The following is a 230,686-nucleotide window of genomic DNA, read 5'->3' on the forward strand; positions in this document are numbered from 1 at the left end:
CAAAAGACTTTTAAACTTTAAGACTTGTGACTTTAGACTAAAAACCTTAAGGTGGTTATTGCGGCGGGGCTCACCTCTTCCCATCCCGAACAGAGTAGTTAAGCCCGCCTGCGCAGATGGTACTGCAGTTATGTGGGAGAGTATGTCGTCGCCTTTCTTTTTAAAACCCTATCCAAATTAAGATAGGGTTTTTTATTCTTACTTTTGCTTATTGAATAATGAGTAAAATAAGGTACCTTAGCTCAGATGGTAGAGCAATGGACTGAAAATCCATGTGTCCCTGGTTCGATCCCTGGAGGTACCACATAATGCTCGGATGGTGAAATTGGTAGACACGCTGGACTTAAAATCCAGTGAACAGCAATGTTCGTGCGGGTTCAAGTCCCGCTCTGAGTACTAAAAGCTTTAAGGAATTTATTTTCTTAAAGCTTTTTTTATATATAATATTTTTGAGTATTTATATTACTTGTTGTTTGAAATAGGTCTTTAGGACTTCCATTGAGATAATATTGAGTTTTAGGATTGAAAAACTCTGATTATGGTTGAGTTTTTATATAAATATTATAGAGAAAGATCTTGATAACCTAATTGCGTTAGGGATGGGAGCGGTATCCTTTTGTTTTTTCCTTTAAAAAACAAAAGATTAAGCGGACAGCCCGACCTGAAAGGAAACGCCCATAATAATCTCGTTAGTGACTATGGTTTTGTACGTCAGTTGATTATAAATTAGATTTTTTGACTATCAACGGCATTGATAAACTGGATTACGCCATTCATAAAGACTTTTTGATCATCCCACATGGCTAAATGACTGCCGTTTGGACAAAACAAATAACGTCCTTTTTTGACTAATTTGCTTTGTTCTTCCATTGCTTTTGGATCCATAGTATCGTATTTTGCACCAATCATTAATGTTGGAATTGTAATTTCATGTAGTCGGTTTTTGATATCCCATTTGGCTAATCTTCCACTGATACCAAATTCACTTGGACCTTGCATTAAGGTATAAATTTCTCCATTTACATGTTTGCTGGCACGATTTAATCCGTCTGGCCATTCTTTTAAGCGGCATAGATGTTCTTTGTAAAAGTTTGGAAGCAATAATTCCATATATCTTGGGTTTCCAAAATCTTTTTTGGCTTCTAAAGCTCTTATTTCAGCAAGAATTTCTGGCTTCATTTGTTTTGCCAAAACTTCATCAGCATATTTTCCGTATTCAGGAGCGCTGGCCATCATATTAGATACTAATAATCCTTTCATGTTTTGTTGATATTTCAGGGCATATTCCATTGCAAGAATGCCTCCCCAGGAATTTCCGAGAACATAAAAATTTTCTTTATCAGCATTAATTGCTTTTCGTACCTGCTCAACTTCATCAACAAATCTATCAATTGTCCATAAACTGCTGTCTTTCGGCTGGTCGCTGTAATAAGATCCTAGCTGGTCATATTCGTAAAACTCGAAACCTTCTCGTTGAAAAAATGTTTCAAAACATTCCATGTATTCGTGTGTCATTGCCGGGCCTCCGTGTAATAACAAGACTTTTACTTTTGCGTTATTGCCAAAACGTTTTGTCCAGACCTTAAATTCTCCTTTTGGTGTTTTTATAGGGATCATTTTTACCCCTGCTGATTCAGGATTTTCCTGATCGTAAGTAAAATAATTGGAAAGATTTGTATTATTTTCTTTTTTACAAGATGTCATAAGTAAAATAATTGTAAAAGTTAGGATATAACGCATGTGATTGGATTTTAATGGTTTAGACTAAGTTACAAATTAAAGGTTACGCATTTTAAAAACTTTAAAAGTTTCTTAAATAGATTTGATCGTGATTTTTCTTGAAGTAAATTAGTAGTACTATGCTTAAATAAATGAATTATGAAAAATAGAATATTTATAGCTGTAGTATTGTTGTTGTTAACAATTTCGGCAAGCGCACAGAAGAAAATCGAAGTTACTGAACTGCCAAAACCTGCACAGGAATTTTTGAAGAAACATTTTAACCACACTACAGTTGTAAGTGCTAAAAAAGATGCGGAACATGGTGAAAAAGGTTTTGAGGTTAAACTTAAGGACGGAACAGAAGTCGAATTTTGGAAAGAAGGATCTTATAGAGAAGTTGATGGGGGAAACAAACCAATTCCGACCGCTTTTATCCCGGATAATATTAAAGAATATGTGATTAAAAATCATCCAAACGAAAAAATAACACATATAGATTATGGACACAAAGATTTGGATGTTGATTTAACAAACAATATTGATTTAGAATTTACGAAAGACGGTAAAATTCTAAAGGATAAAAAAAAATAAAACATATTTTTTAACCAATTTTTGCAAAAGAACATCATGAGAGAAAATAGTTTATATTTACATTTCTATTTTTTATTTCATGGAAGAAAATAAACATGTAACGATTTACGATATTGCCGAGCGCTTAAACCTGGCAACGTCGACTATTTCACGCGCTTTAAAAGATCATCATACAATAAGTGATAAAACGATAAAGAAAGTGAAAAAAACTGCCGAAGAAATGGGTTTTGTACCCAACACTTTAGCAGCGGGTTTACGCGGAAATAAAACCAGAACTATTGGTGTTTTAATTCCAACCGTTACGCAACCATTTTTGTCCTCTTTAATCAGCGGAATCGAAATTACAGCTCAGAAATCTGACTATACAGTCATTATTATGCAGTCGCATGATTCTTATGAAGAAGAAGTAAATATGGCAAAGTCCTTATACAGCAATCGTGTAAGTGGTGTTATTTGTTCTCTGGCAATGGAAACAAGGGATACGGCGCATTTTCATCAGTTTTCGAATAATAATATTCCGTTGGTATTTGTGGATAGGGTTCCTAAAGATTATAACACTTTTAGAGTTGTAATCGACAATTATTCTGCAGGTTATAAAGCAACAAAACATCTTATTGAACAAGGTTGCATTCGTATTGCACATTTAACTGCCGGCTCTGAATTAGGAAATCTCTATAACGAAAGAAAAAGAGGCTATATAGAAGCCTTAAAGGATCATAATATTCCGGTAGAAGAAGAATTAATCATTAATTTGAATTCTGTTACCTACGAAGACGGAGTAAAAGCCAGCAATGCTTTATTTGATTTAAAACCTATGCCGGACGGATTATTCGCTCCCGGCGATATTCTGGCTGTAAGTGCTGTGCAAACGGCTAAAAAAAGAGGTATTAAAGTGCCGGAAGAATTTAAAGTAATTGGATTTAATAACGACCCGATTTCACAAATCATTGACCCTAATTTATCGACTATAACGCATCCTGCCGAAAAAATGGGAAAAGCAGCGGCCGAAATTATTATCAAAAATTTGAAATCGTCTAAAAATGATGATGCAAAAGAAATTACTTTTTTAAATACAGAAGTACTTGCCAGAGAGTCGTCTAGTAAAGAATAAATGAGAAAAAATGAATTGTCATTTATGGATACGATTACACTTCCCGATGAAATGAATTTGGAAAACACACAACTAGTGCATGTTGTGGATTATAGAAGTTCTAAAGATGTTTCTAAACAGCAAATAATTCTAAATCAGAACATAATCAGTTTTCTTATTGAAGGAACAAAAGAAGCTATTTTTGATAACGCAATATTGTCTATAGATTCTTCTAAGTTTTTAGTAATGAAATCAGGAAATTGTTTGATGACTGAAAAAAAGATTTCTGAAGATTCTAATTACAGAAGTGTGCTGCTATTTTTCTCTAATGAAATGGTTCATAATTTCATCAGAAAAATGGAATTTAAGGATTTTGAAGCACTAGATCCAAAATCTGTTTATGCTTTTGATTATGATGAATTTATAAAGCGATTTGTCTTTAGTTTAGTTGATATTTCTATACTTTCGGAAGATATTAAATTCAAGTTATTAGAAGTTAAGTTTGAAGAAATCATGCTTTATTTAGCCGAAAAATATGGAACCGAATTTTTATATTCCCTAACTATAAACAGTGATAATGCTACTCAAAAGTTTATTCAGGTAATTGAAAACAGCCACTTGAGTAAATTAACCTTAAAAGAACTGGCATTTTTATGCAATATGAGTGTTTCAACATTCAAAAGAGAATTTGAAAAACATTATGCTGAGTCTCCTATAAAATGGTTTCAAAATAAAAGACTGGAATTTGCACATTATTTACTACAGCAAGAACAAAAGAATCCATCAGAAATTTATTTTGAAGTAGGTTACGAAAACTTATCGAGTTTTACGCAGGCCTATAAATTAAAATATGGCGTCACACCAAAACAAAATCAGAAAAACTGGACTTTTAGCAATAGTTTTTGATCCTTTCTCTAAAGTTTCTTTGGCATCTCCGAGCCTAAATTTGCTTAAAATTTTAAAACAAAGTAAAATGAAAAAGCTAAATTTAATTTTGGTGTTGTCTTTAATTTTCACAACAACAATTTTTGCCCAAAAAACATTTACCCTAACCAGTAAAGATTTAGGAGGAGAAACTACCAAACTTCAGGAATTCAACGGATTTGGATGCTCAGGCGAAAATCAATCCCCAGAATTGTTATGGAAAAATGCTCCTGAAGGAACCAAAAGTTTTGCCATAACAATGTACGATCCTGATGCGCCAACAGGAAGCGGATTCTGGCATTGGGTAATCGTTGATATTCCTGCAAACGTAAATGAATTGGTGACTAATGCAGGAATTAAAAGCAATTTAATTCCAAAAGGAGCTATTCAAAGTGTTACAGATTATGGAATTAAAGGATTTGGAGGTCCTTGTCCACCGGAAGGCCACGGATTTCATCAATACATAATTACGGTTTATGCATTAAAAACGGATAAATTAGGAACGAATGAAAATACAAATCCAGCTGTAGTTGGTTTTAATCTTTGGAACCAAACCTTAGCCAAAGCAAGTATTGTAGCGTATTACAAACGATAAAAATCAGATTAAAAATATCGAAATTTCAGGATTTCAACTCTTGAATTCAACCCCGCTAAAGCAGGATAGTTTTTATAATTATCCTGCTTTTATTTGTTACAGAAATTTATTTTAAGAAAAAAAGAGAGCTAAAATTTTTTTCTTAAACAACAATCCTATATTTTTACACAACCGATTGCAATTGTTGTTTTGTTTAGAATAATACATTTTTTAAATTAAAATTTTATCAAATAGTATTGTTGAGATGTAAAACGTTGATGATGCAAAATGAAAGCTTTTTAAGAATAAACTAATAAGTAAATGATTTCAGTAAGATTTGTTTTCCTGTTTTTTTTAATTTCTTTTTTCGCTGTAGCGCAAAAGGATTATAAATTATGGCTTCAATATGGCAGTATAACAAATCCAGCAATTGCTTCAGAATATAAAAAAAATATTCAGGGAATTGTTTCTTTGGGAAATTCCAGAACTTCTGCAATTGCAGTAAAAGAATTAGAAAACGGAATTGCCGATATGCTGGAAAGCAAACCGGAAACTAAATCAACAATTAAAGGAGAAAACAATCTGATTATAGGTTCGCAAAATTCTTTAAATCCTGATTTAGAAAAAGCATTAAAAGCAGATTTTGATAAAATAAACAACGAAGGTTATATCATTAAATCTATCAGTTTTAAAAATAAAAAACAGCTTCTTATTACAGGAAAAAATGATGTTGCGGTTTTATATGGTGTTTTTAATTTTTTGAGGTTGATGCAGACCAATAAATCAATCAAAAACTTAAATATCGCCGATTCCCCAAAAATAAATATCCGAATCTTAAATCATTGGGATAATCTTGATAGAACTGTAGAACGGGGTTATGCAGGTTTCTCGTTATGGAACTGGCAGAAATTGCCTGATTTTATCGATCAAAGATATATAGATTATGCCAGAGCGAATGCGTCAATCGGAATCAACGGAACAGTTTTGACAAATGTAAATGCAAACGCTTTAATCCTGACGCCGCAATATTTAGAAAAAGTCGAAGCTTTAGCCAATGTTTTCAGGTCTTACGGAATAAAAGTCTACTTAACCGCAAGATTTTCAGCACCAATCGAAATAGGAAATTTAAAAACGGCCGATCCAAAAGATCCTGAAGTCATCAATTGGTGGAAAAATAAAGCAAAAGAAATCTATAAACGAATTCCAGATTTTGGCGGGTTTTTGGTAAAAGCCAATTCAGAAGGTCAGCCTGGTCCTCAAAATTATGGCAGGGATCATGTCGATGGTGCCAATATGCTGGCTGATGCAGTTGCTCCGTTTGGAGGCATAATTATGTGGAGAGCCTTTGTATATTCAGAACACGATGCAAATGATCGTGCAAAACAGGCTTATGCCGAATTTCAGTCCTATGATGGAAAATTTAAAGAAAACGTAATCGTTCAGGTTAAAAACGGAGCAATCGATTTTCAGCCGAGAGAACCTTTTCATCCTTTATTTGGAGCAATGCCGAAAACGCCTTTAATGATGGAATTTCAAATCACACAAGAATATTTAGGTTTCAGTACACATTTGGTTTTTCTACCTAAATTGTTTCAGGAAGTTTTAGAATCAGATACATATCAAAAAGGAAAAGGATCAACTGTTGCCAAAGTTGTTGATGGTACTTTATATGAAAATAAACTAACCGGAATTGCCGGCGTTGCCAATATTGGAAACGATTTAAACTGGACAGGTCATCCTTTTGCGCAAGCCAATTGGTATGGTTTCGGGAGACTGGCGTGGAATCCGTATTTAGATTCAGAAACTATTGCTGATGAATGGTTAAGATGTACATTTTCGAATGATGAAAATTTCATCGAACCTGTAAAAAATATCATGATAGAATCGCGTGAAGCCGTTGTCAATTATATGACACCACTTGGTTTGCATCATATTATGGATACTGGACATCATTACGGGCCGGGACCTTGGGTTTCTAATTTATCACGGCCAGAATGGAATCCGACGTATTATCATAAAGCAGATAAAAACGGAATTGGTTTCGATCGATCAAAATCGGGAACCAATGCGGTTTCACAATACGCACCAGAAGCAGCAAATCTTTTTGATAATGTAGAAACTTGTCCTGAAAAAGATTTATTGTGGTTCCATCATGTTTCATGGGATTATAAACTGAAAAATGGACAAACGCTTTGGAACGGACTTTCGCTTAAATATCAGGAAGGTGTCAATCAGGTTACATCAATGCAAAATGTTTGGGATCAGACAGAAAAATATGTTGACAGCGAACGTTTCAATGAAGTAAAAATGCTATTAGAAATTCAGTATAAAGAAGCAAAATGGTGGCGGGATGCCTGTTTGTTATATTTTCAACAGTTTTCAGGTAAAGAACTTCCTGACGGAGTTGAAAAACCAACACAGACATTAGAGTATTTCAAATCATTAAAATTCCCTTTTGCACCGGGAAATGGATAAATAAAAAATAAAATAAACACATAGAAACATAGATTTATATTTAACTCAAAAAAGATTAAAGAAAGAAACTAGTTTCTCACACATAGCTATGTGTATTAATGCAAGTGAAACGCCTTTGTAGACAAAGAAAGACTATGTTTCTATGTGTGTAAAAATAGTATAAAAAATATTTTAATAAATTATGAGCAAGAAAACGGCAATTGTAACCGGAGGAAATTCGGGTTTAGGTTTTGCAACAGCAAAAAAGCTTTGTGACAACGGAATCACAACCTACATCATCGGACGATCAAAAGAAAAAACAGAAGATGCCTGCAGAGAGATTGGAGAAAATGCTATTCCGGTAATTTTCGATTTAAATGATTTAAAAGGAATCCCTGTGATGATTGAAAATATTACAAAAAACAGTCGAATTGACATTTTGGTTAACAACGCCGGAATCAATATGAAGAAAGAATTTGCTGATGTAACCGATGAAGATTTCTTAACGATAATTCATACCAATCTTTTGAGTGTTTTTGCAGTAAGTCGAGAAGTGGTAAAAAATATGAAAGTAAACGGAGGCGGGAGCATTATCAATATTAGTTCGATGGCGTCGCAATACGGGATTCCAAAAGTAATTGCGTATTCGGCAAGTAAAGGTGCGATTGAATCGATGACACGTGCAATGGCAGTAGAATTGGCTTCTTCTGGCATTCGTGTAAACTGTATTGCTCCGGGATTTATCAAAACCAAAATGTCATCAACAGCCTTGGATAATGATCCGGAAAGAAAAAATAAAGTACTGGGAAGAACGCCAATGGGCTATTTAGGAGAACCGTCAGACATTGCAGATGCCGTTTATTATTTCGCTTTAAGCGAATCAAAATATACTACAGGTACAGTGTTGCCGGTTGATGGCGGGAATAGTATTGGGTTTTAATTGTAAAAAATGCCACAAAGGCGCTAAGGCGCAAAGCTTTATTTTGAAAAATTTTGAAGAGACAAACTTTGTGACTTAGCGCCTTCGTGGCATAAAAAAAAGAAGTATGATAAAAATGCAGCAAACCATGAGATGGTTCGGACCAAACGACAAGGTAAGTTTAATTGACATTAAACAGGCCGGAGCAACTGGAATTGTAACCGCTTTGCACCAAATTCCGGTTGGCGATGTCTGGACGATCGCTGCTATAAAAGAAAGACAGGAAATCATACGAAATTACGGATTGGAATGGACTGTGGTAGAAAGTCTTCCGGTTCATGAAGAAATCAAAAGAGCTTCGGGAAATTATCTGCAATACATTGAAAATTATAAAATTAGTTTACGTAATCTGGCAGAATGCGGAATTAAAATCATCACCTATAATTTCATGCCGATTCTGGACTGGGTGCGTACGAATCATAATTTTATTAACGAAGACGGGAGCAAAGCCTTGCTCTACAATCAGGATGCTTTTACTTATTTTGATGTTTTTCTTTTAAAAAGACCAAATTCAGAAAACGATTATTCAGATGCTGAAAAAGAAAAAGCTTTGCAGTTTGGAAATCAATTGTCTGAAGATGAAAAAGCATTGTTATTTAAAAATGTTTTGCTAGGATTGCCAGGAAGTACGATCAATTTTACGGCAGAACAGATTTTATCTTTATTAGACAATTATGCAAATATTGATAACGAAAAACTAAGAGAAAACCTGATTTATTTTTTATCAGAAGTTGCTCCGTTTGCAGAAGAAACAGGTTCGAAACTAGCCATTCATCCAGACGATCCGCCGTTTTCGGTTTTAGGACTCCCGAGAATTGTTTCCACAGAAGCGGATCTGAAAGCTATTTTCAGCGCTGTTCCGTCAACAGTCAACGGATTATGTTATTGCACTGGTTCGTTAAGTGCCGATGTAAAAAATAATCTGGAAAAAATTATAGACGATTTTGGAGATCGAATTCACTTTTTGCATCTTCGAAATACCATCCGCGAAAGCGAAACTATTTTCAGAGAATCAGAACATTTAAATGGTGATGCAAAAATGGAAATAATTGTAGAGAAATTATTGTTGTTAATGAATAAAACCAAAATAAGTCTTCCGATGCGCCCTGATCATGGTTTTCTTCATCGAGTTGATGAAGAAACAGAAACTTATCCGGGATATTCTCTGGTAGGAAGATTAAAAGGGCTTGCTGAGCTAAGGGGTTTAGAAATGGGAATTGCTTATAAGTTGAATTTGTAATATTCTTGAAGTAAGACGCCCTGTTTGTCATTTCGACGAAGGAGAAATCTCCACGAGAAACTCTACAAAGATTGGATTTTCGTTGCGGAGCTACTTACGAAGATTTCTCCTTCGTCGAAATGACAAGATTATGGATAATCATTGCGAATTTAGACCTGACAGGTTTTTAAAGCCTGTCAGGTCTCTGTTGAGGAAAAACTATGTTTATTTAAACAAGTGAAACGCCTTTTACAGACAAAGAAAAACTATGTCTCTATGTGTTTAAATTTTAAGCTGCTATGTAAGTTTTTACTGCTTTTTCTCATCGGATTAAGCACAAAGTCCTATGCCATAAATCCAGAGAAATATTTAGTCAATCAGGCTTCCTCCGAAAATTTCCCTTTGGTTTCAAAAGGAAAAACAGCTTCTGTTTTTGTCAGTAAGAATGATTTTCCAGGCGTTTTAAAAGTAGCAGGACATTTAGAAAATGACATTTTTCAGGTTTCGGATTTACATGCTAAACGAATCAATAAAATTGCAGAAGCTCAGGATTTTGTTGTTATTATAGGAACATTCGGAAAAAGTGAAATTATAGATCAATTAGTCAAAAAAGGAAAAATTGATGCAAACCAACTTCGTGGAAAATGGGAAAAATTTACCACACAAATTGTCGAAAATCCGTTTAAAGGAATCAAAAAAGCATTGGTAATTGCGGGTTCAGACAAAAGAGGAACGATTTACGGAATCTACGATTTGTCGAATCAAATTGGCGTTTCGCCTTGGTATTATTGGGCTGATGTTCCGGTAAAAAAACAATCAGAACTGCATGTTTTACCCGGAATTCATTCACAAGGAGAACCAAAGGTAAAATACAGAGGGATTTTTATAAACGACGAAGCTCCGGCTTTATCTGGCTGGGCATTTGAAAAATTTGGCGGATTTAATTCGAAATTCTACGATAAAGTTTTTGAATTGATATTGCGAATGAAAGGCAACTATTTATGGCCTGCAATGTGGGGCAGAATGTTTTATGTCGAAGATCCGCAGAACGCTGTTTTAGCAGATGAATACGGAATTGTGATGGGAACTTCGCATCACGAACCGTTAACAAGAGCACATGCTGAATGGGGAAAAGAAAAAGGGAAATGGGATTTTACTACCAATTCGGAAACCTTGATTAATTTCTGGAAAGACGGAATTAAAAGAATGGGGAATAAAGAAACCATTGTGACAATTGGAATGCGAGGCGACGGCGACGAACCAATGACGGAAGGAACTGCCATTGGACTTTTGGAAAATATCGTAAAAACACAAAGAAATATCATTCAGGAAGTTACTAAAAAACCAATTGAAGAAACGCCTCAAATGTGGGCGCTTTACAAAGAAGTTCAGGATTATTACGACAAAGGAATGATTGTTCCTGACGACGTAACGCTTTTATTATGTGATGACAATTGGGGAAATATCCGCAAATTGCCTGAACTCAATTCAAAACCAAGAAAAGGCGGTTATGGCATTTATTATCATTACGATTACGTAGGCGGACCAAGAAATTACAAATGGATCAATACCAATCAAATTGAGCGTACCTGGGAACAAATGGATTTAGCATATCAATACGGCGTTGATAAAATCTGGATTGTAAATGTGGGCGACATCAAACCAATGGAATTTCCGATTGAGTTTTTCTTAGATATGGCGTGGAATCCTGAAAAATTCAATGCCGGAAATGTACAAGATTATTATGTGAATTGGGCAAAAGAAAATTTTGGAAATCAATTTGCAGGCGAAATTGCGCAGATTTTAAAATTATACACTAAATACAATTCACGAAGAAAACCAGAATTGCTGGATGCTAAAACATACAGCGTAACAAATTATAACGAAGCAGATCTAGTTGTAGCAGATTATAAAAAATTGATTGAAAAAGCCAGTTCGATAAACGAAAAACTGCAGCCAGAATATAAAGATGCTTTTTATCAGCTGGTTTTGTTTCCTGTTTTGGCAAGCTCTAATTTAAATGAAATGTATGTTGCAACGGCTAAAAATCATTTGTATGCAGAGCAGGGAAATGCCATTGCAAATGTGTATGATGAAAAAGTAAAAACATTATTCGAAAAAGACAGTTTACTGACGAATTACTACCATACGAAATTGTTAAACGGAAAATGGAATCATATGATGTCGCAAACACATATTGGTTATGATAACTGGCAGCAACCGGAAAAAAATGTGATCCCAAAAACGAAAACAATCGAAATTTCAAACCAAACTAAAGCTGGAATTTCTACTGAGGATTTTTCAAAAGCTGAAACATTGATTAATAATAGAGATTTAGATCATGTTTGGGGTTTTGTTGAGAGCAATGGTTACATTTCAATAGAAAGTAAAAATTATTCAAAAGCACTAAATTCAGATGCAGTAAAATGGACTATAATTCCAAATCTTGGGAGGACAGAATCCGGAATAACTTTAAAACCTTCCAATATAAAATCTATTGAAATCTCAGAGCAATCTCCGAGGTTAGAATACGACGTTCATTTTTTTAGTAAAGGAAACGTAAAAGTATATGCTTATTTTTCGCCAACCTTAAATTTTACAATCCGTGACGGCTTGAAATACGGAATTGCTTTTGATAATGAAAAGCCTCAAATAATCAATTTTAATCAGGATGATTCAGAGAAAAACTGGGCTGAATCTGTTGCGGATAATATCAAAATAATAACATCATCGCATGCAATTGAAAAGACTGGGAATCATGTTTTAAAGTTTTACGGAATTGATTCGGCTTTAGTGCTTCAGAAGATTGTAATTGAAACGGAAGAGGGTAAAATTTTGAAGTCGTATTTAGGTCCGCCGGAGAGTTTTAGAAAAGAGTGATTAGTTCTGTTTGTCATTCTGAGGAACGAGGAATGACAAGATCATGGATAATCATTGCGGGTTTAGACCTGACAGGTCTTCGATGAGAAAAACTATGTTTGTTTAAACAAGCGAACGCCTTTATAAACAAAGAAAAACTATGTCTCTATGTGTTTAAAAAATAAAACTATTAACTATTAAACCAAAAATATATGAAATTTATTAAACCTTATTTAGTTGCCGTCACGACTTTGCTGGCTGTCAGCTGTACATCGCAGAAAGAAACAGCTTCATTAAAAGACGCTTATAAAAACGATTTTTACATTGGTACAGCTTTAAGTGCGGATCAAATTCAAGAAAAAGATAAAAAAGTCGACTCGTTGATTACAAAAGAATTTAATGCAATCACTCCGGAAAATATTATGAAATCGATGTACACACATCCGGAAAAAAATAAATATGATTTTGCTTTATCAGACAAGTTTGTGGCGTATGGTGAAAAGAATAAAATGTTCATTCATGGACATACTTTGATCTGGCACAGCCAATTAGCGCCCTGGATGGAAAAAATATCGGATAGTACTGAAATGAAAGCTTTTATGAAAGATCATATCACCACGATTGTTTCCAAATATAAAGGCAGAATCAATTCGTGGGATGTAGTAAACGAAGCTTTAAACGATGATGGAACATTGCGGGAATCTGTTTTCTTGAAAACGCTTGGCGAAAAATATCTTGTCGATGCTTTTAAACTGGCAGAAAAAGCCGACCCAAAAGCAGAGCTATATTATAACGATTATAATATAGAAGAACCAGCAAAAAGAGCTGGAGCGATTGCTTTAATCAAAAAAATAAAAGCAGCAGGAGGAAAGGTGGACGGAGTTGGTATCCAGGGACATTGGAGATTGCAAAGTCCATCGATAGAAGAAATTGAAAAAAGCATTTTAGAATATTCAGCATTAGGAATTAAAGTTGCTTTTACAGAGCTGGATATTACCGTGTTACCAAATCCGTGGGATTTAAAAGGCGCTGATGTAAATCAGAAATTTGAAGGAAATACTAAAATGAATCCATATCCTAAAACATTGCCAGATTCAGTTCAGATACAATTGGCAGAACGTTATGCATCGATTTTTAAACTATTTTTAAAACATAAAGACAAAATCAGCCGGGTAACATTTTGGGGAGTTTATGACGGGCAATCATGGTTAAATGACTGGCCTATAAAAGGAAGAACGAATTATCCGCTTCCATTTGATGCAGCTTTGAAACACAAACCAGCTTACGACAGTATTTTAAAGCTAAAGAAAAAGGAAGAATAACAGCTAAAAATCATTCTCAATCGAAATAATAGTAACAATCGGTTGTTTTTAAAAATATTATTGAAATAAAGTAAACTAAATTTGCATAATATGTTTTTTTGTATAATTTTACACAACCGATTGTTTTAAATAAAACTCAACACAATCCTGTCATTTCGAGTAACGAGAAATGAAAAAAAACTAACTAACCACAAACCACAAAATGAATAACATTTCACAAAAATTATCCATCAAAGAAAAAATTGGATACAGCTTAGGAGACTTGGCGGCCAATTTAGTTTTTCAAACTTTGATGACGTATCTGGCTTATTTCTATACTGATATTTACGGATTATCGCCAACAGATTCTTCTATTATCATGTTGGTTGTTGGCTTAGTTGCTGCCTTTATTTTTAATCCGATAATTGGTGTTTTAGCAGACAGAACCAGTACCAAATGGGGAAAATTCAGACCGTGGATTCTGGCAACCGCAATTCCGCTTGGAGTAGTGGCGTTATTGGCATTTTCAACTCCCGATTTCGCTTATAAAGGAAAAGTAATTTATGCTGTTGTAACCTATACTTTATTATTGCTTTTTTATGCAGGAAACAATCTGCCATATTCCGCTTTAAGCGGAGTTATAACAGGCGATATGTCCGAAAGAAACAGTATGTCATCCTATCGTTTTGTGGCGGTTATGTTTGCACAGTTTTTTGTTCAGGTATTTATGCTCGGCATTATAAAAAGTGCCGGAAACGGAGACAAAGCAATTGGAATAGAAAAAGTAATGACAGTTTTGGCTATTATTGGAACCATCATGCTTTTGATTACCTTTTTGACAACAAAAGAAAGAATCATTCCTAAGCCGGAACAAAAATCAAGTGTAAAAGAAGATTTAAGCGATTTAATCAAAAACAGACCCTGGATAATCATGCTATCGCTTACGACTTTGGTTTTTGTTACGCTGGCAATGAAAGGCGGTTCATATGTATATTATTTTGAAAATTATGTAGATAAAGAACAATTAGCCGTTTTTATCCAGCCTATTTTAGATACATTATCAAATATTGGGTTGAATCATTTTGGGAATGATCCTGTTTCAGCCGGATTTGGATTGTTTAATGCCGGAGGTATTATTTTTATGATTGTGGGGATTACATTATCTAAAAACCTGGCAGATAAATACGGAAAACGAAATGTATTCGGTTTGTTTTTATTCATTTCAACGCTGTTTATTATCGCTTTCTATTTCTATCCGCCTACGTCAATTGGTTTAATATTTTTCTCCCAAATTCTGCACGGATTTTTCTACGGAATCACAATTCCAATTCTTTGGGCAATGATTGCTGATGTTGCCGATTATTCAGAATGGCTTAACAATCGCCGCGCGACAGCTATTATTTTCTCTGCCATGATGGTAGGATTAAAAGCCGGATTAAGTATTGGAGGAGCTTTAACAACATTGTTTTTGGGGTATTTTCATTACGCGCCAAATTCTGCCGTACAAACTGAAACTGCAATTAACGGAATCAAATTACTGGTCAGTATTTTTCCTGCTATTCCATTTTTAATTGGAGCCGGATTGCTGTTTTTCTACAAAATCAATAAACAAATGGAAGTGCAGATCGAAACCGAGTTAAAAGAAAGAAGAACTTAATTATTTAAAACCAAGATAGTACTATGCCTGAAGATAGCATTGAACAAATTAATTTCGAGGAAATTAATGAACTGGCGATTTCAAAGCCTTTAGTTTCTCACATTTATACAGCCGATCCGTCGGCGCATGTATTCAATGGGAAGATTTACATTTATCCATCACACGACATAGATGCCGGAATTCCGTTTAACGATAACGGGGATCATTTTGGAATGGAAGATTATCACGTTTTTTCGATGGACAGCATTTCGTCAAAAGCAGTTGACAATGGAGTTGCATTGCATGTTGATGATGTTGCCTGGGCCGAAAAACAAATGTGGGCGCCAGATGCAGCGCATAAAAACGGAAAGTATTATTTGTACTTTCCGGCAAAACGTGCCAACGGAATTTTCCAGATTGGAGTAGCGATCAGCGATTCTCCCTCAGGACCTTTTACACCTCAAGCTGATGCCATAAAAGGAAGTTACAGTATTGATCCTGCTGTTTTTGAAGACGAAGACGGGAAACATTATATTTATTTTGGAGGTATTTGGGGTGGACAATTGCAGAAATACAGAAACAATATATATGATCCAAATACCGAAGAACCTTCTGGAAACGAACCCGCTTTAGGTCCAATTGTGGCTTTACTCCGTGACGATATGCTCGAATTTGCAGAAGATCCAAAAGAAATTAAAATCCTGGATGAAAACGGTCAAATGCTGTTGGCGGGAGATAACGACCGTCGATTTTTTGAAGCTTCCTGGGTTCATAAATACAACGGAAAATATTATTTCTCGTACTCAACAGGAGATACCCATTTTATTTGTTATGCAATTGGAGACAATCCTTATGGGCCATTTACGTATCAGGGAAGGATCTTAAATCCGGTTGTAGGCTGGACATCACATCATTCGATTTGTGAAGTCGAAGGCGAATGGTATTTGTTTTATCACGATTCGAGTTTATCAAAAGGTGTAACGCATTTAAGAAGTATGAAAGTAACCAAAATCGATTATCTCGAAGATGGTACAATCGTAACGATCGATCCTTACGGAATAAGAAGATTACTGGATTAAAAGTAGTTATCAATAAAAAAGAGATGTTTAAACCCAAAAGATTAGTTGTTAAATTAGTAAGCGCAGTCATTTTAATGAGTGCTTTTTCTTCGTGTAAAAAAATTTCACAAAAATCACAATCGGTTGTGTATTCTGATTACGCTGCTTTCGATTGGTTTGATTACCGAGGAAATGACGATGCTTACGTTAATTTATCTAAATCTGATGATGAATATCTAAATCCAATTTTGGCTGGATTTTATCCGGATCCTACAATCTGCAGGGCTGAGGATAAATTTTATCTCGTCAATTCTTCTTTTTGTTATTTTCCGGGATTGCCCATTTTTGAAAGTACTGATTTGGTCAATTGGAAACAAATAGGAAATATCATTAACCGTCGCGAACAGGCCGATTTTGGGAATTCCCGATTATCTGGCGGAATGTACGCACCAACGATTCGCTATCATAAAGGTATTTTTTATGTCATTTGTACCAATGTAAGCGGAGTCGGAAATTTTATTGTGACGGCTAAAAATCCGGCAGGACCCTGGTCAAATCCAATTAAACTTCCTGAAGTCAACGGAATCGATCCGGATATTTTCTTTGATGAAGACGGAAAAGTATATATTACGCATAACGGACCTCCGCCAAATAATGTTTCGCTTCACGATGGACATCGCGCCATTTATATGCTGGAATACGATTTCGAAAAACAAAAAACCACGACAACACCCAAATTGATTATTAATGGCGGAACCGATATGGCTACAAAACCGGTTTGGATTGAAGGCCCACATGTGTTTAAAAAAGCCGGATTTTATTATACGATTTGCGCTCAGGGCGGAACAGGATTTAATCATTCCGAAGTGGTTTTTAGAAGTAAAAATGTTTACGGTCCTTATGAAAGTTATGCCGAAAATCCCATTTTAACGCAGTCACATTTAGATCCTAATCGTAAAAATTTGGTTTCGACAACAGGTCATGCAGATTTTGTTGAATTGCCAAATGGCGATTGGTGGTCGGTATTTTTAGGTTGCCGACCTTATGAAGGCGATTTGTACAATACAGGAAGAGAAACGTTTATGATGCCTGTAGAATGGAAAAATGACTTGCCGGAAATTGTGGGAGGAAAAGAAGCAATTCCGATGAAAAATAAGCGTCCGAATCTCCCTCTTTCAAAAGAAAAAACAGAGCCCAATAACGGAAATTTTATCTGGCGTGATGATTTTAATTCGAATGAATTGGGCTTGAAATGGAATTTTATCAGAACACCTTCTGAAAAATGGTATGAACTGACGAACGGAAAATTGCTAATCAAACCGGGAAAAGAATCGATTCATACCGAGACCAATTTTTCTTTTATAGGAAGAAGACAACAGCATTTAAAATTTGAAACTTCAGTAAAATTTGAATTTAATCCGAAAGATAATTTGGAAGTTGCAGGTTTGACTGCTTTCCAGAATGAAAAACATTATTTACTGATTGGAAAGCGTTTGAATTCAAACGGAAAACAGGAAATTTTTGTTGAAAGAATGGCAGATAAAATCAATAATGGAAAATCTGAGATTATTTCTAAAAAAGAGCTTTCAGATTCTGATGTAGCAGTTTTTGTAAAGATTAAAGGAAATGGAAGATTGTACAGTTTTTATTTTAAAACAAAAGAAAAAGAAAAGTGGAATTTGTTAATTAAAGATGTTGATGGTTCTATTTTGAGTACAAAAGAAGCAGGAGGATTTGTAGGAACATATTTGGCGATGTATGCGTCGAGTGCTCATTTTGGGAAATAGTCCCAGAGGGACAGCATATTTATAGAAGATGTATTTCGCATATTTATAAAAGCCCCAGCGGGGCGATATATTATTTGTGACAAATGTGTCGCTCCGCTGGAGCTTTTAATCTGTGGGAATTGGAATTTTCTATAAATATTATGCTCTTCCAGAGCTAAATAGAAATGATAAAGATCACGGAAATGTTCTTTTGAAACCGTTTCGCGTGAGGGATAGCAGTGAAAAGCCCACAGCCGTGAGGAACGAGCAGGCGAGGACTTGTAACGGATAGCCCGACCCGCAGGGACACGCCCAATTAGAATAAACAACCAAAAAAATAACATAATTTATGTGAAAAATAATTTTTTATAACCGGGTTTTCGTTATTTTAGCATACCAGAACAGAACGGAACAGTATGCTAAACGAAGAACAGGAAAAATTTGTATTTACTATAAATCATGATAGTGATATTCCGAAATACCAGCAGTTGGTAAACGGAATTAATAATGCCATTGCAGAGAATATTTTACAAAAGGGGGATTTGCTTCCGTCAGTAAATAGTATTTGTAAAACGAATCAGTTATCGAGAGATACGGTTTTTAAAGCCTATACGATTTTAAAAGACCAAAAAACGATCGATTCTGTGCCTAATAAAGGATATTACGTTTCGGGTGAGACGAGAAAAGTGCTTTTGGTTTTAGACACTTTTAAGGCGTATAAAGAGGTTTTGTACCATTCGTTTGTCAATAATCTGCCGGATAATGTGATTACAGATGTGCAGTTTCATCATTATAATATTGATGTTTTTAAAACGATCATCAATAACGGAATCGGGAAGTATTACAAATATGTGGTTATGAATTTTGATCACAAGGAAATTGCTCCGGCATTGTCGGCGATTTCAAAAGATAAACTGCTTTTGATAGACTGGAATATTCAGGCAGATCAAAGTTATAATTATGTTTTTCAGGATTTTGGAAAAGCTTTTTATGAGTCTTTGACACAAGCGGTTGATTTGTTTAAAAAGTACAAAAAGATACAATTTGTGTATCCGGATTTTACAAATCACCCAAAAGAAACGGTTGATTTTTTTAAGAAATTCTGTGCTGATTTCGGTTTTGAATATGAGATTATTACAGACCCTAAAAAGTTCAATATCGAAAAAGGAATGGCTTATATCAGTGTAAGTGACAGGATTTTAGGGCACTTTTTGGAGCAGTGCAAAGAGAAAGATCTGGAACCTGGAAAAGACCTTGGGTTTTTATCGTATAACGAAACACCAATGAAGAAATTTATATATAAAGGGATTTCGGTTGTATCAACTGATTTTAAAGAACTAGGAACCAAAGCAGCGGCATTTATTACACACGACGAAGAAACGCAGTGTTATGTGCCAACAAATTTAATAATAAGAGAATCATTGTAAGTATGTATTATATTGGATATGATATTGGAAGTTCGTCTGTAAAGGCGGCTTTAGTAGAAGCAGAAACGGGCAAAAAAATAATTGTTTTGAATGAGCCTCAAAACGAAATGGAAATTTTATCGCTTCATCCGGATTGGGCAGAGCAGGATCCGGAGATTTGGTGGCAACACATTTGTACGGCAACTAAAAGAGCAATTCGCGAAGCTAATATTGATGCATCGAAAATTCAGGGAATTGGAATTTCATATCAAATGCACGGATTGGTGATTGTGGATGCAGCCGGAAATGCACTTCGAAATTCGATTATTTGGTGTGACAGCCGTGCGGTTGAAATTGGGAATACCGCTTTCGCCGAAATTGGAGAAGATAAATGTATGTCGCATTTATTGAATTCACCCGGAAATTTTACAGCTTCGAAACTAAAATGGGTAAAAGAAAACGAGCCTGAAGTCTACAATAAAATTGCTAAATACATGCTTCCGGGAGATTATATCGCTTTGAAATTAACAGGCGAAGTAACAACAACTAAAAATGGTTTGTCAGAAGGAATGCTTTGGGATTATAAAGAAAATAAAGTAGCCGACTGGCTTTTGGATTATTACGGAATTGACCAATCTTTGACGCCTAAAATCGTAGAAAATTTTACGAATCAGGGAGTTGTTACTGAAAAAGCTTCGGCAGAATGTGGTCTTCCAGCGGGAATCCCGATTGTGTACAGAGCAGGAGATCAGCCTAATAATGCCTTATCACTAAATGTTTTGAATCCGGGAGAAGTAGCAGCGACTGGCGGAACTTCTGGGGTGTTTTATGCCGTAAGCGAAATGTCGTCAGGAAAAAGCACTCGAGTAAACAATTTCGTTCACGTAAATTACGAATTAGAAACGCCGAGAATTGGGAAACTTTTAAATATAAACGGAGCAGGAATTCAGTACAGATGGCTTCGTAATAATATGGGCAACGAAAGTTATGAAGCCATGAATGAAAAAGCTTCAAATGTTGAGGTAGGATCAGAAGGTGTTGTCGTGATTCCGTTTGGAAATGGTGCTGAACGTATGTTCAATAATAAAAATATTGGGACACATTTTTTAAATCTCAACCTGAATATTCACAACAGTGCGCATTTGTTTAGAGCTTCTCTTGAAGGAATTGCGTTTTCGTTTGTGTACGGAATGGAATGTTTGAAAGAGGATAATGCGACGATTAATGTGATTAGAGCCGGAAATGATAATCTTTTCCGTTCGGAGATTTTCTCCAATACAGTGGCGACTTTAATTGGTCACGAAATTGAAATTTACAACACAACAGGAGCAGTTGGAGCGGCGAGAGCAGTTGGTTTAAAAGATGGTGATTACAGCAAGTTTGGAGCTAACGTAAGCGACAACGATCACGTAATGACGTTTTTACCGTTGCATAACGCAGCGCCTTACGAAACGGCTTATAAAAAATGGAAACAAGAATTAGAATTAATATTAACAACTAAATAAGATAAAATGATAGTTTTAGGAGATAAAGAATACTACAAAGGTATTGGTCAAATTAAATTTGAAGGAAAGGAATCTGATAATCCACTGGCATTTAAATATTACAATCCGGACCAGGTTGTGGCTGGAAAAACAATGCGTGAACACTTTAGATTTGCTATCGCGTATTGGCATACATTCTGCGGACAAGGTAGCGATCCATTCGGACCAGGAACACAACAATTTGCATGGGATCAGTCTTCAGATCCTTATCAGGCTGCAAAAGATAAGGCAGATGCTGCTTTTGAATTTATCAGCAAAATGGGATTCGATTATTTTTGTTTCCACGATTACGATTTAATTGCTGAAGGAGCAACTTTTGCAGAATCAGAAAAACGTCTGGCATTCATTACAGATTACTTAAAACAGAAAAAAACGGAGTCTGGAATTAAATTGCTTTGGGGAACTTCAAACTGTTTTTCAAACCCAAGATTCATGAACGGAGCCGCTACAAATCCTGATTTTAATGTAGTAGCAAGAGCTGGAGGACAAGTAAAATTAGCTCTTGACGCAACAATCGCTTTAGGTGGAGAAAACTACGTATTCTGGGGTGGCAGAGAAGGTTATATGTCTTTGCTAAACACAGATATGGGAAGAGAATTAGATCATATGGCGCAATTTCTTGCAATGTCAAGAGACTACGCAAGAGCACAAGGTTTTAAAGGAACTTTCTTTATCGAGCCAAAACCAATGGAACCATCAAAACACCAATACGATTTTGACTCGGCTACAGCAATTGGATTCTTGAAAAATTATGGTTTAGATAAAGATTTCAAAATTAATATTGAGGTAAACCACGCTACATTGGCACAGCACACTTTCCAACACGAATTGGAAGTGGCGGCAAAAGCAGGAATGTTAGGAAGTATCGATGCAAACAGAGGCGATTACCAAAATGGTTGGGATACAGACCAATTCCCAAATAACATTCAGGAAACTACCGAAGCCATGTTGGTTTTCTTAAAAGCCGGTGGATTGCAAGGCGGTGGAGTTAACTTTGATGCTAAAATCAGAAGAAATTCTACAGATCTGGAAGATGTTTTCTTAGCGCACATTGGCGGAGCAGATACCTTTGCCAGAGCATTATTGACTGCAGATAAAATCATTACTTCTTCTCCTTACGAGAAATTAAGAACAGAAAGATACAGCTCATTTGATTCCGGAAAAGGAAAAGAGTTTGCTGACGGAAAATTAAACCTGAAAGATCTTTATACTATCGCTCACGAAAATGGAGAATTAAACCTTCAAAGCGGTAAACAGGAATTGTTTGAAAACATCATCAACCAATATATTTAATTGGTTTAGATTTTAATATCAAACCTAACAGGTTTTCAAAACCTGTTAGGTTTCTACAAAAATATTTAGTGAGAGAAAAATCTAAAAAAAAAGTTTAAGTTTTAAACATGATAGCTATAAAACGTTATCAGTTTGATAAACTGTTTTTAGATAAAAACTTCGAAAATGTGTATTAAGATTATGGCTTTTTTGCATTAAAATTTCAGAAAAATAGATTGAAGGTTTAGTTACTATTTTTTGAAAATTGAAATGAATAAAAAGTCAGTTTGATGAAATAATAAGTGAGTATTTTTTATTGAAGGTTTTTTGAAGAGCAGAATCAATCGGAATGCACATTTTTTTTCTCGCTGGATGTTAAACGCACTGCTGTGCGTCTACTAAAAACAATTTTTGTCAAAGTTTAAAACTTTGACAAAGTTAATTACGCAAAGAAGTACACAATCTTGTCATTTCGAGGAACGAGAAATCCTCGCAAGAAACTCTATAAAGATTGGCGATCCTCAGTGTGGAGCTACTTACGAAGATTTCTCGTTCCTTGAAATGACAAAATGGAGAGGAATTCAAATCATTAAAAACTTTATGTTAGACGCACTACAGTGCATCTCTACAACCAACCTTAAACCAAAAAACTTATGAAATTTTTTATTGATACTGCTAATTTAGAAGACATTAGAGAGGCACAATCTCTTGGTGTTCTGGATGGCGTAACCACCAATCCGTCTTTAATGGCAAAAGAAGGTATTACAGGAAAAGAAAATATCCTGAAGCATTATCTTGACATTTGTAATATTGTTGACGGAGATGTTTCGGCTGAGGTAATTTCAACCGATTTTGACGGAATGATAAGAGAAGGAGAGGAGCTTGCTGCACTGCATCCGCAGATTGTGGTAAAATTACCCATGATTGGCGATGGTATAAAAGCCTGTAAATATTTTTCTTCTAAAGGAATCAAAACCAATGTTACTTTAGTGTTTTCTGCAGGACAAGCTTTGTTAGCAGCAAAAGCAGGCGCAACTTATGTTTCTCCGTTTTTAGGACGTTTAGATGATGTTTCGACAGACGGAATGCATCTTATTGCTGAAATAAGAGAAATCTATGATAATTACGATTATCAAACTCAGATATTATCAGCTTCGGTAAGGCATACGATGCATATTGTTAATTGTGCTAAAGTTGGATCAGACGTGATGACCGGACCACTTTCAGCAATTAAAGGATTATTAAAACATCCTTTAACAGATATTGGTTTGAAACAATTTGTTGAAGATGCAAAAAAGATGAACTTGTAATTTTTTAGGTCGGTTTAAGATTGATTTTTGTGTCGGTTTTAATGTAACAAATTACAATATTTTTTAATCCCCTTTCAATTCAATTTGGAGGGGATTTTTTTATTTTACAGGCAACCGATTGCTTGTTTTGATCTTTTTTTAAAGAGTTATAGCATTTACAGCTATATTGTTGTTGTTGAATGGTCTAAAAGGTTTTATTCTTACGTTTATTTGATAAATCATTCAATTTTTCGTATCATTTTTTGTAAATCAATTTTGATTAAAATGTGCTTTTGATCAAAAAAAATGAGTTTTGCCTTTTTTATGTTTTTTTTAAGGTTTTTGTATAAATTCTTTAATATCTCTAACGTTTTCGTAACTCTCATTGCTTATTTTGAATAATGTTTAATATTTTATAGGTATAAATATATATTACACTTTTTTTAAAGCAATTTTTTTAATAATTCGGAAAAAAAATTAACGCAACCGATTGTGTGTTGTTGTTTTTTATATATATTTGTTTTTATAAAGGCTTGTAAATCGTTCAGATTCAATGGTGAAAAAACAAGGGAAATAAGTCTCCAAAAACAAGAAACTAACTAAACCATACTATTAACTAATTAAACCAATTATTTATGACTAACTTTTTAATTACTAAAAGCAAATCGAAATACTTTAAAAATCTGGGTTATCTGATCTTGATGTTAGTATTCTCTGCTGCGGTAAATGCACAAATTACGGTATCAGGTATTGTAACTGATAGTAATGGACCAATACCAGGTGTGAATATTATCGTGAAAGGAACCAAGACAAGCACCGTTTCTAATTTTGACGGAACCTATACACTTCAATCTGTTCCTGCAAATAGTATTTTGGTCTTTAGCTTTATAGGATATAAACCACATGAGGTTTTAGTAAACAATAAAACAAAAATCGATGTTTTATTAGAAGAGAATTTAAACGACTTAAAAGAAGTTGTTGTTATTGGATATGGAACGTCAAAAAGAGCAGATTTAACAGGAGCTGTTTCAACTGTTACCAGTGCTGCCGTTACTCAATCTGTTGCTACTACTATAGATCAGGTTTTACAGGGGCGTGCAGCGGGCGTGCAAATACAGCAAAATAGTGGTATACCCGGAGGAAGTTCTTCTGTACGTATTAGGGGAATCAGTTCTATTACAGGTTCAAATGAACCGATTTATGTAATAGATGGTGTCATTATTGATGGAAATACAGGTTCATTAAATTCAAATCCGCTTGCAGGAATTAATCCAAATGATATTGCTTCGATTGATATTTTGAAAGATGCTTCTGCAACAGCAATCTATGGTTCAAGAGCTGCAAATGGTGTAATTATGGTGACTACCAAAACGGGTAAAAAAGGAGATCTGACCTTAAATTTTGACAGTTATGTAGGATGGCAGCAAATGCCAAAAGAATTACAGGTACTCAATCTTAGAGAATATGGTACGCTTAAAAATACGCGTGCAGATTTAGGAATTGTTCAGCGTGACAATACTTTTATCAGACCTGATTTGTTGGGTGAAGGAACAAACTGGCAGGACGAATTATTTCAAACAGCTTTAATTCAAAATTATAATTTATCAGCTTCTGGTGGTTCTGATAATACGACTTATGCATTAGGAATGTCTTATTTTGATCAGGAAGGTACTATAATTGGTTCTTCTTTTGATCGTATGACTCTTCGCGGAGTAATCGATTCACAGGTAAAGAAATGGATGAAAGTGGGAGTAAATATGAATGTGTATAAAACCAATCAGGTAACGACAGTAAATGATGACTCAGTAATTTTAACAGCGTTGAAACAAACTCCAAACGTGGCAGCGCGTAATGCCGACGGTACTTTTGATGGTCCGGATACAACAGAATTTGTTCAGACCAATCCATTAGGAATTGCTTTGCTGAAAGATAATCATTCTAAAAACTATGGAATTAGAGGAAGTGCTTATGCTGAAATTAGTTTTACAAAAGATTTAAAACTTAAAACTCAATATTCTCTGGATTATGGTTTTGGAAATAACTATACTTTTAATCCATCTTATACTTTTGGAGCACTGTCGAATGAAGTAAGAGAAGGGAGCAGAACAAAATCTACAAGCGAAAACTGGATTTGGAATAATTTACTGACTTATAATAAAGTATTTGGAAAACACAGTATTAATGCTATGTTGGGTCAGGAATTACAGGAACAAAACTGGGAAAACCTTTATGGTTACCGTTCAGGATATTTAACAAACGGAGCAACAGATTTAAATGCTGGAGATCCAACAACAGCAAGAAACTCAAACGCAAGTTCTACAAGAGCACTAAGTTCTTATTTTGCCAGAGCAGCATATTCATTTCATGATCGATATTTTGTAACAGGAACAATAAGAAGAGATGGATCTTCACAATTTGCTCAGGATAACAAATGGGATTGGTTTCCGGCAGCAGGTTTAGCATGGAAAATATCAAGTGAAGGATTTTTAAAAGACAATAAGACTATTAGTAATCTGAAATTACGCACAGGATGGGGAGTTACAGGTAACTCATCTGTACCCAATAATGCATATACATCTGTATATGGTACATCTGCAACAAACTGGGGAAGTGGACAGATTGCAACAAATACAGCTAATCCGGATCTGAAGTGGGAGAAAACGAATCAAACAAATATTGGTTTAGATCTTGGTCTTTTCAATAACAGAATTGAAGTTACAGCCGATATGTATTACAAAAAAACAGATGATTTATTATTAAGATTGTCACTTCCTGCTTATGTTGGCACAACAGGTCAGGGATCTACAGCTCCGCCTTATGCTAATATTGGATCTCTGGAAAACAAAGGTCTTGAGTTTACAATAAACACAATCAATATGCAGAGAGAAGATTTTCTTTGGAAATCTAATTTCAATATCTCTATGAATAGATTTAAAGTCCTGAAACTAAATTCAGAATCAGGAGTTTATGATCAGACTTTGCAGCAAGGCTCAGATGTAACAGTAGTTACCCGAAGTGCTGTTGGTCAGACATTAGGACAATTTTTTGGATATAAAGTTATTGGACGTTTTGAAAAAGCAACTGATTTTTATTATAAAGATGCAAATGGAACTATAAAACCAACAGCACTTCCTGAGGGAATGCAGATTGGAGAAAATGGGGTTTGGATTGGGGATTATATGTTTGAAGATGTAAATAAAGACGGCGTAATCAATGAAAAAGATGCGGGTTATATCGGAAACCCTAATCCGGATTTTACTTTTGGTTTTAACAATAGTTTTTCATTCAAAGGATTTGATGTGAGTATTTTATTTACAGGTTCTTATGGAAATGATGTTTTAAACTATCAAAGACGCTGGTTAGAAAATCCTCGCGAAAATACCAACTTACTAAAATCGGCTTTAGGATATGCACAATTAGAATTAATTGATCCTAATGGTCCAAACGATTACCGTAATGTTCAAATTGTAGGCGGAGATCCTTATATGCCAAGAATTGGAGCTTCATCAGCATCTTCTGCTTCTAACTATCGTTTGAGTAACAGATTTGTAGAAGACGGATCTTATGTGAGACTTAAAAATATTTCAATTGGTTATAATCTTCCTAAGAATTTATATTCTAAATACGGAATTTCAAACATCAAGGTATATTCAAATATGCAGAATGTCTTAACCTTTACAAAGTACAAAGGATATGATCCGGAAGTTGGTGCAATAAACCAAAATCAGCTTTTAAATGGCATTGATAACGGACGTTATCCTTCGCCAGTAACAACCACACTTGGAATAAATGTTAATTTCTAAAAACTGCACAATGAAAACAAAGAAAATATTTTATACAGCTTTAATTATGGCATTGCCATTTGTTTGGACAAGTTGCAGCGACATTTTAGACGTTCAGCCAAATGATGTAATTACCAAAGAAAATTTTTATAAGACAGAGTCTGATTTTCAGGCAGCCACAGGACCATTATACAATAAAGTATGGTTCGATTTTAATGATAAATTCTATTATGGATTAGGCGACGGACGTTCGGATAATTTATATGCACCCTATTCTGATTATGTTTACCCGTTTACAGACTTAACAGAAACTGGATTAACAGGACCATTAGTTTCGGCTTGGGCATCTTTATATAATGTGGTGCAGCAATCAAACAATGTTATTATCGGAATTTCCGGAAGCCCTTTAAGTGATGCTGTTAAAAATAAATATATTGCAGAAGCTCGTTTTATGCGAGGAACAGCATATTGGTATTTGACCTCATTATGGGGAGATGTAATCATTTCTACAGATCCCAGAGAATTGGTTAAAAATCCAATTGTAAACAAAAATCCAATGAAAGATGTTTACGAATTTGCGATGCGCGATTTAGAATATGCAGCAAAATACCTTCCGGAACAGGCAGGTCAGTCAGGACGTTTAACAAGATATGCTGCTTTTGGAATGTTATCCCGCGTTTACTTATCCTATTCAGGAGTTAGTGATAACCCAAACAGCGGAACCAGAAATCAGGAATACCTGGATTTAGCCAAAAAAGCCGCCGAAAAAGTAATCAATGCAGGACCTTACCGATTGATGGACAACTACGCTGATTTATTCAAAGTAGAAAATAATAACAATACCGAGTCGATGTTTGCATTACAATGGGTACCAAACGGAGATTACGGCGTAAACAATACACAACAGGCTTATTTTGCATTAGGATCTGATATTACAGGAGATGACGCTGCCTGGGGATACTGGACAAGAGCTTCGTACAATATTTTGCAGGAATATGAATCTAAAGATGCACGTCGTAAATCGACCTGGATGGGAGACGACGACTTTTATCCTGAAATAAACAAATCAAATGGAGGTTATACAGTTGACCACAGTAAAGATTTCTTAACCGTAAAAAAAGGAGTAGTAGGTTCTACAAAAGACAATCCTAAAACAACCCGTATGAACTCAGGTTTAAATACCTACATGTTACGTCTGGGTGAAATATATCTAAATTATGCCGAAGCAGCTTTAGGCAACAACGCAACTACTGCAGATGCATTAGCCATTTCCGGAGTAAATAAACTTCGCGTAAGAGCAGGACTTGATCCTAAAACAACCTTAACCTATGCCGATATTATTCACGAAAGAAGAGTAGAATTGTGTATGGAAGGTCAATATTGGTACGATTTAGTTCGCAGAGCCTATTACAAACAACAAGAAGTAATCAATTATGTAACAGCTCAAAACAGAGGAACCATCACACCAATTTTGTATGATACAGCAACAAATACAGTTTCTGTTGATGCCTCAAAAAGCAGTAGTCCACGTGCTATTGGTGTAATAGACGCAACTATTTTCGAATTGCCTTATCCGGAATCAGAACTGGTTCAAAACCCATTATTGAGAGAAAACCCGGTTCCGTATAAGTTTACAGAAGAAAGAATTAAAGACTTGTTCTAGAATTACAAAAACAATAAAACTAAAAGAAAGATTCATATGAAATATATTTTAAATAAAAAGTATTGGGCGCCCATCGCATGTTTAGTGATGATGGTTTTTAGTATGCTGTTTACTGCTTGTGATAATAACGATTCCAGTTCAAAAACAATAACCATAAGCAAAGTATTCTTAGAAGATGTAAACTCATCAGTTCCGGACAGAGAAGTAACTTTTGCCCGATTAGGACAAACGCTGCGAATAGAAGGTTCAGGATTTACAGGGTTAAGAAAAGTATATATAAACGGATATTCGACCTATTTTAATGTTGTTTTTGTAAGCGATAATTCAATGTTGATTAGTATTTCTGCAGACACACCAACAATCGATGCAGATCCTGCAGAGAGAAATACGATTCGATTTGTAAATGACAATACCGAAACGATATTTAAATTTGATATCCGTTCATCAAAACCGGTAATAGACAGAATTTCAAATACAATGCCTAATCCGGGAGAAACAATTACAGTTTCAGGTTCCGGTTTAACCGAAATAAGTAAAGTCGTTTTTCCGGGAAATGTTGAAGTAACAAGCGGCATCGTTTCTGATCCAGATGGTGATTTTTTTACTGTAAAAATGCCTAACGGAGTTTCGGATACCGGAGGTTCATTATTTGTTCAGGGTTCAAACGGAGGAGCTTATTCGCCAGCCTATTTCAACTTTAAAAAAGGAGTTTTACTCAATTTCGACGGACTAGGTCAACATGGATATTGGGGAACCGGAAACAGTATGATTCAGCCAGCAGATTTAGAATCAGCGGCTATAGGAACCGGAAATGTTTCTCAGGGAAAATATGTACCACATCGTCCGGCGAGAATTGCTTCTGTCGCACCAGCAACCAATAGAGTTACAGAAGTCTGGACAGCAGGGAACGGAGTAGATAACTGGAGAGCACAATTAACACCCTATATTCCGGCAAATACACCACTTGATAAAGTAGCATTTCAGTTTGATGTGCATGTTCCGGATGCCTGGAAAGATTCCGGATACTTAAAGATATGTATGGTTAATAACTTTAACGGAGGAGAATGGGCAGGAGCAGTTTACAATTACGTTCCATGGATTGTTGATGGAAAATCGGTGGCTTTTCAGACTACCGGATGGACAACAGTTACTATTCCGCTAAACAAATTCTACGTATGGTCAAAAGAAGCTTTTACTTTCGAAACCGTTCTGGCATTTCGTGAAGCAGCAACCTATCAAAACTTCGGGATTTATTTTGAAAATTCTGATGTGAAATTAAAAGATGTTCTGGGAACTGCAAGCGAAGTAGAATTTCCGTCAAAAGCAACATCAGTAAAAGTATACACAGACAACTGGAGAATTGTTTCACTAAATACACCGGTTTACAATGACTTTCCTTAATTAAAAAAGTAGCAAAATACGAGATTAAGAAAAGAGATGAATCGTGTAATTAAAAAAAATAACCAAAATGAAATATAAATATATATTCCCTATAATCGCTTCGTCATTAATGATGCTTTCATCATGCGACGACAACAAAATGGACTGGGAAAAAGATCCCGATCATGGTGCAGTAACAGGAGCAGAACTTCCTTTGGCATTAGTAGAAAAAATAAGCAGGTATCAACCCCTAAAAACTTACACTGATCTTGTTTTAGGAAACGGAATTGGAACAGATTTGTACATGAGTGATGCTGCCTACAGAAAAATAGTAAACGACAATTTTGATGAGGTAACGCCAGGTTATGCCATGAAACATGGTGCTATGGTCAATGCCAAAGGAGAAATCAACTTTACGACAATTGATGCCTTTATTGCCGAAACCAAAAAAGCAGGATTAAAAGTTTTTGGTCATACTTTAGTCTGGCATTCCAATCAAAATGCAAGTTACTTAAACGGTCTTATTGCCCCAACTGTAATTCCGGGTTCCAGCGGAACCAACACACTGGATGTAGCAGGTTTAAAAAGCGGAACCTTTGCCAACTGGTCCAGAAATAATCCCGGACAAGGAATTACTGTAATTGATAATGCAGGATTAACCGGTAGCTCAAAAGCAATTCAGTTAGTTTCTGGTGCAACATCTTCACAACCTTATAATTTGCAGTTAACATCACCAAATGTTTCAATCATAACAGGACATAAATATGAAGTTTCTTTTTACATTAAATCTGATGTAGCCGGTAAAGGACGTATTTCATTCAATGCTTCTTTAAACAATCAATATCCATACAAAGACTGGCTGAATACTGGAACCGGAACAGAAGCGTTTGCCACAACATCTTCTTGGCAGCAAGTTAAAATTACACTGGCTTCCGCCGATTTTAAAACAGGAAGCACCAATTTTCAGTTTAATTTAGATTTAGGGTATCTTCCAAACGTTACCTATCTTATTGATGTAAATACAATAGCTGTTGTCGATCTTGATGCCGCTTCAGGTGTCGTAAATTTAGTTTCGAATGGAACTTTTAATGCAGGTATTACAGGCTGGTCAAAAATGAATGGAGCTACAGATGCGTTAAGTCTTGCCACTCCTCCAAATGTTTATGAAGGAAATGGAGCCATGAAGGTCGTAAATGCAACCAGTGATGCTGCCAACCAGTGGAAAACACAAATTCAGACCGCCTTTACTTCGACCTTAACATCAGGAAAAGATTATACCATTTCGTATATGATCAAATCTGAAGCAACAGGTTCTGTAAGATGTTCAACAACAGGAACAACAGCACGTTATCAGGGAGATCAGGCAACATCTGCAACCTGGAAACTTATCGAATGGAAATTTACTGCAAATGGTACAGAAACCGGATTAAACTTTGATTTAGGAGGAACAGCAGGAACCTATTATATCGATAATGTAGTAGTAACAGACGGAGCAACATCTGGCGGAGCAACACCACCGGTTACCATAGAAAAAACCGATGCACAAAAAGCAAAACTAATTGGTGATGCCATGGAAGACTGGATTTCAAAAATGATGACACATTACAAAACAAGTGTTTTCTCCTGGGATGTTGTAAATGAGCCAATGAAAGAAGACGGAACATTAAGAAACGGAACCGAAGGAGATACAGCAACAGATTATTTTTCATGGATAAAATACCTCGGGAAAGACTATGCCGTAACAGCCTTTAAACTAGCCCGTAAGTACGGAAACACATCAGATAAATTATTTATCAATGATTATAATCTCGAATCAAGACTGGACAAATGCGATGGATTAATCAATTATGTAGCTTATATCGAAAGTCAGGGTGCAAAAGTAGACGGAATTGGAACCCAAATGCACATTGGTTTAACCACTGATAAAGATAAAATTGTTCAGATGTTTCAAAAATTGGCAGCATCAGGAAAACTGATTAAAATTTCTGAATTGGATATACGACTTGGAACTGCTACACCAACTGTGGCGCAACAGGCTTCTCAGGCAGAAATGTATCAATATGTAATCGATATGTACAAAAAATACATTCCGGCAGCACAACAATACGGAATCACGATTTGGGGAGTTTCAGACAGCGTAAAAGAACACGAATTCTGGCTTCCAAACGAATCACCAAACTTGTGGGATGCCAATTATGTTCGTAAACACGCCTACAAAGGAACTGCAGACGGACTTGCAGGAAAAGATGTGAGTAAAGACTTTTCAGGAGAACTGGTTAAGTAAGTTAGTGTAATTTTAATCCATAATATAAATCTGTAAAAGGGTTTGTATTATGGATTATTTGTTTTTTAATTTAAAAGAATTAAGAATGTTTCAGTTCCTTAAAAATATAACGGTAATACTATTTTTTATTTTGGTGCAGTCTGGATTTTCTCAGGAAAAAATACCGCACCTTCAAAAAAAAGGAAACAGGACACAACTAATCGTCAGCCAAAAACCTTTTATAATATTAGGAGGAGAATTAGGAAACTCTTCGGCAACAAGTATGGAAAGCATGGAGCCAATCTGGCAAAAGCTGACCGACATGAATCTCAACACCGTTTTAACGCCTGTTTATTGGGAATTAACAGAACCCGAAGAAGGTAAATTTGACTTTTCTTTAGTTGATGATTTAATGTTAAAAGCCAGAACAGAAAACCTGAAACTAATATTTCTTTGGTTTGGATCATGGAAAAATAGTATGTCAAGTCATGCACCGGCATGGGTAAAATTAAATCAGAAAAAATATCCAAGAGTTAAGGATGACAAGGGCAAAAGTCATGAAATACTAACACCTTTTAGCGAGAATAACCTACAGGCAGATCTAAATGCTTTTCAGAAATTAATGGCACATATAAAAGATTTCGATCAAAAAGAGCAGACCGTAATTATGGTTCAGGTCGAAAATGAAATCGGGATGTTGCCAACAGCCAGAGATTATCATCCGTTGGCAAACGAAGCTTTTCAAAAAGAAGTTCCAAAAGAATTCATACAGTATTTACAGAAAAACAAAGAAAAGCTCGTACCTGAATTTTTAGAAGTATGGAAAAAAAACGGGTTTAAAACCACCGGGAATTGGGAACAGATTTTTGGGAAAGGATTGCAGACCGATGAGATTTTTATGGCCTGGAATTTTGCGAAATTCACCAATAGAGTAGCCAAAGCAGGAAAAGAAAGTTACGACATTCCCATGTTTGTAAATGCAGCTCTGAATGCACCCGAAAAAAAGCCGGGAGAATATCCAAGTGCCGGACCATTGCCACATGTTATGGATGTCTGGAAAGCAGCCGGAACTGCGATCGATTTTCTTTCGCCGGATTTTTACAATCCGTCATTCAGGCACTGGAACGATTTATTTACCCGTCAGGGCGATCCGTTGTTTATACCTGAACATCGTTTTGATGCCGGCGCCCCATTTAAAGGTTTATACGCCATTGGACATTATGAAGCCATTGGTTTTTCGCCTTTTTCTATCGAATCTGTTGCTGATGGAAAAAAAGAGCCACTCGGAAAAATTTACGATTTAGTGCGACAATTAACGCCAACTATTGAAGCCAATAAAGGACAGGGCAAAATCGACGGTGTTTTATTAGACAAAGAAAATCAGACACAAATTATTCAGTTAGGCAATTATGAATTTACATTCAAACACGATTATACCTTAAATTGGTCAGACGGAGCAAAAGAAGAAATCTGGCCGATGTCAAGTGCCATAATTATCGAAACAGGAATTGATGAATTTTACATCGCCGGATCCGGAATTGTAGTAACTTTTAAGCCTTTAAAAAATAAAACATTAAATGCCGGAATTTTAAAAACTGATCAGGGAAAATTTGAAAATGGAAAATGGAGAACGATCAGACATTTTAACGGAGATCAAACCCATCAGGGCAGACATCTCAGAATTTCAGTTGGCGATTACGAAATTCAAAAAATAAAGTTATATAGTTATGAATAGGTTTTTTAGCCACGACTCGAGCGATAGCGAACAGGCGAAGCAATTCACGAATTTTTTTATTAAAATCTTTATCTACAGAGTAATCAAGTTACATAAATTAATTTGTGCAATTGAAGATAATTTAAACACAACGAAAGAATTAGAAAAATTCGTGAATTCGTAGCAAAAAAACATCTCAACAAGAAAGACCAAATAACATGAAAAACATAATAGTAGCATTTCTAATAACATTTAATATCAACGCTCAGATAAAACTTTCATGACTAATTTTTTAGCCACGAATTCACGAATTTTTTTATTAAAATTTTTGTCTACAGAGTAATCAAATTACATAAATTAATTTGTGCAATTGAAGATAATTTAAACACAACGAAAGAATTAGAAAAATTCGTGAATTCGTGGCAAAAAAACATCGCAACAAAAAATACCAAATAGCATGAAAAACATAATAGTAACATTTCTAATAACATTTAGTATCAACGCTCAGATAAAACTTTCATGACTAATTTTATAGCCACGAATTCACGAATTTTTTTATTAAAATTTTTGTCTACAGAGTAATCAAATTACATAAATTAATTTGTGCAATTGAAGATAATTAAAACACAACGAAAGAATTAGAAAAATTCGTGAATTCGTGGCAAAAAAACATCGCAACAAAAATACCCAATAGCATGAAAAACATAATAGTAGCATTTCTAATAACATTTAGTATCAACGCTCAGATAAAACTTCCACGATTAATAAGCGACGGAATGATTTTACAGCGTGACAGCAAAGTAAAAATTTGGGGTTGGGCTTCTGCCAAAGAAAAAATCGAATTAGATTTCAATCACAAAACATATAAAACCATTACAGCCGAAAACGGAAAATGGCAAATCGAACTTCCGTCCCAGAAAGCAGGAGGTCCTTATGAAATGACATTGAAAGCCAGCAATACAATTGTACTAAAAAATATTCTTTTTGGAGATGTCTGGGTATGTTCCGGACAATCGAATATGGAACTCCCGATGGATCGTTTAAAAGATAAATACAAAGAGGCAATTGCGAAAGCAGAAAACCCAAATATTAGACAGTTTTTAGTACCTGATGAATATTATTTTGGCCATGAAAAAGAAGATTTTACATCAGGAGAATGGATTTCGGCTAATCCAGTAAGCGTTTTACAATTTTCGGGAGTGGCATACTTTTTTGCTTTAGAAATCTACGAAAAATATAAAATCCCAATCGGATTAATCAATTCAGCATTAGGAGGTTCACCTGCCGAATCATGGATCAGTGCAGAAAACATTAAAAAATTCCCGGAATACGATCAGGAATATTTAAAATACAAAGACGGAACACTCGAAAAACAAATCGATGAAAACGACCGAAAAGTAAGTAATGCCTGGTATCAATTAGTCAACAAGACCGATGAAGGATTAAAAAACAACTGGTCAGATCCGGAATTAAACGATAGCAACTGGAAAACTATGCAGGTTCCCGGTTACTGGGCAGATAATGCATTAGGAAATGTAAATGGAGCAGTTTGGTTCAGAAAAGAATTTGTGTTGCCAAAAGCAAAAGAAACCAAAGCAAAACTAATTCTGGGCCGAATTGTAGATGCTGATTCTGTGTATGTAAACGGTCATTTTGTGGGTACAACTTCGTATATGTATCCGCCAAGAATTTACAGTTTTAATGCTGGTATTTTAAAAGAAGGCAGAAACGAAATTTCTGTTCGTGTGATCAACAATACCGGAAAAGGAGGTTTCGTTTTAGACAAACCTTACGAATTGGTTTTAGGCAAAGACACGCTCGATTTAAAAGGAATCTGGAAGTATGAGTTAGGAGCAAAAATGCAGCCTTTGCCAGGACAAATTTTTGTACGATGGAAACCCGTAGGATTGTACAATGCCATGATCGCGCCCTTAAAAAATTACAATATAAAAGGCGTATTGTGGTATCAGGGAGAATCGAGCACCAAAAAACCATCGGAATATCTTGCCTTGATGGAAACTTTAATTGCCAATTGGCGTGCACAATGGCAACAGGAAAAATTACCGTTTTTGTTTGTTCAGCTCACAAATTTCATGGATCCGAAAACCGAACCCGTCGAAAGCAACTGGGCGGCATTACGACAACAACAATTAAACACTTTAAAAGTTCCCAATACCGGAATGGCAGTAACGATAGATTTAGGAGAATGGAACGATATTCATCCTTTAAACAAATACGATGTAGGCAAAAGACTCGCTTTGCAAGCCAGAAAAATAGTGTATGGCGAGAAAAATTTAGTCGCTTCAGGTCCGCTTTTTAGCGTAATAGAGAAAAAAGAAAACAAACTGATCTTAAGTTTTACCTCTATTGGAACGGGTTTAAAATCAAAAAATAATACAACCTTAAAAGGTTTTGCCATTGCAGGAACCGATGGTAAATTTGTTTGGGCAAATGCCACAATCGAAGGTGATAAAGTAATCGTGTGGAGCGATACTATTTTAAACCCGACAAAAGTGAGATACGCATGGGCAGACAATCCCGTAGAAGCAAATTTGTACAATAAAGAAAATTTACCGGCTTCGCCTTTTGAAGCCAATCTGAATAAGAAAGAATAGTTGAGGTTTTCTTTTGGAATGATTTAATGAAAAAGCCAAAGTAAACATAAGGTTTTCTTTAGCTCTGAAAGAGCCTTAGCAATAGCATGGTGCATAGCACTATGAATAAAACCAATTGTTATTGTAACCCTGTAAGGGTAAAAGATTTTTGCCATTTCAATGATAGCCTGGTAAAAGATTTTGCCATTTCCCTAGCTCTGAAAGAGCCTTAGCAATAGCATGGTGCAAAGCACTATGAATAAAACCAATTGTTATTGTAACCCTGTAAGGGTGAAAGATTTAACCGTTTCAATGATAGCCCACGGTTTCAACCGTGGGATTTTTGTGGTGATAAGGTATTTTTAACCCTGTAAAGGTGAAAGATTTTGCCATTTCCCTAGCTCTGAAAGAGCCTCAGCAATAGCATGGTGCAAAGCACTATGAATAAAACCAATTGTTATTGTAACCCTTTAAGGGTAAAAGATTTAACCATTTCAATGATAGCCCACGGTTTCAACCGTGGGATCTTTATGGTGATAAGGTATTGCGATCCCAAGGTTGAAACCTTGGGCAATGTTTTTCTTATTGAAATCTAATCTTTTAATTTACTGACGTGTTGAGAATCCTCAAAAAGCATGCGGCTAACTTCGCTTAAAAACTCAAATTCATCCAGAGGAAACAACTGTAGAACAGTTTCTAAAATAAGCCCTACATTAATCGCTTGACTTTTGTTAGTATTTACAAGTTTGGGTGCATCTTCATCCAATGCCAGAATGCATAATTTGAGCATATCGGTAATAACACAACCCAACTCACAATAATTAACAAATTTAATTTGAGCCGTATTAGGTTCTGTTTTATCGTTATCAGACTTTAAGGTGTGGAAATATCGTGCAGTTAATTGTTTAAAATACTCTAAATTTTTAATTTCGGTTGTTTCCATAATAGTTCATTATTTTCTTGCATAGTTCGGTAAATTTGTACAAAAAAATAGGAACGTATATGACTGGACTTATATATCCCGATATTTTTGACTGTTGATAAAAATTAGTTAAGATGTTATAAAACAGCTTCTTTATGAGTAGTGCTAGATAAGCGTGATTTAATAAAAATTAAAAAAAAAGAAATTTAAGGAAGATTTGATTAATAAAATTTTAGGTAGACTAAAAATAAAATTATATTTAGACTAATATTTAAAAATAGGATAAGAATGAATCAGACTAAGCAAGATAAAAAGGGAAAAGCTAAAAAATTAAAAGCTAGTAGTAAGGAAATTAATAAGACGGTTAAATCTGAGTATTGTTTTTGTAATTGTACGGGATGTGGTTTTGATAGACATTGTGGCGGGGCATTCTGCTATTATAAAGTTCATTAGTGATTTAGTAGAAAACAAATTTTAGTCATTTTGAGATGACTAAAATTTGTTTTTTGGAAATGAAAATACAATATCCACTCTTGCTCTAAGAGTTATTAGATAATTTAAGATTGCTTAAAATATTTTAGAAAATGAATACGCAATCTCAGTATTCATTTATAGTTTTCAATTAGTTACAACTGTATTTGTAAGAATATTGTCGAATCATTTAAAATTCAGAGACATTAGGATAAAGTAATTTTTTAGACCTTATATCATCAAACCAAAATAGATACTTTTTGTGATCACTATCATACATACAAAAATAATTTGGCATTGGTATTTGATAATAATTACAGATCCAACTGGCTATTCCTAAAAATAAACCTTCTATTTGAAAGTTTAAAAAATCAAATTCAATATTATCTATTTCGATAATTTTAGTCTTTTTATCCGGAATACTATCAGATATCCACAAAAGACCGTTCTCTAAATAAATCGTATTCTCATGAATAAATTTGTTTTGCTCTGAAATGTTTAATTTCAAAAATAAAGAATCATTAATTTTAATAAGATTCGGTTCTGACTTCAAATCATCATCTTCTGTAGCATTGTTTATTTTTCCGGCAAATTCTATTAAAATTCCCCAACTACTTTTAAATAATCTAAAACAGGATTTGTGATTTTCCATAACCAAGTATTCTAAAATCAATCAAGATATAAGTTAATCAAAAAATGATTGTGACTTTTTTTGATATAAATCGCTTCGAGTTCATTTAGAAATTCTTCCAGATAATGAATAACTTCTTCATGTTTTATTTCAATTTCAACCGTATCCCTGCTATTAATACTATACATATCAAAAGAATCAAGCGGTAAATTATAATGTTCTAATAATAATTGGAAATCTTCCCAATTAAAATTATTCCGCATTTTTATATTATAAATTACTTCGTTCCAATTGAGGGCGGTCTCTTCCTTATTGGGAAAAATTACTTCGTTATCTCCATATTCCAAAAAAAACTCAACGATATTTGTAAATTCATATTCATTTGTTTTTTTGTTAATCTTCAAAGGTCCGTATGACGATACTAAATTGAGTCTTTCGTCTTTGTATGGATTAGAATATCCTTTGGGCTGATAAAAAACAAACGTAAAATCATCAAAATCTACAGTCCTGAATATTTCAGTATCATCTCCCAGAATCTCATTAATAAAATCTTCCATAACTAATTTTTATTTTTAATATATATTCAATATCAATAATACAGAAATTCTTTCTTAATACATGGCAATAGTATACCAACAAATATATTAGGTTTGATCATTACAAGCTCCATCGGAGCGTAATATTTATAGCAAAATTTCATATTCATGTTAAAGCTCCATCAAAACAGAATACAGATTATCAAAGCCTTTCAACGTTATAAAAATTAAATAAAACCAGCATATAAAATCTGTATAGAATGTTTTTTTGAGAGGTTGGATATTTAGGATATCATATTAAAACAAAGCTTCAGTTAGATATTCTGAATTATTTTATTATGTTTGTCGCAATATTCTTATTCAACATACAAAACAATTGTCAAGTTCAGATTCAAATACTGATATCACTTTAATAAATCGCCTTCGGTCTGGTGATGAAGCTGCCTTGACAGAATTATACCGTAAATTTTGGCAGCCTTTATTTATGGCTTCGTACAATGTTTTAAAAGATAAAGAATTATGCGAAGATGTTATTCAGGACATCTTTATGAATATTTGGCACAATCGCGAAAAACTGGAGATTCATACCTCTTTAAAAAGTTATTTGTATGCCTGTGTCCGTTATCAGGTTTTTAATCAGATCAAAAAGAACAAAGACAAAATTCGTGTTGAACTTTTTGAGGAATTAAATACACGTTTTCAAAATACCACACCCGAGACACAATTGATGCATGACGAATTGGTACAGCATATTAATATGGTTGTAAACAATCTTCCTGAAAAATGCCAGTTGGTCTATAAGCTAAGCCGGGAAGAACAGCTTAGTCATAAAGAAATAGCCGAACGCTTGAATATTTCTGCAAAAACAGTCGAAAATCACATTACCAAAGCACTTCAGACCATTCGTTTATCAATGGGAAGCAGTACCAGTATGGCAATGGTTTTATGGCTTTCAAAAAATCTTTTTAAGTAAGATTTACTTCTCTACACGCCTCGAATTAATAAAAAAACAGACCGTTATTCTTAGAATAACCTTGCTGTGTTTTTTCGTTTTTTACCCCTTCCAAAAATAAAAACAAAAAAAAGTGCCATCCCGACTAGGGGATAGTCGCCGTTTTTGACACTTACTTAAAACAAGCCCCAATTAATTTAAAAACAGAATGAAAAAAGACGAATTTTTGGCGTTGCTGCAGCGATATAATTCCGGCGATACCAATATTGAAGAGCATAAAAAATTACTGAATTATTACGAAAGTTTCCAGACAAACGCAGAATGGGATGAATCATTAGGTTCCAGAGAAGAAATAGAAAACCGAATGCTATTAAGAATTCGGGAGAGCCTGAAAGCCGAAGAAGTTAAAGAGATAACGCTTAAACCATTTTATTCCCGAACCATTTTTAAAATGGCAGCCGCAGCTTCTGTAGTGTTATTGATTTCTCTTGCAATGTTATTTAATACAAACAAAACAGTAAAAAGAAACATACCGGCACCTTTACCAGCAGTTGCCATTAAAACCATTCCGATAGGAAGCGACAAAGCAACCTTAACCCTGGAAGACGGGTCTGTGGTAGCGCTCGAAAAAGGAAAAGGCTATACCACCGGAAATGCTTCCAGCAATGGAGAAAAATTGGTTTATAACGTAAAAAGTAAGTCTAAGGCAATTGCAGATAATGTATTGACGATACCAAGAGGAGGACAGTTTTTTGTGCAGTTGGCAGACAGTACAAAAGTATGGTTAAACTCTGAATCGCAATTAAAATATCCGGTTGCTTTTACGGATGGACAGACAAGACAGGTAGAATTAATTTACGGAGAAGCCTATTTTGAAGTATCACCAAGTACCAGACATAAGGGCGCAAAATTTAAAGTCAAAACCCAAATGCAGAATGTTGAGGTTATAGGAACAGAGTTTAATATAAAAGCTTATCGAGACGAAAATGCAATTTATACCACCCTTGTAAAAGGAAAAGTAGCCATAGACAATACCAAAGCAAAAGAAAGCCTGAAACCAAGCGAACAATCTGTGATCAGGAAAAACAATACAGATATTCTCATTGCTAAAGTCGATGTATACAATGAGGTATCATGGCGAAAAGGACTTTTTGTATTTAAAGGAATGCCATTAAAAGAGATTGCAAAAGTATTGTCAAGATGGTATGATACAGATATTGTTTTTGCCAGTCCCGAATTAGGAAATGTAAAATTTAACGGAGTTTTAAGCAAAAACCAAAAACTCGAAGAAATATTAACCACGATCAGGAACAGTAATTTTATTAATGCCTATGAAATAAAAGACAAGACCATAACCATCAAATAAAAAAGGAAAAGGGAATAAAGTTTAGACCTCTCACCGTACTGCACTTTATCCCTTTCTGATGCCAGCCAATTAATTCTAAAAATTAACCAACCAACATGTAAATCTATGAAATTTAAACTAACCGACGTTCTTTTCTATTTTAGAAAAAGACTAATTATTACCATTATGAGAACTTTTATCTTCTTGTTTTGTACCACAATTTTTGGTTTTTCGCCCTCCAGCGTTTTTTCTCAAAACTCAAAAATTGTAATTCCGGCTGATAAAACAGTCACTGTAGATGAAGTTTTTGACATTATCAAACAGCAGACGAACTACACGTTTATTTATCAGGAAGACTTATTTAAAAAATTGCCCAAAGTACAACTGAAAAAGGGAACAATCCGAATAACCGAATTATTAAAATCAAGCTTTCCTGCAAAAGACTTCGATTTTCGTTTTACACCCAATAATACCATTGTGATTAATGAGGTCAAAGAAGTCGAAACACCAGAAAATCCACAACAGTCAACCTGGATAGAAGTTAAGGGTGTCGTAACCAATCAAAAAAAAGAGCCTTTGCCCGGAGTAAATATAAAAGCCAACGGTACAAATACATCTACCCAAACAGATTTTGATGGCAAATACACTATTACAGCACCAAGTGAGGGAACACTTTTTTTTAGCTACGTAGGACATAAAATAGAAATGATTCCGGTAAACAACAGGAAAGTAATTAATGTATCGTTGCAGGAAGAAACCAAAGAATTAGGTGGTGTTGTTATAAACACCGGAGTTACGGTACGTAAAAAAGAATTAATTACAGGAGCAGTAACCACTTTTAGAGGGGATGAGTTAAGACAGGTTTCGACTCAAAATATAGTACAGGCTTTAAAATCTTTAGATCCGTCTTTTATTGTAGTCAATAATAATTTGGTGGGTTCCAACCCAAATGTATTGCCAACAATAGAGGTTAGAGGCCAGACCAGTTTAGGTGCTAATCAGGTCGAAAGCCAGTTTAAAGACGACCCTAACCAGCCTTTGTTTATTCTGGACGGTTTTCCTACTACTTTACAACAAGTAGTGGATTTAGATATTAACAGAATTGCCAATATTACATTATTAAAAGATGCCGCTTCAACCGCATTGTACGGAGCACGCTCTGCCAATGGAGTAGTAGTTATTGAAACGAACAAACCAACTCAGGGAAAATTACAGGTTTCATATGTATACAATTCTGCTTTTGAAGTCGCAGATTTAAGTGTGTACAACTTAATGAATGCAGAACAAAAATTAGAGTTCGAAAGACTTTCCGGAGCTTATGATCAAGGTATAAATATAGGCCTTGGAACACAGTATAAATGGGATCAGCTTTACAATAAAAGACTGGCAGATGTAAAGAGAGGAGTAAACACCTATTGGTTAAAAGAGCCTATCCAAATGGGAATCACTTCCGGACATAGTTTAAATTTGGGTGGAGGAAGCGAAGAGTTTCGATTTAATATTGCCGGAAATTACAAATCCCTGACGGGTGCCATGAAAGGGTCAGAGCATAATACCTGGGGCTATAATGCCGGACTAGTGTACAAAAAAAATAAGTTAAGCTTCAGTAATACTTTTTTTGTTTCGGGTGGGACCAATCAGGAATCACCTTATGGTTCCTTTGAAACCTGGGCAAAAACAAGCCCGTATTATCCAAAATACAATGAAAATGGCGATATCACCCGTTATTTAGATGGAACTTCCTTGCCAAGGTTAGCAACATCTACTGATGTCGGTAATCAGGCGCCAAATCCGCTTTACAATGTTTTTTTGCCTAGTTATAATAAAGGGAACAATTTTAATTTTACCAATAACTTTGCTTTAAATTATGATGTAAGTCCTCATATCAAAACCACCGGAGCGATATCCATTTCTAAAATTGACAGAAATAATACTGTTTTTGTTTCTCCGGATGATACTCAATTTGTTAATAACATTTTTACAGAAAAAGGAACCTATACCAGACAAGAAGCCAGAACAGACAAATGGAATGCCAATATTGGCGGTACTTATTCGAATGTGTTTAATAAGGTTCATTCTTTCAATTATACCCTTAGAGCTTCTGCTCTTGAAACCCGAAACAATTCCTATACTTCTGCTTTACGAGGGTTCCCAACCGGCGTTCAGGGAAATCCGGCATTTGCGTTTGGTTATGAACCTTACGCAAAACCCACTATTTATACAGAGTTAACCAGAAATATAGATTTAACCAACCAAATCAATTATGCTTACGACAGACGATTTTTGTTCGATTTTACCCAAACAATAGCGGGTGCTACCAACTTTGGAACCAACAAAAAATATTCACCGTACTGGGGCGTAGGTTTTGGATGGAATTTGAACAACGAGTTCAAAATGAACGAAGATATTGTAAACATATTAAAAGTACGTGCTAATATTGGTCAAACCGGAAACCAGAATTTAGTAGGATATGCTTCTTATGATGTTTATAACTATAACACCTATACGAATGTTTTTGGGCCAGGATTAAATATTTTACAAGTTGCCAATCCTAATCTCGAAGCACAAAGAACCAGAGATCTATCGATCGGGTTAGATCTGGCGATGTTCAAAAATAAATTAACAGCGACTATTGGTGCTTACAGACGTAAAACTTCTCCACAAATTGTAGAGATAGATCTGGCATCTTCTACAGGTATTGCAGACTATCCTTTAAATGTAGGTTATCTGACTACTGAAGGTTTAGAGCTTAAAATGAATTACAATTTTGTTTTTGATGCAAAAAGAAATTTTATCTGGGGTCTTGGCGTAATGGCTTCCTCAAACAGTAATAAATTAGGAGGTTTTAATAATGCTTTATCCTCTTTAAACGATGCAGCACAAAAAGAAGGAAGTTTAACCCGATATTACGACGGAGCCAGTACGAACGACCTTTGGGCAGTACCATCATTAGGGATTGATCCGGCAACCGGACAGGAAATTTTCTTAAAGAAAAACGGGCAGACTACTTTTATCTATGATAAAAAAGATGAAGTGGTGATGGGGAATTCAAGAGAAAAATTAACGGGTGTTGTTTCTACCAATTTAACTTATAAAGGATTTAGTTTTGGTCTTTTTGTTCGTTATAGTTTTGGTGCTGACAGGTTTAATACGGCTTTATATGATAAAGTCGAAAATATTTCTGGTAAAAGCGGTAGTACTTCTGCAGGTTATATTTTTGATAATCAGGATGTAAGGGCGCTTATAGACCGCTGGACTACTCCGGGGCAAATGGCAGAATTTAAAGCTATTAGCTTAACTAGTTCCACGCCAATATCTTCCCGCTTTATTCAAAAAGACAATTATATATCAGGAGAATCGGTTCGTTTAGGATACCGGTTAACAGACAGGGAATGGCTAAAAAGAAATGGATTAACAGGGTTGGGAATCAATGTTTTGGCGAACGAATTCTTCCGTATTTCTTCCATAAAAGCAGAACGAGGTATCGATTATCCTTTTGCAAGAACCTATTCTCTTAGTTTAAACCTATCAATTTAATATCGCAATCATGAAACAACATTTTTATAAAATAACATTCGTTTTGCTGTTGTCCCTTATGGCAATAAGCTGCAGCGACTTTTTAGATGTGGTACCACAGGATAAAATCCTGGAAAGTCAAACCTATAGTAGTGAAGCCGGGATTCAAAATATACATAACGGACTATATCTTCAGCTGGCAGACAATAGGCTTTATGGACAGCAGCTTACTATGGATGCCCTAGATATTTTAGGGCAGCAATATGAGATGCCTTCACCGTACATTAAAAATAAAATGGCAACTTATACTTATAGTGATCCAGTAGTAAAACCAATTTTCTCTGATATTTGGGGAAAAGCATTTACTACTGTTTTATCCTGTAATAAGTTTTTAGAAAATATTGATAAATATTCTGGTGTTATTTCCAAAGAAAAAGCAGATGAGTTAAAAGGCGAGGCAATTGCCATTCGTGCCCTGCTGCATTTTGATATGCTGCGTTTATACGGACCCATTTATAAAGTAGCTCCTGCAAATCCTTCCATTCCGTATTATGATGCAGTCTCAACCGGAAATAATCCGCTTTTGCCGGCAAATGCGGTCATTCCAAAAATAGTAGCTGATCTCGATGCTTCACTTGCCCTTTTAAAAAACGATCCTGTTCTTACTTCAGGAAAATATGATGCTTCAACAGCATTTGATGCCAACCCGTATTATTCGGCAAACAGAGGGCAACGAATGAATTATCTGGCGGTAAAATGCTTAAAAGCACGTGTACTTTTATACGCCGGAGATAAAACGGGTGCTTCAACGGTGGCAAAAGAGGTTATCGATTTTACAAAAGCAACTACCTTTTTTCCATGGACTTCTCAGACAGCAGCCACAAATTCGACTAATCCGGATCGTACTTTTTCATCAGAGAATTTCTTCTCGATAAGCGATCTTTCTTTATATACCAAACAAAAACTGTTATTTGATGCGAGTTTGGATATGACTAAGATTTATGCTCCTCTATTAAACCGTATTACGGCTGTTTTTGAATCAAATGACAATGATTATAGAAATTTACCCACCTGGAAAGTTCCAATTACTGGAGGAATAACCAAGAAAACTTTTTTTAAATATGAAGATGTAACAGACAAAACTAAAAACTTTCGTTTCCAGATTCCAATGTTTAAACTTTCAGAAATGTATCTAATTGCAGCAGAAACTGCAGCAGTTCCGGCTGATGGCATTGCTTTTTTGAATACGTTACGTTTCAATAGGGGCTTAACGAATTTAGCAGCTACAGCAGTAGTGGCTACAGAAGTAACCAAAGAATATAAAAAAGAGTTTATAGGCGAAGGACAGTTGTTTTTTTATTACAAAAGAACCAATACAACAGCAATCCCTAACGGTTCTGCTACATCAGGAAACATTGCCATGGGACCGGTTCAATATGTGGTGCCACTGCCGGACTCTGAAATTAATTTTCAATAATTTAATACAGTAAAAAGATGAAAAAAATATTGATTTTAAGCATTGTTCTTTTATCCTTTTTAGGAGTTACATCGTGCAGTCAGGAAGAAATAAAAACATATAGTGGTACTGATAATGTTTATTTTTCGCCGGCAGTTTTTCCTTATGTGATGAATGGAAATTATAGCATTACGACTGATAGTACCGGAGTTAGTTTTGGTTTTGACAATGCTGCCATTGACAAAAAGACCTATCTGATCCCCATACGGGTTCAGGGGAAATTAAGTGATATAGACAGAAAAGTAAAAGTTACTGTAGATCCTTCGAGCACAGCTATTGAAGGGACTGATTTTTCTTTACCCAAAAATATCATGATACGTGCCGGGAAAGCAGTAGATACTATTGCAGTGACGCTTTACAGAACATCAGCTTTAAAGCTTAAAAGAGTAACTATGGTATTAAATCTGGAAGAAAATGAATTTTTTACTACAAAAATGCAGAGTACCGTTACCAATGTTTTAACGAATAAAACAATGAGTTATACTCGTTTTAAATTGTCTTTTGATGATCAATTAAATACTCCCAAAGGCTGGTATGTGTATTTTACCGGACCATTTACGGCTAAAAAGTTTTTATTGATGTGTGATTTACTGCACCTGGATCCAGTCATGTTCGATGCCCCTTTTGGCTCTCCGGGCATAGGATCAGCGGACTATCTATATTATAACACTTTTATGAAAAGATATTTAGCAGATCAAAAAGCATCGGGCAATACCATTTATGAAGATGATGGAACAGAAATGGTTTTCCCTTAAAACTAAAAATCATTTTATTTTAATTTAAAAACCAAAATTACTATGTTAAAAAATATAAAGACAAAAATAGTATTGCTTACGCTGCTTTTGTTAATTGTGAGCTGTGCAGATGATCTGGGTAATTATAATTATACAGCCATAAATGAACTTAAGGTAACGGGTATAGAAAAAAAATATACCGTTTACAACGGAGACCATTTTAAAATAACCCCGAATTTAAACCCAACGAAGGATGATGGAACTGATCCTAATCGTTACACCTATCAATGGATAGCATATGATCGCACTAAAGCTTCTACAGAAGCAAAAACAGTGCTTGCAAAAACAAAAGACCTTGATATTGATGTAAAACTGGCACCAACAGAATATGCAATCTATTATTTTATTAAGGACAACGTTACCGGAGTAACCTGGCAGCAGGAAATATTTACGTTAACTGTAGTATCCTCTATTTATGAAGGCTGGCTGGTATTGGGTGATGTGGATGGAAAAGCCAGACTGGATATGGTTTCGATACTCCCAAATGTTACGGAACCGCGTATCATAACAGATGTGTTAGCAAAAACAGGCTCAGATTTGAAATTAAGCGGTAAAGCAGTAAGCGTAAATTGTTCTAAAAACCCAATATCAAGCCCATTGCTGTATGGGATTTATGTGACAGCTTCAGAATCCGGAACATCCAGGATTGATCCGGATTCGTTTGCATGGACGCTCTCTCAAAATATTGCGTACGAAATACTGGATAACAGTTTTCCAAGCAATTTTGGGGTCGATTTTATGAAAACATATAACATTTTAGATGAAAACCTTATTTACAGTAAAGGAAATATCTATTATTACAATAGAATTCAGCTAATTCGATATTCTTTACCACAGAATAAAGTCGATACAGAAACCAAGACTTTTTATGCTGCCCCTTTTATTGCTGAAAATCAATTATCATTTGGATCTCCGGTATTTTACGATCAGAATGGCCGTCGTTTTTTACGTTATGGCTGTGTTAGCAGCACTTGTTCAAAAATGCCGGATGCTGTTGGTACAGGAGCTGTATTAGACTGGAACAATACCAACAGTGATTTGGTTTATATGACTACATCAAATTTCAATGGAATGGAAAATTTTGCAGTGCTGAAAGATATAACTACAGGTAAATATAATCTGCTTCGATTTAATAAAGGTTTTGTTCAAACCTATTACAAAGCAATTCTAAATGCTCCTGATTTTGATAAGGCAAAACTTTTTGCTGTAAGCCCTGATGCGGGATATTTATTCTACACAGTAGGTAATAAAGTGTATGAATATGACAGTGGAACACAATCAGCAAAACTGATGCTGGATAAAGGTACGGATGAAATTACCTATATCGGTTTTCATTCTACTGCAAAATCATTTGCTAATAAATTGGTTGTAGGGAGTTATGGCTCAGAGGATAAGTTAGAGTTATACACCGTTCCACCGGTAAATGGGGACCTGATTTTAACAAACTCATATTCCGGTTTATCTAAAATCGTTAGTGTAGCGTATAGAGCGCGATAATTAATAGCATAGAAAAGACGAATGAATTTTGATTATTCATTCGTCTTTAAAACAGAAAATAATTAGAAACAAACAAAACAATACAATGAAAAAACAAAGTGTATATGTCATTTTAGCAATTTTCCTGATGACCCAATTAGGATTTGCTGCAACTGCAGCAGATTATGCTTTAATTAGTGGAACTATTTCGATTCCTGAAGTCTCAATTAAAGAAATTACAATATATAAGGCTGAAGATGGAAAACCTGTAGTGGCAGCCACTACAAAAACAAGTGCTTCAGGCGAGTTTGGTTTTATGCTGCCCATTACAACGCCGGGGTTTTATTATATAGATTACGGACAGTATAAAAAAAGAGGGCAATTGCTTCGGTTTTATTTAGAGCCTAAACTGGATATCAGCCTTGCTATTACAGAAAAAAAATATGTTTTATCAGGTAAAAATATCGGGCAAAATGCCTTAGTTCAAAAAGCAAATGAAATTTATAATGATTTTGCCGCTTTTAATGCGTTGGGTAAAAATATAACTTATAAAGATTTTTACCCTTTTATTGATGGTGGTCTGGCAAAAGCTGAAACGTTTAAAAAAACGATTAACACAAAAGACCAGACTTTTAATAAATTATTAAAACTAGCCGTTACAACCGATGTTCAAGATCAGAGTTATGTGTTTTTTATGATGCCCAGATCAGTACATCCCGAAAAAGACAACCGCCCCGCAGTAATGCAACAATGGAAAACGGATATCAAATTTACAGATCCGGATCTTTTAAAATTGGCGAATGGCGTTGGATTTATGAGTGATTATTTTATGTATATGAGAATGTTTGGAGATAAAGAAACAGATCGTTTAGAGTATCTTCCGGAAGCCATTACAGGAATTTCTGATCCAGCCTTAAAAGATGCTTATCTTCGTGATGGTATTGAAAGATCTGGTTTTAGAACTGAAGAATACGAAAAAGTTGCCCCAAAAATAAGACCCTATTTAATCTCTGAGGCTAGCAAAGCTTTTTTGGTAGAATATGAAAAAAAGCTGCATAAAAATGTAGGTCAGAAAGGTTTTGAATTTACCTATAAAGACGTTAATGATAAAGCGGTTTCATTCTCAGATTTTAAAGGGAAATATATCTATGTCGATTTATGGGCAACCTGGTGTGGTCCATGCAAGCATGAAATTCCGCATATGAAAAAACTGGAAGAAGATTATCATACTAAAAATATTGTTTTTATAAGTTTGTCTTTAGATAAAATGAAAGACCTTCAGAAGTGGAAAGATTTTGTAAAAACAGAAGACCTAAAAGGCATTCAGTTAATGGCAGACAAAGATTTTGAGTCAGACATTGCTAAAAATTATGATGTAAGATCAATTCCTCGATTTTTATTGTTTGATAAAGAAGGAAAAATTATAAATACAGACGCCATGCGTCCTTCTGAGCCTGAATTAAGAGAAGAATTAGATAAATTATTAAAAGTATAATTATAGACTAATATGTTTTATAAACAAAAATCATTACTCGCTTTTTTACTTCTAATTGCAAATGTTTTTTTAATCCAGGCGCAAAGTTTCAGGGCAAATGATCCAATTGCTGTCAACCAAACCATAAAAAAGGGTGTTTTGCCCAATGGTATGACCTATTACATTTATCCAACAACCGTCAATAAAAACACGGCGAGTTATTATATTATTCAAAATGTAGGTTCCATTTTAGAAAACGACCAGCAAAAAGGACTGGCGCATTTTCTGGAACATATGGCGTTTAACGGAACCAAAAATTTTGAAGGAAAAGGGATCCTGAATACCATGCAGAAACAGGGAGCCGTTTTTGGAAAAAACATTAATGCCTATACCAGTTTTGATGAAACGGTATACAATATGGATAATATCCCGTCAAAAGACAGCGGTGTTATCGATACCTGTTTGTTGGTTTTACATGACTGGTCTAATTTTTTGTCTTTGACCAATGAAGAAATTGATGCAGAACGTGGTGTTATTACAGAAGAATGGAGAACCAGACAAGATGCAAGACAACGAATTTCAAATCAGCAGATGCCTTTTATTTTCAACAATACGCCATATGCCGAACGTGTACCTATTGGAGACATGGATATTGTGAAAAACTTTAAATACCAGGCGTTAAAAGATTTTTACAAAGATTGGTACCGTCCGGACTTACAGGCAATCGCCATAGTTGGAGATATCAATGCTGCCGAAATTGAAACAAAAATCAAAAAGCTTTTTGCAGATATTCCCGCACCTAAAAATCCGAAGAAACGTTTTGAAGTTGCCATTCCAGACAACAATACTGCTACTTTTAAGCTGGCTTTAGACAAAGAAATTTCGACTGCCAATATCAATTATATGATTCGTCATACAGCCGAAAAACCAACCGGAACTTTTGCAGATCTGGAAAAATCAACACAACGTGATGTTGCCTTTTCACTGATCAATAATCGTTTGTCTGAAATGGCACAAAAACAGGAATGTCCTTTTAAAGGCGCACAAACAGGGTATCAAAACCTTAGCCGTTTAAATGATGTTTTATTTATAGGTATTGCGCCAAAACCGGATAAACAACAAGAAGCTTTTAAAGCTGTAATGAACGAATGGGTTCGTGCCTGCAAATTTGGATTCTCAAAAGGAGAAATAGAAAGAGCAGTGGCTGAAAATATTTCAGGTTATGAAAATTATCTGGAAAAGATAAATGAGATACCACATAGAAGAATCATCTCAATGGTAAAAGACGATTACCTGAAACACGAAGTAATCAGTGATCCAAAAGCAGAGTTTGAAATGCTAAAAGCAATTTTGAACCATCTTGATACCAAAATACTTCAGGAGCAGTTAAATAAATTATACACACCTCAAAATCGTGTCGTAACCGTAACAGGAGTTGAGAATGAAAATAACCTGACCCAGGAACAGGCATTTGATATTATTAAAAAAGCAGAGAATGACAGCACTTTAGAGCCTTATGTAGATTCGTTTGCAGGGAAATCTCTTTTGGGCGATGTTGTGATAAAACCCGGCAAAATCGTATCAGAGAAAAAAGAAACAGAAATCGATGCCGTTACCTATGTATTAAGTAATGGTGTAAAAGTGCACTATAAATTTGCAGATAAAAACAAAAAAGAAGTTAAGCTAAGAGCCGAAAGCTATGGCGGAACATCATTGTATGAACCCAAAGATATTCCTTCTGTAAGCCGTACCACAACTCTGGCGATGATGTCAGGAATTGGTTCTTTGTCTGCTACAGACTTAGAAAAAGTAATGACAGGAAAAATCGCTGGTTGCGCTGTAGATATTGACAATTTTACCGAATCAGTTTCAGGATCTTCTAACATAAAAGATATTGAAAGCATGATACAGCTGGTTCACCTGCGTTTTGTACAACCACGATTTGATGCCGATATGTTTGCTTTGTTAAAACAACGATTAGAAAACGGGCTTAAAAACAAAGACAAAGACATTCGCTCTAAAATGGGGGACAGCTTAACCGTTGCAGTGTACGGAAAAGACAATCCTAAAATCAGAATGATGAATCAGCAATATATAGACGATTTGTCTTTTGATAAAATGAAATCAATTTATAAAGATCGTTTTTCAGACGTTTCAAATTTTGAATTCTATATTGTTGGAGATGTAACGCCGGATGTTTTAAAACCACTTTTAGAAAAATACATCGCCAGTATTGACGGTATCAAACGTCAGGAAAAATACAAAGACAATACGGTCGAATGGAAATCGAATAAAATCAGTAAAGATGTTTTCCTGAAAATGGAAACACCAAAAAGCTCCGTTCGAATCAGATTTCAGGATGGATATGCCTATTCGCAGAAAAACAGAATTCTGGCTTCCTTTTTTGGCGACATCCTGACTTTGAGATATACAGAAAGTTTACGTGAAAAAGAAGGCGGAACATACGGAGCCCAGGTAAACGCAAGTTTGGATAAACTGCCAAAACCTACAGTCTCACTTACTATAGCCTTTGACTGCGATGCCAATAGAGTAGAAGCGTTATTGCCTATTGTTTACGAGGAAATTGAAAATATCAAACAAGGAAAAATAGTAAAGGAAGATCTGGAGAAAACCAGAAAAAGCTATATAAAATCCAGAACCGACAGTAAAGATTTTAATAGTTATAGCATGAATATGATCTACAATTATTTTACAAATAATTTCAATATGGATGATCCTAAAAACTATACCGACATTGTCAATAAAATTACAGAAAAGGATATTCAGGATTTTGCCAATTCTTTCTTGTCAAAAGCCAAAACCTATAAAATAGTCTACAAACCTTTAAAGTAAATCTTTCTGATAAGTTTTATCTAAAGAGTTTGATTTATATCCCTATAGATTTATTATTTTGAGTTAGTATGCAAATGTAATCTCAATAGCGGATTATTTTGAGGGTTGTTTCTTGCTATTCAACCCTCTTTTTTTAAAAAAAATGACCATGAATAAAAACGTATTTTTAATAAGTCTCCTGTTGTTATTTTCAGCAATAGGACAAGCTCAGATATACAATCCGGTAAAGTGGAAAACCAGCGTGCAGAAAATTTCAGATACTGAATATGAACTGCAGGCAAAAGCCATTATAGAAAGCGGCTGGCATTTATACAGCCAGAATATTCCTGAGGGAGGACCAAATCCAACTAGTTTTACTTTCCCCAAAAGTACCGATTTTCAATTGGCAGGAAGTGTAAACGAAGAAAAAGGAAAAACAGTTAACGATGCTGTTTTTAAAATGCAGATCAGGTTTTTTGAAAAAGAAACGACTTTTAGACAACGCATTAAAACCACAGCAACAAAACCTTTTCAGATAAAAGCAGAAGTTGAATTTATGGTTTGCAACGATCAAAACTGTCTGCCTCCGGGCACTGATGAACTGGAGTTTAACGTAAATCCGACAGGAATAAAGGCAACAGATAAAGTAGCAGACAAAGGAACAGACAAAGTTTCAAAAGAAATACAGTCAAAAGATACCCTGCTTATAAACTCAAAAGAAGCACCTCTTGTTCAGAAACCTCCCAGAGATATTGAGCCGCCGGAAAAACAAGTGGTAAAAGAATCTAAAAAGACAGCGAAAAGCAATAAAAGCAGAAGTTTTTGGGCGATTTTTATCATTGCTTTTTTATCCGGATTTGCCGCTTTGCTAACACCTTGTGTTTTCCCGATGATCCCAATGACAGTAAGTTATTTTACCAAAAAAAGTAAAACCAAAGCAAAAGGAATCAGGAACGCCATGATATATGGTTTTTCGATCATCATCATTTATGTTTTACTGGGTTCGATTGTAACCGCTATTTTTGGTGCCGATTCCTTAAATGCACTTTCGACCAATGTTTGGTTCAACCTGATTTTCTTTGTCTTATTAGTTGTTTTTGCGTGCTCTTTCTTAGGTGCATTCGAAATTATGCTGCCCAACGCACTGGCAAACAAAGTAGATTCACAGGCAGACAGAGGCGGATTAATTGGGATTTTCTTTATGGCTTTGGCTTTAGCCATTGTCTCCTTTTCCTGTACAGGACCAATTGTTGGGACTTTATTAGTCGAAGCCGCTTCTAAAGGCGGAATTGCACCCATTATTGGAATGTTAGGATTTTCTACAGCTATTGCCTTACCGTTCTCTTTATTTGCCGCTTTTCCCGGTTGGTTGCATGCATTGCCCAAATCAGGCGGATGGCTCAATACCGTAAAAGTAGTTTTAGGCTTTTTAGAATTGGCTCTGGCGTTCAAATTTTTATCTAATGCCGATTTGGTGTTACAATTACACTGGCTGCAAAGAGAAGTTTTTCTTGTAATCTGGATTGCAGTTTTTGCAGTTTTGGCACTTTATCTATTCGGAAAAATTTCTTTGCCACATGATTCTCCTATAATTCATATTTCAGTAGGAAGATTAGCTTTTGGATTGCTGGTTCTAAGTTTTACAATCTATCTCATTCCCGGACTTTTTGGTGCACCGCTTAAACTCATCAGCGGATTCCCGCCGCCCATGCAGTACAGTGAATCACCCGACGGATTTGGCGCTTCAAAAAATTTAGCAGAAACAGTTACACCTTTACCGGAAGGAGCAGAATATGGCCCGCAAAATCTCATCAGTTTTCATGATTATGATAAAGGAATGGAATATGCGAAAAAAGCAGGAAAACCAGTTTTACTCGACTTTACAGGATATGCCTGTGTAAATTGCAGAAAAATGGAAGAGCTCGTTTGGTCAGATTCGAAAGTTTTAGGTGTTTTAAAAAACGAAGTAGTTTTGATCTCGCTTTATGTAGACGATAAAAAAGAATTGCCGGAAAACGAACAATACGTTTCAGAAACCACAGGAAAAAAAATTAAAACCATTGGAAATAAATGGAGCGATCTGCAAATTAAAACCTATAAGGCAAACGCACAGCCTTTTTATGTAATGGTAGATCATAAAAGCACCAATCTTATAGAACCATCTGCTTATAATCCTGATATTGAAAACTATTACAACTGGCTCAAAAACGGAATTTCTAATTTTAAATAATCTCCGGACATGAAAAACAGTTCTTTATATTTTATCTAAAAGCATCCGGTTAAATAAATAACGACATGTTTTTATCACAAAATTGTTATTTATTGATAAATCATGGTATTCTTCGTGTATTTTTGAAAGGTTGTTTTATTTTTACTAAAATTAAAGTTAATCTGTATAAAGAATTAAAATTATGAAATTATCAGTTATTACCGTTTTGTTGTTTGGATGTACCTGTTTAGCACAAAATAATACAGACACAAGTTTGTATATGAAGTCAGACAAAATTACGTACCTGACAGATATAGGTTCAGAATCAGGAGATTTATATAAAACAATCGGACATCATGGTCCTGCAATCGAAAACGAGTGGATGGCGTTAAGAATCTATTTTAGCGATAAAGTAGCCATCGATGTGTACTCGAAAGCAAAACCAGGTTTAGAATTAAAAAAAGCAAATTGGTACCCAACTCCGGAACAGCAAAAAGAAGGATGGGGAGCTGATTATTATAAAGTTGCCAATACGGTAGGTTTGGGAGGTGTAAAACTTTGGGACGGAGAAAAATTGGTTCCGTTAAACCCTGTCACAAATCGTTTGGCACGAGTAGGTAAAACAGATACCACTTCATGGATGGAAATGATTTCAAGAGGTGTTCCTTACAAAGGAAAAAAAGTAGATATCCTGGTTCGTGTAACAGTATTTTCAGGAAAAAGAGAGGCAAAAGTTGAGGCAGTTTCCTTAACTGGAGAAAAAGTACAGTTTGCAACAGGAATAAACTATTTCAAAGATTTTGAAACTAAAAAAGGAGCAAATTATATTGCTGTTTGGGGAAAACATCCTGAAGATGTAGCTGCCGAAATAGTTGCAATTGGTGCTGCCATTATATACAATCCTAAAGATTATGAAAAAAATACAGATGATGGAACACAGTATTTATTAATCTCAAAACCAACTAAAAATTTAGAGACTAAAATTATCTCATCAAGCGCAAGAGAAACAGAACTAAATACTTTAGAGAAACTGGAAGCGTTTATAAAATAATAGTATTAAAACCATAATACAGCTATTGCTACAAAAAAGGAGTTTGTTTTTTACATTCTCCTTTTTTTTATAAAAGTCTGTTGTAAACAAAAACAGCGTTTTAGTGTATCAGGAACAAGCATATCGCTGCTTGTAAATAAGTAAGAATTTGGGGATAGTAATACCGAATTTCGGGACGCACATTATTTTCAGGGTAGTCTTAACTTTGAGTAAATCAAAAATAGATTAGTTATGAGTTCTACTACTTCAAAATTCGATAAATTACTTAATGGTTCTCAGGAATATGGAAATGTGAACCACAAACCGGACTCTAGTAAAGAAGTTCAGATTAACACACCTGAAAAAACAATGCCTTTTTCAGACCAGATTGGAAACTACCAGCGAAACAAAGGTATTCCTTCAAAATCATACAAAGACAGTAAAATTTATATTGTAGGCAGCGGTATTGCAGGAATGGCAGCAGCTTATTATTTTATTCGTGATGGTCATGTTCCGGGCGAGAATATTATTTTTCTCGATCAATTGCACGTAGATGGCGGATCGCTTGATGGTGCCGGAAATACTACAGACGGTTATATTATTCGCGGCGGACGTGAAATGGATATGACCTACGAAAACCTTTGGGATATCTTTCAGGATATTCCGGCTTTAGAACTTCCTGAACCTTATAGTGTATTAGACGAATACCGTTTGGTAAATGATAATGACCCTAATTACTCCAAAGCGAGACTGATTCATAATAAAGGACAAATAAAAGATTTCAGTAAATTTGGACTGGAGAAAAAAGACCAGTTGGCGATTATAAAATTGTTACTGAAAAAGAAAGAAGATCTGGACGATTTAACCATCGAGGATTATTTCAGTAAATCCTTTTTAGAAAGTAATTTTTGGTTCTTTTGGCGTACCATGTTTGCTTTCGAAAACTGGCACAGTTTATTAGAATGTAAATTGTACATGCACCGTTTCCTTCACGCGATAGACGGAATGAAAGATCTTTCGTGTCTTGTTTTCCCAAAATACAACCAATACGATACCTTCATCACGCCACTTCGAAAATTCCTTCAGAGCAAAGGGGTACAAATCGACTTAAACACACTCGTTAAAGATTTGGATATTCACAGCAATACTGAAGGCAAAGTTGTAGAAGCCATAATTACCGAAAAAAATGGTAAAGAAGAAAGAATTCCGGTAGGCGAAAACAATTATGTAATTGCCACAACAGGTTCTATGACCGAAGATACCTTTTACGGAGACAATAAAAATGCTCCAATTATTGGTCTCGACAACAGCACCAGCGGACAAAGTGCCGGATGGAAACTATGGAAAAACCTGGCTGCCAAATCACCTGTTTTTGGTAAACCCGAAAAGTTCTGTGGCAACATTGCAAAATCTTCCTGGGAATCGGCTACACTTACCTGTAAACCTTCTGCCTTTGTAGAAAAAGTAAAAGAACTGTGTGTCAACGATCCTTATTCCGGAAAAACAGCAACAGGAGGAATAGTAACCATTAGCGATTCAAAATGGTTAATGAGTTTTACCTGTAACAGACAACCCCATTTTCCGGATCAGCCCGATGATATTTTAGTAATTTGGGTGTATGCCCTTTTTATGGACAAAGAAGGAGATTATATCAAAAAAACAATGCCACAATGTACCGGAAATGAGATTTTGGCTGAGTTAGCGTATCATTTAGGCATCATTGACCAATTAGACAATATCGTAGAAAATACCATTGTCAGAAGTTCGTTTATGCCATACATCACCTCTATGTTTATGCCAAGAGCAAAAGGCGATCGTCCGCAGGTAGTGCCGGAAGGCTGTACCAATTTAGGATTAGTAGGGCAATTTGTTGAAACCAATAATGATATCGTATTTACCATGGAAAGTTCTGTGCGAACAGCCAGAATAGCCGTTTACGACTTATTGAACCTGAACAAACAAGTACCCGATATTAATCCGTTGCAATATGATATTCGTCACTTGCTTAAAGCAGCACAATCCCTAAACGATTATGAGCCAATAGTAGGTGAGGGACTTTTAAGAAAATTTCTAAAAGGGACTTACTACGAACATCTGCTCGTTGAAAATGCAGATGACGAACACGAACATGAATCCTTTTTTAGTGAACAATTGAATAAATTAAAACACTGGATAGGAGGAATCAGGGATTAAAAATTAGAAAAGATTCATTTGCTCAGAGTATTATGATTCAAAAAAATGGCGTTAAGGCTTTTGCTTTAGCGCCATTTTTGCAGGAACTAAATCTAATTAATTCTTAAAAGGTCAGGTTTTATAAGGCATACTACAGGATAATTCCTTATTTTTATGCGTAAATTAGTTTTCCAAAACAATATTTAAGCAAGATTTATATAGGATGGATCAGCCTTACGATAAAATAAGAGATACATTGGCCTATTTTGAGGTTGATAGCAATTTACCCTATTACGTTTCTTCAGGCAAAAAGCAAATCGATTATCCACAAAAGCCTTTTCGGATGGATTATTATTCGCTGTGCATTTGTACCGAAGGAGATATTGTGATTGCTATTGACGGACAACAACATTATATCAAACAATTTACTTTATTCATTGCAAGGCCTGCAACTATTATCGCTTTTCAGAATATCAGTGAAGACTTTCGGGTGAAATTACTGTTTTTTGAAAAAGAGTTTCTGCTCAAATACCTGTCTGATCCTTTTATTATCGAAAGACTGGCTTTTTTTAAAGACAGATCATTTGAACTCATTCAGCTTAAAGAACAAGAAGCCAAAAAACTCATTAAATTAATGAAATACCTCGAAAGCAAAATTGAGGCAGATCTTAAATTTAAAGATGAAATTGTCCGGACCATAATATTCAACCTACTTTTAGAAACGGCTGAATTATTACCAAAAGAAACACCGGAAACAGTTTTAATAACCAATAATCCCAAAGACACCTATTTTCAGTTCCTTAATTTGGTTATGGAAAACATAACACAGCATAAAGGAGTAAATTATTATGCACAGAAATTACACATCTCCAACAAATACCTGATCGAGATTGTAAAAAAGGCAGCAGACAAAACACCACACGAAATTATCGATGCCCATTTGCTAAAAGAAGCAGTAGTGCTATTAGGAAATCCGGCAATCAATATAAGCGATATTGCCTATCGACTCCGCTTTAATTCCGTTTCTGCATTTGGACGTTTTTTTAAAAAACATTCCTCTGTTTCACCCACAGATTACCGCCGATTGCAACATCTCTGAAATCAGGGTTTTAAGCTCCTCTTTTGATTCAGTTTTACATTATTTTTTCGGGTCTAAAAAGCCGTTAAATTTCATCATTTTGCATTTTTTTTAGTTGAGGTAAATCTGTTTCAATTATTTTATTATTTTTACTAAATCGATTTAGAAAGTTTTACAACCTTAACTAACCACATGAAAAATATATTTTTTAGCTGTTTATTTATCTTTTCTATAATAGCTGTAAAAGCTCAGGAGCTGAAATCTCCGGATGGAAATTTAACAATGGCATTTCATTTAGATAATTCAGGAACTCCTATTTATACTTTAAATTTTAAACAAAAAGCCGTTATTCAGGAAAGTAAAATGGGCTTTATTATAAAGTCAGATATTGTACTGAATAAAGGTTTCAGGATTACCGATACTAAAACAGCTTCTGAAAATGCGACATGGAAACCGGTTTTAGGAGAACAAAAAGAAATCAGAAATCAATACAATGAATTAAAAGTCGCTTTAACGCAGGAAAAAAGTCAGCGAAAAGTAAATATCTGTTTCCGTTTGTTTAATGACGGATTGGGGTTTCGATATGAATTTCCTGTACAGGACAATTTACGCCATTTTATCATTCAGGAAGAAACCACTGAATTTAATCTGACCGGAGATCATAAAGTATTCTGGATTCCCGGAGATTATGATACCAACGAATACAGTTATACAACATCAAAAATATCAGAAATGCAGGCATTGGTTTATAATGCCACACATGTGCCGCTTGCCGCACAGTCAACCATTAAAAATCTGGCAACCCAAACGCCATTGATGATCAAAACAAACGATAATCTATACATCAACATTCACGAAGCAGCTTTAAAAAACTATCCGGCAATGTGTCTCAATGTAAATGATAAAACATTCTCGTTGAGCTCACATCTTGTTCCTGATGCCGTGGGCAACAAAGGATATATTCAAACCGGAAGTTTTACACCCTGGAGAACCATCGTAGTAAGCGACGATGCACGCAAAATATTAGCCTCAAAAATGATCTTAAACCTGAACGAGCCTTGCACTTTTGAAGACGTTTCCTGGATTAAACCCGTAAAATATATTGGGGTGTGGTGGGAATATTTTACAGGCGGAGGATCAACCTGGGCATACTCAGACAATCAGGATGTTGTAATTGGTAAAACCGATTTCTCTCAGTTAAAACCAAATAATACACACGGAGCCAATACTAAACATGTCAAAGAATATATCGATTTTGCCTCATCAAATGGTTTTGATGCTGTCCTGGTCGAAGGCTGGAACGAAGGCTGGGAAGACAATACCGCTTTTAAAAAAGAACACATTTATAGTTTTACCAAAGCATATCCTGATTTTAACGTAAAAGAATTAAGCGATTATGCCGCGAAGAAAAACGTAAAAATCATCATGCATCATGAAACCACATCATCAGTTTCTGAATATGAAAGACAGTTAAAAGATGCCTTAAACTTTATGACAGATAACAACTATAATGCTGTAAAAACAGGATATGTAGGTCCAATTATACCAAGAGGTGAACATCATGACGGACAACAAATGGTGAATCATTATACCTATGTTGCCACAGAAGCTGCCAAACATAAGATTATGGTAGATTCTCATGAAGCCGTCAGGCCAACAGGTTTACATCGAACATACCCAAACTGGTTTGCGCAGGAATCAGCTCGCGGAACGGAGTTTGAATCGATGGAAGGCATTCATCCTGATCACACCACCATATTACCGTTTACCCGCTTAATGGGTGGACCAATGGATTATACACCGGGAATTTTTCAGGGCGATTTATCGGTTTACGGATCTAAAAAGAATAAGTTAAGTACAACACTTGCAAAGCAACTGGCATTGTATGTTACGATGTACAGTCCGTTGCAAATGGCTGCCGATTTACCGGAAAATTATATAAAATTCAGCGATGCTTTTCAGTTTATAAAAGATGTTGCTTTAGATTGGGATGAAACCTATATTCTCGAAGCAGAACCGGGAGATTATATTACCATTGCCAGAAAAACCAAAGGCAAAGAAGAATGGTTTATAGGCGGAATCACAGACGAAAATCCGCGTATGGCGACAATTGATTTCAGTTTTCTGCCTGTTGGAAAAAACTATACAGCGACCATTTACGAAGACGGAAAAACAGCCGATTACAAAACCAATCCACAATCGTATAAGATTCGAAAAATAACCGTAACCAGCAAAACAAAACTAAAACAAAAACTGGCTTCGAGTGGCGGTGTGGCTATTTCAATACAATAAATATTGCCTGAAATGGCACACGAACGACACAGATTAAATACATAAATGCAGATTTCTTACTTGTAATAATCTGCGTGAAACAAAATCATTTTTAATTCTTTAAACTATTAATAATAACCAGAGGATGGAGATTTCTTTCGTACCTCAAAATGACATAAATAATGAGCACAAAAATTTACCCTTTACAATTTGAACCTATTTTAAAAGAAAGAATCTGGGGAGGCGAAAAACTGCAAACGGTTTTAAACAAACCAATCACCTCAAAAATTACAGGCGAAAGCTGGGAATTATCAACTGTAGAAGGAGATGTAAGTGTAGTAGCAAATGGCGAATTAAAAGGCAAATCATTAACCGAATTAATTAACGAATTACCCAACGAAATTTTAGGGACAGCAGTTTATAACCGTTTTGGAAAACAATTTCCTTTATTATTTAAATACTTAGATGCCCGCGAAGATCTTTCGATTCAGGTACATCCAAATGATAAACTGGCAAAAGAAAGACACAATTCTTTTGGTAAAACCGAAATGTGGTACGTAATGCAGGCAGATGAGGATGCCAGAATTATAGTAGGATTTAAAGAAGATTCCGGCAAAGAAGAGTATGTAGAAAACTTGAACAATAAAACGCTGACTTCTATTCTGGACGATATACAAGTAAAAGCCGGAGATGTTTTCTTTTTAGAAACAGGAACAGTTCATGCAATAGGAGCAGGACTTGTAGTAGCAGAAATTCAGCAAACATCTGATATTACCTATCGTTTATACGATTTTGACCGAAAAGATGCTCAGGGTAACACACGTGAACTGCATGTTGATTTAGCATTAGACGCTATCAATTACAATAAAGTCGATACTTACAAAAAATACGCGAAAGTTGAAAATGAATCCAATGTCATTGTCGATTGTCCTTATTTTACAACGAATTTTATTCCGTTAAACGGAGAAAAAAAAGCAACTAAAAATGGAGAATGTTTTACTGTTTTAATGTGTATTGACGGAGATTTTGCCATTGAAATTGAAAACGAGACCTATCAATACAAAAAAGGCGACACCATTTTGATTCCGGCAGCGATAAAAACATTCGCTTTAAGCGGAACAGCTTCAATTTTAGAAGTATTTATCCTGTAAAAATAAAAAGAGCCAAAAAAATCTAATTATAGCAAAACCTTTGTAAATACTGAGGATTGTTTGATTTATTAACTCAAAAAAAATGATTTGTTTAAAAATAAAGTTACAAAATCGTTTTAGTAACTATTTTTATATATATTTGTGAAATAATTAACATCAGCTTAATACAAAAATTAACTCTCTAAATGAAAAAGATAACCATCAAAGATATTGCTACAGAAGCTGAAGTATCGATATCAACAGTATCTTTTGTCATTAACGGAAAAGGAGAGAAAATGGGAATCAGTGCTGCTGTGATTAAAAAAGTGCAGGATGTAGCAGAGAAGCTCAATTACAGACCAAGCATGATCGCTACCAGTTTAAGAACCGGTAAAACAAGATCAATCGGGCTTATTGTAGAAGACATTTCCAATCAGTTCTTTTCTGATCTGGCAAGAGTTATCGAAGATGAAGCGAAGAATATAGATTACAGAGTTTTTTATTGCAGTACAGGAGATGATGATGAACGTTCTGAAGAGTTAATAAACAGTCTTTTACAGGCAAACGTAGATGGTTTTATTATTACACCGACTCAAAACCTGGAAGAGAAAATTGACCTTCTTTTAAAACTGAAAAAACCGGTCGTATTGGTCGATCGTTATTTTCCGGGACAAAGAGTAAGTCATGTTGTTATGGACAATTATGAGGCAGCTAATTCGGCTACTAAATTTCTGATCAGTAAAGGTTTCAAAAACATAGCAGTGGTCAACAACACCTCTGAAATGGTTCAGATGAAATTGCGTGAAGACGGTTACAGAGACGCCTTAAAAGAAGCAGGAATATACGATCAGTCACTTGTGCTTCATATGGAATATCATAGCAATGAAGAAGCAAGAATAGCTTCTATTGTAAATTTCGTAAAGAAAAATACGCAGATTGATGCTGTTTTATTTCTGACGAACTATATGGGACTTACAGGTCTTCAGGCATTTAAGGATATGGGAATTAAAATCCCGCAGGATATTGCAGTAATTAGTTTCGATGACCATGACAGTTTTAAATTGCATACACCAACAATAACAGTTATTGCACAGCCAATAGAAGATATTGCTATAAAATCGATACAATTGCTGATGAGTCAGATGACAGATATGGAAGCTTTTGATGTAGAAAAAAGCCTTAAAAAAGGCAGATTAATTGTTAGGGAATCTGTTTAGTGCTAAACACTATGCCGATTCAAAAAAAAGAAAAAACGATTCGTTTTTTTTTAACTGTTTTACTAAATCGTTTTAGTAAATTTTAGATCGAGCAGACTGATTTTCAGTTCTTTTTTTGATCGGGTTACTATATCGATTTCTTAAAATTTAAGAATGCTTACATGACTATTAAACCATAGTATTCAAAAGGTGGAGACCATAGAATACCATATTGAAACTGAGTTAGAATTTTTTATTAATTATTAAAACAAACAAGTTAAAAAAACAATCAAACAAAAATCAAAACTAATAACCAAAAAAAATGCTTATGAAAAGATTATTAGCAGTGTTAGGAATGGTGTTGTTTAGCAGCTTAAGTGCTGTGGCGCAAAACCGATTAATAACAGGCATAGTGAGCGATGCAGAAAACAAGGGAATTGTAGCTGCATCCATTGAGGTTCAGGGAAAACCATATAGCGCTATTACAGACGCCGAAGGACGATTTAAAATGAATGTTCCTGAAGGCAAAGTAACCCTGAATGTATCTTCTATAGGTTTTGCATCAAAATCAGTAGTAGTTCAGGAAAACGAAAGCAGAGTTTCTGTTGTATTGGCAGAAAATACACAAGAATTAAAAGATGTTGTGGTAACTTCATTTGGAGTTAAAAAACAAAAGAAAAGTTTAGGTTATGCCGTAGGAGAACTTAAAGGTGATGATATAACTAAAAACAAAGAAATTAACTTAGGAAATGCACTGCAGGGAAAAATTGCCGGAGTAAACGTTTCAGCACCGGTTACAGGACCATCAGGTTCAAGCCGTGTAGTTATTCGTGGAGCAACTTCAGCTTCCGGTTTAAATCAGCCATTATATGTAGTAGATGGAATCCCGATCGATAACAGTCAGCAAGGAAACGCAGGAATGTGGGGGGGAGCTGATAAAGGAGATGGTATGTCCTCTTTCAATCCGGATGATATCGCATCTATCTCAGTACTAAAAGGTAGTGCCGCTTCTGCTCTTTACGGGTACAGAGGATCAAACGGGGTTATCTTAATCACAACCAAAAAAGGAAAAAGCGGAACTGGAATTGGAGTAGACTTTAGTACAAATTCTACTTTCAACACACCGGCAAGCCTTTTACACTGGCAGGATCAATACGGAGCGGGAGCGCCTGTAAACGGAGTTGCTACAAGATTTAACAACTTGCAGGAACTTAGAGATTCTTACTATTTTGCATGGGGAGATAAATACGACGGAACCCCTTCTCTTTCTATCGACGGAAAAACAAGACCATACCAGGCTTACGGAAAAGACAACGTTGAAAACTTCTACAGAACCGGATATTCTTTTAGCAATACACTAGCGATTTCTGGCGGAAATGAATCAACAAACTTCAGATTATCTTTTGGAAATACTAAAGATGAGTCTATTTTACCGGGAACAAATTTTGGAAGAAACAATATTGCTTTGAGTTTAAACTCGGCAGTAAACAAAAAAATAAGCATAGAGAGCAACGCTCAGTACATTACAGAGAAAAGCCATAACAGACCTTATTTGAACGATTCACCTAGAAACCCTTCTTTTCCAACGACTTTTTTAACTCCTGGAACAGATATCAGATGGATTAGTAATGCATACGATGAAAATGGTGGTGAAGCAGATTATTTTGGAGCAAATGTTTACCATACAAATCCATATTTTGCAACGCAGCAACCTTTAAACGATGACCTTAGAAAACGTTTCATCGGATCTGCAAAAGTAAACTATAACATTACAGATAAAATTTATGCTAAAGGTGTTCTTGGTGTTGATGATATTAATTATGAATATACTGAAGTTGAACCAACCGGAATCAACTACAATCCTGGAGGATCTTATGAAAACAGAGTGGAAAACCGTTCAGAGTATAATGCTTCTGCTTATTTAGGATACAAAGGAGATTTGGCAAAAAATCTTTCTTTAGATGCTTTCATTGGAGGAAACCGTCAACACAACAGATACAGCGGAATCAAAATGAGAGGAAACAACTTTATTGTTCCATTCAAATATTTCTACGGAAATACACAACCGGACAAATCAGAGAAATTATTTTCAGAAAGCGAAGTAAACTCTCTTTTCTATTCTGCTGACTTAGGATACAAAGATTTCTTATATTTAAGTTTAACAGGTCGTGAAGATTGGTTCTCAACGCTTGATCCTTCAAACAACAGTACATTTTATCCATCTGTGAGTTCAAGTTTTATTTATTCTGAAGTTATCAAATTACCGGAATGGATTTCTTATGGTAAGTTCAGAGCAGGTTGGGGTAACGTAGGAGGTGCATTGCCGGATGCTTATGCTTTGGCATTGACTTATACTGCACCAGACGGACAAACAGATTCTCAGGGACAGCCAATTTTAGGAGTAAACGGAGAAACAGTTCCAAACAAAACTTTAAAACCGTATAATGTAAGTACTATCGAGTTTGGTTTCGAAAATACATTCTTCAACAACAGAGTAAGTACAGATTTGACTTTCTATTACAAGAAAACAACAAACGATATTACAGATGCTGATATTTCTCAGGCTTCAGGTTACAGAACTACAAAAATTAACGTAGGACAAATCCTGAACAAAGGGGTGGAGTTTGCTGTAAATGTAAAAGCAGTTAAAACACCAAGTTTCTCATGGAATGTTGGGTATAATTTTGCCTACAACAACAGTGAAGTATTAAACCTTTCTGATAAAATTACAACCAAAACATTAGAAGGAAACAGAGATTCAAGAGCTTCTGTAGTTTTAGAAAAAGGGCAGCCTTTTGGTGTAATCAAAGCTTATGATTATTTAAGAGATAAAGACGGAAACATTGTATTAGATACAAATGGTAAATTCATGAGAGGAGATTTAATCATTGCAGGACAAGGTGTTGCACCAACTTCAATGGGACTTTCAAATGACTTCTCTTATAAAAACTTTACACTTTCTGTTTTTGTAGATGCTAAATTTGGTGGAGAAATCTACTCAGCTACAAACCAGTTAGGAACTCGTTACGGATTATCAGAGCAAACACTTCCGGGTCGTGAAGGCGGAATTCAGGTATCAGGTAAAGATGTAAACGGAAACCCGGTAAACACAACAGTTTCTGCATACGATTACTGGAGAAGTTACAGTGATGTAACATCAAACTTTGTTTATGATGCTGATTTTGTGAAGTTAAGAGCGATTTCTTTTAGCTACAACTTCCCAAAAACATACCTTTCAAAAACACCATTCCAATCCATTAGTTTAGCATTTTCTGCTCATAATTTATGGACAATTTACGACAAAGTGCCAAATATTGATCCGGAGTCAAACTATTCTAATAGTAATGCTCAAGGTCTTGAAAGAGCTTCTATGCCTTTGACAAGAAACTACGGATTAACGCTTAATGTTAAATTCTAATAGTAAAAAAGATGAAAAATAAATATATAAAAATATTTTGTGTCGCAATTGTTGGTGCAATGACATTGGCTTCATGCGACAAAGGATTTGAGGAAATGAACACAAATCCAAATGCTTTGACAGATCCTGCTGTAAAATCAATGTTTACACTGGCTGAGATTTATGTTGACGGGCAGGATTTTTCTAACACCAGAGGAAATAACTTATACGCAGCACAAATTGTACAACAGTTTTCTTCATTAGGAGGACCAGGTTCAAAATATACTTATGCTTCTGAATATTCGGCAGCACTTTTTGGAGAAACTTACGGAAAAGGATTGAATCAGATTTTTCAGTTAATGTCTGTTTTAAAAGACACACCTGAAAATGCCAATACGATTCAGGCCCTAAGAATCATGAAAGTTTTTCTTTTTCAAAAACTAACAGATACCTATGGTGAAGTTCCTTATTTCGAAGCCGGAAAAGGATACAACGGAAATGTTTTTGCTCCAAAATATGATACTCAGGAAGCGATCTACAATGACCTTTTAAAAGAATTAGACGAAGCAGGTGATGCTTTAGATGCTAATAAAGCTTTTGTTGGAAATGCTGATTTATACTACCAGAGTAATGTAGCTAAATGGAAAAAACTGGCGAACTCATTAATGTTGAGAGTAGCCATGCGTTTATCTAAAGTAAACCCAGCAAAAGCAAAACAATATGTAGAGAAAGCTGCTGCAAAAGGTGTTTTTACATCAAACGATGACAGTCTTGTTTTAAAACATGATTCAGGACCGGCGGGAGTTAAAACCAACCCAATAACTTCATCATGGGTTAGAAATGACCTTAATGGAGGTGAATCAAATATTAAATTCAGTAAAACGTATATCGATCAATTAAAAAACAATAACGATCCGCGTTTGAGAATTTATGCAAAACTGGAAGCTACAGGAGACAATTCTCCGGCAAGTCAGCAAGGTCTTGCAAATGATGCAAAAGAGTTTCCGGGCGGAGACAAAAAATTGTTTTCAGATCCTAATACTTCAACAGTATTACGTTTAGATGCACCAACCTTAATTATGTCTTATGCCGAAGTACAATTTATATTGGCAGAAGCAGCAGTAAAAGGATGGAATGTGGGCGGAACGGCACAAAAGTATTACGAAGACGGAGTAAAAGCAGCAATGGATATCTTAACCATTTTTGGAGACAAAGTACCTGCGGTTACTACAGCTGAATACAATACTTACATGACAGCACATCCGTTTAAAGCTACAGGAACAGATGCACAAAAAATTGAGCAGATTATCACGCAAAAATGGATCGTATTATTGTTTAATGGGTTTGAAGCATTCTCAGAATACAGAAGAACAGGATATCCTGTTTTAGTTCCTGTAAATGATCCAACCGGAGAAACAAAAGGAACAATTCCAAGAAGATTAATCTACGATCAGTCAGAGTTAATCACAAACGCTGCAAATTTCAAAGAAGCAATATCGCGCCAGGGGTTGGATTTAATGACAACCAGAATCTGGTGGGACAAACAATAGTTTAAATTTGGTTAGAGTTAGTTGAATTAAGCCGGGTAGGAATACCTGTACCTCCCGGCTTATTTTTTGTTTTTGTTTTGATTTTCATTACATTAGAAAAGTTTTATCAGCAGTTTATTCCCCGGATTTTAAAACCTTTTTTTTCGCAAATGACACCATAGCTTTTGCTGAAAAAGAAGAGATAATCTTCAAAAGAATATAAAAAATGATTGATACAGATTTTTTTAAGATCCTGAAAATCTACGATCAGAAACCTACAATCTACAAAACATGACGTAAATTGGACTTGGCAGCCGTAAAAAAGGAAATGATTTCAGGGATATTTTGTTAGTTACTTTTATTCTGATATAAAACCTAAAGAGAAGGAGAGTTGATTACCACCAGTTCTTCTTCTCAAACTGCCAAAAATTAAACTGCATACATAATAATTTAGCATACAATAAAAATGGGGTGTAAAAAAAGCTTCTATTGGATTTTAGGTATTCTTGCAAATTTTTCATTTGCGGTAAATGCCCAAAATATAGATTTGAAAACCGGATGGCAATATCGGGAAACAAAAACAACAAAATGGAATCCCGCTACCGTTCCCGGAGAAATTCATACTGATTTACTGAACAATAAAATAATACCGGATCCATTTTACAGAGACAATGAAAAAAAACTGGAATGGATCGAAAAGAAAGACTGGGAATATAAAACTACTTTTCAGGTAAGTCCTGCACTCTTAAAAAAGAAAAATACCGAATTGGTTTTTGATGGTTTAGATACCTATGCAACTGTTTACCTCAACAATAAACAAATTCTAAAAGCCGATAATATGTTCCGTCAATGGCGGGTTGATGTTAAAAAACTAATTAAATCCGGAAATAATGATTTAGTGATTGTTTTTAAGTCGGCACAAAATGTTGTGGATTCATTGGCAAAAAAAGATTTTCCGTTTGTAATTCCGGATAATCCAAGAGCGTATGTACGTAAAGCACAATATCATTTTGGATGGGACTGGGGACCAAAATTCACTACTTGCGGGATCTGGAAAACACCACGTTTAGAAGCTTACGACGAAAAAGCTCCGGAGAAACCTTATGTACTGGACCGCAAAATCGAATTGGTACAAGAGCCGGATAATCTGGGTAAAACATTCTATTTTAAAATTGATGGAAAACCCGTTTATATGAAAGGCGCTAATTATATTCCGTCAGATGCATTTTTGTCAAGAGTAACCAAAAAAGAATACGAAAAAGTAATTGGTATGGCGAAAGATGCCAACATGAATATGCTTCGTGTTTGGGGCGGAGGTATTTATGAAGACGATTATTTCTACGATTTATGTGATAAAAACGGAATCTACATCTGGCAGGACTTTATGTTTGCCGGGACAATGGTTCCGGGAGACGATGCCTTTTTTGATAACGTAAAAAAAGAAGTTCAGTATCAGGTAAAACGTTTACGCCATCATAAAAGTATTGTTTTGTGGTGTGGTAATAATGAAATCGATGAAGCTTTTAAAGATTGGGGATGGCAAAAAAGCATGAAAATGTCTAAGCAGGATTCGACCCGTTTATGGAAAGATTATGTTCGTTTGTTTCAGGATAGTATTCCAAAATGGGTAAAAGAAGTCGATACCAAACGTCCTTATATCAGTTCTTCTCCAATGTTTCACTGGTCAAGAAGTGCCAGCCTTACCAAAGGAGACAGCCATTATTGGGGAACCTGGTGGGGATTGGAAGATGTTGAAGCCGTTCAGAAAAAAACAGGACGTTTTGTAAGCGAATACGGAATGCAGGCCATGCCAACTTATTCATCGATCGAAAAATTTACATTGCCGGAAGACCGATATTTATATTCGGATATTTTACAGGCACACCAAAAAGCCGGAAAAGGATTTATGAAATTAGATTCGTATTTGAACCGCTATTTCATCGACTCGACCAAAATAAAGAAAATGAATGTGGAGGATTACAGTTACCTCACACAATGTTTACAGTATTATTCGCTTAAAAATATTATTGGTATTCACCGTTCAAAAGCGCCTTATAATATGGGAACTTTAGTCTGGCAGCTTAACGATTGCTGGCCAGTAGCAAGCTGGAGCGTAACCGATTATTATGATCGTCAGCCTAAAGCAGCCTGGTACGCGATGAAAGAAGCTTATCGTGATGATAAAACACCAGAAATAGATCTTACACGCCCAATAAATTTAAAACTGGAAGACCCAAAAATAACATGGGAATTAAAAGGAAATAAAGTAATTTTAAAAGCTTCCAAATTCGCGAAATATGTAAACGTTTCCATAAAAGGATACACCGGAAAATGGAACGACAATTATTTCGACCTGAAACCAGGAGAAGAAAAAACAATCACTTTTGAAGGTAAAATCGTAAAACCAGAGATAAAGGTTTATTCTTTATATGAGGTTTTAAATAAATATTAATTAAAAGTTATTGAGCTGTCAGGTTTCTTAGTCTCTAAGAAAAATTAGAGAAAAAAACGCAGAGCCTTAGCATCTCAGTACCTTAGAATCTAAAAAATATGTTTAGAAAATACAATAAAATAGCTTTTAGCGGTATTTTAGCTTTCAGTCTGTTTGTTGCTAATCCTGTAATTTCACAGGAAAAAAAGGCAAAACAAACCAGTTCAGATTATACTCAATATGTAAATCCGTTTATAGGTTCAGCAGGACATGGCCACGTATTTGTGGGCGCAAATGTTCCTTTTGGAGCAGTACAGTTAGGACCTGTAAATATTTTTGAAGGCTGGGATTGGTGCAGCGGTTACAATTATGCCAGCAACACCATTTTAGGATTCACCCATACACATTTGAGCGGAACAGGAATTGGAGACTTAAATGATATTCTTTTACTTCCGGTTACCGGAAAAGTGCCTTTGTTTAAAGGAACAAAAGAAGATATGGTAAACGGTTATGGTTCTTATTTCTCACACAATAACGAAGTAAGCAAACCGGGGTATTACAGTGTTTTATTGGATAAATACAAAATCAAAGCCGAATTAACAGCCAGCGAAAGAGTTGGTTTTCATAAATATACTTTTAACAGTACAGATGATAATCATGTTCTGGTAGACCTTGCTGATGGTATTGGCTGGGATAAACCCGTAAAAACATATATCAAAAAAATAAACGAAACGACACTTGTTGGATATCGTTTTTCAGCAGGCTGGGCAGCAGATCAGCGTATTTATTTTGCAATCGAATTTTCGGAACCCATTTCTAATCTGGCATTATACGATGATAAAGCTACTGTAAAAGGAATTGAAGGCGAAGGATTAAAAATGAAAGCCATTCTGGATTTTGCTACTAAAAACAAGCAGATTTTGGCAAAAGTTGGAATCTCTCCTGTAAGCTATGAAAATGCTGTTTTAAACATAAAAGTAGAAATTCCGAATTGGGACTTTGATCAAACTGTAAAAACCGCCACTTCAAAATGGAATAAGGAACTAAATAAAATCCAGATTAAAGCCAATGATAAAACAATGAAAGTTTTTTATACCGCTTTGTATCATACCATGTTTGCACCTTCAATTTTTAATGATGCCAACGGAGATTACAGAGGAACCGACAAAAAAGTGTATGAAAAAGCAGGTTTTACGAACTACACTACTTTTTCACTTTGGGATACTTATCGTGGTTTACATCCATTATACACTATTACACAAGCGGATAAAATTAATGATATCGTAAAGTCATTTTTAGCAATTTACGAACAGCAAGGCAGATTACCGGTTTGGCATTTAATGGGTAATGAAACCAATACCATGAACGGAAACCACTCCATTGCCGTTATTGTAGATGCTTATCTAAAAGGTTACAGAGGTTACGATACTGCACTGGCATACGAAGCCATCAAAAAAACAGCCATGCAAACGCGTGACGGAATGGATTATGTTCAAAAACTCGAATATATTCCTGCAGATAAAATGTTAGAATCAGTTGGAAACGCTTTAGAATATGCCATTGATGATTATTGTGTAGCGCAAATGGCAAAATCTTTAGGAAAAACAGAAGACTATAATTATTTTACCAAAAGAGCCAATTTGTACAAATTGTACTTCGATAAAGAAACCACTTTTATGAGAGGGAAATTGACAGATGGAAATTGGAGAACACCATTTAATCCGCTTTCATCTGCACATCGTAAAGACGATTATGTAGAAGGAAATGCATGGCAATACACCTGGTTAGTTCCTCAGGATCCTTACGGTTTAATTGAATTGTTTGGAAGTGAAGATAAATTTTTGGCCAAACTGGATGCTCTTTTTCTGCTAACAGATAAAGTAGAAGGAGAAGAAATTTCACCGGACATTAGTGGTTTGATCGGACAATATGCACAGGGAAATGAGCCTAATCATCATATTCCATATCTTTATGCATACGCTGGTCAGCCTTGGAAAACCGCCAAACTAATCCGTGAAATCGATGATAAATTCTACTCAACAAAACCGGACGGATTATGCGGAAATGAAGATTTAGGACAAATGTCGGCCTGGTATGTTTTGTCTTCCATGGGATTCTATTCGGTTAATCCTGCAAACGGAATTTATGTTTTAGGAAGTCCGTTAGTTAATGATGCCGTCATTCATCACAAAGAAGGCGTTTCATTTAAAATAAAAGCCATTGATAACAGCAATACGAACATCTATATTCAAAAAGCAGAATACAACGGAAAACCCTATACAAAATCATACATTACACAAGATATGATTGTAAAAGGTGGCGAACTAAAATTATTTATGGGAAGTAAACCATCGGCAACTTTTGGAGTAAAAAAAGCAGACAGACCGCTTTAATTTTAGATTTAAGAATATAGATTTTAGTCACAGTTTTCAGTTTTCAGATTACAGATTACAGATCACAGTTTTCAGATTACAGATCACAGTTTACAGATTACAGTTTACAGATCACAGTTTACAGATCACATTTTACAACACACAATTCACATAAAATGAAAATAAAGAGTTTAATTTTTTTAGGGGTAATGCAATGCTTTTTTGCGGCAAATGCACAAGTTAAAACTTTAGACCCTGTAGAATATGTAAATCCTTTAATGGGAACACAATCTTTGCATAGTCTTTCGAACGGAAATACCTATCCTGCAATTTGCAGACCATGGGGAATGAATTTCTGGACACCACAAACCGGAAAAATGGGCGATGGATGGGCCTATATTTATACTGCCGAAAAAATCAGAGGATTCAAACAAACCCATCAGCCTTCGCCATGGATGAACGATTACGGACAGTTCTCCATTATGCCGGTAACCGGTAAATTAGCCTTTACAGAAGAAGAAAGAGCAAGCTGGTTCAGCCATAAAGCCGAAGTTTCAAAACCCTATTATTACAGCGTTTACCTTGCCGATTATGATGTAACGACTGAAATCACAGCTACAGAAAGAGCGGCACATTTTCAGATTACATTTCCGGAAAACGAACAATCTTCTATTGTAATTGATGCTTTTGATAAAGGTTCGTATATCAAAATAATTCCATCAGAAAATAAAATTATAGGCTATACAACCCGCAACAGTGGCGGCGTTCCGGAGAATTTTAAAAACTATTTTATATTACAATTTGATAAGCCTTTTGCTACCAATTATACATGGCATGATAAAGTTTTAGAAAAAGACAAACTGGAATTAAAAGACAATCATGTAGGCGCAGTTGTTGGTTTTAAGACCAAAAAAGGAGAAATCGTAAACGTAAAAGTTTCTTCGTCATTTATCAGTCAGGAACAAGCTGAGTTGAATTTGAAAAACGAATTAGGAACAGCTTCATTTAATGAAACCGTAGCAGAATCTAAGCAAGAATGGAATAAAGTTTTAGGAAAACTAACTGCCGAAGGCGGAAGCGAAGAGCAGCTAAAAACATTCTATTCCTGTTTATACCGTACCGCTTGCTTTCCGCAAAAACAATACGAAGTAAATGCAAAAGGAGAGATAGTGCATTACAGCCCTTACAATGGTCAGACTTTACCGGGTTATATGTTTGCCGGAACAGGTTTTTGGGATACTTTCCGCGCCTTATATCCTTTGTTAAACTTAGTATATCCTTCGATCAATAAAGAAATGCAGGAAGGATTAATCAACGATTATAAAGAAGGTGGTTTCCTGCCGGAATGGTCAAGTCCCGGATTTAGAAACGTAATGGTGGGGAATAATTCGGCTTCAGTAGTTGCCGATGCTTACATCAAAGGATTACGAGGATATGATATCAACAAATTGTATGAAGCTTTATTGCACGGAGCCAACAACGAAGGACCATTAGATGCTGTGGGAAGAAAGGGAGTTTCATATTATAACACCTTAGGTTATGTACCATATGATGTAAAAATCAATGAAAATGCAGCCAGAACATTAGAATATGCTTATGATGATTTCACAATCTGGAAATTGGCAAAAGCTTTAAACCGTCCGAAAAAAGAAATCAGTTTATTCGAAAAACGAATGATGAACTATAAAAATCTTTATAATCCAGCCATCGGATTAATGAGCGGAAGAAACAAAGACGGAAGTTTTCCTAAAGATTTCAATCCGTTTAAATGGGGAGATGCTTTTACCGAAGGAAATGCGTGGCATTATAGCTGGAGTGTTTTTCATGATGTACAGGGTTTAATCGACCTAATGGGCGGAGAGAAAAAATTTACTGCTAAGCTGGATGCCGTTTTTACAATGCCACCAGTTTTTGATGACAGTTATTACGGAGCAGTTATTCATGAAATCCGCGAAATGCAAATCATGAATATGGGACAATATGCGCACGGAAATCAGCCAATTCAGCACATGATTTATTTGTACAACTATGCAGGAGAACCATGGAAAACGCAATATTGGTCAAGAGAAGTTATGAACCGTTTGTACAAACCAACTCCGGACGGATATTGCGGAGATGAGGATAACGGACAAACCTCAGCATGGTACGTTTTCTCAGCGATGGGATTCTACCCGGTTTGCCCGGGAACAGAAGAATATGTTTTGGGAGCACCATTATTTAAGAAATTAACTCTGGAATTAGAAAACGGAAAACAACTGGTGATTAAGGCACCAAACAATTCTGAAACCAATAAATATGTTCAGGAATTAAAATGGGATAATACCAATTACAGTAAAAACTTCATCAATCATTTTGATGCTTTAAAAGGTGGTGAATTAAACTTTGACATGAGCAGCAAACCTAATTTACAAAGAGGAACTTCGGCAAGTGCCTATCCATATTCTTATTCAACTTCAAAATAATACTATGCAGTCACGTAGAAAATTTATAAAAAATACAGGGATTTTTTCAGCAGGATTACTAGCGCTTCAAACCGATGTTTTCTCAATGAATTCAGATACTTTCAATTTTGCGTTAAAAGATTTTATTACCAAAAGGCCTCCTTTAGCCGAAAGAAAATTTACCAGTAAAGCTGTTGAAGCGGCAATCGTGAGAATCAAAAAACAAATCGCCAATCCGGAATTGGCATGGTTGTTCGAAAACTGTTTTCCAAACACTTTAGATACAACCGTAGATTTTGAAATCATTGATGGTAAACCAGATACCTATGTCATTACAGGCGATATCGATGCGATGTGGTTACGTGACAGTACAGCCCAGATATGGCCGTATATTCCGTTTGTAAAAGAAGATAAAAAACTGGCAGAACTGGTAAAAGGAGTAATCAACCGCCAAACCAAATGTATTTTATTGGATCCTTATGCAAATGCATTTTATAAAGATTTCAATCAGGTCAGCGAGTGGAAAAATGACATGACCAAAATGCAGCCCGGTATTCACGAACGTAAATGGGAAATAGACAGTTTGTGTTACCCAATACGATTGGCACATGGCTATTGGAGAGAAACAGGAGATATCAGTTTGTTCGACAGTAAGTGGAAAGAAGCGATGCTTTTGGTTTTACAAACCTTTAGAGAACAACAACGCTGGACAGATAAAGGACCATACAATTTTCAACGTGTAACAGCCTGGGCTACAGATGGAGTGCCTTTAAGCGGTTACGGATATCCGGTAAAACCATGCGGATTAATTGTTTCGACTTTCAGACCAAGTGATGACAGTACCTTATTCGGGTATTTAATTCCGAGTAATCTGTTTGCGATTGAAGTACTTGGATATCTTCAGGAAATTTTCTCTTTACCGGCATTAAAAGATGATAATTTAGTGGCTAAAGCCAAAGAATTACAAGGACAAGTTCAGAAAGGATTAGAAGAAAACGGAATCATTGATCATCCGAAATTCGGCAAAATCATTGCTTTTGAAGTAAACGGTTACGGAAGTTTCCATATGATGGATGATGCCAATGTTCCATCTTTATTATCATTACCTTATTTAGGCGCAATCGAACCTGATAATCAGTTGTATCTGAATACCAGAAAAGTAGTGCTTTCAGAAAACAATCCGTTTTTCTATAAAGGAAAAGCAGGCGAGGGCGTTGGCGGACCACATACCGGAACAGATACCATCTGGCCCATGAGTATTGTGTTAAGAGCCATTACCAGTGTCGATGAAAATGAAATAAAACATTGTATCAGCAATCTGATCAAAACAAACGCCGATACAGGATTTATGCACGAGTCCTTTCATAAAGACGATGTAAATAAATTTACCCGAAAATGGTTTGCCTGGGCGAATACATTATTTGGAGAAATGATTGTTCATACGAGCATTCATTATCCTCAAATTTTAAAAGACAAAAACATATAAAAAAGAAATATTTACCATTAAGAGATTAATAAAATAAAACTTTTAAAAATAGAGATAGAAAAATACTTACCATTAAGAAATTAAGAAAGATGAAGCAGTTAGACTTAATTCCTTAATGGTAAAAAAGAATCAAAACTAAATTTTCTTAATCTGTTAATGGTTCAATTCAAAAAAATAAAGAATGAATAAAGAATATGCCGTAGGAATAGATATTGGAGGGACACATATTACCACAGCTATTATAGATGTTAAAAACATGCAATTGATTGATCTTTCCTTGCATAAAGAATCTTTTGATTCTAATTTGCCTGTTGATCAGGTAATGTCTATCTGGGAAAAAGCAATTCAGACTTCAATTAAAAATTCGAAAGTAGAAAGCGTAATTGGGTTATCCGTTTGTATGCCGGGTCCGTTTGATTACGAAAATGGGATTTGCTGGATCAAAGACCAGTCTAAATATGAACATTTTTATGGATTAAATGTTCGTTATTTGTTTCAGGGAACACTTAATCTTTCCAGCGATTTTCCGATTTTTTTTGAAAACGATGCGGTTTGTTTTGGAAAAGGAGAAGTCTATAAAGATGCCGGTAATCTGTCCAAGAAAGTAATGGCAATTACACTTGGCACGGGACTAGGTGCTTGTTTTATAGACAAAGGAGTTTCTGTTGCTACCGGAGAATCTGTACCGGCAGACGGAGAAATCTACAACCTGACTTTTAAAGAAAGCATGGCCGAAGATTATGTTTCGGCACGAGGCCTTATAAATCGTTATAAAACATTAACCGGTAAAACGCTTAACAACGGATTGGAGCTTTTTAATTTGGCTAAGGCAGGTGATACAAATGCAATAAAAGCATTTAATGAAATGGGAAGTGATTTAGCCGAAATTGTAATTCCGTGGTTAAAAAAATTCAATGCCGATGGTTTTATTATTGGAGGTAAAATTGCCAATGCCAGCGAATTTTTTCTGGCAGATTTCAACAAAAAAGTAAAAGAAGCAGGAATTGAAATCGAGGTTTCAATTTCTAAAGATAATGAAGCCGCTGCTTTAATTGGAGCAGTAAGTCTGTTGTATACAGCGTAATTTTTATAAATTTACAAAACTTGTTTTTTTACCCTGTAAGTGATATAAGTTCCTATTGAAAAGACTGAGATTGTATGACTTTAAAAAGTCACAGAGCAGCTTTAATGTTCTTATATCCCTTATAGAATTTAATTTTTTAGTGTTACATGGTATAAACTTTATTTTAATATGGCAAATTCAAATCGTAGAAATTTCATAAAGACAGCTGCAATTGCTTCTGTGGCTGTAGCATTACAATCTTTCGATACAAAATCTGAAGAAGAAAAAGTATTGGTATCCAAAAAAGGAAAGAAACCCATCGTACTTTCTACCTGGCGATTTGGAATCCCGGCAAATGAAGCAGCCTGGGAAGTCTTAAAAAATAAAGGGACAGCTCTTGATGCTGTCGAAGCAGGAGTTAAAATTCCGGAAGGCGATCCAAAAGAAAGAAGCGTAGGCTACGGCGGACGTCCGGATAGAGATGGCCGTGTAACGTTAGACGCCTGTATCATGGATGAAAATGCCAATATAGGTTCAGTTGCCTGTTTAGAATATATAAAACATCCCATATCAGTTGCCAGAGCCGTAATGGAAAAAACACCCCATGTGATGCTGGTTGGCGATGGTGCTTTGCAATTTGCCGTATCCCAGGGTTTTAAAAAAGAAAACCTCTTAACAGAAGAATCCGAAAAAGAATGGAAAGAATGGCTAAAAGACAGTAAATACAAACCAATCGCCAATATCGAAAACCACGATACGATTGGAATGATTGCGCTGGATGCCAACGGAAATCTTTCCGGTGCCTGTACCACAAGCGGAATGGCATTTAAGATGCACGGACGTGTTGGAGATTCCCCAATTATTGGAGCTGGTTTATATGTTGATAATGAAATTGGAGCCGCAACTGCCACAGGACATGGCGAAGAAGTAATCCGTATTACAGGTTGTCATTTGGTAGTGGAACTAATGCGTCAGGGAAAATCACCTCAAAAAGCCTGCGAAGAAGCTGTGGCAAGAATTATAAAACTAACGAAGAACAGGAATAAAGATCTAAAAGATATTCAGGTAGGTTTTATTGCCCTGAATAAAGCAGGAGAATATGGTTCTTACTGTATTCAGACTGGTTTTAATTATGCTGTTTATGATGAAACCGGAAATAAATTAATCGATGCCGATTCTTTTTTAAAGTAAAATTATTAGTTGGTCCTTTACAGGGCTAATTGTTTTTGCGATGCGTAAAGATCTTTTTTGATCTTTGCGCATTTTTTTGTGCTGGAAATGGAAAAGCTTGATATTTAGCATTTTGCAAATACAAAAAGTGCTTTACTGAATAAGTTATAAATTGTTTTAAAATGTTGAAAAACAATTTATTGGGTATTTTTTTTAATAAATATTTAACTTTTTTGATTTTTTTATTCAGAAATTGATTATTTTTTCATTAATTAGCGCTGACAATATTATCAATTATTAATCAGGGACTTAAAGGTTCAGGAAATTTTTTGATAAAAAATTACCCTTTAAACGAAATAGATTTCGTTAAAATGTCTACCATTTTGTCTTTAAAATATGTAAAGATAAAAGTACTCCAAAAACAAAAAATACCACTTCATTGTTTACACTCATCTTTACTTTAACCAAAGTGAAGCAATCGCTATTGTTTGTTATATCTCTTAAATTATTTCTACTGGAGATAACCTTGAATGATAGTCGTGAAGAGTTAAATAAATTTTAGCCGGAAATTTGCATGCTGCAAAATCAAAAGTCTTGAAAAGAACAGATCTTTTTTCAGAAAATAGTTACAATGTAACCAATCTCAGAGCCACAATTATAAATCAAATTTTATGAAAAAACTTTACCTGTTTCTTTTTATTCTAATGTCGTTTTTCTCTTATCCTCAGGATATTCTTTGGGAAAAATCATATGGAGGAATACATGCCGATTATCTTTTTGATGCGCAGTCTACTGCTGATTATGGTTTTATTCTGACAGGAAGTTCCCTGTCTAATAAAACCGGTTTAAAAACTGAATCTGTAAAAGTGATTTAAAGTGTAAAATAAAATGAACATACCAAAAATAACTATGAAAAAAATAATACAATTTGCAATAATTTTATTTTTCTGGGGCATCACATATGGTCAACAACCATTCGACCCTTTAAAAGTTATTCCGTCATCACCTACTGCAGCATCACTAGGTGTTTATGGTAATAATCCTGTCAATTATTATAATGGGACTATTGGTTTAACGGTTCCATTATATGAAATAAAGATGGCAAATCAAAATATACCCATAAAACTGGATTATTTTTCTACTGGTGTAAAAGTTGCTGATAATGCTGGATGGGTTGGTTTAGGCTGGTCCTTATCTGCAGGAGGTGTAATAACCAAAACAGTTAAAGGGAGTGATGATTTATTTGGTACAGCTTCAACTCAAACCGGGTATTATGATGCAGATCCATTACCAAATAAGTTTGATGTTTTAACAAGTGACTTTTACTCTTTGAGTACTTATAACCAGGACTATCTGTATAATTTTGATCAGGGATCGATAGATACATAACCTGATAGTTTTAGTTATAATTTTGGCAACTATTCAGGAAGATTTGTACTAGACAAGAAAGTCAATGGTTCCTCTGTTTATATGGATCAGGAAAATAACCTAAAAATGCAGTACCTTCAACAATCTGACAAGTGGGTAGTTGTAGACGGACTGGGATACAGTTATTATTTTAATACTAGGGAACGTACTCAGGATTATTATAGAACTTTAGACGGAGGAGATATACCCAATGATTCTCAGATTGGTACTTTTGATAATTACGAAATTACCGGTAACCCGCTTATTACAAGTTCCTGGTATCTGGATTCGATTGTTGCTCCAAACGGAGAAGCGGTCAATTTTATTTATCAAACACAACTAAGGCAAAGTGTAAGTCTAACTTCTAAATCTGAAACTGAATATGATATGGAGCAAATGGATCTTGCACATGCTAGCACAGCTGTGACTCCATCGTTTGCGGGTGTTTATCATCGTTATAATGCATCAAAACAGGTGATTTTGGATGTTTACCTCAAACAAATCAATTTTTCGGGAGGCATAATCTTATTTAATACTACTGACAGGGATGATATTGAATATCTCGGAACACAAAAACCACAAAAACTATCTCAAATTGTTATAAAGGATCTAAATAATAACACAATAAAAAAATACAATTTTAATTATAGCTATTTTTTGTCTAATACTTCTTCAGCATTAAGCAATGATTATACCAACAAAAGAAGACTTAAATTAGATTCTGTTATAGAAACAGGAACTGATAATCAACAAAAGCCACCATATGCTTTTGATTATTATAATGCTGATGATCTTCCCTATAAATATACAAAGGCAATAGATCACTGGGGGTATTATAATAAGCAAACGAATAATAATACAATATTACCAGGTAAAGTGTTGCCTTCAATAGGTAAATCCTGGAAAGGAGCTGATCGAAGTGCAAATCAGACAGACACAGATATGATTAAAGGAATGCTTTCCTCAATAAAGTATCCCACTGGTGGGGCATCAAAATTTAATTATGAGTTAAATGAATATGGTAACTTAAAAGGAGATGATCAGTATGTTTTACAGCCACAATCGGTAATTGCTAGTTCTATGCTAGGAAAATATTCTGAGGCTTTTGATATTGCTGTGATTGATACTACAGTAGTGACATTAAAAGGCACTTTTAAAAAATCGGGAGATTTGATGTATATTGGAGATTATGCCCATTTCTACAAAAATGGAAACCTTGTTTACCAGTTTCAGGAAACTGCTTCACAGCCTTCAGGGCAATATTCAAATCCACAGACTTTGGATCTCATACTTTATCCAGGTCATTACACTATGGATATTATAAATATAGAAGGCATAACTTGTTCTATAAGTGCTAATTGGAATAAAAAAATGATTGTTGCACAGAAGAAAGGAGGTGGATTAAGAATCAGTAAAATTACTAATTACAGTAATAATCAAATAGTAGGCGTTAAAAAGTTTCTGTATAAAAATACAAATGGGAGCACGACAGGTAAACTTATTGCACCACCATTATATGATTTTCAGATATATGCAACTGAATACAATAGACATACTAATGATACACATCCGGGAGGACAAGCTGGCTCTGACGGTTCTATGGGGTATGTTAATTATATTTATCGGGTTCGCATGTCAAACTCAATTACTGTTCCAAGTCTTTTACAAAATTCAGGAATAGTTGGTTATGATAAAGTAACTGAACTTGACGGTGAAAATGGTGAAAATGGAAAAACCGAATATTATTATCATAACATTGAAGATCGGAAACCTTTTGCTCAAAATGTACCATATCTTCCGCTTATTCACGACCCAATGAATGGGAAAATGGATAAAGTTGTTTACTATACCGCTTTAGGAGATTCTATTAAAAAGATTGAATATCAATACACATTAAAGGGGACTAAATATCTAAAAGGATTAACAAAATTAATGGTCTATCCAGAAGCTATCAGACCAAATGGTAGCCCACATACTGTAGATATGAGTGGCTTAAGATTTTACAATATTCCATCATACTGGATAGTTCCATCATCAGAGACTGAAACTTCTTTTTACAAGAATCAAAATCCGATTACTGTTTTAAAAAAATCAAATTATGATAATTATACACATTTAAATCTCACCAGCTCTGAATTAACTTTAAGTGATGGAAATAAAAAAATAACTAAATATAGTTATGCACAGGATTCTGAAATGAGTAGTTTACCTTTTATATCTGAAATGGTAGCTAATAATATGATTAGTATACCGTTAAAAACCCAAACTTTTAATGAAAATACTAAGTTATCAGAAGAACTAACGGTTTATGATAAAAGTGCCGCAACGAGTAATTTATTACTTCCACGATATGTGTATGCCAATAAGGGAACAAATGACATAGATACAAGCCTCGATAAAAAAATCACCTTTGATCACAATGATACCAGAGGAAATGTTCAACAATATACTCCGGAAAAAGGAAGCCCGGTTTCAATCATTTGGGGGTATAATAAAACCCAGCCTATAGCCAAAATAGAAAATGCGACAAACACCCAGGTAGCAGTCGCCTTAGGTCTGTCAGATGTAAACAGCCTGGACGAAAATAATCTGGCAACCATAAACAACCTGCGAGATACTCTTCCTGACGCCATGGTAACCACCTATACCTACATCCCACTAGTAGGTGTAAGTACCATAACCGACCCCAAAGGAGATACCATTACCTATACCTATGATTCCTTTGGAAGACTGCAATTTGTAAAAGATAAAAACGGAAATATCCTCTCAGAAAACGAATACCATTACCAAACCAACTAATACCAAAATGAGAAAGAAAATAATACTTTGTATAGTACTTTTTGGGTGTACTCTTTTGGGATATACACAAAATAATAAAAGCTCAAATCAAACGACTACAGTCACAACCGTGTATGAGCCAGATCCATTTCCACCAACTGAACCCGGAGGTCCCGGGCTTCCTGCAGATCCTCTTGACCCTTTTCCTTCCGATCCAACTGGTCCTCTTGACCCAATTGTTCCTGCAGATCCCGGAAGTGGAAGTGGTTCTGGCAGTCCGGATCCGGTTGCAGCTCCTTCAGTATCTCTTAACTATATACTTACCACAACATACAAGAAACCCGTAACTGCTGCTTTAGACTCTCCATCCCTGGATCAGGCATCCCAAAACATAACTTATTTTGACGGACTGGGAAGACCCATTCAGCAAATTGCCTACAGACAATCTGCATCATCAAAAGATATTATAACCCATATCGAATATGATGGTTTTGGAAGACAGACAGAAGAATATTTACCTTTTAAGTCCGAAACGGCCAACATGACTTTTGATCCTGCAGGAAAAACAAATGTATTGTCGTATTACAGTAGCCCTAACCCGGTACTTAACGGCAATCCGGCACTAGAAGCAACAACGAACCCTTTTAGCAAAAAAGAATTAGAAGCTTCTCCGCTCAATCGTGTTTTAAAACAGGCAGCTGCAGGCAATGACTGGAAATCAGGATCAGGTCATGAGATCAAACTGGATTATCAGGCCAATGGCACAGATGAGGTAAAACTTTATATAGCCAATACCTCCTGGAACCCCACTTCAGGATTATATGATATTAGTTTTTCAGATTCCGGAAGTTATCCTGCCAATGAGCTCTATAAAAATATTACCTATGATGAAAACACGGCGGCTTCTCCTCTGGAAGCCAATGGTTCAACAGTAGAATTTAAGAACAAAGAAGGGCAGGTTGTTTTAAAAAGAACCTATGATGCACAAGTAAAACATGATACTTACTATGTATATGATATTTATGGAAACCTGACCTATGTAATACCACCAAAAGCGGTAGATCTTATAGGTTCAACAACAACCCTGCAGGCAGATCTGACCTCTACAGCTGTAGTAGCCTCTGGTACTACCTTAAATCTCATGGCAACCAATTCTATTCGATTACTACCAGGTTTTAATGCTCAGACCGGAAGCACTTTTGTTGCCAGTATCGACAACGGAAACCAGAGTGTTTTAGACAACTTATGTTATCAGTACAAATACGATCATCGTAACAGACTGGTAGAGAAAAAACTGCCGGGAAAACAATGGGAGTTTATTGTTTATGACAAACTGGACAGGGTAGTGGCAACAGGACCGGCTAATGCTCCTTTTTTAGACCTGAGTTCAGTAGGATGGATTATTACCAAATATGATGCTTTTAACCGTCCGGTATATACAGCCTGGGCTACAGCTTCGCCAGCCACAACAGAAGGAAGAAAAACTTTGCAGGCAGCACAAAACAGTACTTCACTTACCATTTTAAGCGAAAGCAAACAAACCAGCGGAAGTCTGGACCAGATTCCGGCTTATTACAGTAATGTGGTAGAACCAAAAGTATTTAAGCTCCTTACAGTAAATTATTATGATAATTATACCTTACCAGGTACACCATCTATTACAGTTCCTGTAAGTGTAGAAGGAGCTGCCGTACGTACCACAGCACAGATAAAAGGACTCACAGCTGCTTCCTGGACAAGAGTGCTTACCACCAGCACAGAAACACTAGGCGAAACCACGGCCACTTTTTATGATGATAAAGCAAGACCGGTTCGAACTTATACAGCAAACCATTTAGGCGGATATACCTATACCGATAGTAAACTGGACTTTTTAGGCAAACCCCAATATAGCATTACCCACCACAAAAGAACAAACGAAACAGAACTGGTAACCAAAGATACCTTTACTTACTCATTACAAGACCGTTTATTGACACAAACACACCAGATCAATGGCGGTAATATCGAAACAATTGCAGAGAATACCTATGATGAACTGGGGCAGCTTATTTCTAAAAAAGTAGGGAACAATACCCAAAATATCAATTATACCTATAATATCCGTGGGTGGATGACGGCAATCAACAATGTAAATGCGCTTACTCAGGACAGTGATCCTAAAGATTTGTTTGCTTTCCAGATCAACTACAATAATCCCACAACAGGAGGTACTGCATTATATAACGGAAATATAAGCCAGACCAATTGGAAAACTTCCAATTCAGAAAACACAATCAGAAGCTATAATTATAGTTATGATAAGCTCAACAGGCTTATAAATGCTGATTTTAGAAACAATACAACCACTGCTGAGAATTCAAGCTATTTTGAAAAGTTACAATACGACAAAAACGGTAACATTACTTTTCTGCACCGCTCAGGAGATGTCGTTTCGCAGGCAAATTTAGAGTGGATGGACTATATGACTTATTATTACGATGGAAACCAGTTAAGTAGAATAAAAGAAGACGGAAATAATTATTTTGGTTTTACCACCCAAATTGCCCCAGCAAACACAACAAACCAATATAGTTATGATGCTAATGGTAATATGACCAGCGACACTAATAAAAATATCACTTCTATTACTTACAATCACCTGAATCTGCCTACTCAAATTACCTTTGCTGCTACCGGTAATATTGTGTATATTTACAATGCTGCAGGACAAAAAGTACAGAAAATTGTTAATGAAACAGGAAAGCCAACAATCACAACAGATTATCTGGGAGGCTACCAGTACAACAACGGTACACTTAAATTTTTCCCAACAGCAGAGGGTTATATAGAACCTTCAGCAGGTTCTTATAAATATGTATATCAATACAAAGATCATTTGGGTAATGTTCGTTTGAGTTATGATAAAAACCTGGTAATTCAGGAGGAAAACAATTATTATCCGTTTGGATTAAAACAGGAAGGATACAATACGGTTAAAAACTCAACCAGTGATGCTTTAAAATACAAGTACAACGGCAAGGAGTTGCAAGATGAGCTAGGGCTTGCGATGTACGACTATGGAGCTAGGAATTATGACCCTGCTTTAGGTCGTTGGATGAATATAGACCCGCTGGCGGAGAAATCAAGACGTTACTCTCCGTATGTTTATGCGCTTAATAATCCTGTTTATTTTATTGATCCTGATGGTATGATGGCAGATGACTGGAAAACTGATGCTAATGGGAATATGATATTTGACCCTAATCTTACTAAAGAAAATGCTTCAACTCAATTAAATGACGGCGATTCGTATGTTGGGGCAACTTATACAGAAGATGTTTCAAATGATGCTGGAAATTATACTCTTAATTATAATGCAGATGGAAGTATTTCATCATCGGATAATTATACGAATCCCTCTAGTGATGGATTGAGAATTTTTGGTTATGGAGGAGATGCTGTAGGAGGTAGTGGAAATTTAGGAAACGATAGAGGTTCTGGATCGATTAATGCAGATACAACAGGCGGTGGAGTTGTAAGTAATCTACTTAATTCAGTTAATGTGTTAGCTGATTTATTTAATAGTTATCTAATGTCAAATCCAACAACAATGGGATTAGGAATGAAATTGAAGTATGGTAATTCTAATAACCAATCTACTCCTGAAGCTACTGCTACCCCTACTGAACCAGAAATATTTACGGGTCAAAGATATCATTATACAGCTCCAGATCCTGTAGGTGTAAGTAACTCTGTTCCTTTTGCTGGAAAGCCTATTGATACCACAGTTCCAATAGGAAATAAATCTATAATTAATGTATTAAACACAAGAGATTCAGTCCGATCAGCCAAAGAATCAAGAGAAAAAAATATAGAGCATAAAAGAAAATTTGGATATTAATATTATGTCAAAGAATAGAAATTTAGTCTTAATAATTGGATTTGCATTACAATCCATAATGTCTTCTTGTAAAAAAAATGAAGAAGTTCTTAACAAAGAAATTAAAAAGAAAATAGAATATAAAATAGAATTTCCGGATACTGTTTATGTAAATGATTTGTATAGTGGAGTTATTAATTACAAAAGTATATTAGATACTATTACAACAAGTTTTGATGATAAGAAAAAGAATCGATATGTTCTTTTTTATTTAACAATAGTAGATAAACCAGACCCTGATTACATTCATTTAAAAAAAGTTGCAAAGAAATTTGGAGCAGATAATAATAAGGAAATTTCTATTTATGATGTAAAATTTACCAAACCTGGCATTAATTATATTGACGGTATCATAAATGACTGTGTTATCATTGATACAGGTAAAAAAGACAAGAATGGTTCTCAACTTGTGAGGCTTATAGAAAATGAAGAGCGGATAACACGCAAAGTTATTGTGATAAATAGACAGACTAAATAAGGAAAAGAAAGTATAAGTATCAAGGTCAAGAACGTCAAGATGAGCTATCACTAAATTGGGACAGCTTCAAGTGGAGAAATTATGATTATACAATTGGCAGGTTTATGTGTGTTGATCCATTAGCTGAAAAGTATCCATATAACTCAACTTATGCTTTTCAGGAAAATAAAATGGGAATGGGTAGGGAGTTAGAAGGTTTAGAATTAGCCCCAAGAAATCCTACTGCTAGTTTTGGAGGGTGGATTTCTAGTAAATATAATTCTGCAGTGAGTTCTTTTCAAACAGGTACTTCAAATGTTATGCAAGCGATTTCAAGTGTTATTTCAAATGCTGAGATAAAGCCTGTAGATGGTTATCAAATTGGAGGTGTAACAGTTGGGAAAAATGGTATTGGAGGGACTCCGGGGTTATTTAACCCATCACCTGGAGTAACGTCTAGTGGTACTATTGATGGCGATTTTCTTCAAGGATTAGCAGTTGCTTATGCTCCAAATTTAGGTGGGTCAAAAGTCATGAACGGAGCAAATATTTTTTCAAATTTAGCACAGGATCCAACATTAAATAATGTTTTTGAGACCCTTTCGAATAATTCATCTGTTTCAAATACAAATAATACATCAAATAATGCTGAAGGGGAAAAAATTACAATGAAATTAGAAAACTATAGTGCTACAGGCACCGCTGGTTGGAATAAATCTACACTTTTTAGAGACCCGTCTCCCAATGACACAACAGTTAATAAATCACAAAAAAGCGTGATTGATAAAATGAATAAATTGAATCATATGAAAGCTGAACAAAATGTAAAATCTGAAAATCAAGAACTTCAAAAAAAGATTGATTATTATAAATAATAAACTTATGAATAGAGTATTAATTTTTATACTAATAGGCACATTATTTTCGTGTAAAAAAGAAAAAATAAGTCTAGTAAAAGAAATAAAGAAAAACAAAGAAGAAATATTTCTCATTTTTCCCGATACTGTTTATGTGAATGAGGGGTATGAGGGCAAAATAAACTATAAAAATCGTTTGGATACTATCACTACTAGTTTTGATGATGTAAAAAAAGCGCGATTTCTTTTCTATTCTTTTCTTCTAACAAATGAAAAGAATTATAATCTGAATTATTTAAAAACTGTGGTTAAAGATACATTTGTAGCTGAAAATAATAGGGTTATTCCATTATACAATATTAAGTTTACTAAATTAGGATTAAATTATTTTGATGGGATTATTACGGATCAAGTAATGATAGAAAATGGAGGTAAGCTAAAAGATGGAAAATTAGGGACTCGTATTATTACTGATGAGATTAGGCTTACGCGAGGAGTTTATGTTATTGAGCGACCAAAGAATAAAAAAAGGTAATATATCCCGTAGCTGGCGCGAGCATCTTGCTAGTGAACGTAAATGGCATCAATATACAAGTATAAGTAGAACGGCAAGGAGCTTCAAGACGAGCTAGGGTTTACGATGTAAGACTATGGAGCAAGAAATTATGACCCGGCTATGAATACAAGAGACTCTATTAAAGCAGTAAAAGAAACTGAAGCTAAAAATAAAATATGGCAAAAGAACCGTTTGCAGCGAAACTTACCTCTATTTGGGTTGGAGGTTTCTTTTTTTGGATCATAAAAGGATTTAAAGGAAAATTGACAGATCAATTTGCAAAAGAATATGAAAATAGAAATGTTTGGGTAGGTTATTTTATAACCTTAATAATAGCATGTGCAGTTTTTTATTTTTTAATAAAAAATGAAATTAATATTTAGCTAGCCCCGCTCCCGCACGAATTCTTTCATGTGGCGCAAAGATCATCGACAAAGAATATAAAAAATGTTTTTGGATCTGGCTTTACAAGTTCAATTATGTAACTTTAATCAGTTCCAGAGCCATTTAAATTAATAGTCTCCAATGAAACAGGTAGTAATAGCAGGGAACTACCTAATCCTGCGCAGGTGATCTGATTCATTGATAATAAAGTTCAAAGAACCCTCGAATTAGAAAGCATGTATAATAACCATTCAGTTAATCAAACAAGAAAATAAAAACATGAAAGGAAAGACATTAAAATTTATCTTAAATTATCTTCAGTCATATCTTTCCTGTGGGCTTATCAGTATGTTATTCTTAATTTATTTAGTGATAACAGACCCGTATTTTCATAAATTAGATTTTAAGTTAGATGAGTTTAAAACAAAAATTGAGTTGTATTTATTTTTAACTTTTAATATCCCTATAATTTTATCAATTGTTTTTGTGAGCTTTCAACTATTCAAAAAGTCATCAAATAATAACAAGATTATCATTGGAATATCTTCATTTTTAGGAATATTGACTTTTATAATGATTGATAAAATAATTATAAAAATATTTATTTATCCTGAGTATATTTTACTTGGGTTATCAGTTGGTTTGATATTATATTGTATAGCATTTATAATCACATATAGATTCAATAATTTAAAAAACAGATACCAAGCATAATTTTGTATGCTAAATAGAAAGAGAATCCTCAACAGCAAAAGGTTATTTAAAATATCCAAATGGTAATTGTTTTTATGTGTTTCAATACAATCATTTAGGAGACATACATTTTAGTTATATTAAAAATCCAATAACCCAAGTTCTTGAAATTGGTCGTTGAAAGTATAAAATAAAAAATAATAAAGAGATACAATGCAGAATATAGAAATAGGCATTTCAATGATAATTTTCGGTACTGGGGTCGTTATTTTTATGACAAAAAGACCACCTTCGTATCCGTTAACAAGTGTAAATTTTCAGGGGTATGCCGGAGGTATTGCTTTTATATTGTTAGGAGTAATATGCATATTGAAAGAATTACATTTATTATAAGAAAAATGATTAATCCCTTCACTTATTGAAGTCTTCGAATGAAAAGCTCTGCAAATACCTCTGACTTTGTATCGACAGAGAATACAAATAAAAAAGTGTGGTAATGTATCAGATGTGTTGATTAAATTAGACATATGATAAAATATAGAAAAACAAAATCTGGCAAAAGATACATTTGTTATAAAATAATAACCATAAAAATCTCTTCACTATAAACAAGTTATCATATAATTTCCTCAATCGATTTACATAAAATAGAAATCGCATTTTCCATTTCTTCTGTTTCTAAATGACCGAATCCTAAACGGGTTGCCGTTAGGTTTTTAGTTTGATAGAGCAGTGTTTTAGGCAGAAACAATCCATTGGAGGCACATTCTTTTTGTAATGTTATTAAGTTAAAGGTGTCGAGCCATTCAATCCAGACAGCTAGTCCTCGTGCGGGAGTTTTAAATTTAATTTTGGGACCCAGCTTTTCCTTTAATAACAAAACAAAATAATCCCTGCGTTCCTTATAGATCTTTTTGTTTTTTTTGGATAAGCGATGTACTTCGCCTTCGTTAATCCATTCTGTTAGAACCTGTTCTTTGATCACATCGATTCCTGGTTCTAAAATGTTTTGATATTTTTCTAATTCCTGAATAAATTCAGATGGTGCGCTCACAAAACCATAGCTGAATCCGGAAGGAAGCGATCTTCCAAAAGAGCCTATATAAACCACTTTTTGATTGGAGTCAAAAGCGGCTAGAGGTAAAATAGGATTGTTATCATAATGAAAGTCAAAATCATAATCATCCTCCAAAATAATAAATCCATATTGATGGGCCAGTTCCAATACTTCCATTCTTCTTTTAGCGCTCAAAGAAATCGTCGTGGGATAATGATAATTAGACGTAAGATACAGGATTCTGATCTCAGATTCTTCACAAATTTCTTTAAGAAGGTTCGTATCAATTCCGTCCTGATCCACCGGTATCGTAATAATCTGCGCTCCGGTATTGGTTAGTGTCATATTAGAAATATAATAACCCGGAGAAGCGACTACCACTTTGTCGCCCGGAGAAATAAGCGCTTTTGTAACGAGATACAAACTAATTTCATGGCTGTTGGTGGTAAGCAGGTTGGAGGTTGAAATACGTAAACCACGGGTGAGGTTCAAATAATTGGAAAAATGAGTTTTAAAATTTAAATGAGATTGTATCTGAATCTGCTCATAGGTTTTAGAACTTTTCTGTCTCTTTAATTTTGAAACATACAACCTTGCTAAAACCTCATTTTGTACCAGCCGTAAATCAGGTAAACCATCATTAAACTGATACGGAAGAGTACTTGTTTCTGTTGGATTTTCAAGAATGGCAGAACGATTAAAGGTAAAACCGGTATTCGTGTCTGATGAGGTTTGATTTTTTACTGTAATATATTCGGTTTTATTTTTTTGTTTATGCTGCGAAAGAATAAAAGTGCCCTTGTTAGGTAGTGTTTCAATCCAGCCTTGAGATTCCAGATCCTGAAAAGCTTTGATGAGCGTGTTTCTGTTTACAGACAAAAGCTTGCATAATATACGTGTACCCGGGAGTTTTGTTCCTTCCGGAAGAAATCCGGTTTGTATCGCTTTAATAAATTCAAAAACGATCTGAAGATAAAGCGCTGTGCTTTCTTCAGGCTTTAGCTGAATAAAACTTTTAAACGGAATTTGAACCGGACCACTCATAATTATAAAACTGGTATACTTGATTAGTACGGCAAGGTACTACTTTTGCAAAAATTTTAAACCAAAATGAAAAAAATCTATTTTGCAGTCTTAACCTTAATGGCTGTTAATACGTATGCTCAAACCAAAAGAGATACGATTATAGAAATTAATGAAGTAATTATTCATGAAAACCGCTTAAGCACTCCAATTTCTAAACAAAACCGAAATGTATACGTTATCAATAGTGAAACAATAAAAAAACTGCCAGGACGAACGCTTCAGGAAGTGCTGCAGTATGCAAACGGAGTAGATATCAGACAAAGAGGTCCGTTTGGCGGACAAGCCGATATTAGTGTTGATGGCGGAAGTTTTGAACAAACCGTTGTACTGCTAAACGGAGCAAAAATTATTGACTCACAAACCGCTCACAATATGCTAAATTTACCGCTTCCGGTTGAAGCGATTGAGAGAATCGAAGTTTTGCGCGGACCGGCCGCCAGAATATTTGGTATTAACAGCTTAACCGGAGCAATTAATATTATCACCAAAAAACCAACCGATTCTGGGTTTTTGGTAAGTACTTATGCCGGTTCTAATTTCGAAAAAGATACTCAGGATTCAGGCGATACATTTTACAATACCGGTATTCAGCTGGGAGCAGTTTTAGGCAAAGAGAAACAACAGCATTCTATTTTTGCATCGCACGATAAAAGCAACGGATATCGCTATAATACCGGATTCGAAAACAATAAAATATTGTATCAGGGAAATGTTCAGATCAATGATTCTAATGAAATTTTAGGGTCGTTTGGTTATGTCAACAACGGATTTGGGGCAAACGGTTTTTATGCAGCGCCCGGAGACAAAAACTCGACCGAAGTAGTACAAACTACCTTTGCCACCATTCAGTCCAAACATGCAATTACTGACAAATGGAAAATAATGCCAAGAGTGAGCTACAGGTACAATTATGATGATTATCGTTATTATGGCAACAGTAATTTAAATGCCGGAAGAAGCCAGCATTACACCAACTCGATTGCCGCAGAACTTAACTCTTCTATTAAAACAGAAAATGGCGAAATAGGTTTTGGTGCCGAATTCAGAAATGAGGATATTCATTCTTCCAATATTGGAGATCATGATCGCGAAAATGTGGGATTTTATGCAGAATACAGAACGAGTTTCTTCGAAAAGCTAAATGTAAATTTAGGGACTTACCTGAACTACAATTCGGATTATAAATGGCAGATTTATCCGGGTATTGATGCCAGTTATGAGCTTACAAACGAATTTAAGATTATTGGAAATATTGGTACCAGCCAAAGAATTCCTTCTTTTACAGATTTGTATTTAAATCAGCGTCCGGGAAATATCGGAAATCCTGATCTGGTTTCTGAAAATGCTTTGCAAAGCGAAATTGGGTTTAAATTCAGCCGAAAATCTTTAAATCTTAATGTGAATTATTTTTACAGAGAAATCAGTAATTATATAGACTGGACACGTATGGTGACTACTGTGCCTTGGCAAAGTCAGAACTATGGCGATTTAATTACCAATGGAATCAACATGCGTGGTACATACAAAATCGATCTGTCTGCTCTGTCTAAACTGAATTTTAACCTGGGGTATTCTTATTTAGATTCCAGATTTAAAGATACACGTCCGGAGCCTTTTTCTAAATATTTGATTTCTTCTTTAAAGCATCAAATAACCAATACGATAGATTTTCAGCGTAAAGATTTTTCAATTTTACTGGCAACCCGTTTTAACGAAAGAGTTACCGGAGCTTCTTACTGGATTAATGATTTGAGAGTAAGCCAGTCTGTTAAGAAATTTACATTTTTTATAGATGCCCAAAATATTTTTAATACTACTTATTTTGAGGTTGGAGCATTTCCGTTACCGGCAAGATGGTTTAGTGCAGGAGTAAAATTTGTGAGTTTTTAAATTATAAATGGTTAGTTATAAAGAGGGAAGATGTTTTTAAATATCTTCCCTTTTTTGTTAATCTAAAATTTCGTTTATGATTTTCATTTTATAATATCCAAATCCCTAAAAGCAGTTTTTGTAATGTCTTTTCTGCAATTCCCAAAATCAGATTGGTTAATTTTTCGGTTTTGTAAAAGACGTGTTGCAAAAAAATAAACCCCTTTTTTATTTTTCAAATAGCCAACCCACCAGCCCGTGTTGATTTCATTTTCTCGTGTCCAGCCCGTTTTGGAGTGAATGGTATAATCTTGATTTTGTTCGCTTATCATTACTTCTTTTACGATTTCGATATTTCGTTTAGAAAAAGGAAGTTTTTCTTCGTACAAATTTTTAAGAAATTCAACCTGATTGACTGGAGAGATTCCAAAAGCACCAAAATTCCAAAAGTCAGGATCTGTTTGCGAAAGATCCAGATTTCCGTAATGGCAAAGCGATAAGTATTTTTTGTAATTCTCCTTACCAATTTTCTTCGCCAGTTCTATAAATGCCCAGCCAGCCGAAACTTCAAAAGCTTCTTTTACGCTTATGTCATGATAAATATCAGGGCGATAATCATATTTGATAGTATCTGTACTTCCGGGCCATTTTACAATTTCATTTTCATTAGAAATTGTTTTGGTTTCTAAAGCAATAAGCAGATTAATGATTTTAAAGGTTGACGCCGGTAATGTTTCTTTTTTGACGCTAACAGTATCAGATAAAATCCATTTTTGATTTTGATTGTCATAAATGGCAATTGAACCTTCTGCATTGCAGTTGTCAAAATACTTTTTAAAATCAGAACGTATTTCAACTTTATCGGGAGTAAGGGCAATTGAATCTTTGGCTATTTTATTTCCTGAAGAACAAGAGAAAAAAAGCCCGATAGCTATAAACCCAAATGATACTAATTTCAATTTCATCCTGTAACTGTTTTTAACCCTAAAATTAAAAGAGACGATTTAACTAATCGCCTCTTTTGTTTATAAATCTAATTTTGAATTGTTTTAAACCAAAAAGGAGAAAAAAATACAAAACTATTACACTTTAAAAATCAATTTTCTTTTATATAAAATCCAAAGAATAAACGACCAGAAAACAGCATAAGACAGGGCATACGCCAATGAGGCATTCAAAGGATTTTCAAAGCAAGGTGCGATTTTAAATTTGTAAATTAATGTCTGAAGACCTATTTCTTCTCCGCCAATTTCAGGGTTTTGAACTTTAATCGAACTCAAAACTCTCGGAATTATTCCAGAAAAGTAAAATACAATCATAGGATTTACGCCCCAGATTAAAAAGAGTTTAGTCCATTTTTTATAGTGGGCAACATCAATGATATAATACAACAAAGTCAGACATATTGTAGCGATTCCGGCTGTATATAAAACATAAGAACTGGTCCAGAGTGATTTGTTAATAGGGAAAAATGTATTCCAGATTAAACCCAAAATCAATAAAACAATTCCTGAAATGGCAAGTTTCTTTATAATTTCAGTTTTTGCGACTGGCAGGTTTAGCAATTGACCAATATACATTCCGATAATTCCGGTACCTATTGCCGGCAAAGTACTCAAAATTCCTTCCGGATCCCAGGTTTTAGAAAAACTCCATAAATGCCCGTTTAAAACTGTATTATCTAACCATGCAGCTAGATTTGTTCCTTTTTCAAAATTGGCCGGGCCAAATCCCGGAACCGGAATAAAAGCCATGATAAGCCAATAACCGATTAAAAGAGAAGCTACAACTAAAAGCTGTGTTTTTAAACTGGTCTTTAAATATAAAAGAGAAGTAAAGAAATATACAATACCAATTCGTTGTAAAACACCAGGGATTCTTACGTCTTCAAAAGCTTCCAGTTTACTGTAGGCAAGAAATAGCAACAGGGCAAAAATGCCAAAAACAAGATAGGTTTTTACTTTTAAAGTAAAGTTCCCCAAAAGGGCATAAGCAACGGCAAAAGTGATCACCAACCTCAACAATAACAGAGGGATTCCTTCTAAATCAAATAAATGAATTCTGCTAAAATAGTTTAGAGACAATCCTAAACAGAAAATTCGCAAGGAGCGAACCAGGATTTTATTAAAAACGCCGGAATCAAAATGTTTTACCGGCATTGCAAAAGGTATTGCTGTTCCCATTATAAAAACAAAAAAGGGAAAAACTAAATCAGTAGGCGTACAGCCGTTCCATTCGGCGTGTTCTAACGGAGGATATATAGAATCCCAACTTCCTGGATTGTTGACTATGGTCATTAATAAAATAGTAAATCCTCTAAATACATCGAGCGAGGTTAAACGTTCTTTTGTCATTGGTTCGTTTTTTTGGTTTCGTTAATTATTTAAAACAGAAAGTTCTCATGAGGATTAGCCGGGGAAAGAAATTTTTCCCATTGATACTGATGGAATTCTCTTGCGTGGTCCAAAATCTAAAGTGCCACCGGAAACCGTTTCATTGGCTAAAATGGCAAAAAGTATGGCTTCTTTTGCATCTCCTGAGATTCCTAAAGAATCAGTATTGGCAAAAGTACAAGGCAGTAACTCTTTGAGCCAGCCCACTAATAACGGATTATGAGCGCCTCCTCCGGACATATAAACGGTAAAGTTTTCGGCAAGATATGCTGTGTTATTTATGGTCGTATGAATGGCTTCGGCTATGGTTTCGGCACTAAATCGGGTTAAGGTTGCCAGTAGATCTTCTATAGCAATATTTGCAGTGTTGCTTTTGGTTTGTGCCTGTCTGACATATTCAGGACTAAAAAGTTCCGGACCAGTTGTTTTCGGAAAAGGTTTTTGAAAGAATTCGTCTGCTTTTAAAGCTTTTAAAAGAGCAATATTTACTGTGCCTCGTTTGGCAATTTCGGCATCTTTATCATAGGCTTTATCAGGAAACGAAAGTCGGGTAAAAGCATCAATGAGGGTATTTCCTGTTCCGGTATCGGTCACAAAAACTTCTTCGGGATTATGGCTTGAAGGCAAATAAGTAAAATTAGCAATGCCGCCCATATTAAGCATAATACGATTTTCGCCCTTTTTACTAAAGATGAAATAATCTCCGTAAACGGCCAGCGGTGCTCCTTCGCCACCAGCGGCAAGGTGTTTTTGCCTGAAATCAGAGATTGTTATAATGCCTGTTTTTACAGCAATATGATCACCGTCGCCAATTTGTAAAGTAGCATTTGGAAATTTTTCCTGTTGGTGTAAAATCTTTGGTGCATGAAAAACAGTTTGCCCGTGCGAAGCCACCAGATCAACTGTGTTTGCCGGAATTTTCCAACGGTTCAGACAATCCAGAATAATATTCGCATGAAGAACTCCAATCCATTCATTCAGTAAAACGAGTTTCTGAAAATCAATAGTCTGCTTTGCAAAGACAGATCTGATTTCTGATTTTATTTCTTCAGAATAGTCAACGGTATCAAATTGTACTAATTGTACTTCAGTATCTTCGCCTGAACCTGAGATTTTGCATAAAGCCACATCCAGCCCGTCTAAAGAAGTACCGGACATTAATCCAATAATAGTTCGGGATGGTTTTTGGGCAATTTTATACAGTGATTCCAGATTTGCATTCATGATTTTGTTTTTAGTAAATAAAAATAGTATTTAATTTATTGAGCGTAATTATAGTAAACACATAGAAACATCGCTTTTCGGAATTAGAAAAAGTCATTTCGCCCGGCATACATTCACATAGCTATGTGAGAATAATGTATTATCTTATTTATATTCTACACATAAAAAAATAAAATCTATGTTCTTATGTGTTCAATAAATGATGATTTTTTACCTTTCTGTATCCCTTATTTTATAATGGCTTCCTGAATGATTTTCTGAATATCTTCACGAATTTTTCCTTTTGATAGTTTGTTTTCGTCGTTTACCACTTCAGGATACGTTCTATTGGATAAAAATACATAAACAATTTCTGTTTCAGGATCAACCCAGGCTATGTTTCCTGTAAATCCGGTATGACCAAAACTGGATTCAGAAACACAGCCGCAGGTTGGGCCGTCTTTACCAACTCTTTTATCAAAGCCTAAACCTCTCTGTACACCTTTGTCTTTGTAATAACAGGTATTAAAAGCATCAAATGTTTGTTCAGAAAAATAATGTTTGTTGCCGTAATTTCCTTTTTGTAAAAACAACTGCATCATTTTGGCTACATCCATTGCATTCGAAAAAATTCCTGCGTGACCGGCAACTCCGCCTTCCATAGCAGCTGCCATATCATGTACATAACCCTGAATAACCTGATGTCTGAAATAATTATCAATTTCAGTAGGAGCAATATTGTTTTTATCAAATCGGTTTAAAGGATTGTACAGCGTATTGTTCATACCCAACGTACTGTAAAAGTTTTGCTGACTTAGTTCTTCTAACTTTTTATTGGTTTTTCGCTCTAAATATTCTTTCAGGATGATAAAGGTAAAATCGCTGTATTTGTATTCTATTTTAGGAGAAACAGGACTATCTGCAATGATTTTCATGATGGTGTCGTGATAGTCATTTCTGATATAAAGATTTTCAGCCACTTTTGTCGAAAATTTAGCATCGGCAACCCTGCGATAATATTTTTCAGAAGGCTGGTTGTTACTATCAAGTGTCGCTTTGTAAAACGGAATCCATGCCTGAAGTCCTGCATAATGAGTCAGTAAATCCTTGAAGCTGATATTTTCTTTATTGGTTTTGGCAAAAAGCGGTACCATGTCTTTTAATTTGGTATCCAGAGTTACTTTATTTTTATCATACAATTGCATCACATTTGGTAATGTTGAAATCATTTTTGAAACGGATGCAACATCATATAAATCTGAATTGGTCACTTTTCTAAGATTTTCATAGGTTTGATACCCATATGATTTCTGAAAAATCACATTTCCTTTTCGGGCAACTAAAACCTGCATTCCGGGAGTCATTTTTCCGTCAATTGCTTTTTGGGCGATGGCATCGATTTTGGATAAGACAGCAGAACTCATACCTACATTTTCCGGACTCGTAAATCCCAGACGGTTTATTTTTTCTGTTGGCAATCCATCATTTACTTTGAAAGATTCATTGATAGATACAGGCAGTTTTCCTTTTGCCGGAACTGTTCCAAAAATTACTTCTGCTGAAACTACCTGACTGATATTAGAGTTTTGATAAGAAACGACTAGACCTTCAATATCATCAAAATTGGTAACAGGCAATAACGAATAAGGTTTGGCAAAAACATCCAGGATGACTTTGTTTTTTTCTGCAATTTTCTGCAACCAGAATAATTCAGATTCTGTAAAGTTTTGTTTGTCCCATGGTTTATTTACCTTGTGAAAACCAATAATAACGGTATCATAGTTTTTTAATTCCTGATTTAAGCTGTCAACATTTTTATTTGACACTTCGGTAACTTCAGTATATTTTTTTAATGTGGTTACAAAAGTGCTGTTTACATCATCTCCCAATTTGACATAGGCAATTTTCTGATCTAAGTTTTGAATAGGAAGTATTTCCTTTTCGTTTTTTAATACTGTAATCGCATTTTCATATAATTTATAATGCAGGGCATCATTTTGAGGCGGATTAAGATCATTGTAAATATTGGCAATTTGGATAGGTTTATATTTATTTAATCCTGCTTTGAATTTATAATGCAATATTTTCTTTACGGAATGTGCGAGACGTTCTTCTGTAATTACACCATCAGCATAAGCAGTTTCTAATTTTTGAAAAGCCAGAGGTACATTTTCAGGACCCAGGAAAATATCATTTCCGGCTAGAAGAACCGCTATTTCTAAATCTCCGGGACCTTTAAAGTCTGTAGCACCTTTCATGGCTAAACCATCCGTAAAAATTAAACCATCAAAACCTAACTCTTTTTGAAGCAGATTGGTTACAATGTTATAAGAAGCCGAAGAAGGATAATTTGATTGTGGTTCTAAACTCGGAATGCTAAGATGAGCCACCATTACAGATACTAAACCTTCGTCAAAAATTTGTTTATACGGATATAATTCGACCAGTTCAAGTCGGTCTTTAGAAAAGTCAATCAAAGGCAATGCTTTATGCGAATCGACAGAAGTATCGCCATGTCCCGGAAAATGTTTGCCGGTACTAAAAACACCCTGGCTTTGAACACCTTTCATTAAAGCAATAGCTCTGGCGCTTACATTAACTTTGTCTTCACCAAAAGAACGGTTGCCAATAATTGGGTTTTTAGGATTGGTATTGATGTCAAGAACGGGAGCAAAATTAAAATGGATTCCGATTCGTTTGTTTTCGTTGGCCATATTTCGTCCAACATTTTCAATTAAACTTAAATCCTGAATAGCGCCCAGCGTCATATTCCATGGATAAATGTAAGTGGAATCTAAACGCATTCCTAATCCCCATTCGCCGTCGATTGCTATGAATAGCGGAACTTTTGCTTTTGACTGATACAGATTGGTTAATTTTGCCTGACGAACCGGTGCGCCCTGAAAGAAAATTAAACCACCAACTTTATAATCCTCAATTAAGGTATTAACTTCTTTTGTATGTAGAGAATCTCTGTTAGAATAAGCTGAAATCATAAACAATTGGCCTATTTTTTCTCTCACGGTCATTTTGTTGTAAATGCTGTCAACCCATGCCGTTTCTCTGTCAGAATCTTTGAAAAAGGTTTTTTTCTCTGATTTGTCTTTAGGAACATAAACAACTGTATCTTTTAAAAGCGGATCTTTTTTGGTAGCAGTAACGGTGTTTTTTTTGGAAACACAATTGGTAATTAAAAATAGGAGTGCGGCGTATAGGCTGATTTTTATGAAGTGATTTTTCATAGTATAATTTTTGGAGGAAATAGATTTTGCTAATTACAACTCTTTGAGCGTAAACGTTTTTAACACATAGAAACAGAGCTCACAAAACTTTTATAAAACATTTCAATAATTTTATTACCTATATGTTATGTTGAAAAATTATGATTTTCTCAGGCTCTCTTTTGCTTTTAATTTTAGTCTGTGTTTCTATGTATTGAAAATAATTGTACCCAAAATATTATTTGTAGCAACTTGTTTTTTTGCTTTTACTGGTTTAAAAAGATATTTGTTCGCTGCTGCGTGAACTTGTCAGGTATAATCCTAAGTAGGTTATTAATCCGTTAAGCACTATTAATTCATTATCAAAAACATAACCTGAAAATAATACTTTCGAGTTTTCATTGATTAAATAGGTTAGGAACGGAGATAATAAACAGATCACCGGAACAAATTTATCATGTACATGTCTTGATTTCTGGAACAGTCCAAAAGCATATAATCCTAACAATGGACCATAAGTGTAAGATGCTACTTTAAAGATCATTCCAACAACAGAACTGTCATTGATTGTATTGAAAATAATGATGACAAAGAAAATCAATATCGAAAAACTAATGTGCACTAAATGTCTTGTTCTCACGGTATTTTTTCTGCTGTTTTCGGCTTTATCCATACCTAAAAAGTCAACACAAAAAGAAGTCGTTAAGGCGGTCAAAGCAGAGTCTGTGGTGGCAAAAGTAGCGGCGATAATTCCCAGTAAAAATACAATGGCAGGAATTACGGCTAAATGATTTAAGGCAATTTCAGGAAAAAGTAAATCGGTTCTGGGTTTGCCGGTGATTAAATCAGTTGGAATCGCAATTCCGTTTTTGTTGGCATACAGATAAAGTAATGCTCCAACACTTAAAAAGAAAATATTGATAACAACAAAGATTCCTGTAAAAGTGAACATGTTTTTTTGCGCTTCGCCGATGTTTTTACAGCTCAGGTTTTTTTGCATTAAATCCTGATCTAATCCTGTCATGGCAATGGTAACAAACATTCCGCCTATTATTTGTTTTACAAAATGGAATTTGCTTCCGAGAAAATCATCAAAGAAAAATATCTTAGAATAGTTACTGTTTTTTACTTCTTCAAAAGCACTAACAGCACTTAAATCCATACGATCACAGATAAAATAAATGGTAAGAAAAACAGATGTTACAAGGAAAAACGTTTGTAAAGTATCCGTTATAATAATGGTTTTTAATCCGCCTCTGTAGGTATAAGAAAAAATGAGGATCAACGAAATCAATACGGTAAAAGCAAACGGAATATGATAAAAATCAAATACGAAACGCTGCAATACAATTACTACCAGATAAAGTCTGAAAGCCGAGCTAACGGTTCTGCTGATCAGGAAAATAGAAGCAGCAGTTTTGTAACTGTAAAAACCCATTCTTTGTTCGATATAGCCATAAATAGAGGTCAGGTTCATACGATAATACAGCGGCAATAATAATTTGGTAATAACCAGAAAACCTAAGGCATTACCCAATACAAACTGAAAGTATTTGAATTGTTCACCACTTGCGGCACCTACTTCTCCCGGAACGGATATAAAGGTTACTCCGGAAAGTGCCGTTCCTATCATTCCAAAAGCAACTAAATACCATTTTGAGTTTTTATTGGCTGTAAAAAAAGCATCATTTCCGTCGTCTTTCCGACTCACTCTGTGTGAGATATAAAACAAGGTTCCGAAATAAACGATAATAAGAAGAAGTATTGTACTTGGTGTCATTTTATAGCTTTATGGTTTGGTTGTTATAAATGTAACCTTTTAGGTTGTAATTAATTTAAACACATAGCAACATCGTTTTGTAAACTTAAAAAAAGTGTTTTACTTTTTTAAAACAGAAAGCTCACTATGTGAAAGAAATATATATCTTTTTGGTATTCTTTTTCCACATAGAAAGCAATGTTTCTATGTGTTAAATTAAAAAATGTAAATCTGATCAAATCAATATAAATCTATAAAAGATTTGAATAGTTTGGTGATTAGATTTCCAGATTTTTATTTTCTGCCAGTAAAACTGCTCTTACGCTTTTGTGTTTCTTTAGTAATTCAGAGGCTAGTTTCTCTTCAATCTGAAGTTCTTCTACAATCATTTCAACACCTCTTTGTACTAATTTTTTATTAGAAAGCTGCATGTCGATCATTTTGTTACCATAGATTCTTCCCAATTTAATCATCACTGATGTTGAGATCATGTTTAAAACTAATTTTTGAGAAGTTCCGGCTTTCATTCGGGTACTTCCGGTAAGAAATTCAGGGCCAACAATTAATTCAATTGGATAATCGGCTTGTTTTGAAATCAGACTGGCACTATTGCAGGAAATACTTCCGGTAGTAATGTTGTTTTCTCTTGCTTTGTTCAGTCCGCCAATAACATACGGAGTGTTTCCTGAAGCAGCAATTCCGATCACCACATCTAAACTCGAAATTTCGTAAGCAGATAAATCTCTCCACGCCTGATCGATATCATCCTCGGCATTTTCTACTGCTTTTCTAATGGCAGAATCTCCACCGGCTATGATACCAATAATCCAGTTGTCCGGAACTCCAAAAGTAGGAGGGCACTCTGAAGCATCAAGAATTCCGATTCTTCCGGATGTTCCTGCTCCAATGTAAAATAATCTTCCGCCAAGTTTCATTTTAGAAACAATAATGTCGACTAATTTTTCAATGTTTGGAATTTGTTCCTGAACGATATCGGCTATTTTTTTATCTTCATTATTGATATTGGTAAGCAGCTCATTCGTACTCATTTTATCTAAGTTTGAATAAAGGGATTCTCTTTCTGTATCTGGATTAATATGTGACATTCTTTTGATTTTTTTTATATTTAATTTCTTTTTGTAAGCTTTGATATTTTAGTACAATAAGTATTTCATTCTCATTTTTTTAAAGGTTTCTAAATCCTTTTGCCAGCTTTTTCTAATTGTATCTTCAGAAACACCGTTTTCAATTTGTTCCTGTAATTTTTTTGTTCCTGCCAGTTTGGTAAAAAACGCATTGAAGAATTTTGTTTTATCGCTGGTATTCTGATACGCTTTAATAAGCCATTTTAATTCTAATTGGTTTAGTTTTGGATAAGCAGTAAGATCTTCGCCAAAACATTTTTTTCCGTTATAAAGCGGATCTTTGGCTCCAAAATTAGGTTTAGGTGTAAAGCTGAAACTTGTTTTTGTCAGATAAGGCGAACCATAAATCTGGAATTGTTTTTCTGTTCCGCGTCCCATACTCACATTAGTTCCTTCAAAAAGGCACAAACTTGCATACAGGTTGATCGCTTGATCGTTGGGTAAATTTGGAGATGGTTTTACCAATAAGCTATAATCCATTTTTCGGTTATAATCTACACAAGGAATAACGGTTAGTTTGCACTGAACAGCATCTTTTAGCCATTTTTCGCCATTGATCATTTGTGCATATTCTCCAATTGTCATTCCGTGAAGCAACGGAATAGGGTGCATGCCTACAAAACTTGTAAACTCTTTTTCTAAAAGAGGTCCGTCTACAATGCGGCCATTAGGATTTGGACGATCGAAAATAATCAGCGGAACATTGTTTTCTGCACAGGCTTCCATCACATAATGTAAAGAAGAAATATACGTATAGAATCGGGCACCAACATCCTGCAAATCAAAAATCATCACATCGATTCCGGCTAGTTGAGTTACTTTAGGTTTTTTATTATCTCCATAAAGTGAGATGATAGGTAAACCGGTTTTAGGGTCTTTTCCGTCAACAATATGTTCTCCGGCATCAGCAGTTCCTCTAAATCCGTGTTCAGGAGCGAAAATGGTTTGTACCGCAATTTTTTTCTCCAGTAAAAAATCTACCACATGTGTTTTGTTAGATAAAATTCCGGTTTGATTGGTAACAATCCCTACTTTTTTATCTTTTAAAAGCGGTAAGTATTTTTCGTAATTATCAGCTCCGGTTTTAATAACAGAAGTATTAGTTGCTGTAGTGTTGCTTTTTATAGGTGTAGAATATAATGTCGTGTAAAATAAAGAGAGTATAATAAGAACACTTTTTGTTATAAGTTTTATCATTTTAATTTACAGTTAAGAGTTAGAAGGCCAAAATTGACTAAATAAAGTTAAGTTATTATTTGATTACCTGATGTTTTTGATTGTTGATGTAGTAGTATAGAAAAGTTATCCGAGTTTTTCAGATGAAGGTTTTATTTCGTCAGTTTTGAGGACTATCTTTTGAAGTAAGTAAAAAAGATTTTAAAATACTACCTCCGAATCTGATTTCCGGAGGCAGCTTTTATTGTATAGGGGCAATTGAATTTTAAGATTACCAGCCTGGGTTTTGTTTTAATTCTACACCCTGAGCTTTGTATAAATCAATATCGTTTGTTGGGATATTCATTAAGTAGTGTTTAGGCTCAAAGTTTCTGGTACTTGCCGGATAAATTTTCACATATCCGTTAGCATCTACCTGTGTTTGTGTTCCAACAGGAGTTCCAATTCTGGCACCAAGATTTACATCCGGATTTTTAGTCGTATCTAAGTAATCTCCTTTTTTCCAACGGTAAATATCAGCTTGTCTTAAAGTTGTCCAGCTCATAAATTCGATCTGACGCTCACGACGAACTTCCCAGATTAAAGGATTTACAACACCCGAAATTTGTTCTAAAGATGAGGTTCTTCTTGGGTCATTAATTAATACGCCGCCAGCAGAAGCAGTAGTTCCGTCAGTAGTTAAAGGAGCAATTCCGGCACGTGCACGTACTTTATTGATTGAAATATCAAGGTCGTTATTAGTCGCGGTTCCTAATTCAGCACAAGCTTCGGCATAGTTTAAATATACTTCACTTAAAGTGAATAAAGGAGCATCAGTATAATTACGTCCGCCTGTTGTTACATCAGGACCTGTTGTTGCAGGATTGTTGTACAATTCAAATACATATCCTGACATCGAAACCAATGCAGCAGTTCCAAATGGTTTTCCTTTGTAACCGTAATTGGTTGTATTTACAGTTTGACCAAAACGCGGATCTCTGTTAGCAAAGTTTTTGGTAATATTATCATCACCTGTATATTGGCTGTTTCCTGTTTGTTGTATTGGTAAACCATTTTTAGTTACATAACTGTCAGCAGCCCATTTTGTTAAGCCATATTGTATTGTTGAGGTATTGGTATAATTTTGAAGAGAATGCATTAATACGTTTGTTAAATAACGTTTTGCCAATATCACCTCTGAATTACCAAGCAATTCAACTGAATTGTAAAGAGATTTCCACTCTGTGTTTAATTTATACGCAGGGTTGTTCATTATCGCTAACGAAGCTGTTTTTGCTTTGTTTAAAAAAGCACTTCCGTCCTGACCTAAATGATATTTTCTGTAAGTTCCTTCGTAGATACAAGCATTACTTAATGCTGCATAAGCGGTATATTTGTTTACAGTAACATTTTTATCATCAGTTACAAGCATTAGGTTTGCAGCTTCTTCTAAATCTGCAATTACTTTATCCATAATTTGGGCTCTTGGCATTGCCGGAGCATAAACTGCCGGATCACTTTGAGCTAAATATTTGTCTGTATAAGGTACATCTCCAAATTTTTGAACTAAGCGAAAGTAAGTATAAGCCCTAAAAAATTTAGCAACACCAATATAATGGTTCTTTTTTTCCTGTGGCATGCTCACAGTTGGTACTTTTTCAAGCATCAGATTACAACGACGAATAAGCGTATAATACTCATTCCATGAATAAGTGTTTGTAGTTGCCGCAGTAATTGGCATTTGATAAAAAGTAAAAGCTGATAAGTTATCATCTACTCTGTAATCGCTGCCATGATAATAGAAAAAAGAAAGCCCGATAGTGGTACCATTTCCATATCCGTAAAAAGTATCATAGTTAATCCATGAAAATGTTTTTACGTTATCTTCTGTTTGCCAAAAGTTGTCGTTTGTGAATTTATCTGCTGGATCGTCTGTTAAGTAGTCTGAACAACTAACGGCACTCATTGCTACTATAGTAGCAGCAAACATCAGTAGAAATTTAGATTTTATATTTGAATTTTTCATTTTAAAAGTTTTGAATTGTTAGTATTAGAAAGACAGCTCAACACCAAAAGACCATGTTTTAGTATAAGGATAAGCTCTTCCCCAGAAAACTTCAGTTTCGTCGATTTCAGGATCTACAGGAAGACGTTTGTCTGCCCAGGTTAATAAGTTTTCACCAGAAGCATATAATCTTACTTTTTCTAATCCGGCTTTTTTAACAATATCTGTTGGTAAAGAATATCCAATTGTAGCATTCTTTAAACGTAAATAAGCCATGTTTAGCAAATATCTTGTTGACGTAACAAAGTTGTTTTGTCCTGAAGTACCTGAACCAAAAGTATTGGCTTCGTTACCATAATAAGGATTTGGCCAGTAAGCACCTGTGTTTTGCGGAGTCCAGTAATCTGCCTGGTTCTCATACATTTGCTGAGGAGCACGATAGAAAGGTAAAACAGCATCAGATGCAGCCCAGTAATCACGTTTTGCAACTCCCTGAAAGAAAGCCGAAACATCAAATCCATGGTATTTTCCTCCTAATGTTACCCCGTATTTGTAGCGAGGAGTTGAGTTACCAATTTTTTTCAAATCGCCATGATCGTCAGCAGTTCCTGCTCCGCGTGATATAACACCATCCCCGTCAATATCTACATAATGTACATCTCCCGCTCCGTATTTGAAGTTACCACCCATTGTTTTAGAATAGTCAACGCCATTTACTGTTTTACCATTGTTGGTAATTACATCATCAGCCTGAAGAAGTCTGTCACTGGTTAAACCCCAGATCTGACCAATTTCATAACCATCATAATATGGATATGTAGTAGGAGTAACTAAAGCCAGTAATTTAGAAGTATTGTTCCATTTTGTAATTACAGATTTATAATCTGATAAAGCCACATCAACAAATACAGATGCTTTTTCACTTAATTGTTTATTAAAATTCAAGGAAAGTTCCCATCCTCTTGTTCTCATATTTCCTGAGTTGGTTTGGGCAGCATTTTGTCCAAATGAACCCGGAAGTGTAATACCAGGAGCAAGCATTCCTTTTGTATCACGCTGGTACCAGTCGAACGAAGCACCAAGCATATCAAATATTTTAACATCAATACCAACATCTTTAGTATATACCTTTTCCCATGTTAATGAAGGATCTACATTTGTTGGCAGAGCAGTAGAAGGAGGCAGAGTTGAACCACTATTTACCCATGAAGGATTTGTTGAATTTAATACAGATAAGAAAGCATTGTTTCCTACGTTTTGATTTCCAATTGATCCCATAGAAGCACGTAATTTAAGGTCACTTAACCAGGTACGTGTACCTTCCATGAATTTTTCGTTTACAATTTTATATCCTACAGAAGCAGAAGGGAAGAATCCCCATTGTTCTGTTGTAGGAAATTTTGATGAACCATCATAACGGGCATTTAATTCTAACAAATAAATTCCGTTATAATCATAGTTAACACGTCCAAAGAAACCTGCAATAGAATAAGTTGTTTCTGTCGGGTTTAAAGAAGTATTGGCTGATCCGGAAACAAATTGTTCACCTACAGCCAGATTAAATTCTGGTTTTGATTTGTCTAAAAGTGTATTTCTTCTGGCATAATTACGGGAGAAATTTTGCCACTCAGAGTTAAAACCTCCTAAGAATTTGAAATTATGTTTGTTAAACTGCTTTTTGTAGTTACCATAAATATTCACAACATTCGTAGTCGATTCTGATTTAGATTGTGCTACATAATCATTTCCGGCTTCAAGCGTTGCAGGCGTAGCTGTTTGAATTGTAGTAGCATCGTATGGCATAGCAGACCAGCTGTCCCAAGCCAGGAATTTACCACCATTTTGTTTTCTGTTATAAGACTCAGTTACGTTACTAACTTCGGCTATAATGTTTAAATCTTTTGTAATATCGGCAGTGAATTTAGCACTTAGCCTGTTATTACGTTTAGTGTTTTCGTTTCTGGATGCATTTGATAAGTATCCTCCGGCAGTACGGAAATTATATCCTCTGTAAGTTCCGAAATTCGGGAAATATTGTCCCCAACGAAGTGCATAACCAAAATAACCTCCATAACTGGTATCATCAGTACCAGAACCTCCATAATAGTTAAAAGGCTGATCATAAGAACTGTTAATTGTCATTACTTTGAAATCACCTGTAAGCCAATCAGCTAATTTTGTCGTGAAACCTAAGTTAACATTGGATCTTTTTCTTTGTTCCTGATTTACTCTCAGCATACCATCCTGATTCGTAAGGGCGAACGAAGCAAAGAATGAACTTTTTTCTCCAAGATTACCCTGAGCCGAAAGATTGTGAGTAGTTTGCAGCGCATTGCTGGCATATAATTCTTTATTAGCATCCCAAACTCTGTAGAAATAAGGAGTACCATTTTTAATTTCCCAATCCTCACCATAAACCATTTCATGACTGGTGCGGTTATTGGCATATTTTTCTTTCCAGTTTTTAATTCCGGCTAACAAAGTATTGTAGTTAGCACCAAAGATCTCAGGTACAGCACCATCAGTACGCGTTCCTGCCGCAACTAATCCCGGAATTTCTACTGTTGGATCTAAGAATTTTAAAGTAGAAATAGGATTAGTAAAAGCTGTATTGGCACTATAAGAGAATCGTACTTTTCCTTCTCCTGTTTTTCCTCCTTTAGTAGTAATAAGAACCACACCAAAAGCGGCACGAGCTCCATAAATAGAAGCAGAAGCAGCATCTTTAAGCACAGACATTGTCGCGATATCGTTTGGATTAATAAGAGATAAATCTGTTGGAACTCCGTCAACCAATATTAAAGGAGCGTCTGAACCATTAATAGTTCCGGCCCCACGTATATTAATAGTAGCGGCACGGTTAATATTTCCTGAGTTAAAACTAACGTTAACACCCGGTGTTGTACCCTGTAACGCCTTACTAACATCAGTTAAAGGTCGGCTGCCAATTGTTTTGGCTACATCGATTGAGGCAACAGCGCCGGTTAAGTTTGTTTTTTTCTGAGAAGCGAACCCTACGATTACTACTTCGTCTAGTTTTGAAGTGCTTTCTGCAAGGTTAACAGTAAGTTTTTGTTGTCCCTCAATTTTGATTGTCTGAGTTTCAAAACCCATGTAACTAAAAGTAAGGCTTCGCCCCGGTGCGATGCTAATGCTGAAATTTCCGTCAAAATCAGTCGTTGTACCATTTGAAGTTCCCTGAATAAGGACACTAACTCCAGGTATAGGAAACCCGTCTGCTTTGTTTTTGACTGTTCCAGTAATTGTTTTTGTTTGCCCAAATGTTGCCTGAATGAACAAAACCAACAATGAAATAAGGAATAATTTTTTCATGATTATTTGGTTTTTTTAATGGTTGTTGAGCAAATATATTTATTTATTGCATATAAATGCGGTATTTTGTATTTTTTTTCAAAATTTAACTAAAATAACGCAAAATAACGCATATTTTGTATGTGAAATCTTTCTGCTTTAGAATATTGAATATAAATACGCAAACTATTGCAGTTTCCTACAAATCCTCTGCTATCAATTGAAATATTTGATATATTTGTCCTGAATTTTAACTTTTTAAAAAAATGCTGAAAGCCGAAAGACATAAATACATCATGACTAAGCTTATTGAAGAACAGAAAGTTGTCACAATAGATTTAGCTTTGGCTCTGGATTTATCAGAAGATACAATTAGGAGAGATTTGAACGAACTCGACAGTAAGAAGCTGCTGGAAAAGGTTTATGGCGGAGCCATACAGGTAAAAGAAAAATCGGTCGACGTTTTTAATATTAATATATCTGCTGAAGAAGAAAAGAAAAAAATTGTAACCAAAGCATTGTCTTTATTACATGACGGACAGGTTATTATAATGAGTGGCGGAAGCACAAATTTGGTTTTCGCAAAATTAATTCCATCCGATTTAAAAGCCACAATTTATACTTATAGTTTACCAATAGCAATGCAATTATCCCAGCATCCAAATATTGATTTAATATTTATTGGTGGAAAAATGCAGAAAAACGCAATGGTAACAATTGGTATGGATGTGATTCAGGTTGTATCTAAAATTAAAGCCGATATTTGTTTTATAGGAGCCAGTAGTATTAATATAAAACAAGGCCTTACTGAGATTGGATACGAAATTTCAATTGTTAAAAAAGCAATGATAGAAGCATCTGACAGGGTTGTGTCGATGTTTTCTGCTAATAAATTAAATACTAAAATGCCGCACGTAGTCTGCGATTTAAATCAGTTGGATACCATTGTTACCAATTTAGATCCTGAAGACGCAAGCTTGGAAGAATATAGAAAATCCGGCGTTTTTATTCTTTAGATTGAGAATTTAATCAATCATGTTTGCGTTATTTTGCGTTATTTTAATTTTATTTTGTTAAATAACGCAAAATAATGTATCTGTTTTGTTTTTTGTATATATATTTGTTAAAACTAATTTTTAACTATAAAGATATATTATGAAAACCACTACTTCTTTGGTTTATGACATACCCGGAAAATTTGAAGAAACCCGATTTGAAAAAAATCATAATGTGATTTTTGAGAATTCTGCTCAGGCTTCAAAAAATGTCGCTCAGGAAATAGCTGAATTAATACGTTCCAAACAAGCCAACAACGAATCATGTGTGCTGGGTCTTGCCACAGGGTCTTCTCCAATAAAAGTATACGAAGAATTGGTTCGAATGCATAAAGAAGAAGATTTAAGCTTTAGCAATGTGATCACTTTTAATCTGGATGAATATTATCCAATGACCAAAGAGAGCCGCCAGAGCTATCACTATTTCATGCATCAGCATCTTTTTAATCATATTGATATTAAACCTGAAAACGTAAACATTCCTGACGGAACAATTGCTTTAGAGCAGTTGAACCAATACTGTATTGATTACGAAATGAAAATTAAACAAGCAGGCGGACTTGATTTTCAATTATTAGGAATTGGACGTACAGGTCACGTAGGTTTCAACGAACCTGGATCGCACATTAATTCAGGAACCCGAATCATTACACTGGATCATATTACAAGAGTAGATGCTTCATCAGATTTTAACGGAATAGATAATGTTCCTAAAAGAGCCATCACGATGGGAGTTTCAACCATTATGCGATCAAAAAGAATCGTATTAATGGCCTGGGGACAAAACAAAGCCGATATCATCAAAAGAACCATTCAGGGCGATGTAAGTTCTGAAGTTCCGGCAACCTTTTTACAAAATCATCCAAACGCAACTTTTGTTTTAGACCAATCAGCAGCCTCAGAATTAACCCGTTTTAAAACGCCTTGGCTGGTTGGAGAATGCATCTGGACACCAGAATTAAAAAGTAAAGCAATTGTTTGGCTTTGCCAGAAAACAAACCAGTCTATCTTAAAGCTAACAGACCGTGATTACAATAATAACGGAATGTCTGATTTATTGGCATTAGAAGGTTCGGCTTACGATTTGAATATTAATATGTTCAATATTCTACAACACACCATTACAGGTTGGCCAGGCGGAAAACCCAACACCGATGATTCACATCGTCCGGAAAGAGCCAATCCTGCCAAAAAACGAGTGATTCTTTTTAGTCCGCATCCCGATGATGATGTGATTTCGATGGGAGGAACTTTTTCAAAATTGATAAAACAAGGCCATGATGTACATGTTGTATATCAAACCTCCGGAAATATTGCCGTTACAGATGATGAAGCTTTAAAGTTTGCAGAAGTATGCAACGATTTCACAGGTGGAAATCTTCCAAACGATATCAACTTTAAATCCGTAATCGAATTTTTAAACAACAAATCAGAAAATCAGATTGATTCTCTGGAAGTACGAAAATTAAAAGGATTGATCCGAAGAAGAGAGTCTTATGCAGCAACGAGATACATCGGACTCAAAGATGAAAATACACACTTTTTAGACCTTCCGTTTTACGAAACAGGACAGGTTAAAAAGAATCCGTTGGGAGCTGAAGATATTGCCATTGTAAAAAATATTATAGCCAAAATAAAACCACATCAGGTATTTGCAGCAGGAGATCTTGCCGATCCGCACGGCACGCATGAAGTATGTCTGAACGCGATTTTTGCAGCCATGAAAGAACTCAAACATCAAAAATACATGGATGATTGCTGGTTGTGGTTATACAGAGGAGCATGGCACGAATGGGATATTCACGAAATTGATATGGCAGTGCCGCTTTCTCCGTCAGAAGTTTTATTAAAACGTCATGCCATTTTATACCACCAGTCTCAAAAAGACCGGGTGATGTTTCAGGGTAATGACTCCAGAGAATTCTGGGTTAGAGCCGAAGACCGTAACAAAAATACAGCCGTTTTGTACGATAAATTAGGATTAGCAGAATACGAAGCGATTGAAGCTTTTAAACGTTTTGATTATTAATTAGTATGCTTGGTATTCCAGAAAACCTGAAGGGTTTTTAAAACTCTTCAGGTTTAAAAATATACTATAAAAACGGACATTTCAAATTAACTACCCAAAGCAATACCACCAAATAATGCCTGATTTACTTCAATTACAACAATTATCTGATTCCTTAGAAGGAACTCTTTTTTATGACGAGCTTCATAAAAAACTGTATGCTACAGATGCTTCTGCGTATAGAATTATGCCACAAGCCGTTGCGATTCCTAAAACCGAAGACGATATTGTAAAAATCATACGTTTTGCTTCAGAAAATAATGTTTCAATAACACCCAGAACAGCAGGAACTTCTTTGGCGGGCCAGACTGTGGGTAACGGAATTATTGTAGACGTTTCGAAACATTTTACCAGGATTGTTGCTTTTGATGCACAAAAGAAAACCATTACTGTACAGCCCGGAGTAATTCGTGATGAACTGAATTTGTTTCTAAAACCACACGGACTATTTTTTAGCCCGACCACTTCAACCACAAATCGTTGTATGATTGGCGGTATGGTAGGAAATAATTCATCAGGCACAACTTCAATCCGCTATGGTGTTACCCGGGATAAAATTGTGGAGATAAAAGCGGTTTTGAGTGACGGAAGTATCGCGGTATTTAAAGATTTAACTTCTGAAGAATTTATTCAGAAGACCAAAGGCGATTCTTTAGAAAGTAAAATTTATAAAACGATCTACGAGGAACTTTCGAACAAAGAAAATCAGGAAGAAATTAAAAGGGAATTTCCAAAACCTGAAATCCACAGGCGAAATACAGGTTATGCGATTGATGCCTTATTAAAGTCAGAACTTTTTTCGGGAACAGAAGATACAATCAATTTAGGGAAATTACTTTGCGGAAGCGAAGGAACTCTTGCCTTTACAACCGAAATTACTTTGAAAGCAGATGATTTACCGCCAACAAATAATATTATGGTGGTGGCGCATTTTCATACTATTCAGGAAAGTTTAGAAGCGGTAGTTACAGCAATGAAACATCATTTGTACACTTGCGAAATGATGGATGATACAATTTTAGATTGTACCAAAACCAATAGGGAACAATCTAAAAACCGATTTTTTATTGTAGGAGAACCAAAAGCAGTGATTATGCTTGAAGTAGGATCGCACATCAGTATGGAAGATGCCGAATTACAAGCTGATGCTTTGATTAAAGAGCTTCAGGATAATAATTTTGGCTATGCACTGCCTAAAATTTACGGGGCTGATATTGATAAAGTAAATGAGGTTAGAAAAGCTGGCCTGGGGCTTTTAGGAAGTATAGTAGGCGATGATAAAGCAGCTGATTCGATTGAAGATACAGCAGTTGAACTGAGCGATCTTCCAAATTATATTGCTGATTTTTCTGCCATGATGGAAAGGCATGGACAAAGTACCATTTATTATGCACATGCCGGTGCCGGAGAATTGCATTTACGTCCGAAGATAAATTTAAAAACAAAAGAAGGATTACACCAGTTTAGAAATATATCCACAGAAGTAGCTCATTTGGTGAAAAAATACAGAGGTTCATTAAGCGGTGAACATGGCGACGGAATTTTAAGAGGAGAATTTTTGCCTTTTATGATTGGGGATAAAAATTATGAACTGCTTAAACGAATAAAAAAAGCATTTGATCCCAATACTATCTTGAATGTCGGGAAAATTGTAAATGCTTCTAAAATGGATGAAAATCTTCGTTTCGAAGCAGGAAGAGTTGAGCCGGATATAAAAACCATTCAGGATTTCTCTGATAGTTTGGGAATTTTGCGTGCTGCCGAAAAGTGCAACGGTTCAGGTGATTGTCGAAAAATGCCATCAGCAGGAGGTACCTTATGTCCGAGTTATCGTGCTACCCGAAATGAAAAAGATACTACTCGTGCCAGAGCCAATGCACTGAGAGAGTATCTGACGAATTCTGAAAAAGAAAATAAATTCGACCACGAAGAATTATATAAAGTATTTGAGTTATGTGTAAGCTGTAAAGCCTGTGCCAGCGAATGTCCAAGTAATGTAGATGTAGCGACTTTAAAAGCAGAATTTTTATACCAATATCAAAAAGCAAACGGATTTTCTGTTCGAAATAAAATATTTGCCTTTAATTCAAAATTGAATAAGTTTGGAAGCATTGCGCCATCCATGACTAATTTTATTGCCAACTTATCTTTGGTTAAAAAAAGTATGGGAATTGCCTCTAAAAGGCAAGTACCACTTTTGGCACCTAAAACTTTTAAAAAATGGTACGAAAAAAATAAAAAATCAGCAGAAACCAATTCTTTCAAAAACGGAAAAGTATATCTTTTTTGTGATGAGTTTACCAATTATTATGATGTTTCAGTGGGCATTGATGCGTATGAACTGCTGACAGCATTAGGTTACGAAGTCATTATTACTGATCATGAAGAAAGCGGTAGAGCTTTTCTGTCGAAAGGTTTTCTCGAAGAAGCACAAATTATTGCCAATAAAAATGTCAATATTTTCAAAGATTTAATTTCAGAAGGCAGGCCTTTAATCGGAATAGAACCATCGGCAATATTGACCTTTAGAGATGAATATATCCGATTGGCAAAAGACAAAGAAAGTGCCGAAAAACTGTCGAAAAATACGTTTACTATCGAAGAGTTTTTTAAAGCAGAAATTACAAAAGGAAAAATTCATTCCGGACAATTTTCGGATGTAGAGAAAACGATAAAGATTCACGGACATTGCCATCAAAAATCATTAAGTACTATTGAAGCTTCTTTTGCAATGCTGAATGTACCAAAAAACAGCAGTGTTACCATTTATAATTCAGGCTGCTGCGGAATGGCGGGTTCATTTGGGTATGAAAAAGAACATTACGAAATTAGTATGCAAATGGGTGAAGATACTTTGTTTCCAAAAATTCGTGCAACAGAATCGACAACAGCAATTGCTGCTGCGGGAACAAGCTGCCGTCATCAGATTTTTGACGGAACAAACAGAAAAGCAATGCATCCCGTAACGATTTTAAGAGATTGTTTGAAATAATTTTTCGAATTTTAATGAAACTTAATTTTCCTTTTACCATTAAGAAATTAAGCAATTTAAGTTTGATGAACTTAATCTCTTAATGGTTAAAAATAAGAAACTTATTTTGACACAATTACTAAAACAAGATTTTATGAAAAAAGCAATCTTTACTTTACTTCTGATATCCGTATTCTTTTCTGCAAAAGCGGCTAAAATTGATACCATTCAGGTTTTTAGTGCTTCGATGAACAAGAATATAAAAACCTGTGTAATTGTTCCTGATACTTATAAAAAAAGCAAGAGCAGATTTCCGGTTGTGTATCTGCTTCATGGATACAGCGGGAATTATGCGACCTGGATAAAAAGTTTCAAAGAAGTTGGTAAACAGGTTGATCAATATGGTTTTATAGCCATTGGTGTTGACGGAAATTATTCAAGCTGGTATTTTGACAGTCCAATAGATCCTGCCTTTAAATATGAAACTTACGTAATCAGCGAATTAGTTCCTTTTATAGATAAAAATTACAAAACAATTTCAAATCGTGACAGCAGAGCCATAACAGGTTTAAGTATGGGCGGACACGGAGCTTTGTATTTATCATTTAAACATCAGGATATATTTGGCGCTGCGGGAAGTATGAGTGGCGGAGTTGATTTTCGTCCGTTTCCTGAAAAATGGGATATTAAAAAGCGATTAGGTTCTATAACAGAGTTTCCTGAAAATTGGGATAAAAATACCGTTACCAATATGCTGGATTTAGTAAAAGACAATCACTTAAAACTGATTATAGATTGTGGTGTAGATGATTTTTTTATTGAAGTAAATCGCGAATTGAATAAAAAGATGCTGGCATTAAAAATAAATCACGATTATATTGAACGCCCTGGACAACATAATATAGAATACTGGGAAAATTCCTTGAAATTTCAATTACTGTTTTTTAATAATTTTTTCAAAGAGAAGATAAAATAGTTTATTGTGTGCGGCATTTTGTAAAAGAAACAGACTGCACATGAATTTTGTTTGGTTATCCTAACAGGCTTTGAAAACCTGTTAGGTTTTTTTAACCACAGATGAAAAGACTGAAATGATTTTTCAACACAAATGGCACAAATTACCACGACAGTTAAAATTTTCAATTACAACTAACTAACCAAAAATAGTACTTATGAAAAGCCTAAAAGTTTTACTTCTGATATTGCTGTTTCAAACGAAACTTTTCAGTCAGGAATCACCAAAAAGAGAAATGCGTGCTGCCTGGATCTCTACAGTAGATAATATCGACTGGCCATCAAAACCAGGATTATCAGACAAGCAGATGAAAGCTGAAATGATCACCATTTTAGATAATTTACGATCTAATAATCTGAACACGGTAATTTTTCAAATCCGACCAACAGCCGATGCATATTATAAATCGACAAAAGAGCCGGCATCACACTGGATAACCGGAACTCAGGGCGTAGCTCCGGGATTTGATCCGCTTCAAATGATGATCGACGAAGCAGGAAAAAGAGGAATGAATGTTCATGTTTGGCTGAATCCATATCGTGTACAAAAAGATACGACCAAAGAGGTATTGGCCAAAACCCATTTGTATTTTAAGAAACCGGAATTATTCCTGACATACGGAAAATCAAGATATTTTAATCCGGGTTACAAAGAGACCAGAGATTTTGTTGCGTCTGTAGTAGGCGAAATTGTCCGTAAATATGATATTCAGGCCGTTCACATGGACGATTATTTTTATCCATATAAAATCACCGGACAAGAATTTCCGGATGAAAAAGCATTTGCCAAAGAACCGCGTCAGTTTAAAGACAAAGACGATTGGAGAAGAGATAATGTCGATTTAATCATCAAACAAATACGAGATACTATTATTGCCAATAAACCGGAAGTAGAATTCGGAATCTCTCCTTTTGGTGTTTGGAGAAACATTGCCAAAGATTCAGAAGGTTCCAATACTGTTGCCGGAGCAACCAATTATGACGATTTGTATGCCAATATCTTGAAATGGCAAAAAGAAAACTGGATCGATTATGTAACACCGCAATTGTACTGGCACATAGGTTTTGACAGAGCTAATTTTGAGGTTTTGGCAAAATGGTGGGCAGCTCACAAATACGGAGCCAATGTTTATATAGGTCATGGCGATTATAAGATTTCGAATACGGCAAAAGAACCCGAATGGAGAAGTCCCGATCAAATTGTGAAACAGATTGAAATGATTCGTACAATGTCTCAAATAGATGGTTCAATGCATTTTACAGCCTCAACTTTTCTTAAAAAAGGAGATACACTGCGAAATGCTCTTATTCAAAAACAATACAAGTATATTGCCTTAACACCCGAAGCAAACAGAATTACCAGAATAAAACCACAACCGCCAACAAATGCCTTGATTGCTAAAAAAGGAGCCAGCGCACTGTTGACATGGAAAGCAGGATTAAGCGATAAAAAATATGTAATTTATAAATTTCCAAAAGGAAAAATAACCGATTTCTCTAATGCGGTTAATATTTATTACGTAACAACTGAGACAAAATTAGAAATTCAAAATGCTAATCTGGAAAATTATATTTATGCTATTTCTGCTTTAAGCCAGACTCAGACAGAAAGTATTCCAATAGAATTTACAACAAAATAAAAAGATAAAAGCCATGAGAAAAAGTATTTTGCTAATCGCCATATTTCTAAGTTCTTTAAATGTTATACAAGCGCAGAAACTGGATATAATTCCAAAACCCGTAAAAGTCGAACAAAAAGAAGGAGCATTTATTATTCCGTTATCGGTACAAATTATTGTAGACAAAAAAGCAGAAAAAAGTGCTGATTACATAAAAGCTTCTTTTTTGAAATATACCGGAATTGATCCAGTTGTTTCTATCGGAAACAAACATAAAAAAAACACCATTGCATTTTTAGTCGATGAAAAAATGAATCTTCCCAATGATGGTTATGAGTTGAACATCACCAAAAAGGGAATTCTGGTAAAAGGGAAATCTTCGAATGGAGTTTTAAACGGTCTGCAGACTTTATTACAAATTTGTTCTGCAAAAGATGTTAAGAAAGGAACGATTCCGTTTGTTAAAATAGAAGATTATCCTCGTTTTGAATGGCGCGGTATGATGCTCGATTGTTCCAGACAGTTTTTTGACAAACAAACCGTTAAAAATTATATCGACTGGCTGGCAGCGCATAAAATGAATGTTTTTCACTGGCATTTAACCGATGATAACGGTTGGAGAGCCGAAATTAAGTCAATGCCGGATTTAACTTTAAAAGGTGCGTGGAGAGGACCAGGAGAAGTTTTACTGCCATCTTACGGATCCGGAGACAAACGTTACGGTGGTTTTTATACGCAGGAAGATATGAAAGAAGTAGTGGCGTATGCATCGGCTCGTGGAATTTCTGTAATGCCGGAAATTGAAATTCCGGGACATTCGCGTGCAGTAACAGCTTCTTATCCAGAGGTGGGCTGTGCGATAACACAGGAACTTAAAAGTGTTCAGGGAGAAGTAAAAAACGTTTGGTGTGTGGGACGTGAAGAAAACTACCAGATTTTAGATTCGATCATTAGAGAAGTTTCGGGAATTTTCCCTTTTGAATATATTCATATAGCAGGAGACGAAGTCAATCGTGCTAACTGGGAGCATTGCCCAAAATGTCAGGCTCTGATGGCGAAAGAAGGATTTACAGATAGTTTTCAGCTTCAAAACTATTTCTTTAGAAGAGTTCAGGCAATTGTAGATAAATACCATAAAAAAACAGATGGATGGAACGAAATCTTAAAAGGCGGAGAAATAAATCCGAATACACTGATTTCTGCATGGCAGGGAATTAGCTATGGAATTGAATCGGCAAAAAAAGGATATCAAACGATTATGATGCCGGGACAATACACTTATTTTGATATGGCGCAGACAGAAAATGAACGCGGTCATCGTTGGGCAGCTATTACAGATACCAAAAGAGCCTATTCGTTTGAGCCAATTCCGGATAATGAGTTAACGCCGGAACAGCAAAAAAATATAAAAGGAGTTCAGGGGGCTTTGTGGAGCGAATATTTAGATCGCCCGGCAAGAATTATGGAATATCAAAGTTATCCGAGAATCAGTGCTTTATCTGAAATTGGATGGTCTAAAAAAGAAGATAAAAACTGGGATGATTTTTACGGAAGATTAACGCACAGTCATTTACAGCGCTTGGCGAATATGGGAATTGCTTTTAGGGATTTCCCGCCAACTGCAATTTATCAAAACGGAACGATTACGGTAACTCCGCCTTATGAAGGTGCTGTTGTACGTTATGATGCACAGGGAAATGAGCCTACAAGACAATCAGCTTTATATACAAAACCAATTCAGACAAAGGATTATGAACAGTATATGTTCCGTACATTCTTTAATGAAGATATAGCAAGTCCGACGTTAAAAGTAGAAAAACTGCCTGTTGCAAACTGGAATACTTCAAAAGCGGAAGTTTTGAATATTTCAGAGAATATTTCGGAACACGTCGATAAAATCGGTATTTGGTATTTAACTTTTAATCCAACTACAGACGGAAGTGCAAATGGTGTTGTAAGAGCAGTTTCTCTTTTTGAAAATGATAAAGTATTACAAACTTTCCCGGAAGAAAAAACGTTGAAATCAAAACCTCGTTTGCGATTTGTAATTGAGAATTACAACGAAAAAAATACGTATCGCTTAGATTTTACGGTTGAAAATAAAGAAGCTACAGCATCTTCTGCAAAAGTAAATTTCAATTGTTCGCCTTACTTAGAGCCGCAAGTAAAAGTGACGTCTTCGATGGCTGAAAATCCTAAATTCCCAATTTCGAATTTAGAAGATTATAATATCGAAACCTATTTGCGTACAGATGTTGCCTGTGCAAATGGTGACTGGATTTTATATACCTTTATGAATCCGGTTGTTTCGTCTAAAATTGATGTGCTGACAGGAATTCCGCATCATCCAAGATTTATCATTAATAACGGGTATGTAGAATACTCTTATAACGGAATTGATTTTATAAAAGGAGATGCTTTTGATTATGGAAATGCATCAATTTATCCAAAACAACCAGTAAAAGCAGTAAAGATTGTCATTACAGGAACAAACAACGAATCTCTTATGGCAGGACAGGACTTAAGAATTAATCCATAGAAATATGAAAAAGACAAAAGTTAGAATTATACTTGTTTTCCTGATTGTTTTTGGAATAAATGGGTATTCCCAGAAAAAATTAAAACAGTCTTTTGATGTAAAACGCAATGAAGTTTATATCGATTCGATGATGACTCATGCGCTCGAAAAAGGATTTTTTCCTGGAGCTCAGATTATAGTAGGAAACAAAGAGACTGTTTTGATTTCGAAAAATTATGGTTTTCACGATTACTCGAAAAAACAACCCGTAAAAGCAGATGATGTTTACGATTTGGCTTCGATGTCTAAAGTTTTGGGAGCAACTCTGGTGACAATGCGTTTGGTTGGAGAAGACAAAATAAAACTTACAGACAAATTGGGAGATCTAGTCTCTCTGTACAAAAATACACCAATTGCCGATTTAACACTTTTTGAATTATTAACGCATACTTCAGGATTAAAAGCCAGTATTACTTTTTACCAGGATCTGCTTTCGACACCAGATGGTTCGCCTTTGTTGAGTAATCAAAAATCGGCAGAATATCCGGAATGGTTTGATAATATGTATGTAAACAAGAATATTGTTTACGATGCCAATTATCTTTCTTTTAAGCCAAAAGAAAATTGGGTTCAGATTTATAAAAATATGTGGCTAAATCCGGAATTTTATAAAACAGTTTATGCTCAAATTGCTGCAGCAAATGTCAATCAACGCGGGAAATATGTATATAGTGATCTGAACTTAATTTTGGTAAAACAAATGATTGAAGCCAAAACAGGATTGAAATTAGATCAATTGGCAAAGCAAATTTATACGGAATTAGGAATCTCAAAAATTGGGTATAATCCCTTAAAATGGACTTCTGAACAAAATGTAATGCCAACTGAAGTTGATAAGCTTTTTAGAAAAGATACCGTTAAAGGATATGTTCACGATGAAGCAGCGGCGATTTTTGGCGGTGTTTCCGGTAATGCAGGTTTATTTGCCAATGCACAATCGATCTCCGTTATCTGCCAGATGTTGTTGAATAACGGAAAGTATCAGGGAAAACAAATTCTGAAACCAGAGGTGGTAAAAGAATTTACAAATTCACCTCTTACTAAAGAAGGAATTTACCGCGGACTTGGTTTTGATAAAAGAAAACCGGATGAGTTTTTTAAAGCAAATGATTTTGGACATACAGGTTTTACAGGAACTTTTTTCTTTATGAATCCGGATACAAACAGATTTCTAATTATTCTAACCAATCGCGTAAACCCAACGAGAACAAACAGGTTAATGTATAAAGATGATTTTAGTGCCAAAATTTGGAGACAAATCAATAAGTAAAAGTTTTTCCGCCACGAATTCACGAATTATTTAAAAAATAGATTGGCTAAAATTCGTGTGATTAATGATTATTTCACTTAAAGATTGTCAAATTGATTCGTGAATTCGTGGCGAAAAAAAGTAAATATTTACAATATGAAAAAAATAGTATTATGCATACTAATCACAGCAGTATCTTTTGCGCAGAAAATAAAAACAGGAGCGGAGAATTACACAGCATATTTGCCTTTAATAGAAGGTAAAAGTGTTGGCGTAGTAACCAATCAAACCGGAATTATCGATTCGAAAACCCATTTGGTTGATTTTCTAGCATCAAAAAACATCAAAATCAAAACTGTTTTTGCGCCAGAACATGGTTTTAGAGGAACAGCCGATGCAGGCGAACACGTTTCTGATGAAGTCGATGCCAAAACAGGTTTGTCTATAACTTCCCTTTATGGGAAAAATAATAAACCAACTCCAGAACAACTGAAAGGCATCGATATCATGATTTTTGATTTGCAGGATGTTGGGACACGATTATATACTTATGTTTCAACGATGCATAGAATTATGGAGGCTTGCGCCGAGAATAATGTTCCTCTGATTGTATTAGACCGTCCAAACCCTAATATTGCAATTGTCGACGGTCCGGTTTTGGATATTGCCTTTCAAAGCGGTATCGGGATGCATCCAACACCATTGCTTCACGGGATGACTCTGGGTGAAGAAGCCAAAATGATCAATGGTCAAAAATGGCTGAAAAACGGAATACAATGTAAGCTGACGGTTATTCCGTGTTTGAATTATAACAGAAAAATGAGTTATAGTTTACCGGTTCGGCCTTCTCCAAATTTACCAAACGATCAATCGGTTAATTTGTATGTGAGTTTATGCCTTTTTGAAGGAACAAATGTCAGTATGGGACGAGGGACAGAAAAACAATTCCAGATTTATGGTTCTCCTTTTTTGCCAAAAAACAGTTTTACCTTTACTCCAAAACCCAATTTTGGAGATAAAGACCCTTTATATAATGGAGTTGAATGTAACGGAGAGGATTTATCAGCTATTCCGAGAATTAATAAACTGGAGATTAAATGGCTGATCAAAGCGTATCAAACCACTTCAGATAAATCAAAATTTTTCGACAAAAGGAAATTTTCCATAAGAGCCGGAAGTGAAAAATTGCAGCAACAGATCGAAGCCGGGATTTCTGAAGAAGAAATAAGAAAAAGCTGGGTAGAAGGAATAGAGAACTTTAAAAAAATGAGAGCACAGTATTTGATTTATAAATAATGATAAGGCAGTAATTAATTAATTTGTTTTTGACTAAACCCCAGAATCATTATAATATATCTATTCAGAATAAGAGATAAAAAGAAAAACCCTCAACAATTGTTGAGGGTTTTTGGTTAAGTAGCAAATTTGAAAATACAAATACCTCTCATTACTTATTTGTTTAATATTATCGAAATCATACTATGATGATATAATTATCAAATTATAAAAAATATTGAATGTAAGTTTCATAACAATTAAAAAAACATACTTATTAATGTAGGGATTACTAATCCAGTTTTTATTGTGATTTTCAGAAACTATGTACAAATAAATGTTATACCGAAAAGTAGTTTTTAATCATAAAAAGTTTTTATATTAATCCTAAAGTTTTAGCTTTTTCAATTAAATCTTTATCACTTCCTTTTCCTTTTAAAAGCTGATCTTTTATGTTTGCTTTTCTTTTTTCTATAGCACTCATCGAAAGCGGAATGTAATCAGGAAGATTTACAGTCTTTACGCCTTCAGAAATTAAAATTAAAATTTGATTATCATGATTATCCCAGTTTATATTTCTCTTAAATAATTCTCTTTGCGATTCTATTATGGTAGCACTTCTGAATACTTCTCCATCAATAATATTTTTACAAATAATGGGAAACAATTCAAAATTGATATCACTTTTTGATATAAAGCCTTCGGGTTGTATTCCTTTTATAATTTTGTCTACAGTCAAAGGTTCGCTTCGCATTGTAAGAAGTACAATTTTACAATTCGTAAATTTTTCTCTTATTAAAAATGCCAAATCAATACCATTATTAATGTTTAATTCTTTGTAGGGTGGCATATTAATATCAAGTAGAGCAAAATCAATATTGATATTTTGCTTGAAGTGAAAAAATATTTTATTATAAGCATCTTCACAATTATGACTTTTTATAAATGTTGGCAGATTTTCTTGGAATTCAGTATCTGACAAAAGGTTAACATAACTATCCACAGTCATAGGATGGTCATCGACTATCAAAATATTAAGGTTCATAATTTATTGAATTCTATTTGAAACAAATCTAATAAATATTACGGACTTTCCGTACAATTTATAAAAATCATGTTTTTTTGACTTTAAAAGTGCAAAATGGATCTTAATTTTCATGAAAAACTCTAAAATATTATGGACTTTCCGTAATGTAGTTTTTAGTTTTTTACAGGAGCCCTTATGTGTTGATTAATAGGTTTTTATTAATTTTTATTTTTTGTAATGTAAGTGCAATATTACGGTTTTACCGTAAGTTTTAATTCTGGATTAGCTGTTTTTTTGCTTTAATAATAATCAAATAAAATTTTTATGAAAAGCATATTACGTATTACAGGATTACTTTCTATTGTGTTATTATCTGTTTCATGCTCAAATGATGACTATGAAATGCCGGAAGTTAAAAACAATAATTTAAAAATTATACCAAAAGACTTATTGAAAAAAGAAGTAAACGGAAGCGTAATTGATTCAACTACAATAAATACATACGATGATGGCGAACCAAACAACCCAAAACCACCAAGATCTTAGTTCCAAAAAGGGTTATGTGATTTATTTTTAAATTACATACCCTTACATGTTTCAAAATAGTATATTTGAAACTGTTAAAAAGCAATTCGACCTTGAAAACTCTTCCCAGAATTATAATTTGTTTGTTTCTATTATTTTCTTTTTTTTCATGTAAAAAAAATGAGGCTATCTTATATGACCAAATTCATATTGATAATCTGTCCGAAAATAAAAAGAAATATTATCTGGATTCAATAGTAGAGCTATTGAAAAGTAAAAAAAATGATTCTGTTGTTAGGAATCTCTATTTAAATATTGCCTCTGAATATTATTATCTCAATGATTCCAAAAAATCTTTAGCTGCAAGTTTTAAGGCTTTACAATTGTCTAAGCAGGTTAATGATAGTGTTAGAATGGCAAAAGCATTTTATTATGTTGGAGATTGTTATGAAAATTCCAAAAAAGATAGTTCCTATTTTTATTATCTAAAGGCTGAGAAGTTATATTATGCAATAGATGATTACGATAATGTAGCCAGAATGTTGTTTAATAAAGCTCATGTTTTATTTTATGATGGCAATTATGTCGAATGTGAAATTGAAGTTTCTAAGGCATTACAGTATTTAAAAAAATCCGGAAATCATCAATTATTATATTCTTGTTATACCTTAATGGGGAATTGCTTAGAAAAATCAATAAATTATATTGAAGCATTAAGGTATCATAATCTGGCATTGAGCGAGATAAAAAGAATGAAAATTAATGATACAATTAATAATTACAATGTTATTTCAATTATTAACATTTGTAATTTATATGATCTTCAGGGGCAATACTCAAAATCTATAAAAGAACTAGAAGGTCTTGTTACCGATGATTTAAAGAAAAAATGGCCAAGATTGTATGCTAATGTTTTAAGTAATTTGGCATACTCCAAAATGAAGAGCGGTGATTATAAAAATGTTGAATCAATGTTTGCTGAATCTCTAAAAATCGTTGACAGTATTGGAATTGAATCAGATGTCCTATATAAAAAGATTTATATAGGAGAATATTTTTTAACTCAGAAAGATACGATCAAATCAATTCAAAACCTTAAGGAGGTAAATCAGCTTGCAATTAAAATTAAAAGCAGTAATGAAATTTTAACTTCGTTAAAATTATTATCTGAAATAGATAAGAAGAATAGTTTAGCCTATACTAATGAGTATATTAAATTAAGCGATAGTATTAATTCTGTTCAAAAAAATGCTAACGATAAGTACGCAAGAATTGAATATGAAACTTCAAGAATTGAAGATGAAAATAAAATTTTGACAAAGAAAAACTTCTATATTTTAATCATTTCATTTGCTTTAGTTTTGCTATTGCTGATAATTCTTATATTAAGGTATTCTAAATATAAAAATAAAGAATTACAGTTTCTAAAGAAACAGAAGTTGGCTAATGAAGAGATTTATTTATTGTTATTGGAGCAACAGGAAAAAATAAATAATGCCAAAGAGAAAGAAAAGTCCAAAATAGCAAAAGAACTTCATGACGGAATAATGAACAGAATTTATGGTGTTCGAATGAATCTTGGTTTTTTTAATTCTAAATGTGAAAAAGAAATTATTGAAAAAAGAAAAACTTATATTTTTGAATTGCAGAATATTGAAAATGAGATAAGAACTATATCTCACGATTTGAGTTATAATAATTTTTTGGACGGAAACGATTTTAATACCTTGTTGTTAAGCTTAGTTGAAAATCAAAAAGAGATTAGCAATACACAGTTTAAATATTTTAATAACGAAGATATTGATTGGAAATCAATACAAAATATCTATAAGATAAATTTATACCGTATTATTCAGGAAGCCATTTTGAATATTAATAAATATGCAAATGCTAAAAACTGTGAAATAAGATTTGAGAAAGAAGGAAATCGTTCTTTAAAAATGATTATTGTTGATGATGGACAGGGTTTTGATGTAAAGATTCAAAAAAATGGAATAGGACTAAATAATATGAAAGAGAGGGCAGACCTTTTAAAGGGAGATTTTAAAGTTGAATCGAAAATTGGAGAGGGTACGAAAATTGAAATCATTTTTAAGCTTTAGATAATCTAAACGAATACATACCACTATAAACGATATTGAGAATCATTTCAATGTCGTTTTTTTTTATATTAATTTTTGAACTTAGTCAAGTGATCATTTCAAAGTGTTAACAGACTCAGGATTCTAATTCAAATAAAACGAATCAACTTCAGTGTGAGAGCATTACAGTGACATGTTTTAAATTATTTTCTTAATTAATAGTCTACATCGATTGCATTTAAACTTCCGTAATTATTATCTGAAAAGTCCGTAATTTTTAGATGACTACTGTTCCTAATTTAGCCTAAAATCAATAAGGACTAGGACAATTTTAAAATTGACATTTTGATGATTGAATCGATAGATTTTAGTTTAAAAGAAATCGAATTCTAATATCGTGAAATAAAAAAATAGTAGTGTAGTACGGTTGATTTTTAAATATAGTAAGCAGAAAAATAAAACTTTTTTGCGATCAAAAATAAAAAATCAGGTTTTATGAACAAAAGTATACTGCCAAATAAAAATAAGCTTACAGCTAAGTACTGGAAGAAAAAAACATTAAATAAAACAGAATTTAATGAGTTTGGTCAATTTCAGATAAACGTTGAAAATACCTTTATTGATGTAACAGAAATTAATTATTTTAATAAAATTACCACTAACAATATAGTAGCTCAATATACAGTTGTTAGTGCAATCTGTTCCTTTTTACTTAAGCGATTATTGACTGATTTTGATGGAAATTTTACTTCAAATTTTATGATAAATAATCCTTTGTTTTTTTCATTTTCGACAGATTTAAAAGTTTCATTTAAAGAATACCTTCAAAAGATCAAAAATGAAATTCTGGAAACACTGGAACATTCAGATTATGACACTACAGTAATTCGTGATTTAAGTCAACTTTCAAATTATAGTATCAGTTTTAATTCTAATGCGACTATAAAATGTAATGGTGTTTTACTGGATATAAAAATAAATGAACTTGGCAGCATTCAAATTAATTCTTTTTATGTCGAAGGTTTTGTAAAAAGTAATGTTATTGTTGATTTGGTAAATTATTTAAAGTCTTTTTTAATAAATCTTCAGGATTGTATCAATGTTAATTTATCAGAGTATCAATTGTTATCTGAGGAAGAAAAACGCAAAGTATTAGTAGATTTTAATACTACAGATATTGTATTTCCAGAGTATAAAACCATTGTTGATTTATTTGAAGATCAGGTTGTAAAAACTCCAAAAAATACAGCTATTATCTTTAAAAATAAAGAACTAAACTATTTAGAGTTAAATGAAAAAGCAAATCAGCTTGCAAATTATATCTCGACACATTATAAAGTAAATAAAGGAGATGTTATTGGAGTATTTTTACCAAAGTCTGATTTTGGAATAATCTCTCTATTGGCAATCTTAAAACTAGGAGCCATTTACTTGCCTATTGATATTAATTATCCTCTTGAAAGGATCAACTTTTTAATACAAGATAGTGGCTTAAATTTGTTAATTAACACTGAAACAAATACAATAAATGTTAATAATTGCGATATAATATCTATATCTTCCGTAGAATTAAAGAGATATAATTCGGAAAATATTAATACCGTTATTTTTCCTAAGGATTTAGCGTATATAATTTACACCTCTGGCTCTACAGGGCAGCCAAAAGGTGTAATGGTAGAGCATCAGAGCACAATCAATATGTTTCTGGATCAAATTCGAACTTTTGAAATTACAGCAAAAGACAATATAATATGGTTTGCTTCAGTTTCTTTCGATGCTTCTATTTCAGAAATTTTAATGACGTTAAACAGTGGTGCTACATTATGTGTTCCGACTGAAGATGAAATTAAAGATAAAGATCAATTTGTAGTCTTTTTAAAAGAAACTCAATCATCGGTTGTGACCTTTCCTCCAAGTTATTTAGGATTACTGTCCGAAGATGATATTTCAGGATTTAGATGTATAATAACTGCGGGCGAACCTGCTAATAAAGATACAGCAATACACATTACAGGACTTGGAATTGATTATTATAACGCTTACGGACCTACAGAATGTACAGTTTGTGTTTCTATTCATAAAGTAACTAAAGATGATTTTAATAAATCGATTATTCCTATTGGAAAACCAATTTCAAATACTAAAGTTTATATTTTAGATGAACAATTGCAACCATTATCGATTGGAGTCTCCGGAAAAATATACGTTTCAGGAGCAGGTTTGGCCAGAGGTTATCTTAATAAGCCGGAACTTACAAATGAAAAATTTGTTGTAAACCCATTTACAGATGGACAACAAATGTATGACACCGGAGATATTGGTTGCTGGTTACCAGACGGCACAATTGAATTTCAGGGAAGAAAAGACGAACAAGTAAAATTACGTGGATTTAGGATAGAACTTGGTGAAATTGAAAATACAATTCTGCAATATTCAAAGGATCTAAAACAAGTAGTTGTAGAAGTAAAAGAAAATAATCAGGAAAAAGTTCTGATTGCGTATCTGGTTTCCAATACAATCGTAGATAAATCAGACTTACGCAGTTTTTTACAAAGCAGATTACCGGATTATATGGTTCCGGGCTTTTATGTGCCGTTAGAAAAATTACCATTAACACCAAACGGAAAAATTGATAAGAAATCTTTGCCTGAGCTATCTGGTAGGGACATCATCAGAAAACAATATGTTGCTCCGCGTAATAAAGTAGAGGAAACTCTTGCCGAAATCTGGCATGAAGTTTTAAACATTGAAGCAATAGGAATTCATGATGATTTTTTCGAATTGGGCGGACACAGTTTGATTGTAGGTCAGGTGATCAACAGGATAAATCAACAGTTAGGAAAGACCATATCTTTTAAAACATTCTTTTCAAATGCTACTATCGAGAAAGTTACTATGCATTTAAAAGAGGGCAGCTATTTACCCATTTTAAAAGCACCAGAAGCTGCATCTTATCCTTTAACCGCTTCGCAAAACAGATTATGGATACTGAGCCAGTTAGAAGGTGGTTCGCTAGCTTATAATATGCCAGGTGCAGTATATCTTAAAGGTGGTTTTGATACTGGTAAATTTGAAGAATCATTTAAAATACTAATCAGCCGTCATGAAATTTTAAGAACCAATTTTAAAATCAATGATGAAGGAGAAGTTCGTCAATATGTACTACCTGCAAATAAGGTAAATTTTAAAATTTTAAATGAAGATTATAGTCTGATTGAAAATCAGGATGATGCAATTAGAAATTATTTATTAAAAAAAAATAAAGAAATTTTTGATTTAGAAAAAGACTCGCTTTTACGTGCTTCTTTAATCCATGTAAATAAAGAAGAATACGTTTTTTTCCTGTCACTTCATCATATCATTGGAGACGGTTGGACAATTGAATTGATAATAGCTGAAATTGTAAAAATATACAATACATTAAAACAAGGTAAAGTAGTTAATTCAGCAGCATTAAAAATTCAATATAAAGATTATGCTGTTTGGTTACAAAACGAATCATATTTAGAAGGTATTAAAAAATCGGAAGAATATTGGCTGAATCAATTTGCGGGTGAAATACCAGTTTTAGATATACCAGGCTTTAAAACACGTCCGTTAGTTCAGACTTACAATGGAAATACGATCACACACACTTTTGGAAAAGAGTTTTTAGACCAGTTAAAAAGCTTTTCGCAACAATACGATGTAACCTTATTTATGACCTTAATGTCTGGGGTTAATGCGTTGTTGCATCGATATACAGGCCAGCATGATATTATTGTAGGTACTCCAATAGCAGGAAGGGAACACCCGGATTTAGAGAACCAAATAGGATTGTTTTTAAATACACTTGTTATACGTACGCAGGTAAAAGAACAAAGCACTTTTTTAGATTTGATAGTAAATCAAAAAGAGAAATTATTAGAAGCTTATGATCATCAGAATTATCCTTTTGATTTATTGGTAAGCAAATTAAATCTGAAACGTGATACAAGTCGTTCTACTTTGTTTGATGTTTTGGTAGTTCTGCAAAATCAAACACAGTTAAAAAATATAAATACTGAGGAACTGTCAGATATAGAAATAAGCAATTTTAATTTTAATGATCAAACGGCTCAGGTCGATATCAGTTTTAGGTTTGTTGAAACAGATCTGTTACACCTTGCAATAGAATACAATACAGATATCTACGAAGGATATTTAATCGAAAAAATGTTTTCTCATTTTGAATGCCTTCTTGTTAAATCATTAGAGAACCCTTTAAGAGCTATTGAGCAAATTGATTTCCTGACTGAGAAAGAAAAACAGCAATTGCTATTTGATTTTAATAATACTGAAGTGCTTTATCCAAAAGGCAAAACAATAGTTGATTTGTTTGAAGAGCAAGTATCAAATACTCCGGACCATATTGCGGTAATATTTAATGAAACTACACTTACCTATCGTGAACTTAATGAACAATCGAATCAGTTAGCTGCTTATCTAATCGAAAATTATACAATTGAATCTAATGATCTGGTTGGTATTAAATTAGATCGAAGCGAGCGTATGATAATTTCTATTTTCGGGATTTTAAAATCCGGAGGAGCTTATGTACCAATCGATGTTAACTATCCACAGGAAAGAGTTGATTACATTGCAAAAGATGCCAGTCTTAAACTTTGTATTGACGAAAACGAATGGGTAAAATTCAAATTAAATCAGAATTCATATCCAACAACATCGATCCAGTTGAGTCAATTAGATCATTTGGCTTATTGTATTTATACTTCAGGATCTACAGGAAACCCAAAAGGAGTTTTAAATCATCATGCAGGTTTGTACAACAGATTATTATGGATGAAAGCATATTTGCAGGTAAACGATAAACAGGTTTTCCTTCAAAAAACACCTTATACTTTTGATGTTTCTGTTTGGGAATTAATTTTGCCATTTATTACTGGAAGTTCACTTATTGTGGCAAAACCGGATGGACATAAAGAGGTTTTATATTTACAGGAAGTAATTGACAAAGAGCAGGTTACAATTATTCATTTTGTGCCATCAATGTTAGGATCTTTCCTGGAAAATGTTGAAAAAGGAAAAGGCAGTTCATTACGTCATATCATATGTAGTGGAGAAGAATTAACGGTTAGTACAGCACAACGCTCTAAAGAAAGATTCTCAGGCGTTGCATTACACAACTTTTATGGCCCAACTGAAGCCGCAATTGATGTAACCGCTATAGATTTAAGTGAAGTTGAGGTAATTAGAGAAGGGGTAAGCATTGGTAAACCCATTGCAAACACAAAAATATATATTGTTAATGATTCGCTTGAACTACAGCCTTTTGGAGTACCTGGAGAATTATTAATATCCGGAATACAAGTAGCAAGAGGTTATTTAAACCTTTCGGAACTTACAGAAAATCGTTTTATAGCAGATCCATTTAGAAAAGGTTATCACGTTTATCGTACCGGTGATATTGCAAAATGGCAATCAGATGGCTCGATTCAGTATTTAGGACGAATTGATAATCAGGTAAAAATAAGAGGTAACAGAATTGAACTGGGCGAGGTTGAAAATGCTATTACAATGTTTAAAGCTGTTCAGCAAGTAGTTGTAGTAGCCAAAGAACTCAATTCAGAAAAAGTTTTGGTTGCCTATATCGTTGCAGAGAATGTTTTGGATAAAACGGAACTTCGTAGTTTCCTTCAGGGCAGGCTGCCAGAGTTTATGGTTCCGGGTTTTTATATTCAATTGACGCAATTGCCTTTAAGCTCGAATGGAAAAATCGACCGAAAAAAACTTCCTGAAATCTCCTCTAAAGATATTGTTCGAAAAGTGTATGTTGCTCCGGTAAGCACTATCGAGAAAGAATTAGTTTCAATATGGCAAGATGTATTAGGACTGGAAAATATAGGTATTACCGATAATTTCTTTGAGCTTGGCGGACATAGTTTGATCATCGCACAAGTAATTAACAGAACCCAAAAGCAATTAGGCAGTACTGTAAATTACAAAGATTTCTTTAGTAATCCTACTATTTTAGGTTTAAGCAAAGCATTAGAAAGTAATCATTATGTTGCAATTCCGGCTATCCCAGAATCGACATCTTATCCTTTAACGCCTTCACAAAACAGGCTTTGGGTGCTGAGTCAGTTAGAAGGCGGTGAATTGGCTTACAATATGCCTGCTGCTGTTAAATTAAAAGGAGCTGTTGATGCCAATAAATTTCAGGAAGCATTTCTTAAATTAATTGCACGTCACGAAATATTGAGAACTTCTTTTAAAATTAATCATGAAGGAGAGATTTCTCAGTTTATTGTTCCGGCTGAACAGGTAAAATTTAAAATTGAAAATAAAGATTTTTTACTAAAAGTTGATAAAGAACAAATTCTTGAAGAGTATTTAAAAGAAGAGAATAATAAAATTTTTGATTTAGAACAAGCTCCATTAATCAGAGCTTCCATAATCAGGTTAGAAGACAATGAATTTTTATTTTTCTTATCGTTGCACCATATCATTGGTGACGGATGGTCCATAGAAGTTTTAATATCTGAGCTTATAAAAATTTATAATGCGCTAACACAAGCAAAAGAAATTAATCTGCCGGAACTAAAAATTCAGTATAAAGATTATGCAGTATGGTTACAGGAAAGTGCAGCGCAGGAAAATCATAAAATCGCAGAGCAATATTGGTTGAATCAGTTTCAGGGAGAATTACCAATACTGGATTTACCAAGTTTTAAACCACGTCCATTACTTCAAAACTATAATGGAAATAACATTACACATCAATATTCAAATGACTTTTTAGAAAAACTAAAAGCATTTTCGGTAGAACAGGATGTGACTTTATTTATGACTTTAATTACAGGTATAAATGCGTTGCTACATTTATATACAGGTCAGAATGATATTATAGTGGGAACTCCAATTGCAGGAAGAGAACACTCTGATTTAGAGAATCAAATAGGACTGTATTTAAATACCTTGGCAATTCGTACTATATTCAACGAAAATATTAGTTTTTCAGGGCTATTAAAAAAACAAAAAGAAACCCTGTTAGATGCTTATCAGCATCAAAGTTATCCGTTTGATGAATTGACAGAGAAATTAAATCTAAAAAGAGATAATAGTCGTTCTGCATTGTTTGATGTTTTGATTGTATTGCAAAATCAATCACAACTAAATAATGTAAGTAATGAAACATTATCAGATCTAGAAGTAAGCGATTACAAAATTTCTAGAAAATCATCTCAATTTGATATGAGTTTCACTTTTGTCGAAACAACAGGATTAGATTTAACGATTGAATATAATACAGATATCTACGATGCATATTTGATCGAAAGAATGTTTTCTCATTTTGAAAAATTACTAACTGAATCATTAGCCCAACCCGAATCAGTTATTCAAAAAACAACTTATCTAAAAGAAGAAGAAAAACAGCAATTGTTAGTTGACTTTAATAATACTACAGCCATTTATTCGCAAGAAAAAACAATTGTAGCTTTATTTGAAGAACAAATAGTTAAAAATCCGGATAATATTGCCGTTTTGTTTCAGGAGACAGAATTGACTTATACTGATTTAAATGAAAGAGCAAATCAGTTGGCGTATTATTTAAGAGAAAACTACGATATACAAGCGGATGACTTTGTTGGAATTAAATTAGAGAGAAGTGAGAAAATGATTATTAGCATTTTGGGAATATTAAAATCTGGTGCTGCCTACATTCCAATTGATATTAATTATCCACAAGAAAGAATAGATTATATTGAAGATGACAGCAATAGTAAATTAATTATTGATGTATCAGAATTCGAACGATTTAGTCAGGTTCAGGATAATTATTTGAAAAGTAATATTCAGAAAATCAATACTTCGAAGGATTTAGCCTATGTAATTTACACTTCAGGAACAACCGGAAATCCAAAAGGAGTAATGGTAGAAAATAGAAATGTAATTAATTTAATTACACATCAATCTGCCGCCTTTGGTATTACATCAACAGAAAACATATTACAATTCTCTAATATATCATTTGATGCTTCGGTAGAGCAAATATTTTTAGCCCTTTTAAACGGAGCTTTGTTAAGTATTCCGGATAACGACACGATTTTAAATGCTGAAAAGTTAGAAGCCTTTATTGATGTACAAAAGATTACTCATCTGCATACCGTTCCTTCCTTATTAGAAAATATTTCCCCTAAAAAATTCCCTTTTTTAAAGCGTGTAATTTCGGGAGGTGATATTTGCTCTTTGACGTTAGCCAATAGCTGGTGCGAGCATTGCAATTTTTATAATGAATACGGGCCAACTGAAACAACTGTAACCTCTATTGAATTATTGCACAATAAGGGTAAAGATTTTTCAATAGGCAGACCAATCTCGAATACGCAGGTTTATATCGTTAATGAATTATTACAACCAGTAGCAATAGGAGTTACCGGAAAAATATTTATAGGCGGAGACGGTATAACCAGAGGATACCTGAATAAACCGGAATTAACCAGAGACAAATTTATTTCAAATCCTTACAGAGAAGGTTCACTAATGTATGATACCGGAGATTTAGGTAAATGGCTGCCTGATGGCAATATTCAGTTTTCAGGCAGAAAAGATCAACAGGTAAAACTTCGCGGATATCGAATAGAATTAGGCGAAATAGAAACTGCTATAACACAATTTTCTAACGATTTGAAACAAGTGATTGTCGAACTAAAGGAAACAAAATCAGATAAATTTTTGATCTCTTATATAGTTTCAAATGAAGATATAGACATTCCTAAACTGAAACAATTTCTTCAGGAAAAACTTCCGAACTACATGATTCCTGGTTTTTATATCACGCTGGATCATTTTCCATTGACACCTAATGGAAAGATCGACAGAAAGGCTTTACCGGGAATATTGGACGAGAATGTAATTAAAAAGACATACATAGCGCCAAGAAATGAAACCGAGAAAAAGCTAGTCGAATTATGGCAACAGGTTTTAGAAGTGGAAAATATTGGAGTCTTAGATGATTTCTTCGAATTAGGCGGGCACAGCCTAAAAGCAATGAAATTAATTGGCCTTATTACCAATGAATTTGAAATAAAAATAGCGATAAACGATTTGTTCAAAAACATAATATTAGAAGAACAGGCAACTCTTATTGAAAATATTAATTCAATGTATGTTCATGATATTGAAAATGATGAAAGTGATGTTGAAACTGAAATTTTCTCTATTTGATTTAAAAAAAAGGAATAAGAAGAAGCAAAAGACTAAGGATAAATAAAATTCAATAAAGCAAATAGCACAATGCAAGCACTACTGAAAAAACTAAATAACTCTAATATAAAAATTGATTTAGTTGATGAAAAATTAGATATTCAGGCTCCCAAAGGAGTTATGACCGCAGACTTATTGAATGAGATTAAATTATACAAAAATGATTTAATCGAATTTATTTCTTCCTACAAGGCTAAAAAAGATAAACATCAATTTATACCACAAGTTCCTATACAGCATAGCTATGTTTTATCTTCTTCTCAACATAGATTATGGCTGTTAAGTCAACTTGAAAGTGCCAGTGTTGCTTATAATATGCCAAGTGTTTTTCAGTTAAAAGGAAATCTGGATATTTCTTCCTTAAAAAATGCATTTCAGTTGCTTATCGAACGTCATGAATCACTGCGTACGCTGTTTAAAGAAGAGTATGGAGAAGTGAGACAAATTATAGTACCTATTGAAGACATCAGGTTTCAATTAGAATATGAAGATATAAGCCATAATGCCAATTTGCCTGTAAAAGAAAAAGAAATCATTAAAAAAGAAATTGAATATTCATTTGATTTATCACAGGATTCTCTGCTTCATGCTAAATTAATTAAAACCACACAAGATACCTATACATTTGTATGTGTAATGCATCACATTATAAGCGATGGATGGTCAAATGAGGTTATGATCAGAGAGTTGTTTACATTGTATAATTCTGCTTTAAATGAAGATCCATTAAGTCCACTACACATTCAATATAAAGATTATGCTGCCTGGCAACAAAATCAATTGAATGAAGCTGATATGGAAAAACATAAAGCTTATTGGTTGAGTCAGTTTGAAAATGAACTTCCAAATTTAAATTTGCCAACATATCAAATTAGACCAGCAATAAAAACTTATAATGGAAAGTCAGAGAAAAAGTTATTCAGCGATATTCTTGTAAAAGATTTTAATGCATTGTGTCAATCTCAGGGGAGTACCCTTTTTATGGGATTACTGGCAATTGTAAAAGTACTGTTCTATAAGTATACTAACCAGAAAGACATAAGTATTGGCAGTCCCATAGCAGGTAGAGAGTATTTGGATTTACAAAATCAAATTGGATTTTATGCGAATACATTAGCTTTAAGAACCTGTTTTAAAGAAAAAGACAATTTTTCTGATTTGCTTGCTAACGTAAAAGAAGTTACGCTTAATGCTTACAAACATCAGGCGTATCCGTTTGATGAGCTGGTAGAGCAGTTACCACTGAAACGAGATATGAGCCGTAATCCATTATTTGATGTTATGATTACACTTCAAAATACGGATAATTTAAAAAGCGGTATATATCGTTTAGGTGAAATTGAGGTTCAAAACTATTACTTAGAAGAAGATACAATAAGTAAGTTTGATTTAAAATTTTCATTTATAGAATTAGATAAAGGATTAGATCTCATTATTACATATAATACAGATTTATATACTCAGGGTTTTATAGAAAGATTATTAGGTCATCTTGAAACATTATTGCAACAGGTGACAGAGCAACCCGAAAGAGCAATTAATTCACTAGATTATTTATCTACTGATGAAAAGCAGCAGTTACTATTTGATTTTAACAATACCACGGTTACCTACTCAGAAGATAAAACACTAATAGATCTATTTGAAGAGCAGGCAGAAAAAACGCCAGATAGTATTGCCGTAATTTTTGAAGATAAAGAGTTTACTTATAAAGAAATAAATGAACTATCGAATCAGCTTGCGGATTACTTAAAAGCGAATTATTCTATTTCTACTGATGATTTAATCGGGATTAAATTAGAGAGAAGCGAATTATTAATTGTTTCTATTCTGGGCGTATTAAAATCAGGTGCAGCCTATGTTCCTATTGATGCTGCTTATCCTCAGGAAAGAATAAATTATATTGAAAAAGACAGTAACTGTAAAATAGTAATTGACTCAGATGAATTTGAAAACTTTATTGGAATCCGTTCATTATATAAGAATATAAATCCTGTAAAGACTATAAAGTCAAGCGATTTAGTTTACGTGATTTATACTTCAGGTTCTACAGGTAATCCAAAAGGAGTAATGATTGAAAATACCAGTCTGGTAAATTATCTGTTACACCAAATAAATTTTTTAGAGATAAAGCCTAATGAACGAATTGCATTATTAGCATCTGTTTCATTTGATGCCTCTGTAGAACAAATATTTACAGCTTTACTAAGTTCGTCCGCTTTATGTATTATAAAAAAAGAAGATGTACTGGATGCTGAAAAATTAGAGAAAATAATAGAAAAATATGCTATTACTCATTTACATAGCGTTCCAAGCTTATTATTAAATTTAGATCTAAGTTCAGCTTCATCATTAAAAAGAATTATTTCGGCAGGTGAAAATTTCAAACCAGAATTAGCAGCTAAGTACATCGACAAATATAATTTGTATAATAAATATGGTCCTACAGAAACAACTATTTCATCTACAATTGGTCAGATCGTAAATAAAGATGAAATATCGATTGGAAAACCAATTTCAAATACACACATTTATATATTAAATGACGATTTAGTGCCTGTTTCGTTGGGTATAATTGGCGATATGTATATTTCCGGATCAGGATTATCAAGAGGATATTTTAATAATGCAGCACAAACCGAATCTAGTTTTGTTTCTAATCCTTTTCAGGAAGGATCAAAAATGTATAAAACCGGAGATTTAGGAAAATGGCTTCCGGATGGTTCTATTGTATTTGAAGGAAGAAAAGATTTTCAGGTAAAGATAAGAGGACACAGAATAGAATTAGGTGAAATCGAAAATGTTATTTTAGGATATACAACATCATTTAATCAGGTTGTTGTAGACGTAAGAGAAAAAAATTCTGAGAAAGTATTGGTTGCCTATTATAGTACTGATGGTATTATTGATAAATCAGAATTAAGAAGCTACCTGCAAAGTAAATTACCTGATTATATGGTGCCTGGTTACTATTTAGAATTAGATAGTATGCCATTGACTCCAAACGGAAAAATAGACCGCAAATCTTTACCGGGTATTTCTGGAGAAGATCTTATAAGACGTGAATATGTAGCTCCAAAGACAAATACAGAAGTTAAACTGGTTAAAATCTGGGAAGAAGTTTTAAATGTAGAAAAAGTTGGAATAACAGATAATTTTTTTGAATTAGGAGGGCATAGTTTAATTATTGTTCAAATTATCAATAAGACTTTTAAAGAGCTAGGAAAAAGTATTTCTTTTAAGGATTTCTTTGCTAATCCAACTATCAAAGGTTTAAGCAAAATAATGTATGAATCCAATTATGTAGCTATACCATTGGCACCACGATCAGATTCTTATATTGTGACTTCTTCTCAAAACAGATTATGGTTATTGAGTCAGTTGGAGGGAGGATCATTGGCATATAATATGCCAGTAGCCATAAAACTTAATGGAATTCTGAATGATGAAGTTTTTCAAAATGCTTTCAGATATTTAATAAATAAACACGAAATTCTTCGTACTTATTTTAAAATCAATGAAGGAGGATCATTGCGTCAATTCATTCTTTCGGAAAAAGAAGTTAATTTTAAAATCGATTTTTTCGATTATGAAGGCAAACAACCACAAGATATAGAGGATCTTATTATCTCATTAAACAATAAAGAGTTTAACCTTGAAGAAGCACCACTAGTTAGAGCAAGTTTATTAAAAATATCTGATACAGAACATATTTTCTTTTTCTCTCGTCATCATATCATAGGAGATGGCTGGTCATCTCAAATAATGACCTCAGAAATCATTAAAATCTACAATACATTAATCGAAGGAAAAGAAATACATTCATCTGCTCTAAAAATTCAGTACAAAGATTATGCAGTTTGGTTAAAAAACGAATACAATCTAGCATCCATTAAAAAATCAGAAGACTATTGGCTTGAGCAATTTTCAGGAGAAATTCCAGTGTTAGAATTGCCTGGATTCAAAACACGTCCATTGGTGAAAACTAATAACGGAACCCAGTTATCATATACTTATTCAGAAGATTTTTTAAACAAATTAAAGAATTTCTCCAAACAACAAAATGTCACTTTGTTTATGACTTTAATGGCCGGAATCAATACTTTATTGTATAGATATTCAGGACAGAAAGATATTATCATTGGTACACCATTAGCAGGTAGAGAACATCCGGATTTAGAGAACCAAATAGGGCTGTATCTCAATACCCTTGCAATCCGCACACAATTCAAAGAAGAAAATAGCTTTTTAGATTTGATTGCCGTACAAAAAGAAACACTATTAGAAGCATATCAATATCAAAATTATCCTTTCGACTCCTTAGTAGATAAACTAAGTTTAAAACGAGATACCAGTCGTTCTGTTTTGTTTGATGTAATGGTGGTACTTCAGAATCAGAATCAGCTAAAATCATTAAACAATAATGAATTCCTAAACGGATTAGAAATTGAGGAATATAGTTTTGAAAGAAGAACGGCCCAATTTGATATTAGTTTTCAATTTGTGGAGTCAGAGAGATTGTCGCTTTCAATCGAATATAACACAGATATTTACGATGCTTTTTTGATCAATCGAATATTTAAACACTTTGAACAATTATTAGAACAAGCTATTACTGCTCCTCTATTAGAACTAAGACATATTGATTATTTATCTTCTAATGAAAAATATCAAGTTGTATTTGACTTTAATGATACTGCAGCTTTTTATCCAAAAGATAAAACAATACTCGATTTATTTGAAGAGCAGGTAGTCATGACACCTAATAACATCGCAATTGTTTTTGATGGAAAAAAACTTATTTACGAAGACTTAAATGAAGAGACTAACCAGTTAGCAGAATATTTAAAAGAAAATTATGCAATTAGTCATAAGGATATAGTTGGAATCAGGCTCGATCGAAGTGCATCCCTTATTATTTCGATTTTGGGAGTATTAAAGGCAGGAGCTGCTTATGTACCTATTGATCCTACTTATCCACAGGATAGAATAGATTATATTGAAAAAGACAGTGCCAGTAAAGTCATCATTGATGAAGCATTATTCGAAGAATTTAAATTGGTTCAGTATAAATATTCGAAATCGAATGTAAAGAAAATCAATTCTCCCACTGATTTGGCGTATGTTATTTATACATCCGGAACGACAGGTCATCCTAAAGGAGTTCAGGTAGAACATCATAACTTAATTAATTTATGTTATTGGCATCGTACCGCATTTAAAGTTACTGGAGATAGCCGTGGAGCATTATTCTCCGGAGTTGGGTTTGATGCATCGGTTTGGGAAATTTTTCCATACCTGATTAGTGGAGCTTCTTTATACCCAATTGGTGAAGACGAGATACGACTGAATTTGCAAAAATTGGCTGATTTTTATAATACCAATGAAATTTCACATACCTATCTGCCTTCAGCCATTTGTAGTGATCTAACCAATTCCGGACTTGTAATAGAAAAAGTAAAATTTCTGGTTGGAGGAGAAGCTTTAAAAATAGACAAAGGTTCCGTATTAGAAATTTATAACAATTACGGACCTACAGAAAATACGGTTGTAAGTTCATTTTATAAAGTAAATCAGGATCATAAGGGAATCATCCCGATAGGAAAACCAATTTCGAATACCCAGATTTATATTTTGGACGATCAGCTACAAATTTTGCCTGTAGGTGTTACGGGTAAAATTTATGTATCAGGAGCAAGTGTTGCGCGTGGTTACCTAAATAACGAAGCGCTTACTGCCGAGAAGTTTATTACGAATCCTTTTGAAGAAGGAAAAAGAATGTATGATACAGGTGATTTAGGCCGCTGGCTTGTAGATGGAAATATTGAATTTTTAGGCAGAAAAGATCATCAGGTTAAAATAAGAGGCTACAGAATTGAACTTGGAGAGATCGAAAATACAATTTTAGAGTTCTCAAAAACATTAAAACAAGTTATTGTAGAAGCCAAAGAACTAAAATCAGAAAAAGTTTTGGTTGCTTATATCGTAACAGAAAAAGTTTTGGATAAAACAGCGCTTCGCAACTTTCTTCAGGGTAAGTTGCCGGATTATATGGTTCCCGGATTTTATATTCAATTGCCTGAATTTCCATTAACCTCTAACGGCAAGATCGACCGAAAGAAACTGCCTGAAATAGCATCAGAAGATAGTGTTCGCAAAGCGTATGTTGCTCCGGGAACCCTTATCGAGAAAGAATTAGTCTCTATTTGGCAGAATGTATTAGGGCTTGAAAACATTGGGATTACAGATAATTTCTTTGAACTGGGCGGACATAGTTTAATCATTTCTCAGGTAATCAACAGAGTGCAAAAGCAATTGGGCAGCTCTGTAAGTTATAAAGATTTCTTTGCGAATGCTACAATATCAGGACTAAGTAAAATATTAAACACCAGAACTTATGCATCAATTGCTAAAGCTCCGGAATCAGAATTTTATCCTTTAACAGGATCTCAAAACAGACTTTGGATTTTAAGCCAACTTGAAGGCGGATCTCTGGCGTATAATATGCCGGGTGCACTTCGCTTAAAAGGCGATGTTGATGTGGCTAAATTTCAAACTTCTTTTGAGTTGTTAATCGAACGTCATGAAATTTTAAGAACCAGTTTTAAAACGACTCCGTTAGGCGAAGTTAATCAATATATAATTCCGGCTTCGGTTGTAAATTTTAAGATCATTGAAAAAGATCTTAGTCTGATTACCAATCAGCAAGAATTTCTTGTTGATTATTTAGCGCAAAGCAACAATGAACCATTTGATCTGGAGCATGCACCTCTTTTAAGAGCCAGTATTATAAAATTAAAAGAAAAAGAATCTTTATTTTTCCTTACGCTGCACCACATCATTGGCGATGGATGGTCTATGGAAATTTTAATCTCAGAGGTTATAAAAATCTATAATGCCTTACTGGAAGAAAAAGCAGTTGAATTGCCACAATTAGAAATCCAGTATAAAGATTATGCAGTATGGAGAAATGAGGAGCAAAAAAAGGAAGAGGCTACAGAAAACTATTGGCTTAAACAATTTTCAGGAACTCTGCCAATTTTAGAATTGCCGGGTTCTAATGCGCGCCCTTTGGTTCAGACTTATAATGGAGCAAATATTACCCGCAGGTTTTCAAAAGAATTTTCAAGCAAACTTCAGTCTTTTTCAAAACAACAGGATGTTACTTTATTTATGACTTTAATGTCAGGAATAAATGCATTATTATACAGATATACAGGTCAGGATGATATTATAATTGGAACTCCAATAGCAGGAAGAGAACATCCGGATTTAGAGAACCAGATAGGCTTATATCTTAATACACTTGCGATTCGTACACGATTAAAAGAAGCAATTAGTTTTCATGATTTACTTGCCATTCAAAAAGAAACATTACTGAAAGCATACGAACATCAAAATTATTCTTTTGATTCTTTGGTTGGTAAGTTAAATTTAAAACGAGATATGAGCCGTTCGGCTTTGTTTGATGTCTTGATGGTTTTACAAAGTCAGGGGCAATTAAATAACCTGAATAATGGTACATTACTAAACCTTGAAGTAAGTCCGTACGTGATTGAAGGTTCAAATTCTAAATTTGATATTACCTATACTTTCACAGAAACAGATGTTTTATCGCTTTCAATCAATTACAATACAGATATCTATAATGGCGATGCAATCGAAAGAATGTTTGCTCATTTTGAGAATTTAGTGATAGAATCTATAAATCAACCTTTGCAGGCATTAGAAACTATAAATTATTTAACAGAGGCTGAAAAGCAACAATTATTAGTTGATTTTAACGATACAAAAGTTCTTCATTCACAAGATCAAACGCTGGTAGATTTATTTGAAGAACAAGCTGCTAAAACACCTGATAATACAGCAATTATTTTTGAAGATACAATACTTACCTATCAGCAGTTAAATGAAAAAGCAAATCAGTTGGCGGCTTATTTAAGAGCTAATTATAGTATTGAACCAGATGATTTAATTGCAATCAAATTAGAGCGAAATGAGTTTTTGCTGGTTAGTTTATTGGGAGTATTGAAATCCGGTGCGGCATATGTGCCAATCGATTCAAATTATCCTCAGCAACGAATTGATTATATCGAAAAAGACAGTAACAGCAAAGTTGTTATTGATCAAAATCTAGTAGAAAAATTCCTTGAAGTTCAGCACAATTACAGCACATCAAATTTAGATCAGATATCAAAACCAAACCATCTGGCTTATATTATTTATACGTCAGGAACCACAGGAAATCCAAAAGGAGTAATGGTGGAACATCACAATGCGGTTGAATTGATTCACTGGTCGATTAAGGAATTTAATGCTGATAAATTTGATATTGTTTATGCTGTTACCTCTCATTGTTTTGACTTGTCTGTGTATGAGTTTTTCTACACTCTTTCGACAGGTAAACAAATAAGAATGTTGAAGAACGCGCTGGAAATTAATCATTATCTGGAGCAGGATACTAATATATTATTAAATACGGTTCCGTCCGTTGTTCGAAAATTGATCGAAGACAAAGTTTCGCTGGATAATATCAAGGTACTAAACATGGCAGGAGAAATCCTTCCTACGGATATTATTGCCAAACTTCCTTTGGATAAAATCGAAGTTCGAAATCTGTACGGTCCATCTGAAGATACTACTTACAGCACGTCTTTTTTTATTACCAATAAAGAAGCCAGAACGATTTCTATTGGTCAGCCAATATCAAATACACAAGTATTAATTCTGGATCAAAATAATCAATTGGTTCCTGTTGGAGTTACAGGAAGAATATTTGTTTCCGGAGCAGGAGTAGCGAGGGGTTATTTGAATAAAGAAGAATTAACGCAGGAGAAGTTTGTGGTCAATCCTTTTCTCGAAGGAGAAAGAATGTACGACACAGGCGATTTAGGATATTGGTTATCAGATGGAAACATAGAATTTATAGGGAGAAAAGATCATCAGGTTAAAATAAGAGGTTACAGAATTGAACTGGGAGAGATTGAATCGGCTGTTTTAGGATTTTCAGATCAGGTGCAACAAGCAGTTTTAGAAGCTAAAGAATTTAATTCTCAAACAGTATTAGTTGCTTATTATGTAAGCGAAACCAAAATCGATAAGACAGATTTAAGAAGCTATTTGCAAAGTAAATTACCGGATTATATGTTGCCTGGTTATTTTTTAGAGTTGGATAAAATGCCATTGACTCCAAACGGCAAAATAGATCGTAAAGCATTACCGGGTATTTCAGGCGAAGATCTTATCAGACGTGAATATGTGGCTCCAGCAACGGCAATAGAAATTGGATTGGCTAAGATCTGGGAAGAAGTTTTAAATATTGAAAAAGTTGGAACAACAGATAATTTCTTCGAGTTAGGCGGACATAGTTTAGTGGTTGTTCAGGTTATCAACAAGACTTTTAAAGAACTGGGAAAAAGCATTTCGTTTAAGGACTTTTTTAATAATCCAACGATTCAAGGTTTAAGCAAAAAGGTAGTTGAATCAAATTATTTGGCAATTCCGCAAGCTCCGGAATCTTCAAGTTATCCGCTAACATCTTCACAAAACAGATTTTGGATATTAAACCAGTTCGAAGGAGCATCTTTAGCTTATAATATGCCTGTTGCGGTAAAATTTACCGGAGATCTGGATGTTTTAAAATTAGAGGAAGCTTTCAAGTTATTAATCTTCAGACATGAAATTTTAAGAACAGCTTTCGTTTCAACAGAAGGCGAAGAAGTTCGTCAGTTGATCACGCCAAAAGAGCATGTAAACTTCAAGATTAATTATAATGATTTTAGTTCGAAAAACGAAATCAAAGAAGCAGTTTCCAGCTATTTGGCAAACGAAAATGCTGTTGCGTTTGATTTAGAAAAAGGCGGATTAGTTAAAGGATCTTTACTGAAAATCCAGGAAAAAGAGCATGTTTTCTTTATGTCAATGCATCATATTGTTAGTGATGGATGGTCAATGGAATTGTTAATTAAGGAAATTGTAAGTGTCTATAATTCTTTAGTTAATGGTACAGAAATCAATTTACCGGAATTAAAAATTCAATACAAAGATTATGCAGTTTGGTTAAATAGTGATATTCAAAAACAAAAATATAACGCAGCAGAACAATATTGGATCAATCAATTTTCAGGAGAACTGCCAACATTAGAATTGCCAAGTTTTAATAAACGTCCATTAGTTAAAACGTTTAACGGAAATAGTATTACTCATCAATTTTCGAAAGAGTTTTTAGATCAGATAAAAACATTCTCAAAAGATAATGATGCTACTTTGTTTATGAGTTTATTGGCCGGAACAAAAAGTTTATTGTATAAATATACCAATCAGCGAGATATTATTATAGGAACGCCTATAGCCGGAAGAGAACATCCGGATCTTGAAAACCAGGTTGGATTATATCTTAATACACTGGCAATAAGAACTCAGATAGAAGAAAATGCTACTATTTTGCAAGTGTTAGAGAAAGAAAAACAAGCATTATTAGAAGCTTATCAATATCAGAACTATCCTTTTGATGATTTGGTTGGTAAATTAAATCTAAAAAGAAATAACAGTCGTTCAGCCTTATTTGATGTTATTGTCGTGTTGCAAAATCAGGGACAATTGCAAATAACAAATGAAGAAGAATTAACGGGTTTGCAGGTAGAAAATTATGTTTTTGAAAGCAAAACAGCGCAACTGGATATGAGTTTTATCTTCACAGAAAGTGAAGAGGGATTGTCTTTAACGATACAATACAACACGGACATTTATGATGCTTTTTTAATAGAAAGAATCTTCAGTCATTTTGAAAATCTCGTAAGCAATTCGATTGCCAATCCATCAGCGGTTTTAGACCAGACAGATTATTTGATTCCATCTGAGAAACAGCAATTATTATTTGATTTTAATGCTACTGAAGCTGCTTATCCAAAAGATAAAACAATTGTTGCATTATTTGAAGAACAGGTTGAAAAAACACCTGATAATACAGCGGTTGTTTTTGAAAACAAAGCATTTACGTATCAGGAATTAAATGAAATTTCGAACCAGCTTGCTCATTATTTAAGAGAAAACTATAGTATTCAGGCTGATGATTTGATAGGTATTAAATTAGAAAGAAGTGAAAACCTGATTGTTTCGATTTTAGGAATATTAAAATCCGGAGCAGCTTATGTGCCAATTGACCCAAGTTATCCACAAGATCGAATAGATTATATAGAGAAAGACAGCGCAAGTAAAGTTATTATTGATGAACAACTGTTAGAAAAATTCAGAAAAGTTCAGAACGATTATTCGAAACTTAATGTTGAGAAAATCAATTCTGCTACAGATTTGGCATATGTAATTTATACTTCAGGAACCACAGGTCATCCAAAAGGAGTAATGGTCGAACATCATAATTTAATTAATTTATGTTATTGGCATTGCACGGCGTTTAAAGTTGATAAAGATAGTCGTGGAGCGTTATTTTCAGGAGTTGGGTTTGATGCATCTGTTTGGGAGATTTTTCCTTATCTAATTAGTGGAGCATCTTTATATCCTATTGGAGAAGAGGAGATACGTTTAAATCTGCGAAAACTGGCTGATTTTTATAATGCTAAAGAGATATCACACAGTTATTTGCCATCAGCTATTTGCAGTGAATTAACCAGCTCCGGAATCGTTATAGATAATGTGAAGTTTTTGGTTGGAGGAGAAGCTTTAAAAATAGATAAAGGTTCACAATTAGATATTTATAATAATTACGGACCTACAGAAAATACCGTAGTGAGCACATTTTATAAAGTAAACCCGGATCATAACGGAATTATCCCAATAGGTAAACCGGTTTGTAATACTCAGGTTTATATTTTGGGAGATCAGTTGCAGGTTTTACCAATAGGAGTGAGTGGTAAGATTTACGTTTCTGGAGCCAGTGTAGCACGTGGTTATCTTAATAATGAAACACTTACGTCTGAGAAATTTATTGAAAATCCTTTTGTCAGCGGACAAAGAATGTATGATACAGGCGATTTAGGACGTTGGCTTACAGATGGAAATGTTGAATTTTTAGGAAGAAAAGACCATCAGGTTAAAATAAGAGGTTACAGAATTGAACTTGGAGAAATCGAAAACACGATTTTAAAATTTTCAACACCTTTAAAACAAGTTATAGTAGAGGCTAAAGAGCTAAACTCAGAAAAAGTTTTGGTGGCGTATATCGTCTCAGAAAATACATTGGATAAAAGTGCACTTCGCAATTTTCTTCAGGACACATTACCGGATTATATGGTCCCGGGATTTTTTGTCGAATTATCTCATTTTCCTTTAACCTCAAACGGTAAAATTGATCGAAAAGCTCTTCCTTCAATATCATCAGAAGATATCGTTCGTAAGGAATATGTTGTTCCTATAACAGTAATCGAGAAAGAAATAGTGGCGATATGGCAAAGTGTTTTAGGTTTAGAAAAAATTGGGGTTACTGATAATTTCTTTGAACTTGGAGGACATAGTTTAAAAGCCGGTTTATTGATAAATGAATACCGAAAAGCCTTTAATGTAAAAATTAAAGTTAATGATATATTCAAGTCAACAACCATTAAGTCCCATGTTAATTTACTGGAGTTAACTGATAAAATCGATCAGGATGAAATAGCTAAAATACCGGAAGGGGAAAGTTTTGCAGTTTCGGCAATACAAAAGAGAATTTGGATTGCGAGCCAATTCGAAAATGGATCAAAAGCATATCATATGCCTTCTTGTATTGAAGTAACGATTAATCCGGAAAATTTTAGAAAAGCTATACTTGCTACAATAGAACGTCATGAAATATTAAGAACCGTTTTTAAAGAAAGTATTGACGCCGAAATAAAACAATGGATTTTGCCTCTTGAAAAATTAAGGTTTGAGGTTGATTATAAAGATTATCGCAATATTGAAGACATTGAAAAAGGCATAAAAAACTTTATTGATACTGACAATGAAAAGCGTTTTGATCTTGAAAACGGGCCATTATTACGTGCCGCCCTGCTGCAAATAAGCGATACTAATTATGTATTTTATTATAACATACATCACATAATAGGCGATGGATGGTCAATGGAGGTTTTAAAAAATGATGTTTTAGCCTTTTATAAAGCGTATGAAAATGGAGGTAAAGCTGAACTTGAAGATTTAAAAATTCAACACAAAGATTATGTTGCCTGGATAGCGCAAAATAATGCTGGCAAAGAACAGGAATATTGGTTGAATAAATTTGAAAAAGAAGTGCCGCAACTTGATTTAATGGTATCAAAAGAACGTCCTAAAATTAAAACCTATAACGGAAACATTTTCTCTGGCGATATTACAGGAAATAATTTTGCGAAACTAGCAGAAACAGTCCAAAATACAGAGACTACATTCTATATGAATCTTTTAAGTCTTATTTATATTTTATTGTATAAATATTCCTATCAAAAAGATCTGGTAATTGGTAGTCCTATAGACGGCAGAGATCATCACAGTCTAAAAAATCAGATTGGATGTTTTGTAAATACGGTGCCATTTAGAGTTCTATTACAAAGTAAAGAGAACTATAATTCCCTTTTAGCAAGAGTTAAAAATACTGTTTTAGAAGGTTTAGAACATCAGTCTTTTCCTGTAGAATCTGTAATTGAAGCGCTTGAACTTCAAAGAGATTTGTCGAGAAGTCCATTGTTTGATGTGTCTGTGGTTATGATTCAAAATGCAGTAAGTCAAGATCATAATCCAACAAACGAACAAGGATATTCGAAACTACTGGAATCTTTTAAAAGTAAACTTGACCTGACTTTTTATTTTAAGGCTTATGAAAATAAAATTTCCTGCAATATTATTTACAACACAGATTTATTTGATGCTGATGTAATAGAAAAAATGTTCACCGAATTTTTAATACTGACAGATTTTGATTTGTCAAACGATTCGCTGACAATAGACGATTACATCGCGACAGCAAATACAAATGAAACACAAGAACAGGCTAGCTTTTTTGATGACATTAACGCAGCTATTGACGATAGTTTTTAAATAAAAATGATATCAAATAACGTATTTATGAGAAATAAATTAGGTATTATTTCTGGTATGGGTACCAGAGCCGGACTGCTTTTTTTAAACAAGCTTATGGATAAAACTGATGCAAAATGTGATCAGGATTTCCCGGAATTTATAGTTCATAACAATAGTCAGGTTCCGGACAGAACTCTTGCAATAGTATATAATGAAGAATCGCCCGAATATGAACTTAAGAGATCATTGGATATTCTTGAAAAATGTGAGGTTGATTACATTATTTCTACTTGTGTAACGTCTTATTATTTTTTAAATCAATTTGACGCTTCGGACAAGAGTAAACTATTAAACCCTATTGACTTAATTGCAAACCGATTATTAAAGGAATACAGCCACATTCAAAAAATAGGATTATTGGCAACAACAGGAACCATAAATTCTAAACTATTTCATGATAAGTTCCAGAGTCTGCCTTTTGAACTGATAACGCTAAATAAATACGATCAGGAAGAAAAGTTTATGAAATCAGTTTATATGGAAGGAGGATTTAAATCTTCTGATATTTCTGATTATGCCTATGATTTATTTAATGAAGCATTAGAAAGTCTTATTGATAACGATGTCCAGCTTATCATTGGCGGTTGTACCGAAGTTCAGATAGGGATTAAAAATGCCCATGTCAATATTCAGTTTCTGGATGTTATAGATGTTTTGGTAGATGAAGTTGTAGATATAATGAATCTTAAAAAAATAGAAATAGCACTATAATGAATAAAAAAGTTTTACATTATTTGTTTGAAAATATTGCAGAAAAAAAATCTGCTAATATTGCAGTTCGTACTGAAACGGAATCGGTATCTTATAGCGAATTAAATATTCAGGCTAATCGTTTAGCGCATCTTTTGAATCATTTTTCTATAAAGAAAAATGATATCACAACGGTTTTTCTAGATAACAGATTAGTTCAGTTAATTGCTGTACTTGGAATTTTTAAATCCGGATCAATTTATTTACCGCTGGATCAAAAATACAGTCAAAATTATTGGGAAGAACTTTATACGAAAATCAAGCCTAAAGCTTTACTGATTTCAAAAAGCAATTTTAATTCTTTTTTAGAATACGATGCTCTTTTCGAATATAACATTCCAACAATTATTGCTATCGATATCAATGATAAGCAATTGGTTTTTTCAGAATATAAAAAAATAGAAGATATTTATATTGAGAAAGAAATTGGTACAGAATTATCAATTTACAACAATGATATAGCCGTAGAAGGTGAAGATTCGAATTATATCTTTTTTACCTCAGGTTCAACCGGAAAACCCAAAGCAGTTTTGGGCAGTCATCAGAGTTTAAGCCATTTTATTCATTGGGAATCAAAAGAGCTTAATATTACTGAAAAAGTTATTGTAGGACAGTTAACATCTCTTTCTTTTGATGCTTCTTTAAGAGATATTTTTGTGGCTTTGATGAATGGAGGAACGATTTGTTTTCCATCAAAAGAAATAAAAGAAGATTCGGCTTTATTGTTACAATGGTTAAAAAACGAAAAAATAACATTGTTGCATACCATTCCTACAATGTTAAGATTGCTTTCGCCAATACATAATGCATTAGAAATTGCCGTTTCAAACGAGTTTCCGGAATTAGAGTATATATTGCTTGCAGGCGAAAAATTGTATGCAAAAGATATTGCAAACTGGAGAAAATTATACGGAAATAATACCACGATTATAAATCTTTATGGTGCTACTGAATCTACGCTGGTTAAATCATTTTACCGAATAGAAAATAATCCTGTTAGAAATTCTGAAGAGGTTTTGCCTGTTGGACAACCTATTTCTAACACTAGAATTTTGATCGTAAATGAAACAAATGAGTTGTGCCGAATTAACGAAAAAGGAGATATCTATATCAAAACGCCATTTTTGTCAAAAGGCTATTATAACGATGCAGCACTTACGGCAGAAAAATTTGTTCAAAACCCATTAAGCCAGGAAAAAGATATTGTCTATAAAACCGGAGATTATGGAAAATATGATCAGGATAGAAATGTAATCGTAATAGGCAGAGAAGACGGAATGGTTAAACTCAACGGTGTTCGAATTGATATGAATTCTATCGAAACCGTGATTTTAAAACTAAATGATATTCATACCGTAAAATGTATGATTTACAACAGTGATTCTATAAGCAGCAGTCTTGTATGTTTTTATGAATCAAATACCATATCTGAAAATGATTTAAGAGCGCATTGTTCTAAATATTTGTCTGTATATGAAATGCCTTCTATTATTTTTCGTCTTGCAGAATTTCCAATAAATGCCAACGGGAAAGTAGATACGGTAAGTCTTCAAAATAGTATAAAAAACAGACTTTCAGAAGGAAAATCAATTCAAAAAGAGCAGCCGGTTAATGCTGTCGAGGAAAAACTGATCAGCTTATGGCAGGAAATTCTGAACGTACAAAATATCGGAACCGAAGATCATTTTTTATCCCTAGGAGGTAATAGCATTAAGCAAATTTTATTGAGATCAAAAATCAGATTGGCTTTTAATGTTAATCTAGCAATCGAAGACCTGTTTTTATGTCCAACGGTTCGTTCTCAGGCGGCACATATTTTATCACTTCCGGTATTAGAATCGATTGTAGGGAAAAATGAAATAACGCCAATTTCTAAAAATGAAAATGGTTATGCTATTTCTAATGAGCAATTAAGAATCTGGCTTGCGTCTCAATTTGAAGATCATTCACGAGCAAACAATATGTCTTATACGTATCATGTTACTGGCGATTTTAAAGTTGAGCTTTACAAAAAAGCTTTACAGGAAATCATTAATAGATACGAAATTTTAAGAACAGGATTTGAAGTAAATGAAGCTGGAGAAGTGGTACAAAAAATTGTTGATGAGGTTAAAATTGATTTCATTTTTGACTATAAAATCGTTAACGAAAGCTTTAGCGAAAATGATGCAAAAGAGCATTTAAAAAGCTTTAGCGACACAGTATTCGATTTGAAAAAAGCACCTTTGCTACAGTTTCTTTTGATTAAAATTTCAGACAATAAATTTATTCTGTCCACATTAATGCATCATATAATTGGTGATTACACCTCTGATCAGGTTATTATAAGCGAGGTCATGAAATTATATAATGCTTATGAAAAGGGAAGTTCAATCGAGTTAAATCCAATAAAGGTTCAATACAAAGATTATGCTTATTGGATTAAAAACAGATTAGCAAATAATGAATTTTCATCGGAGAAAGACTTTTGGGAAAACTATTTAGAAAATGTCAAACAACAACCTAAATGGTACAAAAACTCAAATACGGAGAATTATGACGGGGCCCATTATTCAAAAGTGCTTTCTGCCAAATTTGCCGGAGAAATTAAAAAGTATTGCGCAGATAATAATTATAATCTAATGGGAATTATGACTGCTGCTTTAGGTGTTTTAATTCATAAGATAAGTGGTCAGAATGATGTAATAATTGGAGCCCCAATAAACCTTAGAAGTCATCCTAATTTAATAGGTCAGGTGGGATTATACCTGAATATGTCTCCATTTAGAGTAAAAATTAACGGACAGCATCAGGTAAAAGAAATCATTGACGAAACGATTAAAAATCAAATTAAAATTTTTGACAATTCATTTTACCCATTCGATTCTATTATCGAAGATTTTGATCTCAAAAACAATTTTAATCTGATGGAGAGAATTGATTTGTACGTCAATTTTATCAATCACGAAGACAAGGACGAAAGTAACGGTTTAGAAAACATAACATTTATTCCGCAAGACAAAACGGTAAAGAGAAGCAAATTTCCTATTTGTTTTTACATCAATAATGACAAGGACGGAATCTCTTATGTAATTGAATATCAAAAGAATGTATTCAGCGATTTAGAGATTTCAAAATTAGGAGAGCGTTTTTTACTGTGTCTGGAACAAGTCCTTGAAAATCAGGATAAAACAATAGACAAAATTAGTCTGGTCGATAAAAAATCAATCCCGTCATTCAGTCTGAAATAGTTTAAAACAAGAAGAGAAACCAAACAACTTAATAATAATTCAAATAAATCTTTTTTGATTTCATTTTAAAAATACAAATTAATGAGAGTACTTAATTCATATCATCAGCAAAGACTATGGTTTATAGATTATTTTGAAAAGAATGATTTATATGTTGGAGGACCTGTTTATCATAACATACCTTTCTTTTTAGAAATTGATAAAAATTTAGAGAGAGATCTTTTAAAAAATGCTTTTCTAAAATTAGTAGAAAACAACTCTATTTTAAGAACAAGACTATCTAAAGATGGTGGAGAAATTTTTCAGGAAATTTCAGAGACAAGCCTTTTAAACATAGATGCATTAGTAATAGAAAAAGAAAATCTAATAGAAAATGCAGAAGAATTGCGTCAGATTCCTTTTGATTTTGATACAGATTATTTGATTAAATGTTACTATGAAAACAAGCAGGATCATACTATTGTATATTTTGTAATTCATCATGCCATAATCGACAGAAAAAGTATCAAACTAATTGAGAATCAATTTTTGGCATTAATCAATAATGTAGATTCGGCTGATGAAAAAGGAATTCAGTTTTATAATTTCTCTAATTGGCAAAATGAATTAAGTGATGAAGATTTAGAGCCTTTATTATTTCATTGGAAATCAAAATTAAAAGATCTTCAGGTTTTATATTTCTCTACAGATAATGAGCGCGAGCAGGTTCATATTTATAAAGCCAATAAAATTAGTGCAGCAATCGATGCTGATAAAGTAAAATCATTTTGCTCAACAAGAAACATTAGTTCAAGAAGCTTATTTCTGGCGGCTTACAAAATGGCTTTTGCCCGCCTTACGGGATTGTCAGACATTGTTATAGGAACCTGGATGGATCTTCGTGGCGAGGAGTTAGAAAATGTGGTAGGTCCTGTAGAGAATCTTGTTGTTTTGCGTTCGTTTTTAGATCAGCAAAAAAACTTATTAGAATTATGCGCAACGGTTGATCAGGAATGGCAGGAAGCAGAAAATTTTAAAGCAATGCCTTTTGATAAACTGGTGTTAGAACTTAATCCTAAAAAGGATATGAGTAGAACCGCATTGTTTGATATTTTATATGTTTATGAATCTAAGGCAGAAGATACAAGTAAAGTAGAAGATTCTGCAATAAGCAATCAGGGATGGGGTAAATATGATTTTAATTTACTGGTAACAGAACAAGCAGATAAGTTTGATTTAGTTTTAACGTATAACGACTTATATTTTAATCAGGATACTGTTTATTCCCTTTTAGATTTAGTAAAAAGAATTGTAGAATCAGTAATAGAAAATGAAACTTCTTCTCTAAAAGATATTTCATTAGTCTCTGAAAAAGAATATAATAAACTGGTTAAAAGTCAGGATTTTACAAATGATTCTTCTGTTTCGATAGTACAATTATTTTCGGAACAAGTAAAAAAACATACCCAAAGAACTGGAGTTACATGGTCTTCAGGAAAAATGAATTATGAAGATTTGGATGTAAAATCAAATCAGTTTGCGAATTATCTAATTGATAGTTTCGGTATTAAAACAGAAGATAAAATAGCGATTATATTGCCTAAAAGCGATAGTTTAATTGTATCAATTCTAGGTGTACTTAAGGCAGGTGCGGCTTATGTGCCTATAGATCCAAGTTATCCTGAAGATCGTAAATCTTTTATGATTGAAGATGCAGATTGTAAGCTAATTGTTGATGCTGACTTTGTAAATTCTTTCTCAGCGTTGACAGAAAAATTAGAACAATCATTACCTGAAGTTACTATTACCGGAGATAATTTGGCGTATATCATTTATACTTCAGGTACTACAGGAAGACCAAAAGGAGTAATGATCGAACATGGCAATGTGATAAGTTTATTAAAATCATGCTTTTTAGAGTTTGAATTTTCTGAAGAAGATACATGGTCATTTTTCCATTCTTATTGCTTTGATTTTTCTATTTGGGAAATTTTCGGAGCGTTGTTAACTGGTGGTAATGTTTTGGTTTTAAGCAACGAAGAAGTTCGTAATCAGGAACTGGCTGCCAAATTAATGGCAGATCATAATGTAACGGTGTTTAGCCAGACACCATCAGCATTTTACAACTTTATTGCTTTAGATTATAAAGTTCCTTCTTTGCGTTATGTCGTTTTTGGAGGTGAAGCATTAAATCCTGCTAAACTAAAATTATGGAGAGAAAGTAACGCTGATGTCAGACTTATCAACATGTACGGAATCACTGAAACTACTGTACACGTTACTTATAAATTGCTAACAGACGAAAGTTTAGCATCTGCGTTAAGCAACATTGGTAAACCACTTGCTTTTGCCAATTGTTATGTACTAGATCAGCAACAAGCATTATTGCCTTATGGAAGACCGGGAGAATTATACGTGTCAGGACAAGGTGTTGCCAGAGGCTATTTGAACCGTCCGGAAATAAATGCTGAAAGATTTATTCCATGCCCATTTGATGAAAATGAAAAGATGTACAGAACAGGAGATTTAGCCCGATTTATGCCATCTGGAGAATTAGAATATCTGGGACGAATTGATGATCAGGTTAAAGTGCGTGGTTACAGAATAGAATTAGATGAAATTAAAAAGCAAATAGATTCATTTCAAAGCGTTGCGCAAAGTGCTATTACTTTGGTTTTAATGCCGGACGGAGATAAAAGTATTGCCTCTTATGTTGCTTTTAAAGACAATTCGACTATAAACGATTTAAAACTGCATTTGTCTGCGAAACTTCCGGAGTATATGATTCCGGCATTTATTATTCAAATGGATGAATTGCCTATTAATGCAAATGGTAAATTGGACAAAACTAAATTGCCGTCACCATTAGATAATCTAGCAAATAACGGACTGGAAGTGGTAGCTCCTTCGAATCAAATTGAAACTGATTTATTCGAAATTTGGAAAGCTTTGCTAAATACGAATGAATTTGGAATCAAACATAATTTTTTTGATTTAGGCGGACATAGTTTAAAAGCGACACGTCTTATAAGTGCCATTCATAAAAAATTTAATGTGCGTTTAGAGTTAAAGCAAATTTTTACTAATCCAACTCTGGAACAACAGGCTTTATTTATACAATCGTCACTAAAAAATAGTTTCGTTGAAATCACTAAAATCGATGAGAATGTTTCTTATGCCATTTCTGATGCACAAAGAAGGTTATGGATTTTAAGCCAATTTGGAGATGCTTCATTAGCTTATAATATGTCATCTGTAATGGAACTTGACGAAATTCAGGATCTGGAAAGTTTCAAAAAAGCGATTTACGCAACCGTAGAAAGACATGAGATTTTAAGAACCGTTTTTTGTCTGAATGAAAACGACTTGGTCAATCAGAAAATAGTTTCCTTAAATGAAATCAATTTTTCGATAAACGAAGAAGATTTTAGTTTCGATAATAATGCTAAGGATTTAGTTAGCGCTTACATCAAAAACGACAGACTTACACCATTTAATTTAGAAAATGGACCGTTACTAAGAACAAGTATTATTAAAACGGATTCAAATAAGTATATTTTTTATTATAACATGCACCATATCATAAGCGATGGATGGTCGATGAATATCATTAAAAGAGATATTTTAGATTACTATCAGTTTTATGCGCATGGTAAAGAAATTTCGTTACCTGAATTACGAATTCAATACAAAGATTATGCTGCATGGCAATTGCAACAATTTAGCGAAGAATCTTTTATAAAAGCAAAAGAATATTGGTTAAATAAACTGTCAGGAGATTTACCAACAATCGAATTGCCAACACAAAAAAGAAGACCAAATATTAAAACTTATAGCGGTAGAACGTTAAAAACTTTTTTAGCAAAAGATCAGGTTGGTAATTTGAAAAAATTTACCAGAGAACAAGATGGAACTCTATTTATAAGCTTGTTGGGAATCTGGAATGTTTTATTGTATAAATATACTCTTGAAAACGACATTATAATAGGAAGTCCGGTTGCGGGAAGAGATCACGTTGATTTAGAAAATCAGATTGGTTTTTTTGTAAATACTCTTGTTTTAAGAAATAAAATAGATTCAGGCGAAAGTTTCCAGACACTATACAACAAGATTAAGGAAAATACTTTGAAGGCGCTGGAAAATCAAATATATCCTTTTGACAGATTGGTTGAGGATTTGGATATTGCAAAAAATACCAGCAGAAATCCAGTATTTGATATTATGTTGATTTTACAGAATACAGGAGATAAATCTGAAGAATCTACACCAAAATATGAAAGTAAAACTATCGAAGAATTTGCTGAAGTAGTATCAAAATTTGATCTGGAAATAATATTTAAAGAAGTTGATGAAGATTTAATGCTTCAAATCAATTACAATACGGATATATATGATAATGATACCATAAAAGATCTGGTAATAAATTTTAAATTATTATTGACAGCGTTAATCAATAACTCAGAAATGAGTATTGGTAACATAGAATATCTTTCTGAAAATGAGCTTGAAAGATTATTAGCTTTTAATGACACCAAAATTGATTATCCAAAAGATAAAACAATCATCCAATTATTTGAAGAACAAGTTCAAAAGACACCGGATAATATTGCTTTGGTATTTGAAGATAAAAAATATAGCTATCAGGAACTAAATAAGTTTTCAAATCAGTTTGGGACTTATTTAAGAGAGGAATATGATATAAAAGCTGACGATCTAATTGGAATTAAATTAGAGAGAAGTGAAAAATTAATTGTGGCAATTCTGGGAATATTAAAATCAGGCGCCGCTTATGTACCTATTGATCCAAATTATCCACAGGACAGAATTGATTTTATTAAAAAAGATACTCAAAATAAAGTAGTTTTTGATGAGGAAGAATTTTCAAAATTTAATCTTCAAAGTGCAGAATATAGCGATGAGAATCTTAAAAACATCAATACTCCAACAGACCTTAGTTATGTAATCTATACTTCCGGAACAACCGGTAATCCTAAAGGGGTTATGGTAGAAAATAAAAGTGTAGTAAGATTGGTTAAGCCTTGTTCTTATTTTCCTTTAAGTATTGAAAACACACTTTTGAGTACCGGAGCAATATCTTTTGATGCTACTATTTTAGAATATTTTGGAACACTATTAAATGGGGCCAAATTAGTTCTTGCGTCTCAGGATAATTTATTACAAATCGATAAGCTGAAACAAATCATTAAGACAAACGAAGTCGATAATTTTTGGATGACAGCGTCATGGTTTAGTTTTGTAGTAGATAGTGATATAGAAGTATTCAGGAATGTAAAACAGATAATTGTAGGTGGAGATGTTGTCTCTCCGCATCATGTTAAAAAACTATATAATTCTTTTCCTGATACAAAAATTACAAATGGATACGGGCCAACAGAAAACACTACTTTTTCTCTGACTTATGCTATTACTAATTCAGATTATACAACAATTCCGTTAGGGAAACCAATTCCAAATAGTACCGTTTATATTTTAGATGAAGCATTGCATCTTGTACCTGCGGGAGTTACAGGAAAGATTTATGTATCTGGAGACGGACTTGCGCGTGGATATTTGAACCGCGATGATCTTACATCTGAAAAGTTTATGGATAATCCTTTTGAAAAAGGACTCCGTATGTATGATACAGGCGATTTAGGAAGATGGCTTCCGGATGGAAATATAGAATTTTTAGGAAGAAAAGATCATCAGGTAAAAATTCGTGGTTTCCGTATAGAGCTTGGCGAGATAGAAACAATTTTACTTCAAAATTCAAAAGCTTTAAAACAAGCAGTTGTAGTTACAAAAGGAACCGATGAAGATAAGGTTCTGGTTGCTTACTATGTGTCTGAGGATAAAATTGATAAAAAAGAACTTCAAGCTAATCTAAGCAAAGTATTGCCGGATTATATGCTGCCTGCTTATTACGTTCAGCTGGATGTTATTCCATTGACATCTAATGGAAAAACAGATTATAAATTATTACCTGTTGTAAGTGATATTGATCTGATTAAAGAAGAATATATTGCTCCAAGAACCAAAGAAGAAGCACTTTTGGTAACTATTTGGTCAGATGTTTTAAAGCGCGATCAGATTAGTGTAAAAGATAGTTTTTATAATCTGGGAGGAGATTCTATTAAATCTATTCAGGTAGTTTCGAGAATAAAACAACAGGGATATACCTTAAAAGTGGCACAGATTTTAAGAAATCCTATTGTTGAGGATTTGGCAAAATTAATAGAAGCAGATGTTGTTGTTATAAGTCAGGCTGAGGTAAAAGGAATGGTTGATTTAACGCCAATCCAACAGTTTTTCTTTGAAAGCGAACAAATCCCAAATAAAAATCATTACAATCAGTCTGTTATCTTAAGAAGCAAACAAGAGATTGATGCTTCTGTTTTAGAACAATCGATAGTTCAGCTGGTTTTGCACCATGATGCTTTACGAATGGTATATAAAAAGGATAATGATTCCTGGACTCAGTATAATGACGATGCATCAGGTAAACATTATAAGATTAATTTTTATGACTTACGATCTGATTCAAAGGAACTTGAGTTAGAAGCATTACGCAGCATTGGTGATAATTTGCAATCCGGATTTAATATTGGCTCAGGAATCTTGTTTCATATTGGCCACTTCAGAATGTCAGACGGAGATCGTCTTGCACTGATTGTTCATCACCTTGTAATTGATGGTGTTTCGTGGCGTATTTTGTTTGAAGATTTATCTAATTTATATGAATCTTTCCAAACGAATACAGCGGTTAAACTGCCTTTAAAAACAGATTCGTTTCAGCGTTGGGCTTCAGTTCAGAAAGAATATGCCAAAAGCCAAAAAATGCAATCAGAGAGATTGTATTGGGATGAGGTTTCAAAAGAAGCAATCGCTTTATTGCCTTCAGATTATCAAGACAGAGAAAAATTGTCGACTATAGATAAGTCTTCTTATTTTATTCTTAACGAATCATTGACAGAGAAATTTCAGACACAAGCACATCAGGTTTACAACACAGAGATCAATGATGTATTGCTTACCGGTTTGGGATTGGCAATTCGTGAAGTTTTTGGAGTAGAGAAAAGTGTTTTGAAAATGGAAGGCCACGGACGTGAGGAAATCATTGATGGTATCGATATTGGAAGAACCGTTGGATGGTTTACAAGTGTCTATCCTTTTGTGTTGGATTTGTCATCATCAAAAGGTCATGAACTAATTGGAGTAAAAGAATCTTTACGCAGAGTTCCAAACAAAGGAGTTGGATATGGAATTCTTAATTACTTAGACAAACGTTTTGAAAATGAATTGCTTCCAAGTATTCAGTTTAATTATTTAGGAGATTTTGGAACGAATGCCGGTACAAATAAAAAAGGAGAATCTTTATTTGAATTTTCATCAGAAAATATAGGTTTATCATCAGATGTATCAAATAGCACAAGCGAAGTATTATTAGATGTTTCCGGAATGATGGTTTCAGATCAGCTTAATATGTCTATTCGTTATTCAGCCAATGTTTTTAGTGAAGAAACAATTGCAAAACTGATAACTGCTTACGAAAATCAGTTAATAAATCTGATTGAATCATTATCAGAAATAAAGGAAAATCGCTTAACGCCATCTGATTTAACATACAATAAGTTAAGTTATTCTGATCTGACAGAACTTAATAGAGACAATAATATTGAGGATATTTATGAGCTTTCGCCATTACAGCAAGGGTTGTATTACTACTGGTTGGTAGACAATTCAAGTCATATGTATTTTGAGCAAATTTCATATAAGCTGCATTTTAGCAATTTAAATGTTGATGCTGTAAAACAAGCTTATGATGAGTTGGTGAACAGGTATGCAATTTTACGAACTAGTTTTACTAATGATTACAGTGGTGTACCTTTGCAGATTGTACACAAAACAGTTTCCAGCAATTTTAGTTATGAATCTGCTCTTGATGTCGAGAATATAGATAACTATTTGCAAGACATAAAAGAAAAAGATAAAGCAGTAGGATTTGATTTTGAAAAACCAACTCAGATGCGTTTGAAAGTATTAGAGTTAGGAAATGGAGATTATGAATTTATCTGGAGCAGCCACCATATTTTAATGGATGGATGGTGTCTGAGTATTTTGATCAACGATTTTTACAGAATGTTAATGGCCATAACCAACGGTCAGGTAATACAATTGCCGGAACCGGTTAAATATTCTACTTACATCGATTGGTTGTCAAAAATCAATAAAGACGCATCATTATCCTATTGGAAAAACTACCTAGACGGGTTAACATCAAATACTGAAATACCTTTTAAAAAGAAAAAAGGAGAAACTAAGAGTGAGACATCCAATAAAGAAATTATTCATATTGAAGGTTCTGTATTTGAAAATGTAAAAAACCTATGCGGTGAGTTGGGGATCACAGCAAATACATTTATTCAGGGAGTTTGGGGATACTTACTTTCGAGATATAATAATACACAGGATGTAGTTTTTGGTTCTGTAGTATCAGGAAGACCAGGAGAATTACCCGGAATAGAAAATATGGTTGGTTTGTTTATTAATACAATACCGGTAAGGGTAAAATACGAAACAACAGATACTGTAAAAACATTCCTGAAAAGATTGCATTTAGAAACATTAGATGCGACGGCTCATCATTACATCAATTTGTCAGAAGTACAGTCACAAAGTTCTTTAGGAATGGACCTGATTAATAGTTTAATGATTTTTGAGAACTTTCTGGTGCAAGATGCTATCGAAGATGAGATTGACATATTATACGGTCAAAAGGAAGAAAAAATTACTGTTGAAGGAATAAATGTTTTTGAGCAGACAAATTATGATTTTAATGTAACAGTAATGCCTTATGAATCAGAATTAAAAGTAGAATTTAAATACGATTCAAGCACTTTTGATTCGGAATTAATACTGAATCTGATATCACATTTTTCAAATATCACAGAGCAGTTTAGTTCAAGAGAAGAATTGTCATTAGATCAAATTGAATATTTACCGCTATCAGAGAAATCTAAATTATTAAATGATTTTAATACTACTACAGTAGAATTTGATCGTGAGAAAACACTAATTGAAATATTCGAAGAACAAGTAATAAAAACACCTGATAGTGTAGCTGTTATTTTCGAAGATAAACAATTTACTTATAATCAAATAAACGAAGAAGCCAACAGGTTGGGAATGTATCTGAGAGAAAAGTATACGATCCAGCCGGATGATTTAATCGCAATAAAATTAGATAAGAGCGAGAGAGTTACAATTGCTGTATTAGGAATTTTAAAATCAGGAGGAGCTTATGTGCCAATTGATGTTAATTATCCTGAGGAAAGAATCCAGTATATGGAAAATGACTCAAAAAGCAAAGTCGTTATTGATGAAGATGAATTTGCAGCTTTTTATAGCGTAAAAGAGCAGTATTCAGTTTCTAATCCTGAAAAGAACAGTGCGTCTGATAATCTGGCTTATATTATTTATACCTCCGGAACAACCGGTAATCCTAAAGGGGTTATGGTAGAAAATAGAAATCTGGTTTCGAGAATGAGTTATTACAAATTATTCTTTACGTTATCAGAATCAGATGCTACTTTATTCTTTAGATCTTACTGTTTTGACGGAGCAATTGAAGAATATTTGATTCCGCTTCTTACAGGAGGAAAAAGTGTAATAGCACATAAAGATTTTTATAATAATATAAATGAAAATTTAATAGAATTGGTGAATAAGCATAGTGTTACAAAAGTAAATATGCCGCCATCATTACTAAATGATCTATTATCTAATCCTGATTACAGCGAAAAATTCTGTAATCTTAAATCCTTAAAACATGTTGTTTCCGGAGGAGATGTATTAAACATTCGTCATTTGAAAAAGGCCAAAATGAATGCACGTTTTTATAATGCATATGGTCCAACAGAAAACACAATTGATTCAACAAACTGGATAATTGATGTTAATTACGAAAGTAAAGAAAGTATTATAGGTAAACCTATTCTTAATTCTAAAGTTTATATACTTGATGATAATGGTTCTCAATTATTGCCAATAGGAGTTTCCGGAAAGATTTATGTTTCAGGTGGGGGAGTTGCACGCGGATATCTGAACCGTGCTGATCTTACAGACGAAAAGTTTATGGAGAATCCTTTTGAAGAAGGACTTAGAATGTATGATACAGGCGATTTAGGAAGATGGCTTCCGGATGGAAACATAGAATTTTTAGGAAGAAAAGATCATCAGGTAAAAATTCGCGGTTTCCGAATAGAGCTTGGCGAGATAGAAACAATTTTATTGCAAACTTCAAAAGCTTTAAAACAGGCAGTCGTGGTTACAAAAGGAACTGACGATGATAGAGTTCTGGTTGCATACTATGTATCTGATGATAAAATTGATAAAAAAGAGCTGCAAAGCAATCTTAGCAAAGTATTGCCGGATTATATGTTGCCTTCTTATTATGTTCAGCTGGATGCTATTCCGTTGACATCAATAGGAAAAATAGATCGTAAAGCTTTACCGGAAGTTGCAGATAATGATTTAATCAAAGAAAGTTACATTGCACCAAGAACCAAAGAAGAAGCACTTTTGGTAACTATTTGGTCAGATGTTTTAAAGCGCGATCAGATTAGTGTAAAAGATAGTTTTTATAATCTGGGAGGAGATTCTATTAAATCTATTCAGGTAGTTTCGAGAATAAAACAACAGGGATATACTTTAAAAGTAGCACAGATTTTGCAAAATCCTATTGTCGAAGATTTGGCAAAATTATTAAAAACTGATGTTGCAATTATAAGTCAGGCTGAGGTAAAAGGAATGGTCGAATTAACGCCAATCCAGCAGTTTTTCTTCGAAAGCGAACAAATCCCTAATAAAAACCATTACAATCAATCTGTTATCTTAAGAAGCAGACAAGAGATTGATCCTTCTGTTTTAGAACAATCGATAGCTCAGTTGGTTTTACATCACGATGCTTTACGAATGGTATACAAACAAGATAATGATTCCTGGACTCAGTATAATAATGATGCATCAGAGAAACATTATAAAATTGATTTTTATGACTTACGATCTGATTCAAAAGAGCTTGAATTAGAAACATTGCGCAGCATTGGAGAGAATTTACAATCGGGATTCAATATTGAGTCAGGAGTTTTATTTCATATTGGTCACTTTAGAATGTCAGATGGAGATCGTCTTGCGCTAATTGTTCATCACCTTGTAATTGATGGTGTTTCATGGCGTATTTTGTTTGAAGATTTATCTAATCTGTATCAGTCTTATCAAACAAAAGCACCAGTTAAACTGCCATTAAAAACAGATTCGTTTCAGCGTTGGGCTTCAGCTCAGAAAGAATTTGCCAAAAGCGAAAAAATGCAATCAGAGCGATTGTATTGGGATGAGGTTTCAAAAGAAACAATCGCTTTATTACCGGCAGATTATGCGGGCAGAGAAAAATTGTCGACTATAGATAAGTCTTCTTATTTTATTCTTGATGAATCGTTGACAGAAAAACTTCAGACTCAAGTACATCATGTTTACAGCACAGAAATTAATGATGTATTGCTTACCGGTTTGGGATTGGCACTTCGTGAAGTTTTTGGAGTAGAGAAAAGTGTTTTGAAAATGGAAGGACACGGACGTGAGGAAATCATTGATGGTATCGATATTGGAAGAACTGTTGGATGGTTTACAAGTGTTTATCCTTTTGTATTGGATATATCATCGTCAAAAGGCGATGAGTTAATTGGAGTAAAAGAATCTTTACGCAGAGTTCCAAACAAAGGAGTTGGATATGGTATTCTGAAATATTTAGACAAACGTTTTGCAAATGAATTGCTTCCAAGTATTCAGTTTAATTATTTAGGAGATTTTGGCACTAATGCCGGTACAAATAAAAAAGGAGAATCTTTATTTGAATTTTCATCAGAAAATATAGGTTTATCATCAGATGTATCAAATAGCCAAAGCGAGGTATTGCTTGATGTTTCCGGAATGATGGTTTCAGATCAGCTTAATATGTCTATTCGTTATTCAGGAAATATTTTTAGTGAAGAAACAATCGCAAAACTGATAACTGCTTACGAAAATCAGTTAATAAATCTGATTGAATCATTATCAGAAATAAAGGAAAATCGCTTAACACCATCTGATTTAACGTATAATAAATTAAGTTATTCTGACCTGATCGAGCTTAATAAAGACAATAATATTGAGGATATTTACGAGCTTTCGCCATTACAGCAAGGTTTGTACTACTATTGGCTGGTAGACAATTCAAGTCATATGTATTTTAATCAGACAGCTTATAGATTAAACTCTAACGATTTAAACATTAATGCTGTAAAACAAGCTTATGATGAGTTGGTGAACAGGTATGCAATTTTACGAACGAGTTTTACCAATGATTACAGTGGTGTTCCTTTACAGATCGTACATAAAACGGTTTCCAGTAATTTTAGTTACGAATCTGCTCTTGATTTCCAGAATATAGATAACTATCTGCAAGACATAAAAGAAAAAGATAAAGCCAGAGGATTTAATTTTGAAAAACCAACTCAGATACGTTTGAAAGTATTGGAGTTAGGAAATGGAGATTATGAATTTATCTGGAGCAGCCACCATATCTTAATGGATGGATGGTGTCTGAGTATTTTGATCAACGATTTCTATAAAATATTAATGGCTTTAAATAATGGTAAAAAGATACAATTACCAGCGGCTGATAAATATTCAACTTACATCGATTGGTTATCAAAAATCAATAAAGACGCATCATTGTCCTATTGGAAAAACTATTTAGATGGGCTAACATCAATTACAGATGTTCCTTTTAAAAAGAAGAAAAAATTAACTAACAATGCAATTTTTAAAAGTGAGATCCTTCAGATAGAAGGTTCTGTATTCGACAATATCAAAAAGGTATGCAGTGACCTTGGCATAACACCTAATACATTTATACAAGGAGTTTGGGGGTATCTGCTTTCCAGATATAACAATACGCAAGATGTAGTTTTTGGTTCTGTAGTATCAGGAAGACCAGGAGAATTACAAGGAGTAGAGAATATGGTAGGTTTGTTTATTAATACAATACCGGTAAGGGTAAAATATGAAACAACAGATACTGTAAAAACATTCCTGAAAAGATTACATCTTGAAATGTTAGAAAGTGCACCTCATCATTACATCAATTTGTCAGAAGTTCAGTCTCAAAGCTCATTAGGAATGGGATTGATAAACAATCTTATGGCATTTATGAATTATTTAGTTCAAGATGCTGTTGAAGATGAAAATGAAAAAGATTTTAATGAGAAAGGACAAAAAATAACATTAGAAGCAATTAAAGGTACTGAGCAAAATAATTATGATTTTAATATTAATATCATACCTGTAAACTCAGGATATAAAGTTGAATTTAAATATGACTCTAATGCCCTTGAATCTGAATTGATATTGAATTTGATATCACATTTTTCAAATATCGTAGAACAATTTAGCTTAAGAGAAGGATTGTCATTAGATAAAATGGAATATTTGACACCATCTGAAAAGATAAAATTGTTGGAAGATTTTAAAGGAAGTGATTTAGCATTACCAATAGAAAATACTTTTATTAGTTTATTCGAAGATCAGGTTGCTAAAACTCCAGATGCTGTGGCAGTGACTTTTGATGGAAAGAAATTTACTTATACAGAACTTGATCATCTTTCTACTCAGTTAGCTTTTAGTTTAAGACAAGACTATGGCATCTTAAAGGGAGATATGATTGGAATTCAGTTAAATAGAAGTGAATGGTGTATTGTTTCTATTTTAGGGATTTTAAAATCAGGAGCAGTCTATATTCCTATAGATCCTGAATTACCAAGTAATCGTAAATCTTTTATAGTTGAAGATACAGACTTGAAATTATTAATAACAGAGACCTCTTTTATTTTTGATTTAGATTTTTATGGAGGTAATATTTTATCCATAGATGTTGAATTTGATCCGTCTGAAGAGTTTCCTGAAAGTGAGAAAGTAGATTTATCATTAAATGATTTAGCATATATTATTTACACATCCGGATCTACTGGTCAGCCTAAAGGAGTTATGATTGAACATAGTTCGTTGACAAATTATGTTACTTGGGCAAAAGAACAATATTTAAAAGAAGATTTGATCAATACAAGCTTTGGATTATTTACTTCGTTATCATTTGATTTAACGATTACCAGTTTGTTCCTTCCTTTAATAAGCGGTGGAACCTTAAAGATCTTAAATTCAGCAGATCAGGTTCCTAATTTATTAGAGCAATATCTATCAGATGAAATTTCTTGTATCAAGTTAACACCTGCACATATTGGAATATTAGGTGGTTTAAATCTGAAATCAGATAAAATTGAAGTAGCAATAGTTGGAGGAGAAGAACTACGTAAAGAGCATATAGAAATCTTGCAAAAAATAAACCCTGCTATTCGTATCTATAACGAATATGGCCCTACAGAGGCTACAGTTGGATGTATGATTTATGAAGTTACGTCTGGTGAAGAAGCAATTCTTATAGGCCGCCCAATTAGAAATACTTCGATTTATATAGTAAACGAATTTAATGATCTGCAACCAGAAGGAGTTACTGGAGAAATTTGCATTGGAGGCTCAGGTTTAGCTAGAGGTTATTTGAATCGCCCTGATCTGACAACAGATAAATTTGTCGAAAACCCATTTAAAAAAGGTGAAAAGATCTATAAAACTGGCGATTTGGCGCTATGGATGACTGACGGAACAATTGATTATAAAGGCAGAATAGATGATCAGGTAAAAGTGAGAGGGTATCGTATAGAACTAGGAGATATTGAGACAAACCTTAAACAATATTCAGAAGCTATAGAACAAGCTTTAGTAATCATTAAAGAAGTAAATAATGAGAAAACTGTAATTGCTTATTTCGTTTCATCTTCAGAAATTGATAAATCTGAATTGAGAAGCTATCTGTTAAAAAATCTTCCGGAATATATGGTTCCAACTTTTTATATCGAAGTAGAAACAATACCATTAACATCAAATGGTAAGGTCGACAAAAAAGCATTACCAAGTGTTACAGGGGAAGATCTGATTAAAAAAGAGTATGTTGCTCCAAGAAATGAAGTTGAAGAAAAACTTACAAAAGTAGTTGCTTCTATTTTAGATTGCAAAGAGAATGAAATTGGAATAAATGATAGTCTTTTTGATCTAGGAATGAACTCCTTAAAGCTAATTAATATGGTTAATTTGATTAAAGCAGAATTAAAAGTAGTTATTAATATTTCTATGCTTTTTGAGTTTCCAAATATTAGCGAATTATCTACAGAAATTTATGAATTAATAAACAATATCGATGAAGATGATAAATTGTCTAAAAAGGATGAAGAAGAAGATTTATTAGAACAATTCGACGACTTTTTGGAACAAATTATAGATTAATTAAAGTTAAAACTATTATGAACAGAGAATCAATAAAAAGAGATATTGCTATTATAGGTATTTCATGCAAGTTTTCAAATTCTGAAAATCCAAGTGAATTTTGGAAGAACTTAAAAGAAGGTAATGAAATGATACAATTTTACTCTGATGAGGAACTTTTAGGGTTTGGAGTAGATAAAAATACTATCAATAATCCTAATTATGTAAAGAGAAAAACATCAATAGAAAATTCAGATAGTTTTGACTATCCATTTTTCTCCTATACAAAAGATGAAGCTAATCTGATGGATCCCCAAATTAGATTACTCCATGAACAAGTTTGGTCAGCATTAGAAGATGCTGGCTATAATGTTACAACTTATACCGAAAAAGTAGGTATGTATATGACTGCCGAAGATAATTTTAACTGGATAGCACACAGTATAATAAGTAAGAATAAAAATGTTGATCCTTTTTATTTATCACTTATTAATAATAAAAATTTTATAAGTAGTTTAATATCTTATAATTTAAACTTAAAAGGGCCTAGTATGGTTGTAGATACAGCTTGTTCAAGCTCATTGACAACTGTACATCTTGCCAGTAGAAGTTTATTATTAAGAGAGTGCTCAATTGCCATTGCAGGAGGTGTTAACTTAAATACAAGAAGAACCAAAGGTCATTTTTATCAAGAAGGCATGATTGGTTCAAAAGATGGTTACTGCCGTGCTTTTGACAGCGAATCTACAGGAACTACAGGAGCTGAAGGTACAGGTGTTGTAGTATTAAAAAGATTAGAAGAAGCAATTAAAGACCGCGATAATATTTATGCAGTTATTAGATCGTCTGCTGTAAATAATGATGGTAAAAGAAAAGTAGGATTCACTGCTCCAAGTGTAAAAGGACAGGCTGAGTGTATCAGGATGGCACATAAAATGGCAAATGTTCCTTATAATACAATATCATACATAGAAGCACATGGAACGGGAACAAAGCTGGGAGATCCTATAGAGATTGAAGCCCTAAATCAGGCTTTTAATTATGATACCTCGCATAGTTGTGCAGTTGGATCGCTTAAGGCAAACATTGGACATTTAGGAAATGCTGCCGGAATTGGCGGATTAATAAAAACAACCTTATCGTTAAAAAACAGAATAATTCCGCCCCTTTTGCATTACAAAAAGCCAAATCCTGAAATAAATTTTGATGGTGGACCATTTTTTGCTAACCCTGAATTAAAGAAATGGGAGTCTGATAATTCTTTGCCGCTTAGAGCAGGTGTGAGTAGTTTTGGAATTGGAGGGACTAATGTTCATGCAATTTTAGAGGAATTTAAAAAAGCTGAACCTAACAATCACTCCAGGCCATATCAATTGATTTCTTATTCAGCAAAAAGTCAAAATGCTGTATCAAATTATACTACAAAATTGAAAAAATTTGTGACAAATGAAGTTTTTCAACTAGCAGATTTAGCTTATACATTAAAAGTTGGAAGAACTGATTTTTTATATAAAAATTTTACAGTTGCAAAAGACAAAGACGAATTATTGTCAAACCTAGAGAATAAAAAAGAGCAGTTTTTGATAGAAAAGGAAAAACGAGATCTCGTTTTTATGTTTTCAGGTCAGGGAACCCAATATTATAAAATGGCGGAAGATTTATATAAATATGAATCTGATTTTAAATTTTATATGGATCAGGGATTCAAAATATTATTTGATATTACAGGACAAGACTATTCAGAAATCATTGGCTATAAGCCAAATAATATTTTAGATCCTAATCTTATTAACGAAACTCAGTATACCCAGCCTATTCTTTTTTTAGTAGAATATGCCTTAGCTTCAGTTTTACTAAAATGGGGTATAAAGCCAAAGAATATGATTGGTCATAGTTTAGGAGAATATGCAGCAGCTTGTATTGCAGAAGTATTCTCGTTAGAAGATGCTTTAAAATTAATTGTAAAAAGATCACAATTAATGAGCGAAGTTGAAAAAGGAAGTATGGCAGCCATTGATGCACCTATTGACGAAATAATTGAATTCTTAAATAATAATCTTTCGATAGCCGCAATAAATTCTGAATCTTCATGTGTAGTTTCTGGAAATAAAAAAGATATTGAAGATTTTACTCAAACTTTATCTTTAAATGAAATTTCATTTTCAGTACTAAAAACATCACATGCATTTCATTCTAATATGATGGATTCTATTTTAGAGAAATATGAAAAGGAATTTAAGCATATTAAATTATCAAATCCTAAAATGCCTTTTATCTCTAATCTAACAGGTAAACAAATCTTAGATGAAGAAGCAACATCTTCAAAATATTGGATTAGGCATTTAAGAGAAACTGTTAATTTTAAGGATGGAATTGATTTCATTCTTCAAAAGTCAAATGCTATTTTTATCGAAATTGGTCCCGGAAAAACATTGCTAACATTGAGCAAACAGAATCAAAGGTACTCAAACAAAAACGTTGCAATAGAACTCGTAAGACGCTTTAATGAATCTATAGATGACAATCAAAAATTTACCAATGCAATAGGTCAAATTTGGAATCAGGGAATAAAAGTTGATTGGAATGAGTATTATTCATTAGAAGAAAGATATAGAATTTCAGCACCCACTTATTGTTTTGATAATTTTAAACTTGATTTTATAGTTGAACCTTTTTCGAAATTAGCCTCAAATGAAAATTCAAATGATATAAAACCATTTAATGAGTGGTTCTATATACCTAACTGGAAGAAATGTTTTTTGAGCAAAAATAAAGAGAACAAAGAACAACAACAGTATTTGATTTTTTCTGATGGGAAACCTTTGATAACAGCTTTAATAAAGCAATTAAGAACTGAAGGAAATAAAATTATAGAGGTTAAAAATGCAAGTACTTTTGAGATTATCAGCGACCAATTAATTACTGTTAATCCGTTTAATGACGATGATTATTTAGAATTATTTAAACAATTTACTGCCAATAACATTCAGATTGATCAAATAATATTCAATTGGAGTTTTGAAAATACAGATCAAAAAACGTTACAGTCTGTGTTTTCTATTTTTAATAATATATGTAGTTCGCTGATTGATTATTCTCCTGGACGTAGTAAAAAAATAACTTTATTAACTAATCTGAATCATGAGATTTTAGGAGATGAAGAAAGTAATGTGACGATGGCTGCTTCAATGAAACAATTGTATGTTTTCGCACAAGAAAACCCAAATATTTTTAGCTGTAGCATAGATGTTAGTCAGGATAAAGATGATGTAGGCTTAGTCTTTAAAGTTATTGATGATTTAAAATATAATTATTCAGATACCACAATCGCCTTTAGAAATCAAAATAGATGGGTAGAGTTTTATGAAAACTTTAATCTTATTGAAAAAGATAATAGTTCATATTTAAAAGAAAACAAAACCTATTTGATTACAGGAGGTTTAGGAAAAGTAGGAAAAGCATTAGCCCTGCATTTGTGTGATACATATCACTCAAAAGTAATATTAACCGGGAGAACAATAATTCCTTCTGAAGAATTTTGGGATACTGTTTTAGCAGATAAAGAGGCAAATCCTAAATTAATTAATGCTATCGAAGATTTAAAAGTGTTAAAGGAGAAAAACAGACCTGTTTTTTACTACAGTGGAGATGTCTCTGACTTTAATTCTTTTAGTCGTGTTATAGAAAACATAGAAGAAACACATGGAAATATCTCTGGAATTATTCATGCTGCGGGCAATATAGATAATGCAACTTTTAAACCTGTAGAGAATTTAAATAGTGATATTGTTTTACAACAGTTTTTGCCAAAAGTTCAGGGCACAATTAATCTTGACATTATTTTTAAAAATAAGCCTTTAGATTTTGTTTGGGTTACTTCTAGTTTAGCTTCTGTTTTAGGAGGATTAACATTTGGGGCGTATTCTGTTGCCAACGCATTTATTGATTCATTTATTAATAATAAAAGGAAAGAGCTCCAAAATTGGTTTTGCATTAATTTAGATGGACTTGTGGAAGACAGGATAAATCATCAAAAATTAATTGAAGTATTCGAAAATACTTTTTCTATAGGCAATAATCCACAAGTTATATTGTCTGTAAAAGATCCTAATTCATTTAAATTAAGAAATGATCTGGATATTAAACCAGAAGATTTATCTGACAATGATAGGGTAATAGATCGTAATTCGTTAAGTGTAGAATATTTTGAGCCGGAAACCCTAATTGAAGAAGAACTATGCACAATGGTTCAATCCTTTTTTGGATATAAAAAAATAGGGGTGTTAGATAATTTTTTCGAAATAGGTGGTGATTCGCTTAAAGCTATGACTATGATAAAACGAATAAATAAATTATTTGGCATTGAAATAAGCATTCAGGATTTTTATTCAAATCCTAGTATTCGTGAATTATCAAACGAAATTGAATTGGCGATCAAAATAGTCAATCTACAAGAAAAAATTGAAGGAGAAAATTCTATAATTATTTGATTTCATATTTATAGATTAATTTTTGCTTTTCCTATTAAAAGTGAAGTAAATAAAATTAGACCATTTCTGAGGTGTAGAAACCTCGAAGTGGTTTTTTTATTTTATAACGACGACTTTAGACAGGGGGTATATAAAATTTTTATATGATGCTAATAAAAAAAGCAGAATAAAAACTGTATTCAAATCTATTACTAAGGAAGGTTTTAAAGGCAATTTTAAAGACCGTAATTATTATTTGAAAAGCCCGTAATTTTTTTCTTTAAGTCAGTGCTAATTTCGCCATAGAGATATTGTCTTTCAATCTGAAAATGAACATGTAGCTATATGTGTTTTTATAAGATTAAAGCAAAAAAAAGTAATAGATACTGATTGTATTTATTAATAGTGAGCCTAAAGATAAGTTTCCATAGTAGTTGAATTTAATTGTAAAATTTAAATAAAATACAATCAGAATGTTTGATTTAGTTAAAGAATTAGAGGATAAGAGTATCAAGGTGTCATTGAAAAATAATAATCTTCAAATCAATTTTGATGGAGAGATAGATGATGAATTACTTAATAAGTTAAAAGCAAATAAAGAAAAGTTAATCAACTTTCTTACTAAGCATTCCAATGCAGATAAGGGGATTAAAAGTATGGGATTACAACAAAGTTACCCCATTTCTCATGCTCAGAAAAGACTATGGATTCAAAGTCAGATCGAAGAAAATTCTAAAGCATATCATATATGCAATCAGGTAGAATTAAGTGGAGATTATGATATTCATATTCTGGAAACTGCTGTACTTAATGTTGTCAAGCGTCACGAAATACTGAGAACCGTTTTTAAATTAAATGATGAGGGAGAAATAAGACAATGGATATTAAGTGATGAAGATTTAAAGCTTAAAATAGATCACATAGATTTTAGAGAAGAAAAAGACGGCTATAAAAAAGTATCAAAGTATATTCAGGACGATAATGATATAGTGTTTGATCTTGAGAACGGACCTTTGCTAAGAATAGCATTTTTAAGACTAACAAACGACCAATATGTTTTTTACTACAACATGCATCATATCATTACTGATGGTTGGTCATTAAACATATTAGAGAGAGATTTATTTGCATATTATGAGTCTGTCAAATCAGGAGTAAAATGTACTCTGGAAGATTTACCAATACAATATAAAGATTATGCATCGTGGCAGTTGTCAGCAATAGAAACAGGAACTTACAATCAGCATAAAGATTTTTGGACTACGCAACTTTCAGGCGATTTACCAAGACTGGATTTACCAAGCCTTAAAACCAGACCTAAAGTTATGACTTATAATGGTCATGTTTTAAAAACGTATTTATCTCCTGAGCAAACGACTAAACTTAAAGATTTTAGCAAGCAAAATGGTGGAAGTTTGTTCATGACACTCTTATCCGTTTTAAAAATTCTTTTAAACAAATATACTTCGCAACAAGATATAATACTGGGTACGGCTGTTGCCGGAAGAGAAGATTCAGATTTAGAGAATCAGATTGGTTTTTATGTTAATACATTGACATTGCGTACTATGGTAAATCCGGAAGATAGCTATGCCGCTTTTTTTGAAAATGTAAAAAAATCAACTTTAGATGCTTTTTCGCATCAAATATATCCTTTTGATATTTTAATTAGTGATTTGAATTTGGTCTGGGATGTAAGTAGAAATTCTCTTTTTGATATTATGGTTACCTTTCATAATATAATTGATGGAAAAAATGCTTTAGGAATAGACAAGAATAGCTTTAATACAGTTATAGATTCAGGTATAAGAAAATCTAACTTTGATTTGGATTTTGAATTCCAGGAAGTTGGAAATTCTTTAATGTTTATTACAACTTATAATGAAGATGTGTATGAATATGAAATGATCGAACAGTTGATTCATCATTTCAAGCGTATAATTAATGAAGTATTAGAATACCCTGATAAAGCAATAAAGGATATCGATTATTTATCTGTCGAAGAAAAAAAGCAATTGTTGTTTGATTTTAATGACACATCAATAGCTTATCCTAAACACAAAACCATAATAGATTTATTTGAAGAACAAGTTGCAAATACACCTAATGTTGTTGCAGTAGTTTTCGAAAATAAAGAACTTACTTATAAGCAACTTAACGAGCAGGCAAATCAGCTAGGACATTATTTAAGAAAAAACTATAATATTCAACCAGATGATCTAATAAGTATAAAACAGGAACGTAGCGATAAAATGCTTATTTCCATTTTAGGAATATTAAAATCAGGTGCAGCATATGTGCCAATAGATCCTGCTTATCCTAAAGAAAGAATAGAATATATAGAACAAAACAGCAACAGTAAGCTAGTTCTTGATGAAAAGGAATTTGAATCATTTTTTAGCCAGAAAAAAGAATATTCGTTGCTAAATCCTGAAAAAAAGAATACTTCGGATAATTTAGCCTATGTTATTTATACTTCAGGATCAACAGGAAATCCTAAAGGAGTAATGATTGAACATAAAAGTGTTGTCAACTTTTTATTCGGCATGACTAAATCAATAAATTTAGACGACGACGATAAATTATTAGCCATAACATCTATTTCTTTTGATATCTCTGTATTAGAGCTTTTTTGGACTTTGACAAATGGTACTACTATAAGAATAAATAAAAATCATGCTATTGGTGATTTTGACAGATTTGTAGAATCAAGTACAAAAAATCTTGATTTCAGTATATTTTATTTCTCTAATGATAATGACAATGTACAAAATAAGTATGGCTTAGTAAAAGAAACGGTTCAATATGCAGACGAAAACGGTTATACTGCTGTTTGGTTTCCAGAAAGACATTTTCATGAATTTGGAGGTATTTTTCCTAACCCTTCATTGCTTGGTGCTGCTTTTGCCAACTCTACAAAAAATATTGAAATTAGATCGGGAAGTGTTGTTTTACCATTGCATGACGTAGTAAGAGTAGCTGAAGAATGGTCTGTTGTTGATAATTTATCAAATGGGAGAGTGGCTTTATCTATAGCTTCAGGGTGGCATCCCGATGACTTTATCTTTAAACCTGAAAATTATCTTGAAAAACAGAAGATAATGTACAATCAGATCGATGAATTAAAGAAAATCTGGAAAGGAGGTAAATTTAAAAGAAAAAATGGTTTAAATGAAGAGGTTGAATTACAAATATATCCAAAACCAATAAATCCGGATCTTAAAATTTATATCACTTCAGGAGGAAACGCTGAAACTTTTAGAAGTGCAGGTAAAATTGGTGCAAATATATTGACACATCTTTTAGGGCAGGAAGTAAGCGAGCTAAAAAAGAATATTGCTATATACAAGCAAAGTTTACTAGAAAACGGATTTTCTGTAGATGAAGCAAAAATTTCATTAATGATTCACACATTTATTGGTAATGATATTAATGAAGTAGAAAAAATTGTAAAAACCCCTTTTAAACAATATCTAAAAACAAGTGCCGGGCTTATTAAAAATATAGCGAAGGATTTAGATAAAGAGATATTGGGTGAGCAGGATATAGAAACTATATTAGATATTGCTTTTGAAAGATATTGGAAAACTACAGCTCTTTTAGGAACAGAAGAGTCTTGTATGGGACTGCTTAATGAAATTTATAATATTGGTGTAACTGAAGTAGCTTGTTTAATTGATTTTGGAATCAATGAAAATATCATTATAGAAAACCTTAAAAACCTTACCAGACTAAAATCTTATTTTACAAAGAATAAGAATGAAAATGCAAAAAGCAGTTTTAGTTCTATCCAGATAACACCATCATATCTTGAAGCTTTGCTTGATGATACTAATTCTGCAGAATTTATAAAGTCACTTAAAAACATTATAGTTGGCGGAGAAAATTTTACTACTGATTTATTGAACAAAATCAGATTAAAATCTAATGCAGCTATATATAATATGTATGGACCTACCGAAACAACTATTTGGTCAACGTTTCAAAAGGTTAGCGAAAATATAAAACTGAACATTGGAAAACCAATTCAAAACACTCAGGTATATATATTAGATGATCATAAAAGATTATGTCCTTTAGGTGTAAAAGGAGAACTTTATATTGGTGGAGACGGATTGTCAAGAGGATATTACAAACAAGAAGAATTAACAAATGATAAGTTTATAACATTAGACTTTATTGACAAAAATAAAAAGTTTTACAGAACTGGCGATGTCGCAAAATGGCTGCCAAACGGAACTTTAGACTTTTTAGGAAGAAATGACAGCCAAATTAAATTAAACGGATTTAGAATTGAATTGGGAGAAATAGAACAAATTATCTCAAATCAGGATTTAATTAGTCAGTCAGTTGTAGTTGTCAAAGAAAAAGGAAATGATAAGTTTATGGTTGCCTATTTTGTTTCAAAAAACAATATAGATAAAAAAGTTTTGCAAGATAATTTAAGCAAAGTTTTACCAGATTACATGCTTCCCCGTTACTATGTGCAATTAGATTCGATTCCGTTAACTCCTAACGGAAAAGCAGATAGAAAAGCATTACCTGCAGTTGATGATAAAGACCTGATTAAAGATCTGTATGTTGCACCAAGAACAAAAGAAGAAGAGCTTATCGTAGCTGTTTGGTCTGAAGTGTTGAGGTATGATAAGATAAGTGTAAAGGATAGTTTTTATAATCTGGGAGGAGATTCTATTAAATCTATTCGTATAGTTTCTTTATTAAAACAAAGAGGATATACTGTAAAAGTAGAGCAGGTTTTACGAAATCCAATTGTAGAAGATCTGGCAAAATTGGTAGAAAATAATACTGTTATTATTGATCAGTCAGAAGTAATAGGCGCAGTAGAGTTAACACCAATTCAATATTACTTCTTTGAAAGTGAAGTGTTATCTAATAAAAATCATCACAATCAATCTTTACTTCTAAAAAGTAAATCATTAATAGATCCAACTATATTAAACAATTCGATAGCAGCATTAGTGGCACATCATGATGCATTGCGCATGGTTTACAAATTCGAAAATGGTATCTGGTCGCAATATAATGATGATACATCCGGAATGCATTATAAAATTAATTTTTATGATTTAAGAAATGAATCTGATGAGTTGGCTTCATTAGACAGAATTGGAGATGAATTACAATCCAGTTTTGATATTAGTTCAGGAGTTCTTTTTCATATAGGTCACTTTAGAATGTCAGATGGAGACCGTTTGGGATTAATTATTCATCATCTTGTTGTTGATGGAGTTTCATGGCGCATTTTACTGGAAGATTTTTCTAATATCTATCAATCTTTAGAAAAAGGCAGTGTTCATAAATTGCCATTAAAAACAAATTCATACAAGGATTGGGCAGCATCTTTAAAAGAGTACGCAAAGAGTAAAAAAATGCAATTGGAAAGATTGTATTGGGAGCAGGTTTCCAAAGAAGAAATAAAGCTATTGCCAATTGATAATACATCTGTTGATAATGTTTCTATAAAAGATAAAACCAGTCATTTAACTTTAGATCCATCTTTAACACAGAAATTATTAACCCAAATACATGATGTTTACAAAACAGAGATTAATGATTTACTATTAACCGGCTTGGCACTAGCTATCAAAGAGACTTTTGGAACAAACAAGAGTATCATTAAAATGGAAGGTCATGGGCGTGAAGAAATAATTGATGGTATTGATATTGGTAATACAATAGGTTGGTTTACTAGCGTTTATCCATTTGTTTTAGATATTTCAGATTCAAATGGACATGAACTTGTCGTGGTTAAAGAAGCTTTACGCAAAATACCAAACAAAGGAATTGGTTATGGAATATTAAATTATTTGGACAAAAGATTTTTAAACAAACTAAAACCAAGTATTGAATTTAATTATCTAGGAGATTTTGGAGATAGTGTTGGAGGAAATAAAGAAGAATCTTTGTTTGGATTTTCATCAGAAAGAATTGGATCACCAACGAACAAACAAACAGAAGAGTTGCTATATGTTTCAGGAATGATTGTTTCAGGTGAATTAAGAATGTCAATACAATATTCGACACTTTTATTTAATGAGATTACTATTGAAAAACTAATAACATCTTATAAACAAAAGCTAATAAGTTTAGTAGTTGAATTATCTGAAGTAAAACATAATCAGTTAACACCATCTGATTTAACGTATAAAAACATATCATATAAGGAATTATTAGAAATTGATGTTGATAAAAACGTTCAGGACATTTACGAATTATCTCCGTTGCAACAAGGTTTCTATTATTATTGGTTAGTTGACAAATCCAGCCATACCTATTTTAATCAGGCAACATACAGATTATATTCTGAGCATTTTGATATAAAAAAAATAGAAGAAGCCTATACTTATTTAATTGACAGACATGCAGTTCTTAGAACTAGTTTTGTAAACAATTACAGTACAGTTCCGCTGCAAATAGTTCATGAAAAAGGAACTATTAATTTTAGTTACGAAAAAATTGATGATAATTCATCCATTGATGATTGTTTACTATCTATAAAAGAAAAAGATAAATCAATAGGGTTCGATTTTGCGAAACCTACTCAAATGCGTTTAAAAATAGTAGACTTAAGCAAAGGATACTATGAATTTATCTGGAGTTATCATCATATATTAATGGACGGATGGTGCTTGAATATTCTAATAAATGATTTTAACAGTATTGTAACTTCTATTGTTAAAAATGAAACAATTGCATTGCCGGAACCGGCAAAATATTCAGAATATTTAAAATGGTTATCCAAACTGGATAAAACATTGTCTGCAGATTATTGGAAACAATATTTAAGCGATTTTGATACCGTTAGTGATATTCCGTTTAAGAATAAAAAGCAAAAAACTGCCCAATTTAAAATTGGATATGAATCATGTAAAATAGAAGGAGAATTATATGAAAATGTGATAAAAATATGTCAGCAAATACAAATAACACCTAATATATTTATGCAGGGTGTTTGGGGATATTTACTTTCAAGATATAATAACACCCAGGATATCGTTTTTGGATCTGTTGTTTCCGGTCGTCCTGCTGAGTTATCAGAGGCAGAAAGAATGATTGGTCTTTTTATCAATACAATACCGGTACGTGTAAAGTATACAAATGATGACACACCGCTATCAATGCTGAAAAAAATGCATTTAGAAGCGATTGAAAGCACTCCGCATCATTATTTGAACCTGTCAGATGTACAAGCACAAAGTATATTGGGAACTGAATTAATTAAGACTTTGTTTGTTTATGAAAATTATTTCGTTGAAGAAAATAAAGATGTAAATGCGGATATAAGCCCAGAGAGACAAAAAAATTCAATAGAATTATTTGAACAGACTAATTATGATTTTAACGTAATCATTGTTCCTTCATCTTCATCATTAAAAATTGATTTTCAGTATGATTTAGATTTATTCGATTTAGGTTTCATAAAAAATCTGGTGAGCCACTTTTTTAATATCGTAAACGAATTTGCTGTTAAGACTAATAACAATCTTAATAAAATGGAGTATTTAACTCCAGCAGAAAAACAAAAATTATTATTTGATTTTAATAACACAGATATAGTTTATCCAAAAGATAAAACAGTTGTTGATTTATTTAACGAGCAAGTTATTAAAACTCCGGATAATATTGCCGTTGTATTTAATGAAACGAAACTTACCTATTGTGAACTAAATGACCAATCGAACCAATTAGCAGCCTATTTAATCGAAAATCATGGCATTGAATCTAATGATCTGGTTGGTATTAAGTTAGAAAGAAGTGAGCGTATGATCGTTGCCATTTTCGGAATCCTGAAATCCGGTGGTGCTTATGTGCCAATAGATGCTAATTATCCGCAAGACAGGATCGATTATATCGCGAAAGATGCCAATCTTAAGCTTTGTATTGATGAGAATGAATTGGATAAATTCAAATTAAATCAAGATTCTTATGCAAAAACGACAATTCAATTAAGTAATTTAAATGATTTGGCTTATTGTATCTATACTTCAGGATCTACAGGAAAACCCAAAGGAGTTCTAAATCATCATGCTGGTTTATACAATAGATTAGTTTGGATGAAAGCATACTTAGATGTAGAGGATAAAGAAGTTTTTCTTCAAAAAACGCCTTATACATTTGATGTTTCAGTATGGGAATTGATTCTGCCTTTTATTACAGGAAGTTCTCTTGTTATAGCAAAACCGGAAGGACATAAAGATGTGATTTATCTACAGGAAGTAATCGATAAGGAACAAGTTACAATCATTCATTTTGTACCGTCAATGTTGGGTTCTTTTCTAGAAAATGTTGAAAAAGAAAAAGGCAATTCGTTGTTGCACATTGTTTGTAGTGGTGAAGAATTGACCGTTGTTACAGCACAGCAGTGTAAAGAAAGATTTTTAGCTGCACAATTGCACAATTTGTATGGCCCAACCGAAGCTGCAATTGATGTAACAGCTATAAATTTAACTCAGGTCGAAGTATCAAAAGAAGGCGTAAGTATTGGTAAACCAATAGCAAACACAAAAATATATGTTGTTGATAATGCATTAGAATTACAAGCCTTTGGTGTGCCGGGAGAATTAGTAATATCCGGTATACAAGTTGCCAGAGGTTATTTAAACCTTCCAGAACTTACAGAAGATCGTTTTATTGCAGATCCGTTTAGAGAAGGTTATCATGTTTATCGTACAGGTGATGTTGCTCAATGGCAGCCAGATGGTTCGATTGCGTACTTAGGGAGAATTGATAATCAGGTAAAAATAAGAGGTAACAGGATTGAATTGGGTGAGGTTGAAAATGCAATTACAGCCTTCAAAAATGTTCAGCAAGTAGTTGTCATGGCCAAAGAGTTAAACTCAGAAAAAGTTCTGGTTGCTTATGTAGTTTCAAATGATGTCCTTGATAAAACAGAGCTTCGTAAATTTCTTCAGGACAGATTACCAGATTATATGATACCTGGATTTTATATTCAGTTGACTGAGTTGCCATTAAGCTCTAATGGGAAAATTGATCGAAAGGCTCTCCCAGACGTATCAGGAAATGATATTACAAGAAAAGAATATGTGTCAGCCCGAAATGAGATCGAAGCAAAATTGGTTTTAATCTGGCAGGAAGTACTTGGATTAGAAAATATTAGTATTACAGATAACTTTTTTGACTTAGGTGGTAACAGCTTAAAATTCATTAGACTGAGTAATAGTATAGAACGCACTTTTAATAAACAATTACTTTTCTCAGAACTTTACAAAAAACCAATTTTAGCCGATCAGGCCAGAATGATTGAGAATAATCAATTTGATTCAGGAATTAATAAAATCAGCAAAGTCGAAGCGGCATCAGATTATTCTATTACAAAAGCTCAGGAACGAATATGGTTAGCCTCAATTGATAAAAATGGTTCTGTTGCACACAATATTGCTTTTACTTATAAAATAGAAGGAGAAGTAATTATAGATAAATTACAGGAAGCTTACAACTTAGTTCTTAATCGTCACGAAATACTTAGAACGGCTGTTTTTATGGATCAGAATAATCAATTGCGCCAATTACCATTAAGTCTGGATGAAATAAATTTTCAAATTGAGATAATAGATTTAAAATCAGAAAGTACAACTGAAACTGATCCAAAAGTTAAAACAATTGTAGAAAATGCAACTCAGAAATATTTAGAAATATCTAAAGGAAAAGTTTTAAATGCTACTCTGATTTTACTATCGGAAACTAAAGTTATTCTACATCAGGTTCTTCATCATATTGCGGGAGATGAATGGTCATTGGTAGTTTTGATAAATGATTTATTAGCGGCTTATTCAGATTTAACATCCGGATCAAAATCTGATGTTTTAGCACCATTAAAAATTCAGTATAAAGATTATGCTGCCTGGGAATCAAATTTATTAGAAACAGATGAAAATTTAAAAGCATTCTGGAAAAAACAATTTTTTAAACCTCTTCTAAACTTAGAATTACCAGTTGATTATCATAAAAGCAATTATGGCACAGAAGGAAACCATTATCTTTTAAATATTGACAAGGACCAAAGTGCATTTTTAAAGAGTATAAAAGAGAAAAAGCAAATTTCAAATTCAGTACTTTTTACAAGTTTGATCTATATTTTGTTTTATAAATACACTGGTAATAAAGACTTTTTAATAGGCTTTATTTTTACACAGAGAGAAGGTCATATGCTGGATGATCAGATAGGTCCGTATATCAATATACTGCCTGTAAGATTGGACTATGGTACAGAATTGTCTTTTACTAAATTACTGGAAGAATCAAAAAATCATATTCTGGATGTAATCAGTTACGGAAAACTCCCGACAGAATCTATCAGAGAAAACATTCATCCTAAATCTTCAGATAAAATCCAGATAGTTTTAAACATCATGAATAATGTTGATGTTCCTCTTCCGGGACATGAAGAAAATAAAGAGCTCACTTTTACATCTGTAACATCAGGATATAAGAGCAGTAAGTTTCCAATCTCGATATATGTTTACGAGTCAGAAACAACATTTAGTGTCAATTTCGAATACAAAACTGAAATGTTTAAATCTTCTAAGATTAAACAATTAGGAGATTTATTTAAAAAAATATTACAAGAAGCATTGCACAATTCTGAAAAAAGCATAGGTGAAATGGAATTGTCTAGTGATCTGAATTTACCAACTATAAATAAATTAAAAAGATAAGGGAATATGAATTCACAAATTTTTCCAGCCTCATATCATCAGGAAAGGCTTTGGTTTATAGATAATTTTGAAAATGGAGTACTGTATGAAGCCGCACCGGTGTACCATAATGTTCCTTTGATCTTAAAAATTGATAAAAAATTAGAGGAAGATTTAGTAAAGAAAAGTCTTTTTATATTGCATGAAAGACATGAATCTTTAAGGACTAAAATCTTAGTAGAAAATGATGAAATAGTTCAATCTGTTGAAAAAGAAGCTCATGTATATTTCAAAATACATGATAAACGTAGTATTACCAATGACGAAAAACAGATTTCAGATTTTTATCATGGTTTAATTAATGAACCCTTTTCAATCGATGGTCAAAATCTATTTAAAGTTGATTTAATTGAATTAGCAGATGATTTAAATACATTAATATTTGTTGCACATCATATTATTTGTGATAGAAAATCAATGTTCATTATTCTTGAAGAATTTATTTCTATTTACAATTCATTATTACTTGATACTTCAGTAAATCTACCGGAATTATCAGTTCAATACGCTGATTATGCAAATTGGCAAAAAGAATTTTCTGAAGATACTATTGAAAAATTAATGATTTTTTGGCGTGAAAAATTAAGTTTTATTGAACCTTTAATTTTTCATACTGATGAGGTTAGAGACCCTATTCATATTTATGAAGCTGGTGTAATTACCCAAAAACTTCCAGAAAATATATCTAACGATATTAAGCAATTTGATGAAAACGAATATTATGTTTTTCTAACTGCATTTGAAGTATTAATGCATAAATATTCAGGACAAAGTAAAGTTGTTATCGGAACTATTTTCGAGAATAGGGAAATAGAAGATTTAAAAAGTGTCGTAGGGCCCATTTCAAATCTGATAGTGCTAAATAATGAGGTTTCTAAAAATGAAACATTTCAAGATACTATTTCGTTAAATAAATCTGTTCATCAACATTCATTAAATTTTGCTGTTTTACCATTTGATAAATTAGTAACAGAACTCAAGCCTGAAAAGGATATGAGTAGAACGGCTTTATTTGATGTACTGTTTCATTATGAAGATCATTCAAATGATAATTATAAAATTGGACAAACAAAACCTGAAATAATTGAAACAAATTTAGGATTAGGTAAATATGACTTCAATTTATTAATAACCAAACAGCAATCAGGTTATTTTATGCATTTTACATACAATAAACTGTATTATAATGTAGAAACAGCACAAAGAATTATAAATCATTATAGTAACTTATTATCAAACAATAATGTTTCTGGTTTATTGGTTTCTGATCTGCAATATGTTACAAAATTAGAAAAAGAGGAATCTCAGGCATTACTGGATAAAACAAATGTAAACTGGCCAAAAGAGGATACAATAGTCAAATTATTTGAAGAGCAAGCGCATCTGCATGCTTCTAAAACAGCTGTTATAGTCGAAAACAAGGAATACTTATATCAGGAATTAAATGATTTGTCTAACCAGTTTTCTGATTTTCTTATAAAAAACTACGATGTAAAACCTCAGGATTATGTTGCTCTTTTATTGCCAAGAAACGAAAAACAAATCATTGCTATATTGGCAATTTTAAAGTCTGGAGCTGTATATGTGCCTATTGATAAGGAATATCCCGAAGAGAGAGTACAATATATCCTGGATGATTGTTTGGCAAAAGTATGTATAGATGATAAAATATTTTTAGAATTTTTAGAATCGAAACAAGTATATTCTGTCAGCAATTCAAATCTTATTATTTCTCCCCAGGATTTAGCTTATGTTATTTATACCTCAGGATCTACCGGTAAGCCTAAAGGGGTAATGATAGAGCATAGAAATGTTGTTCGATTGTTTATTAATGATTCACCTCTTTTTGATTTTTCTGAAAACGATGTCTGGACAATGTTTCATTCTTATTGTTTTGATTTTTCGGTATGGGAAATTTACGGAGCATTGCTATTTGGAGGGTCATTAGTAGTAATTCCAAAAAATATAGCTATTGATGCCAATGCATTTTTAGATGTTTTAGTAACAAAAGGAGTTACTGTTTTAAGTCAGACACCATCGGCTTTTTATAATTTACTAACGATAAAACCATGGGAATCTGTAGATAAGTTAGCTTTAAGATATGTAGTTTTTGGGGGTGAGGCACTTCGCCCTGTTAAGTTAGCAGATTGGTATAAATTTTATCCGGATGTGAAACTAATTAACATGTATGGAATTACCGAAACAACTGTGCATGTTACTTATAAAGAAATTACCCAACAAGAAGTTTTATCAGATGTCTGTAACATTGGTATTCCAATCCCAACACTTTCTTGTTATATTTTAGATGAAGAAAGACGTATACTTCCTAAATTAATTCCTGGCGAATTGTGGGTTGGTGGTGAAGGTCTGGCAAGAGGATATCTTGGCAAACAGGAATTGACAGAAGAGAGATTTATATTAAACCCGTTTGGAGAAGGAAAACTTTATTCCTCTGGAGATATTGTTAGATTATTGTCTAATAATGAGATGGAATATATTGGCAGAAAGGACAATCAGGTTAAGATAAGAGGATTTAGAATAGAATTAGGTGAAATAGAAAAAGCACTTCTTAAGAATGAAGAAATTGAAGAAGCTGTTGTTATTGTAAGGGGAAACCAATATGGTGAAAATGAATTAATAGCTTATTTTTCATCAGAAAATAAACAGAATATAACCGTATTATCTTCTTTCCTGAAGTCAGTATTGCCACATTTTATGCTGCCGTCTTATTATGTACAGGTTGATCATTTTAGATTAAATAACAATGGTAAAATTGATAAATCTGTTTTGCCAGTAGTTGAAAATAATCATTTAAATAGCGGTGTTGAATATGTAGCACCAGGAAATCCTATTGAAGCAAGTCTTGTAGAAATTTGGCAAGAAGTTTTGTTGGTAGATAAAGTAGGTATAAATGATAATTTTTTTGAACTAGGAGGGAACAGCTTATTGGCTTTCCAGGTATTTAACAGGATTAGTAAAAAATTAGGAAAAAGTGTTCCGCTAAAAGTATTTTTTGAGAACCCGGTAATTTCAGATTTAAGTGGTCATTTGAAAGAATTGTTATATGTAACAATTCCAAATGTAGAACTAGCAGAATCATATCCCGTAACAACCTCTCAACATAGATTTTGGGTTTTAAGCCAGCTTGATGGAGCTTCATTGGCTTATAATATGCCAGAAGCAATTACTTTAAACGGAAAGATTGACGCTGAAAAATTTCAGGAATCATTTCAGATTTTAATTGACAGGTATGAAATTTTAAGAACTTATTTTAAAGCTAATGAAGAAGGAGAAGTTCGACAATATATTGTTCCGGCTGATTTAATAGATTTTAAGATTGATGAAAAAGATTTTAGAGGAGTAGCAGATCAGGATAAAGCAATTTCTAACTTCATGCAGGCTAAAAGTAAAGAGGTGTTTGACTTAGACAAAGCTCCTTTACTCAAAGTTTCAATGATTTGTGTAGATGATGATCGTTATATTTTCTTTTTGTCTATTCATCATATTATTGGAGATGGATTGTCAATGAAAATATTGGTGTCAGAGATTATAGAAATTTACGATGCATTGATTCAGGGGAAAACTATAAACTTGCCAGAATTAAAAATTCAATACAAAGATTATGCTGTCTGGCTAAACGGAGAAGTAAAAACAAATCAAATGCAAATAGCTGCAAAATATTGGTTTGATCAGTTTTCCGGAGAGTTACCAGTATTAGAATTGCCAAGTTTTAAAACGCGACCTACAGTCCAGACTTATAATGGAAAAAATATTTCGTATAAATTTCCTAAACACTTTTTAGAAAATCTACAGGCATTTTCAAAAAAACACGATGCTACGTTATTTATGACATTAATGGCTGGAGTAAAAGTACTGTTGCATAAATATTCTAGTCAAACAGATTTAATAAGCGGCACATCAATTGCCGGAAGGGCACATCCGGATTTAGAAAATCAAATTGGATTATTTTTAAACCTCTTGGCTATAAGAACTCAAATAGTAAAAGAAGAAAGCTTTGTAACACTTCTGGAGAGAGAAAAACAAACATTGCTGCAAGCTTATGAACATCAGTCTTATTCATTTGATGAACTTGTAGATAAGTTAAACCTTAAAAGAAGCAGAAACAGATCAGCATTGTTTGATGTCATGATAGATTTGCAAAGTCAAAATCAGGCAAATGATTCTGAAGCCAAAGAATCATTAAAAGATTTTACAGCAAAAGGATATGGTTTAGAAGTAAAAACTTCAAAATTTGATATTGAATTTGCCTTTGTCGAAACTGGAGATGCTTTAGCGTTAAATATTCGTTTTAATACAGATATTTATGATGAAGCTCAAATGACAGCAATGTTTTTGCATTTAGAAAATGTTTTTGAGCAAATAGCAAACAGTCCGGATATTCTTATTCAAAACATTGATTATTTAAGTTCTCTTGAGAAATCACGTCTTCTGGATGAATTTAACGATACCAAAGTAGATCTTGGAGAAGAAAAAACAGTTTTGGAATTGTTTAAAGATCAGGTTTTAAAAACACCTGATGCTGCTGCCGTTGTTTTTGGCTCAAAACGATTTACTTATCAGGATCTTGATACGATATCAAGTCAACTATCAAAAAGTTTAAAGAACGAATACGGAATCGAAAAAGGTGATCGTGTCGGAATTCAGTTGCATCGAAGTGAGTGGCCTGTTATTGCAATTCTTGCAGTATTAAAAACAGGAGGAGTTTATGTTCCTATCGATTCTGAACTTCCTGCAAACCGCAAAGCTTACATAGCCGAAGATACTGACCTTAAATTATTGATAACGGAAACTTCTTTTATCCTTGAACTGGATTTTTATCAGGGCAATGTCCTTTCGATCGATGTAGAGTTTGAAGCTTCTGCAGATCTTGTAAGTATTGACAATCCTGATGTAACCTTTGATGATCTTGCCTATATCATTTATACCTCAGGATCAACCGGCCAGCCAAAAGGAGTTATGGTAGGTTATGGTTCCTTATCCAACTATTTGTTATGGGCAAAAAATTATTATCTGCATGAAAACCTTTTAAATACCAATTTTGGTCTCTTTACGTCATTATCATTTGATTTAACCATAACGAGTTTGTTTTTGCCTCTTATAAGCGGCGGGACTCTTGAAATAAACCAGGGAGAACAGGTTGTGGATTTGTTACAGAGTTATTTAGCAAGTGATATATCCTGCATCAAATTAACACCATCTCATATTAGTGTTTTGGGAAATCTTGATATTAGTTCCGCAAATCTGGAAGTCGCAGTAGTGGGAGGAGAAGAGCTTCGTAGGGAACACATTGAGATCCTGCATCGCATAAACCCGTCAATTCGAATCTATAATGAATATGGACCAACGGAAACCACTGTGGGCTGTACTGTTCATGAAGTATCGTTGAGTGATGATAAAATTCTTATTGGTAAACCAATCTGGAATACTTCGATCTACATTCTGGATGAATTTAAAAATTTACAGACAGAAGGAGTTGTAGGAGAAATCTATATTGGAGGATCCGGATTAGCACACGGTTATTTTAATCGTGCAGATTTAACGGCAGATAAGTTTATATTGAATCCATTTAAAGCAGGCGAAAAAATATATAAAACAGGAGATCTGGGCAAATGGCTGCCAGATGGTACAATTGAATATAAAGGCAGAATCGATGATCAGGTAAAAATTCGTGGATATCGCATAGAACTTGGTGAGATTGAACGAAATATTTCTTTAGTAAAAGGAATTAATCAATCTGTAGTAACAGTAACAGAAAATGAATCAGATAAAGCACTGGTTGCTTATTTTGTAGCAGAAAACAAAATAGACAAAAAAATCATACAGGATGAACTTAGCAAGATTTTACCTGATTATATGGTTCCCGGCTATTATGTGCAGATTAAAGAAATGCCACTAACATCAAATGGAAAAATAAATCGTAATAAGCTACCAGAAGTAAGTGACGCTGACTTAATCAAAGAAGAATATATTGCACCACGAACTAAAGAAGAAGAGCTTTTGGTAAATGTATGGTCAGAAATATTAAAACGTGACCAACTTAGTGTTAAAGACAGTTTTTATAATCTTGGAGGTGATTCGATAAAATCTATCCAGGTAATATCAAGAATCAAACAAAAAGGATATACTCTAAAAGTAGAACAAATTTTACGAAATCCTATTTTAGAAGATTTAGCAAAGCTGGTCGAGTCAAATACAGTTTTTGTAGACCAGTCGGAAGTAAAAGGCCCAGTTCTACTGACTCCAATTCAGCAATATTTTTTTGAAAGCAATTTAATTCCTAACAAAAATCATTACAATCAATCCGTAGTACTAAAATGTAATATTGAGCTGGATTCTGATAATCTGGAACAAACAATAGCCACATTAGTACGTCATCATGATGCCTTACGTATGGTATATGACCCAGTTACTTATAATTGTGAACAATATAACGAAGACAGCTTAGAGAATCATTATAAAATTATTTTTAAAGATTTACGCGGAGCAGCTGTTGAGTCAGAAGAATTAGAAAAAGAAGGAGATAAACTTCAATCTGATTTTGATATTACTTCTGGTATACTCTTTCATGTTGGACACTTTAAAATGTCAGATGGAGATCGTCTTGTTCTTGTTGTGCATCATCTTGTGATTGACGGAGTTTCATGGCGTATAATTTTTGAAGATCTTTCAAATTTATATACTTCCTATCAGGCCAAAAATACAATATCTCTGCCTCAAAAAACAGATTCATTTCAACGTTGGGCTATTGGTCTTAAGGGATATGCCATAAGCGAAAAGATGAAGAAAGAGAGGGATTATTGGGAGAACTTGACAAAAGAAACAATTACACCCTTTAATACAGATTTTACTTTAGAGAATGTAATGTTAAAAGCAGATAGTTCAATTTCATTAAATCTTGATGCTGAGATTACGCAAAAACTACAAACCAACGTACATCATGTCTACAAGACTGAGATTAATGACGTATTGCTTACTGGGCTGGCTTTAGCACTACGAGAAGTTTTTGGGGTAGAAAAAAGTGTCTTAAAAATGGAAGGGCACGGACGTGAGGAAATAATTGATGGAGTCGATATTGGAAGAACAGTAGGTTGGTTTACCAGTGTTTATCCTTTTGTTCTTGACGTTTCTAACGCTGAAAATTTTGAAATTGTAAAAGTAAAAGAGTCTCTTCGCAATGTTCCTGATAAAGGAGTAGGATATGGGATTTTAAATTATTTAGACAAACGTTTTGCAAACGAATTAGTTTCGACAATTCAATTTAATTATTTAGGAGATTTTGGAGAAAATGTAGGAATAGAAAAGGAAGCATCATTATTTGATTTTTCTTCAGAAAAAATCGGACGTACTTCAGCTGTTGTTAATGAACAAAGTGATGTGTTACTGGATATTTCAGGTATGATGGTTTCTGGAAAACTAGGGATGTCTATACGTTATTCTTCTGATGCTTTTAATCAGGAAACAATACAAAAATTAGCGAATGCATATAAGAATCAGCTGATTATACTTATAGAAAAACTTTCAGAGGAAAAAAACAAATATTTAACTCCATCTGATCTTACCTATAATGGTTTGGATTACAATGAATTATCTGTGCTAAATTTTAATGGAAATATTGAAGATATATATACACTTTCTCCATTACAGCAAGGTTTATATTATCATTGGCTTGTTGATCACCTGAATCCAATGTATTTTGAACAGATTACATACAGATTACATTTTGAAGATCTTGATATCGAAGCAGTAAGACAAGCTTATAATCAGCTAGTAGATAGATATGCTGTTTTAAGAACCAGCTTTACCAATGATTATGGAATCCCGCTACAGATAGTCCATAAAAGTGTTTCTAGTAATTTTAGTTATATAACTCTTAACTATTTAGAGGATATAGAAAACCAGTTACATGTAATTAAGGAAGAAGACAAAGCAGAAGGTTTTAATTTCGAAAATCCTACACAAATGCGCCTTAAAGTTATAGAATTAGGAAATAATAGTTACGAATTTATCTGGAGTAGTCACCATATTTTAATGGATGGCTGGTGCATTAGTATATTGATCAACGATTTTTATAGAATGCTTATGGCTATTATCAATAATTATAAGTTGACTTTACCAGAGCCTGTTAAATATTCAACTTATATTAATTGGTTATCAAAAATAAATAAAGAAGAATCTTTAGAATATTGGAAGAATTATTTAAAAGGTATTGAATCAGTAACAGAAGTCCCATTTAAAAAAGTAAAAGAAAAGCAGCAAGTCAGTAATTTCAAAAAAGAGTTTTTACATGTAGAAGGCACTACTTTTGAGGATATTCGTGAGTTATGCAGTGAAATAGGTATTACTCACAATACATTTATTCAGGGAGCATGGGGTTATCTTCTTTCCCGATATAATAATACCAGTGATGTTGTTTTTGGGTCTGTAGTATCAGGTAGACCAGGAGAACTTTCAGGTGTAGAGAATATGGTTGGCTTATTTATAAATACTATTCCTGTAAGAATTAGATATTCTGAAAATGAAACCCCAAAAGAATTCTTAAAGAGATTGCATCTGGAAGTATTAGACAGTAATGCGCACCATTATCTTAATTTATCCGAAGTACAATCTCAAAGTAATCTTGGCATGGAACTAGTCAAGAATCTAATGATATTTGAAAATTATCTCGTTCAGGATGCGATTGAAGATGAAGTGCAGTCATTGTATGGTGATCAACATCAGAAAATCACAATCGAAGGAGTAAATGTTTTTGAACAAACAAATTATGATTTTAATATTATTATATCTCCATCTTCATCGTCTTTAATACTTGATTTTAATTATGATTCAGAAGTATTTGATTCAGCACTTATAAAGAATCTGGTAATTCATTTTTCAGGCGTAATTCAAGATTTTGTTGCAAAAGATATACAATTATTAAGCCAAATTGATTATTTATCAAAAGCAGAACATAATGAGCTTTTATTTGATTTTAATAATACAAAAATTAAATACCCTCAACATAAAACCGTAGTTGATTTATTTGAAGATCAGGTGAATAATTATTCCACTAAAACAGCAATTAATGATGGAATTACAGCATATACATATGCTGAGCTTTCGACTTTTTCAGGGCAGATATCTGCATTTTTAGATGCCACTTACGGTCAAAACGATAAATCACCAATTGCAGTTTTATTAGACAGATCATCTGATATGGTGGCAGTTTTGTTAGGAATTCTAAAATCAGGCAGATCATATATTCCGTTTGATCCAACTTTCCCTAAAGAGAGATTAAATTATATTGTAGAAAATAGCCAGGCTCAAATTATCATAACAGAAAAAGAACATGTTATACTTTGCGATGATAAAGTAAAAGTTTTAAAAATAGAATCTCTTTTAGAGGAGTTTTCTAAATATAAAGGGAATTCATCATCAAAAGCAAATCCAGCTGAAACGGCTTACATTATATATACTTCAGGATCCACAGGAAATCCCAAAGGGGTAGAAATAGGGCATAAATCATTAATTAATTTTTTAACAAGCATTCAGCAAAAACCAAAAATTACCTCAGAAGACACTTTATTTTCTGTAACTACCTATTCATTTGATATTTCAATTTTAGAATTTTTTGCCCCATTAATTTCTGGAGCTACATTATTTGTTGCAACTCAGGATTTATTATCAGATCCGTATTTGATTATTCAAAAAATTGAAGAAACAAATGCAACAATCATTCAGGCAACACCAAGTTTTTATCAAATGTTGTTTAATGCAGAATGGAACGGGAATAAAAAATTAAAAGTACTATGTGGAGGAGATTTGTTAAGTGAAGCACTTGCTGAAAAGTTACTGGTTAGTACTTCCTCTGTTTGGAATATGTACGGACCTACTGAAACAACGATTTGGTCAAGTTGTAAAAAAATAGAAGTTCCTGCTGATGCTTCTAATATTGGAATCCCAATAAATAATACACAATTTTATATTCTTGATAAATTTAATAAACTCTTGCCAAAAGGTATACCAGGCAACATTTATATAGGTGGTGCAGGATTGGCTAAAAGTTATTACAAAAATGAAGAACTAACAAAAAGTAAGTTCATAGCAAATCCATTTATAGAGGGTCACGATATTTATGATGTAGGCGATTTAGGATATTGGTTGCCGGATGGCAGCATAAAATTTCTTGGAAGAAAAGATAATCAGGTAAAAATAAGAGGATTTAGGATAGAATTAGGTGAAATCGAAACGATCTTACTCCAAAATAACACTGATATCAAACAGGCAATTGTCGATGTAAGACAAACAGGTAATGAAAAAATATTAGTTGCTTATTTTATTTCAGAAAATGAAATAAATAAAAAATCTTTACAGAAAAGTTTAAGTAAGATCTTACCAGATTATATGCTTCCGGGATATTACGTTCAATTAGATGTGATTCCATTAACAGATAATGGAAAAGTGGATCGTAAACGTTTACCTGGAGTAGATGGAAAAGATTTAATAAAAGAGGCTTACATAGCACCAAAAAATAAAGAAGAAGAAATGTTAATTACCATATGGTCAGAAGTCTTAAAACAAGAAAAAATAAGCATAAAAGATAACTTTTACAATTTAGGAGGAGATTCTATTAAATCAATACAAGTTGTTTCTCGCTTAAAACAAAAGGGATATTCAATAAAAATGGACACTTTTATTAAACAGCCTGTTATAGAAAAATTAGCAAAATTGATTGAAGCTAAAGAAGTTGCTCATATTGAATTAAGTAATGAAAACACAAATATTTTCGAAAATAAGAAATGGAATTATGATGATGTGATTGAATTATCACCAAATCAAAAACGCTTTTTTAAATCTAAATATTCATCTGTGATAATAAATTTTGAGATGTCATCTTTTAGAGAAGATAAATTTCAGGATCAATTTAGAATTTTTCTTTCAAATTTTCCAACTCTTACAGTAGAGTATAAAAAAGACAATGATAAAGTATTTCAGTATTATGTCTCTTCGGATAATGTAAAATTTAAGCTATTTATAAGTGATAAAATTGAACTAAGCTCTTCAAAAAGTAAAGAAAATGCAACAGAGTTTTTGCTAGGTAAATTTGATTTAATTGGCGGAGAACTAATCAAAATTTTGATACTGAAAAAAGATAAAAATAATAACAACAATGTAAGTGTTGTAATGGCATTACACCATTCATTGGCAGATAACTATACGTCAAAAATCATAAAAAGGGAATTAACTAACTTTTTTGAAGGTAAACAACAAGAAACAAATTATTACCATCCGTTCAGTTTTATAGCCTATCAGGAAAACTTTTTGAATTCACTGTCAGCAATAGAAGAAAGAAACTATTGGACAACAAAATTAGAGAAAGTAAAATTATCAGATAAGGATGAAATACAAAGAAATGAAAAGTTAGATTTTGTAATTCAGGAAACAATTATATACGGAGAAAATTTTAATCATATTCAAAAGTTTTCGTCACATAACAATATTCCTGTGAGTTCGTTATTCAATGCTTTTTTCGAAATGTTACTTTCTCATCTTGAAATAAAAGATAAAGAACTTTATAGAGTTTTAGTCGATTGTCGAGAGCAGGAAATTAAAAATTTCGATGTAGCAAAAATACTAGGAGTTATAGATAATATCATTCCTTTATCTTATATAGATTCTGAATTTAATCTGGACGGAATAAAAAAATGTTATTCTAATTATCTTGAGGCGAGACTTCATCAAAGAATACCATATGAGATAATACGTGAAGATTTACTAAAAACATCTAAAAAAGATTTAGATCAAAGCATATTAGGAAACTTCAATTTTCTTATAGAACAAGACCATATTAGTCTGAACGATACGACAATTCAATCTAAGGAATATGTTGATAAAATCTGCGATTTTGAAGGCATAAATTTAACATGCATTTTACATGAAAATGCTATCGAAATTAAATTGGTTTGCCTTAAAGAAATATATGACGCTAAGACTGATCACATATTGCTGCATAATAGTATCAAAAAAATGATGCGGTTAATTAATGAATAGACTTATGCTGTTCTTATTACCATATTTCATAAATAAATAGTTAAGCTTTTAATAAAATACATATTAGCAAAAAATATGTACAATCTAAATCAAATTAAAAACGTGAATAAATTAATCCTATTAATAACTTTAGTTCCATTTTTTTGTTTTTCACAAATAAAAATAAGCGGAAAAGTAGCAAGCAAATCAGAATCTATTCCTTTTGCAAATGTAATCGTAACTGACCAGTCTAATAAAATTGTACAAGGTGTAGTAACGGATGAGACGGGGCATTTTGAATTTAAAATTCAGAAAGGTATTTACAACTTAGCTGTAAATCATATGAATTTTGAGAGTTATAGTAAAGAGATAACAACAGAAAAAGAACAAATTTTGGATGATATCGTTTTAAACGAAAAATCCAATACTTTAAATACTGTAGTTGTTAATAATACACCAAAAAAAAGGATTACGAGAACTATAGATCGTATGATAGTTAACGTTGAAGATAATCCTAGTGCAATGGGAGGAACTGCAATCGATGCTCTTAAAACATTGCCAGGATTGGTGTTAAAGAACGATGAAATAGTAATGTTGGGTAAAAGTAATGTGAGGATAATGGTAGATGGAAGAATGATACAATTATCAGGAGATGATTTAAAAAGTTTTTTAAATTCAATATCAGCAAATGATATTAAGGAAATCGAAATTATAACTACACCACCAGCTAAATATGAAGCAGAGGGCAATAGTGGTATAGTTAATATTGTATACAAGAGAGGTAAGAATAATTCCTGGAATAATGGCACCTATTTTTCGTATACACAGGCAAAATTAGGAAAGGAATCTTTAAGAAATACTTTTAGTTATCAAAAAGATAAAATAAGTTTACTCTTTAGTCTTGGATATGAAAGAGGTAACGAATATACAAGAGAAGAAACCGAAATATTTTATACAGATCAGCCTAATAAACTATCCAGTGATCAGGATGCTAAAATCAAAGATTTTTCGACACGTTTTTTACTTGATTATAAAATAAATCCAAAAACTAAAATAGGAGTGCAATATCTTGGAGGCTTTAAAGATAAAGACTCTGATGATACTTTTAATACTTCGATTTTTAATAATAGCGGAGACATCGATTCTTATTTAAAAGGTAAAGGAGTTACAAATACTACCAATAGAAATAATTCCCTAAATACACACTTGGAAAGTCAATGGATAAATTCAGGTAAGATGTTTATTGATTTAGACTTTTTAGATTATACTAAAAGGCAAAATAGTAATATAGTTTCGGGAAGATATAATTCAGCAGAAGAATTTGTCGAAACAAATTTCGCGAACTTAGGTAATTCTGATCAAAGAATAGTAAACTATAGTCTAAAAGCAGATTTTGAGCATCCTCTTTCATTTTTTAAATTATCTTATGGACTTAAGTTTAGTAATAGTAATACAGAATATGACTTAAACAATTATAATGCAATAACTGGAGAGCCGGTATTTAACCCGGATCAGTCTAATCAATTTGAGTTTGGCGAAAACATTCAGTCGGCTTATGTTAATGTATCAAAAAAGTTTAATGATAAATGGGAAACTCAAATTGGACTTCGATCAGAGAATACACAAACAAGAGGCGAATCTGACCAATTAGATTTACTGAACAGAAATGAGTATTTAAAGTTTTTTCCAACATTTTATCTTACTTATCACAAAAATGAAAATAATACTTTTATGCTTAGCTATAATAAAAGGTTAAGCAGACCAAGTTATTTTCAGTTAAATCCATCGAGATATTATATAAGCAGCCAGTTATCTTATATGGGGAATCCATATTTGACACCATCTTATAATAACGGGATTGATTTTACACACGTTTACAAGAATAATTTATCGACTAAAGTGTCTTTCAACGTTAGAACAGATTCTTATAATCTTATTTTTGATGTAAATGATACTACAAAAGAGCAAATATCTACTTATAAGAACTATTATACAAATTATAGATATTCATTATCTGAAAGTTATCAGATTAAATATGCTTCCTGGCTAAAATCTGAAAACTCATTATTTTTAATGTATTCAAAATCAAAAAAAACAGATAATACCGTCGATGCAGTTTTGGTTGATGGATGTGTATTGGCTTTATCTATAAATAATTTCATCACATTCAATGAATCAAAATCAATTGTTGGTGAAGTCGATTTTTCATACAATACGCCATATAATGATAATATTTATCATTCTTCTCAGGCAAGTTCATTAGATCTGGCAGTGACATTCAAATCAATTTTAAAAGATCTTAATCTTACCGCCGGATTTTATGATGTTTTTAATACTAGTCGAAGTAAGATATTTTCAGAAGTTAACGGAATAAAACAAAACTTCATTAATTATCCCAGTAACAGATATTTTAGACTATCACTAGCTTATAATTTTGGAAATAAAAAGATTTCTACCAAGGAAAGAAATTTTGGAAATGAAGACGAAAGACGTAGAAGTAATTAATTTAAGATTTACACCCAATGAATAATACGATGAAATATCAATTATTTCTACTTCATTTTGCAGGAGGTAGTACATATTCTTTTGATTTTATAAAAAAACATATCAATTCAGACATTGAATTTATTCCGCTTGAATTGCCAGGCAGAGGAAAAAGATGTAATGAAAAATTGTTAAAAACTAAAAGAGAAACCATATTAGATTACTTCAATCAAATAAAGGCATTAAGAAATGATAAACCGTATATTATTTATGGTCATAGTATGGGTGCTACATTAGGATTATCTGTTGTAGAAAAAATGGAAAACAGTAATGATGCGCCATCAGCCTTAATAGTTTCTGGAAATCCAGGTCCCGGAGTATATAAAGAGGATAAAACCATTAGATATTTATTAGACGATATCGAATTTAAAATTGTATTGAAAGAATTAGGTGGAATTCCTGACGAAGTTCTCGACAATGATGAATTATATGAGTTTTTTAGTCCAATAATCAGAGCCGACTTTGAGACACTTGAAAATGATAATTTTTCAGAAAAAGGTATTGTTATTAATACTCCGCTCTATGCTATGATGGGCGATGAAGAAGAAACAAGTGACAGGATTGAAAATTGGAAAAATTTTACCAATGATGATTTTCAATATAAAATTTTAAAAGGAAACCATTTTTTTATTTATGAACACACTGCAGAATTGGTAAAGGTATTTGAACATTATTCTGATAATCTAATTGTTAAATAATTTATTATGATCAAACTAAAACTTAAAGAATTACTATATATAGTTTTCTACGCACTTTCTAATACGATTCTAAGCTTTGGAATTATATATATAATCAATAGTACTGTTTCTGGAAAAGTTGAATTCCAGAATGATTATATGGGAATCGTTTTCGTTGCTACTGTGGTTTATACTTATTTATTAAATATAAATTTTCAAAAATGGCTCAATAAGCTTACTTATGATATACTATATAAAAATGAAGAGTTAATTTTTTATAAAATATTGAAAGCTCCATTGCTAACCTTAGAAAGATTAGGTTCACAAAGATTCTACACCACTATTGAAGATTTAAGGGTTTTTTCGTCTTTTCCGGAAGTCGTAACACATACTTTCAATTCTTTATTAATGCTGATACTATGTTTGGTGTATCTCTTTACATTATCTGTTCCTTCAGCGATTATAGTTGTTGTTTTAATAATTGTAGTAGCATTTATTTACTTTTTTGTAATTAATAAAATGGCACCCTTAGTAGATAAATTAAGAAAATATAACGAATCATATTTTAAATATGTAGAAGATGTAATAAAAGGATTTAAGGGCTTGAAATTAAGCTCTCACAGAAGCGATAATCTGATGAATAAATTTCTGGCGCCAAATAGAAGATTGGCAAAAGATCTGGATTTCAATGTTAATTTCGTTTTTCTATCCATCAATTTAATTAGTCAGTATGGGTTGTACTTAATCATTGGTACTATTCTTTTTCTCCTGCCTGTATTTGATCTTTTAAAGCGAGAAGATGTTATTACTTATGTCATGATTTTAATGTTTATTTCAGGACCAATTAATAATTTAATCAATATGCAAAGAGTTTATACCAGACTATTTGTAGGTAAAAACAGAATTAGAAAATTCTTAAATGATTTTGATATAAGTGCTGAAGATCTTATAGAAACGGACAATAAAACTAATGAAGAAATTGATTTTAATGAACTTGAATTTGAAAATATCCATTTTAACTATCAAAATAACTCTTTAGAGAATTCATTTAGCTTAGGACCTGTTAATCTATCTGTACAAAAAGGAGAAACGATATTTGTTATTGGCGGAAACGGAAGTGGAAAAAGTACATTTATTAATATTCTAACTGGTTTGTATAAACCCTCAGTAGGGAAAATAATTTTAGATAATCAAATCGCAGACAAAGATAATCCTGTTCAAAACTTAATTTCTGCAGTTTTTACGGATAATTATATTTACTCTAATAACTACGACAATTACTCTCTTGAGAATAATAAAAGATATCAGGAATTGTTAGAAGTGATGGAACTGGATAAGATCATCCTGGACGATAAAGAAGACTCAGCAAGAAGAAACTTTTCTAAAGGACAAAGTAAAAGAATGTCTTTGATTTTTGCTCTTCTTGAAAACAAACCAATTTTAGTACTCGATGAGTGGGCTGCAGATCAGGATCCCCATTTTAGAAAGTATTTCTACGAAAATTTGTTACCTAAACTTAAAAACGAAGGAAAAACAATTATTGCAGTAACTCATGATGATGCTTACTTTAAGCATGCTGACAGAATAATTAAATTTGATTACGGACAAATTGTAAAAGATTTTAATGTAAAAGAAGAATCGCTAAACAGCGAGAGTTTATGGTACACTGAAATTAATAATTAGCCAGTGTTTCTATTGAGCAAAATTTCTAACCTTATAGCTCTATTATTATGAAACTAACCTTACCGCAACAAGATATCTATTTTGAGCAATTATTATATCCTAATGAACCTATCTATAATATTGGGGCAAAAATTGAAATTAAAGGACATATCAATATTGATGCATTTCAAAAAGCATATCATGAGCTTATTAACCAACATGATGCTTACAGAACAAGACTGATTAAAGATCAGGAAAATATACGATTAAAAATAATTGAGAATCATGATTCTCAATTAGGTCTTGTAGATTTTTCTGATAGTGAAACAGCTTATGAAACAGCTAATTTGTATATGCAGGAAGAATTCTCTAAACCCTTTAATTTATTTGGAGAAAGTCTTTTGCACGTTTTTACTTTAGTAAAAGTAAACGACGGATTTTATTATTTGTTTTCGGTCTATCACCATATCATTACAGATGGTTGGGGAACATCACTAATGTTTCAGCGTCTGGTCCAAAACTATAACGAGATCTTTGAATTTGGGACCGTACAAACAGAATATTCTTTTACTTATAAAGATTTTATAGAAGATGACGCGTTATATACCAACTCAGAATCTTTCATGGAGAATAAAGTATATTGGAAAGACAGGTTTAAAGTCCTGCCAGAAAATTTATTCGATAAAATAGAAGATTCAGGGCGAGCCAATAAAAGCAGCCGAAAAGTACTAATTATTAAAAGAGAGATTTATAATCAATTAAATCAATTGGCTGATAGTTACAATTGTACAACCTTTCATTTGATACTCGCTTTGATGTATACTTATTTTGGAAGAAAACATCAAAACAATGATTTTGCAATTGGTTTACCGGTTTTAAACAGAAGTAAATCAAAATACAAAAAAACCGTTGGACTCTTCATGGGAATTTCTCCTTTAAGAATGAATCTTGATTTTAATGCAACAGTCGAACAGTTGACAAAAGATCTAAAAAACCAATTGCGAAACGATTATCGCCATCAAAGATTTCCTTTAGGTAAACTTATTCAGGAACTTCAATTGTTTCAGGAAAAAGAAAGATTATTTAATATCACACTTTCTTATGAAAAACAGAATTATTCTAATGATTTTCAAAATACAGTTACAGAGGTAATTCCATTAAGTCATCAGTCAGAGCGAGTGGCTTTAGCATTATACATAAGAGAATTTGATGAATCTAAAGATGTGAAAATTGATTTTGACTATAATCTGAATTATTTTAATAATTCGGGAATAACCACTATTGTCAATCATTTCGAAACCTTGATTCATGATGTTATAAAAAGCCCTGAAAAAAAACTAAGAGAATTAAATTATTTATCTGAAGAAGAGTTAAATCATATACTTATAAATCTTAATAATACAGAAGTAATTTATCCAAAAGAAAAAACAGTAATTAATTTGTTTCAGGATCAGGTACTTAAAACTCCCGGAAAAGAAGCATTAAAAGATGAGACCAGATCTTATTCGTATGCTGAGCTTGATACTTTGTCTAGCCAGATAGCAGAACAGCTTATTACAATTTATGGCAAAAAAGACCGATCTCCAATAGCAGTTCTATTAGAAAGATCTGCAAATTTGGTAGTTGTTTTATTAGGAATATTAAAAGCTGGAAGACCATATATTCCATTGGATCCTGCATTTCCAAAAGATAGATTGCGTTATATAATCGAGAACAGTCAAAGCAAAGTACTTTTTACCCAAAAAGATTATGATCTGGATAATCTGGAGGAAGTAGCAGTATTGGAATTAGAAAATATTCTGGAAAAAATAGATGATTTTAAAGGCGTTATCGCTAAAACCATTTCACCCGAAGATACGGCCTATATCATCTATACATCTGGTTCTACAGGAAATCCTAAAGGGGTTGAAATAGGACATCAATCACTGGTTAATTTCCTGATAAGTATTCAGGAATCTCCCGGAGTAAATGCAAATGACCTGTTTTTTTCGGTAACAACCTATTCATTTGATATTTCAATATTAGAGTTTTTTGTACCACTAATATCAGGCGCTATTTTATATGTAGCCGATAAAAATGTTTTAGCAGATCCTGGTTTAACTATTAAAAAAATAGAAGAAATAAAACCTACCATAATTCAGGCTACACCAAGTTTTTACCAAATGCTTTTTAACGCCGATTGGCAAGGAGATAAAGGATTAAAAATATTGTGTGGAGGTGATTTATTAAGTGAAACATTAGCGGATAATCTAATTAATAAAAGCTTAGAAGTCTGGAATATGTATGGACCAACAGAAACTACAATATGGTCGAGCATAAAAAAACTAGAATCCCCCCAAGATGCTTCTAACATTGGAAAACCAATACACAATACCCAATTTTATATTCTGGATCAATATTTAAATCCAATGCCACTAAAAACCGTCGGAGCAATTTATATAGCAGGAGATGGTCTGGCAAAAGGGTATTATAAAAATGAAGCGCTGACAAAGGAAAAGTTTATCAATAATCCTCTTGCCCCAGGGACCTTATTATACGAAACAGGTGATTTGGGAAAATGGAATGAAAAGGATGAAATAGACTTTTTAGGACGTAATGATAATCAATTTAAAATTAGAGGATATAGAATTGAACTGGGAGATATAGAAACTCAGTTAAATCAGATCTCAGGGATAAAAGCTGCCATTGTTATTGCAAAAAAAGAAGACAATCAGGAAGCTTTTCTCGTAGCGTATGTTTTAAAAAATGAGGAAGAAATTGATCTTGCAGAGATTATGATTCATTTGCAAATGAACTTGCCTTTTTATATGATACCAAATGTAATTGTCCCGTTAGAAGAATTTCCATTAACTCCAAATCAAAAAATTGACAGAAAGAATTTAGTGCAAAGGAGTATCATACGCACCAAAGGTGATTTTAAAAATGCTGATTCTAAAATTGAAAAGGCACTTTTAAAATATTGGAAAGAAGTTTTAAACAGAGAAGATATTAGTGTAAATGATAACTTTTTTGCTCTTGGCGGTCATTCTTTAAATGCAGTTAGATTAACGGGATTAATAGCGAAACATTTGTTATTTGAAATTACACTCAAAACAATTTTTGATTATCCTACAATTGAATTATTGGCAGAATATCTGGAAAGCTTAACACCAACTCAAACAGTGGTTATTCCATTGCAGGATCATAAAGAATTTTATGAGTTAACACCAACACAATATAACATTTGGCTGGCATCTCAGGACGAAAATAGTTCGATCGCGTACAACATGTTTATGGCATATAAAATAGACGGAAGCATTGATATAGATAAACTTGAAAAAGCGATAAATAAAATCGTAAGCAAATACGAAATCTTAAGAACGAATTTTATAGAAATAAATGGAGTCCCTTATCAAAAAACGAATTTGCATAATCCTGTTCAAGTGCCTGTTCCTGTGATAGAAGTGCAAAAAGAAGAAACTGATAAAATAATATATCAATTAAATAATACCGCATTTAATTTTCAGAAAGATTCTTTGATTAGAGCGTATTTGCTTCAGGAAACAGATCAGACTATACTATTGTTCTGTACACATCACATTATAATGGATGGCTTGTCTCTGGAAATTTTCGTGAATGAATTTATTAAAAATTATAATGAAAGCAGTTTTCTAGTAGCATTGCCGGATGAAGATCAATTGGCATTTCAATTCAAAGATTATTCAGAGTGGTTTAATAAAACAATACATCTGAATAAAGCTAAAAATGAATCTTTTTGGAATGGATATCTTCAAAATTATTTACCTAAAGATACATTTTACAAAGATTTTAATCCAAAACAAAACCCGCAAAAAGCTTCAGGATATTCATTTGAAATTACACCTGAAGTCACTTTGGCTTTAAAAGATCTGGCGATTCAGGAAAAAATTACTTTTTATGGAGTGTTAATATCGGCTTTGAATGTTTTGATCTACAAAGAATCTAACCACACAGATATTTGCATTGGAACAGTAAATTCAGGAAGAAATATTTCAGGATTGACCAACCAAATCGGAATGTTTGTTAAGACTGTTATTTTAAGAACACAAATTTCGGCAGATATTGCATTTACAGATTTATTAAAGGAAATACAAAATAATCTGTTACAGATAGATGATTATCAAGATATACCGTTTGATAAAATTCCTAAATCAATTTTTGATGTCTTATTCGTATATCAAAATCCTGAATTTACTTTTGATGAAATTACGCTGATAGATAATTTAAAACTAACATCTTATCCGGTTGAAAGTAAGTTTAGCCGAATGCCGATTGTCTTTAATTTATTTGAAAGTGAAAATAAACTCAAAGGAAACATCGATTATAATCCTGATTTTTTTGAAGAAGAAACTATTGAATCTATTGTAGAAAAGTACGCTAAAATTCTAACAGAAATAATAGAAAATGCAACTGCAAAAGTAGATTCAATTGACGCCAGATCTGAAACTGAAAAAAACACTGCTTTTGATTTTGAATTTAATTTTTAAAATAGAATTGCCGTGATACATTTATACTATACATATCTGTCTAAGGAAAATCATGAAAAACTATTGCAAAATAGTTTAGCAAAATTTCCAAGTGATTTTCAGGATAGAATTAAAAAATTTCGAAGATGGCAAGATGCACAATTTTCACTTCTGGGAAGAGTAATGCTTTTTAAAGGAATTGAAGAAGTAAAAAAGCAAAATTGCGATACCAGCGAAATAAAATACACCATGTACAATAAACCTTATTTTGAAGATAGTTTGGTTCAGTTTAATATTTCGCATTCAGGGGAAATAGTGGTTTGTGCATTAAGTGATGAGCATCAAATGGGAATTGATATTGAAGCTATAACGAATATTGAACTTCAGGACTTTAAATCTCAAATGACAGAAAAGGAGTGGAGGACTGTTAATGATTCCAATGATAAAAGAGAAACTTTTTTTAATTACTGGACACAAAAAGAAGCTGTCATAAAAGCCCATGGTCATGGATTATCAGTGCCATTAAAATCCTTTGAAATCCGGGATAATACAACCCAAATTAACGATCAGGTTTTTTATTTAAAAGAAGTCAATATCGACAAAAACTATAAATGTTATATCTCATCTAAAATAAATATGAAAGAGGTAATTGTAAAAAAATATAACACAATAAGTAATTTAATTTAAAATGGAAAATATAAAACGATTATTTTTATTACTATGCATCTTACCAGGATGTTTGTTTGCTCAAACAAGTAATTTAAAATTAGAAAAAGCAACTTCTTTTTTTCCGGATAATAAAAAAATCAACAATGAATGGATTGAGTGGAACTATTTAATAGTTCCTGAAAACTGGGAAAAGCCAAATGGCAAAACAATTAAAATTGCAGTTGCAATACTAAAAGGTACAGAAAGTAATGCAGCATCAAATCCAATTGTATATATAGAAGGCGGTCCGGGTGCAGGAGGAATAAAAGGAATCGCAGGATGGTTTAGCCATCCGCTAAGAAAAAAAAGTGATATTGTTTTGATTGACGTAAGAGGAACTGGTTTTTCATCTCCTAAATTCTGCCCCGACTTAGGAAAAACTTTTTTAGAAATATTAGCCAAAAATCAGAATAAAAAACAAGATGAACAGCAAAAAGCAGTAGCTGCAATGCTTTGCAAAGAAGATTTAATTAATAGAAATATTGATATAAATGCTTATGATAGTAAAGCAATTGCAAAAGATTTAAATGCTTTAAAAAGTCTCTTAAAGTATGAAAACTGGAATGTTTATGCTATTTCTTTCGGAACTTATACCGCTCAGGTATATGCAAATGATTTTCCTCAAGATATAAAATCATTAATTTTAGACTCATCAATTTCAGATATTTCGCAGTATTATAATCTTAATACTAAAAATTATATGAGTAGTCTTGAAAGAGTTTTTAAAGATTGCGAAAACAATCCGGATTGCAATAAACGATATCCAAATTTAGAAGCCACATATTATGCAACAATAGTAAAATTAGAAAAGAATCCAATTACCGTTAAGACGGATAAAAAAATAATTCCCTCAGGAAATTTTACTTATAATGCCGAAGATTTTAAAGTCGCTATTCAACAATGTCTGTATCAGAAAAAATTAATACCAGTATTACCTTTATTAATTACTCAATTTAACACTGGAAACAAAAGTGCTTTGAGTGCACTGGTAAGTTCATTTTCTGGAGCTTTAAGTCTTGATTATGGAGCTTATTATTGTGTAAGCTGCAATGAAGCAATCCCTTTTAATTCAGTTTCTGAGTTTGATAAAAATGCTGGTAAGTATCCTAAGTTAAAAGGAGGATTATCTTTTTACAGATCTGATTTCCTTGTTTGCGATAAATGGAATTCAGGGATTATTAAAAAAGATAAGGTTGCTAATGATTTATCAAATTTATCTGCATTATCAGTTCCGGTTTTAGTTTTTTCAGGAAAATTTGATCCAATTACGCCAATAGAAAACGGTAAAGTGACCGTCAAAAAATTTAAAAAAGCATTTTTAGTTGAAGCTCCTGTATCTGGTCACGGCTCTAGTTTTTCGAGTTTAGGAGCAAAAATTGCAAATGAATTTATAAGTGCCCCGAATAAGACCCCTGATGTTCATGATTTTCAGTCCAACCCTAAAGTAGATTTTATTACTGATGTAAAAATAAATGGCGGAATCTCTAAATTCGCAACTAGCCTGAATGAATTTAAAATTTTATTTTTTGCGCCATTAATCATTGCAGTTGTTATTCTTGTTATTTCGATAATTAGTTTTCTATTTTATTTGATAAAAAGAAAAGAAGATAATAATGCCAATAAACAAATCAAGATATTGGTTATCGTAACCGCTATAATAGGACTTTTTACTATTACAGGATTAATCACAGCAGTATTTGAAACGGCTCAAAGAAATTTTTATATACTGGCTTTTGGAGTTGCTAATAAGTTTAATTATCTGTTTATTCTTCAATGGATTTTTATTGGATTTATAATACTTTCAGGACTGTACTTTATTTTAAGAATTAGATCTATTTCAAATCCAAGTGTGGTTGCAACAGTATTATTTTCACTTGTTTTAGTAGGCGTTTATTTTGAATATTGGGGCTTTTTATTATAAACATTTCGAGTGTGTTTATACTTAATTGCTCATAAAAAACTCCATTATTTTTAATGGAGTTTTTTATGCTTAGAAATATTCATTATTTGTTTCTTAATATTATTTCTTTAGTAACTTGTTTAAAACAGTTTTACCATTTTCGCTGTGAGGATCTAATTCAAGTGACTTTTGATACATTTTAATAGCATCATCTTTTTTACCACATTGCAGTAAAGCTTCATCATAACTATCATAAATATTCGCACTCTTTAGGAAAAGTAAAGTTGCGATATGAAATGTTTCTAGATAATTAGCACTTTTTCTGACTTCTCAGGAATTGATCCCCTAATCGATTAAAATCTCTTTTGGTGACTTCATATGAGCTTGGATTTTTTAATATTCTTCAATCAATTGATTTGTTTTTTCTTTATTTCCACTTTCTAGTAAACTGACTTAAATCCTTGAAAGATTTTGCTCAAGAACATTATAAGGTTTGTTGTCTAGTATTTGAAAAACGGTATTTGAGATGTTTATAACTGGACTATATCCTATATTTGATAAAAGTGTCATGGTTTGTTTTTTTATTAAATTATGAATCTAAATAAGAAGAAAGTCCGGTGATAGATTCATCATGGAAAACTATTTTCCCGTTACTTTTATCAGTAAACATTGCCCATTCAAAATCATGACTTATTTCTTTTCCTTCTAAAATATAAGTGACTTTTTCCATCGTTAAGTGTTGTCGCCATTAACGCTTGCTCTAGTTCTTTCTTATTATAATTACAAGCGGTTTTATAAATTTTACCACGGAATTGTTTTAATGCTTGTCTGCTTTTTAAGATGGCTTTCATATTTAAGGAACTGCTCCAGTTTCAAGATAAACGAACTTGATATTTCGAATGTCTGCTTGCTATTAATGAATTAATTACTTTTGGTGAAGTTTAAAAATAGGTCTTTTGCCCTTTTGCATTTCTGTAGTGAAGCTGGTGTACGCTCTCCGGAATTAACTCTTTTGGGTTTTGAGGTAGAAATTTGTTTTTAACATGGGATCTAATTTTAAAATTAATAATCAAAGTGAATTAAAAATTTTAAGAGAGCCCACTGATAGATAGTAGGGAATGTCTAGAGAATTCTTTTTTAGTGTGCCTAATTTCAGAAAAAATATCTGAAATTTTTAGGTACACCGATAGGTAAGCTATTCTTGACTATAATATGTGTTTTTTGAAAAGTTCTAAAAAACGAAAAAGCCTTTAAATACAAGTATTTAAAGGCTTTTGATTTTTAAAATTTCTTTCGAAACTCTATCTGGCGGAGAAAGAGGCTCCGCCACCTGTATCGAAAGCACCAGTAAACACTGAGTGTTATGTTATGTAAAAAAAGCAGGGCACTAATAGGGCACTCTTAAAATTCTTGGGTTTACTAACCTCAGTAAATGTAGGAAAAAAAATCGAGAAGTAGCTGGGAAATTTCGAAAAATGGGATTCGATGATGTCTTTATCAGCTGTTAATCATTTCGATTGCCTTCTAGAATATTAGAGTTATTATTTGTTACGAACATTCTGTAAATTGCTGTTTCGAGATATTTCTTTTATAAGATTTAAAATTAGCTCCTAAGAAAAGTGAATTCTTTTTTATAGTCTGAATGTATATCCGATTGCGAAAAAATTTGCTACTTGTAATTTCTTTACAGTTAAATTCTCTATTTTATCTTTGTGACCGGGCTGGAAGTCTATACCTGCAGCAAGTCTGTCAACATATCCGACTATGCCACCATAATCAAGTGTTAAGCTATGTTTTCTTCCAATTGATAATCCAAATCCACCCAATAATCGCGGCTGGGGATTTTCGTTTATTGATAGTCCAGGACCAATATTGAAATGAACTCCTATCCAGTCTTGATGCACCTTCAATCCTCCTCTTAGAAAAACTGCAATGCCAAGTTCTCTGTCGAGGTCGTCCTGTTTTATAACCTGATAATTGGCAACGCTGTCAATGGTAGTGGTTTGAACGTTATATCGGCTTTGTGTCATATTTGAATAATAAAAGGAAGTGCCTATTGACCAATAATCTTTTGAAAACAGTGGGAAAGTAAAGCTCATATTTTCTGATTGTACGCCGATTGTACTGTCTCTAGGAGTAAATGCAATATTTACCGTTGCACGCTCTTTGGAGAATTGTATAGGTAAAGAAATGAATTTTTGGTCTTTTCCATTTAGATATAAAACTGATGTTATTAATTTGGTCACGTTATCTGCAGAGATTGAATCTAGTAACTCCTGACTTTTCGTTGTCAGCAGCTTGGCTGATTCTCCAAGTACTTCGGTTTTTATTTTATACTCTGGATTTTTTTCTAAAAACTTTTTTGTTACTGGATCTTCGATAAATCTTTTATAGTCCGAATTCAAATTTGCAATTTTAGTTTGTTGGGTGGTTATATCTTTTCGGAGTGCAGTAAATCTCACTAGTGCTGCTACGCCATCATATTGAGCAGTTTTTGGAGCAGTTGAAAGCTGGTCAATGCGTTGTTTGTAAATTTCCAGTCTTAGGTCTTCATATTTAGCGGCTAGAGATTGAAGTTCTTTTTTTAATTCTTCAGCTGTATTTAAATGAATATTTAATTCTTTTGCAGTTGTGTTATTTTTAGCACTTACTATATCAGTAATTCGCTTTCCATTTACTGTTTTTTCAACTGCAACTTTTGCTTCTGTGTCAATTGGTGCAGCGGCTCCGCCTAAAGAATTAAAACCACTCAGGTCAATATCTGCGAAAGTAGGCATTTTAAGCGCACTACTTATTAGTGTGTCTTTTGAATTGACAATTATAGAATATAAGTTAGGATTTATACTGGTAATATGGATTCTATAAAAATCCCCCTGTTTTATTTTATTTGGCAGAGTTGGAGAGTCTCTGGTACTAAAATCGAACTTAACTTCTTTTTCCTGAGAAATTGCGTATTGACAGCTAATTAGAAATAAAAAACAGATTAAAAGTTTTGCTTTCATAATTTATGGTTTTATAGTTTTTTTACATGGTATTCTTTGTCCTTTGGAATTATAACAGCACTTTTCAGACCAATCGCAAGGTGTTATTTGGTATAACTTTCGAACAATCTCTATATCTACTTCTGACAGAAAAAAATTTCCAGCAACTGGGCAGCATTTATTCTCAGTTAATGAATCTGGAATTTCGTAATGCATGATTGATGTAGAATCATATTTCAGACTGTTAAGGGTGGCTTTATCGTAGCGGAAAAAAATATTGGAGTCGACTTTTTCTTCTTTCCAAGGCGGGTTCTGTGTAATCTTGTAATATTCATATACTTTTTCTTTATCCCATCTAATATTAAATCCGGGTAATTGATGCTCATGCACTAGTCCCAGTACGTGTCCAAATTCATGTAAGATTAACTGTCTGATTTTTTTTTCAGGTTCGTGTTCATTAACCCAGCCTAATTTCATTGTGGGCTGTTCCTTGGGGATATTTTTGGCATCTCTTCCTATAGCGGATTCAGATCCTCCAGGTTCGAACGAGATGCGAATATCTCCTGAGACGCTACTTTGGGGCGAAATGAAGTTAAAGCGGATGTTCGGAATTTTATCAGGATCATGTTCGGAGGCTACCTCCCATTCTTTGGCATAAAGTTTTACTTTGTTGATCTGAAAAGACGTACCGTTCATAAATTTTACTTCAAGTCTCAAAGGCAGTCCGACAGGAACATCCCATTTAAATTCCTCTGAAGCGGCTGTTTGAACTCGCTCTATATATAAGGTACCGCCTTTTTTTTTCTTTTGTTCTTTGCCAGAACGTATTTCGGTACAAAACTTAAGGCGCTTTAGACCTTCAATCTGATTTTGTCTATAATGCCACCACAAAGCAAGTAGGAGCAATAAAAAAAAGGTCAATAAAATAATCCAAAGGTTTTTTTTCATAGTTGTAAATTAATTTTGTAACAATAATCTACATTATTTATCTCCTGTTTCCGATGCTTTATAGTTGCTGTTTCTGAATTATTTTTTTAATATGAACATTTATTTCTTAAACATCTTTTAACAAAGTACTGAACATTATAGTTAGACAAATTTCGATATTAAAATAATTAAAAAATAGAGTATAAATACTTGATTTTTAGTTATTTGATTTTTTTTTAGTTTATCAGATTGCAATTAAGTATTGCTAATGAAAAATAGGAAGAATCCATCTCGTAAAGGATTTATGACATCAAAGAACCAAAGGACTTCTTTTTTGTAACCAAGAATTTCTGCACTGATTTTTAAGGGCTGATTAAAATAGTAAAGGATTTTTGAGATTAATCACCTTTAAAAAATTAGTTTATGATCACAAATGCTTTTTATATTTTCAATTAAAACAGGAAGTTTGATTTGAAACCTGTACTGGCAAAATCATACTAACTAATCTAAATTAAGACGCTATGGATGAAAATATTGATACGCTTTTAGGGCAAAATTATAAAATCGATGAGGGACAGCCACCTGTATCGAATGCACCATAAAACATTGAGTGTTATGTTTATTCAAAAAAGAAGGGCATCAATAGGAAACTCTGAAGTTCTTTGGGTTTTAATACCTCTAAAATGTAGAGAAAAAAATCGAAAAATAGGCGGTAAATTTTGAAAAAAATCATTTGTTTTGCCGGTTTCAGCTGTTTAACAATTCATTTTCTTCAGTCTCTTCAAAGTCTTCAAATTCGGGTACAACATTTGTGCTGGCTTGAAAATATTTGTCATTCCCCCATGATGAAATGATCCATGTTGTTAATTCGTTACGTCTTATTTTGCAATTTTCGACATTCCAAATATCAAATTCAGCTATTTTTCTTTCTTGACGGATATCAGAATTTGAATAGCAATATCCTAACCCTGCTGTTCCTTTTTTTCTTTCGAATTCAAAATTACTGTATCTCGAATTATCTTTTGTCAGTACCAAATTTGAGATGTCATGCATATATTGTTGACGATCAGATTCAGACCAGGTTTTTAGCCAATTGGAATTAACATCAGGCTTTTGTGGTAGAATATGTTCTATAGTAGAATCCGTTAAATCTTGCCAGTTTAGTTTTGGTTTGTTCTTGTCTTTTAAGAGGTAAAGTTCATATTCAAATAAAGTATATTTTAATAATTTCTTCCATTGATACCACGAAAAGAAATCTTTGGTTAGTGATTTTCTGAAGCTATTTTCATTGGAATACCAATTTATAGCTCCATATATCCAGTCTGTTACAGAATTTAAATGATGTTTAGAAGAATAAATATCGTCTGCCCAGCGATAAAAACTTGAAATCCCTGAATTACTTCTTTTACCTTCCCATAAAAAAACTCTGTAAGAAAATGTTTCAATTGCTTTTAGAAAATTATAGTACGAAAGGTCGTCGACTTCATTATTTTCATGTTTTATTCTAGCTGCTATCATAACTGGTAGAAAATTTGCGATATTTCCACTATTTCTAATCTTGGATAACAGAGCAAATTCTTTATCGATGTTAGATATACTGCGTGGCTTTGTAATAGCAGAATAATGTTTTGAAATTAGTGCAAGTCCATCTGCAAAAGACTTCAGAAAAAGCTTTACATTTTCTTTACTTTTTATTGAAAAATCACGTAAGGGGATTACTTCGTCAGATTTAAAACCGGTATATCCAAGCCAACTTTTAGGTGTGTGGTTAATTAATAACGTCCATGAAACTCGTAGGCACTGCGTTTCATTGCCATTACACTTTGCTATATTAACGTAAACTTCTTTCCATGTTTTATTAATTGTTTTTGTTAGATCTTCTTTTTCTGAATTTTCCGGTACATTTCGGTATATCCAGTACATGAGGTAGTTTTTAAGTAATTCCATTGAAGACAAATCCTTACCTCGGGAGTTCATTAATTCAAATGTCATTCCGATTTCACTTTCAACCTCTATAGGATAGTATGAAAAATTTAGTTTTCTTGTTATTGCATCAAATAAATCTTTCAAGTATTCTACACCATTTTCCTTACGTAATTGAAGTTGTTCGTGAATATGTTCTTTTAAAAAAAGATAGGCACTAAGAATTCGTTTCTGATGAATGGAATTTGCATCAATGTTGGTACTTCCTTTTGAAATGAGATCAAAATAAAAATCTTCCGTTTCGTTATTAAGTCGTAGTTTACTTTTACTGCCTGAATACAAATAAAAAGGAGTTTCATCTTTATAATCTTGTTGTCCTTTATTGACAAGTTCCTTTATAATTATTGACAAAAATAAACTGCAGGTGGTTAGCCTTTGCTGTCCATCAACCACATCTACTATTTCCGGCCTCTTAACTCCATAGTTGCATGTAGGCTTATGTGGTGCTTGGTATATCACGATAGTTCCGGTATAGTGATTTATAATTTTATCGTCTATTAGTGCATCAATGTCCTGTACAAACTCTTTCCATTGTTTTTCTTCCCATGCATAACCTCTCTGATAATCGGGTATTTGAAAAATTTTGCCTTCTAAAATGTTTGATAATGTTTTTTTTTCCATGTAATTATATGTAAATTCTTGTTTGATTAACTTTGTTCAAAGTTTTAAAATAGAAAAAGTAAGACTATAAGAATTTGATTTGTATTTTATTTTTGTGACCTGACTCATTTTTTGTCATTTTGAAATAATCTCTGGCAAATATTTGGATACAATGTCTTTTGTAAGTTTAGAAAGTGGTCTTTTATTAAAATCTAATTCATTGATATAATTATTAAAATAAAATTTATAGAAATCTGCTTTTGATGAATTAAGTGCTTCTATAAATTTGAATATGGACTGAGCGTAAAACGGACTTTTTTCATCTAATTTCTCATATATCTCCCCAACAATATCGGTATGTGCCTGATATATCTCCTGAAGTTTAAAAATTTTAACACTACCTTCCTTATCAGTAGGTTTTATGCCCTGAAGCTGCCGTTTCTTTTTTGCAGTAGTGCTTGGTTTTATATTTAGAGATATTTCAAAATTTGACGGATGGCTTTTGTCCTTGTGGAGCCCTTTAAACGAAAAATCGAAATATGCATCCTTACCAAAGCCATCCATATAGGGATGTAAATATTTGTCTAAATCAAATTCAGTTTTACCTTTGAGGTAATAATTGCAATTACTGCAAGAGGGTATTAAATTATAGAAAGAAACTGCAAGCGCAGGATGTTTAGCCTTTGCAAAAAAATGATCAAAACTGGGACGAATAATTTTTCTGTTTTTATTTTCTATAATCGTTGAGATATATGACCTGTTGCAATATGGACAAACATTTACCTGTAGGGCTTCGGCTAATTGATAGGCATTATAGTACTTAGTCTCTGCTTTATTACAAAATGTATCATAGTCAAAAATATTTTCAAACAGTTTCCTGATATTTTCCAGACTATCCCATGATGGAATAATTTTTTTTTCTTGATTTTTAAGTTTATCCGGCTCAGAGAGAATAATGCTTTTCAGGGTATCTCCTTTTTTTAATAAAGAAAACAAATCAATATAATTTTGTGTATTAGCAATATAAATTTTTTTAATTTTTGCTGACTGGGTTAAATTACTATAGTGTGCTTTCTTTGTTAAATCAGAAGGGTCAATAAATAAGAGTTTAAGGAGTGCAGTTTTTTTCTTTAATCCAATATTAGTGACCTGTTTACTCAACTCTTTAACCTGAATGCTTCCGTTAATAACCTGAAATGCTAAAGAATAGAAATCAATTCTGTCAGTGACTAATTTATGAATGCCAGTATAAAAATCATCTTTTATGTCTTCTAAATCATTATGCTGGATCTTTATCATTTCTTATTGATCTTAAATAGTTTGTTTCTCTTTCTCTTTCGGATATTAGAAGGTCAATATCAGATGTCTCCATTCCTTTTGCTATTTTTTCAAATAATTTAGCACGGATAAATGGCTCGCCAATAATATTAATTAAGGGCTTAAACCCTTCATATTCGGCATGCGTATATTTCTCTTGTTTGAAAATCTCCTTGATTAATAAATCTATTTTATACTGTGCAAAATCCCCCATTAAACCATCGCTAATAAAAAAGGCATCTGTAAATAGCGAATGTATATTAGCCCCAAAAGTTGCATTATGTTTATTTAAGGTCTCGATTTGATTGTTTTTTTTTGACTCAGATTTTGTTAGAAAATTTATGCATTGCTTAGGTAAATCTGAAACAACAAAAGGGGAATGGCTTGTTAGGATAAGCTGTACTTTAATTTTATTTTCTGGAGTTTGATTGACATATTTTTCAAGGAAATCGATCCATATTTTTAAAAATTTCCTTTGCCATAAGGGGTGGAAACCAATTTCAAATTCATCTATCAAAATAATAAATTGTTTTACTTTTTTGTATATGAGATTATTTAGTTCATACGATATAAATCTGGAAAAGATTTTTAAAAATTGTTTTTCCCCTGTACTTAGCCCTCTAATATCCAAATCAAAAATTGTAGTTGGAGTATACTTTACTTTAGATTCTTTGTCAAAATTTTTGATAGTACTATTCAGGGCATCCAAATCCGGAAGTTTTGACAAGTCAAATCTTTCGCGTTTATAGTCCCATATTTTTAGTTTCCTAATTTTATTCTCAAAACTATCAAGTGCTTCCAGATCTAATTTTCCAGTAAAATTCTCGGCAAAAGAGGATCTTTTAAAATATGATCTTATTTGATGTGTATATGAATTTTTATTATTAAAATTCTTCATTACATCTTGTATGAGTTCCATAAATGGAGTCAATTTATTATTTTCACTTAACTCTCCCATTGTCTGCATGATCTGCTCGCGAATATGTCGAAGCAATAAGTAATAATAAAGGTGTTTTCTTAATTTTCCGTTAACTGATGATGGATTGTAATCATAAAATTTTTTCCTGAAGTAACCTCCCAAGCCATTTAATTTTATTTCTTTAAAGAAAAGCTGATCCTGTTCGGATATTGTATGCTCTTTTTCGATTAACAATACAAATAAATCTATAAGTGGGCTAAAGGCCATTTCATCATAGGTTGTAAAGAAAGTAGTATCAATATCGTTGAAAAGCATATTGATTGCTAAATTATCTATGGAAAAGGGAATAAACTGCTTAAATTTACTGTGCAATAAATCTAAGTTTCGTTGAGATTCCCCGGATCTATAGGTTAAAATTGGATTCTCGCCTGAATAGACTGCCTTATCAGACTTGTATTTATTTTGATCGTCTGTCATCAAAGATATATCTGAAATATCTACATAGTAACCATTTTCGTATTCTTCTGAAAGACTAAAGAGTGATTGATAGACCCTTGTTGTATTCTCTAAATTAATTTCGCCTGCAAAGTTTATTATAATGGTATCATTAATGTAATTGCCCAGAATTTGTAGTCCTAATGCATGATGTTTATCGTCTGAATCATTTTCTGTATTGAAATTTCCCTGATTATTTTTATATTTATTTATCAGATCAGCTCTACCAACGATAGGTAATTTTTTTCCGATCCATTTTGGGTTAAGTTTTATCTTGACATCTGATTTATTTATTATACAATCGTCGATAATAATAAATCCTGCAAGTGAAGTAGAATGTGATAAAAAACTAGCTATGAAATGTAGTGCAGTTGATTTTCCGGCTCCGTTAGAACCAACAAGTGCTGTAATACCTGAAATTGTGTCGTTTTCAATATGAAAAAAATCAACTGGAATTTCGTTTTTTATTTCTTTAGTAATTACTCCTGTTTTTTCATCAAAAGAATAACAAGCATTAGGATTAAAATTAAATCCCTTATTTTTTAAAACACCATAGTCTTCTATCCAAATATATTCTAGCTGCATCTGAAATTATTTTTTCCTAGATATAATAATTCGCTTTTTGCTTATATGAATATTTTGGAAGTTTAAAATAAGTAACGATTTTTTTAGCTGCTTTTTTAATAATGAAATTAGCTTCTAAATTCCAAACATACCATTAATTTGGCATTTTATCAATGTTTATTAGTAAGTATTTTTTGAAGTTTTTAAATGTTTTTGTTCCATATTATTGATTGAATTAATATAATTTATTAAATCATTTTATGGCTCTTTCGCATTTAAAGTTAAATTTCACCTTTTTAAATTCTCCAATTAATGAATACAAAAGGTCATTGTTATCAAAAGTCTATTATTCTGCTGGCAGCATATTTCAAGCTTAGGTCTACTTTAAGTTATCGAGATGTTGAAGAGATAATGAAAATGCAATAGTTTTCTAAGTCTGTATAATACTTTTTGTGTAAAATTTAAACTTATAGCAGTTTGAAATTAATATTTTTAACTTAATGGTGTGCACTTAATAATCCATTTTTTAATCTTTTAAAATTTTTTCTTTATGTAGCCTGGAGGTCTACTTTTAAATAAGATATTTTTTACTCCTGAAACTTGTTCTTTGTCCAAAGATTCAACAGGTAAGCTAACGACTTGACTTGAAAATAATCCCTGCCCTTTATGACGATATACAATTCTTTTAAAAGAATCTTTTGCGGGGCTAAAAGCTATCGAATCCCCAAATTCACCTGTGTTACAAATAATTACATTACAATAAACTAATCTGGCAATTGCTTCTGCTAGAAAATAATATGAGTCTGTATCCTTGTTGTGCGAAATAATTATTAAATGATGAATACGACCTTTATACACTACAAATCTTTCAATATCAAAAAAATCTGAGCATATTGCTACGCCGATATTTCCAAATTCTCCTGCGTTCATAATATATATTTCAGGTAGGGGGACTAAAGTAAAATCCTTTTGGAAGATTTGCTCTTCTTCACTAGAATAAAAAGTTTTTCCAAAATAAAAATGAGAACATGCTCTTGATGGAACCAACGAAGGCCAATTACTTGGTATAATGACTGTCGCTCTATTATACATTTTATCGTCATCTAAATAAAAATCAAGACCCGCAATAACAATGCATGATGAAGCATTTGCTAATCTTCTTAAATCTAATTCGTATCCATGAGGCACAGAAACTTCAGGGATAACGATGATGTGAGGTTTCTCATAGCCATTCATTAAATCTACAAAGCCTTTTTTTAATTCGGCCCAAACTTTCTCCTCACTTTCTTTAGACATTTGAAAAGTACCTGCAGGCCAAGCTATATTGCCTTCAACAACAGTTTGGATAAAGCCAATATTAATAAATTCTTTTAGCATATTATTTATTCTATATTTTCTATAGCAGATTCCCCTAGATAATCAGCTCTTTTTAATTGTATTAAACTTATTGGAGTTAGTTGACGGGGCTGTTGACTTGAAACTAATAGTTGTTGATTCTTAAGTTTTAAAAGAGCTTTGTCAACTAGAATTATAAAATCATCAATGATTTTTATAGGTGGCGGATCATAAGTTGTATCATCATCAAATTCAAAATCCAATCGGGGCAATCTCAAATTAAATTGAGTTTCAATATTTTTTTTTGAAAAACAAGAGCTAATAATGCTTCTCGTGTAGGTTGAAACGGCAACATCTCCTAATTTTGCATTTGCTAATCCTGTCCAGCCCTGTTGAAATCCAAGAGGATTCCATTTATTAGGGAGGTAAGTATTTTTTGCTAGCAATGAGACTAGTAAGTTTCCTAATGCATAAAACATAGCTTGATTTGGATCAATACTATCTTCAAAGAGAGGAATAAATCTATTCTCCATAATCAAATTTTCTTTTGATCTCATTGTAATTTTTCTAGTTTGCATTAAGTTAGAAAGTAGCTCCCAAGTTAATTTTCTCTCCATATCAAACCATTTTTTAGGTACGCGGAAATTGTGAGGATGAACAAATTTATAATATTCAAAATCTCCACCGCCTGACAATTCTTCACTCAAACTTTCTTGTTTTGACCTAATATCCTCCGCAACCTGTTTAACTATCTCCAAAGCTGTCCATTCACTAAGTCTAGGATCGAAAGTTATTCCATTTTCATCAATCTTATCTAGCTGAGATTGTTCAGAAGTCCATTTTATCCATTCAAAAAGAGTTAAGCTACTTTTTAATTTTTTATCTTTCCTTATTATTTTTGAGAATATGGGTAATTTCTTTGCTTGATTTAATTTTTGGCTTTTATAAATATCAAATAGAACAGCTTGGTTCGCATCAATGTCAAATTCAGTATTCTTTTCAATAAGCAAGAGAGATTTTAATGGTATATGAGTTGGATAAAGTAGTAATACATTAAAATCTATGGAATTTTTAAGCTGTAATTTGGAAACCATTTCATCCCATAAATAAGGCTTCTCTTCAAATTTTCTTCTAGGTAATTTATTAAATATCCACCATGACCAAATACCTAAATTATCTAAATCTTTATCGCCCTTCTCGATGCCCTTCAAATTAAATTTATAATTGATATTAATTTGTATTTTTTCAGATTCTCCTAAATACTTTTTATTTACTAGATCCTTAATTTTAATACATGCGTAAATGAATTGATGAAAAGAAACCATTTCATAAAATTTAAGCTTTTCATTGCTAAGTTTTATGAAGGAGTTAATTAATTTCTCGTTATACAAATTATGTAAAAAATTTATTGCCCTTTGCTTTTTTTTATGAGATGAATTAATACTATCTAATACCCTAACAGCTTCAAACAGTACATTAGTTAAAACTTGCAAAATTAAGGCATTAATAAATGTTAAAGAAAGATCATTAACTTCATCTCTATCTTTTAGTTTCTTTATTTCAGATAATAGTAATTTTGGGCTTCCTTCTCCAGATCTTAGAAAAAATTCAGCTAGCCTTCCCCATAATCTGACTTTATCATGATTGTCTTGTACGGCCTTTAATAACAATTTAATTGTGTGATTAGCTATTCTTTTCTCTTCATTTTTTAGTCGATCGTTTTCAGTTTTTAAAGCATTTTGATAATCAGTCCTTTCAATGTTTAATTTCGCAATTAAAATCTCAATTTCTATTTTATCTAATTTAGATTTATTGGTTTGGTAAATTTCCTGATCTTTTATACATATGTTTTTATGCAAACGATATTCTTCATTACTATCTACACTCATTTGAGGAATTAGTGATGTTAGCATTCTTGCAGCAAATGATACTCTTGTATCTTTTCTAAGTTCATGATCAGGGAATTCGGTAACTAACAAATGCTCAACGTCAGCTATCAAATTTTTTTCTTCATGAGGACTCAGTAAATTAAATGTTGTTCCTGCAATTGTAGATACTTTTGACAATGTCTTTGTCATTAATGGACTAGGGAAGTCGGGATCAAGGCTACAATGACTTTTTGCTTTCTCGTAATTTGAAAGCTGTTGATCATTATTGTCTTCAATAGATTTAAAATATTCCGCCAGAGATGCAGGTTCTGTTTTACTTGGATTAAAATTAGTCCCAATTTCGCTTTCGAGAATTATTTTCTCATATTTTTTTATCCAATCAACTAATCCGTCAAAGGATGTGGACAGGATAACATGATCATCGACGTATCTAAAATGCGCAATTGTTCTATTGATTTTAAGTTCTGCCTGTACTTGTTTGTCAACATGCAATAATGCAACATTTGCTAAAAACCCTGCAGTAAAAAGTCCTGTAGGTAAATTCTGGTAATTCAAATTGCCGGAATCGAGATTAATAATTTTTAATTCCTCCTCCGACCATCTATCAATATTCAGCTTAAAATCTAAAAGATTTGTAATCAAGTAATTCAAATCCTCACATCGAAGTTTTTCAGGCAGGAAAGTGGAAATATTTTTAATAATAATGCTATTATTAATGCTTGGGTAAAATTTCTCAAGATCCAATCCAGCCCAATATAACTTTTGAGTTTTTTTACCTGTCCAATATTCAAAATTTAAATAGTCTGATTTTAAAGGATGATTTGAAAGTTGATCATTAACTTCAATAACTTTTTTTTCGTTTTGATCTAAGTCTTCAATAAATGTATCTTCTTTAGTTAAGTATTTCGTTGTGATATTTATATGTCTGCGATATAAAGGCCAACTTTGCGACCATTTACGATAAGTATACTGTGTCGTATTTCTATAGAATCCAAATCTTAATATATCGTCGTAAAACATAGTGATATATAATCTGTTTCCATAACTCCAAAATGGCATTTTAGAATCTAAATACCTGCCAATGATATTTACCACAGCTAGCCAAATTACTTGATCTCTTACTGAAATCCAGAATGTTTGTCTAGTTCTCGGACCTTCCTCATTGCGCCCTTTTGGAAACGCAACGGGTTTTATAAATTCTAATTTATAAGAATTATCTAGAACATCTTGTCTTATTGACGCAAGTTCATTAGCTAAATTTGCCTCAAAAGCGGCAACTTCAATCTCATTGAACCATATATCGCCAGGTTTATAAAAGCTTTTCGCCTTTTCCCATGCCCAATATAAATTATTATGATCGATTATCTTTTTTACTAAAATACTCATTTAAATCTTTATAAGGTTTTGGAATTTTAATTAGCTGTACAGTTTTACCAATTGTGTCAAATGCAATTCTAAGATTTTTTAAAAATATTTCTCCCCCATTATCCATATCTGGAATTGCGCATATTTGGAAGTTGCTAAGTAAGTCTAAATATTCGTAATTAAAATTATTTGCTCCTAAAACACCAATAGCCTTAAGATTCAATCCAATAGCTGAAATAGTGTCAGGCACACCTTCACACAGATAAATCTTTTCTCCGTCACTTAAATGGGCTAAAATAGTAAGATTGTATAAAGAAGGCTTAACACCTAATAAATTTAAATATTTTGCTTCTGATGTTTTAAAATTTAATCTTCTAGCTTGAATATAAATTATACGATGGTTTAAATTCAAAAAAGGGAAGATAATAACATGATCCCACCATATAAATTTGGCGTTTCCTTGGGGGTCTTTCTTACATAGTCCACAATTTAATAGTGATTCAATACTCCAATTCTCCTTTAAATCCTCAAAAACTGAATGTGGGTAAGGAATATCTTTTATATTAAGTTCCTCTAAAATCTTATCTGAAAAATTTCGGGACTTACATAAATATTCTCGGCCTTTATCACTAAGTGTTAATTTACTTAAAAGATATTCATATATTTCAGAATTAGGAACGAATAAATTTTCTTCAGGAAGTTTCGCTACTTTTACTGGTTTTGTAAAAGATCTTTTTTGTAACGAACTATTATGGATTTGAAATTCTTGATAAAACCACCGTAAAGCTTCTTTAAATGAAATTTTCAAATAACTCTGAACAAGTCGTATTTGATCTCCCCCTTCATCACATCCAAAACAGTTAAATAACCCTTTTTTATCATCAAAATTTAAACTAGGATTTTTATCATGTCCAGTATAGCAAAGAGCCTTTTTTCCCTTTACTTCAATTCCAAGTCTTTGAGCGACTTCAAGAATTGATAATTCTTTTATTTTGGATATTATGTCATTCATTTAGTTTATTAAATAAACTGCAATGTAATTAAATTATGTAAGATTTACATTATTATCTGGTTGAAGTGTACTTTTTAGATTTTATCATCTGAAAGAGATCAGATTCGCTGATAAGTGACATGATTTTATATCCTAAATTTTTAAAAGTAAAGCTGTTTATAATATGCTTAGATATAATTTTCTGAATGTTTGATGCTAATAAAATCTTTACACACGGTTTTTAAATTAAGACTAAAAACCTTGATTAGATTTAAAAATATACTTCACATTTAAAAACATTTAATTAATTAAATTTTCTCAAATAAAAAAGCCTGATAATTAACTATCAGGCTTCATTCATTTAAATCTGTTTATGTCAGTTCTATAAATTCATAGAAAGAATTTTCAATAAAGATATATAAACTTTTGAAATCAAAAAACAGTATAAGTACGTATTGTGTATGAATTTTAAAATCATTTTCTTGGTACGGATTTCCGTAATAGAGTAATAATTTTTATTATGTTATTTGTAATTGAGCAACAATATTTATTTATGATTTTTTTTAAAACTATTATAAAATCAAATAATTAATACTTTAAAGCCGACAAAGAAGATTGCGTAAATCTCAAAAACTCTCGTGTAAATTTCACAAATAAAAAATATCCAGATTTAATCGGAGAAGTTTATTCCCATATTACTGACGTCTCTTAAGTATATTTCGCATCGAATGTTATTAGGAGAAAAGTTTAATTTTATTGACAATATAAATTATGAATTTAAAAGATCTTAAAGAACAAGTTTCCGTTGCTATTGACAATTTAAAAGATCACGGTAAATTTCCAAAGGAGAATAATCACTATGATTATAAGATGGAATTAAATTTTTTTGGAATAACAGATCCTACAGAAATTTTTATGAGAAACTTTGCCAAGGATATATTATCATTTGGCAATTCAAATGGAGGTATAATATTACTTGGTATAAAGGAAGATAAAATAAATGGGACTTTAGAAGATGTTGGTCTAGATATTAAAAATTTGAGTTTATTTGATAAACTTGATTTAAATGATATTTCTCAAAAGTTCCAAAAAATAGCAAAAAGTAATGTTGATATTGATTTACAATCTTTTCAATTGGGAACAAGAAAATATTATTACCTATTAATAGGGAAACAGAATCAAGTGATAATTCCAATTAATGACTTTCTCGATTATAAACTAAAAAAAGGTGACATTGTATATAGAGTTTCAAGTAATAATAAGATAGCGAACGAGACAACACAAGATTTTAACCATTTTCTTCAAATTAAATCAAATGAAAAAAGTAAGGAATTTATGGAGATTTGGTCCAAACTTCTACCAGAAATATTTGATATTAATCCTCGAGAAATTTTGATTATTAATCCTAAAAACAATACGGTTTATGGATTTAATGGTAAAGATAATGTATTGTCAAGTAGTGAAATTGAAATAGATAAATCTGAAGATGGAATATTTAATATTATTTTAAACGCTATATCGGCGGGTGATATTGGTAAGATTTCCGATGATGAAGGTAAGCCATTGTATAAAATTGTAGGAGAGGTCAAATCATTAACGCCGAGAGATTTTATTTCGTTATCTACATTGTGGACAGAATCATTAAGAATTGCAAAATATAAGTTTTCAAACTTTCAAATAAAATCAGTAGTGAAGTATTTAGATTGGGTGTACGATGAAAAATTTAAAGTTGAAAACCCGCCTGAGAACACAATTAACTTAAAATACAGTACATATATCTGGTTAGAAACTTTAGACACAATTAAAGATTCTCACAAGGTTGTTTTTTCTAAGGAGGCAATTAATATGGTTGTACAAGTTATTGATGATTCATCCTTACATAAAACTGTTTTCAAAAGAAACTTAGAACTAAAAAAATAAGAAAGTACGTAAATTAAAGAAAAGTTGCTGGCAATTGAAAAAAAACATACTTATAATAATGTATGATTTATATGGTTAAATTTTTCTATTTTTATTCGTTTTTATAATCTAACTTAAAATATTTATATGGGAGGGCAACATTCACTACGAGGTTATTTAGTACAATCCCTAATTACTGTAATTGATTCATTGGTTGACAAGGAATGGAGTTCAGTCACTTTAGAACCAAACAAAGAATCTGAAAAAGTCGATATTAAATGGTTATATTCTAATGGAGACAAAAAAGTAGCACAGGTAAAATCTTCTATCAATAACTTCAAATATTTTAAAGCCCAGCAATGGAGTACTGAACTAGAAAGTTCAACGATTGATGCAACTCATTATGAATTAATTTTAGTTGGACATCCTGACGAAAAATTAAGCAAAACCAAAATAATAGGGAAGGTTGTAATTGCACCATTTAAATCTCTAAATATGGATTCTCTTTTAGATGAAGCTTCAGTTAAAATAGATAAGTTTTATGAGCAGAAAGGGAAGTCAAAAATAATCGCCTCTGTACGAGAACTACTTGTTAAGGCTTTGATTCAGGAAATTAACTTTGGCGCAATTTCTGGAAAAGAAATTTTTCGCAATGAATTTGAAGATCTGCTTATTGATTGGATAACAAGTATTGAAAAGCAAATAGCTTCAAATCCATGGAGCTCATTTGCACCTCCATTTTTGAGTAGTAATATTCCAATTGGAAACAGAATTGTGGAAAATATCTTTGAGCTGGTAGGATGGAATAATTTTAACAAAAATGAGGTCGTCCAACTTTTCGACGACCATATTGGAGAAGAGATTGACTATAATTTGCCATATCGAGGTGAAATTGAAAGCGGTTTGATTGATAATACTGATGATTTTATTATGGTCGATGTTGAACACGATTTTAGTTATCCAGATGATCCAAAACAGATCATAAATGACAACATCGAAAAGATCACATTATTTAGTAAAAATTTTAAAGATCAAAATAAAATACCAGTAAAAAGGAATGAGCAAACTAAAATCTATAGTGTGTTATTTATGTTAAGCTCTGACAATAAAGAGCTTAAAGAGGACTTTATCTACGAATCCCATGAATATTTTAAACGCGAAAAACTTGAAGATTATATTCAATATTTAATGGTAGATAACGCTAGAGCAACGTTTTTGATCAGTTCAATTGTATCTGCCAAGAACTACAGAACCGAAATACCAGTAAAATTTTTGTACCCAATTACTGATCTAAACTCAAGTCCAGGAAAAATTGGCAAAAGAGGACTACAGTTACCACCTCAGTACATTAACTCTTCTGTGTTGCCAATAGTAAAAGAATCTCATGATAAGATAAGTATTCTTCTATATTGTGCGGATAATTTTGATCCAGACAGCCTTAAAAAACTCATCTGGTTAACTATAAGTTTGACTAGTGGATATGGTAATGAATATATAATATATTTTCCGGATTTTGATAATAACTTTGATAATGTAGTTAAAGACATTGTTCGCTCTTTTAATGATCCCGGATTAACTTCAAAATTAAAGGTTCAAAGGTTTGATCGAGTTGAATCAATGGCTATCAGTGATATAAAAGCTCATTCTTCAGTCTTAAATGATGAGGCTTATAATGAATCAGTTTTGCCCAATAAAGATTCTTCTAAAGTATTAAATAAAGCTTTTACAGAAATTTTGCCATATGGTGATATTTTAAAACCGTTCTTAAAGACGGATGCGATTTTATCTAATGATTTGAAAATTTTCTTATCCAAAAGAGGATTATTTATTAAAAGTGCGGATAAGAAAAAGTTGATTACTGTAATTAGTCCAATACTTTTTAGTCCCAGAGAGTTGGATGATTTCAAATCTATGATTGAAATTAAAGAAAAATCATCTAAGACATCACAAGAAATATTTAAATTAGCCTCTACAAAATCTTTAGAAGAAATAGTTAAAGCTTTTGCACCTGTAAATATAGAAGAAATCACTAAAAATCTTGATACAAAAATACTTAGTAGCCCCACATTTAAAAAAGATCCAGAGAAGTCCAATGAATATGTAATGGAAATTAAGACGGAGAAAAAAGACCCTACTAATTATTTAGCAGTTAACACTACATATGGTAAAATTACAATTTCATGTAAAATCGATAGTGGTAATTTATTTATTAATTCGGTCAAAACAACAACTACGGATGATAAATTAATAGCATCTAGGATAATTAAATCGAATAAGGCATCTCTACTAAATAAAAATATCATTGAAA

The 230,686-nt window shown here is 33.2% G+C and carries 105 protein-coding genes, 2 tRNA genes and 1 rRNA gene (1 of these 108 cut by a window edge); 84 read left to right on the forward strand and 24 right to left on the reverse strand.

Annotation, left to right across the window (positions count from 1 at the left end; all coding sequences use genetic code 11):
• Nucleotides 1-47: 47 nt before the first annotated feature.
• From rrf to A4F88_RS14375, 3 genes are all read left to right on the forward strand, one after another.
• Nucleotides 48-157 (forward strand): 5S ribosomal RNA (gene rrf, locus A4F88_RS14365).
• 74 nt (nt 158-231) lie between these two features.
• Nucleotides 232-304: transfer RNA gene (locus A4F88_RS14370), tRNA-Phe, on the forward strand.
• A gap of 6 nt (nt 305-310) precedes the next feature.
• Nucleotides 311-396 (forward strand) — tRNA-Leu (locus A4F88_RS14375).
• Nucleotides 397-726: 330 nt separating this feature from the next.
• Here the strand turns inward: A4F88_RS14375 and A4F88_RS14380 are convergent.
• Nucleotides 727-1,740, reverse strand: a complete 1,014-nt coding sequence (locus A4F88_RS14380) for a proline-specific peptidase family protein (RefSeq protein WP_068843316.1) — start codon at nt 1,738-1,740, stop codon at nt 727-729.
• A gap of 138 nt (nt 1,741-1,878) precedes the next feature.
• Here A4F88_RS14380 and A4F88_RS14385 point away from each other — a divergent pair, with 138 nt between their 5' ends.
• From A4F88_RS14385 to A4F88_RS14495, 23 genes are all read left to right on the forward strand, one after another.
• A complete protein-coding gene (locus A4F88_RS14385; protein ID WP_068843317.1) occupies nt 1,879-2,313 on the forward strand; it encodes a PepSY-like domain-containing protein in 435 nt (144 codons plus the stop codon).
• 79 nt (nt 2,314-2,392) lie between these two features.
• The gene (locus A4F88_RS14390; RefSeq protein ID WP_068843318.1) at nt 2,393-3,424 is read left to right on the forward strand and encodes a LacI family DNA-binding transcriptional regulator; all 1,032 of its coding nucleotides are present in this window, start codon (nt 2,393-2,395) and stop codon (nt 3,422-3,424) included.
• A 24-nt stretch (nt 3,425-3,448) separates the two neighbouring features.
• Complete coding sequence (locus tag A4F88_RS14395; protein ID WP_068843684.1) at nt 3,449-4,309, forward strand: helix-turn-helix domain-containing protein; 861 nt, start codon at nt 3,449-3,451, stop codon at nt 4,307-4,309.
• Between the two features lie 67 nt (nt 4,310-4,376).
• Complete coding sequence (locus A4F88_RS14400; protein ID WP_068843685.1) at nt 4,377-4,922, forward strand: YbhB/YbcL family Raf kinase inhibitor-like protein; 546 nt, start codon at nt 4,377-4,379, stop codon at nt 4,920-4,922.
• 300 nt (nt 4,923-5,222) lie between these two features.
• A complete protein-coding gene (locus tag A4F88_RS14405) occupies nt 5,223-7,376 on the forward strand; it encodes an alpha-glucuronidase family glycosyl hydrolase (protein WP_068843319.1) in 2,154 nt (717 codons plus the stop codon).
• Nucleotides 7,377-7,557: 181 nt separating this feature from the next.
• On the forward strand, nt 7,558-8,295 hold the full coding sequence (locus A4F88_RS14410) for an SDR family NAD(P)-dependent oxidoreductase (protein ID WP_068843320.1): 738 nt from the start codon (nt 7,558-7,560) through the stop codon (nt 8,293-8,295).
• A 115-nt stretch (nt 8,296-8,410) separates the two neighbouring features.
• On the forward strand, nt 8,411-9,574 hold the full coding sequence (gene uxuA, locus A4F88_RS14415; RefSeq protein ID WP_143154997.1) for a mannonate dehydratase: 1,164 nt from the start codon (nt 8,411-8,413) through the stop codon (nt 9,572-9,574).
• 255 nt (nt 9,575-9,829) lie between these two features.
• Nucleotides 9,830-12,433, forward strand: coding sequence for a glycosyl hydrolase 115 family protein (locus A4F88_RS14420; protein ID WP_068843322.1), 2,604 nt, complete (start codon nt 9,830-9,832; stop codon nt 12,431-12,433).
• 191 nt (nt 12,434-12,624) lie between these two features.
• Nucleotides 12,625-13,734, forward strand: a complete 1,110-nt coding sequence (locus tag A4F88_RS14425) for an endo-1,4-beta-xylanase (protein WP_068843323.1) — start codon at nt 12,625-12,627, stop codon at nt 13,732-13,734.
• 202 nt (nt 13,735-13,936) lie between these two features.
• Nucleotides 13,937-15,370, forward strand: a complete 1,434-nt coding sequence (locus tag A4F88_RS14430) for an MFS transporter (RefSeq protein ID WP_068843324.1) — start codon at nt 13,937-13,939, stop codon at nt 15,368-15,370.
• A 23-nt stretch (nt 15,371-15,393) separates the two neighbouring features.
• Nucleotides 15,394-16,428 (forward strand): glycoside hydrolase family 43 protein, encoded by a 1,035-nt coding sequence (locus tag A4F88_RS14435; RefSeq protein ID WP_068843325.1) that lies wholly within the window; start codon nt 15,394-15,396, stop codon nt 16,426-16,428.
• A 23-nt stretch (nt 16,429-16,451) separates the two neighbouring features.
• On the forward strand, nt 16,452-18,194 hold the full coding sequence (locus A4F88_RS14440) for a glycoside hydrolase family 43 protein (RefSeq protein WP_068843326.1): 1,743 nt from the start codon (nt 16,452-16,454) through the stop codon (nt 18,192-18,194).
• 395 nt (nt 18,195-18,589) lie between these two features.
• Entirely contained in the window at nt 18,590-19,600 is a 1,011-nt protein-coding gene (locus tag A4F88_RS14445; RefSeq protein ID WP_068843327.1) for a GntR family transcriptional regulator, read from the forward strand.
• A 2-nt stretch (nt 19,601-19,602) separates the two neighbouring features.
• Nucleotides 19,603-21,084, forward strand: coding sequence for a xylulokinase (locus A4F88_RS14450; protein ID WP_068843328.1), 1,482 nt, complete (start codon nt 19,603-19,605; stop codon nt 21,082-21,084).
• A 6-nt stretch (nt 21,085-21,090) separates the two neighbouring features.
• Nucleotides 21,091-22,416: a xylose isomerase gene (xylA, locus tag A4F88_RS14455; RefSeq protein ID WP_068843329.1), complete on the forward strand. Its 1,326-nt coding sequence runs from the start codon at nt 21,091-21,093 to the stop codon at nt 22,414-22,416.
• 408 nt (nt 22,417-22,824) lie between these two features.
• Complete coding sequence (locus A4F88_RS14460) at nt 22,825-23,052, forward strand: hypothetical protein (protein ID WP_068843330.1); 228 nt, start codon at nt 22,825-22,827, stop codon at nt 23,050-23,052.
• On the forward strand, nt 23,049-23,705 hold the full coding sequence (gene fsa / locus A4F88_RS14465) for a fructose-6-phosphate aldolase (protein ID WP_068843331.1): 657 nt from the start codon (nt 23,049-23,051) through the stop codon (nt 23,703-23,705). Before A4F88_RS14460 ends, fsa begins: the two co-directional genes overlap by 4 nt.
• Before the next feature lie 614 nt (nt 23,706-24,319).
• Nucleotides 24,320-27,487, forward strand: coding sequence for a SusC/RagA family TonB-linked outer membrane protein (locus tag A4F88_RS14470; RefSeq protein ID WP_143154961.1), 3,168 nt, complete (start codon nt 24,320-24,322; stop codon nt 27,485-27,487).
• Between the two features lie 10 nt (nt 27,488-27,497).
• On the forward strand, nt 27,498-29,129 hold the full coding sequence (locus A4F88_RS14475; protein WP_068843687.1) for a RagB/SusD family nutrient uptake outer membrane protein: 1,632 nt from the start codon (nt 27,498-27,500) through the stop codon (nt 29,127-29,129).
• A 36-nt stretch (nt 29,130-29,165) separates the two neighbouring features.
• Complete coding sequence (locus A4F88_RS14480) at nt 29,166-30,530, forward strand: glycan-binding surface protein (protein WP_068843332.1); 1,365 nt, start codon at nt 29,166-29,168, stop codon at nt 30,528-30,530.
• A gap of 67 nt (nt 30,531-30,597) precedes the next feature.
• Complete coding sequence (locus A4F88_RS14485) at nt 30,598-32,793, forward strand: endo-1,4-beta-xylanase (protein WP_068843333.1); 2,196 nt, start codon at nt 30,598-30,600, stop codon at nt 32,791-32,793.
• A gap of 85 nt (nt 32,794-32,878) precedes the next feature.
• Nucleotides 32,879-34,507 (forward strand): GH35 family beta-galactosidase, encoded by a 1,629-nt coding sequence (locus tag A4F88_RS14490; protein ID WP_068843688.1) that lies wholly within the window; start codon nt 32,879-32,881, stop codon nt 34,505-34,507.
• 674 nt (nt 34,508-35,181) lie between these two features.
• Nucleotides 35,182-37,101, forward strand: a complete 1,920-nt coding sequence (locus A4F88_RS14495; RefSeq protein ID WP_068843334.1) for a sialate O-acetylesterase — start codon at nt 35,182-35,184, stop codon at nt 37,099-37,101.
• Nucleotides 37,102-37,672: 571 nt separating this feature from the next.
• Here A4F88_RS14495 and A4F88_RS14500 read toward each other — a convergent pair.
• The 3 genes from A4F88_RS14500 to A4F88_RS14510 all read right to left on the reverse strand — a co-directional run bounded on the left by A4F88_RS14500 (nt 37,673) and on the right by A4F88_RS14510 (nt 39,661).
• Nucleotides 37,673-38,023: a hypothetical protein gene (locus tag A4F88_RS14500; RefSeq protein ID WP_068843335.1), complete on the reverse strand. Its 351-nt coding sequence runs from the start codon at nt 38,021-38,023 to the stop codon at nt 37,673-37,675.
• A 640-nt stretch (nt 38,024-38,663) separates the two neighbouring features.
• Entirely contained in the window at nt 38,664-39,125 is a 462-nt protein-coding gene (locus A4F88_RS14505) for a hypothetical protein (RefSeq protein ID WP_073075395.1), read from the reverse strand.
• Nucleotides 39,126-39,142: 17 nt separating this feature from the next.
• Entirely contained in the window at nt 39,143-39,661 is a 519-nt protein-coding gene (locus A4F88_RS14510) for a hypothetical protein (protein WP_068843337.1), read from the reverse strand.
• Between the two features lie 355 nt (nt 39,662-40,016).
• Here A4F88_RS14510 and A4F88_RS14515 point away from each other — a divergent pair, with 355 nt between their 5' ends.
• The 31 genes from A4F88_RS14515 (at nt 40,017) to A4F88_RS14660 (ending at nt 90,880) form a co-directional block, all read left to right on the forward strand.
• Nucleotides 40,017-40,613 carry an RNA polymerase sigma-70 factor gene (locus A4F88_RS14515; RefSeq protein WP_068843338.1) on the forward strand — a complete coding sequence of 199 codons (597 nt, stop codon included), beginning with the start codon at nt 40,017-40,019 and terminating at the stop codon, nt 40,611-40,613.
• Nucleotides 40,614-40,800: 187 nt separating this feature from the next.
• Nucleotides 40,801-41,958, forward strand: a complete 1,158-nt coding sequence (locus A4F88_RS14520) for a FecR family protein (protein ID WP_068843340.1) — start codon at nt 40,801-40,803, stop codon at nt 41,956-41,958.
• Between the two features lie 105 nt (nt 41,959-42,063).
• Entirely contained in the window at nt 42,064-45,474 is a 3,411-nt protein-coding gene (locus A4F88_RS14525; RefSeq protein ID WP_082815776.1) for a SusC/RagA family TonB-linked outer membrane protein, read from the forward strand.
• A gap of 10 nt (nt 45,475-45,484) precedes the next feature.
• The gene (locus A4F88_RS14530) at nt 45,485-46,930 is read left to right on the forward strand and encodes a RagB/SusD family nutrient uptake outer membrane protein (protein ID WP_082815777.1); all 1,446 of its coding nucleotides are present in this window, start codon (nt 45,485-45,487) and stop codon (nt 46,928-46,930) included.
• A 17-nt stretch (nt 46,931-46,947) separates the two neighbouring features.
• On the forward strand, nt 46,948-47,724 hold the full coding sequence (locus tag A4F88_RS14535; RefSeq protein ID WP_068843345.1) for a DUF4843 domain-containing protein: 777 nt from the start codon (nt 46,948-46,950) through the stop codon (nt 47,722-47,724).
• Between the two features lie 42 nt (nt 47,725-47,766).
• Nucleotides 47,767-49,260 (forward strand): PKD-like family lipoprotein, encoded by a 1,494-nt coding sequence (locus A4F88_RS14540; RefSeq protein ID WP_068843347.1) that lies wholly within the window; start codon nt 47,767-47,769, stop codon nt 49,258-49,260.
• Between the two features lie 85 nt (nt 49,261-49,345).
• Nucleotides 49,346-50,734, forward strand: a complete 1,389-nt coding sequence (locus tag A4F88_RS25760) for a TlpA family protein disulfide reductase (RefSeq protein WP_068843349.1) — start codon at nt 49,346-49,348, stop codon at nt 50,732-50,734.
• 12 nt (nt 50,735-50,746) lie between these two features.
• Complete coding sequence (locus A4F88_RS14550; RefSeq protein WP_068843351.1) at nt 50,747-53,566, forward strand: M16 family metallopeptidase; 2,820 nt, start codon at nt 50,747-50,749, stop codon at nt 53,564-53,566.
• A gap of 148 nt (nt 53,567-53,714) precedes the next feature.
• The gene (locus A4F88_RS14555) at nt 53,715-55,775 is read left to right on the forward strand and encodes a protein-disulfide reductase DsbD family protein (protein WP_068843353.1); all 2,061 of its coding nucleotides are present in this window, start codon (nt 53,715-53,717) and stop codon (nt 55,773-55,775) included.
• A 181-nt stretch (nt 55,776-55,956) separates the two neighbouring features.
• Nucleotides 55,957-56,805: a DUF4861 family protein gene (locus A4F88_RS14560; RefSeq protein ID WP_068843355.1), complete on the forward strand. Its 849-nt coding sequence runs from the start codon at nt 55,957-55,959 to the stop codon at nt 56,803-56,805.
• A gap of 231 nt (nt 56,806-57,036) precedes the next feature.
• Nucleotides 57,037-58,977: an oleate hydratase gene (locus A4F88_RS14565; RefSeq protein ID WP_068843357.1), complete on the forward strand. Its 1,941-nt coding sequence runs from the start codon at nt 57,037-57,039 to the stop codon at nt 58,975-58,977.
• A gap of 202 nt (nt 58,978-59,179) precedes the next feature.
• Complete coding sequence (locus tag A4F88_RS14570) at nt 59,180-60,055, forward strand: helix-turn-helix domain-containing protein (RefSeq protein ID WP_068843359.1); 876 nt, start codon at nt 59,180-59,182, stop codon at nt 60,053-60,055.
• 171 nt (nt 60,056-60,226) lie between these two features.
• The gene (locus A4F88_RS14575) at nt 60,227-62,326 is read left to right on the forward strand and encodes a glycoside hydrolase family 97 protein (RefSeq protein WP_068843361.1); all 2,100 of its coding nucleotides are present in this window, start codon (nt 60,227-60,229) and stop codon (nt 62,324-62,326) included.
• A gap of 161 nt (nt 62,327-62,487) precedes the next feature.
• Nucleotides 62,488-63,456, forward strand: coding sequence for a type I phosphomannose isomerase catalytic subunit (locus tag A4F88_RS14580; protein WP_068843363.1), 969 nt, complete (start codon nt 62,488-62,490; stop codon nt 63,454-63,456).
• Between the two features lie 185 nt (nt 63,457-63,641).
• Nucleotides 63,642-64,652 (forward strand): LacI family DNA-binding transcriptional regulator, encoded by a 1,011-nt coding sequence (locus A4F88_RS14585; RefSeq protein ID WP_068843365.1) that lies wholly within the window; start codon nt 63,642-63,644, stop codon nt 64,650-64,652.
• Nucleotides 64,653-64,959: 307 nt separating this feature from the next.
• On the forward strand, nt 64,960-68,049 hold the full coding sequence (locus A4F88_RS14590) for a SusC/RagA family TonB-linked outer membrane protein (RefSeq protein ID WP_068843367.1): 3,090 nt from the start codon (nt 64,960-64,962) through the stop codon (nt 68,047-68,049).
• An 11-nt stretch (nt 68,050-68,060) separates the two neighbouring features.
• Nucleotides 68,061-69,578, forward strand: coding sequence for a SusD/RagB family nutrient-binding outer membrane lipoprotein (locus tag A4F88_RS14595; RefSeq protein ID WP_068843368.1), 1,518 nt, complete (start codon nt 68,061-68,063; stop codon nt 69,576-69,578).
• 445 nt (nt 69,579-70,023) lie between these two features.
• Nucleotides 70,024-72,009: a beta-mannosidase gene (locus A4F88_RS14600; RefSeq protein ID WP_068843369.1), complete on the forward strand. Its 1,986-nt coding sequence runs from the start codon at nt 70,024-70,026 to the stop codon at nt 72,007-72,009.
• A gap of 98 nt (nt 72,010-72,107) precedes the next feature.
• Complete coding sequence (locus A4F88_RS14605; protein ID WP_068843370.1) at nt 72,108-74,381, forward strand: GH92 family glycosyl hydrolase; 2,274 nt, start codon at nt 72,108-72,110, stop codon at nt 74,379-74,381.
• Nucleotides 74,382-74,536: 155 nt separating this feature from the next.
• Nucleotides 74,537-76,822, forward strand: coding sequence for a GH92 family glycosyl hydrolase (locus A4F88_RS14610; RefSeq protein WP_068843371.1), 2,286 nt, complete (start codon nt 74,537-74,539; stop codon nt 76,820-76,822).
• 4 nt (nt 76,823-76,826) lie between these two features.
• Nucleotides 76,827-78,287 carry a glycoside hydrolase family 125 protein gene (locus tag A4F88_RS14615; RefSeq protein ID WP_068843689.1) on the forward strand — a complete coding sequence of 487 codons (1,461 nt, stop codon included), beginning with the start codon at nt 76,827-76,829 and terminating at the stop codon, nt 78,285-78,287.
• A 181-nt stretch (nt 78,288-78,468) separates the two neighbouring features.
• Nucleotides 78,469-79,371, forward strand: coding sequence for an ROK family protein (locus A4F88_RS14620; RefSeq protein WP_068843373.1), 903 nt, complete (start codon nt 78,469-78,471; stop codon nt 79,369-79,371).
• Nucleotides 79,372-79,539: 168 nt separating this feature from the next.
• On the forward strand, nt 79,540-80,541 hold the full coding sequence (locus A4F88_RS14625) for an isoaspartyl peptidase/L-asparaginase family protein (RefSeq protein ID WP_068843375.1): 1,002 nt from the start codon (nt 79,540-79,542) through the stop codon (nt 80,539-80,541).
• A 650-nt stretch (nt 80,542-81,191) separates the two neighbouring features.
• Nucleotides 81,192-81,395, forward strand: a complete 204-nt coding sequence (locus A4F88_RS25190; protein ID WP_245179123.1) for a hypothetical protein — start codon at nt 81,192-81,194, stop codon at nt 81,393-81,395.
• 34 nt (nt 81,396-81,429) lie between these two features.
• On the forward strand, nt 81,430-81,909 hold the full coding sequence (locus A4F88_RS14630) for a hypothetical protein (protein WP_068843377.1): 480 nt from the start codon (nt 81,430-81,432) through the stop codon (nt 81,907-81,909).
• A gap of 105 nt (nt 81,910-82,014) precedes the next feature.
• Nucleotides 82,015-84,726 carry an RHS repeat domain-containing protein gene (locus A4F88_RS14635; RefSeq protein WP_162268796.1) on the forward strand — a complete coding sequence of 904 codons (2,712 nt, stop codon included), beginning with the start codon at nt 82,015-82,017 and terminating at the stop codon, nt 84,724-84,726.
• Nucleotides 84,727-84,733: 7 nt separating this feature from the next.
• Nucleotides 84,734-88,588: a DUF6443 domain-containing protein gene (locus A4F88_RS14640; protein ID WP_245179125.1), complete on the forward strand. Its 3,855-nt coding sequence runs from the start codon at nt 84,734-84,736 to the stop codon at nt 88,586-88,588.
• Between the two features lie 4 nt (nt 88,589-88,592).
• Nucleotides 88,593-89,105 (forward strand): hypothetical protein, encoded by a 513-nt coding sequence (locus A4F88_RS14645; RefSeq protein WP_068843382.1) that lies wholly within the window; start codon nt 88,593-88,595, stop codon nt 89,103-89,105.
• A gap of 104 nt (nt 89,106-89,209) precedes the next feature.
• On the forward strand, nt 89,210-89,959 hold the full coding sequence (locus A4F88_RS25765; protein WP_068843383.1) for a hypothetical protein: 750 nt from the start codon (nt 89,210-89,212) through the stop codon (nt 89,957-89,959).
• 7 nt (nt 89,960-89,966) lie between these two features.
• Nucleotides 89,967-90,476: a hypothetical protein gene (locus A4F88_RS14655; RefSeq protein ID WP_143154962.1), complete on the forward strand. Its 510-nt coding sequence runs from the start codon at nt 89,967-89,969 to the stop codon at nt 90,474-90,476.
• A gap of 197 nt (nt 90,477-90,673) precedes the next feature.
• Nucleotides 90,674-90,880, forward strand: coding sequence for a hypothetical protein (locus A4F88_RS14660; protein WP_068843384.1), 207 nt, complete (start codon nt 90,674-90,676; stop codon nt 90,878-90,880).
• A 1,310-nt stretch (nt 90,881-92,190) separates the two neighbouring features.
• On the opposite strand, the gene A4F88_RS14665 is transcribed toward A4F88_RS14660, so the two are convergent.
• Complete coding sequence (locus tag A4F88_RS14665) at nt 92,191-93,675, reverse strand: aminotransferase-like domain-containing protein (RefSeq protein ID WP_068843385.1); 1,485 nt, start codon at nt 93,673-93,675, stop codon at nt 92,191-92,193.
• A 66-nt stretch (nt 93,676-93,741) separates the two neighbouring features.
• On the opposite strand from A4F88_RS14665, the gene A4F88_RS14670 reads away from it, so the two are divergent.
• On the forward strand, nt 93,742-95,607 hold the full coding sequence (locus A4F88_RS14670; RefSeq protein ID WP_068843386.1) for a TonB-dependent receptor plug domain-containing protein: 1,866 nt from the start codon (nt 93,742-93,744) through the stop codon (nt 95,605-95,607).
• A gap of 83 nt (nt 95,608-95,690) precedes the next feature.
• Here the strand turns inward: A4F88_RS14670 and A4F88_RS14675 are convergent, their stop codons facing one another.
• From A4F88_RS14675 to A4F88_RS14715, 9 genes are all read right to left on the reverse strand, one after another.
• On the reverse strand, nt 95,691-96,551 hold the full coding sequence (locus tag A4F88_RS14675; RefSeq protein WP_068843387.1) for a penicillin-binding transpeptidase domain-containing protein: 861 nt from the start codon (nt 96,549-96,551) through the stop codon (nt 95,691-95,693).
• A gap of 117 nt (nt 96,552-96,668) precedes the next feature.
• Nucleotides 96,669-97,940, reverse strand: a complete 1,272-nt coding sequence (locus tag A4F88_RS14680) for an acyltransferase family protein (RefSeq protein WP_068843389.1) — start codon at nt 97,938-97,940, stop codon at nt 96,669-96,671.
• 54 nt (nt 97,941-97,994) lie between these two features.
• A complete protein-coding gene (locus A4F88_RS14685) occupies nt 97,995-99,203 on the reverse strand; it encodes an anhydro-N-acetylmuramic acid kinase (protein ID WP_068843391.1) in 1,209 nt (402 codons plus the stop codon).
• 227 nt (nt 99,204-99,430) lie between these two features.
• Complete coding sequence (locus A4F88_RS14690; RefSeq protein WP_068843393.1) at nt 99,431-102,424, reverse strand: serine hydrolase domain-containing protein; 2,994 nt, start codon at nt 102,422-102,424, stop codon at nt 99,431-99,433.
• A 253-nt stretch (nt 102,425-102,677) separates the two neighbouring features.
• Entirely contained in the window at nt 102,678-104,183 is a 1,506-nt protein-coding gene (locus tag A4F88_RS14695; protein ID WP_068843394.1) for a sodium:solute symporter, read from the reverse strand.
• 257 nt (nt 104,184-104,440) lie between these two features.
• Nucleotides 104,441-105,268, reverse strand: coding sequence for an N-acetylmuramic acid 6-phosphate etherase (murQ, locus tag A4F88_RS14700; RefSeq protein ID WP_068843395.1), 828 nt, complete (start codon nt 105,266-105,268; stop codon nt 104,441-104,443).
• A gap of 48 nt (nt 105,269-105,316) precedes the next feature.
• A complete protein-coding gene (locus tag A4F88_RS14705; protein ID WP_068843396.1) occupies nt 105,317-106,504 on the reverse strand; it encodes an exo-beta-N-acetylmuramidase NamZ family protein in 1,188 nt (395 codons plus the stop codon).
• Between the two features lie 250 nt (nt 106,505-106,754).
• Nucleotides 106,755-108,488: a RagB/SusD family nutrient uptake outer membrane protein gene (locus tag A4F88_RS14710; protein WP_068843397.1), complete on the reverse strand. Its 1,734-nt coding sequence runs from the start codon at nt 108,486-108,488 to the stop codon at nt 106,755-106,757.
• A gap of 24 nt (nt 108,489-108,512) precedes the next feature.
• Complete coding sequence (locus A4F88_RS14715) at nt 108,513-111,800, reverse strand: SusC/RagA family TonB-linked outer membrane protein (protein ID WP_068843398.1); 3,288 nt, start codon at nt 111,798-111,800, stop codon at nt 108,513-108,515.
• Between the two features lie 245 nt (nt 111,801-112,045).
• Between A4F88_RS14715 and A4F88_RS14720 the strand changes: the two genes are divergently transcribed.
• From A4F88_RS14720 to A4F88_RS14755, 8 genes are all read left to right on the forward strand, one after another.
• A complete protein-coding gene (locus tag A4F88_RS14720; RefSeq protein WP_068843401.1) occupies nt 112,046-112,795 on the forward strand; it encodes a DeoR/GlpR family DNA-binding transcription regulator in 750 nt (249 codons plus the stop codon).
• Between the two features lie 139 nt (nt 112,796-112,934).
• Entirely contained in the window at nt 112,935-114,863 is a 1,929-nt protein-coding gene (gene nagB / locus A4F88_RS14725) for a glucosamine-6-phosphate deaminase (protein WP_068843402.1), read from the forward strand.
• A 115-nt stretch (nt 114,864-114,978) separates the two neighbouring features.
• Nucleotides 114,979-117,894 carry an FAD-binding and (Fe-S)-binding domain-containing protein gene (locus A4F88_RS14730; RefSeq protein ID WP_068843404.1) on the forward strand — a complete coding sequence of 972 codons (2,916 nt, stop codon included), beginning with the start codon at nt 114,979-114,981 and terminating at the stop codon, nt 117,892-117,894.
• A gap of 133 nt (nt 117,895-118,027) precedes the next feature.
• On the forward strand, nt 118,028-118,849 hold the full coding sequence (locus tag A4F88_RS14735; RefSeq protein ID WP_068843691.1) for an alpha/beta hydrolase: 822 nt from the start codon (nt 118,028-118,030) through the stop codon (nt 118,847-118,849).
• Nucleotides 118,850-119,045: 196 nt separating this feature from the next.
• Nucleotides 119,046-120,527 carry a glycoside hydrolase family 10-like protein gene (locus A4F88_RS14740; RefSeq protein ID WP_068843406.1) on the forward strand — a complete coding sequence of 494 codons (1,482 nt, stop codon included), beginning with the start codon at nt 119,046-119,048 and terminating at the stop codon, nt 120,525-120,527.
• Between the two features lie 13 nt (nt 120,528-120,540).
• Nucleotides 120,541-123,045 (forward strand): beta-N-acetylhexosaminidase, encoded by a 2,505-nt coding sequence (locus tag A4F88_RS14745; protein WP_068843408.1) that lies wholly within the window; start codon nt 120,541-120,543, stop codon nt 123,043-123,045.
• Between the two features lie 4 nt (nt 123,046-123,049).
• The gene (locus A4F88_RS14750) at nt 123,050-124,354 is read left to right on the forward strand and encodes a serine hydrolase domain-containing protein (protein WP_068843410.1); all 1,305 of its coding nucleotides are present in this window, start codon (nt 123,050-123,052) and stop codon (nt 124,352-124,354) included.
• Nucleotides 124,355-124,489: 135 nt separating this feature from the next.
• Complete coding sequence (locus tag A4F88_RS14755) at nt 124,490-125,629, forward strand: exo-beta-N-acetylmuramidase NamZ family protein (RefSeq protein WP_068843412.1); 1,140 nt, start codon at nt 124,490-124,492, stop codon at nt 125,627-125,629.
• 355 nt (nt 125,630-125,984) lie between these two features.
• Here the strand turns inward: A4F88_RS14755 and A4F88_RS14760 are convergent, their stop codons facing one another.
• Nucleotides 125,985-126,653, reverse strand: coding sequence for a response regulator (locus A4F88_RS14760; RefSeq protein ID WP_068843414.1), 669 nt, complete (start codon nt 126,651-126,653; stop codon nt 125,985-125,987).
• A gap of 306 nt (nt 126,654-126,959) precedes the next feature.
• Here A4F88_RS14760 and A4F88_RS14765 point away from each other — a divergent pair, with 306 nt between their 5' ends.
• The 16 genes from A4F88_RS14765 to A4F88_RS14840 all read left to right on the forward strand — a co-directional run bounded on the left by A4F88_RS14765 (nt 126,960) and on the right by A4F88_RS14840 (nt 211,134).
• Nucleotides 126,960-127,181 carry a hypothetical protein gene (locus A4F88_RS14765; protein WP_068843415.1) on the forward strand — a complete coding sequence of 74 codons (222 nt, stop codon included), beginning with the start codon at nt 126,960-126,962 and terminating at the stop codon, nt 127,179-127,181.
• A 92-nt stretch (nt 127,182-127,273) separates the two neighbouring features.
• The gene (locus tag A4F88_RS14770; protein ID WP_245179127.1) at nt 127,274-129,262 is read left to right on the forward strand and encodes a tetratricopeptide repeat-containing sensor histidine kinase; all 1,989 of its coding nucleotides are present in this window, start codon (nt 127,274-127,276) and stop codon (nt 129,260-129,262) included.
• Nucleotides 129,263-129,736: 474 nt separating this feature from the next.
• On the forward strand, nt 129,737-138,448 hold the full coding sequence (locus A4F88_RS14775) for a non-ribosomal peptide synthetase (RefSeq protein ID WP_068843418.1): 8,712 nt from the start codon (nt 129,737-129,739) through the stop codon (nt 138,446-138,448).
• A 69-nt stretch (nt 138,449-138,517) separates the two neighbouring features.
• Nucleotides 138,518-152,494: a non-ribosomal peptide synthetase gene (locus tag A4F88_RS14780; protein ID WP_068843419.1), complete on the forward strand. Its 13,977-nt coding sequence runs from the start codon at nt 138,518-138,520 to the stop codon at nt 152,492-152,494.
• A 27-nt stretch (nt 152,495-152,521) separates the two neighbouring features.
• Complete coding sequence (locus tag A4F88_RS14785) at nt 152,522-153,247, forward strand: aspartate/glutamate racemase family protein (RefSeq protein WP_068843420.1); 726 nt, start codon at nt 152,522-152,524, stop codon at nt 153,245-153,247.
• Entirely contained in the window at nt 153,247-156,516 is a 3,270-nt protein-coding gene (locus A4F88_RS14790) for a non-ribosomal peptide synthetase (protein ID WP_068843421.1), read from the forward strand. Before A4F88_RS14785 ends, A4F88_RS14790 begins: the two co-directional genes overlap by 1 nt.
• Before the next feature lie 81 nt (nt 156,517-156,597).
• Nucleotides 156,598-171,927 (forward strand): non-ribosomal peptide synthetase, encoded by a 15,330-nt coding sequence (locus A4F88_RS14795; protein ID WP_068843422.1) that lies wholly within the window; start codon nt 156,598-156,600, stop codon nt 171,925-171,927.
• 17 nt (nt 171,928-171,944) lie between these two features.
• The gene (locus tag A4F88_RS14800) at nt 171,945-176,396 is read left to right on the forward strand and encodes a type I polyketide synthase (protein ID WP_068843423.1); all 4,452 of its coding nucleotides are present in this window, start codon (nt 171,945-171,947) and stop codon (nt 176,394-176,396) included.
• A 452-nt stretch (nt 176,397-176,848) separates the two neighbouring features.
• The gene (locus A4F88_RS14805) at nt 176,849-187,072 is read left to right on the forward strand and encodes a non-ribosomal peptide synthetase (protein ID WP_068843424.1); all 10,224 of its coding nucleotides are present in this window, start codon (nt 176,849-176,851) and stop codon (nt 187,070-187,072) included.
• 6 nt (nt 187,073-187,078) lie between these two features.
• The gene (locus A4F88_RS14810; RefSeq protein ID WP_068843425.1) at nt 187,079-199,159 is read left to right on the forward strand and encodes a non-ribosomal peptide synthetase; all 12,081 of its coding nucleotides are present in this window, start codon (nt 187,079-187,081) and stop codon (nt 199,157-199,159) included.
• Nucleotides 199,160-199,261: 102 nt separating this feature from the next.
• Nucleotides 199,262-201,643, forward strand: a complete 2,382-nt coding sequence (locus tag A4F88_RS14815; protein ID WP_162268797.1) for a TonB-dependent receptor — start codon at nt 199,262-199,264, stop codon at nt 201,641-201,643.
• A gap of 29 nt (nt 201,644-201,672) precedes the next feature.
• A complete protein-coding gene (locus tag A4F88_RS14820; RefSeq protein ID WP_068843426.1) occupies nt 201,673-202,380 on the forward strand; it encodes a thioesterase II family protein in 708 nt (235 codons plus the stop codon).
• A gap of 6 nt (nt 202,381-202,386) precedes the next feature.
• Entirely contained in the window at nt 202,387-204,042 is a 1,656-nt protein-coding gene (locus A4F88_RS14825; protein WP_068843427.1) for a cyclic peptide export ABC transporter, read from the forward strand.
• 47 nt (nt 204,043-204,089) lie between these two features.
• Entirely contained in the window at nt 204,090-208,526 is a 4,437-nt protein-coding gene (locus A4F88_RS14830) for a non-ribosomal peptide synthetase (RefSeq protein ID WP_068843428.1), read from the forward strand.
• A gap of 12 nt (nt 208,527-208,538) precedes the next feature.
• A complete protein-coding gene (locus A4F88_RS14835; protein ID WP_068843429.1) occupies nt 208,539-209,192 on the forward strand; it encodes a 4'-phosphopantetheinyl transferase family protein in 654 nt (217 codons plus the stop codon).
• A 1-nt stretch (nt 209,193) separates the two neighbouring features.
• Nucleotides 209,194-211,134 (forward strand): alpha/beta fold hydrolase, encoded by a 1,941-nt coding sequence (locus tag A4F88_RS14840; RefSeq protein WP_068843430.1) that lies wholly within the window; start codon nt 209,194-209,196, stop codon nt 211,132-211,134.
• A 568-nt stretch (nt 211,135-211,702) separates the two neighbouring features.
• Here the strand turns inward: A4F88_RS14840 and A4F88_RS25475 are convergent.
• The 9 genes from A4F88_RS25475 to A4F88_RS14880 form a co-directional block, all read right to left on the reverse strand.
• The gene (locus A4F88_RS25475) at nt 211,703-211,843 is read right to left on the reverse strand and encodes a hypothetical protein (protein ID WP_156062666.1); all 141 of its coding nucleotides are present in this window, start codon (nt 211,841-211,843) and stop codon (nt 211,703-211,705) included.
• Nucleotides 211,844-212,744: 901 nt separating this feature from the next.
• Complete coding sequence (locus A4F88_RS14845; RefSeq protein ID WP_068843431.1) at nt 212,745-214,115, reverse strand: hypothetical protein; 1,371 nt, start codon at nt 214,113-214,115, stop codon at nt 212,745-212,747.
• A 3-nt stretch (nt 214,116-214,118) separates the two neighbouring features.
• Nucleotides 214,119-215,042, reverse strand: a complete 924-nt coding sequence (locus A4F88_RS14850) for a M12 family metallopeptidase (protein ID WP_068843432.1) — start codon at nt 215,040-215,042, stop codon at nt 214,119-214,121.
• 726 nt (nt 215,043-215,768) lie between these two features.
• Nucleotides 215,769-217,625 (reverse strand): DUF262 domain-containing protein, encoded by a 1,857-nt coding sequence (locus A4F88_RS14855; RefSeq protein ID WP_068843433.1) that lies wholly within the window; start codon nt 217,623-217,625, stop codon nt 215,769-215,771.
• A 114-nt stretch (nt 217,626-217,739) separates the two neighbouring features.
• The gene (locus A4F88_RS14860; RefSeq protein ID WP_068843434.1) at nt 217,740-218,903 is read right to left on the reverse strand and encodes a hypothetical protein; all 1,164 of its coding nucleotides are present in this window, start codon (nt 218,901-218,903) and stop codon (nt 217,740-217,742) included.
• A complete protein-coding gene (locus A4F88_RS14865) occupies nt 218,884-220,920 on the reverse strand; it encodes an AAA family ATPase (protein WP_068843435.1) in 2,037 nt (678 codons plus the stop codon). The genes A4F88_RS14860 and A4F88_RS14865 overlap by 20 nt, the downstream gene beginning before the upstream one ends.
• Nucleotides 220,921-221,433: 513 nt before the next feature.
• Nucleotides 221,434-222,276, reverse strand: a complete 843-nt coding sequence (locus tag A4F88_RS14870; RefSeq protein ID WP_068843436.1) for a carbon-nitrogen hydrolase family protein — start codon at nt 222,274-222,276, stop codon at nt 221,434-221,436.
• A 5-nt stretch (nt 222,277-222,281) separates the two neighbouring features.
• A complete protein-coding gene (locus A4F88_RS14875; RefSeq protein WP_068843437.1) occupies nt 222,282-225,509 on the reverse strand; it encodes an RNA-directed DNA polymerase in 3,228 nt (1,075 codons plus the stop codon).
• Nucleotides 225,475-226,500, reverse strand: coding sequence for a CHC2 zinc finger domain-containing protein (locus A4F88_RS14880; protein WP_068843438.1), 1,026 nt, complete (start codon nt 226,498-226,500; stop codon nt 225,475-225,477). Before A4F88_RS14880 ends, A4F88_RS14875 begins: the two co-directional genes overlap by 35 nt.
• A 750-nt stretch (nt 226,501-227,250) precedes the next feature.
• Here A4F88_RS14880 and A4F88_RS14885 point away from each other — a divergent pair.
• Nucleotides 227,251-228,399 (forward strand): ATP-binding protein, encoded by a 1,149-nt coding sequence (locus A4F88_RS14885; protein ID WP_068843439.1) that lies wholly within the window; start codon nt 227,251-227,253, stop codon nt 228,397-228,399.
• A 126-nt stretch (nt 228,400-228,525) separates the two neighbouring features.
• A protein-coding gene (locus A4F88_RS14890) for a PD-(D/E)XK nuclease domain-containing protein (protein ID WP_068843440.1) crosses the window boundary here: on the forward strand, nt 228,526-230,686 show its 5' portion. 515 nt of this gene lie beyond the right edge of the window; only the first 2,161 of its 2,676 coding nucleotides appear in the window; its start codon is at nt 228,526-228,528; its stop codon lies beyond the right edge, outside the window.

Origin of the sequence: Flavobacterium chilense (genome assembly GCF_001602525.1) — a bacterium.
GTDB classification, from domain to species: domain Bacteria; phylum Bacteroidota; class Bacteroidia; order Flavobacteriales; family Flavobacteriaceae; genus Flavobacterium; species Flavobacterium chilense.

Bases quoted from the DNA above. Each gene is read 5' to 3' on its own strand.
- A4F88_RS25765 (WP_068843383.1), top strand. From the start codon at position 89,210: ATGTGTGTTGATCCATTAGCTGAAAAGTATCCATATAACTCAACTTAT.
- A4F88_RS14715 (WP_068843398.1), bottom strand. From the start codon at position 111,800: ATGAAAAAATTATTCCTTATTTCATTGTTGGTTTTGTTCATTCAGGCA.
- A4F88_RS14405 (WP_068843319.1), top strand. From the start codon at position 5,223: ATGATTTCAGTAAGATTTGTTTTCCTGTTTTTTTTAATTTCTTTTTTC.
- A4F88_RS14870 (WP_068843436.1), bottom strand. From the start codon at position 222,276: ATGCTAAAAGAATTTATTAATATTGGCTTTATCCAAACTGTTGTTGAA.
- A4F88_RS14505 (WP_073075395.1), bottom strand. From the start codon at position 39,125: ATGGAAAATCACAAATCCTGTTTTAGATTATTTAAAAGTAGTTGGGGA.
- A4F88_RS14610 (WP_068843371.1), top strand. From the start codon at position 74,537: ATGAAAATAAAGAGTTTAATTTTTTTAGGGGTAATGCAATGCTTTTTT.
- A4F88_RS14740 (WP_068843406.1), top strand. From the start codon at position 119,046: ATGAAAAGCCTAAAAGTTTTACTTCTGATATTGCTGTTTCAAACGAAA.
- A4F88_RS14390 (WP_068843318.1), top strand. From the start codon at position 2,393: ATGGAAGAAAATAAACATGTAACGATTTACGATATTGCCGAGCGCTTA.
- A4F88_RS14685 (WP_068843391.1), bottom strand. From the start codon at position 99,203: ATGAATGCAAATCTGGAATCACTGTATAAAATTGCCCAAAAACCATCC.
- A4F88_RS14535 (WP_068843345.1), top strand. From the start codon at position 46,948: ATGAAAAAAATATTGATTTTAAGCATTGTTCTTTTATCCTTTTTAGGA.
- A4F88_RS14565 (WP_068843357.1), top strand. From the start codon at position 57,037: ATGAGTTCTACTACTTCAAAATTCGATAAATTACTTAATGGTTCTCAG.
- A4F88_RS14575 (WP_068843361.1), top strand. From the start codon at position 60,227: ATGAAAAATATATTTTTTAGCTGTTTATTTATCTTTTCTATAATAGCT.
- A4F88_RS14785 (WP_068843420.1), top strand. From the start codon at position 152,522: ATGAGAAATAAATTAGGTATTATTTCTGGTATGGGTACCAGAGCCGGA.
- A4F88_RS14820 (WP_068843426.1), top strand. From the start codon at position 201,673: ATGAAATATCAATTATTTCTACTTCATTTTGCAGGAGGTAGTACATAT.
- A4F88_RS14605 (WP_068843370.1), top strand. From the start codon at position 72,108: ATGTTTAGAAAATACAATAAAATAGCTTTTAGCGGTATTTTAGCTTTC.
- A4F88_RS14410 (WP_068843320.1), top strand. From the start codon at position 7,558: ATGAGCAAGAAAACGGCAATTGTAACCGGAGGAAATTCGGGTTTAGGT.
- A4F88_RS14830 (WP_068843428.1), top strand. From the start codon at position 204,090: ATGAAACTAACCTTACCGCAACAAGATATCTATTTTGAGCAATTATTA.
- A4F88_RS14800 (WP_068843423.1), top strand. From the start codon at position 171,945: ATGAACAGAGAATCAATAAAAAGAGATATTGCTATTATAGGTATTTCA.
- A4F88_RS14395 (WP_068843684.1), top strand. From the start codon at position 3,449: ATGGATACGATTACACTTCCCGATGAAATGAATTTGGAAAACACACAA.
- A4F88_RS14435 (WP_068843325.1), top strand. From the start codon at position 15,394: ATGCCTGAAGATAGCATTGAACAAATTAATTTCGAGGAAATTAATGAA.
- A4F88_RS14875 (WP_068843437.1), bottom strand. From the start codon at position 225,509: ATGAGTATTTTAGTAAAAAAGATAATCGATCATAATAATTTATATTGG.
- A4F88_RS14755 (WP_068843412.1), top strand. From the start codon at position 124,490: ATGAAAAAAATAGTATTATGCATACTAATCACAGCAGTATCTTTTGCG.
- A4F88_RS14720 (WP_068843401.1), top strand. From the start codon at position 112,046: ATGCTGAAAGCCGAAAGACATAAATACATCATGACTAAGCTTATTGAA.
- uxuA (WP_143154997.1), top strand. From the start codon at position 8,411: ATGCAGCAAACCATGAGATGGTTCGGACCAAACGACAAGGTAAGTTTA.
- A4F88_RS14420 (WP_068843322.1), top strand. From the start codon at position 9,830: ATGTGTTTAAATTTTAAGCTGCTATGTAAGTTTTTACTGCTTTTTCTC.
- A4F88_RS14810 (WP_068843425.1), top strand. From the start codon at position 187,079: ATGAATTCACAAATTTTTCCAGCCTCATATCATCAGGAAAGGCTTTGG.
- xylA (WP_068843329.1), top strand. From the start codon at position 21,091: ATGATAGTTTTAGGAGATAAAGAATACTACAAAGGTATTGGTCAAATT.
- A4F88_RS14845 (WP_068843431.1), bottom strand. From the start codon at position 214,115: ATGAAAGCAAAACTTTTAATCTGTTTTTTATTTCTAATTAGCTGTCAA.
- A4F88_RS14710 (WP_068843397.1), bottom strand. From the start codon at position 108,488: ATGAAAAATTCAAATATAAAATCTAAATTTCTACTGATGTTTGCTGCT.
- A4F88_RS14805 (WP_068843424.1), top strand. From the start codon at position 176,849: ATGTTTGATTTAGTTAAAGAATTAGAGGATAAGAGTATCAAGGTGTCA.
- A4F88_RS14470 (WP_143154961.1), top strand. From the start codon at position 24,320: ATGACTAACTTTTTAATTACTAAAAGCAAATCGAAATACTTTAAAAAT.
- A4F88_RS14555 (WP_068843353.1), top strand. From the start codon at position 53,715: ATGAATAAAAACGTATTTTTAATAAGTCTCCTGTTGTTATTTTCAGCA.
- A4F88_RS14620 (WP_068843373.1), top strand. From the start codon at position 78,469: ATGAATAAAGAATATGCCGTAGGAATAGATATTGGAGGGACACATATT.
- A4F88_RS14630 (WP_068843377.1), top strand. From the start codon at position 81,430: ATGAAAAAAATAATACAATTTGCAATAATTTTATTTTTCTGGGGCATC.
- A4F88_RS14765 (WP_068843415.1), top strand. From the start codon at position 126,960: ATGAAAAGCATATTACGTATTACAGGATTACTTTCTATTGTGTTATTA.
- nagB (WP_068843402.1), top strand. From the start codon at position 112,935: ATGAAAACCACTACTTCTTTGGTTTATGACATACCCGGAAAATTTGAA.
- A4F88_RS14730 (WP_068843404.1), top strand. From the start codon at position 114,979: ATGCCTGATTTACTTCAATTACAACAATTATCTGATTCCTTAGAAGGA.
- A4F88_RS14705 (WP_068843396.1), bottom strand. From the start codon at position 106,504: ATGATAAAACTTATAACAAAAAGTGTTCTTATTATACTCTCTTTATTT.
- A4F88_RS14525 (WP_082815776.1), top strand. From the start codon at position 42,064: ATGAAATTTAAACTAACCGACGTTCTTTTCTATTTTAGAAAAAGACTA.
- A4F88_RS14570 (WP_068843359.1), top strand. From the start codon at position 59,180: ATGGATCAGCCTTACGATAAAATAAGAGATACATTGGCCTATTTTGAG.
- A4F88_RS14790 (WP_068843421.1), top strand. From the start codon at position 153,247: ATGAATAAAAAAGTTTTACATTATTTGTTTGAAAATATTGCAGAAAAA.
- A4F88_RS14655 (WP_143154962.1), top strand. From the start codon at position 89,967: ATGAATAGAGTATTAATTTTTATACTAATAGGCACATTATTTTCGTGT.
- A4F88_RS14540 (WP_068843347.1), top strand. From the start codon at position 47,767: ATGTTAAAAAATATAAAGACAAAAATAGTATTGCTTACGCTGCTTTTG.
- A4F88_RS14735 (WP_068843691.1), top strand. From the start codon at position 118,028: ATGAAAAAAGCAATCTTTACTTTACTTCTGATATCCGTATTCTTTTCT.
- A4F88_RS14520 (WP_068843340.1), top strand. From the start codon at position 40,801: ATGAAAAAAGACGAATTTTTGGCGTTGCTGCAGCGATATAATTCCGGC.
- A4F88_RS14665 (WP_068843385.1), bottom strand. From the start codon at position 93,675: ATGAGTGGTCCGGTTCAAATTCCGTTTAAAAGTTTTATTCAGCTAAAG.
- A4F88_RS25760 (WP_068843349.1), top strand. From the start codon at position 49,346: ATGAAAAAACAAAGTGTATATGTCATTTTAGCAATTTTCCTGATGACC.
- A4F88_RS14615 (WP_068843689.1), top strand. From the start codon at position 76,827: ATGCAGTCACGTAGAAAATTTATAAAAAATACAGGGATTTTTTCAGCA.
- A4F88_RS14580 (WP_068843363.1), top strand. From the start codon at position 62,488: ATGAGCACAAAAATTTACCCTTTACAATTTGAACCTATTTTAAAAGAA.
- A4F88_RS14640 (WP_245179125.1), top strand. From the start codon at position 84,734: ATGAGAAAGAAAATAATACTTTGTATAGTACTTTTTGGGTGTACTCTT.
- A4F88_RS14500 (WP_068843335.1), bottom strand. From the start codon at position 38,023: ATGGAAACAACCGAAATTAAAAATTTAGAGTATTTTAAACAATTAACT.
- A4F88_RS14490 (WP_068843688.1), top strand. From the start codon at position 32,879: ATGTTTCAGTTCCTTAAAAATATAACGGTAATACTATTTTTTATTTTG.
- A4F88_RS14775 (WP_068843418.1), top strand. From the start codon at position 129,737: ATGAACAAAAGTATACTGCCAAATAAAAATAAGCTTACAGCTAAGTAC.
- A4F88_RS14745 (WP_068843408.1), top strand. From the start codon at position 120,541: ATGAGAAAAAGTATTTTGCTAATCGCCATATTTCTAAGTTCTTTAAAT.
- A4F88_RS14625 (WP_068843375.1), top strand. From the start codon at position 79,540: ATGGCAAATTCAAATCGTAGAAATTTCATAAAGACAGCTGCAATTGCT.
- A4F88_RS14840 (WP_068843430.1), top strand. From the start codon at position 209,194: ATGGAAAATATAAAACGATTATTTTTATTACTATGCATCTTACCAGGA.
- A4F88_RS14480 (WP_068843332.1), top strand. From the start codon at position 29,166: ATGAAATATATTTTAAATAAAAAGTATTGGGCGCCCATCGCATGTTTA.
- A4F88_RS14400 (WP_068843685.1), top strand. From the start codon at position 4,377: ATGAAAAAGCTAAATTTAATTTTGGTGTTGTCTTTAATTTTCACAACA.
- A4F88_RS14485 (WP_068843333.1), top strand. From the start codon at position 30,598: ATGAAATATAAATATATATTCCCTATAATCGCTTCGTCATTAATGATG.
- A4F88_RS14690 (WP_068843393.1), bottom strand. From the start codon at position 102,424: ATGAAAAATCACTTCATAAAAATCAGCCTATACGCCGCACTCCTATTT.
- A4F88_RS14600 (WP_068843369.1), top strand. From the start codon at position 70,024: ATGGGGTGTAAAAAAAGCTTCTATTGGATTTTAGGTATTCTTGCAAAT.
- A4F88_RS14380 (WP_068843316.1), bottom strand. From the start codon at position 1,740: ATGCGTTATATCCTAACTTTTACAATTATTTTACTTATGACATCTTGT.
- A4F88_RS14780 (WP_068843419.1), top strand. From the start codon at position 138,518: ATGCAAGCACTACTGAAAAAACTAAATAACTCTAATATAAAAATTGAT.
- A4F88_RS14595 (WP_068843368.1), top strand. From the start codon at position 68,061: ATGAAAAATAAATATATAAAAATATTTTGTGTCGCAATTGTTGGTGCA.
- A4F88_RS14385 (WP_068843317.1), top strand. From the start codon at position 1,879: ATGAAAAATAGAATATTTATAGCTGTAGTATTGTTGTTGTTAACAATT.
- A4F88_RS14475 (WP_068843687.1), top strand. From the start codon at position 27,498: ATGAAAACAAAGAAAATATTTTATACAGCTTTAATTATGGCATTGCCA.
- A4F88_RS14660 (WP_068843384.1), top strand. From the start codon at position 90,674: ATGGCAAAAGAACCGTTTGCAGCGAAACTTACCTCTATTTGGGTTGGA.
- A4F88_RS14425 (WP_068843323.1), top strand. From the start codon at position 12,625: ATGAAATTTATTAAACCTTATTTAGTTGCCGTCACGACTTTGCTGGCT.
- A4F88_RS25475 (WP_156062666.1), bottom strand. From the start codon at position 211,843: ATGGAAAAAGTCACTTATATTTTAGAAGGAAAAGAAATAAGTCATGAT.
- A4F88_RS14860 (WP_068843434.1), bottom strand. From the start codon at position 218,903: ATGATAAAGATCCAGCATAATGATTTAGAAGACATAAAAGATGATTTT.
- A4F88_RS14450 (WP_068843328.1), top strand. From the start codon at position 19,603: ATGTATTATATTGGATATGATATTGGAAGTTCGTCTGTAAAGGCGGCT.
- A4F88_RS14560 (WP_068843355.1), top strand. From the start codon at position 55,957: ATGAAATTATCAGTTATTACCGTTTTGTTGTTTGGATGTACCTGTTTA.
- A4F88_RS14585 (WP_068843365.1), top strand. From the start codon at position 63,642: ATGAAAAAGATAACCATCAAAGATATTGCTACAGAAGCTGAAGTATCG.
- A4F88_RS14530 (WP_082815777.1), top strand. From the start codon at position 45,485: ATGAAACAACATTTTTATAAAATAACATTCGTTTTGCTGTTGTCCCTT.
- A4F88_RS14865 (WP_068843435.1), bottom strand. From the start codon at position 220,920: ATGCAGCTAGAATATATTTGGATAGAAGACTATGGTGTTTTAAAAAAT.
- A4F88_RS14680 (WP_068843389.1), bottom strand. From the start codon at position 97,940: ATGACAAAAGAACGTTTAACCTCGCTCGATGTATTTAGAGGATTTACT.
- fsa (WP_068843331.1), top strand. From the start codon at position 23,049: ATGAAATTTTTTATTGATACTGCTAATTTAGAAGACATTAGAGAGGCA.
- murQ (WP_068843395.1), bottom strand. From the start codon at position 105,268: ATGTCACATATTAATCCAGATACAGAAAGAGAATCCCTTTATTCAAAC.
- A4F88_RS14750 (WP_068843410.1), top strand. From the start codon at position 123,050: ATGAAAAAGACAAAAGTTAGAATTATACTTGTTTTCCTGATTGTTTTT.
- A4F88_RS14590 (WP_068843367.1), top strand. From the start codon at position 64,960: ATGAAAAGATTATTAGCAGTGTTAGGAATGGTGTTGTTTAGCAGCTTA.
- A4F88_RS14855 (WP_068843433.1), bottom strand. From the start codon at position 217,625: ATGGAAAAAAAAACATTATCAAACATTTTAGAAGGCAAAATTTTTCAA.
- A4F88_RS14760 (WP_068843414.1), bottom strand. From the start codon at position 126,653: ATGAACCTTAATATTTTGATAGTCGATGACCATCCTATGACTGTGGAT.
- A4F88_RS14445 (WP_068843327.1), top strand. From the start codon at position 18,590: ATGCTAAACGAAGAACAGGAAAAATTTGTATTTACTATAAATCATGAT.
- A4F88_RS25190 (WP_245179123.1), top strand. From the start codon at position 81,192: ATGAAAAAACTTTACCTGTTTCTTTTTATTCTAATGTCGTTTTTCTCT.
- A4F88_RS14645 (WP_068843382.1), top strand. From the start codon at position 88,593: ATGTCAAAGAATAGAAATTTAGTCTTAATAATTGGATTTGCATTACAA.
- A4F88_RS14440 (WP_068843326.1), top strand. From the start codon at position 16,452: ATGTTTAAACCCAAAAGATTAGTTGTTAAATTAGTAAGCGCAGTCATT.
- A4F88_RS14495 (WP_068843334.1), top strand. From the start codon at position 35,182: ATGAAAAACATAATAGTAGCATTTCTAATAACATTTAGTATCAACGCT.
- A4F88_RS14635 (WP_162268796.1), top strand. From the start codon at position 82,015: ATGCAGTACCTTCAACAATCTGACAAGTGGGTAGTTGTAGACGGACTG.
- A4F88_RS14430 (WP_068843324.1), top strand. From the start codon at position 13,937: ATGAATAACATTTCACAAAAATTATCCATCAAAGAAAAAATTGGATAC.
- A4F88_RS14795 (WP_068843422.1), top strand. From the start codon at position 156,598: ATGAGAGTACTTAATTCATATCATCAGCAAAGACTATGGTTTATAGAT.
- A4F88_RS14550 (WP_068843351.1), top strand. From the start codon at position 50,747: ATGTTTTATAAACAAAAATCATTACTCGCTTTTTTACTTCTAATTGCA.
- A4F88_RS14825 (WP_068843427.1), top strand. From the start codon at position 202,387: ATGATCAAACTAAAACTTAAAGAATTACTATATATAGTTTTCTACGCA.
- A4F88_RS14675 (WP_068843387.1), bottom strand. From the start codon at position 96,551: ATGAAATTGAAATTAGTATCATTTGGGTTTATAGCTATCGGGCTTTTT.
- A4F88_RS14510 (WP_068843337.1), bottom strand. From the start codon at position 39,661: ATGGAAGATTTTATTAATGAGATTCTGGGAGATGATACTGAAATATTC.
- A4F88_RS14850 (WP_068843432.1), bottom strand. From the start codon at position 215,042: ATGAAAAAAAACCTTTGGATTATTTTATTGACCTTTTTTTTATTGCTC.
- A4F88_RS14695 (WP_068843394.1), bottom strand. From the start codon at position 104,183: ATGACACCAAGTACAATACTTCTTCTTATTATCGTTTATTTCGGAACC.
- A4F88_RS14880 (WP_068843438.1), bottom strand. From the start codon at position 226,500: ATGAATGACATAATATCCAAAATAAAAGAATTATCAATTCTTGAAGTC.
- A4F88_RS14885 (WP_068843439.1), top strand. From the start codon at position 227,251: ATGAATTTAAAAGATCTTAAAGAACAAGTTTCCGTTGCTATTGACAAT.
- A4F88_RS14670 (WP_068843386.1), top strand. From the start codon at position 93,742: ATGAAAAAAATCTATTTTGCAGTCTTAACCTTAATGGCTGTTAATACG.